Origin of the sequence: Nonomuraea sp. NPDC050394, from assembly GCF_044459065.1 — a bacterium.
In the GTDB taxonomy this organism is placed as follows: Bacteria; Actinomycetota; Actinomycetes; order Streptosporangiales; family Streptosporangiaceae; genus Nonomuraea.
This window is the reverse complement of record NZ_JBITIO010000007.1, coordinates 110,241-340,241: the sequence shown is the minus strand read 5'-3', so window position 1 is coordinate 340,241 and position 230,001 is coordinate 110,241. Positions and strand designations below refer to the sequence as shown.

191 protein-coding genes, 1 tRNA gene and 1 pseudogene (2 of these 193 running past the window's edge) are annotated in these 230,001 nt (G+C 71.4%); 85 read left to right on the top strand and 108 right to left on the bottom strand.

Annotated elements, in window-relative coordinates; translation table 11 throughout:
- Together ACIBKY_RS28180 and ACIBKY_RS28175 are read right to left on the bottom strand one after the other, a co-directional pair.
- Positions 1–1,062, bottom strand: the 5' portion of a protein-coding gene (locus tag ACIBKY_RS28180) for a hypothetical protein (protein ID WP_397101327.1). It extends 510 nt beyond the left edge of the window; the window shows 1,062 of its 1,572 coding nt (coding positions 1–1,062); the start codon lies at positions 1,060–1,062; its stop codon lies beyond the left edge, outside the window.
- A gap of 105 nt (positions 1,063–1,167) precedes the next feature.
- A complete protein-coding gene (locus ACIBKY_RS28175; protein ID WP_379609489.1) occupies positions 1,168–1,323 on the bottom strand; it encodes a hypothetical protein in 156 nt (51 codons plus the stop codon).
- A gap of 276 nt (positions 1,324–1,599) precedes the next feature.
- On the opposite strand from ACIBKY_RS28175, the gene ACIBKY_RS28170 reads away from it, so the two are divergent.
- The 3 genes from ACIBKY_RS28170 (at position 1,600) to ACIBKY_RS28160 (ending at position 6,351) form a co-directional block, all read left to right on the top strand.
- Positions 1,600–2,169 carry an HhH-GPD-type base excision DNA repair protein gene (locus tag ACIBKY_RS28170; RefSeq protein ID WP_397101029.1) on the top strand — a complete coding sequence of 190 codons (570 nt, stop codon included), beginning with the start codon at positions 1,600–1,602 and terminating at the stop codon, positions 2,167–2,169.
- Positions 2,170–2,375: 206 nt separating this feature from the next.
- Positions 2,376–4,469 carry a SpoIIE family protein phosphatase gene (locus ACIBKY_RS28165; protein WP_397101028.1) on the top strand — a complete coding sequence of 698 codons (2,094 nt, stop codon included), beginning with the start codon at positions 2,376–2,378 and terminating at the stop codon, positions 4,467–4,469.
- A 241-nt stretch (positions 4,470–4,710) separates the two neighbouring features.
- Entirely contained in the window at positions 4,711–6,351 is a 1,641-nt protein-coding gene (locus ACIBKY_RS28160) for an RNA polymerase sigma factor (RefSeq protein ID WP_379609492.1), read from the top strand.
- A 401-nt stretch (positions 6,352–6,752) separates the two neighbouring features.
- On the opposite strand, the gene ACIBKY_RS28155 is transcribed toward ACIBKY_RS28160, so the two are convergent.
- Positions 6,753–6,905: a hypothetical protein gene (locus tag ACIBKY_RS28155; RefSeq protein WP_397101027.1), complete on the bottom strand. Its 153-nt coding sequence runs from the start codon at positions 6,903–6,905 to the stop codon at positions 6,753–6,755.
- Between the two features lie 132 nt (positions 6,906–7,037).
- Entirely contained in the window at positions 7,038–7,778 is a 741-nt protein-coding gene (locus tag ACIBKY_RS28150) for an ABC transporter permease (RefSeq protein ID WP_397101025.1), read from the bottom strand.
- A 155-nt stretch (positions 7,779–7,933) separates the two neighbouring features.
- Between ACIBKY_RS28150 and ACIBKY_RS28145 the strand changes: the two genes are divergently transcribed.
- Positions 7,934–8,521, top strand: a complete 588-nt coding sequence (locus ACIBKY_RS28145; protein ID WP_397101023.1) for a TetR/AcrR family transcriptional regulator — start codon at positions 7,934–7,936, stop codon at positions 8,519–8,521.
- 71 nt (positions 8,522–8,592) lie between these two features.
- On the opposite strand, the gene ACIBKY_RS28140 is transcribed toward ACIBKY_RS28145, so the two are convergent.
- On the bottom strand, positions 8,593–9,333 hold the full coding sequence (locus tag ACIBKY_RS28140; RefSeq protein ID WP_397101021.1) for a YaaA family protein: 741 nt from the start codon (positions 9,331–9,333) through the stop codon (positions 8,593–8,595).
- A gap of 88 nt (positions 9,334–9,421) precedes the next feature.
- Here ACIBKY_RS28140 and ACIBKY_RS28135 point away from each other — a divergent pair, with 88 nt between their 5' ends.
- The gene (locus ACIBKY_RS28135) at positions 9,422–10,579 is read left to right on the top strand and encodes a hypothetical protein (protein ID WP_397101020.1); all 1,158 of its coding nucleotides are present in this window, start codon (positions 9,422–9,424) and stop codon (positions 10,577–10,579) included.
- On the opposite strand, the gene ACIBKY_RS28130 is transcribed toward ACIBKY_RS28135, so the two are convergent.
- Genes ACIBKY_RS28130 through ACIBKY_RS28120 form a run of 3 tightly spaced genes read right to left on the bottom strand, consistent with a single transcriptional unit; the run spans position 10,476 to position 12,258 of the window.
- Positions 10,476–11,072, bottom strand: a complete 597-nt coding sequence (locus ACIBKY_RS28130) for a hypothetical protein (protein ID WP_397101018.1) — start codon at positions 11,070–11,072, stop codon at positions 10,476–10,478. The genes ACIBKY_RS28135 and ACIBKY_RS28130 overlap by 104 nt on opposite strands.
- A complete protein-coding gene (locus ACIBKY_RS28125; RefSeq protein WP_397101016.1) occupies positions 11,069–11,635 on the bottom strand; it encodes a hypothetical protein in 567 nt (188 codons plus the stop codon). Before ACIBKY_RS28125 ends, ACIBKY_RS28130 begins: the two co-directional genes overlap by 4 nt.
- Complete coding sequence (locus ACIBKY_RS28120) at positions 11,632–12,258, bottom strand: hypothetical protein (protein WP_397101014.1); 627 nt, start codon at positions 12,256–12,258, stop codon at positions 11,632–11,634. The genes ACIBKY_RS28125 and ACIBKY_RS28120 overlap by 4 nt, the downstream gene beginning before the upstream one ends.
- A gap of 31 nt (positions 12,259–12,289) precedes the next feature.
- Between ACIBKY_RS28120 and ACIBKY_RS28115 the strand changes: the two genes are divergently transcribed.
- Positions 12,290–13,045 carry a GNAT family N-acetyltransferase gene (locus tag ACIBKY_RS28115; protein WP_397101012.1) on the top strand — a complete coding sequence of 252 codons (756 nt, stop codon included), beginning with the start codon at positions 12,290–12,292 and terminating at the stop codon, positions 13,043–13,045.
- Positions 13,046–13,131: 86 nt separating this feature from the next.
- Here ACIBKY_RS28115 and ACIBKY_RS28110 read toward each other — a convergent pair whose 3' ends face one another.
- Positions 13,132–13,362, bottom strand: coding sequence for a hypothetical protein (locus tag ACIBKY_RS28110; protein ID WP_312896826.1), 231 nt, complete (start codon positions 13,360–13,362; stop codon positions 13,132–13,134).
- 246 nt (positions 13,363–13,608) lie between these two features.
- Here ACIBKY_RS28110 and ACIBKY_RS28105 point away from each other — a divergent pair, with 246 nt between their 5' ends.
- A complete protein-coding gene (locus ACIBKY_RS28105) occupies positions 13,609–15,663 on the top strand; it encodes a type IIA DNA topoisomerase subunit B (protein WP_397101010.1) in 2,055 nt (684 codons plus the stop codon).
- A gap of 134 nt (positions 15,664–15,797) precedes the next feature.
- Here ACIBKY_RS28105 and ACIBKY_RS28100 read toward each other — a convergent pair whose 3' ends face one another.
- The 3 genes from ACIBKY_RS28100 to ACIBKY_RS28090 form a co-directional block, all read right to left on the bottom strand.
- Positions 15,798–16,757, bottom strand: a complete 960-nt coding sequence (locus ACIBKY_RS28100) for an N-acetylglucosamine kinase (protein ID WP_397101008.1) — start codon at positions 16,755–16,757, stop codon at positions 15,798–15,800.
- Positions 16,754–18,013, bottom strand: coding sequence for a 6-phospho-beta-glucosidase (locus tag ACIBKY_RS28095; RefSeq protein WP_397101006.1), 1,260 nt, complete (start codon positions 18,011–18,013; stop codon positions 16,754–16,756). Before ACIBKY_RS28095 ends, ACIBKY_RS28100 begins: the two co-directional genes overlap by 4 nt.
- Positions 18,014–18,086: 73 nt before the next feature.
- Positions 18,087–18,911: a TauD/TfdA dioxygenase family protein gene (locus ACIBKY_RS28090; RefSeq protein WP_397101004.1), complete on the bottom strand. Its 825-nt coding sequence runs from the start codon at positions 18,909–18,911 to the stop codon at positions 18,087–18,089.
- Between the two features lie 85 nt (positions 18,912–18,996).
- Here ACIBKY_RS28090 and ACIBKY_RS28085 point away from each other — a divergent pair, with 85 nt between their 5' ends.
- Positions 18,997–21,507 carry a DNA topoisomerase (ATP-hydrolyzing) subunit A gene (locus ACIBKY_RS28085; RefSeq protein WP_397101002.1) on the top strand — a complete coding sequence of 837 codons (2,511 nt, stop codon included), beginning with the start codon at positions 18,997–18,999 and terminating at the stop codon, positions 21,505–21,507.
- A 119-nt stretch (positions 21,508–21,626) separates the two neighbouring features.
- Positions 21,627–24,662, top strand: a complete 3,036-nt coding sequence (locus ACIBKY_RS28080) for a glycoside hydrolase family 3 N-terminal domain-containing protein (RefSeq protein WP_397101001.1) — start codon at positions 21,627–21,629, stop codon at positions 24,660–24,662.
- On the opposite strand, the gene ACIBKY_RS28075 is transcribed toward ACIBKY_RS28080, so the two are convergent.
- Positions 24,659–25,045: a VOC family protein gene (locus tag ACIBKY_RS28075; RefSeq protein ID WP_397100999.1), complete on the bottom strand. Its 387-nt coding sequence runs from the start codon at positions 25,043–25,045 to the stop codon at positions 24,659–24,661. The genes ACIBKY_RS28080 and ACIBKY_RS28075 overlap by 4 nt on opposite strands.
- A gap of 40 nt (positions 25,046–25,085) precedes the next feature.
- Positions 25,086–25,394, bottom strand: coding sequence for a hypothetical protein (locus ACIBKY_RS28070; RefSeq protein ID WP_379609509.1), 309 nt, complete (start codon positions 25,392–25,394; stop codon positions 25,086–25,088).
- 138 nt (positions 25,395–25,532) lie between these two features.
- Here ACIBKY_RS28070 and ACIBKY_RS28065 point away from each other — a divergent pair, with 138 nt between their 5' ends.
- From ACIBKY_RS28065 to ACIBKY_RS28055, 3 genes are all read left to right on the top strand, one after another.
- Positions 25,533–26,033 (top strand): beta-class carbonic anhydrase, encoded by a 501-nt coding sequence (locus tag ACIBKY_RS28065; protein WP_397100997.1) that lies wholly within the window; start codon positions 25,533–25,535, stop codon positions 26,031–26,033.
- Between the two features lie 77 nt (positions 26,034–26,110).
- The gene (locus ACIBKY_RS28060) at positions 26,111–27,031 is read left to right on the top strand and encodes a glycerophosphodiester phosphodiesterase (protein WP_397100995.1); all 921 of its coding nucleotides are present in this window, start codon (positions 26,111–26,113) and stop codon (positions 27,029–27,031) included.
- Between the two features lie 168 nt (positions 27,032–27,199).
- A complete protein-coding gene (locus ACIBKY_RS28055) occupies positions 27,200–29,284 on the top strand; it encodes a RecQ family ATP-dependent DNA helicase (protein ID WP_397100994.1) in 2,085 nt (694 codons plus the stop codon).
- On the opposite strand, the gene ACIBKY_RS28050 is transcribed toward ACIBKY_RS28055, so the two are convergent.
- On the bottom strand, positions 29,281–32,106 hold the full coding sequence (locus ACIBKY_RS28050) for a BTAD domain-containing putative transcriptional regulator (RefSeq protein ID WP_397100992.1): 2,826 nt from the start codon (positions 32,104–32,106) through the stop codon (positions 29,281–29,283). The genes ACIBKY_RS28055 and ACIBKY_RS28050 overlap by 4 nt on opposite strands.
- Positions 32,107–32,334: 228 nt before the next feature.
- Here ACIBKY_RS28050 and ACIBKY_RS28045 point away from each other — a divergent pair, with 228 nt between their 5' ends.
- Both ACIBKY_RS28045 and ACIBKY_RS28040 read left to right on the top strand, forming a co-directional pair.
- Positions 32,335–33,435 carry a HesA/MoeB/ThiF family protein gene (locus ACIBKY_RS28045; protein ID WP_397100991.1) on the top strand — a complete coding sequence of 367 codons (1,101 nt, stop codon included), beginning with the start codon at positions 32,335–32,337 and terminating at the stop codon, positions 33,433–33,435.
- Positions 33,432–34,649 carry a hypothetical protein gene (locus ACIBKY_RS28040; protein ID WP_397100989.1) on the top strand — a complete coding sequence of 406 codons (1,218 nt, stop codon included), beginning with the start codon at positions 33,432–33,434 and terminating at the stop codon, positions 34,647–34,649. Before ACIBKY_RS28045 ends, ACIBKY_RS28040 begins: the two co-directional genes overlap by 4 nt.
- Here the strand turns inward: ACIBKY_RS28040 and ACIBKY_RS28035 are convergent.
- The 7 genes from ACIBKY_RS28035 to ACIBKY_RS28005 form a co-directional block, all read right to left on the bottom strand.
- The gene (locus ACIBKY_RS28035) at positions 34,600–35,400 is read right to left on the bottom strand and encodes a hypothetical protein (protein WP_397100987.1); all 801 of its coding nucleotides are present in this window, start codon (positions 35,398–35,400) and stop codon (positions 34,600–34,602) included. The two genes, ACIBKY_RS28040 and ACIBKY_RS28035, sit on opposite strands and share 50 nt — an antisense overlap.
- Positions 35,397–37,628, bottom strand: coding sequence for a hypothetical protein (locus ACIBKY_RS28030; protein ID WP_397100985.1), 2,232 nt, complete (start codon positions 37,626–37,628; stop codon positions 35,397–35,399). The genes ACIBKY_RS28035 and ACIBKY_RS28030 overlap by 4 nt, the downstream gene beginning before the upstream one ends.
- Before the next feature lie 13 nt (positions 37,629–37,641).
- Complete coding sequence (locus ACIBKY_RS28025; RefSeq protein ID WP_397100984.1) at positions 37,642–39,813, bottom strand: hypothetical protein; 2,172 nt, start codon at positions 39,811–39,813, stop codon at positions 37,642–37,644.
- Positions 39,810–41,957: a hypothetical protein gene (locus ACIBKY_RS28020; RefSeq protein ID WP_397100982.1), complete on the bottom strand. Its 2,148-nt coding sequence runs from the start codon at positions 41,955–41,957 to the stop codon at positions 39,810–39,812. The genes ACIBKY_RS28025 and ACIBKY_RS28020 overlap by 4 nt, the downstream gene beginning before the upstream one ends.
- Positions 41,958–41,968: 11 nt before the next feature.
- On the bottom strand, positions 41,969–44,023 hold the full coding sequence (locus tag ACIBKY_RS28015; RefSeq protein WP_397100980.1) for a hypothetical protein: 2,055 nt from the start codon (positions 44,021–44,023) through the stop codon (positions 41,969–41,971).
- Positions 44,024–44,031: 8 nt separating this feature from the next.
- Positions 44,032–46,041: a hypothetical protein gene (locus ACIBKY_RS28010; protein ID WP_397100978.1), complete on the bottom strand. Its 2,010-nt coding sequence runs from the start codon at positions 46,039–46,041 to the stop codon at positions 44,032–44,034.
- Positions 46,042–46,341: 300 nt separating this feature from the next.
- Positions 46,342–47,235 (bottom strand): carbohydrate kinase family protein, encoded by an 894-nt coding sequence (locus ACIBKY_RS28005; RefSeq protein WP_379609522.1) that lies wholly within the window; start codon positions 47,233–47,235, stop codon positions 46,342–46,344.
- Between the two features lie 156 nt (positions 47,236–47,391).
- Between ACIBKY_RS28005 and ACIBKY_RS28000 the strand changes: the two genes are divergently transcribed.
- From ACIBKY_RS28000 to ACIBKY_RS27985, 4 genes are all read left to right on the top strand, one after another.
- Positions 47,392–50,166: a GNAT family N-acetyltransferase gene (locus ACIBKY_RS28000; RefSeq protein WP_397100976.1), complete on the top strand. Its 2,775-nt coding sequence runs from the start codon at positions 47,392–47,394 to the stop codon at positions 50,164–50,166.
- A gap of 360 nt (positions 50,167–50,526) precedes the next feature.
- The gene (locus tag ACIBKY_RS27995; protein WP_184974372.1) at positions 50,527–51,117 is read left to right on the top strand and encodes a DUF5998 family protein; all 591 of its coding nucleotides are present in this window, start codon (positions 50,527–50,529) and stop codon (positions 51,115–51,117) included.
- Between the two features lie 335 nt (positions 51,118–51,452).
- A complete protein-coding gene (locus ACIBKY_RS27990) occupies positions 51,453–52,580 on the top strand; it encodes an alkaline phosphatase family protein (RefSeq protein ID WP_397100973.1) in 1,128 nt (375 codons plus the stop codon).
- Positions 52,577–53,392 carry a sulfurtransferase gene (locus tag ACIBKY_RS27985; RefSeq protein WP_397100971.1) on the top strand — a complete coding sequence of 272 codons (816 nt, stop codon included), beginning with the start codon at positions 52,577–52,579 and terminating at the stop codon, positions 53,390–53,392. The genes ACIBKY_RS27990 and ACIBKY_RS27985 overlap by 4 nt, the downstream gene beginning before the upstream one ends.
- A 151-nt stretch (positions 53,393–53,543) precedes the next feature.
- On the opposite strand, the gene ACIBKY_RS27980 is transcribed toward ACIBKY_RS27985, so the two are convergent.
- The 4 genes from ACIBKY_RS27980 to ACIBKY_RS27965 all read right to left on the bottom strand — a co-directional run bounded on the left by ACIBKY_RS27980 (position 53,544) and on the right by ACIBKY_RS27965 (position 58,449).
- Positions 53,544–56,279, bottom strand: a complete 2,736-nt coding sequence (locus ACIBKY_RS27980; RefSeq protein WP_397100969.1) for a CHAT domain-containing protein — start codon at positions 56,277–56,279, stop codon at positions 53,544–53,546.
- A 106-nt stretch (positions 56,280–56,385) separates the two neighbouring features.
- On the bottom strand, positions 56,386–56,832 hold the full coding sequence (locus tag ACIBKY_RS27975; protein ID WP_397100967.1) for a hypothetical protein: 447 nt from the start codon (positions 56,830–56,832) through the stop codon (positions 56,386–56,388).
- Complete coding sequence (locus ACIBKY_RS27970; protein ID WP_397100965.1) at positions 56,829–57,362, bottom strand: RNA polymerase sigma factor; 534 nt, start codon at positions 57,360–57,362, stop codon at positions 56,829–56,831. Before ACIBKY_RS27970 ends, ACIBKY_RS27975 begins: the two co-directional genes overlap by 4 nt.
- Positions 57,363–57,444: 82 nt before the next feature.
- Positions 57,445–58,449, bottom strand: coding sequence for a S8 family peptidase (locus ACIBKY_RS27965; RefSeq protein ID WP_397100963.1), 1,005 nt, complete (start codon positions 58,447–58,449; stop codon positions 57,445–57,447).
- Positions 58,450–58,624: 175 nt separating this feature from the next.
- Here ACIBKY_RS27965 and ACIBKY_RS27960 point away from each other — a divergent pair, with 175 nt between their 5' ends.
- Positions 58,625–59,119, top strand: coding sequence for a DUF3145 domain-containing protein (locus ACIBKY_RS27960; RefSeq protein ID WP_379609531.1), 495 nt, complete (start codon positions 58,625–58,627; stop codon positions 59,117–59,119).
- 126 nt (positions 59,120–59,245) lie between these two features.
- On the opposite strand, the gene ACIBKY_RS27955 is transcribed toward ACIBKY_RS27960, so the two are convergent.
- From ACIBKY_RS27955 to ACIBKY_RS27905, 11 genes are all read right to left on the bottom strand, one after another.
- Positions 59,246–60,124, bottom strand: coding sequence for an epimerase (locus tag ACIBKY_RS27955; RefSeq protein WP_397100961.1), 879 nt, complete (start codon positions 60,122–60,124; stop codon positions 59,246–59,248).
- A 46-nt stretch (positions 60,125–60,170) separates the two neighbouring features.
- Entirely contained in the window at positions 60,171–61,595 is a 1,425-nt protein-coding gene (locus ACIBKY_RS27950) for an acyl-CoA carboxylase subunit beta (protein ID WP_397100959.1), read from the bottom strand.
- A gap of 10 nt (positions 61,596–61,605) precedes the next feature.
- Positions 61,606–62,838: a beta-ketoacyl-ACP synthase II gene (gene fabF / locus ACIBKY_RS27945; protein ID WP_397100957.1), complete on the bottom strand. Its 1,233-nt coding sequence runs from the start codon at positions 62,836–62,838 to the stop codon at positions 61,606–61,608.
- 38 nt (positions 62,839–62,876) lie between these two features.
- Positions 62,877–63,113 (bottom strand): acyl carrier protein, encoded by a 237-nt coding sequence (locus tag ACIBKY_RS27940; protein ID WP_184974352.1) that lies wholly within the window; start codon positions 63,111–63,113, stop codon positions 62,877–62,879.
- Positions 63,114–63,203: 90 nt separating this feature from the next.
- A complete protein-coding gene (locus tag ACIBKY_RS27935) occupies positions 63,204–64,160 on the bottom strand; it encodes a beta-ketoacyl-ACP synthase III (protein ID WP_397100955.1) in 957 nt (318 codons plus the stop codon).
- Positions 64,157–65,053, bottom strand: coding sequence for an ACP S-malonyltransferase (locus ACIBKY_RS27930; protein WP_397100953.1), 897 nt, complete (start codon positions 65,051–65,053; stop codon positions 64,157–64,159). Before ACIBKY_RS27930 ends, ACIBKY_RS27935 begins: the two co-directional genes overlap by 4 nt.
- Positions 65,054–65,156: 103 nt before the next feature.
- Positions 65,157–66,281 carry a PucR family transcriptional regulator gene (locus ACIBKY_RS27925; protein WP_397101325.1) on the bottom strand — a complete coding sequence of 375 codons (1,125 nt, stop codon included), beginning with the start codon at positions 66,279–66,281 and terminating at the stop codon, positions 65,157–65,159.
- 64 nt (positions 66,282–66,345) lie between these two features.
- Positions 66,346–66,777 (bottom strand): DUF350 domain-containing protein, encoded by a 432-nt coding sequence (locus tag ACIBKY_RS27920; protein WP_379609537.1) that lies wholly within the window; start codon positions 66,775–66,777, stop codon positions 66,346–66,348.
- A 1-nt stretch (position 66,778) separates the two neighbouring features.
- Positions 66,779–67,921, bottom strand: a complete 1,143-nt coding sequence (locus ACIBKY_RS27915) for a glutathionylspermidine synthase family protein (protein ID WP_397100951.1) — start codon at positions 67,919–67,921, stop codon at positions 66,779–66,781.
- A gap of 3 nt (positions 67,922–67,924) precedes the next feature.
- Positions 67,925–68,332 (bottom strand): hypothetical protein, encoded by a 408-nt coding sequence (locus ACIBKY_RS27910; RefSeq protein WP_397100949.1) that lies wholly within the window; start codon positions 68,330–68,332, stop codon positions 67,925–67,927.
- Between the two features lies 1 nt (position 68,333).
- A complete protein-coding gene (locus tag ACIBKY_RS27905; protein WP_397100948.1) occupies positions 68,334–68,708 on the bottom strand; it encodes a hypothetical protein in 375 nt (124 codons plus the stop codon).
- Between the two features lie 115 nt (positions 68,709–68,823).
- Here ACIBKY_RS27905 and ACIBKY_RS27900 point away from each other — a divergent pair, with 115 nt between their 5' ends.
- The 3 genes from ACIBKY_RS27900 (at position 68,824) to ACIBKY_RS27890 (ending at position 71,098) form a co-directional block, all read left to right on the top strand.
- Positions 68,824–69,846: a PHP domain-containing protein gene (locus tag ACIBKY_RS27900; protein ID WP_397100946.1), complete on the top strand. Its 1,023-nt coding sequence runs from the start codon at positions 68,824–68,826 to the stop codon at positions 69,844–69,846.
- 83 nt (positions 69,847–69,929) lie between these two features.
- A complete protein-coding gene (locus tag ACIBKY_RS27895) occupies positions 69,930–70,658 on the top strand; it encodes a helix-turn-helix transcriptional regulator (RefSeq protein ID WP_397100944.1) in 729 nt (242 codons plus the stop codon).
- Between the two features lie 77 nt (positions 70,659–70,735).
- Positions 70,736–71,098 carry a VOC family protein gene (locus ACIBKY_RS27890; protein WP_397100942.1) on the top strand — a complete coding sequence of 121 codons (363 nt, stop codon included), beginning with the start codon at positions 70,736–70,738 and terminating at the stop codon, positions 71,096–71,098.
- 120 nt (positions 71,099–71,218) lie between these two features.
- On the opposite strand, the gene ACIBKY_RS27885 is transcribed toward ACIBKY_RS27890, so the two are convergent.
- Positions 71,219–72,706: an alpha/beta hydrolase gene (locus ACIBKY_RS27885; RefSeq protein WP_397100940.1), complete on the bottom strand. Its 1,488-nt coding sequence runs from the start codon at positions 72,704–72,706 to the stop codon at positions 71,219–71,221.
- Positions 72,707–72,875: 169 nt separating this feature from the next.
- Positions 72,876–75,623, bottom strand: a complete 2,748-nt coding sequence (gene aceE, locus ACIBKY_RS27880; protein WP_397100938.1) for a pyruvate dehydrogenase (acetyl-transferring), homodimeric type — start codon at positions 75,621–75,623, stop codon at positions 72,876–72,878.
- An 812-nt stretch (positions 75,624–76,435) separates the two neighbouring features.
- On the opposite strand from aceE, the gene ACIBKY_RS27875 reads away from it, so the two are divergent.
- From ACIBKY_RS27875 to ACIBKY_RS27845, 7 genes are all read left to right on the top strand, one after another.
- On the top strand, positions 76,436–76,618 hold the full coding sequence (locus tag ACIBKY_RS27875) for a DUF1918 domain-containing protein (RefSeq protein WP_184974625.1): 183 nt from the start codon (positions 76,436–76,438) through the stop codon (positions 76,616–76,618).
- 10 nt (positions 76,619–76,628) lie between these two features.
- Positions 76,629–77,036 (top strand): secondary thiamine-phosphate synthase enzyme YjbQ, encoded by a 408-nt coding sequence (locus ACIBKY_RS27870; RefSeq protein WP_397100936.1) that lies wholly within the window; start codon positions 76,629–76,631, stop codon positions 77,034–77,036.
- Between the two features lie 119 nt (positions 77,037–77,155).
- Positions 77,156–77,584 carry a DUF3052 domain-containing protein gene (locus ACIBKY_RS27865; RefSeq protein WP_184974631.1) on the top strand — a complete coding sequence of 143 codons (429 nt, stop codon included), beginning with the start codon at positions 77,156–77,158 and terminating at the stop codon, positions 77,582–77,584.
- Positions 77,585–77,612: 28 nt separating this feature from the next.
- Positions 77,613–78,056, top strand: a complete 444-nt coding sequence (locus ACIBKY_RS27860) for a peroxiredoxin (protein WP_397100934.1) — start codon at positions 77,613–77,615, stop codon at positions 78,054–78,056.
- Positions 78,053–78,379: a hypothetical protein gene (locus tag ACIBKY_RS27855; RefSeq protein WP_397100933.1), complete on the top strand. Its 327-nt coding sequence runs from the start codon at positions 78,053–78,055 to the stop codon at positions 78,377–78,379. The genes ACIBKY_RS27860 and ACIBKY_RS27855 overlap by 4 nt, the downstream gene beginning before the upstream one ends.
- Before the next feature lie 79 nt (positions 78,380–78,458).
- Positions 78,459–79,400, top strand: a complete 942-nt coding sequence (locus tag ACIBKY_RS27850; protein ID WP_397101323.1) for an ROK family protein — start codon at positions 78,459–78,461, stop codon at positions 79,398–79,400.
- Positions 79,401–79,416: 16 nt separating this feature from the next.
- Positions 79,417–79,488: transfer RNA gene (locus ACIBKY_RS27845), tRNA-Val, on the top strand.
- Here ACIBKY_RS27845 and xerC read toward each other — a convergent pair.
- The 3 genes from xerC to ACIBKY_RS27830 are packed head-to-tail and all read right to left on the bottom strand — an operon-like array spanning position 79,462 to position 82,363.
- A complete protein-coding gene (gene xerC, locus ACIBKY_RS27840) occupies positions 79,462–80,706 on the bottom strand; it encodes a tyrosine recombinase XerC (protein ID WP_397100931.1) in 1,245 nt (414 codons plus the stop codon). The genes ACIBKY_RS27845 and xerC overlap by 27 nt on opposite strands.
- Positions 80,703–80,903: a helix-turn-helix domain-containing protein gene (locus ACIBKY_RS27835; protein ID WP_397100929.1), complete on the bottom strand. Its 201-nt coding sequence runs from the start codon at positions 80,901–80,903 to the stop codon at positions 80,703–80,705. Before ACIBKY_RS27835 ends, xerC begins: the two co-directional genes overlap by 4 nt.
- Complete coding sequence (locus ACIBKY_RS27830; RefSeq protein ID WP_397100927.1) at positions 80,900–82,363, bottom strand: replication initiator; 1,464 nt, start codon at positions 82,361–82,363, stop codon at positions 80,900–80,902. Before ACIBKY_RS27830 ends, ACIBKY_RS27835 begins: the two co-directional genes overlap by 4 nt.
- A gap of 108 nt (positions 82,364–82,471) precedes the next feature.
- On the opposite strand from ACIBKY_RS27830, the gene ACIBKY_RS27825 reads away from it, so the two are divergent.
- Positions 82,472–83,335: a GntR family transcriptional regulator gene (locus ACIBKY_RS27825; RefSeq protein ID WP_397100925.1), complete on the top strand. Its 864-nt coding sequence runs from the start codon at positions 82,472–82,474 to the stop codon at positions 83,333–83,335.
- Positions 83,336–84,097: 762 nt separating this feature from the next.
- Here the strand turns inward: ACIBKY_RS27825 and ACIBKY_RS27820 are convergent.
- The gene (locus ACIBKY_RS27820; protein ID WP_397100923.1) at positions 84,098–84,415 is read right to left on the bottom strand and encodes a hypothetical protein; all 318 of its coding nucleotides are present in this window, start codon (positions 84,413–84,415) and stop codon (positions 84,098–84,100) included.
- A 122-nt stretch (positions 84,416–84,537) separates the two neighbouring features.
- Here ACIBKY_RS27820 and ACIBKY_RS27815 point away from each other — a divergent pair, with 122 nt between their 5' ends.
- Entirely contained in the window at positions 84,538–85,761 is a 1,224-nt protein-coding gene (locus ACIBKY_RS27815; RefSeq protein ID WP_397100922.1) for a helix-turn-helix domain-containing protein, read from the top strand.
- Between the two features lie 28 nt (positions 85,762–85,789).
- Positions 85,790–86,266, top strand: coding sequence for an NUDIX domain-containing protein (locus tag ACIBKY_RS27810; RefSeq protein WP_397100920.1), 477 nt, complete (start codon positions 85,790–85,792; stop codon positions 86,264–86,266).
- 199 nt (positions 86,267–86,465) lie between these two features.
- Here the strand turns inward: ACIBKY_RS27810 and ACIBKY_RS27805 are convergent, their stop codons facing one another.
- Positions 86,466–87,170, bottom strand: coding sequence for a LysR substrate-binding domain-containing protein (locus ACIBKY_RS27805; protein WP_397100918.1), 705 nt, complete (start codon positions 87,168–87,170; stop codon positions 86,466–86,468).
- A 55-nt stretch (positions 87,171–87,225) separates the two neighbouring features.
- On the opposite strand from ACIBKY_RS27805, the gene ACIBKY_RS27800 reads away from it, so the two are divergent.
- The 3 genes from ACIBKY_RS27800 to ACIBKY_RS27790 all read left to right on the top strand — a co-directional run bounded on the left by ACIBKY_RS27800 (position 87,226) and on the right by ACIBKY_RS27790 (position 93,132).
- Positions 87,226–87,597 (top strand): DUF5997 family protein, encoded by a 372-nt coding sequence (locus ACIBKY_RS27800; protein WP_397100916.1) that lies wholly within the window; start codon positions 87,226–87,228, stop codon positions 87,595–87,597.
- Between the two features lie 565 nt (positions 87,598–88,162).
- Positions 88,163–91,852, top strand: a complete 3,690-nt coding sequence (locus ACIBKY_RS27795) for a Pls/PosA family non-ribosomal peptide synthetase (protein WP_397100914.1) — start codon at positions 88,163–88,165, stop codon at positions 91,850–91,852.
- Complete coding sequence (locus ACIBKY_RS27790) at positions 91,834–93,132, top strand: M1 family metallopeptidase (RefSeq protein ID WP_397100912.1); 1,299 nt, start codon at positions 91,834–91,836, stop codon at positions 93,130–93,132. Before ACIBKY_RS27795 ends, ACIBKY_RS27790 begins: the two co-directional genes overlap by 19 nt.
- A 3-nt stretch (positions 93,133–93,135) precedes the next feature.
- Here the strand turns inward: ACIBKY_RS27790 and ACIBKY_RS27785 are convergent, their stop codons facing one another.
- Positions 93,136–93,417 (bottom strand): metal-sensitive transcriptional regulator, encoded by a 282-nt coding sequence (locus ACIBKY_RS27785; RefSeq protein ID WP_397100910.1) that lies wholly within the window; start codon positions 93,415–93,417, stop codon positions 93,136–93,138.
- Positions 93,418–93,511: 94 nt separating this feature from the next.
- Here ACIBKY_RS27785 and ACIBKY_RS27780 point away from each other — a divergent pair, with 94 nt between their 5' ends.
- Positions 93,512–94,933 (top strand): MFS transporter, encoded by a 1,422-nt coding sequence (locus ACIBKY_RS27780; RefSeq protein ID WP_397100908.1) that lies wholly within the window; start codon positions 93,512–93,514, stop codon positions 94,931–94,933.
- 183 nt (positions 94,934–95,116) lie between these two features.
- Positions 95,117–97,009: a hypothetical protein gene (locus ACIBKY_RS27775; RefSeq protein WP_397100906.1), complete on the top strand. Its 1,893-nt coding sequence runs from the start codon at positions 95,117–95,119 to the stop codon at positions 97,007–97,009.
- A 1-nt stretch (position 97,010) separates the two neighbouring features.
- On the opposite strand, the gene ACIBKY_RS27770 is transcribed toward ACIBKY_RS27775, so the two are convergent.
- From ACIBKY_RS27770 to ACIBKY_RS27760, 3 genes are read right to left on the bottom strand one after another with little or no spacing between them, the layout of a single operon-like run.
- Positions 97,011–98,663, bottom strand: coding sequence for a VanW family protein (locus ACIBKY_RS27770; RefSeq protein ID WP_397100904.1), 1,653 nt, complete (start codon positions 98,661–98,663; stop codon positions 97,011–97,013).
- 26 nt (positions 98,664–98,689) lie between these two features.
- Complete coding sequence (locus tag ACIBKY_RS27765) at positions 98,690–99,514, bottom strand: F510_1955 family glycosylhydrolase (protein WP_397100902.1); 825 nt, start codon at positions 99,512–99,514, stop codon at positions 98,690–98,692.
- Positions 99,515–99,524: 10 nt separating this feature from the next.
- Complete coding sequence (locus ACIBKY_RS27760) at positions 99,525–100,679, bottom strand: NAD(P)/FAD-dependent oxidoreductase (RefSeq protein ID WP_397100900.1); 1,155 nt, start codon at positions 100,677–100,679, stop codon at positions 99,525–99,527.
- Positions 100,680–100,796: 117 nt separating this feature from the next.
- Between ACIBKY_RS27760 and ACIBKY_RS27755 the strand changes: the two genes are divergently transcribed.
- From ACIBKY_RS27755 to ACIBKY_RS27745, 3 genes are all read left to right on the top strand, one after another.
- Positions 100,797–101,003, top strand: a complete 207-nt coding sequence (locus ACIBKY_RS27755) for a heavy-metal-associated domain-containing protein (protein WP_397100898.1) — start codon at positions 100,797–100,799, stop codon at positions 101,001–101,003.
- A gap of 82 nt (positions 101,004–101,085) precedes the next feature.
- A complete protein-coding gene (locus ACIBKY_RS27750; protein ID WP_397100896.1) occupies positions 101,086–101,415 on the top strand; it encodes a hypothetical protein in 330 nt (109 codons plus the stop codon).
- Between the two features lie 55 nt (positions 101,416–101,470).
- On the top strand, positions 101,471–102,079 hold the full coding sequence (locus ACIBKY_RS27745; RefSeq protein WP_397100894.1) for a DUF305 domain-containing protein: 609 nt from the start codon (positions 101,471–101,473) through the stop codon (positions 102,077–102,079).
- 35 nt (positions 102,080–102,114) lie between these two features.
- Here ACIBKY_RS27745 and ACIBKY_RS27740 read toward each other — a convergent pair whose 3' ends face one another.
- From ACIBKY_RS27740 to ACIBKY_RS27730, 3 genes are all read right to left on the bottom strand, one after another.
- Entirely contained in the window at positions 102,115–102,750 is a 636-nt protein-coding gene (locus tag ACIBKY_RS27740; RefSeq protein ID WP_397100892.1) for a class I SAM-dependent methyltransferase, read from the bottom strand.
- A 78-nt stretch (positions 102,751–102,828) separates the two neighbouring features.
- On the bottom strand, positions 102,829–103,056 hold the full coding sequence (locus ACIBKY_RS27735) for a hypothetical protein (RefSeq protein ID WP_379609570.1): 228 nt from the start codon (positions 103,054–103,056) through the stop codon (positions 102,829–102,831).
- 69 nt (positions 103,057–103,125) lie between these two features.
- Positions 103,126–103,269: a hypothetical protein gene (locus ACIBKY_RS27730; RefSeq protein WP_184974673.1), complete on the bottom strand. Its 144-nt coding sequence runs from the start codon at positions 103,267–103,269 to the stop codon at positions 103,126–103,128.
- A 66-nt stretch (positions 103,270–103,335) separates the two neighbouring features.
- Between ACIBKY_RS27730 and ACIBKY_RS27725 the strand changes: the two genes are divergently transcribed.
- The 10 genes from ACIBKY_RS27725 (at position 103,336) to ACIBKY_RS27680 (ending at position 112,554) form a co-directional block, all read left to right on the top strand.
- A complete protein-coding gene (locus tag ACIBKY_RS27725) occupies positions 103,336–104,064 on the top strand; it encodes a hypothetical protein (RefSeq protein ID WP_397100890.1) in 729 nt (242 codons plus the stop codon).
- Positions 104,065–104,159: 95 nt separating this feature from the next.
- Positions 104,160–104,489: an NADH-quinone oxidoreductase subunit A gene (locus ACIBKY_RS27720; protein WP_397100888.1), complete on the top strand. Its 330-nt coding sequence runs from the start codon at positions 104,160–104,162 to the stop codon at positions 104,487–104,489.
- On the top strand, positions 104,480–105,796 hold the full coding sequence (locus ACIBKY_RS27715) for a hypothetical protein (protein WP_397100886.1): 1,317 nt from the start codon (positions 104,480–104,482) through the stop codon (positions 105,794–105,796). Before ACIBKY_RS27720 ends, ACIBKY_RS27715 begins: the two co-directional genes overlap by 10 nt.
- Positions 105,789–106,670, top strand: a complete 882-nt coding sequence (locus tag ACIBKY_RS27710; RefSeq protein ID WP_397100884.1) for an NADH-quinone oxidoreductase subunit H — start codon at positions 105,789–105,791, stop codon at positions 106,668–106,670. The genes ACIBKY_RS27715 and ACIBKY_RS27710 overlap by 8 nt, the downstream gene beginning before the upstream one ends.
- The gene (locus tag ACIBKY_RS27705) at positions 106,670–107,161 is read left to right on the top strand and encodes an NADH-quinone oxidoreductase subunit J (protein WP_397100882.1); all 492 of its coding nucleotides are present in this window, start codon (positions 106,670–106,672) and stop codon (positions 107,159–107,161) included. The genes ACIBKY_RS27710 and ACIBKY_RS27705 overlap by 1 nt, the downstream gene beginning before the upstream one ends.
- Positions 107,151–107,456 (top strand): NADH-quinone oxidoreductase subunit NuoK, encoded by a 306-nt coding sequence (nuoK, locus tag ACIBKY_RS27700; RefSeq protein WP_397100880.1) that lies wholly within the window; start codon positions 107,151–107,153, stop codon positions 107,454–107,456. The genes ACIBKY_RS27705 and nuoK overlap by 11 nt, the downstream gene beginning before the upstream one ends.
- Entirely contained in the window at positions 107,453–109,210 is a 1,758-nt protein-coding gene (locus ACIBKY_RS27695) for an NADH-quinone oxidoreductase subunit L (RefSeq protein WP_397100878.1), read from the top strand. Before nuoK ends, ACIBKY_RS27695 begins: the two co-directional genes overlap by 4 nt.
- A gap of 3 nt (positions 109,211–109,213) precedes the next feature.
- Positions 109,214–110,656, top strand: a complete 1,443-nt coding sequence (locus ACIBKY_RS27690) for a NuoM family protein (protein ID WP_397100876.1) — start codon at positions 109,214–109,216, stop codon at positions 110,654–110,656.
- On the top strand, positions 110,653–112,011 hold the full coding sequence (locus ACIBKY_RS27685; protein ID WP_397100874.1) for an NADH-quinone oxidoreductase subunit N: 1,359 nt from the start codon (positions 110,653–110,655) through the stop codon (positions 112,009–112,011). Before ACIBKY_RS27690 ends, ACIBKY_RS27685 begins: the two co-directional genes overlap by 4 nt.
- A 9-nt stretch (positions 112,012–112,020) precedes the next feature.
- Complete coding sequence (locus ACIBKY_RS27680) at positions 112,021–112,554, top strand: carboxymuconolactone decarboxylase family protein (RefSeq protein ID WP_397100872.1); 534 nt, start codon at positions 112,021–112,023, stop codon at positions 112,552–112,554.
- Here the strand turns inward: ACIBKY_RS27680 and ACIBKY_RS27675 are convergent.
- On the bottom strand, positions 112,505–113,080 hold the full coding sequence (locus ACIBKY_RS27675) for a TetR/AcrR family transcriptional regulator (RefSeq protein WP_397100870.1): 576 nt from the start codon (positions 113,078–113,080) through the stop codon (positions 112,505–112,507). The two genes, ACIBKY_RS27680 and ACIBKY_RS27675, sit on opposite strands and share 50 nt — an antisense overlap.
- A gap of 16 nt (positions 113,081–113,096) precedes the next feature.
- Positions 113,097–117,707 (bottom strand): SCO7613 C-terminal domain-containing membrane protein, encoded by a 4,611-nt coding sequence (locus tag ACIBKY_RS27670; RefSeq protein WP_397100868.1) that lies wholly within the window; start codon positions 117,705–117,707, stop codon positions 113,097–113,099.
- Between the two features lie 147 nt (positions 117,708–117,854).
- Here ACIBKY_RS27670 and ACIBKY_RS27665 point away from each other — a divergent pair, with 147 nt between their 5' ends.
- Entirely contained in the window at positions 117,855–120,179 is a 2,325-nt protein-coding gene (locus ACIBKY_RS27665) for a glycosyl hydrolase 2 galactose-binding domain-containing protein (protein WP_397100866.1), read from the top strand.
- Positions 120,180–120,432: 253 nt separating this feature from the next.
- Here ACIBKY_RS27665 and ACIBKY_RS27660 read toward each other — a convergent pair whose 3' ends face one another.
- The 6 genes from ACIBKY_RS27660 to ACIBKY_RS27635 all read right to left on the bottom strand — a co-directional run bounded on the left by ACIBKY_RS27660 (position 120,433) and on the right by ACIBKY_RS27635 (position 127,185).
- Positions 120,433–121,431 carry an aldo/keto reductase family protein gene (locus ACIBKY_RS27660; RefSeq protein ID WP_397100864.1) on the bottom strand — a complete coding sequence of 333 codons (999 nt, stop codon included), beginning with the start codon at positions 121,429–121,431 and terminating at the stop codon, positions 120,433–120,435.
- Between the two features lie 3 nt (positions 121,432–121,434).
- Positions 121,435–122,454: a LacI family DNA-binding transcriptional regulator gene (locus tag ACIBKY_RS27655; RefSeq protein ID WP_397100862.1), complete on the bottom strand. Its 1,020-nt coding sequence runs from the start codon at positions 122,452–122,454 to the stop codon at positions 121,435–121,437.
- A gap of 28 nt (positions 122,455–122,482) precedes the next feature.
- Positions 122,483–123,814, bottom strand: a complete 1,332-nt coding sequence (locus ACIBKY_RS27650) for a GH1 family beta-glucosidase (RefSeq protein WP_397100860.1) — start codon at positions 123,812–123,814, stop codon at positions 122,483–122,485.
- Complete coding sequence (locus ACIBKY_RS27645; protein WP_397100858.1) at positions 123,811–124,632, bottom strand: carbohydrate ABC transporter permease; 822 nt, start codon at positions 124,630–124,632, stop codon at positions 123,811–123,813. Before ACIBKY_RS27645 ends, ACIBKY_RS27650 begins: the two co-directional genes overlap by 4 nt.
- Positions 124,629–125,339 (bottom strand): carbohydrate ABC transporter permease, encoded by a 711-nt coding sequence (locus ACIBKY_RS27640; protein ID WP_397100856.1) that lies wholly within the window; start codon positions 125,337–125,339, stop codon positions 124,629–124,631. Before ACIBKY_RS27640 ends, ACIBKY_RS27645 begins: the two co-directional genes overlap by 4 nt.
- Positions 125,340–125,889: 550 nt before the next feature.
- Positions 125,890–127,185, bottom strand: coding sequence for an extracellular solute-binding protein (locus ACIBKY_RS27635; protein ID WP_397100854.1), 1,296 nt, complete (start codon positions 127,183–127,185; stop codon positions 125,890–125,892).
- Between the two features lie 219 nt (positions 127,186–127,404).
- On the opposite strand from ACIBKY_RS27635, the gene ACIBKY_RS27630 reads away from it, so the two are divergent.
- Positions 127,405–129,696 (top strand): glycoside hydrolase family 9 protein, encoded by a 2,292-nt coding sequence (locus ACIBKY_RS27630; protein ID WP_397100852.1) that lies wholly within the window; start codon positions 127,405–127,407, stop codon positions 129,694–129,696.
- Positions 129,697–129,700: 4 nt separating this feature from the next.
- Positions 129,701–131,143, top strand: coding sequence for a glycoside hydrolase family 6 protein (locus ACIBKY_RS27625; RefSeq protein ID WP_397100850.1), 1,443 nt, complete (start codon positions 129,701–129,703; stop codon positions 131,141–131,143).
- Positions 131,144–131,167: 24 nt separating this feature from the next.
- Here ACIBKY_RS27625 and ACIBKY_RS27620 read toward each other — a convergent pair whose 3' ends face one another.
- Positions 131,168–131,530: a winged helix-turn-helix transcriptional regulator gene (locus tag ACIBKY_RS27620; protein ID WP_397100848.1), complete on the bottom strand. Its 363-nt coding sequence runs from the start codon at positions 131,528–131,530 to the stop codon at positions 131,168–131,170.
- A gap of 85 nt (positions 131,531–131,615) precedes the next feature.
- Between ACIBKY_RS27620 and ACIBKY_RS27615 the strand changes: the two genes are divergently transcribed.
- The gene (locus ACIBKY_RS27615; protein WP_397100846.1) at positions 131,616–132,227 is read left to right on the top strand and encodes an NAD(P)-dependent oxidoreductase; all 612 of its coding nucleotides are present in this window, start codon (positions 131,616–131,618) and stop codon (positions 132,225–132,227) included.
- Between the two features lie 60 nt (positions 132,228–132,287).
- On the opposite strand, the gene ACIBKY_RS27610 is transcribed toward ACIBKY_RS27615, so the two are convergent.
- Genes ACIBKY_RS27610 through ACIBKY_RS27600 form a run of 3 tightly spaced genes read right to left on the bottom strand, consistent with a single transcriptional unit; the run spans position 132,288 to position 143,284 of the window.
- Positions 132,288–132,833, bottom strand: a complete 546-nt coding sequence (locus ACIBKY_RS27610; protein WP_397100844.1) for a TetR/AcrR family transcriptional regulator — start codon at positions 132,831–132,833, stop codon at positions 132,288–132,290.
- Positions 132,834–132,853: 20 nt separating this feature from the next.
- Positions 132,854–139,390: a polymorphic toxin-type HINT domain-containing protein gene (locus ACIBKY_RS27605; RefSeq protein WP_397100842.1), complete on the bottom strand. Its 6,537-nt coding sequence runs from the start codon at positions 139,388–139,390 to the stop codon at positions 132,854–132,856.
- A 12-nt stretch (positions 139,391–139,402) separates the two neighbouring features.
- Complete coding sequence (locus ACIBKY_RS27600; RefSeq protein WP_397100840.1) at positions 139,403–143,284, bottom strand: LamG domain-containing protein; 3,882 nt, start codon at positions 143,282–143,284, stop codon at positions 139,403–139,405.
- 248 nt (positions 143,285–143,532) lie between these two features.
- On the opposite strand from ACIBKY_RS27600, the gene ACIBKY_RS27595 reads away from it, so the two are divergent.
- From ACIBKY_RS27595 to ACIBKY_RS27585, 3 genes are all read left to right on the top strand, one after another.
- Positions 143,533–143,691, top strand: coding sequence for a hypothetical protein (locus ACIBKY_RS27595; RefSeq protein WP_397100838.1), 159 nt, complete (start codon positions 143,533–143,535; stop codon positions 143,689–143,691).
- 316 nt (positions 143,692–144,007) lie between these two features.
- On the top strand, positions 144,008–145,924 hold the full coding sequence (locus tag ACIBKY_RS27590) for a Xaa-Pro dipeptidyl-peptidase (protein ID WP_397100836.1): 1,917 nt from the start codon (positions 144,008–144,010) through the stop codon (positions 145,922–145,924).
- A gap of 483 nt (positions 145,925–146,407) precedes the next feature.
- Positions 146,408–147,103 (top strand): hypothetical protein, encoded by a 696-nt coding sequence (locus tag ACIBKY_RS27585; protein ID WP_397100834.1) that lies wholly within the window; start codon positions 146,408–146,410, stop codon positions 147,101–147,103.
- Between the two features lies 1 nt (position 147,104).
- Here the strand turns inward: ACIBKY_RS27585 and ACIBKY_RS27580 are convergent, their stop codons facing one another.
- From ACIBKY_RS27580 to ACIBKY_RS27530, 11 genes are read right to left on the bottom strand one after another with little or no spacing between them, the layout of a single operon-like run.
- Entirely contained in the window at positions 147,105–148,829 is a 1,725-nt protein-coding gene (locus ACIBKY_RS27580) for a hypothetical protein (protein ID WP_397100832.1), read from the bottom strand.
- Between the two features lie 13 nt (positions 148,830–148,842).
- On the bottom strand, positions 148,843–151,848 hold the full coding sequence (locus ACIBKY_RS27575) for a hypothetical protein (protein WP_397100830.1): 3,006 nt from the start codon (positions 151,846–151,848) through the stop codon (positions 148,843–148,845).
- Positions 151,849–151,867: 19 nt separating this feature from the next.
- Positions 151,868–152,845 carry a porphobilinogen synthase gene (gene hemB, locus ACIBKY_RS27570; protein WP_397100828.1) on the bottom strand — a complete coding sequence of 326 codons (978 nt, stop codon included), beginning with the start codon at positions 152,843–152,845 and terminating at the stop codon, positions 151,868–151,870.
- Complete coding sequence (locus ACIBKY_RS27565; RefSeq protein ID WP_397100826.1) at positions 152,842–153,633, bottom strand: aspartate/glutamate racemase family protein; 792 nt, start codon at positions 153,631–153,633, stop codon at positions 152,842–152,844. The genes hemB and ACIBKY_RS27565 overlap by 4 nt, the downstream gene beginning before the upstream one ends.
- 1 nt (position 153,634) lies before the next feature.
- Entirely contained in the window at positions 153,635–154,780 is a 1,146-nt protein-coding gene (locus ACIBKY_RS27560) for an FAD-dependent oxidoreductase (RefSeq protein ID WP_397100824.1), read from the bottom strand.
- Positions 154,777–155,493, bottom strand: coding sequence for a hypothetical protein (locus ACIBKY_RS27555; RefSeq protein ID WP_397100822.1), 717 nt, complete (start codon positions 155,491–155,493; stop codon positions 154,777–154,779). The genes ACIBKY_RS27560 and ACIBKY_RS27555 overlap by 4 nt, the downstream gene beginning before the upstream one ends.
- Positions 155,490–155,786, bottom strand: coding sequence for a hypothetical protein (locus ACIBKY_RS27550; RefSeq protein ID WP_397100820.1), 297 nt, complete (start codon positions 155,784–155,786; stop codon positions 155,490–155,492). Before ACIBKY_RS27550 ends, ACIBKY_RS27555 begins: the two co-directional genes overlap by 4 nt.
- Positions 155,786–155,989: a hypothetical protein gene (locus tag ACIBKY_RS27545; RefSeq protein ID WP_379609609.1), complete on the bottom strand. Its 204-nt coding sequence runs from the start codon at positions 155,987–155,989 to the stop codon at positions 155,786–155,788. Before ACIBKY_RS27545 ends, ACIBKY_RS27550 begins: the two co-directional genes overlap by 1 nt.
- Positions 155,986–156,174, bottom strand: a complete 189-nt coding sequence (locus ACIBKY_RS27540; RefSeq protein WP_184974744.1) for a hypothetical protein — start codon at positions 156,172–156,174, stop codon at positions 155,986–155,988. The genes ACIBKY_RS27545 and ACIBKY_RS27540 overlap by 4 nt, the downstream gene beginning before the upstream one ends.
- A gap of 20 nt (positions 156,175–156,194) precedes the next feature.
- Positions 156,195–157,850, bottom strand: coding sequence for an MFS transporter (locus tag ACIBKY_RS27535; RefSeq protein ID WP_397100817.1), 1,656 nt, complete (start codon positions 157,848–157,850; stop codon positions 156,195–156,197).
- Positions 157,847–158,560, bottom strand: a complete 714-nt coding sequence (locus ACIBKY_RS27530) for a hypothetical protein (RefSeq protein WP_397100816.1) — start codon at positions 158,558–158,560, stop codon at positions 157,847–157,849. The genes ACIBKY_RS27535 and ACIBKY_RS27530 overlap by 4 nt, the downstream gene beginning before the upstream one ends.
- Before the next feature lie 163 nt (positions 158,561–158,723).
- On the opposite strand from ACIBKY_RS27530, the gene ACIBKY_RS27525 reads away from it, so the two are divergent.
- A complete protein-coding gene (locus ACIBKY_RS27525) occupies positions 158,724–159,962 on the top strand; it encodes a Scr1 family TA system antitoxin-like transcriptional regulator (protein ID WP_397100814.1) in 1,239 nt (412 codons plus the stop codon).
- A 314-nt stretch (positions 159,963–160,276) separates the two neighbouring features.
- Positions 160,277–161,104 (top strand): SAM-dependent methyltransferase, encoded by an 828-nt coding sequence (locus tag ACIBKY_RS27520; protein WP_397100812.1) that lies wholly within the window; start codon positions 160,277–160,279, stop codon positions 161,102–161,104.
- Positions 161,105–161,177: 73 nt separating this feature from the next.
- On the opposite strand, the gene ACIBKY_RS27515 is transcribed toward ACIBKY_RS27520, so the two are convergent.
- Entirely contained in the window at positions 161,178–161,996 is an 819-nt protein-coding gene (locus tag ACIBKY_RS27515; protein WP_397100810.1) for a DUF4253 domain-containing protein, read from the bottom strand.
- A gap of 118 nt (positions 161,997–162,114) precedes the next feature.
- On the opposite strand from ACIBKY_RS27515, the gene ACIBKY_RS27510 reads away from it, so the two are divergent.
- From ACIBKY_RS27510 to ACIBKY_RS27500, 3 genes are read left to right on the top strand one after another with little or no spacing between them, the layout of a single operon-like run.
- A complete protein-coding gene (locus ACIBKY_RS27510) occupies positions 162,115–163,695 on the top strand; it encodes a carboxylesterase/lipase family protein (protein ID WP_397100809.1) in 1,581 nt (526 codons plus the stop codon).
- A 9-nt stretch (positions 163,696–163,704) separates the two neighbouring features.
- Positions 163,705–164,313: a response regulator gene (locus tag ACIBKY_RS27505; protein ID WP_379609617.1), complete on the top strand. Its 609-nt coding sequence runs from the start codon at positions 163,705–163,707 to the stop codon at positions 164,311–164,313.
- Positions 164,310–164,888 carry an HAD family hydrolase gene (locus ACIBKY_RS27500; protein ID WP_397100807.1) on the top strand — a complete coding sequence of 193 codons (579 nt, stop codon included), beginning with the start codon at positions 164,310–164,312 and terminating at the stop codon, positions 164,886–164,888. Before ACIBKY_RS27505 ends, ACIBKY_RS27500 begins: the two co-directional genes overlap by 4 nt.
- Here the strand turns inward: ACIBKY_RS27500 and ACIBKY_RS27495 are convergent.
- Together ACIBKY_RS27495 and ACIBKY_RS27490 are read right to left on the bottom strand one after the other, a co-directional pair.
- A complete protein-coding gene (locus ACIBKY_RS27495) occupies positions 164,878–165,513 on the bottom strand; it encodes a TenA family protein (protein ID WP_397100805.1) in 636 nt (211 codons plus the stop codon). The two genes, ACIBKY_RS27500 and ACIBKY_RS27495, sit on opposite strands and share 11 nt — an antisense overlap.
- A 166-nt stretch (positions 165,514–165,679) precedes the next feature.
- The gene (locus ACIBKY_RS27490) at positions 165,680–166,792 is read right to left on the bottom strand and encodes a TIGR03118 family protein (RefSeq protein WP_397100803.1); all 1,113 of its coding nucleotides are present in this window, start codon (positions 166,790–166,792) and stop codon (positions 165,680–165,682) included.
- A 90-nt stretch (positions 166,793–166,882) separates the two neighbouring features.
- Here ACIBKY_RS27490 and ppgK point away from each other — a divergent pair, with 90 nt between their 5' ends.
- A complete protein-coding gene (ppgK, locus tag ACIBKY_RS27485) occupies positions 166,883–167,617 on the top strand; it encodes a polyphosphate--glucose phosphotransferase (protein WP_397100801.1) in 735 nt (244 codons plus the stop codon).
- On the opposite strand, the gene ACIBKY_RS27480 is transcribed toward ppgK, so the two are convergent.
- Positions 167,583–169,442, bottom strand: a complete 1,860-nt coding sequence (locus ACIBKY_RS27480) for a tetratricopeptide repeat protein (RefSeq protein ID WP_397100799.1) — start codon at positions 169,440–169,442, stop codon at positions 167,583–167,585. The genes ppgK and ACIBKY_RS27480 overlap by 35 nt on opposite strands.
- Positions 169,442–170,425 (bottom strand): SIR2 family NAD-dependent protein deacylase, encoded by a 984-nt coding sequence (locus ACIBKY_RS27475; RefSeq protein WP_397100798.1) that lies wholly within the window; start codon positions 170,423–170,425, stop codon positions 169,442–169,444. The genes ACIBKY_RS27480 and ACIBKY_RS27475 overlap by 1 nt, the downstream gene beginning before the upstream one ends.
- A 156-nt stretch (positions 170,426–170,581) precedes the next feature.
- Here ACIBKY_RS27475 and fxsT point away from each other — a divergent pair, with 156 nt between their 5' ends.
- Complete coding sequence (gene fxsT, locus ACIBKY_RS27470; protein ID WP_397100796.1) at positions 170,582–173,125, top strand: FxSxx-COOH system tetratricopeptide repeat protein; 2,544 nt, start codon at positions 170,582–170,584, stop codon at positions 173,123–173,125.
- Between the two features lie 108 nt (positions 173,126–173,233).
- Here the strand turns inward: fxsT and ACIBKY_RS27465 are convergent, their stop codons facing one another.
- Genes ACIBKY_RS27465 through ACIBKY_RS27455 form a run of 3 tightly spaced genes read right to left on the bottom strand, consistent with a single transcriptional unit; the run spans position 173,234 to position 175,233 of the window.
- Entirely contained in the window at positions 173,234–174,253 is a 1,020-nt protein-coding gene (locus ACIBKY_RS27465; RefSeq protein WP_397100794.1) for an aKG-HExxH-type peptide beta-hydroxylase, read from the bottom strand.
- Positions 174,250–174,420: a hypothetical protein gene (locus ACIBKY_RS27460; protein WP_184974785.1), complete on the bottom strand. Its 171-nt coding sequence runs from the start codon at positions 174,418–174,420 to the stop codon at positions 174,250–174,252. Before ACIBKY_RS27460 ends, ACIBKY_RS27465 begins: the two co-directional genes overlap by 4 nt.
- A gap of 51 nt (positions 174,421–174,471) precedes the next feature.
- Positions 174,472–175,233, bottom strand: coding sequence for a hypothetical protein (locus tag ACIBKY_RS27455; protein WP_397100792.1), 762 nt, complete (start codon positions 175,231–175,233; stop codon positions 174,472–174,474).
- 257 nt (positions 175,234–175,490) lie between these two features.
- Between ACIBKY_RS27455 and hrpA the strand changes: the two genes are divergently transcribed.
- Positions 175,491–179,357, top strand: a complete 3,867-nt coding sequence (gene hrpA, locus ACIBKY_RS27450) for an ATP-dependent RNA helicase HrpA (protein ID WP_397100790.1) — start codon at positions 175,491–175,493, stop codon at positions 179,355–179,357.
- Here the strand turns inward: hrpA and ACIBKY_RS27445 are convergent.
- From ACIBKY_RS27445 to ACIBKY_RS27435, 3 genes and pseudogenes are all read right to left on the bottom strand, one after another.
- Positions 179,347–179,940, bottom strand: a complete 594-nt coding sequence (locus ACIBKY_RS27445; RefSeq protein ID WP_397100788.1) for a Uma2 family endonuclease — start codon at positions 179,938–179,940, stop codon at positions 179,347–179,349. The two genes, hrpA and ACIBKY_RS27445, sit on opposite strands and share 11 nt — an antisense overlap.
- Positions 179,941–179,984: 44 nt before the next feature.
- A complete protein-coding gene (locus tag ACIBKY_RS27440; RefSeq protein WP_397100786.1) occupies positions 179,985–180,707 on the bottom strand; it encodes an ABC transporter permease in 723 nt (240 codons plus the stop codon).
- A 50-nt stretch (positions 180,708–180,757) separates the two neighbouring features.
- A pseudogene (locus tag ACIBKY_RS27435) lies at positions 180,758–181,417 on the bottom strand (ABC transporter ATP-binding protein); the annotation flags it as partial.
- A gap of 113 nt (positions 181,418–181,530) precedes the next feature.
- Here ACIBKY_RS27435 and ACIBKY_RS27430 point away from each other — a divergent pair.
- From ACIBKY_RS27430 to ACIBKY_RS27405, 6 genes are read left to right on the top strand one after another with little or no spacing between them, the layout of a single operon-like run.
- Positions 181,531–182,610, top strand: a complete 1,080-nt coding sequence (locus tag ACIBKY_RS27430; RefSeq protein WP_397101321.1) for a sensor histidine kinase — start codon at positions 181,531–181,533, stop codon at positions 182,608–182,610.
- On the top strand, positions 182,607–183,242 hold the full coding sequence (locus tag ACIBKY_RS27425; protein ID WP_397100784.1) for a response regulator: 636 nt from the start codon (positions 182,607–182,609) through the stop codon (positions 183,240–183,242). Before ACIBKY_RS27430 ends, ACIBKY_RS27425 begins: the two co-directional genes overlap by 4 nt.
- 33 nt (positions 183,243–183,275) lie before the next feature.
- Positions 183,276–183,824 carry a TetR/AcrR family transcriptional regulator gene (locus ACIBKY_RS27420; RefSeq protein ID WP_397100782.1) on the top strand — a complete coding sequence of 183 codons (549 nt, stop codon included), beginning with the start codon at positions 183,276–183,278 and terminating at the stop codon, positions 183,822–183,824.
- A complete protein-coding gene (locus ACIBKY_RS27415) occupies positions 183,808–184,218 on the top strand; it encodes a DUF5360 family protein (protein ID WP_397100781.1) in 411 nt (136 codons plus the stop codon). The genes ACIBKY_RS27420 and ACIBKY_RS27415 overlap by 17 nt, the downstream gene beginning before the upstream one ends.
- A gap of 9 nt (positions 184,219–184,227) precedes the next feature.
- Positions 184,228–184,629, top strand: a complete 402-nt coding sequence (locus ACIBKY_RS27410) for a DUF1992 domain-containing protein (protein WP_397100779.1) — start codon at positions 184,228–184,230, stop codon at positions 184,627–184,629.
- A 43-nt stretch (positions 184,630–184,672) separates the two neighbouring features.
- Positions 184,673–185,338 carry an HAD family hydrolase gene (locus ACIBKY_RS27405; protein WP_397100777.1) on the top strand — a complete coding sequence of 222 codons (666 nt, stop codon included), beginning with the start codon at positions 184,673–184,675 and terminating at the stop codon, positions 185,336–185,338.
- Here ACIBKY_RS27405 and ACIBKY_RS27400 read toward each other — a convergent pair.
- The 3 genes from ACIBKY_RS27400 to ACIBKY_RS27390 form a co-directional block, all read right to left on the bottom strand.
- Positions 185,317–185,634 carry a DUF5709 domain-containing protein gene (locus ACIBKY_RS27400; protein WP_397100775.1) on the bottom strand — a complete coding sequence of 106 codons (318 nt, stop codon included), beginning with the start codon at positions 185,632–185,634 and terminating at the stop codon, positions 185,317–185,319. The genes ACIBKY_RS27405 and ACIBKY_RS27400 overlap by 22 nt on opposite strands.
- 301 nt (positions 185,635–185,935) lie before the next feature.
- A complete protein-coding gene (locus ACIBKY_RS27395; RefSeq protein WP_397100773.1) occupies positions 185,936–187,474 on the bottom strand; it encodes a gamma-glutamyltransferase family protein in 1,539 nt (512 codons plus the stop codon).
- A gap of 59 nt (positions 187,475–187,533) precedes the next feature.
- Positions 187,534–189,267 (bottom strand): ABC transporter ATP-binding protein, encoded by a 1,734-nt coding sequence (locus ACIBKY_RS27390; RefSeq protein WP_397100771.1) that lies wholly within the window; start codon positions 189,265–189,267, stop codon positions 187,534–187,536.
- A 79-nt stretch (positions 189,268–189,346) separates the two neighbouring features.
- On the opposite strand from ACIBKY_RS27390, the gene ACIBKY_RS27385 reads away from it, so the two are divergent.
- A complete protein-coding gene (locus ACIBKY_RS27385) occupies positions 189,347–189,763 on the top strand; it encodes a MarR family winged helix-turn-helix transcriptional regulator (RefSeq protein ID WP_397100769.1) in 417 nt (138 codons plus the stop codon).
- A gap of 362 nt (positions 189,764–190,125) precedes the next feature.
- Here ACIBKY_RS27385 and ACIBKY_RS27380 read toward each other — a convergent pair whose 3' ends face one another.
- The 3 genes from ACIBKY_RS27380 to ACIBKY_RS27370 all read right to left on the bottom strand — a co-directional run bounded on the left by ACIBKY_RS27380 (position 190,126) and on the right by ACIBKY_RS27370 (position 194,150).
- Entirely contained in the window at positions 190,126–191,496 is a 1,371-nt protein-coding gene (locus ACIBKY_RS27380; RefSeq protein WP_397100767.1) for a Cmx/CmrA family chloramphenicol efflux MFS transporter, read from the bottom strand.
- A 448-nt stretch (positions 191,497–191,944) separates the two neighbouring features.
- Positions 191,945–192,886: an amidohydrolase family protein gene (locus ACIBKY_RS27375; protein ID WP_397100765.1), complete on the bottom strand. Its 942-nt coding sequence runs from the start codon at positions 192,884–192,886 to the stop codon at positions 191,945–191,947.
- Positions 192,887–193,007: 121 nt separating this feature from the next.
- Complete coding sequence (locus ACIBKY_RS27370; RefSeq protein WP_397100763.1) at positions 193,008–194,150, bottom strand: PucR family transcriptional regulator; 1,143 nt, start codon at positions 194,148–194,150, stop codon at positions 193,008–193,010.
- A 100-nt stretch (positions 194,151–194,250) separates the two neighbouring features.
- On the opposite strand from ACIBKY_RS27370, the gene ACIBKY_RS27365 reads away from it, so the two are divergent.
- The gene (locus ACIBKY_RS27365; RefSeq protein ID WP_397100762.1) at positions 194,251–196,359 is read left to right on the top strand and encodes a M6 family metalloprotease domain-containing protein; all 2,109 of its coding nucleotides are present in this window, start codon (positions 194,251–194,253) and stop codon (positions 196,357–196,359) included.
- A gap of 107 nt (positions 196,360–196,466) precedes the next feature.
- The gene (locus tag ACIBKY_RS27360; protein WP_397100760.1) at positions 196,467–198,977 is read left to right on the top strand and encodes an ATP-binding protein; all 2,511 of its coding nucleotides are present in this window, start codon (positions 196,467–196,469) and stop codon (positions 198,975–198,977) included.
- On the opposite strand, the gene ACIBKY_RS27355 is transcribed toward ACIBKY_RS27360, so the two are convergent.
- Complete coding sequence (locus tag ACIBKY_RS27355) at positions 198,958–199,830, bottom strand: hypothetical protein (RefSeq protein ID WP_397100758.1); 873 nt, start codon at positions 199,828–199,830, stop codon at positions 198,958–198,960. The two genes, ACIBKY_RS27360 and ACIBKY_RS27355, sit on opposite strands and share 20 nt — an antisense overlap.
- Positions 199,831–199,882: 52 nt before the next feature.
- Here ACIBKY_RS27355 and ACIBKY_RS27350 point away from each other — a divergent pair, with 52 nt between their 5' ends.
- Complete coding sequence (locus ACIBKY_RS27350) at positions 199,883–200,662, top strand: tyrosine-protein phosphatase (RefSeq protein ID WP_397100756.1); 780 nt, start codon at positions 199,883–199,885, stop codon at positions 200,660–200,662.
- A 2-nt stretch (positions 200,663–200,664) separates the two neighbouring features.
- On the opposite strand, the gene ACIBKY_RS27345 is transcribed toward ACIBKY_RS27350, so the two are convergent.
- On the bottom strand, positions 200,665–201,705 hold the full coding sequence (locus ACIBKY_RS27345; RefSeq protein ID WP_397100754.1) for a Gfo/Idh/MocA family oxidoreductase: 1,041 nt from the start codon (positions 201,703–201,705) through the stop codon (positions 200,665–200,667).
- Between the two features lie 13 nt (positions 201,706–201,718).
- Positions 201,719–202,621, bottom strand: coding sequence for a proteasome assembly chaperone family protein (locus ACIBKY_RS27340; RefSeq protein WP_397100752.1), 903 nt, complete (start codon positions 202,619–202,621; stop codon positions 201,719–201,721).
- A gap of 95 nt (positions 202,622–202,716) precedes the next feature.
- Between ACIBKY_RS27340 and ACIBKY_RS27335 the strand changes: the two genes are divergently transcribed.
- Together ACIBKY_RS27335 and ACIBKY_RS27330 are read left to right on the top strand one after the other, a co-directional pair.
- Positions 202,717–203,088 (top strand): ankyrin repeat domain-containing protein, encoded by a 372-nt coding sequence (locus ACIBKY_RS27335; RefSeq protein WP_397100750.1) that lies wholly within the window; start codon positions 202,717–202,719, stop codon positions 203,086–203,088.
- A 70-nt stretch (positions 203,089–203,158) separates the two neighbouring features.
- On the top strand, positions 203,159–204,166 hold the full coding sequence (locus ACIBKY_RS27330) for a hypothetical protein (RefSeq protein ID WP_397100748.1): 1,008 nt from the start codon (positions 203,159–203,161) through the stop codon (positions 204,164–204,166).
- A 1-nt stretch (position 204,167) separates the two neighbouring features.
- Here ACIBKY_RS27330 and ACIBKY_RS27325 read toward each other — a convergent pair whose 3' ends face one another.
- The 4 genes from ACIBKY_RS27325 to ACIBKY_RS27310 form a co-directional block, all read right to left on the bottom strand.
- On the bottom strand, positions 204,168–206,210 hold the full coding sequence (locus ACIBKY_RS27325) for an ATP-binding protein (protein WP_397100747.1): 2,043 nt from the start codon (positions 206,208–206,210) through the stop codon (positions 204,168–204,170).
- A 324-nt stretch (positions 206,211–206,534) separates the two neighbouring features.
- Positions 206,535–207,383, bottom strand: a complete 849-nt coding sequence (locus ACIBKY_RS27320) for an ABC transporter permease (protein ID WP_397100745.1) — start codon at positions 207,381–207,383, stop codon at positions 206,535–206,537.
- Positions 207,384–207,469: 86 nt separating this feature from the next.
- Positions 207,470–209,989: a CocE/NonD family hydrolase gene (locus ACIBKY_RS27315; protein WP_397100743.1), complete on the bottom strand. Its 2,520-nt coding sequence runs from the start codon at positions 209,987–209,989 to the stop codon at positions 207,470–207,472.
- A 213-nt stretch (positions 209,990–210,202) separates the two neighbouring features.
- A complete protein-coding gene (locus ACIBKY_RS27310; RefSeq protein ID WP_397100741.1) occupies positions 210,203–210,610 on the bottom strand; it encodes a PaaI family thioesterase in 408 nt (135 codons plus the stop codon).
- A gap of 25 nt (positions 210,611–210,635) precedes the next feature.
- On the opposite strand from ACIBKY_RS27310, the gene ACIBKY_RS27305 reads away from it, so the two are divergent.
- Both ACIBKY_RS27305 and ACIBKY_RS27300 read left to right on the top strand, forming a co-directional pair.
- Entirely contained in the window at positions 210,636–211,892 is a 1,257-nt protein-coding gene (locus ACIBKY_RS27305) for a cytochrome P450 (protein WP_397100739.1), read from the top strand.
- Positions 211,893–211,947: 55 nt separating this feature from the next.
- The gene (locus ACIBKY_RS27300; protein WP_397100737.1) at positions 211,948–213,111 is read left to right on the top strand and encodes a hypothetical protein; all 1,164 of its coding nucleotides are present in this window, start codon (positions 211,948–211,950) and stop codon (positions 213,109–213,111) included.
- A gap of 180 nt (positions 213,112–213,291) precedes the next feature.
- Here the strand turns inward: ACIBKY_RS27300 and ACIBKY_RS27295 are convergent, their stop codons facing one another.
- Together ACIBKY_RS27295 and ACIBKY_RS27290 are read right to left on the bottom strand one after the other, a co-directional pair.
- Positions 213,292–214,443, bottom strand: coding sequence for a copper resistance D family protein (locus ACIBKY_RS27295; protein ID WP_397100735.1), 1,152 nt, complete (start codon positions 214,441–214,443; stop codon positions 213,292–213,294).
- Positions 214,440–215,060 (bottom strand): copper resistance protein CopC, encoded by a 621-nt coding sequence (locus ACIBKY_RS27290; RefSeq protein ID WP_397100733.1) that lies wholly within the window; start codon positions 215,058–215,060, stop codon positions 214,440–214,442. The genes ACIBKY_RS27295 and ACIBKY_RS27290 overlap by 4 nt, the downstream gene beginning before the upstream one ends.
- A gap of 50 nt (positions 215,061–215,110) precedes the next feature.
- Between ACIBKY_RS27290 and ACIBKY_RS27285 the strand changes: the two genes are divergently transcribed.
- Together ACIBKY_RS27285 and ACIBKY_RS27280 are read left to right on the top strand one after the other, a co-directional pair.
- On the top strand, positions 215,111–215,869 hold the full coding sequence (locus ACIBKY_RS27285; RefSeq protein WP_397100731.1) for a class I SAM-dependent methyltransferase: 759 nt from the start codon (positions 215,111–215,113) through the stop codon (positions 215,867–215,869).
- 57 nt (positions 215,870–215,926) lie between these two features.
- A complete protein-coding gene (locus ACIBKY_RS27280) occupies positions 215,927–217,606 on the top strand; it encodes a beta-galactosidase family protein (protein ID WP_397100729.1) in 1,680 nt (559 codons plus the stop codon).
- Positions 217,607–217,779: 173 nt separating this feature from the next.
- On the opposite strand, the gene ACIBKY_RS27275 is transcribed toward ACIBKY_RS27280, so the two are convergent.
- The 6 genes from ACIBKY_RS27275 to ACIBKY_RS27250 all read right to left on the bottom strand — a co-directional run bounded on the left by ACIBKY_RS27275 (position 217,780) and on the right by ACIBKY_RS27250 (position 223,208).
- Entirely contained in the window at positions 217,780–217,989 is a 210-nt protein-coding gene (locus tag ACIBKY_RS27275; protein ID WP_397100728.1) for a hypothetical protein, read from the bottom strand.
- 25 nt (positions 217,990–218,014) lie between these two features.
- A complete protein-coding gene (locus ACIBKY_RS27270) occupies positions 218,015–218,875 on the bottom strand; it encodes an SDR family NAD(P)-dependent oxidoreductase (protein WP_397100727.1) in 861 nt (286 codons plus the stop codon).
- Positions 218,872–219,855 (bottom strand): diiron oxygenase, encoded by a 984-nt coding sequence (locus tag ACIBKY_RS27265; protein WP_397100725.1) that lies wholly within the window; start codon positions 219,853–219,855, stop codon positions 218,872–218,874. Before ACIBKY_RS27265 ends, ACIBKY_RS27270 begins: the two co-directional genes overlap by 4 nt.
- A 68-nt stretch (positions 219,856–219,923) precedes the next feature.
- Positions 219,924–220,523, bottom strand: a complete 600-nt coding sequence (locus tag ACIBKY_RS27260; protein WP_397100723.1) for a TetR/AcrR family transcriptional regulator — start codon at positions 220,521–220,523, stop codon at positions 219,924–219,926.
- A gap of 14 nt (positions 220,524–220,537) precedes the next feature.
- Positions 220,538–221,866 (bottom strand): sensor histidine kinase, encoded by a 1,329-nt coding sequence (locus ACIBKY_RS27255; protein ID WP_397100721.1) that lies wholly within the window; start codon positions 221,864–221,866, stop codon positions 220,538–220,540.
- Between the two features lie 34 nt (positions 221,867–221,900).
- Entirely contained in the window at positions 221,901–223,208 is a 1,308-nt protein-coding gene (locus tag ACIBKY_RS27250) for a sensor histidine kinase (protein WP_397100719.1), read from the bottom strand.
- 192 nt (positions 223,209–223,400) lie between these two features.
- Here ACIBKY_RS27250 and ACIBKY_RS27245 point away from each other — a divergent pair, with 192 nt between their 5' ends.
- The 3 genes from ACIBKY_RS27245 to ACIBKY_RS27235 are packed head-to-tail and all read left to right on the top strand — an operon-like array spanning position 223,401 to position 226,968.
- A complete protein-coding gene (locus tag ACIBKY_RS27245) occupies positions 223,401–224,537 on the top strand; it encodes an acyl-CoA dehydrogenase family protein (protein WP_397100717.1) in 1,137 nt (378 codons plus the stop codon).
- A complete protein-coding gene (locus ACIBKY_RS27240) occupies positions 224,534–225,520 on the top strand; it encodes an acyl-CoA dehydrogenase family protein (RefSeq protein ID WP_397100715.1) in 987 nt (328 codons plus the stop codon). Before ACIBKY_RS27245 ends, ACIBKY_RS27240 begins: the two co-directional genes overlap by 4 nt.
- Positions 225,520–226,968 carry an AMP-binding protein gene (locus tag ACIBKY_RS27235; protein WP_397100713.1) on the top strand — a complete coding sequence of 483 codons (1,449 nt, stop codon included), beginning with the start codon at positions 225,520–225,522 and terminating at the stop codon, positions 226,966–226,968. Before ACIBKY_RS27240 ends, ACIBKY_RS27235 begins: the two co-directional genes overlap by 1 nt.
- Here ACIBKY_RS27235 and ACIBKY_RS27230 read toward each other — a convergent pair whose 3' ends face one another.
- Both ACIBKY_RS27230 and ACIBKY_RS27225 read right to left on the bottom strand, forming a co-directional pair.
- Positions 226,969–227,964: a carboxymuconolactone decarboxylase family protein gene (locus ACIBKY_RS27230; protein WP_397100711.1), complete on the bottom strand. Its 996-nt coding sequence runs from the start codon at positions 227,962–227,964 to the stop codon at positions 226,969–226,971. It lies immediately after the preceding gene.
- 2 nt (positions 227,965–227,966) lie between these two features.
- Positions 227,967–229,181, bottom strand: coding sequence for an FAD-binding oxidoreductase (locus ACIBKY_RS27225; protein ID WP_397100709.1), 1,215 nt, complete (start codon positions 229,179–229,181; stop codon positions 227,967–227,969).
- A 122-nt stretch (positions 229,182–229,303) separates the two neighbouring features.
- Between ACIBKY_RS27225 and ACIBKY_RS27220 the strand changes: the two genes are divergently transcribed.
- On the top strand, positions 229,304–230,001 hold the 5' portion of the coding sequence (locus ACIBKY_RS27220; protein ID WP_397100708.1) for a sensor histidine kinase. Its footprint extends 361 nt past the window's final position; 698 of the gene's 1,059 nt are visible here — the first part of the coding sequence; it begins with the start codon at positions 229,304–229,306; the stop codon falls past the right edge of the window.

Here is a 230,001-nt window from a genome sequence, read left to right as displayed (position 1 = left end):
GAAGCGCACCCACGCCGACAGCACGTGCGGCATCGCCTCCTGCTCGGCCCGGCTCAGCATCACCTTGCGCGGCAGCCAGTCCAGCAGGAACGTCTCGCACTTGACCGGGCTGACCCGCATCGGCCGGTTGAAGTCCTGCTCGCAGCCGTAGTCGATGATGTGGTCGGCGCAGCGCGAGGCCGCCGACGGGTCCGACAGGTGCTCGGCGGCGTCGGAGGACAGGAACTCCGCGGCCAGCATGGCCCGCCGTTCGCGGCTGTAGGGCGCCTCGATGTGCAGCGGCGCCGGGCGCTTGCGGCCGGGCGGCAGCGCCTTCAGCCGGGAGCGGGCGAAGGCGTGGTAGGCGCTGTAGCTGTCGCTGACCGGCGGCGGCGTCTTGGGCACCGTGGTCGACGGTCGCGCCCGCTTCGCCGCCCGCTGGCTCGTGCCCCGCTCTCTCCCGTCGAGCTCCTGCGCTCCGCCGGTGGCCTTCATCGCCGACTCCAGCAGCGCCCGCGCCTGCTGCGGCTCGATCTCCTCGAACAGCAGCATCGGGTCGGCCTCCGCCTCGGTCCTGGCCTGGTCAAGCAGCTTCTCCACGTGGGAGGAGACCCAGGCGTCGCGCGCCATGCCGTTCATGTTGTGGTCGACGACCATGACCAGCGCGTGCCGGTCCTGGGGGCGGTCGGCGGCGGCCTCGCCCCACCGGTAGGCGAAGGTGCAGATCACGGTGTCCTGGTCGCCGTAGGCGTCGCGGGAGACGTAACAGCCGGTGGGCTTGACCGCGCCCACCCGGTCGGCCCAGCCGGGCCTGGCCACGCCGCCCTCCATCATCGCCAGGGCCGCGCCCTCGGCCTTGGCGCCCTGACGCGCGGTGCCGAGGTAGGCCAGGCAGATGAGCAGCGTCAGCGAGGCGGGCGTGCCGGCCTTGGCCGCGTAGTCGACCAGCCCCTCGCCGAGCACCTGCTCGACGTCTCCGCCCTTGACGCGCTTTCCCCACCAGGCGCCGATCATGTCGGAGACCATCAGCTCCGCGTCGAGCGGCGTCCGTACGGCGAGAAGTTCGCGCGCCGCCTGCAGCATCTCCTGGAAGACCTCATCAGGATCGGTTCGATGTCGGCGCACGCCCTCACTCTCTCGCATTCCAGGCACAAACGGCGCGTTTCACGCAGCCTGGTGACCCCGATGTTATCGGGCGCTACGGGGCGGGGGCGCGGAGTTCACGATGGCGAGCAGGTGCTCGCGCGCGATGCGCTCCACGATCTGGGGAGTCGCCTCGATGCCGAGGTGCTCCGCGCAGGCGCACACATCGGCCACACATCGGTCGATCGTGTCGACAGGCACGGTGAGAAACTCTTCGGCCAGCCGATGACTAACTGGCTCTTTGAGCATGCGTGTGGCCAGAGCGAGCATAGTCGTGAGATTCCTCTGCAAGCCCGAGGGCAAACCCCCCGGAGACGGACGCGGGCGACTTGCGCTCTCATTTCATCTGTTCTCGGGCCGGTGTCAAGCCTCCAGGCCGACTGTGTTCCCTACGTTTACTAGACGTTCTCGCCCGGCTGGAGGTGCGGCGGTGCGGACCACCGAACGTGAGAGACCCTTTCGTGCGAAGCTGGTGCCATGCGCATCCAGCTCGCCCAGCGGACGGAGGCCGACGAGCTGCTCGGCCGCAGCCCGCTCGCCCTGCTCGTCGGCATGCTGCTCGATCAGCAGATCCCGATGGAGTGGGCGTTCACCGGCCCGCACACCATCTCCGAGCGGCTCGGGCACGACCTCACGGCCGGGGAGATCGCCTCCTACGACCCCGAGGCGTTCGCCGCGCTGCTGGCCGAGAAACCCGCCGTGCACCGCTATCCGAAGTCGATGGCGGGCCGCGTCCAGCAGCTGGCCGCCTACCTCGTCGAACGCTACGAGGGTGAGCCCGAGCGGATCTGGGCCGACGCCGCCGACGGCAAGGACTTGCTCAAGCGACTGCAAGATCTTCCGGGCTACGGCAAGCAGAAGGCACAGATTTTTCTGGCTCTGCTCGGCAAGCAGCTCGGCGTGCGGCCACCCGGCTGGCGCGAGGCGGCCGGACTTTACGGCGAGGAGGGTTCCCACAGGTCGGTGGCCGACGTCACCGACCCGGAGAGCCTGGGCAAGGTCAGGGCAACCAAGCAAGAGGCCAAAAGGGCGGCGAAGGCCAAGTAGCCTGATCTTGCTGCGTAATGTGGAGCGATTTTGACAGGATGCGTTGTCCATAGTGGAGACCCGCGGGTGGCGGGGGCTTCCGTCCGCGCACACCCATCGCCGATGATGTACAGCAGAATCCGGTCGCCCGGAGCTGCGCTACGCCGATACACAGTTATGGAGATGTGCCGCGTGGGAGACCCTGGCACGCGACGGAGGTGCCGACCATGAGCGCCGAGACCTCCGTTCCCCGTCCCCGGGAGTCGGATGTGGACATCTCAGACTCCGGCCTGTTCAAGGGCCTGCTTTCCGAGGCGGAGTTCGCCTTCGCCTTCTTCGACGTCGAAGGCCGCGTCCAGCGGGTCAACGACGTGTTCACCGACGTCGTCAGCGTGCCCGCGGACAGGCTGATCGGAAAGCCGCCGGTCGAGACGCTCACCGCCGACCTCAGCCAGCTGATCACGCATGCCGTACAGGCCGTGATCGAGAGCGACGGTCCCGTCACGGAGAGCCGGGTGCGCGTTCGCTCGGCCGAGGGTGACTCGCGGCACTGGTCGCTGTCGTTCTCGCCGATCCACGACGAGGGCGGCGAGCTGCGTGCCGTCGCGCTGGTCGGGCTCGACGTGACCGAGAGCCGCCAGACCGAGGAGGAGCTGCGCCGCAGCGAGGAGCGCTACCGCTCGCTGGTCGAGGCGCAGTCCCAGCTGGTGTGGATCACCTCGCCCACGGGCGCGGTGGTCGAGGACGCGCCCCAGTGGCGCGCCATCACCGGCCAGGGGCTGGAGGAGTACCTGGGGCAGGGCTGGCTCGACGCGGTCCATCCCGACGAGCGCCAGCAGACCGAGGAGGCCTGGCGCGAGGCCCTGCGCGGGCGGACCATGTTCGAGTGGAACTACCGGGTGCGCACCCGGGCCAGCGGCTACCGGCACTTCGAGGTGCGGGCCGTACCGATCATCAGGCACGGCCGGGTGGTCGAGTGGGTCGGCGCCAACACCGACGTGACCCCGCAGCGCGAGGCCGAGGAGATGCGCGGCCGGCTGACCGACCAGCTGGGCGCCGCCGCGCTGCGCACGGCCAGGCTGCAGGGCGCGACCGCGCTGCTCGCCGAGGCGCTGACGGTCGAGCACGTGGTCCAGGTCATCATCGACGTCGGGCGCACCGCGCTGGCCGCCGACCGCTCCGCGGTGGCGCTGCTCGATCCCGACCGCGCCATGCTGCAGCTGATCAACGGCGAGGGCGTGCCCGAGGTGCCGGGAGCGGCGGGTGAGGAGATCCCGCTCGCCCACACCAGCGTGATGACGATCGCGGTCAACAGCCGCCGGCCGGTCTTCGCCGAGTCGCCGGAGAGCCTCAAGTCGCAGCTGCTGGAAGCCGGCGGCAGCGAGGAGGTCCTGTCGGCCTACCTCAAGCACAGCGACGAGCGGGCCTGGGTGGGCCTGCCGCTGCTGGCCGCGGGCCGGGCCCTGGGCGCGCTGCGCTTCTCCTTCACGCGGCCCCAGAAGATCTCACAGGAGGACGGCGTCTTCCTGGAGGCGCTGGCCGGGCAGTGCGCGCTCGCCGTCGAGCGGGCCACGCTGTTCGAGCGCGAGCACCGCACCGCCGAGACGTTGCAGCGCAGCCTGCTGCCCGACCGGCTGCCCGTGGTCAAGGGGCTGGTGCTGGCGCAGCGGTTCCGTTCCGGAAGCCGCCACGTGCAGGTCGGCGGCGACTGGTACGACGCCTTCGTGCTCCAGGACGGCCGGGTGGCCGCGGTGGTCGGTGACGTCATGGGCAAGGGCGTCAAGGCCGCCGCCGGCATGGGCCGGATCCGCAACGCCATGCGCGCGCTGGCGCTGACCAACCCGCCTCCCGCGGCCGTGCTGACCGGTCTCGACCGGGTCTTCGAGGCCACCGAAGAGGAGGAGCAGGTCACGACTTTGGCGTACATGGTGGTCGAGCCGGTGACGGGAGAAGGGACGCTGGCGCTGGCCGGTCACCCGCCGCCCGTGCTGGTTTCACCGCAGGGCACGGCGATTCTGTGCGACGCCGAGCCCGGTACTCCGCTAGGCTGGCCGACCAGCCGAAGGCAGTTCCGGTTCGTGGTGCCGCCTGGCCATACCGCTGTGCTCTACTCCGACGGTCTGGTGGAAAACAGGAAGCGCGGGCTGGACGCCGGTCTCGCGGAACTTTGCTCTGTTGTGACCGAAGCTCCGCCCGAGGTGGTCAGTAGTCCGCATATGCTGCTGGACTTCCTGGTAGACCGGATGTTGTCGGGATATGAACAGGATGATGACGTTACCGCGCTGGCCATTCATGTTCCGCCGGCCACGAAGAGTGACTGAATGAAACAGTCATAAGGGTTGCTTTCGGGTATCAGTGCCGCCCTTACGTACGCACTACTGTCCGGGTCGGCCTAGGGTGGAGGTCAACCGCCGGGAGGTGGCCGTATGAAGTGCTGGGTCATGCCAGAATGCTGGATGGTCCGTTTGCGCTCCGCACGGCCTCGCCGTACTCCTAGAGAGGCATAGCCCCCCAGCGGGGATCTGGGTCCATTGTCGCCACGCGTTCGTTCGAGAGGTGTTCGTGTCGCCTGCAAGTTCGACTCGCTCGAAGCCACAAGAGCTGAACGAGCCCGTCATTCAGCGACTGCTCGAGCGTGGGCGCTCGCAGGGTTTCCTCGAGTCTGAGGATGTCCGCCAAGCCTTCGAGGAGGCGGACATCCCGATGTCGCACGCCGCCGCGTTCTTGCGGAACCTCAGTAAAGAGGGCGTGACCGTGGTGGTGACCGCCGCGGATTCGGCGGCACCGAAGAAGTCTCGTGGTCCAGCAAAGCGCCGCACCGCTGCCCCCGTCAAGACGAAGACCGCAGCGGCCGCCAAGGAGCAGCAGCCCGAGACCGTGACCGCGGTCGTGGGCGCGGCTGAAGCCGAGCCCGTCAAGAAGGCTGCTCCTGCCAAGAAGGCCGCTCCGGCGGCCAAGAAGGCCGCACCTGCCAAGAAGGCCGACAAGCCGGAGAACAACAACACCGGCCCGGCCGACACCAAGCCCAAGGCCCAGGAAGGCGCCGACGACGAGGACATCGACCTGGAGGGCGATGTCGATCTCGAAGACCTCGAGGACATCGAGGTCGACGACGAGGAGATCGTCGCCGAGGCCGAGACCGAGGGCGAAGAGTCCGACGACGACGCCGAGGAAGAGCCCAAGGCCGAAGCCGCGGCCGCCGCCGCGGTGCCGGAGAAGAACGAGGAAGAAGTCCTCATCCTCTCCGACGACGACGATGACGCCCCGGTCGCCCAGGTGGCCGCCGCGGGAGCCACCGCCGACCCGGTCAAGGACTACCTCAAGCAGATCGGCAAGGTCCCCCTGCTCAACGCGGAGCAGGAGGTCGAGCTGGCCAAGCGCATCGAGGCCGGCCTGTTCGCCGAGGAGCAGCTCGGCGGCGAGGTCGACAACCTGCCCGTCGACGTGCGGGCGGAGCTGGAGTGGATCGCCGAGGACGGCCGCCGGGCCAAGAACCACCTCCTGGAGGCCAACCTCCGCCTGGTGGTCTCGCTGGCCAAGCGCTACACCGGCCGCGGCATGCTCTTCCTGGACCTGATCCAGGAGGGCAACCTGGGCCTGATCCGCGCCGTCGAGAAGTTCGACTACACCAAGGGCTACAAGTTCTCCACGTACGCCACGTGGTGGATCCGGCAGGCGATCACCCGCGCCATGGCCGACCAGGCGCGGACCATCCGCATCCCGGTCCACATGGTCGAAGTGATCAACAAGCTGGCCCGGGTCCAGCGGCAGATGCTGCAGGACCTCGGCCGCGAGCCCACGCCCGAAGAGCTCGCCCGTGAGCTGGACATGACGCCCGAGAAGGTCGTCGAGGTCCAGAAGTACGGCCGCGAGCCGATCTCCCTCCACACGCCGCTGGGCGAGGAGGGCGACAGCGAGTTCGGTGACCTCATCGAGGACTCCGAGGCCATCGTTCCGGCCGACGCCGTCAGCTTCACGCTGCTGCAGGAGCAGCTGCACTCCGTTCTCGACACCTTGTCGGAGCGAGAGGCGGGCGTCGTGTCGATGCGCTTCGGGTTGACCGACGGGCAGCCGAAGACGCTGGACGAGATCGGCAAGGTCTACGGCGTGACCCGGGAGCGGATCCGCCAGATCGAGTCGAAGACGATGTCCAAGCTGCGACACCCGTCGCGGTCCCAGGTCCTGCGGGACTACCTGGACTAGTCAGCTGGTTTTCGCAGGCCCCGTACCCCTGGCGGGTGCGGGGCCTGCGCGTTTCCAGGCCCCCATACCTCTGGTGGGGTGCGGGGCCTGCGCGTTTCCAGGACCCCTCCCCATCTTGCGCTGATCGGAGGCCGCGCCGGTGGTGGGGCCTCCGCCCGGCGCATCGGGTGTGCATTGCCAGCCGCCCTGGTTCAGCGCGACCAGCACCGACAGCTTCCGTCACGAGCGAGGTCTCAGGGCCGGTCGGCCGGATCGGTGAGAGTGGCGACTGTCCCGAGCGGTGGGACACGAGTCGGCGGCGCCCGGCGCGTGTGCGGCGCGGTGCGGGCCCTGGGCGGGCACGGGGGGTTGGGGCGCGTTTGGCGGTGCTAGCCGGGGTTGTGAGTGGGCTGATTGTGGGTTCAGGTCACTGGCGGTGCCTGGGCTTCGCCTCGGGCGGTGGCTGTCATCGTGGGCCCGTTGGCGTTGGCCGTGTGGGCGTCGGCGGGAGGGGCCGCCCATGAGGTCACGGTGATGACCGCGGTGGCCACGATGGTTCCCGCTAGACGTCGCACGGCGGCCTCCTTGGCTGATCGGACATATGTGCATATTTCTTCCCAAACGCCGCCAAAGGTAGTCATCTTGTGGCGACGTGTGGTTGGTGGGGGGAGTGTTGTGCGAGAGGGGTGGTGGTTACTCTCTGTTGGTCAGGGCCAGGTACCGCGGGCGGCCAGTTCGATGGTGGCGACGCAGGCGATGGCCTCGGCGGCGAGCAGGGCTATGAGGACCACCAGCTGTACCAGCCCGGCCGCCAGTGGGGTGGCTCCGCCCAGCAGCATGCCGACGAAGGCGCCCGGCAGGGTGACCAGACCGACGGTGCGGGTCTGGTCCAGGGCCGGGACCAGGGACTGTGCGGCGGCGGGGCGGCAGATCTCCAGGCGGGCGCCTCTGGGGAGGAGGCCGATGGACAGGGCGGCTTCGACCTCGCCGTGGCGTTGGGCCAGTTCGTCGCGGGCGCGTTTGCCGGCCAAGGTGGTGGCGGTCATGCAGCCGCCCAGCAGGATTCCGGCGATCGGGATGACGACGAGGCCGTCGGTGGAGATCACCTGGCAGGCCATCAGGAGGGCCAGGACGGGCACGGTACCGGCGGCGATCGGGACGCCGGCCCACCACCAGCCGCCCTGGCCGCCGGTGATGCGGCGGCCGGCGGTGAAGGTGGCCACGCCGTACATGAGCAGGACGAACGCCGCTATCGCGACCGGCAGTGTCAGCACCCAGGTGATCACGACGGAGACCGCGCCGAGCTGGACGGCGGCGCGCGCGCAGGCGGTCACCACGGCGGGACCGTGACCCAGGCGCCCCAGCCAGGCGACCGTCGCGCCCACGGCGACCAGCAGGGCGAGCGCGACGGGCAGCAGGGGGGTGATGTTGATCAGCGAGGAGCCCATGGATGACCCTTATCAGGTACGGGCTTGCCGGATCGCTCTCCCCGTGCGGGTTTCGCGTAGTCGATCTTCGTGAGATCGGTGGGCCGTCGGGAAGGGGTACGGCGGTGCGGTACGCTGTGAACGGTACGGACTTTTGTTCACAGGAGGCGCCGCGCATGCCGCCGGCATTCAACCAGCGTGAGCGGGCACGGATCACCGAGCAGTTGCTGGAGACGGCGACGCGGCTGTTCGCGGCCCAAGGACTGCGCAAGACGTCCCTGCAGGAGCTCACCGGGCCCGCCGGCATCGCCAAGACGTCCCTGTACGCCTTCTTCGACTCCAAAGAGGACCTCTACCTGGAAGCCATGCTCCGGCAGAGCGAGCAGGTCAGGCGGCGGGTGATCGACGAAGGGCTGAGCCGGGGCGAGGACACCCGGGACTCGCTGCGCCGGTTCCTGCGGGCCACCGTGGCGGAGCTGGAGGCCAATCCGCTCTATCGGCGGCTCCTCGCGCATCCCGAGGAGGTCGCGCTGCTGGCCACCAAGCTCACGCCCGAGCGGATGGCGCAGGCGGAGGGCGGGCCGCTGGCGGATCTGCTGGAGTTCGTGGAGGGGCGGCTGGCGGGGGATCCCCGGGTGGTGGTGGGGGTGCTGCGCGCCGTGCTGCTGGTGCCGCTGCATGCCGGCGAGCTGGGCGCCGACCTGTATCCCGCGATCATGGACCGGCTGATCGACGCGGTTACGGACGGTCTCGTGGCGCGCTGACGGGCGCGGGGCTCGTGACGGCCCCGGCGATCGCATGGCTCGTGCCGGGCCCACCTGCCTGTGTTCGCGAGCTAGGCGGTGGCCTCCACGTCGAGGTGCCAGGGGTGGGTGGGCTTGGGCTGGGGGCCCAGGGTGGTGGCGAAGCCGTACGCGTCGAGGAGTTTGGCCAGGTCGGCGGGGGTCGCGGGGTCCTCGCCCGAGCGGATCAGCGTGCGGGCGATCGCGCCCCTGGTGGCCTTGGCCATGTGGCTGACGACCTTGCCGCCGCGGAAGACCCGCACCGCGACCGAGCGGTCGCCCGGCTTCCACGCCCCCGCGTAAGTGCCGGAGCGCATGTCGACCACCAGCCCCGGCAGCCCGTCGAGCTGCTTGGTGATCAAGGGACGCCAGAAGGCGGCGAGCCCGCCCAGCACGGGCAGGGTCACGCCCATGGACAGCCGGTACGGCGGGACCCGGTCGGTGATCCGCAGCACGCCCCACAGCCCGGAGAAGATCAGCAGCGACTCCTCGGCCCTGCGCGACTCGGCGGGGGAGAGGGTGGCCAGGCCGAGGTTGTCGTACAGGACGCCGGTGTAGAGCTCGGCGGCCGGCAGCGCCGGTGCGCTCTCCAGCGCGAGGTTCTTCTCCAGTTCGGCCGCCAGGCCAGGCGTGAGGCCGAGGACGTCGATGGCGTCGCGGCGCCTGGAGGCCCTGGCGACGGCGGTTCGCACGCGTTTGCGGGCCTTGTCCAGCGCGGGGAAGGAGAGCTCGCCCAGCGGGGCGCCGGAACCCTCCGGCGCCTTGCCTTCGGACGGCGGCAGCAGAATCAGCACGTCAGACAGCTTAGGGCCGGTAGCATCCACAGCGATGAAAGCGTCACTCTCCCCAGTTTGGCTGCCTTGGGATGCACTTGTCCTGGCAGTGCGGTCCTTCCTGCCCCTCGCCTTCTTCTACACGGTGGGCCGGGTGGTCCACGACCTGATCCTCGTCGGCGCCGTGTACGCCGGTGACGTCGAGGCCCCGCGCAAGTACCTGGGTTTCGCGGTCATGAGCCTGGCCGTGCTGGCCACCCTGGCCTCGTACGTGGCCATGCTGCAGGTGCTGCGCAGAAACGCGATCCTGACCGGCGCCGCCGAAGGGCAGGGCGGGCGGCTGTCGACGTTGATCGCGCAGACCATGCTGCCGTTCCTGGCCTTCTACGGGGCCTGGGGGTTGTTCACCGACGACGTGCGGCAGTACAGCATCCTGTCCCAGGAGCTCTTCGGGGTGCAGGAGATCGAGAACCTCAGCTTCAACCCGCTGCTCACCACCTCGGTCATCGCCCTGGGCGCGTTCGCGGCCCGGGTCGCGGTCGGCAAGGCGTACGAGCGGTGGCCGAAGGGGCGGCTCGGGCTGCTGTCGATCGCGCTCGAGTCCATGTGGATGTTCTTCGCGGTGATCAGCGTCGAGCACTGGATCGGCGAGCGGATCGCGTGGCTGACCTCCAGGTCCGCCTGGGTGGCCGCCGCCGACGTCATCGGCGGCGTGCTGGGGCCGGTGGGCGAGGCCGTCGCGGTGGTCGTGCCGAATCTCAAGGACGCGCTGGTCCTGCCCCTGGTCTGGGTGACGATCGCCGCCGTCGTCTACGGCCGCGAGATGGGCCAGGGCGAGGCCCTGATCCAGGGCACCCGGGTCGAGTCGGGCGCCGGACGGGTGAAGGAGGCGGCGCCGGAGCCGGTGCGGAAGGTGGCCGAGTTCGTCTCGCGCGACCTGCGTGACAAGTACACGCCCATGCTGAACGGCCTGCGCATGGTGCTGCGCGCCGGGCCGGTCTTCTTCCTGGTGTTCTGCCTGTGCTACACGCTGCTGGGCGTGGGCCACGACTGGGCGTTCGTCGGCGTGGTCAACCTGATCGGGGCGCACGAGAGCAACTGGTGGACCGTGTGGCACGGGCCGATCAAGTTCGGGGTCACGGCGGTCTACGAGGTGCTGCGGATCAGCCTGCTGGCGGCGGCCCTGCAGATGGCGCTGCGGACGGCGTCAGCCGTACGAAATTCTCGTGGTGGTCGCGAAGACGCACCTCAACCCGCAGAGAGCTGACCGCGTCGGCCGGGACGGCGAAGCTCGCCTGGAACTTCGCCTCCACCCCCGGCTTGGCCAGGATCGGCTTGTAGGTCTTCTCGTCGATCCGGGTGCACAGCGTGGAGACCTTGGGGACGCCCTTCACCCGCGTGGTCGGTGTCCACATGCGCGCGCGGGCGTCGCGGACGGCCGTTTCGCAGCCCTTGGACATGGCCTCGCTGGCCGCCGCGTCGCGCGGGATGACGCCGATGACCGCGGTGACGGCCGTGGTGCCGGGCGGGAGGTCGTCGCCCGAGGTCCGGCCGATGCCGATCAGCCGCCACGTCGAGCCCTCGAACACCGCGCCCGACCCGGCCGCGGCGTCGATGGGCTCGCCGCCGGAGCGCAGCCCGTAGTCCTCCAGCTTGGGCACGACCTGCACGGCCACGAGCGCCGCCACGGCGGCGGCCAGGCCCAGGCCGTACCAGAGGTGCTTCACGCCCTTGTCGCGCTTCGCGCGCCGCCCGCTCACGTCTCCTCCTCGATCGTCACCGTCGGTACGGCGGCGCCGGACAGCCCCAGCGGCACCTCGACCCCGGGGCCCAGCGCGGCGTTGAGCCGGTGGATGGTGGTGTACCTCGCCTTGGTGATCCGCAGGATCGCGCCCTTGACGGCGTCCGGCGGCAGCTCGAAGGCGATCGCGCCGCGCTGCGGGATGCCCGCCTCGAGGTCGGCCGAGTCGAGGGTGGAGAAGCGGTCGGTGGCCGCGTAGCGGGTGCCGTTCAACGCCTGGAGCTCCACGGTGCCCAGCTGGACCCGCTCCTGGGTGGCGATGGCGGTCAGGTGGACCACGACCCATACGCCCTTGGTGGCGCGTTTCTCCTTCTTGTCCAGGAAACCCGTCAGCACCAGCTCGCGGCCGGTCTCCGCGCGCTCCACCCGGACGGTGTACGGGGTGGTGTGGACGTCCTGGCCGATGGCACCGGTCGAGGAGAGGGGCTGGTAGACGCGGTCGGCGTCGGGCCGCAGCCGCTGGGCGGCGCCGACGGCCACGAGCAGCAGCGCCGAGGCGACCAGCGCGATCAGCTTGTTCATGCCCGCTCCAGCGGGGTGTCGAGTATCCAGCGCGGATCGTCCTGCCGGTACCAGAGCGAGGTGCCCGAGTAGTAGCCCAGCAGCGACCAGCTCGGCTTGTAGTCCTCGTCGTGGACGGCGACGCTCAGCCGCCTGGGGTCCGGAGCCCCGGCGGCGACCTCCCAGGACAGGCGGACGGTCTCGGCCATGCCGGGGTTGAGCAGGCTGCCCCGGTTGTCGCCCGGACGCATGATCAGCTGGTCCTTGATGGACATGATCTGGTCGAGCGGCTTGCCGTCGAGCTTGATGGCGAGGCGGGCGGCCATGTCGGACAGGGACGCGGGGAACCGGCTGACGTTGGTCACGTCCAGGTCGAGCACCACGTACCGGCCCTTGTCGGGCTCGCCGAAGGGCGACGGGTTGGGGTCGCTGGTGGTGTACGCGGCCTTCTTCGGCACGAGCTGGAAGCGGTTGCCGGTCAGCTTCTGCCCCAGCGCGGTCCTGGGCGGCTCGTTCTTGCCCGCGTCCGCCAGCCCGCCAAGCGGCCACGCGATGGCCAGCGGGAGGAGGATCACGGCGGCCAGGCCCGCGAACCACATCCAGGCCCGGCCGCGCGGCGACGTTTCGTGGGATGGGGAGGACACCTGGGGAATCGTAATAGATATCGTGCCGTTCATGGCTTTTGTCATGGATTTTCGCAGGTTGGTGCACGAGGCGTGGCCGGCGTTCGAACAACACGAGCGCGACGGCTGGGTCCTGCGATACGCCGGTGGCGTGACCGATCGGGCCAACTCGGTATATGCCCGGAATGTACCGGAGGACATGGACGCGGCACTGGCATACGCGGAAAGGTTCTACGCCGAGCGCGGCCTGAAGCCCGTCTTCACGGTCGGCGATCCCGCCCTCGACCGGGTCCTGGAACGGCGCGGCTACCGGCGTACGCGGCCCGTCCTGGCCATGGCCGCCCGCCTCGGCTCCCTGCCCGAGGCGCCCGCGCACCCCGTGCGGATCGAGGACGAGCCCTGGGACGCCTGGATGGACGCCTGGTGGTCCGTGGACGGCCGCTACGCCGACCGGATCGGCGACGCGCGGCGCATCGTGACGGGGGTGCCCGCCTGGTACGCCGCCGTCGAGCAGGACGGCGTGCCCCTGGCCGTCGGCCGCGGCGTACCGCAGGGGGACACGCTCGGGATCTACTGCATGGCGACCCTGCCCGCCGCCCGCCGCCGGGGGCTGGGCCGCAGTGTGATCAGGGCGCTGGTACGGCGCGCCGTATCGGCCGGGATGTCGTCGGCCTACCTGGTGGTCACCGAGGCGAACGAGAACGCCATGGGGCTCTACCGCGGCGAGGGCTTCGAGGTGGCCGGAGAGGGCTACCACTACCGGGTGGGCGAAGGTATGGGGGCGCCGGGCCGTACACAGGGGTCCTGAAACAGCACGACGCGGCGCCCCTCGCCTGAAGGGGCGGCCGCGTCGTGCGTAGCGCTATATGTGGTTATCTCGGAGCGAGTGCTGAGTCAGCGCTCACTGTCGGGGGCAATCGTAGGGGTTTCGCTGAGTCGGGCCGATTCGTCCAGGATATCGGCGCCCTTATCGCGCAGTGCCGCCACGTGCTGTCGCCCGTGGTGGGCGCAGAACAGCAGCTCCCCACCTACCGGCAGGGTCGCACGAATGTAGGCCTGGGCACCGCAACGGTCACAACGGTCGAGGGCCGTCAGCGGCTTAACGGGGGCGAGAGCTCCAGTCACGTATCGCCTTTCTGGTCACCCCCGCCGAAGCGAGGATCTGGCGCAGTCACTTGAGACAACATCTAACCGGACCTGGACGTTCCCAACCGGCGCGTCGCTACGCCGAGAGCGGAATGTGTCCGAAAGTAATGATGATCAGCCGGTTGGTAACGGCAAACGTGCCGGGATGGCAAGCTTGTACGCGCGTCAGCGGGAAGAACGGTAAGCTACGCACACGTGTTCGATGGCTAGACCAGAGGAGCGGGAGTGACGGTAGTGGAGGCGGGTTACACAGCTCGTCACCTGTCGGTGCTTGAGGGCCTCGAGGCCGTCCGCAAGCGCCCTGGCATGTACATCGGGTCCACCGACAGCCGCGGTCTCATGCACTGCCTCTGGGAGATCGTGGACAACGGCGTCGACGAGGCGCTTGGCGGTCACTGCACCCGTATCGAGGTCGAGCTGTTCCCGGACGGCTCCATCGAGGTGCGTGACGACGGCCGCGGCATCCCGGTGGACATCGAGCCCAAGAGCGGGCTTGCCGGCGTGGAGCTCGTCTACACCAAGCTCCACGCGGGCGGAAAGTTCGGCGGCGGCTCCTACGCGGCCTCCGGCGGACTCCACGGCGTGGGCGCCTCGGTGGTCAACGCGCTGTCCTCGCGCCTGGACGTCGAGGTCGACCGCGACGGGCAGATCCACCTGATCAGCTTCAGGCGCGGCGTGCCCGGCGTCTTCGACGGCGACGGCCCCACGGCCAAGTTCAAGAAGAAGTCCGGCCTGCGCGACGGCGGCAAGCTGCGCAAGAAGGTCACCGGCACCCGGGTGCGCTTCTGGGCCGACACCCAGATCTTCCTGGCCGAGGCCGAGGTCTCCATCGACGAGATCCACGTACGGCTGCGCCAGACCGCCTTCCTCGTGCCGGGCCTGACGCTGGCCCTGATCCACGACGGCCAGACCGAGGAGTTCCGCTTCGACGGCGGCATCTCCGAGTTCACCGAGTTCCTGGCGCGCGACGAGGCCGTCTGCGAGGTGCAGCGGCTGCAGGGGCTCGGCCACTTCCACGAGACCGTCCCCGTCCTCGACGACCAGGGCCACATGACCCCCACCGAGGTCCAGCGTGAGCTGACCGTCGACGTGGCGGTGCGCTGGGGCAAGGGCTACGACTCGACCATCCGCTCGTTCGTCAACGTGATCGCCACCCCCAAGGGCGGCACCCACGTCACCGGCTTCGAGCGCGCGCTGGTCAAGACGCTCAACGAGCAACTGCGCGAGACCCGGCTGCTCAAGAACGGCGACGACCCGGTCACCAAGGAGGACATCCTCGAAGGCCTGACCGCCGTCGTGACCGTCCGGGTGCCCGAGCCGCAGTTCGAGGGCCAGACCAAGGAGGTTCTCGGCACCTCTGCGGCCACCCGCATCGTCTCCCACGTGGTCTCGCGCGAGCTCAAGGCGGTCTTCACCAACCCGCCGCGCGGCATGAAGCAGCCGCTGCGCGCGATGCTGGAGAAGATCGTGGCCGCCGCGAAGGCGCGCATCGCCGCCCGCGAGCACCGCGACAACCAGCGCCGCAAGAGCGCCCTGGAGAACTCCGCGCTGCCCGCCAAGCTGGTCGACTGCCGCAGCGACGACGTCGACCGCAGCGAGCTGTTCATCGTCGAGGGTGACTCCGCCCTCGGCACCGCGAAGCTGGCCCGCGACTCGGAGTTCCAGGCGCTGCTGCCGATCCGGGGCAAGATCCTCAACGTGCAGAAGGCGTCCGTCGCCGACACGCTGAAGAACGCCGAGTGCGCCGCGATCATCCAGGTGGTGGGCGCCGGGTCCGGCCGCTCGTTCGACCTGGAGGCCGCACGCTACGGCCGTATCATCCTGATGGCCGACGCCGACGTCGACGGCGCCCACATCAGGACCCTCCTGCTGACCCTGTTCCACCGCTACATGTGGCCCATGGTCGAGGCCGGGCGCGTGTTCGCCGCCGTGCCGCCGCTGCACCGCATCGAGCTCACCAATCCGGGCCGGGGCCAGGACAAGTACATCTACTGCTACACCGACGCCGAGCTGCACAAGGTCCTGCGCGATCTCGAACGGCGCGGCAAGCGGTGGAAGGACCCGGTCCAGCGCTACAAGGGCCTGGGCGAGATGGACGCCGACCAGCTGGCCGAGACCACGATGGACCCGCGCCACCGGATCCTGCGCCGGGTGCGCATCGAGGACGCCGAGGCGGCGGAGGGCATCTTCAACCTGCTGATGGGCAGTGACGTGGCCCCGCGGCGCGAGTTCATCGTCAGCAGCGCGGCCGAAGTGGACCGCGACCACATCGACGCCTAGCCACCACGGGCCCAGCCGCCGCACGGCACGTGCGGCGGCTTCGTCGGGGCCGCCGCCACGCCCCAACGCGCCGCCCCAACGCGCACGTGCTCCCCAGCGCGATCGGGGGCTACCGTCCGGACGGTAGCCCCCGGTCAGAACTGTGCGCGGAGCCGGGCTTCGGCCTCCTGCGTGGTGCCGAGGGCGTCCAGGCCGTTCAGTGCCGCGCCCACGATAGGCGGGGTGTCGGTCACGACGGGCTTGGCCGCCGGGGTGTGCTGGACGAAGCGGGCGTCCAGCAGGTCCATCAGCAGCGGGTGCCTGGCCCGCAGCACGCCGCCGCCCAGCACCACCTCGGTGGGCGTCTCCAGCAGGTCCAGGCGGGTCAGGCAGACCCTGGCCATGCCGACGATCTCGTCGGCCATGCGGGTGACCAGGCCGATCGCGATCTCGTCGCCGGCGGCGGCCACGTCCAGCAGGCCGGCGGTCAGCTCCAGCAGGCGCAGCGGGTCGAGGCGGCCGAAGTACACGTCGAGCGCCACCTGCTCGACCGTGGGGGCGTCGAAGTGGGAGGTGACCAGGCCGGCCAGGGCGGTGGGGCCGCCGCGGCCGTCCTCGGCGCGGGCGGCGTGCCACATGACCTCGTTGGTGAGCCCGACGCCGCCGCCCCAGTCGCCGACGAGCGGCCCGATGGCGGGGAAGCGGGCCACCTGGCCGGTGGGGGAGACGCCGACGGCGTTGATGCCGGCGCCGCAGACCACGGCCACGCCGGACGGGCCGGAGGCGCCCGCGCGCAGCAGGGCGAAGGTGTCGTTGCCGACCACGATGTCGCGGGCGAAGCCTCTGGCGCCGAACTCGGCGGCCAGGGCTTCCTCTTCCGCGGGCAGGTCGGCGCCGGCCAGGTAGGCGGCCATCCGGTCGGCGTACGGCGGGGCCGCGCCGGGTCCGAGCGCCTGCCGTACCGCGTCTTCGAGGACGTCGGCGGCGGCGGGGACGCCGGCGCTCTGCGGGACGAACGGCCCGCCCCGCCCGCGCGCCAGCACGGTGCCGTCGGAGGAGAGCACGAGCACGTCGGTCTTGCTGTTGCCCCCGTCGACGGCGAGCAGCGTGCTCACGGCTTCACCCACGGCAGGTGCGCGGCGTTGGCCTCAAGCAGCAGGTCGGTGAGCTCGCCCGCGACGGCTTCCTGGCCGATCAGCGGATGGGCCAGCAGCGCGTTGCGCACGCGGTCGGCGCCGCCGTGGATCGCGGCGTCGAGGGCGAGGCTCTCGTAGGCGGAGACGTTGGCGATCAGGCCGGCGTAGAGGGGGTCGAGCGGGTCGATGGGCAGCGGGGCGGCACCGGCCGCGGTGATCGTGGCGGGCACCTCGATGACCGCCTCGTCCGGCAGGAACGGCAGCGTGCCCGCGTTGCGCGTGTTGACCACCTGGACGTCGCCGCGGTCGCCGAGCAGGGAGGCGATGAGCGCGACGGCGGCCTCGGAGTAGAAGGCGCCGCCGCGCTTGCCCAGGAGTTCGGGCTTGGTGTCGACGGCCGGGTCGGCGTACATCTCCAGCAGCCGCGTCTCCATCGCGGCCACCTCGTCGGCGCGCGAGGGCTTGGTGCGCTGCTCGGCGACGACGATGTCGTGGGCGTAGAAGTAACGCAGGTAGTAGGAGGGCACGACGCCCAGGCGGGCGAACAGCTCCGGCGGCAGCCCGATGTTGTCGGCGATCTCCTGGCCGTGCTCGGCCAGCAGGCGGGGCAGGACGTCCTCGCCGTCGAGGTATACGGCGCGTTCCCACGTGAGGTGGTTCAGGCCGACGTGTCCGAGGCTGACCCGGTCCGGCTCGACGCCGAGGTAGCGGGCGAAGGTGCGCTGGAAGCCGATGGCGACGTTGCACAGGCCGATCGCGCGGTGACCGGCGTCGAGCAGGGCGCGGGTGACGATGCCGACCGGGTTGGTGAAGTCGACGATCCAGGCGTCCGGGGCATGCTCGCGCATCCGCTCGGCCAGGTCGAGCACGACCGGGACGGTACGCAGCGCCTTGGCGAGGCCGCCGGCGCCGGTCGTCTCCTGGCCCACGCAGCCGCAGCGCAGCGGCAGCGTCTCGTCCACGTTGCGGGCGGCCTGGCCGCCGACCCGCAGCTGGAAGAGCACGGCCTGTGCCCCGGCCACGCCCTCCTCGACCGAGGGCGTGGCGATGACTCTCGCCGGATGCCCCGCTCGCGCGAGCATGCGGCGGGAGACGCCCGCGACCAGTTCGAGGCGTTCGGCGTGCGGATCGATCAGCGCGATCTCGGTGATCGGCAGATCATCGCGCAGGCGGGCGAACCCGTCGATTAGTTCCGGCGTGTACGTCGAGCCGCCCCCGACAACGGCGAGTTTCACCCTGACTCCCAGCTTATTAGGAAAGTTTCCTAACTCATTCTAGGGTCAAGGGTGCCCATCGGGGAAGGGGCTCCTAGGCGCCGTCCTGGTGTTCGGGGAAGGCGTTGACCGTGACCCGGTGCATCCGGCGGCGCTCGGTGTAGTCGGCCACCGCGTAGTGCTGGGTGGGACGGTTGTCCCAGAACGCCATCGTGCCCGGCCGCCACCGCAGGCGTACCTGGTATTCGGGCGAGCGGATGTGGTCGATGAGCAGGGGCAGCAGCGCCTCGTTCTCCCGGTCGGTCAGCCCGGCCAGGCGTGTGGTCGAGGCCCGGTTGACGAACAGGGCCTTGCGCCCCGTCTCGGCGTGGGTGCGGACGACCGGCCGCTCGATCGGCGGCCACTTCGCCTGGATCTCCTCAAGGTCGAAGGGGTGCCCCTTGGAGATGGCCTTCTTCATCGACATCGTGATGTCGTGCACGGCCGTCAGTTCGTCGCACAGCCGCTGCAGGGACGGCGACAGCGTCTCGTAAGCCAGGTAGGTGTTGGCCCAGCAGGTGTCGCCGCCGACGCTCGGCAGCTGGACGCAGCGCAGCAGTGAGCCCATGGGCGGCGTGGGCTCGAAGGTGTTGTCGCTGTGCCACTCGTCGCCGCCCTCGCCCTTGGGGTCGGTCTGGTCCAGCACGTGGATCGGGCTGCCCGAGTCCTTCTTGAACGCCGGATGGTTGAGCGTGCCGAAGTTCAGCGCGAACTGCAGGTGCTGGTCGTCGTCGATGTGCTGGTCGCGGAAGAACAGCACGAGGTGGCGCAGCCAGCCTTCGCGGAGTGTGGCCACCTCTTCGGGCGCCAGCGGCTTGCGCAGGTCGACCCCGGTCACCTCGGCGCCGATGTGCTTGGTCACAGGGTGAAACTCAATCATGGCCTGAACGTACGTCCCAAGCAATTGCTTGGTCAAGATACTCGTCTGGCCATTGAGTCGCGTACACCCCCGATCCTCCGTCAAAATGTTCGACATGGCCCGACGCACCACGACCCCGCCTCCGGAGGACTTCGAGGAGAGGATCGTCGACATCGACGTCTCCTCCGAGATGCGCACCAGCTTCCTCGAGTACGCCTACTCGGTCATCTACCAACGCGCGCTGCCAGACGCGCGCGACGGTCTGAAGCCGGTGCAGCGCCGCATCCTCTACTCCATGAGCGAGATGGGGCTGCGCCCCGACCGCGGGCACGTCAAGTCCTCGCGCGTCGTCGGCGACGTCATGGGCAAGCTCCACCCCCACGGCGACTCCGCGATCTACGACGCGCTCGTGCGCCTGGCGCAGCCGTTCTCGATGCGACTGCCGCTCGTGGACGGCCACGGCAACTTCGGCTCGCCCGACGACATGCCGGCCGCCATGCGCTACACCGAGGCGAGGCTGGCTCCCGCCGCCATGCTCATGGTGGAGTCGCTCGACGAGGACACCGTCGACTTCAAGCCCAACTACGACGGCCAGGAGACCGAGCCCACGGTCATGCCGGCCGCCTTCCCCAACCTGCTCGTCAACGGCACCACCGGCATCGCCGTCGGCATGGCCACCAACATGGCGCCGCACAACCTCGGCGAGGTCGTCGCCGCCGCCCGCCACCTGATCAAGAAGCCGGAGGCCTCGCTCGACGAGCTGATGCGGTACGTGCCCGGCCCCGACCTGCCCACCGGCGGCTCGATCATCGGCCTGCAGGGCATCCGCGACGCCTACGAGAGCGGCCGCGGCACCTTCCGCATGCGCGCCAAGTGCACGGTCGAGCAGATCACCCCGCGCCGCAAGGGCATCGTCGTCACCGAACTGCCCTACGCCGTCGGCCCCGAGCGCGTGGTCACCAAGATCAAGGACCTGGTGACCAGCAAGAAGCTCCAGGGCATCGCCGACCTCAAGGACCTCACCGACCGGCACAAGGGCCTGCGCCTGGTCATCGAGATCAAGAACGGCTTCGTGCCCGAGGCCGTGCTGGAGGAGCTCTACCGGCTGACGCCGATGGAGGAGACCTTCGGCATCAACAACGTGGCGCTCGTCGACGGCGAGCCCCGCACGCTGGGCCTGCGCGAACTGCTCCAGGTCTACGTCGACCACCGCATCACCGTCGTGCGCCGCCGCTCGGAGTACCGCCGCCGCAAGCGCCAGGAGCGCCTGCACCTGGTCGACGGCCTCATCATCGCGCTGCTCAACATCGACGAGGTCATCCAGGTCATCCGTTCCTCCGACGACTCCGGCCAGGCCCGCCGGCGCCTGATGGACGTCTTCGAGCTGACCGAGATCCAGGCCGCCTACATCCTCGACACGCCGCTGCGCCGCCTGACCCGCTTCGACAAGCTGGAGCTCGACAGCGAGAAGGAGCGGCTGAGCGCGGAGATCGCCGAGCTCAGCGAGATCCTCGGCTCCGAGGCGCGGCTGCGTCAGGTGGTCTCCGCCGAGCTGGCGGAGGTGGCCAAGAAGTACGGCACGCCGCGCCGTACCGTGCTGCTGGAGTCGGCCGGAGTGGCCCGCACGCCGGTGGCGTCGCTGATGATCGCCGACGACCCGTGCCTGGTGCTGCTGTCGTCCACCGGGCTGCTCGCCCGCACCCCCGACGCCACGGCGCTGCCCGGCGAAGGCGAGCGCACCGCCCACGACGTGCTGGTCTCCGCGGTGCGAAGTACGGCGCTCGGCAGTGTCGGCGTCGTCACCTCCGAGGGCCGCATGGTCCGCGTGGCGGTGGCCGACCTGCCCACGCTGCCGCCCTCGGCCAACCCGCCGTCGTTGTCCGGCGGGCATCCGGTGGCCGAGTACATCACGCTCGGCCCGGGGGAAAGCGTCGTCGGCCTGGGCTCGCTCGACCCCGACAGCCCCGGCCTCGCCCTGGGCACCGCGCAGGGCGTGGTCAAGCGGGTCGTGCCCGAGTACCCGGGCAACCGCGACGACTTCGAGGTCATCACGCTGAAGGACGGCGACCGCGTGATCGGCGCCGTCGAACTCGACTCCGAGGACGCCGACCTGGTCTTCGTCACCTCCGACGCGCAGATGCTCCGCTTCTCCGCCTCCTCCGTACGCCCCCAGGGCCGGCCGGCGGGCGGCATGGCGGGCATCAGGCTCGACGGCGACGCCGGGGTCATCTTCTTCGGCGCCGTCGACCCGTCCCGCCCGGCCCAGGTGGTCACGGTCGCGGGATCGGCCACCGCCCTGCCCGGCACGCAGGTGGGCGGCGGCAAGGTCTCCGACTACGCCGAGTTCCCCGCCAAGGGCCGCGCCACCGGCGGCGTACGCGCCCAGCGCTTCCTGAAGGGCGAGGACGTCCTGCTGCTCGCGTGGGTCGGCCCGGCCCCGGCCAAGGCGGTCTCGGCGACGGGCAAGCCCATCCCGCTGCCCGAGGAGATCAGCCGCCGCGACGGCTCCGGCCTGCGCCTGACCCACACGATCGGCGCGGTGGGCGGCTCCCTGGCCGCCGACACTCCGCCCGCCGCCCGGCCCCCGGCCCAGACGGGAGCCGAAGAGCTGTTCTGACCGGCCCGGCTTTGCCCTCACCCGAGGGCAAAGCCCTGCCGGAAATCGGAGAGAGCGCTCTCTAGCCTGGTTGGGCGATTCGGGTCACTATGGGGTCTCGTCGAGATCCTGGAGGCGTCGTGACCCCCCACCGCCGCAGAACGCGCTTTCTCGCACTCTTAGCCCTGCTGGGCGCCACGCTCGTGGCCGCTCCCGCGCGGGCGGCGGCGGAGCCGCCGGACATCACCGACTTCGAGTCCGACACCGTCCCCGCGGGCGTCTACCCGTGGGGCAACGACGCGGCCTCCACGCCCCGGCTGGCCATCGCCGCCGCGCCCGACCGGCCCGGCGCGGCGGGCACCAACCGGGCCCTGAACGCCGAGTACACCGTCAGCCAGTGGGGCGGCTGGTCCCACGACCTGCCCGCCACCCAGGACTGGTCGCCCTACTCGGGCTTCTCCTTCTGGGTCAAGGGCACCGCCTCGGGTCAGCGGGTGTTCTTCGAGGTCAAGGACGGTGGCGCCGGCGCGGGCAGCGCCGAGCTGTTCGAGTCGTCCTTCACCGACGACACGGCGGGCTGGCGGCAGATCCAGGTCCCGTTCGCGGGCTTCGTGCGGCGCGGCGACTACCAGCCCGGCGGCGCCCCCACCGACGGCGAACTGGACCTGGTCGCGATGTGGGGCTACTCGATCCGCTTCCCCACCGCCTCGGGCACCCTCGTCTTCGACGACGTCCGGGTGTACGGCACCGCGCCCCCCAGACCGGTCAGGCTGAGCACCGACGCCCCGGTCTACCCCGTGAACGAGAAGGGCGCCGCCGAGGTCAAGGTCACCGTGACCACCGCCGACGGCAAGCCGCTGCCCGCCGACGCCAACGTCACCTACGGGACCGGCGACGGCACCGCCACCCCCGGCCAGGACTACACCCCGGCCGAAGGCGTGCTCACCTTCCCCGCGGGCACCGCCTCCGGCACGGCCAGGGCGTTCACCGTCAGGACGCTCGCCGACCGGCAGGCCGAGGTCGCCGAGACGATCCCGGTCGTGCTGTCGGGCGAGGGCGTCCGGCCGCCCGCCGACGAGCCCGCGATCGTGGTCAACGCGCACGGCCTGCCGTACCTCGACAAGGGCAGGAGCGTGAAGGAGCGGGTGCGTGACCTGCTCGGGCGGATGACCACGGCCGAGAAGGTCGGGCAGATGACGCAGGCCGAGCGCGGCGCGCTGGGCAGGCAGGACGACATCGCGGACTATCTGCTCGGATCGCTGCTGTCGGGCGGGGGCTCGGCGCCGTCGGTGAACACGCCCAAGGGCTGGGCGGACATGGTCGACGGGTTCCAGTTGCGCGCGCGGCAGACCCGGTTGCAGATTCCGCTCATCTACGGCGTGGACGCGGTGCACGGGCACAACAACGTGATCGGCGCGACGATCTTCCCGCACAACGTGGGCCTGGGCGCCACGCGTGACCCGGCCCTGGTGGAGAAGACGGGTGAGATCACCGCCAAGGAGGTCAAGGCGACCGGCATCCCCTGGGACTTCGCGCCGTGCCTGTGCGTCTCGCGGGACGAGCGGTGGGGGCGCGCCTACGAGTCGTTCGGCGAGGACCCGGCGCTGGCCGGCCGGATGGCCACGATCGTGGACGGCCTGCAGGACCACGGCGTGCTGGCCACCGCCAAACACTACGTCGCCGACGGCGGCACCACCTACGGCACCTCCGCGACCGGCGACTACACCATCGACCAGGGCGTCTTCACCGGAACCCGGCAGGAGCTGGAGGCGCTGCACCTGGCGCCGTTCGCCGAGGCGATCAAGCGGGGAGTGGGCAGCGTCATGCCGTCCTACTCCAGCGTCGGCCCGACCAAGATGCACGCCCACCGCGAACTGATCACCGACGTGCTGAAGGGCCGCCTCGGCTTCAAGGGCTTCGTGATCAGCGACTGGGCGGCGATCGACCAGATCCCCGGCGACTACCCGTCCGACGTGCGCACCTCCATCAACGCCGGGCTCGACATGATCATGGTGCCGCACGCCTACCAGCAGTTCGTGGCCGCGCTCACCACCGAGGTGACCGAGGGCCGCGTCACGCTCGCCCGCGTGGACGACGCGGTGAGCCGCATCCTGACGCAGAAGTTCCGGCTGGGCCTGTTCGAGCGGCCCTTCGCCGACCGCTCGGGCCTCGCCGCCGTGGGCTCGCCCGGCCATCGCGCGGTCGCCCGTACGGCTGCCGCCAGGTCGCAGGTCCTGCTGAAGAACGACGGCGCCGTGCTGCCGCTGCCCCGGACCGCCAAGGTGTACGTGGCCGGGTCCAACGCCAGCGACGTCGGCAACCAGTCCGGCGGCTGGACGATCAGCTGGCAGGGCGCCTCCGGACCGACCACGCCGGGCACCACCATCCTGGAGGGCATCCGCGGCCGGGCCTCGTCCGTCACCTACTCGGCCGACGCCTCCGCCCCGACCGCCGGCCATGACGTGGGCGTCGTGGTCGTGGGCGAGACGCCGTACGCCGAGGGCATCGGCGACGTCGGACGCCAAGGGCGCACGCTGGAGCTGTCGGCGGCCGACAAGGCGGCGGTCGCGTCGGTGTGCGGCGCGCTGCGCTGCGTCGTCGTGGTGGTGTCGGGGCGGCCCCTGCTGCTCGGGGACCTGCGGGGCGTCGAGGCCGTCGTGGCCGCCTGGCTGCCGGGGACCGAGGGGGCCGGGGTGTCGGATCCGATGTTCGGCGCGGTGCCGTACACGGGGCGGCTGCCCTTCACCTGGCCCGCCTCGATGGAGCAGGTGCCGATCAACGTGGGCGACCCGGTGTACCGTCCGTTGTTCCCCTACGGGTTCGGGCTGCGCACCGATCGGGCGCGTACGCGGCTGGCCACCCTGCGTGAGCAGCTGGGCAGGGGCGACGGGCTGTCCAGGGCGGCCGCGGCGGTGCTGGGCGCGGTGCTGCCCGAGCGCCACTGGAACGCCGACGGGTCGGTGCGCGACAGCCGTACCGTGCTGCGGGCGGTGGGTGTGGCCGCCGCGTTGCTGGAGCGGTCGCGTACCGACACCTACGCCCACGACGACGTGCTCGTCTCGGTGGCCAGGGATCTGGCACAGGCAGCGGGCCACGACCCGGCGGCTCAGGCGCGGGCCGATCAGGCGCTCGCGGCGGGCGACCTGACCGGTGCCGTGAAGCTGCTCGCCGGCTAGTCCGAGGTCTCGCCCACGCACAGGCAGAACGGGTGCCCGGCCGGGTCGAGGAAGACACGGAAAGTGTCGTCTTCGCTCGGCTGGTGCTCGTGCTTACGCGCGCCGATCTTCAGGACCTGCTCCTCGGCGAGGTCCAGGTCGTCGACGGTGACGTCGAGGTGGAACTGCTGGGGCCGGGCGGGGTCCGGCCAGTCCGGCGGCTGGTGGTCCTCGGCCAGCTGGAAGGCCAGCCGGGCGGGCGGACCGCCGTCGGTCACCACCACCCAGGTCTCGTCCTCCTCGCTGACGACGCGCCAGCCGAGCAGCTCGGAGTAGAAGCGGGCCAGCTCGATGGGCGAAGGGCAGTCGAGCACGGTGGTGCGGAATCTGGCGATGCCTGTCATGCCCAGACTTCTACCTCATCCTGGGCGCCCGACACCTGGGTCACGCGGTGACGGTGGCGGGCAGCGCCAGCAGGAGCTCGTGGGGCTCGCCGGCCTGCCAGTCGCGGATCAGGCGGGCGCCGGCCTCGCCGGGGTCGAAGTCCTCGCAGCCGAGCGGGCCGTAGCAGCCGGCCTTGTCGAGCATCGCGATCAACGGGTCGTCGTCGGGCAGGCTGGCCGCGTACGCGGCCGCGTCGAAGAGCGCGAGCGCGCCGCGGGCGTTCCTGCCCTCGTCGTTGGACTCCACCCGGTCGAGGCGGCGGCGCGCCTGGGAACGCAGATAGGCGGCGAGGGTTTCTGACCGGCTCACGGCAACCTTCTCAATCACTCACGTTCGGCTACAGCATCATCACAAAGAGTAAGGGGTGATCGTGGGATGTTCGCCAACTTCACCCTGCCGGCCACCCCGGAAATCCTCATGAAACGAGCGTGCGGCATCATCTGACCCATGAGTGAATTCGACGACCTGCTGGCAGGCAACGCCAAGTACGCCGCCGGCTTCACCGGCTCCGACCTCACCGGACGCGCGGCCCGCGGGCTCGCGGTGGTGACGTGTATGGATTCGCGCATCGATCCCCTGGGGCTGCTCGGCCTGGTGCCGGGCGACGCCAAGATCCTGCGCAACGCCGGCGCCCGCGTCACCGACGACGTCCTGCGCACCCTGGTGCTGGCGGTCCTCCTCCTGGGCGTCGAGCGCGTCCTGGTGATGCCGCACACCGACTGCGGCATGTCCAAGGTCTCCGACAACGACGTGCACGCCCTCGCCCAGCAGCAGGGCGTGGACACCCGCAGCCTGGAGTTCCACACAGTCCCCGACCAGCAGGCGGCCCTGCGCCACGACCTGACCCGGATCAGGACCACCCCGTTCTTCCCGCACCCGCACCCGCTGCCGGTGGGCGGGGCGATCTACGACGTCCACACCGGGGAACTGCTGCCCGTGGAGCTCTGACCTGGACAAATGCCCTATTCGACCGCTACGGCATGTCCTACCGGGCAAAGATCGCCGGATGCGCTCGAATAGGGATCATGTTTGATCCGGACCCGCTGATCGTGGCCCATCGAGGCGCTCCCAAGGTGGCGCCGGAGAACACCCTCGCCGCCTTCCGCGCCGCCGGCACCGCCGGCGCCGATCTCTACGAGCTGGACGTCCACCAGACCCAGGACGGTCACCTCGTCGTCATCCACGACGCGTCGCTGGCCCGCACCACCGACGTCGAACAGGTCTTCCCCGACCGCGCGCCGTGGCGGGTGCGGGACTTCACGCTGGAGGAGATCGGCAGGCTGGACGCCGGGACCTGGTTCGACCAGAAGTTCGCCGGGGAGCGGGTGCCGACGCTGCGCGCCGTCCTGGAGGCCATGAGGGGAGGCCCCGGGCTGCTGCTGGAGGTCAAGCACCCCGCCGACGCGCCCGACGTGGCCGAGCGCCTGGCCGGGCTGATGGCGCTCGCCCCGCCGCTGACGATCGTGCAGAGCTTCGACTGGCAGTTCATCAAGAAGTTCCAGGCCAGGGGAGAGCGGGCGGTCCTCAGCAGGTCGCCGGCCGCGGCGGAGCTGACCGACATCGCCGAGTACGCCGAGTACGTGAGCGTCAAACACCGCGCCATGACCCCCGCCTACGTCCGCCGCGCGCACCGGCTCGGTCTCAAGGTGCTGGCCTTCACCGTGAACCGGCGGCCGGCCATGCGCCGGGCCGTCGCGGCCGGGGTGGACGGGCTGATCACCAACCGGCCCAAGGCGCTGCGGCGGGCACTGGAGACCCACGTGTGCTTCACCGCACCGCCCGAACTGGTGCCGCCCAAGCTGGTCTCCATGACGTCCAGGCCGCCGGAGGTCAGGCGGGCCTGCCCGCCGCCGGCTCCCGCTCCGGCGGCTCCGGCGCCGGTTCCCACGCCTGTGGTGGGGACCGGGCTGCCGCCTGTGACCAGGCCTGTCGTGCCGTTGCTCTGACCACGTGAGTGGCCGGCGGGGCGCGCGTCGCGGCGGCCCGCCCCGTCTCGCCGGAGGAGCGTCTCCCTGGACGGAGCCCCGCCCCGTGCGGCGGGTGGGGGTGGGGTGGCCGGGCCGTAACGAGGAGTCGATGTGATTTCGTCGGCGCGGACTGGTAACAAGGACAGCATGTTTGACGACACCGCCGCGCTGCGCGAAGAGGCCGAGACGCGACTCAGGGCGCTCGCGGGGGACCACGCGCGCCTCAGAGACGACCAGTGGTCCGCCATCGAGGCGCTCGTCGTCGACCGCAGGCGGGTGCTGGTGGTCCAGCGCACGGGCTGGGGCAAGTCGGCGGTCTACTTCGTGGCCACCGGGTTGCTGCGCGACCTGGGCGAGGGGCCCACGGTCATCGTCTCGCCGCTGCTGGCGCTCATGCGCAACCAGATCGCCGCCGCCGAGCGGGCCGGGATCAGAGCGGTCACCATCAACTCCGCCAACCCGGAGGAATGGGGCCGGATCTACGAGCAGGTCGCCGACGGCCTGGTCGACGTGCTGCTGGTCAGCCCCGAACGGCTCAACAACCCCGACTTCCGCGACAACGTGCTGCCCGAACTGGCCGAGAGCGCCGGGCTCGTCGTGGTCGACGAGGCCCACTGCATCTCCGACTGGGGCCACGACTTCCGGCCCGACTACCGGCGGCTGGCGACGTTGTTCGAGGAACTGCCGCCCGGCATCCCGGTGCTGGCCACGACGGCCACCGCCAACGCGCGCGTGACCCGCGACGTCGCCGAGCAGATGGGCGAGCAGACCCTGGTGCTGCGCGGGCCGCTGGAGCGCGAGAGCCTCCACCTCGGCGTGGTCAAGCTGCCCACGGCCGAGCAGCGGCTGGCCTGGCTGGCGCAGACCCTCCACGAGCTGCCCGGCTCCGGCATCGTCTACACGCTGACCGTCGCCGCCGCCCACGAGATCGCCGGCCACCTGCGCGAGCAGGGCCACGAGGTGGCCGCCTACTCCGGCCAGACCGAGCCGGCCGAGCGCCTGGCCGCCGAGGAGGCGCTGCTCACCAACAAGATCAAGGCACTCGTCGCCACCAGCGCGCTCGGCATGGGCTTCGACAAGCCCGACCTCGGTTTCGTCATCCACGTCGGCGCGCCGCAGTCGCCCGTCGCCTACTACCAGCAGGTCGGCCGGGCCGGGCGCGGCGTCGAGCGGGCCGAGGTGATCCTGCTGCCCGGCACCGAGGACCGCGACATCTGGGCCTACTTCTCCTCGCTGGCCTTCCCGCCGGAGCAGCAGGTACGCGCGACGCTGGCCGCGCTGGAGGAGAGCGGCGGCGTGCTGTCCACGCCCGCGCTGGAGAGCCGCGTCGACCTCAGCCGCAGCCGCCTGGACATGATGCTGAAGGTCCTCGACGTCGACGGGGCCGTGCATCGGGTCAAGGGCGGCTGGGAGGCCACCGGCGAACCCTGGGACTACGACGCCGAGCGCTACTCCCGCATCGCCGCCGAGCGCAAGGCCGAGCAGGACGCCATGCTCGCCTACCAGAGCACCGGCGAGTGCCGCGAGGAGTTCCTGCGCAAGCTGCTCGACGACGAGGCCGCCAAGCCGTGCGGGCGCTGCGACAACTGCACCGGGCAGCACCGCTCGGCCGAGATCGGCGCCCAGGCGGTCGAGTCCGCCCGGCTGCGGCTGGGGCGGCCCGGCGTGGAGATCGAGGCGCGCAAGCAGTGGCCGACGGGCCTGTCCGACCTGTCCGGGCGGATCAAGCCCGAGCTCGGCGCCGAGCCGGGGCGGGCACTCGGACGGCTGACCGACATCGGGTGGGGCAACCGGCTGCGCGAGCTGTTCGCCGGCGGCGACGCGGCGGTCTCCGACGAGATGTTCAAGGCCGTGGTGCAGGTGCTGGCCGCGTGGGAGTGGCGCGAGCGGCCGGTGGCCGTGGTCAGCGTGCCATCGGGGTCGCGGCCGGCGCTGGTGCGCGGGTTCGCGGAACGGCTGGCGCAGGTCGGCCGGCTCACCTACCTGGGCGAGCTGGGCTACCGCGAGGGGTCGCCGGGCAGCCAGTTCAACAGCGCCAAGCGGGTGCAGGCGATCCGGGCGACGCTGGCGATGCCCAAGGAACTCGGGGCCGCGATCGCCACGTGCGGCGGTCCCGTGCTGCTGGTGGACGACCGGGTCGACACCGGCTGGACCATGACCCTGGGCGCCGCCCTGATCCGCCACGCCGGCGCCCCCGCCGTGCTGCCGTTCGTCCTGGCCACCACGTCCTAGGCGCGCCCGGCGGTGGCCAGGGCGGCGCGCGAGCGGGCGATCTCCTTGAGCGTGCGCACCCGCCAGGTCGGCTCGCCCAGCGGGCCCAGCAGGGCGGAGCAGGTCAGGAAGTGGCCGAGGGCCGCCTGTTCGTCCCCGCGCCACCGGCGGGTCTCGCCGAGCGCGAACTCGGTCAGCGCCTCCCCGTGCACGTCCCCGGCCGCGGCGAACATCCTGCCGCACTCGGCCAGCATCGCGGTGGCCTGCTCGAAGTGACCGAGCGCCGCGTGTGCCTCGCCCAGGCGGCGTAACGTCATGCGCTCACCCTTGGCCCAGTCGAGTTCACGGGCCAGGCGCAGGCTCTCCTCGTAGTGCTCGACGGCGTTCTCGACCTTGCCCATCTCGAAGCGGGCGATGCCGAGGCCGCGCAGGAGTTCGGCGTGGTACTGGGCGTTCTGGGCGCCGCCGGTCAGGACGAGGCCGAGCTCGCACACCTCGGCCGCCTCGGGCCAGCGGGCCTGGTGCAGGTGGATGACGGACATGGCGATCCAGGCGTTGGCCAGGCCGTTGGTGTCGCCGTACTCGAGGAAGCGGTCGGCGGCGAGGGTGGTGTGGGCGAGCGCGCGGCCGAGGTCGCCCGCGGCGGCGGCGCAGGTGCCGAGCATGGTGAGGGCGTAGGCGGCCTCGTGCTGGTCGCCGTCGGCTTCGGCTGCGGCCAGGAGTTCGCGCAGTTCGGCCACGACCTCGCGGGGGCGGCCCCGGTCGAGGCCGACGTCGACGCGCATGAGCCGCAGACGGCGGGCGGTCTTGCGGTCGGTGACGGCGCTGACGGCGCTGAGCAGGCGGTCGGCGTCGTCGTGGAAGCCGCGGATGGTCAGGAACGGCGTGATCACCTCGGCCAGCCGGGCGGCCATGGACGGGGCGGCGGCCTGCGCCACGGCCAGCAGCGTCTTGCGCTCGGCCAGCAGCCAGGCGCGGCGGCGCGGCCCGGCGGGCGTCGTGCGGGGCAGCGCGTCGGGAGCGGGGGGCACGAGCGGCAGCGGCAGCTCGGTGGTGGCGGCCATCAGGCGCTCCAGCGACTCCTGCGACAGGCGGCGCAACGCGTCGGCCTGCCCGTCCACGGCCAGTTCCCTGGCGAAGTCGCGCAGCAGGTCGTGCATCCGGTAGCGGGCCTGCCCGGCGCCGTCGATCTCGCTGGCCGTGATCAGGCCGGCGGTGGCGAGGTCCTCGACGGCCTGGTCGGCCAGGCGGGGCGGCTGGCCGAGCAGCGCCCGCATCGACCAGTCGGCCACGCTGTCGAGACCGGTCACGCCGAACATCAGGAACGCCCGCCTGGCCGCGATCGACAGCGGCGCGAACCCCATCGCGTACGTGCTGCGCACGTCGAGCCGGCCGTAGCGCAGCTCGTCGAGGCTGGCCGAGGAGATGCGCTCGGCGAAGTCGGCCAGCGGCCAGGCGGGCCGGGTGGCCAGCCGCGCTCCGGCGATGCGGATGGCCAGGGGCAGCCGCCCGCAGACCCGCACGATCGTCTCGGCCGAGTCCGGGGCGGCGGCGACGCGGTCGGGCCCGGCGATCCCCGCCAGCAGCCGCTCCGCGTCCTCGAACGGCAGCACCTCCAGCGGCACCGCCGTCGCGCCGGGCAGCGCGGCCAGCGGGCCGCGGGAGGTGACGATCACCGCGCTGCGCGGCGTGCCCGGCAGCAGGTGCTGCACCTGCAGTTCGTCGCGGGCGTCGTCGAGCACGACCAGTACCGCCCGGTCGGCGACCCGCGCCCGGTACATCGCCGCACGGTCCTCCGTCGCCGCGGGCAGCATCTCGCCGTCGACACCGAGCGCCTTGAGCAGCTCGGCGAGGGCGTCGCGCGGGTCCATGCCGCCGAGCCTGGCGAACAGCTGCCCGTCCGGATAGCGCTCGCGCACCCGATGAGCCGCGTGTACGGCCAGCGTGCTCTTGCCCGTCCCCGGCGGCCCCGAGACGACGACGATGGCCGGGGCGGATCCGCCTCGGTCCAGGGCGCCGGTCACGGAGGCCAGCTCGGCGGTCCGGCCCACGAAGTCGCCCAGGTCGGCGGGGAGCTGGCACAGGCCGATCCAGGCGGGGGCGGCCCGCCGTACCGGAGGGTGGGCCTGTTCGCCGGCGAGCAGCGCGCCGTGCAGTTCGCGCAGCTCGGGGCCCGGCTCCACGCCGAGCTCGTCGACGAGGACCTTGCGGGCGCGTATGTAGGCGTCGAGTGCCTCGGCCCGCCGGCCGGCGCCGTGCAGGGCGAGCATGAGCTGGCGCCAGGGGCGCTCGCGCAGGGGGTCGGCCTCCAGCTGGGCGTACAGCTCGGTGATCAGCTCCTGGTGGAGGCCGAGCGCGAGCCGTACGTCGGTCCAGTCGGCGCGGGCGCGGTCGGCCTGCTCCTCCAGTTCGGCGATGCGGGCGGCGAGGGTGCGCGCCAGCGGCGCGTCCTCGGCGGGGCGGCCGCGCCACAGCCGGAACGCGCGCTGGAACCGCACGTGCGCGGCGGCCAGGTCGTCGCGGGCGGCGTCCTCGCGAGCCCCCTGTACGGCTTCGCCGAAGGCCAGCAGGTCCAGGCGCCCGGGGTCGGCGCGCAGGCGGTAGCCGGGCTCGCACGTCTCCACGTCGATGGCGGCGCGGCGGATCTGGGAGACGTAGGTCTGCAGGTTGGACACGGCCGAGCGCGGTGGCCGCTCCCAGACGGCGGCGATGAGCCGGTCCCTGGAGACGATCTGGTTGGGGTGCAGGAGCAGCGCGCTGAGTACGGCGCGCGGTTTGCGGGGGAGCTGGACCGGGCCGCCGTCGCCGGAAATGAGAAGAGGTCCGAGGATACCGAATTCCACATGAACCTCCAGTTATGGGGGAGTCAGTGGTGACTTTATGGCGTTTTTGTGGCGCTGCACAGGACCGTTGATCACGTAGAGACGCGGGGAAGGGAGGTTCGCATGAAGATCGAGGTTCGCAAGGTCGAGGCCGTCAAGGCCACCGTGAGGGACGCCTGATTCACCGCGATCGGGCGAGGACGGTGCTACCTCGCCCGATCCGCCATGACCGTCCTTCGAGGAGAGGTTGTGCGAGTCGTTCTGAAGGAATGTGCCTGGGAGTCCCTGGGCGAGGATCTCGTCCTGGTGCACGATCCCCGGGAGGCGCTGACGCTGGCCGATCCCGGCGGCCAGGTCGCCGCCCTCCTCGACGAGCTGGCCAAGGGCCCGGCCACCGCCGCCGGGCTGTCGGCGGCGCTGCGGGCGCGCGGCGTCGAGCTGAGCGAGGACGACGTCGCCGACGGGCTCGACGGGCTCGACTCGCTCGGGCTGCTGGAGGACGCGGGCGAACGCTGGCTCGGCGACCCGGAGGCCGACGAACGCCACTTCTCCACCATGACCTTCCTGGGTGCCTTCTCCGGCCTGCGCGTGTCCAGGGCCGAGATGATGCGCAGGCTGCGCCGTTCCCACGTGCTGGTGCTCGGGGCCGGCGGCGGGGGGTCCTCGATCGTGCAGTCGCTGGCCGGCCTCGGCGTCGGCAGGCTGACCATCGTCGACCGCGACGACGTCGCCCCGCGCAACTTCGCCCGCCAGTTCCTCTACCGCCACGCCGACATCGGCAGATCCAAGGTCGAGCGGGCCGCGGAGTGGGTACGCGAGTACGACCCCGCCATCGAGGTGCGGGCCGTCGACCGGTGGATCGCCGGACCCGAGGACCTCAAGGACCTCACCGACGGCGTCGACCTCATCGCGGGCGGCCTGGACGGCGAACCCGGCGCCCACCTGTGGGTCAACGAGGCCGCCCTGCGCGCCGGCATCCCGCTCGTGGGCGGCGGCATGGGCCGTACGCAGCTGATGTACTGCTCCGTCGACCCCGGCAGGAGCCCGTGCCTGCTGTGCGACGAGTCCGACCGGCCCGATCCCCGCTCGCCCACCTCCGGCGGCGTCGCCCAGCGGCTCAGCCAGGGGCTCCAGCTCAACAACGCGCTCATCGGCCCCATCGCCGCGCAGATGGGCTCGCTCATCGCCTACGAGGCGCTGCGCTACCTGACCGGATTCGAGCCGCCTCGGGCCGCGGGGGCGCGCGTGATGCTCGATCTCAGGACGGGCCTGGTGCCGGTGTGGGAGCCGTTCCCGGCCGATCCCGGCTGTCCGGCCTGCGCGCTCGCACCGCGGAGAGGCACCCCATGACCCAGACCGTACGGCTGCGCCCGCTGAGCCTCGTCGAGGAAGGCGAGGAGGTCCTGGTCGGCGACCCCGAATCGGGCACCTTCATCACCATCCCCGCGGTCGGCGGCGTGGTCATCACCGCCCTGCAGCGCGGCGCCACCACAGAGGAGGCCGCGCGGGAGGCCGAGGCGTTCGCCGGCGAGCCCGTGGACGTGCCCGCCTTCGTCGAGGTACTCCAGGAACTCGGCTTCGTCGACGACGGCGAACACCAGGAGGCGCCCAAGACCGCGCCCATCCAGGGCAGACGCTGGCTCGGCGGCGTGCGTGAGGAGCACGTCAGGCCGTTCTTCGGCCCGGTCGCGTGGACGATCTACGCCGCCTGCGCGGTGTTCTGCCTGGCCGTCTTCGTCCTCGAACCTCGCCTCTTCCCCAAGCCGGGCGAGGACGCGTTCGTGATGGCCGACATCGGGCTGAGCGCGCTGCTGCTGGTGCCGTTCTCGATGGCGTCGATGGCGCTGCACGAGGCCGGGCACTGGCTGGCCGCGCGGGCGATCGGCATCAGGTCCCGCTTCGGCGTGGACCGGCGCATGATGCTGCTGGTCTTCGAGACCGACCTCACCCAGGTGTGGAGCGTGCCCCGGCGCAGACGCTACGGGCCGCTGCTCGGCGGCATGGCCATCGACGTCGTCACCCTCGCCGTCCTGCTCGGCATCCGCCTGACCGGCCCGCCGCAGCCCGTCGACGACACCCTCGCCGCCTGGGTCTTCGTGAAGCTCACCGGCCTGCTCTGGCAGTGCATGATCTTCATGCGCACCGACCTGTACGCCGTCCTGGTCAACTGGCTCGGCTGCCGCAACCTGTGGGAGGTCAAGTCGCTCATGCTGCGGCAGGCCTTCGGCCGGCTGACCCCGGCCCAGGCCGAGGAGCTGGCCGCCGCCGCACCGGCCGACCTCCGCGCCGCCCGGTGGTTCCGGTGGGTGTGGCTGGCCGGGTTCGCCGGGGTACTGGCCTGGTTCTGGTTCCTGCTGCTGCCGGTCGTCGTCACCGTCCTGGAATGGACCGCCGAGGGGCTCATGCTCGGCCCGCTCACCGCGACGTTCTGGTACCGGCTCGGCTGCGCCACGCTGTTGCTCGGCCCCGAGACGCTCGCCGCCGCGATGGCGGTGGTCCACTGGGCGGGACGGCTCAGGGCCGCGCGGGGACGGGCGAGAGCGCCACAACCACAGGAAGGCTGAGGCCCTCAGGGTCCAGGCCCATCGTGACCAGGCCCCGGCGAACGCCGGGGTGCGGCTCGGGTTCCTCAGGGAAGAGCGTTCTGGCAGAGGCGAACAGCGCCAGCCGCGGCCTGCCCCGCGACCCGCTGTGCCAGGCGACGCTCAGCCCGAGCCGCCGGCCGCGCAGGCGGCCGAGCCCGCCCGGGAGGTTTTCCTCCAGGGCGCGCACGGCCGCCGCGTGGCCGCTCTCCAGCAGCACCGGCAGCAGATCCAGCGGGTCGTCCAGCATCGGCAGCCGGAAGTACAGCTCCGTCTTGCCCGTCTTCGGCTCCGCCCCGGCCATGCGCGGGCGGGCGCCCACCGGCAACCTCGCCACCACCGCGGCGATCGGCTCCGGCACGGGGTACGGCGGGCCGTCCGCGAGTTCCGCGTACACCTTGAGCCGCCCGTCGGGCTTGCCCCCGATCCACGCCCCGAACCTGGCCGACGCCACCCGCCCCGGCATCGGCTCCAGGCAGGGCTGCCCGGCCTCCTCCAGCACGCGCAGCACCTCCCCGAGCCGGTCCGCGTCGGGGAACTCCGGCGGCGCCACCTCCGCCGCCCAGCTCAGCCCGCCGGGTCCCGGCGTCAGCTCCACCGGGCAGCCCGAGGGCGTCAGGCGGCTCCACCGCCACATCACCTCCGGCCAGCGGCTCGCCCCCAGCCGGTCGAGGAGTTCGTCCAGAAGCGGCGGCAGGCCGTGGCCGGCGATCGCGCGCAGGGCGGCTCTCATAGGTGGATGCCGATCAGGGTGTCCTCGCCCCGGGCCTGCGGGTGGCGGATCAGCGCGCCGTCCTGGCGGATGATCGTGACCTGGTGGCGGAACTCGCGCCGGGCGGAGTCGATGAGCGCGATGCGCAGGGGCAGCGGGCTCACCGCGGTGCCGGGGATCTCCAGGCGGGCGCGCCGATGGTAGTTGTTCGCCGGGTCGTCGTATTCCACCTCCAGGAAGGCCATCCTGACCGTGCCCTGCTCGAACAGGGGGAGGGCGAGGACGTCGAGGGAGTCGGGGAAGGGGTCGTTGACCGGCAGGAACGAGGCCTCGCCGGAGAAGGCCGGGGTGACGCGGGTGGTGCCGTCGCTCAGGTGATGGGTGAGCTGGGCGGTCCACGATCTTTCCCCGGGCCTGGTCAGGCGCAGGCGCCACTGCCGGGCGGGGTCCTTCGGGCGGACGCGGAAGACGTCGCGGCGCTGGAAGGTGTGGCCGTCGTCGTAGCGCAGGTCCACGTCCACGGCGTCGACGATGCCGGGGTCGATGCGGTTCGGGAAGATCTCCAGCTTGAGGAAGCCGAGATCGTCCTGGGGGTCGGCCTTGAGCGTGCGGTCCTTGGTACGGCGGGGCGGGATCAGGTAGGAGAGCTTCTCGCCGATCCAGCCGGAGTTGGCGTGGAAGTGGTGCTCCATGCCGACGGTGAAGTCGAGGTCGCGGGCGGCGTTCAGGAACGTGGTGAAGCGGGCCGGCCCCGGGGCCGCCTGAGTGAGGCGGAAGTCCTCGGGGCCGTTGCCGCCGTAGTCGATGGCCACGTCGGTGGCGAACAGGCCGATGTCCACGAAGTCCACGGGGGCGGCCACGTCGACGTCGATCTTCTTGAAGAAGGAGTCGGCCAGATCAACCTTCAGGAAATACGACGATTTGTCGGCCAGATCGTCGAGCAGGAGGCCGACGAAGCCCTGGGGGGCGTAGGTGCGTTTGACGGCCTTGCGGCGTTCGAAGACGAGGGTGACCTTCTTGCGTTCCTCCTGACGGAGGACCTTGAGCTTGAAGGAGACCAGTGCCGGGATGGACGCCGCGCCGCCCTCCTGGGGGCCGGGCACGGGCCGCGGCGGGGGAGGCGGCGGTGGCGGCGTCCCCCCGGATGGGCCGCCACCAGGCGGGGTTCCTCCGGGCGGGGCACCCCCGGGTGGCGTGCCTCCGGGCGGGCTTCCTCCGGGTGGTGTACCTCCGGGCGGGGTTCCTCCGGGTGGTGTACCTCCGGGCGGGGTGCCGACGGGAGGGGTTCCCCCGGGTGGAGTGCCGCCTGGGGGTGTGCCTCCGGGTGGGGTGCCGCCTGGGGGTGTGCCTCCGGGCGGGGTGCCGCCGCCGGAAGGGCTTCCTGGTTTGATGAGCTTCTTGGCCCGCTCGAAGATGGCGTCCAGCCCCTCCGGCTGCGCCGGGCCCTGCAGCTTGCCCAGCGACAGCGACGGCTCGAACCACTTCGACAGCAGGTCGGTCTTGAAGAAGTCGAGCGCCCACTTCTCCGCCTGGTCCCCGGCCCCCTCGAAGTCGATCACCTTTATCTTGATGGCCCCGTTCGCGACCAGTTCCTCGAACCCGGCGTCGATCCCCACCCGCAGCCAGTAGATCTGCGCCTCCAGCCCGGCGGAGAAATGGGTGTAGACCCGGTCAAGGTCCGCGGTGATCTCCACGTGCAGGTCCGGGGTCAGCGCCGAGTACGTCAGGTCGTAGACCACCCCGATCGGCGTCAGCCCGTTGGCGAAGGCCGCCTCCAGGATCGTCGCCCCCGCCTCGTCCAGCACCAGGGAGAACGCCGCCGTCTCCTCCCCGACCAGCGACGGCTTGGCCGCGCCCATGATCCGCGTCACGGGCGTGAACGCGCCGGGCGGCGCCGTGGTCCCGCCGGGCCCCTCCAGGTTCAGCGCCAGGCACCGCACGCTGCCGGCCTCCACCGGCGCCGCGGCCAGCCGGGGGTTCGGCGCCAGCGCCTGCGCCCGACCCATGATCTTGCTCCGGGTGGCCGCGGGCAGGCTCACCGCCGTCTCCAACATGAGGAAGCCCCCGCCCTCGATCCCCGCGTCCTTCACATCCGGCCGGTACTGCAGGAAGCTGAACGCCGCCCGCCCGTCCGATCGGGTACGCAGCACCACCTCCGTCGCCAGATACCAGAACTGGTCCGGATCGGCGTGGTCGCGGAACACCGTGACCCCGTCGACCTCGAACGTCTGCGACCCAAGCTGCAACATCTCGACCTCCAGATCAGACGACGACGGCGTCGGTGTCGTGCACCTGCCAGTCGCGCGTGGACTTGAGCCCGTTGGTGAACAAGCGCTCGACCCTGAGCTCGTAGAAGTCGTCCGCCTGGGTGGTGAACTCGTAGTCGAAAACGGCACTGGCGCCACCCGACTCGAAGGTGAAGGCGTCGGAGAACCCGGCGGGCGTCCTGGCCGCCACCTCGATCCGCTTGACGCCGTCGAAGTCGCCGGGCGCCCGCACCGCGATCGCCCGCTGACCGCGCGGGCCGACGAAGATCTGGGAGCGCAGGGTGCTGGAACGCGGCGCCTTGACCACGCTCCCGTCGCGCATCAGCATCGTGACCCGGTAGGCGACCCGCTCGACCGTCACGTCCAGGCGGTCGGCGACGAACTGCCGCGGCTGCTGCCCCTGCACCAGTTCGATCGAGTCGCCGATCCGGATGCCGTTGGCCGGGTCCTCGTACGACAGGTCGACGAAGGCCCGTTCCACCCGCGTCCAGTCCAGGACGGGCGTCAGCGTCACCCGCAGCCGGGCGGGGAACGGGTCGGGCACGTCGATGAGCGGCTGCGTGAGCGGCGCGAGCGGCGTGACCCGGTCGCGGTTGTCGGCGGCCCGGTAGGTGATCCGCGCCATGACCGGCCCGGCGGGCTCGCCGACCAGGAACCGCTCCCAGTTGTCCGACGGGTGGCCCTGCGTGAGCTGCAGGACGTCGTGCTGGCGGATGCCGTGGCCCGGGTCGTCGTAGCGTAGCTCCACCTGTACGAGCGGGTAGCGCTCCCACGGGAACGACGCCCGGGTGAGCACCGGGATCTGCTCCTGGGCGAACAGCGCCCGCGGCTGGATCGGCGCGGTCTCACCGGTGACCTGCGTCGTCTCCGACTCCAGCCGGTGTGGCCGCTCGCCGGTCGGGTCGGGGTGGAGGTCCACGGCGAAGCGCAGGGAGACCGGTTCGATCAGCTTGCCGTCCTCGACGTGGGAGAGCCATTCGACCGTGTCCTCCTGGCGGCTCTGGTCGAGGTGGACGCTCTTGACCTCGCCCCGGTAGGTGAGGAAGGCCGTCATCGAGCGCACCGGGTCCTTGGCGAAGTCGGCGTGCGAGATGACCTTGACCCGGCGCCGCTGGAACCATGGATGGTCGGCGTTGATCACCTTGACGTGCTTGGTCCTGTCCACGCCGCCGCTCTCGCGGAACAGCCCGCTCAGGTGCCCCTGCGGGTAGATCGTGCGGCGGACCGTGGAGCGTTCTGACAGGTTCACGTCCAGGCGCTTGCGGTCGATCCTGGTGAAGTGGGTCTTCTTGTAGGTGAACACGCCCAGCGGGGTGCTGCGCGCGGGGGAGAACGAGCGGACCACCTCGCGGGCCCGGTCCCAGCCGTCGGGCGGCTCGCGCAGCGGGTCCAGCGAGCTCTCGAAGAACGCGTCGGTGATCATGTCGCGGGCGCGGGCCGCGGCGGCGTCCCTGCGGGCGGCGAAGGTGCCGGATTCGGCGTCCTCGGGGACCGTGGTGTCGACCTCGAAGACGATCGCCCGCTGCTCCTCCAGCTTCTCCATGACGTCCTGGATCTGGAAGGAGGTGAACAGGCCCTCCTGGCCGAAGGACTCGTCGAGGATCTCCTGGGCCCGGCTCCAGTCGATGCTCAGCCGTACGTGGTAGGCGGGGCGAAGGGCCAGGTAGTCGAGCTGGTAGACGACGCCGATGGGCGACAGCGCGAGCTCCATCGCCTGGTCGAGCAGTTCCACGCCGCGCGCGTCGAGCTCGACGGAGAAGGCCGCGTTGTTGTCGCCGAACAGGGACGGCTTGCCGCCGTGCCGGATGGCCTTGACGAAGGTTCCGCCGCTCCCGCCGCTCTGCTGGCCGAACAGCATGAGCGTGACGCCGCCGTCGAAGACCGGCAGCGGCGCCAGGTTCGGCTCGCCGGCCAGCCCGGCCAGCCGCCCGACCTCGGCGCGTACCTGCCCGAACTGCTGGGGACTGAGGCCGAGGTGCACGTCGAAGTCGGCGAAGCCGCCCGTCCCCGAGGTGGAGAAGAACTTCAGCAGGCTGAACGCCGGCACGCCGCCCTCCATCCGGAAGGAGGGCGACAGCGGCAGGTAGTAGAACTGGCGCGGGTCGGCGTGGTCCCGCATCACGGTGACACCGTCGATCATGAAGTACGGCGGGGCCTCGATGATCATGGCAGTTCCACGACCAGCTTCTCGTCGTCCACCGGCTCCGGCGACCGGTCCGTGATCGGGTCCCCGCTCTCCATGAAGAACTTCGCGAACCAGCGGTACTCCTTCTTCTCCCCTTCGGGCAGCGCCAGTTCCCAGGTCCGCTCGGTGGCCTCGCCCTTGCGGAAGACGAACGTCTCGCTCTCCGCCCCGTGGGTCAGCTCCACCGTCGCGAGCTTGACCTTGGTCCAGTCGATGAGGTCGGGCAGCACGGTGACGCTCAGGATGTTGGCCTGCTCGCCGACCACCAGCGTCCGCTCGGTCAGCTCCTTCGGGCCGGGGTCGGACACGCGCCCGTCGCGGAAGGTGGTGATCGCCCGGTAGGTCAGCTTGCCGTTCGCCTCGTCGATGACGGGGAAGGTGACGTTGACGCCCCGGTTGCCCTTGTCGATGATCACCGACGGGGTCTGCTGGAAGTCGTTGCCCGTCTCGCTGTAGTCGAAGTCGATGAAGATCGTGTCGATGGAACGCTCGAAGTCGCCCCTGCTGCGTACCTGGATGGTCTTGTTGGCCGAGAACGGGTCGTCCACGATGAACGTCTTGTCGGTCAGCCCGGCGAGCTCGCGCACGAACTCCCTGCCGTCCTTCATGAAGTACTTCAGCGACCCGCCATACGGCTGCGCGGGCTGCAGCAGCACCGCCTTGACGCTCTGCCGGGAGAAGTTCTTGTCGATCTGGAACGTCTTCGCCGGCCGGTCGCCCGGCGCGATCTCCGGGTGCCGCAGCGTCAGGACGGCCTTGGTGACCTGGTCGAAGTTCATGTCGCCGATCTCGACGTCGACCATCCAGAGACCGAGGTCATCAATGTTGATCTTGAGGTCGTCGCCCTCGTGGTCGATGAGCGGGCTGGTGAACGTACGGCTCTCGCCCTTGTAGTTGACGACGTAGCGGTACTTGAACTTCTTCGGCTGCCCGTCGAGGAACGCGTCGAACTTGCCCACGTCGTCGGCCTTCTTGAAGGTGAACGTCCTGACCCCGTGCTGGGCGGTGTGTGGCGGGAAGTCGATGGTCACGTCCACGCTGAAGATCGGCAGTACCTCGAACTCGGCGTTGACCTGGACGGTGAGGTTGAGCTGGCGCAGGAACGGATGGTTGGCGTCCACCTCCTGGGAGAAGTCCTTGAAGTCCAGCCCGAGTTCGGCGATCGACTTGACGTTGGCCTGCGGGCCCTTGGTCACGGTCGTGACCTGCTTCTCCCTGAACTGGATGAACACGTCCGACGACTTGTTGACCATGACGCTGCGCTTGATGTTCTCGAAGTCGGCGTCGCGGACCTTGGAGAAGTCGCGGTTCTCGGGCGGGATGGCCTCGATGAGGTTGCGCTTGATGGCCTCGTCGAGGTGCTGGGTCATCAGTCCTCTGACCGTGTTGATGACCGGATGGTCGCTCGGCAGCACGCCGGGGTCGATGTCCACGACGCGCGACTCGGAGTTGATGAAGATCTCGTCGACGCTCTCGGTGAAGTCGTCCTCGGACCAGAAGTTCTCCTCGAAGTCGACCTGCTGGACGAAGCTGTAGAACTTGCTGGCCGTCCAGTGGCCCGTGGCCCGCACCTCGGGCAGCCGCGCGGCGAACGACAGGTCGTAGGTGACCCTCACGCCGCCGGCGCCGCTGGTCTTCATCGCGGCCTCGAAGATCGCCGCGCCGAACTCGGTCAGCTCGGCCGAGATGGCCACGATGTTGTTGCCGTACATGGACGGCTTGCCCGCGTGGTTGACGCGCTGCACGAGGTTGCCGGACCCGCCCAGCATGTCCACGGTGACGCTGCCCGCGGTGAACTCGGGCTTGCTCAGGATGATCGCCTTCGGGTCGACCGGCTGGGCGCCCGGCCCGCGTTCCTGCGTGACCTTCTCGGCCAGATGGGCCGCGAGCGCGCTCGTCTGGGTCTCGTTGAGCGCCAGTTCGATGTCCATGAACACCAGCGCCGCGCCGTTGCCTCCGTTGGGCAGGGGCTTGAGCGTCCGGTAGATCAGGTACTTGAAGACCGGCCTGCCGTTCTCCATCCGCATCGCCGGATCTTCCGGCAGGACGTAGAACTTCAGCGGGTTGTCGCTGTCGCGGTAGACGGTGGCGTCGGGGGTCTGGATCGATTCGAGCAACAAGAGCATGAGCTTTCTCCCTACTTGATGAGTTCCGCGAGATCGCGGCTCTGGACGCGGGCGATGTCCGACTCGATCAGCTCGGCGACCAGGCGCGCCCGCCCCGCCGTCCCCGACAGCGCCGCCTTCACGAGCTCCGCCCGCGAAAGGTTGAGCACGGCCGACAGCGCGGTCCGCCAGGGCGGCGACCCCGAGCTGCCGCCGGTGGCCACGTCCTGCCAGACGCCGGCCTCCTTCACCTGCAGCGCCACGCGCGGCACCTCGACCGGCAGGGCGCGGACCTGCCCGGCCCGCCCCGCCAGTGCGCCCAGCAGCGCCGCCTTCTCCGGATCGGGCAGGTCGATCCGGCTGGTGAGCTGCAGGAACGCCGTCTCGCCCGCCACCAGGAGGCTGGGCTCGCGGTCGAGGAACGGCCCCGGCGGCACATAGACCCACACGCTCGGATCCCGCCGGTCGGGCACCAGCTCGACGCCGTCCACCACGACCGGGGCTCGCTGGTCCACGGTGATGACCGGTCCGTCCACCGGCTCCGACCACGGCCCCGGCGCCACCCGCCACCGCATGCCCGGCCGGAACGGCGAGTCCGCGGTCCACCCGATCTCCGCCTCAGGACGCGCCACGCTCAGCGGGACCCGCCGCACCTCCGTCTCCGCCTCGGGCGCCCATTCGACGGTGACCGGCGGGTGCAGGGCCACCAGCCGCGCCCGGTGCCCGCCGAACCCCGGCAGCACCGCCGGGTCCAGGTCGAGCCGTTGCCCGTTGTCCACCGGCAGTTCCAGCACCCGGCCTCGCCCCAGCGGCCTGATGACCAGCCTGGCCACCGGGTCGCCGGGCAGATCGGGCACCGCCACCGTGGGCGTGCCCGGTGCGAGCCGCCCCGCCGTACGGCCGGACTGCCTGACCACCTCCACCGTCGCCAGCGCCAGCAGCGCGTCGGAGGCCAGCACCACCCGCAGCGGCAGCGGGAAGTCGTCGCGGCCCAGCACGATCTGCCGCCGGTCGAACGGCCGCCACGCCCCTTCGACCTCCTCGCCCGTGGACAGCAGGGCCCGCAGCCGAGCCTCGCCCGACGGCAGCTCGCCCGCCGCGAGCGTCAGCGTCAGCGTTCCGGTACGGCCGGCCCCATCCAGGGCAAGGCTGCCGGAGACCGCGTGCGGACGCTTGGGCGGCGCGGGAGGCACCCGCACGTCCGCCAGAAGCGTGGGCAGGTCGGTGACCGGCTCCGGCAGGTTGGCGGAGACGTGGACCGGCACCTGCCCGGTTGGCAGCCCGGGCAGGGTGATCAGCCGCACGTGCCGGTCCAGCGAGCCGCCCGCCACCTCACGCGCGGCGGCGAACGGGTCGAAGGACAGCACCCGGTGGGCGATCACTGCGGCCGGCTCGGCCAGGTCGAGGCGCACCGAGCCGCGGGCCACCTCGGCGGGCGCGCGCAGGACCAGGTCAAGGCCGGCTCCGGGTGCGGGCACGGCCACCAGCGCCGCCACGCGCAGCGCCAGCGCCTCGGCCGCGTCCGGGCCGGCGCCGAGCAGGCCGGCCAGCGCCAGGACCAGCGCGGACCGGGTGACCCGGGCGCCGCTCCCCAGGCGGGCGGCCAGGCCGCCGGCGAGGTCACGGGGGTCGAACACGGTCTGGAACGCCGCCCTCGGGGCCACGGCCCGCACGGCCAGCCGTACCGCGGCCTCGATCGGGAGGGTGGCGTCCTCGACCAGGCGCGCGATCACCTGCACCGCCTCCGGCGTCAGCGCGATGGCCAGCCGCGCGCCCAGGAGCTGGTCGGCGGCCAGCACCGCGGGCGGCGAGATCGGCCCGAGCACGACCGAGAGCTCCAGCACGCTCTCGCGCACGTCGGCGGGCACCCCCGGCGTGGACGACAGGGCGGTGAAGGCGAGCTCCAGCAGCCCGGACGGCGGGAAGACCAGGGAACGTTCCAACGACACCAGCAGCTCGGGCACGCCGTCGCGGCGGGCCAGTTCCAGACGGTCGGGCACCGAGACGACCAGGCCCTCCCTGCCGAACGCCGCGAACCCGGAGCCGACGGGGGCGCCCAGGTCGGGCAGCCCTTGCAGCACGCTCATCGCTCCTCCTACGCGTTCGGACGGGTCTTGATCGGCGGCAGGATCGTCGCGTCGGTCTCGCGCACCGGGCTGACGCCGACCAGGCCGGACTGCCAGACGGTCTCGGTCCTGTAGCGCAGCGGCGGGATCGGGGCGCCGGTCAGCAGCGAGCTCACCGGCACGTGGACGAGCGTCGTGGCCTTCAGCTCCGTCTCGCTGAGCTGGACCGACCCCTGCGCGCCCACGATCGAGACCACGAACAGCGCCACCCGGTCACCGGAGGGATCCCCGAACATGGCCGGCACCGCCACCACGCTCACCTCCCGGCTCAGGCGTGGTTTGGCGCTGTCGTCGAAGACCGCCTTCCAGACCGCCTCCTTGTCCACCCGCACCGCCACGCCCGACTGGTCGAGCACGATCGTGTACGCGCCGGTGTCCGGCAGCGGCTCGGCCGGGACCAGCGCGATCTCCAGCTCCTCGCCGGGCGCCAGCAGCTTGCCCGCCGGCCCGCCCTCGACGGTCAGCGGCACCCGGCGGCCGGCGGAGACGGCCACGGCCTTCAGCCGGTCCACGTGGACCGGGCTCTCGATCGCGTTCACCAGCCGGGCGGTGACGCGCCCGGGCAGGGCGGTCAGCGGCACCAGCTCCAGGACGTCGCCGGCGGTGTTGTCCAGGCGCAGCTCAAGCTCCACGTCCTCGGGCTGGCCGCCGCCCGCGCCGACCCTGACCTCGCCGTTCATGACGTTCAGCGAGGCGCCGAAGAAGGCCGCGTGCACGAGCCTGAAGTCGTCGAGCGTGAAGGTCTCGGCGTGGGTGACGCCCTGTTCCAGCCCCACCTGCGCCTTCGGCCGCTCGGTCAGCCCGGACGGCGCCGCCCCGTCCTGCGGCAGGGCCAGGCGCAGCATCGGCTGGGCGTCGGGCAGGATCTCCATCCGGACCGGCGCGGTCGAGCCCATCCGCGCGGCCTCCTCGGCCAGCACCGGCTCGGCCGCGGCCAGCCGTTCGGTCGAGATGACCGGCCTGGCCATGAACTCGACCGTGACCCGCACATCTTCCTCACGCGCGGCGCTGGTCGCCCGGATGTTCAGCGCGGGCCGGCGTCCGGCCCCGGGCAGCCGGCCCAGCAGGAACCGGTCGGGCAGGAAGTAGAAGTGCTCGGGCCTGGCCGGGTCCTGCCAGAACGAATGACCCCGGCCCTCGTGCTGAACGCGTAACCGGCGCATCCCCTGCACCCCGGTCGGGGTGGTGCCGCCGCCGAGCCGTACGCGCTGGGCGTCCGACAGCAGCAGCGGGCTCGGCCCGGCCACGCACTCCAGCAGCAGCGCCACCTCGCGGTAGGTCTGGGGCGGCGGCGGCTCGATCAGCAGCATCGGGTTGGGCACCGCGACCGTGATGCCGCGTTTGACCACGACCGTCGCGCGGGCCTCCAGCGAGCTCATCGCCGCCAGCAGCTGCTGCCGCAGGCCGGGGCCGGTCAGCGGCAGCTCGGCCGACACGACGGTGCCGGTGTCGTCCAGCCTGGTCGCGGGGAAGTCCACCTCGACCACCACGGAGCCGCCGGTCAGCTCGGGCACCCGGTAGCGCAGCGAGACCGACAGCTCGTGCGGCAGCTCGCTCATCCCCGTCGGAATCTGCACGACCACCACGACCAGCGTCGGCGTGCCCGCGCGGTCCGCGATCAGGATGCGCGGCTCCTCCCCGTCGAAGGCGAGGTCGTAGCGCGGCAGGAGCAGGACGGTGGAGCCGTCGGCGCTCTCGTAGCGGGTGTCGTCGCCGGGAGTGTCGGTGGGGGAGACCGGGATGGTCAGCTCGTGGCGTTCGGTGCCGGAGGGGGGTTGGAGCGGCGGGAACCCGCGCGGGTTGATCGGCCAGAAGTCCGGCCACTCGGGGATGACCGGGTCCGGCCAGACCAGCGGCAACCGCCGATCAAGGCCGGGGAACCGACGCAGCGGAGGGCCAACGGGATCAAGCCAGTCGAAACGCCGCGCCCTCGGGATACGGAAGCGGTCCTGGGCACGCGAGAATTCAGCCGCTGTCATGCAGCCGATGCTCCGCCGCGCCCGCCCTCTCCGCCTGAGTAGGGGGTACTCAGCCGAGCTTCTCTGTCTGCGTGCGGGTCTGTGTGCCGGTCTTTACGGGCCGCCCATCCGTTACGGCAAGCCGCCCCACCCCCACCCGCCGTCAGGCGTGGCCGCCCTTCCAGGGTGACGCTCCTCCGCCTCACCGCTGACCCACCGCGACGCGCGCACGCTCACCCCCTGGGTGGGCGCACCGAAACCGGATCCCATCAACCGAGCTGCCGGCATGCGGCGCTGGTGTGTGGGTTTGGAGGTCTGGGGTCAGAGGCGGGGGCGGGCGCCCAGGTGGACTATGGCCTTGGCGGCCAGGCGGTTGCCCGCGGCCAGAGCCTCGGCCGGGGGTTTGCCGGCCAGCCACGGCGGCAGGAAGCCGGCCGTGAAGGCGTCGCCGGCGCCGGTGCCGTCCACGATGCGGTCGACCGGTTCGGCGGCGGCTCGGACGGGGTCGGGGCGGCCGTTGGTGTACCAGAGGGAGCCGTCCGCGTTGAGCTTGATCACCACCTGCGGGAACCACGCGGTGAGCACCTTGACGGCGGCCTCGGGGTCGTCGCGCCCGGTCAGCACCTTGGCCTGGTCGGCGTTGGCGAACAGGAGCTTGGCTCCGTTCGTCCACTCCAGGAACGGCTCGGCCCCGGTGCGCTCAAGCGGCGCCGAGGAGGAGCAGTCGATCGAGATCGTCATGCCGCCGCGCCGCGCCATGTCCAGCGCGGCCAGACCGGCGTCGCGGGAACCCTCGTTGATCAGCGTGTAGCCCGACAGATGGAGATGGCTACCCCCGCTGAACAGGTCACGCGGCAGGTCCTCCGGCGACAGGGCGGCATTGGCCCCCGGATCGGAGAGCATGGTCCGCTCGCCCTTGTGGGTGACGAGAACCACACAGGTGCCCGTCGGCCGCTCGGGATCCATGACGAGCCGGGCGTCCACGCCGTAGCCCATCAGCTCCATGTCGCGGTTGCGGCCGGTGATGTCGGCGCCCCTGCGGCCGATGAAGGCCACCTCGGCACCTTCCACGGCCAGCCAGGAAGCGATGTTCGCCCCCGATCCGCCGCCGTGCATCGTCACGATCGCGGGTGTGTCGCTGGCTCTGGCGAGCGCATAACGGGCGCGCGCCACCGCGTCGGTCATGAGATCGCCCACCACGACGACCCGCGTCATGAGGCCACCACCTTGCGTCTTCTCGCTATGCCTGCCGCCGCAAAACTAACAGCTCTCGGCCTGCTCGTGGGCAGAGACCGGACAGAGGCGCCCAGTCGATGCACAAGCGTTGCCCAACGGTCTTGGCATCTGGGATGCGGGTCTACGCTCGGGACTGTGGATGCACAGTATCCGGCCCACTGGGAGGCCGACGTCGTGCTGGCCGACGGCGGCACCGCGCACGTGCGTCCGATCCGCCCGGCCGACGCCGACCGGCTTCTCGCCTTCTACTCCCGGCTGTCCGACGAATCCATCTACTTCCGCTTCTTCGGCCCGCGTCCGAAACTGTCGGACAAGGAAGTGGCCTGGTTCACCAACGTCGACTACACCAACCGGGTCGCCCTGATCGCCACGATCGGCATGGAGATGGTGGCGGTCATCCGTTACGACCGGGTCAGCGCCACCGAGGGCGAGGTGGCCTTCCTCGTCGAGGACGCCCACCAGGGCCGCGGCGTCGCCTCCGTGCTGCTCGAACACCTGGCGGCCACCGCCCATGAGAACGGCATCGAGACGTTCATCGCCGACGTCCTGCCCGCCAACATGAAGATGATGGGCGTGCTGCGCCAGGCCGGCTACACCGCGCAGAGCCGCTTCGCCGACGGCGTGGTCCGCATGACGCTCGACCTCGCTCCCACGGAGACCTCCGCCGAGGTGACCGCCGCCCGTGAGCACCGCGCCGAGGCGCGTTCCATCGAACGCCTGCTCACGCCCGGCTCCGTCGCGGTCATCGGCGCCTCGCGCGAACCCGGCGGCGTCGGCCAGACCGTCCTGCGCAATCTGCTGGCCGCCGACTTCACCGGCCCGGTCTACCCGGTGCACCGTGAGGTGCGGGCGGTGGCGGGCGTGCGCGCGTACCCCAGTGTGGACGCCATCGACGGCGAGGTGGATCTGGCGGTCGTGGCCGTGCCCGCGGAAAGCGTCCTCGACGTGGTGAAGGAGTGCGCGGAGAAGGGGGTACACGGCCTGGTCGTGGTCTCCTCCGGCTTCGGCGAGACCGGCGCGGGCGGACGGGCCAGACAGGACGAACTCGCCAGCATCGCCCGTTCCTACGGCCTGCGCGTCGTCGGCCCCAACTGCCTCGGCATCGCCAACACCGACCCCGCCACCCGCCTGAACGCCACCCTCGCCGCCACCCTGCCCGGCCGCGGCCGGGTCGGCTTCTTCAGCCAGTCGGGCGCGCTCGGCACCGCGCTGCTCCAGCGGGTCGCCCAGCGCGGGATGGGCATCTCGTCGTTCGTGTCGGCCGGCAACCGGGCCGACGTCTCCGGCAACGACCTCCTGCAGTACTGGGAGGAGGACGAGGCCAGCGAGGTCATCCTCCTCTACCTCGAATCCCTCGGTAACCCACGCAAGTTCACCCGGCTGGCCAGGCGCATCGCCCGCCGCAAACCCATCGTGGCCGTGAAGAGCGGCGGCACGCCCGTCGGCCACTCCGCGCGGGCGCTGCGCCTGCCGGACTCCGCGATCAGCTCCCTGTTCGCCCAGGCCGGGCTCATCCGCGTCGACGACCTCATCCAGCTCTTCGACGTGGGCCAGCTCCTCGCCCACCAGCCACTGCCCGCGGGCCCCCGCGTCGGCCTGGTCACCAACTCCGACGCGATGGGCCTGCTCGCCGTCCACGCCAGCGCCGACGCGGGCCTGGAGCCCCGCCCGCCCGTCAACCTCGGCGCCTCCGCGGGCCCTTCCGAGTTCGGTACGGCTCTCGCCGACGTCCTGGCCTCCGGCGAGGTGGACGCGGCCGTGGTCATCTACATGCCACCGATTCCCGGAGACACCGCCGGAGTCGCCGCCGAACTGCTGAAGGTCTCCCAGGACACCGGCAAGCCCGTCCTGGCCACGTTCGAGGGTCATCTGGGCATGCACCCGGATCTCCGGGTGGGCCGCACCCCGGCACGAGGCTCGATCCCCTCATACGCGGCGCCCGAGGAGGCGGTCAGGGCGCTGGCCCACGTGGTCCGGTACTCGGCCTGGCTGGCGCACCCCGCGGGCACACCTCCCGAACTCCCCGACCTGAACCCGGAGGCCGCCCACGCCCTCGTCACCCACCACCTCGACCTGCTCCCCGCCGCCTCCGAGACGGGCGGGGCTGAAGGGGCGGCCGCTTCCGCGATCGGCGCCTCCGAGGTGGACGGCTCCGCGGCCGGCGCTCGGGCACCGGAGGCCGACGGTCCCGAGGCCGGGGGGTTCGCGTCCGGCGGACCCCCGGCGCAGGAGGCAGGGGCCGGGCCGGTGGAGATCGACGCCACCGAGTTGCTGGCCTGCTACGGGATCACGGTGTGGCCGGCGCCGATCGTGCGCTCGCCCGACGAGGCGGCGGAGGCGGCCGAGCTGCTCGGCTGGCCCGTGGTGGTCAAGGTGACCGGGGCGGAGGCGGCCAGGCGGGCCGGGACCGTAAGGCTCGGGCTCGGCGGGCCCGCCACCGTCCGGGCGGCCTACACCGAGCTGGCCGGGCAGTACGGCGATGACGTCGGGCTGGCGGTCCAGCGGATGGTTCCGCAGCCCGCCGTACCCACCGTGGTGGGAGTGGCGGAGGACCCGGCTTTCGGCCCGGTCGTCTCGTTCGGCCTGGGTGACGTGACCGCCCGGCTGCTGGAGGACGAGGGGTTCCGGCTGGCACCGCTGACGGCGGAGGACGCGGCGGGACTGATCCGGTCGGTCCGCGCGGCGCCGCTGCTGTTCGGCGAGTACGGCTACCCGCCGGTGGCGGTGGAAGCCCTGGAAGACCTGCTGGTACGCGTGGGCCGCCTGGCCCACGACCTTCCCGAGGTCGCCCGGCTCGACCTGGACCAGGTGCTGGTGGGGGAGAGCGAGGTCATCGTCCTGGGCGCCAGGGCAGTGCTCAAGACCCCACCCGGCCCCCGCCAGGACGGCGGCCCCCGCCGCCTGACCTGACCCCCGCCCGCCCCTTCCCGCCGAACGGCCTTGCCAGGCATGGTCTGACCTCCGGCTGAGGTGACCCTCGTCCCTGCCGGGCGTGGGCTGCCGGGTGGTCATGGGGCGCGCGTCGCGGTGGCGCGCTCGCGCGGCCTGCCTGCCGTGACCCTGGAATGTCCCCGGCCATGGTCGGCGGGTGGGGGTGGGCGGGGCCGGCCGTAACGGGAAGGGCGGCCTTGACCGGAAGGGGAGCGAGCACCCTCGCAAAGGGCTGATGGCCGCAAGAGGGGAATGGGCGTGGAAAGTGGGAACAGGGCGGGGTATAGGGTGGTCTGTCCGGTGGGTGAGAGCATTGCCGAGCCCTGGCAGGATGGACCCATGAGGGAAACCCGAGTCTCAGCCGCGGGTCTGCGCGAGGCGATCGAGCGCAGCGGCTACTACCCCGACCTCGTCACGGATGCGGTCGAATCCGCGCTGGGCAAGGAGGCCGTGACGGCCTATGTGGTCCATCACGAGGCCACGTTCGACCCCGCCATGGAGGTGCGCAGGCACGTCACCGTGCTGGTGCTGTCCGCCTCGCGCCTGCTCGTCTGTCACACCGACGAGCATCCGGCCGTCGAAGGCGTCTCGGCCTCGCACGCCTCGACCACCACCGAGGCGGTACGCCTGAGCCGCGTGCAGTCCGTCGCCGTGACCAGGGTGGTCCCCGACCCGGCGTCCTACGTGCCCGGCGTGCCGCCGACCGAGGTGACGCTGACGATCGGCTGGGGCGCCATCTCCCACGTCGACCTCGAACCCGCCACCTGCGGCGACGAGAACTGCGACGCCGACCACGGCTACACGGGCGCGATCACCGCCGACGACCTCTCCCTGCGCGTCAGCGAGGCCGCCGACGGGCCCGAGGCGGTGTCCCACGTCCTGGCGTTCGCCAAGACACTGTCCGAAGCCACGGCGCGCGCCTCGTCCTAGTCGCGCGCTTTCCGTTTTCGGGGGATCTTTTCTGTTACGGCGGCGCCGGCTTGCCCCACCCGCCGCGATGGCGCGCGCCCTTCACGGCCGGTAGTGAACGCCCGAGACGTCCCGCCGTGACGACTCCGCCCTTGGCCACCGAGGCTGGGACGGCGCGCCCGGGCGGTCTCACCGGAGGCCGGGCACAACAATCCTCCACCAGGTCCTGGCGCTCGCCGGGTGCGTCTCGGTGCCGTGCCTGGGGCTTCTGGCGTGACCGGGTTAGGGGTGATTTACGGGATTTGCCGGAGCCATAGGGATATGCCCTGGTTTGTGGGTGTTATTAGGATCTGGTCATGAGTCTGGACGCTGTTCCGCTGGTGCCCGGTTATGGTGGGTCGTCGTTGCCGGATCTGCCGCGTTCCCTGATGGCCGCGCTCGGTGTGGGCGACGGCAACCTGCTCGGGCTTGAGCCTGCCCGCAGCGTCTGCCTGTTCCTCGTTGACGGCCTGGGCGCCGAACTGCTGGCCGCCCACCCCGAGACCGCGCCGTTCCTGTCCGGCGCCACGAAAAGGGTGCTGACCGCCGGGTTCCCGGCCACCACGGTCACGAGCCTGTGCTCACTCGGCACCGGCCTGCCCCCGGGCGAACACGGCATGCTCGGCCTGATGCTCGCCGTGCCCGGTGCCGGACACCTGTTCAACTGCCTGCGCTGGACCCTGCCCGACAAGCAGGTCATGGACCCCCTCACCTGGCAGCCCGCCGAGACCGTCTACCAGAGCGCCGCCGCCGCAGGGGTGACCTGCAGTTATGTGGCGCCCGCCATGTTCGAGGGGACCGGCCTGACCGAGGCCGTCTACCGCGGCGTCCGCTACCTCGGCGCCGACACCGTGGACCAGAGGGTCGAGGCCGCCGCCGCTGCCCTGGCCGAGCCGCGTGCCCACGTCACCGTGTACTACGGCGACCTCGACGCCATGGGACATCTCACCGGCTGGGGCACCCCCGAGTGGCTCGACCAGCTCGCCATCGTCGACCGCCTGGCCGAACGCCTGGCCGCCGCCCTGCCTCCCGGCGGCGCCCTGTACGTGACCGCCGACCACGGCATGGTCAACGCCCGCGACAAGATCGAGGCCGACCAGACGCCCGACCTGTGCGCGGGCGTCGCGATGCTGGGTGGGGAGGCGAGGGCGCGACACGTGTACGCGGAACCGGGTGCGGCGCACGCCGTCCTCGAGGCCTGGCGTGAGACCCTTGCCGGGCGGGCATGGGTGGTGTCCAGGCAGGAGGCCGTCGATGCCGGTTGGTTCGGGCCGAAGGTGAAGGCGGAGTGGATCGAACGCATCGGTGACGTGGTGGCCGTGCCGTACACCGACCTGGCGATCGTCAACACCGCCCACAAGCTGGAGGCGGCCTTCACGGGCTACCACGGCTCGATGACCACCGCCGAACAACTCATACCACTTCTGGAGGTAAGCAGCAGATGAGCCCGCTCATCACCCCGGCCGAGCTGGCCGAGTCAGGCGATGCCGTGACCTTGCTGGATGTACGCGGCGGGATCAGCGGACCGCCCGGCATCGACCGCTACCGCGAGGGTCATCTGCCCGGAGCGCTCTTCTGCGACCTCGACGCCGACCTGGCCGCCGCGCCCGGCGCCGGGGGAAGGCATCCGCTGCCGTCGGCCGAGCACTTCCAGAACGCGATGCGCCGCCTGGGCGTCACCCGGGGCAAGACCGTGGTCGTGTACGACGACGCCGGCTCCACGATCGCCGCCCGCGCCTGGTGGAACCTGCGCTACTTCGGCCACGACCAGGTCAAGGTCCTGGACGGCGGCCTGCCCGCCTGGGACGCCCTCGGCCTGCCGATCGTCAAGGACGAACCCACCGCCGCGCCCGGCGACTTCACCGCCGTGCCGGGCGGCATGCCCGTCCTCACCGCCGACGAAGCCGCCTCGCTGGCCAACACCGGTGTCCTGCTGGACGCCCGATCCGCCGAGCGCTACCGCGGCGAAGTGGAGCCCATCGACCCGGTCGCCGGCCACATCCCCGGCGCCGTCAGCGCCCCCACCACCGACAACGTCACCGCCGACGGCCGCTTCCTGGCCGCCTCGGACCTGGACGCCCGCTTCACCGCCCTGGGCGTGACCGACGGCACCCCGGTCGGCGCCTACTGCGGCTCCGGCGTCACGGCCGCGCACGAGGTACTCGCCCTGAACCTGGCCGGCTACCCCGCCGCCCTCTACGTCGGCTCCTGGTCGGGCTGGGTGGCCAACCCCACCCGCCCCGTAGCCACCGCCTGACCCACCACCCCGGAAGGCCGAAGCAGGAGCGCCCCACCCCGGTCATCCTCCGGGAGGGGGCCTCCTGGCCCGGCGGGGCGTCAGGGCACGTGCCCAGCACTCCCGGACGGCCCACCCGCCCTGCCGCCCGGCCGTCTGGTCGCCGGGTGGGTCAGGTGGTCAGGGGGCGGTCGCCGGCGCCGAAGCAGGCGAAGGCGGTTACACCGGTCTTCGCGGTCGCCTCGGCCAGGGCCCTGGAGGGGGAGTGGCCGGCGGCCAGGAGTTCGTGGAAGCAGGTCATCACGGCCAAGGCCTCCTCGTCGCGCACCGGCACCATGCCGGCGATGACGCACGCCGTACCCTGGGCCAGGAAGGTGCCCGCCAGCCCCAGCGGCGCGCCCTCGCAGGGGGCGCGGGCCATTCCGGCGTCGCACGACGACAGGATCACCAGGCGTGGCGGGTGTTCCAGGCCGAGCAGGTCGTAGGCCATCAGCGGGCCGTCGGTCAGGGTGATGCTCGACAGCAGCGGGCTGCGTGCCTGGAAGACGCCGTGCGCGGCCACGTGGAAGACGTCCACCTCGGTGAGCGCCCGCAGCACGGGTGCGATCCGGGCCTCGATCTCGCGCCCGCCGGGGTGACAGGCGAGCACCTGCCGTACCTCTTCCGGCGCCTCGTTCAGGTCGGGACCGGCGGTCGCGGCCACGATGGGCGCCGCGCGGCCGGGACGTGGCGCGGTGCGGGCGCGCAGCCACGGCAGCGCGGCGGCCGTGACGGTCACGGGCCGGCCACGCAGGTACGGCAGCGCCGACCAGGGCAGCGTGTAAAGCGGCCCGGAAGGCACGACGACCAGGGGCCGGTCCCCGATCCAGCCGGCCAGCGGGTGGAACAGCATCTGGTCCACCTCCTGCCCGCACATCACCACATCGCCCCCGGCCGCCCCGGGGCAGTCGCCCAGCGCCGCCCGCCGCATGGCGTACCGGAGGCGCACCACCGCCTCACCCAGCGAGGACACCTCCGCCAGCCGCCGCAACCGCACCTGCTCCTCGGTCACCACGACCGCGAGCAGCGCCCCTTGGTCGACGACGTACTCCACCAGCGCGGCCCCGCCCAGGTTCTCCCGAACCTCCTGCAGCCACCCCTCCGCCTCGTTCCGGCTGTCCCGGCCGCTTTCGGCACCGGCCATCCAGGCCCGTGCCTCACGACCGGACGGGCCGCCCGCGAGCCCGCCGCCAGAACCCGGCGCGCCCGCATCGGGGCCGCTCTGCGACGCTCGCCGGGCAACCCCGCCGCCGGCCTCGGTACCCGACAGCCCCGGTTCCTCAGCCCCACCCGGAACCTGCCCGGTGACCGCCCGCCAGTGCTCGCTCCACTCGAACACCTCCTCGGCCCGCCCGCCCCGCACGGCCAGCGCGAGCCCGAACGCCGCCAGCCGCTCCCCGGCCCGGGCCGCATGCGCCCGCAAAGCCGGATCGTCCAGCGACTCCACCTGCCCGCCGACCTCGGCCAGCCCATCGCGTACCGCGCGGAACGCACCCGCCGAGTCCTCCTGCAACGCCGCCTCAAGCGCCAGCGCATGCTGCCGGATGAGCGGCGGAGTGGGCGATGGCTGCGCCAGATGGGCCGCCTGCGCCTTGGACGCCAGCGGAATCCCCTCCGACGGCCGTACCCGCCGGCACTGTGCCGTGAGATAGCCGAGCTGCTCGGACGCCGTCGGATGATCGTCGATCGACAACGCGGCCTCGGCCGCCGCCAGCCGCAGCGCCGCCGCGGCCACGGCGCAGGCGGGACCGGACTCCAGCGCCTCGGCGCACTCGGCCAGCTCCCGCACCAGCGCCGGCGTGACGGGCCCGAGCGCCAGCCCGGCACGCAGCTCCACCTCCCTGGCCAGCGGCAGCCACGACTCGCGGTCCTGCGCGGCGAGCTCGGCCGCGGCCCGCGCGGCGACCTCGGCGGCGCGCTGCGGGTCGCCGGTGAGGAGTTCGACCTGCGCCAGCTTCAGCCGCGCCTCCGCCAGCGCGGCGTGCGCGCCAGAAGCCTCCAGCTCGGGTACGGCGAGGCTAAGCAACGCCCGAGCCTCTCCGGGCAGGTGCGCGGCCAGCAGCGCTCCGGCGAAGTCGGCCCGCATCGTGGCCAGGCGCTCCGGGTACCCGAACAGCGTGTCCTCGGCCGCCCGGTAGTGGGCGAAGGCGGCTGCCAGGTCGCCGCGCCGTACCGCGAGGAAGGGCAGGTTCGCTGCGGCCAGGCGCGTGAGGTGGGCCAGCCCGGCGGCGCGGGAGATCTCCAGGCACGCGGTGATGTCCTGGGTGGCACGGTGCCAGTCGCCGCGGTAGGCGCGCACGAGGCCGCGGTTGAGCAGGCCACCGGCCAGGAACCGGCGGTCGTCGACGGTGCCGGGGGCGGTGGCGAGCGTCTCCAGGGAACGGTCGCAGGCGGCGATGGCCTCCTGGTAACGGCCCAGGTGGGCTAAGGCGACGGCCCGTTGCGTGTCGAGCTTGGCGCGGTCGAGCGGGCACAGGTACGCCCAGGCGAGGGCGGCGACGCGCAGCGCCTGCAGGGGGTGGCCGCGTTCGGTGCGCACGGTGACGAGCGAGAGCCTGGCCTGGGCCACGCGTCGCGGCGGGGCCGCGGGCGTGGCGATGGCCTTGCGCAGGTGCCGTTCGGCGGCCTGCAGGTCGCCCAGTTCGCGGGCGGCCAGGCCCATGGCGCGCAGAGCCACCACGGCCGCCTCGACGGCGCCGGTGTGCTCGGCCGCGACCAGCACGAGGCGGCCCGCGGCGAGCGCCTGCTCGGGGTCGACCACGGATCTGGACACGGCGGCCTCGGCCGCCGCGAGGATGTTGGGCGCCGCGTCTGGGCGCGCCGGTTGGAGGTCGGGAGTGCTCGGGGAGTCTGCCTGCTCAGCGGTCATGCCTTGGCCCGGTGGAGTGCTGAGATAGGACGAGATGGAGGTGAGGTGGCGCGCTGTGGGACGGCGGTGGCTCCGCCGCCCCGGTACTACAGCGCGATCTCTCAGGTCACGGCCGGATACGCAGCCACCTGGTCGCCACGGGCGCCTTGCCCGGACGATGGCAGACCACGTTGAACCAGCCGGGGGGCATTCCCGTGACGGCGAACTGCCCTGTTCCGGCCAGTCGCCGGCTCATGGTCATGTGCGGAGTTCGTACATCGACATGACTGCCTTCGCCCGGATACGGCAGGATCTGGCCTGCCACATCGATGAGCCCGTCGTTCACAGTGAGCTCCAGGTCGAAGGTGACGTCGTCGGTGGCGAACCGCACTGTTGTCGGACCTGCCACCCCCCGCACGGTCCGCATGGCGACGCACTCGATGGATGCGGCGGTCACCACATGTGGGATCCGAAGCGAGTAGGCCTCGCTCGCGGCTGCGGATACGTGATTGGGAACTGGGTCGTTCCCTGCGGCGAGCCTTAGCGCCGCCAGGAGGTAGTCGTCGTTACTCAATGCACCGTCTCCTCGTGTGAGATCAGGGTGCGCAGTTTTTTAAGGCAGCGTTCTCGACTTGGTCCGATGCTGCCTAACGGAAGCCCGAGCCGTACGGCCGACTGCTGATTGCCGACGCGGTGCGCCATCAGAGTCAGGAGTGTCCGGCAGGGCTCGTTGAGTGAGGAGATGGCCTGCCACAGCAGGCGGTGGGCATCGGCTTCCAGGATGGCCGCCGCCGGATCTGAATCCTCCGCGAGGTCAAGGGGGAGCGGAAGAAGCTCCCTGCGGAGGACGCGCAGCGCTTCGCGCCTGGCCGTGGTTGACAGCCAGGCACCCAGTCCGGCGGGATTACGGATGGTGTGGAGGTTTTCGACAAGGCGCAGCCAGGCACCCTGGACGGCATCCGCGGCATCGGCGTCGTTGAGCCCGCAGGCGCGGACGACCGACCACATGCGCGGAGTGAACCTGGCCACGAGTTCGTCCCAGGCCATCCGGTCGCCGTCGGCCGCTGCTGCCAGCAATTCCGCTACCGCGCGCGGGTCGCCCATACGGCCTCCTTCCGCCCGGATGCTGCGTCACGAAGAACCCTCACATTGCCCTTCGTGTTGACCTGGGGACTGAGCGTAAACTCTACAGACTCGCGGGAACCACGACCCCCAGATCGGGAATTTGCCGGTCCCCGGCCAAGATCTGACCCGCCGCCTCCTTGGCCGGCACCTCCCGCGCCAGCGCGGCCACGGCCCCCGCCACCAGCGCCGTGGCGAACGAGGTACCACTCCATGTGGCATATCCCTCGAAACCCGGATAAGTGCTCGCCAGCCACTCGCCCCTGGCGCAGGCGTCCACCCAGGGTCCGTGGGCGGAGAACGGCGAGCGGTGCTCCTCACCGGCATCCAGCGCGCCCACGCCGATCACCGACGGCAGCGCCGCCGGCCAGAAGGGACGGTCGCCGGCGGTGTTGCCGGCACACGCGACCGCCACCGTGCCGGGCAGCGCGCCCAGCGCGTCGGCGAGCATCGGCGGTGGCTGGTCGTCGAAGGTGTGGCCGCCGAACGACAGGTTCAGGACCCCCACGGGCCGCGGCGCGGATCGCAGCCGGTGCAGGGCCCGCACGATGCCCGCCTCGTCGCCGACCCCGTCGCCGTCCAGCACCCGGCAGACCTTCAGCGCCACGCCGGGCGCGCGGCGCACCAGAAGCCCGGCGATGAACGTCCCGTGGCCCGCCTGGCCGCCCGTCGTCGCGTCGGCGGCCTCCTTGCCCAGCTCGCCGTACCACTCACTGCGCGACCACCACGGGTGCGGCGCCACGCCCGTGTCCAGCAGCCCGACCACGACGGGGGAGCGCTCCTTGCCCGGCCTGAACGGCACCGGCGCGGCGGGGAACGGCCGCGAGGCCGGTCCGCCGAAGAACAACGGCTGCCCGGCGAAGACGTGGTTGGGCGAGGCCCGGTGCCCTCGCCCGCGCAGCTCCAGGGCCAGCTCGCACGGATCCACCCCCGGCGTCAGGCGCAGGGCGCACACGCCGTCGGCCTCCGTCACGGCCTGCGTCCAGCGGCCCGCCGCCGATGTCGCGCTGCGGTCGACAAGGAGCTGACCTGGCCGGATGAGAGCCTGCCCGGCAGATTGCATGTCCATGATCGGGTATCTTTCCGCGCCGGGAGCGGTGTCACGTGCCACCGCCGCAACAACTTGGTATGGCCCCCCTCTGGTGTCGGATTGCGACCGACGGTAGTCTCTCCCTAGTCACTTGTGATCATCCTGGGACGAGGCCGTTGGGGAAGGCGCACCTCGTACCGAAACGGGAGGTCCGGTGTCTGCTCGTGGCGTGCTGTACGTCCACTCGGCTCAGCCTGCGCTGTGCCCGCACATTGAATGGGCGGTCGCGGGTATCCTTGGCGTGCCCGTAGACCTGACGTGGACGCCGCAAACCGCCGCGCCCAACGCCGTCCGCGCGCAGGCGGAATGGGAAGGCCATCCGGGCTTCGCCGCGGCCATCGCCTCCTCGCTCATGGGCTGGCAGCGGATCCGCTTCGAGTGCACCGAGGACGCCTCGCCCGGCATCGACGGCTCCCGTCATGCCTACACGCCGACCCTCGGCGCCTTCACGGCGGTGATCGGAGCCTCCGGCGACATCATGATCCCGGAGGACCGGCTGCGGGCGGCGATGATGAAGTCCGCGCAGGGCCGTACCGTCCTGGAGGACGAACTCGACCTCCTGCTCGGGCGGCCGTGGGACGAGGAACTGGAGCCGTTCCGCTACGCGGGCGACGGCGCCCCGGTCCGCTGGCTCCACGCCGCCGTCTAGCCTCCCGGCGACCAGGCCTCCGCGTAATGCGGAGGCCTTTCTTTTTGGCCCCACCGGCTACCTGTACGACACAACTGACGCTGAACACGGGTCCGACGCCTCTGCTGGTTCCGCGGTGACGAGCGGCTAGAGGAGGCTGGTGATCGAGTCTTTGAGCTCTGGCCGGCGGAAGGAGAAGCCTGACTCGGTCAGTCGGGCCGGTACGCAGCGGCGGCCGGTCAGGGCGAGGGCCGGGTCGGTGCGGAGCAGCCGTGCTCCCAGCTTCACCATCATCTCGGGAGTCGGCGGGGCCGCCGGCCGGCGCAGGACGTGGCGGAAGGTCGCCATCATGTCGGCGTTGCGCACCGGATTCGGGCTGGTGGCGTGCAGGACTCCGGACAGCGCCGGGTCTTCCGCCGCCCGCCGTACGATCGCGAGGAAGTCTTCGACGTGCAGCCAGCTCACCCACTGCCGGCCACTGCCCACGCGCCCGCCGAGCCCCCATCGCACCAGGCCCGTCAGCCGGTTGAGCGCCGGGGTGTCGCGGTCGAAGACCACCGCGGTCCGCAGGATCACCTGCCGCCCGCACGGCGCCCCTGCAGCCGCGGCCTCCCAGGCCTTGGCGACTCCGGCCATCTGCGGCGGCCCGTCGGCGGGCGGCGACAGCTCGGTCAGCTCGCTCTCCCCGCCCTCGCCGTAGATCGCCAGCGTGCTGAGCTGTAGCCACACGGCGGGCGGTCCACCGGCCGCGGCCTTCGCCAGGGCGCGCGTCGGCCCCACGCGGGAACGGGTCAGCAACTCCACGTTGGCGGGGGTGGGCGGGCGGTCCACCAGTTCGCCCGCCAGGTTGATCAGCACCGCCCCGCTCAGCTCGGCCGCGAGGTCCCCGTCCCACCCCACCATCCGGTACGGCCCGCCGCCCGCGGGCCGCCGGGTCACGACCACCACGTCATGACCACGCGCGACCAGATCGGCCGACAGGCTCCGCCCCAGAGCGCCGGTCCCCCCGGCCAGGACATACTTCACAGGATCGAGTATCCAGGACGCCGGAGCGGGACCGGAGAAGACCCCTCTACAGCGGGATGTTCCCGTGTGCGCCGCGTGCCGGGGTGGCCTGGGCGAGGAGCTTGGCGATGGCGCCGCGTGTCTCCTCCGGCTTGATGACCTCGTCGACCACGCCCAGGTCCTGGGCACGCTCAAGGCCGCCCGCGAGCTTCTTGTGCTCCTCGGCCAGCCGCTGCTCCAGCTCCGGCCGCTCTTCCTCCGGCGCGGCGGCCAGTTCGCGGCGCTTGAGCACGCGGATGGCGGCCACCGGGCCCATCACGGCGATCTCGGTGGTCGGCCAGGCGAAGACCTTGGTGGCGCCCAGGGCGCGGGAGTTCATGGCGACGTAGGCCCCGCCGTACGCCTTGCGGGTCACGAGCGTCACGCGCGGGACGGAGGCTTCGGCGAAGGCGTGCAGGAGTTTGGCGCCGCGGCGGACCACGCCGTCGTGTTCCTGGCCGACGCCGGGCAGGTAGCCGGGGACGTCCACGAGGACGACCAGCGGCACCCCGAAAGCATCACACATGCGGACGAATCGGGCGGCCTTTTCGGCAGAGGTGGCGTCGAGGCAGCCGCCCAGCCGCAGCGGGTTGTTCGCGATCACGCCGACCGTGCGGCCGCCCAGGCGGCCCAGCGAGGTGACCACGTTCGGCGCCCACTTCGGGTGCAGCTCCACACCCTGCTCGTCCAGCAGGCCGTTGACCAGCGGCTTGACGTCGTAGGCGCGGCGGGGGGACTCCGGCAGCAGCGTGCTGAAGTCGACCTCCTCCACGCCCGACATGCGTACCCGGCCCTGATGGCCGAGAAGCGAGGCCAGCTCGCGGGCCTTCACGTACGCGTCGGTCTCGGTCTTGGTGACGACGTGCACGACGCCGCTGCGCTTGCTGTGGGGCTCGGGTCCGCCCAGCGCGGCGGCGTCGACGTCCTCGCCGGTGACGCTGCGGACGACGTCGGGGCCGGTCACGAAGATCCGGCCCTGGTCGGCCAGGATGACGATGTCGGTCAGCGCGGGCCCATAGGCCGCGCCGCCGGCGGCGGCGCCGACCACGACGGAGATCTGCGGGACGACGCCGGAGGCCTTGGTCATCGCGAAGAAGACCCGGCCGACGGCGTGCAGCGACTCGACGCCTTCGGCGAGTCGCGCACCACCGGAGTGCCAGATCCCGAGGACCGGCACCCGTTCACGGACGGCCACGTCGTAGGCGTGCACGATGTGCTCGCAGCCTTCGCCGCCCATCGCGCCGCCCTGGAAGCGGGCGTCACTGCAGAACGCGACGACGGGGACACCCTCGACGCGGCCCATGGCGGCCAGAACGCCGCTCTTGTCCTGAGGAGTGATCAACCGCAGCGAACCCTCGTCGAGCAGCGCGGTGAGACGGACGAAGGGGTCGCGCGGATCAGCGGGCTCCGTATCGGAGCCATGCGTCACCACCCGGTTGTCCAGCACGGTCATCGAGAACTCCTCAGTGCGATGCGAACACGACGGTCACGTTGTGGCCGCCGAAGCCGAACGAGTTGTTCACCGCGGCGATGTCGCCGTCGGGCAGCGCGCGGTTCTGGCCGTAGACGAGATCCACTTCGATGCCGTCGTCGACGTCGGAGAGGTTGATGGTGGCCGGCACGATCCGGTCGCGCATGGCCTTGATCGTGAAGACGGACTCGATGCCGCCCGCGCCGCCGAGCAGGTGACCCGTCATCGACTTGGTCGAGGTCACCAGCGGGTGGGTGCCGATCGCCTTGGCGATGGCCACCACCTCGCCCACGTCGCCCGCGGGCGTCGAGGTGGCGTGCGCGTTGACGTGCCTGACGTCCAGGCCGCTCACGCCCGCGTCGCTCATGGCCTGGGTCATCGCCTGGATGATGCCGCGGCCGTCGGGCTCGGGCTGGGTGATGTGGTGGGCGTCGGCGGAGTAGCCGACGCCGGCGGCGTAGGCGTAGACGCGCGCGCCGCGGGCGCGGGCGTGCTCCTCCGACTCCAGGACCACGATGCCGGCGCCCTCGCCGAGCACGAAGCCGTCACGCGCGCGGTCCCAGGGGCGCGAGGCGCCCTGAGGGTCGTCGTTGCGCGTGGACATCGCGCGGGCGGCGGCGAACGCGGCGATGTTGAGGCCGTGGATCGCGGCCTCGGTGCCGCCGGCGACCACGACGTCGGCGCGGCCGGAGCGGATCATGTCCATCGCGTAGCCGATGGCCTCCGCGCCCGAGGCGCAGGCCGACACCGTGGCGTGCACGCCGGCCTGAGCCTTGAGGTCGAGGCCGATCCACGCGGCGGGGCCGTTGGGCATGAGCATCGGCACGGTGAAGGGCGAAAGGCGGTTCCAGCCCTTCTCCTTCCACGTGTCGTAGGCGGACAGGGTGGTGCTGATGCCGCCGATACCGCTGGAGACCACGACGCCGAGCCGCTCGGGAGCGACCTCGGGCGCGCCCGCGTCCTGCCACGCCTCACGCGCGGCGACCAGCGCGAACTGCTCGCTGCGGTCGAGTCGCCGGGCCTCGGGCCTGGGCAGGACCTCGGCTGGGTCAACCGCCGCCTTGCCCGCGAACTTCACGGGGACGTGGTCGACCCAGTCCTCGGTGAGAGTCTCCACACCAGACTGACCGGCGAGGAGCGCCGACCAGGTTGAGGTGACGTCTCCACCGACGGGCGTGGTCGCGCCGAGCCCGGTGACGACGACACGTACCCGGTTTGCACTCACGTGTTTACGCTCCTTGTCGATCAGAGGAAGAGGGCGGTTCAGCCCTGGATGTAGGTGAGGACGTCCTTGACCGTCTTCAGGTTCTTGAGCTGGTCGTCGGGGATCTCCACACCGAACTCGTCCTGAGCGGCCACGGCGATCTCGACCATGGACAGGGAGTCGATGTCGAGGTCGTCCACGAAGTTCTTCTCGGGAGTCACGTCCGAGGCCGGAATGCCGGTGATCTCGTTGATGATCTTGCCGAGGCCTTCGAGGATCTCCTGCTCGGTCGCCATGTCGCTAGTTCTCCTTCTGAGTTTTCTGGATTCTGTACGGCAGCGCCGCACAAGCCTTTGCGTGCCGGTACGGCGCAGCCGTACCGGATCCTACGGAATCTCGATGACCTGACCCGCATAGGTCAGCCCGGCGCCGAACCCGAGCAGCAGGGCGAGTCCGCCGGAGCGGACCTCCCCGCGCTCGATCATGCGCGAGAGCGCCATGGGGACCGAGGCCGCCGAGGTGTTGCCGGCGGTCACGATGTCGCGGGCGATGGCCGCGTCCGGGGCGCCGATCTTGCGGGCGATCGCCTCGATGATGCGCAGGTTCGCCTGGTGGGGGACGAAGGCCGACAGGTCGGCCGGGTCGACCCCGGCCCGCTCGCAGGCCTCCTTGGCCACCGGGTGCAGGGTCGTGGTCGCCCAGCGGAAGACCGTCTGGCCCTCCTGGCGCAGGAAGGTGTCGCGCTCGTCGATGATGATCGCGTCGGACTTGTCGCCCGAGCTGCCCCACACGACGGGGCCGATGCGCGGCACGTCGGACGGGCCCACCACGGCCGCGCCCGCGCCGTCGGCGAAGATCACGGCTGTGGAGCGGTCCGTCCAGTCGACCCACTGGGAGAGCTTCTCCGCGCCGATCACCAGCACGTTGCGCGCGGCGCCGCCGCGGACGGCGGCGCTGGCGGTGGCCAGCGCGTAGCAGAAGCCGGCGCACGCGGCGTTGACGTCGAACGCGCCCGGCGAGTGGATGCCCAGGCGGTGCGCCACGATGGCGGCCGCGTTGGGGATCTGGGTCTCCAGGGTGCAGGTGGCGACGATGACCAGGTCGATCTCGTCGGCCGACAGACCGCTGGCCGCGAGGGCCTTGCCGCCGGCCTGGGTGGCCATGTCCTCGAGGGACTCCTCGGGACCGGCGACCCGGCGCTCCTTGATGCCGACCCTGGACTGGATCCACTCGTCGTTGGTGTCCATGGTCTTGGCCAGGTCGTCGTTGGTGACGATGCCGGCGGGCTGGTAGTGGCCGAGGGCCAGAATCCTGGCTCCCGGTGCGGCGTCGGGAATCCTCACTTGATCAGCTCCCTGGCAGCGTCGAGGTCGTCCGGAGTCTTCAGCGCCACGGTCTGAACACCGCGCATGCCACGCTTGGCCAGCCCGGTCAGCGTGCCGCCGGGCAGCAGCTCGATCATCGTGGTGACGCCGAGCTCGGTCATCGTGGCCATGCAGGAGTCCCATCTGACGGGGTTGCTCACCTGGTTGATGAGCCGCTCGACGAAGTCGGCGCCACCCGCGACGACCTGTCCGTCGGCGTTCGACAGGAGTTTCACCCGCGGGTCGGCCGGGGTGATCGCGGCGGCGCTCTCGCGCATCGCGGTCACGGCCGCGGCCATGTGGCTGGTGTGGAACGCGCCGGCGACCTTCAGCGGAATGAGCCGGGCGCGCGCCGGCGCCTGCTCCTTCAACGCGGCGAGTTGCTCAAGTGTTCCGCCGGCGACGATCTGGCCGGCGCCGTTGATGTTGGCGGGGGTCAGGCCGTGCTCCCGGAGGGCGGCCAGGACCTCTTCCTCCACGCCGCCCAGGATGGCGGTCATGCCGGTCTCGGTGATGGCGGCGGCCTTGGCCATGGCCTGGGCGCGTACGCGGACCAGGTCGAGCGCCTGCTCGGCGCTGATGACGCCGGCGAGCGCGGCGGCGGCCAGCTCGCCGACGCTGTGGCCGGCCAGCAGGTCGGGGCTCGCGCCGAGCGCCTCGGCCGAGGCCAGCGCGGTGGCCACGAGCAGTGGCTGGGCGACGGCGGTGTCCTTGATCTCGTCCTCGCCGGCGGTGGTGCCGTAGGCGATCAGGTCGATGCCCGCGACGTCGGACCACGCGGCCAGGCGGTCGGCGAGTCCGGGCAGCTCAAGCCAGGGTGTGAGGAAGCCGGGTGACTGGGCGCCTTGGCCCGGAGCGACGAGTACAAGCACGAATTCCACGATGCCCTGTAGAAGTTCGACACGCGGATGGAGATCCGTACGAACTTTGTCCAGGCGGTTTTGTAGGAACTCTACAGCGGCGGTAACAGCCGCGTTACGTTAGGGCTCGCCAGGTTACCGCGCTCTCCGACAGGCGTCCAAGAATGAGCCCGACCTGCAGCGTGAAGGCCGATCTGCCCTCGGTCGGCTGGTACCCGGTGAGTTCGGTGATCTTCTTCAGCCGGTACCTGACGGTGTTGGGGTGGACGAACAGCAGCCTGGCCGTCGCCTCCAGAGAGGTGCCCTGTTCGAGGTAGGTGGCGAGGGTGTCGAGCAGCGGCGTGCCGGCCAGCGGCAGGTAGACGTTCTCCACCAGCTGCCGCCTGGCGTCGTCGTCGCCGTCGAGCGCGCGCTCGGCCAGCAGGTCCTCGGCGTGTACGGGACGGGGCGCGTCCGGCCAGCCCGAGGAGGCCTTGAGCCCGGCCAGCGCGGCGCTGGCGGAACGGGCGGCGGCGTGCAGGTCGGGCACCTCCGGGCCGATCACGATCGGGCCCTCGCCGAAGCGGGCCACGACCGGCCTGGCCGCCTCCTCGACGCCCTCCGCGCCGCCCACGATCACGATCAGCCGGTCGGCCTGCACGCCCGCGAGCAGGTCCATGCCGATGCGGCGGCCCTTGTCGCGCAGCCCGTCGATGACCGCGCGCGGGTCGCCCTCGGGGGCGCGCCCGGCGATGACGACGACCGGCGAGGAGGTCCAGCCGAGCGCCGCCGCCCAGGAGTGGAGGCCGTCGTCGACCTCGCCACGCACCAGGGCGTCGACGATCAGCGCCTCCAGGCGGGAGTCCCAGGAGCCGCGGGCCTCGGCCTCGCGGGCGTAGACGTGGGCGGCGGCGAAGGCCACGTCGCGCGTGTAGCGGAGCATGGCCTGCTGGAGCTGGTCCTCGCCGCCGGGGGCGGCCAGCTGGTCGGTCTGCGTCTCGACGACCTCGACCACGGCCCTGATGATGTCGACCGTCTGCTGGAGCGAGATGACCCGTTTGAGCTCGCGCGGGGCCGTACCGAAGAACTCGATGCTGGGGGTGGGGCGTTTCTCGTCGGCGTGCTGGAACCACTCGACGAACGCGGCGATGCCCGCCTGCGCCACCAGCCCGACCCAGGATCGGTCCTCCGCGCTGAGCGCGCGGAACCAGGGCAGCCGATCGTCCATGCGCGCCATGGCCGCGGTGCCGAGGGCGCCCATCGCGCGCTCAAGCCGCCGTGTGGTGTCTTCCCGGGTCGTCACCCTTCTAGGGTGCCAGGTCGGTTCAGATGACCGCGACGGCGGTGATCAGGCCGATCGCCAGATGGGTCACCGCCAGCAGACGGGCGCCGGGCTGCAACTCGGGCTCCTTGACCAGCTCACGCACCTCGATGCCGACAATCTTGTCGAACACGAGCATCGCCACCGTCTGTACGGCGATGCCGACCAGACCGAAGACCGCGGTGGTGGCCAGGCCCTCGACGAGGCGGCCGCCCGACGCCCAGATGGAGGCGGCCACGATGAGGCCCACCGCCGCCAGGCCCGAGGTGGTCAGGAGGGTGGCGTTGGGGTTGCGGTCGGTCTTGATGATCTGGCTCAGCTTGCCGGGGATGGCCAGGTCGATGACGTAGAAGCCGACGATCATCAGGATGACGCCGAGCGCGGCGTAGGAGGCGATGAATCCGGCGCCGCGGGCAAGGGTTTCGAGAAGGGTCACGTCAGCTCGCTATCCGGTGAGGTACGAAGGAGGAGGTGTCGTCGGTGATGTAGCCGGTGGTCTCCCGGATGCCCAGGCCCGCCGACTCGTCGGCGACGACCCAGGCGCCCAGCACGGGACGCTGGCCGTCGAAGACGGGCAGGGCCTCGAAGCCCTGGTAGACGTAGCCTTCCGCGCCGTAGCTCCCGGTCGTCTCCTGGCCGCCCGTGGGGGTCACGATGCGCATCGAGGCGCCTTCCCTGCCGAGCAGCGGCTTGGCGATGTAGGACGACATCTCGCGCGGCCCGTCGAGGTAGGCGGGCAGCAGGTTCGGGTGGCCGGGATACAGCTCCCACAGGAGCGCCAGCAGCGCCTTGTTCGACAGCAGGGTCTTCCACAGGGGCTCGATCCAGGTGGCGTGCCGTACCGCGTGCCTGCCGAAGTCGTCGGCCAGCATCCACTCCCACGGATAGAGCTTGAACGCCGACCGGATCCACCGCTGCTCCAGATCCACGAAGCGGCCGGCGCCGTCCCAGCCGATGTCCTCCATGGCGATGGCGACGGTGGGACGTCCGGCCTGCTCGGCGGTCTCCTGCAGGTAGGCCAGCGTCATCGCCTCCTCGCCGGTCTCGTCCATGTTGGTCCAGGCGAAGTGGGTGGGGCCGGGCGGCAGCCGCAGTTCCTTCCAGCGGTCGATGAGCCGCTCGTGGACGGAGTTCCACTGGTCGTCATCGGGGTGGGTGTCCTTCAGCCAGAACCACTGCACCACCGACGACTCCACCAGCGAGGTGGGGGTGTCGGCGTTGTACTCCAGCAGCTTGGCCGGGCCCGTCCCGTCGTAGCGCAGGTCGAAGCGGGCGTACAGGTGATCGTCGCGCCGCTCCCACGAGCGTGCGACGTCCTCGCGCGCCCACCCGGGAATGGCGAAGTCGGCGTAGCGGCCGGTCGAGACCACGTGCTCGACCGCGCTCAGGCACATCTGGTGGAGCTCCTCGACCTGCGACTCCAGCTCCAGGACCTCGTCCATGGTGAAGACGTAGTGGGCGGACTCGTCCCAGTAGGGCCGGCTCAGTCCCGCCGGGTGCGCGGCCCGGTGGTAGGCCAGGCCCTGGCTCTCGATCGTCTTCTCCCACCCGTCGCGGGGCGTGCCGGTCTCGCGTCGCACCGCTCAGCCTCCCACCGTCGTACGCCCGCCGAAGCCGTCGCGCGAGATCCGTCCCGACTTGCCGATCTCGTCGCCGCCGCGGGTGGTGATGTAGGCGCCGCGCGGGCGCCGGGTCGAGCCGTCGGTGACGTGGCGCTTGGTTCTGGTTCCGCCGTAGTACCACATGTACGTGCCGTGCCTGCCCGCTCCGTCGCACTTCTCGTCGCCGGCCACCGTGTAGCGGCCGTCGTCCTCGCTGTCGCGCACCACGCAGTGCGCGGTGACCTCGGCCTCTTCGTCGTCCTCGTGAACGGTCACGGGCGACCGCTCGTACACCGGAGGCGGTTCCTGCGCGCAGGCGCCGAGCATCAGGACCGACAGCGTGGCCACCGCGCCGATCGAGACGTTCTGGGAGGCCAGCCGCCGGGTCACGTCAACTGCCCCCGCTCCAGCGGCTGCCGAAGCCGCCGCGCTGGATGGACTTGCCGTCGCGGCTGCTGATCGTGACGTTGGAGGGCCGGATGGTGCTGCCGCCGTGGACCAGGGCGCCGTTGCGGGTGCCGCCGTAGTACCAGTGGTAGGCGCGGTAGGCGCCGCCGGAGGAGTAGTGGTCGTCGTCGCAGTAGTCGTCGTCGACGACCTCGTAGGATCCGCTGTTCAGGCTGGTGGCCTCGACGCAGTCGGCGGTCACGTCGTCATCGCCCTGAGCCGCGCAGTACCCGACCACCACGACCGACACGATGCCGATCACGGTCAGCGTGATCACCTTGGAGGACTTGCCTGGGCGGGCGGCTGGCGGGGCGGTCATCGAGCTCCAGATCTATGGTGGCCAGTAAGCCTATCGATGCTGTTTGTCCGCTTCAATCTCTATAAGTCATCGCTTTCAAAACGCTTGAGCCCCTGGTTGGGGTATTTGTCTATCTATGGATCCGGTGCAGGCTCTACGGGACATCGCCTTCCTCCTGGAGCGGGCGGGCGAGCCGACCTATCGCGTGCGCGCCTTCCGCCGCGCCGCCGCCGTCGTCGCGGACCTGCCCCCGGGCGAGCTGGTACGGCTGGCCGAGTCGGGAGCCCTCGCCGGCCTTCCCGGCATCGGCAAGGTCACCGCGCTGGCCGTCACCGAGGCGCTCGCCGGGCAGACGCCCACCTACCTGCGGCGCCTGCAGGCCACCGAGGGCAGCGACCTGGACGCCGACACCGCCGCCCTGCGTGCCGCGCTCAGAGGTGACCTGCACAGCCACTCCGACTGGTCCGACGGCGGCTCGCCGGTGGAGGAGATGGCGGCCGCCGCCAAGTCGCTCGGCCACGAGTACCTGGCGCTGACCGACCACTCGCCCCGCCTCACCGTCGCCAACGGCCTGTCGCCCGCCCGGCTGAGGCGCCAGCTCGACCTGGTGGAGCGGCTCAACGAGGAGCTCGCGCCGTTTCGCGTCCTGACCGGCATCGAGGTGGACATCAACACCGACGGCACGCTCGACCAGGAGCCCGAGCTGCTGGAACGGCTCGACGTCGTAGTCGCCAGCGCGCACTCCAAGCTGCGCATGAACCGCTACGAGATGACCCGCAGGATGGTCACCGCTATCGCCAACCCGCACGTGGACGTGCTCGGCCACTGCACCGGCCGCATCGTCAAGGCCGGGACCAAACGGGGCGGGCTGCGGCCGGAGTCGGAGTTCGACGCCGAGCTGGTGTTCGAGGCGTGCAGGCGGTTCGGGGTGGCGGTGGAGATCAACTCGCGGCCCGACCGGCTGGACCCGCCCAAGCGGCTGATGCGGCAGGCGTACGAGTGGGGCTGCGTGTTCTCGATCGACTCCGACGCGCACGCGCCCGGTCAGCTGGACTGGCAGCGGTTCGGGTGTGAGCGGGCTGCTTTGTGCGGGATCGAGCCGGAGCGCATCGTCAACACGTGGCCACTGGATCGGCTGCTGGAGTGGACCCGCGCGTGACCACCTGGCGGTGAGGTCAGAAGAACCTGCCCCGAAGTGCGGGAACCCCGAGTTTGTCGGTGCTGCGGCGTACCGTCGGGATCGTGAACCGGACTGATCGGCTCTACGCCCTGGTGGAGGACCTGCGCGCGATCGCCCCCAGATCCCGTTCGGCGAGGGAGCTGGCCAAGCGGTTCGAGGTGAGCGCGCGTACCATCGAGCGCGACATCCTGGCGCTCCAGGAGTCCGGCGTGCCCATCTTCGCCTCGACCGGCCGCAAGGGCGGCTACGCGATCGACAAGAAGATGTCGCTGCCGCCGCTCAACTTCACTCCGCCGGAGGCCGTCGCGATAGCGGTGGCGTTAAGCCGCGCCGGCGACGACCAGCCCTTCGCCCAGCAGGCCCGCAGCGCGCTGCGCAAGGTCGTGGCGGCCATGCCGGGGCCCGAGGGCGAGCTGGCCAGGGAGCTGGCGCGGCGGGTGCGGCTGATGGCGCCCGCCGACCCGCCCGAGGAGATCCTGCCGCTCGGCGGCGAGGGCGTCTCGCGCGCCATCGAGGACGCGCTGCTGCGCCGGCGCGTGCTCAGCCTCGACTACGTCGACAGGAAGGGCGCCCTGACCACCCGGGAGGTGGAGCCGGGGGTGTTCCTGGGCGGGCGCGGCGGCTTCTGGTACCTGGTGGCCTGGTGCAGGCTCCGCGACGACGTGCGGGTCTTCCGCCTCGACCGCATCGCGGCCGCCGCCGTCACCTCGGAGAAGGCGCCGGAGCGGCCGCTCGAAGGCTTCGCCACGGACGTACCGGAGATGATCGTGCGCGGCACCACAATCGACTAGTCATTCGAAAACACCGACATAGGGTTGTCGTATCCATGTTTTATCGTTTTCTTGTTCGAAAGACAGAGGAGGACAACGTGGATAACACCGTCACCTGGTTCGAGGTGGCCACCGACGACCCCGACGGAGCCGAGCGCTTCTACGGCGGGCTGTTCGGATGGACGTTCACGCCCGGCGGGGGCGACGCGATGGACTACCGCATGATCAGCTCCGCCGGGGCGGAGCGGCCCGCCGGCGGCCTGTTCAACACCAAGGGGGAGTTCCCCGCCCACGCGGTCTTCCACGTCCAGGTCGCCGACGTCGACGCCGCCTGCGCGCAGGCCGAGTCGCTGGGCGGCAAGGTCGTCACCAAGGTCATCGACGACGGGACGGGCACCGACTTCGCCTACCTGCGGGACACCTCGGGCAACCAGTTCGGCGTGTTCCGCCAGAGGGGCTGACGCGACGGCCGGGCACTTCGCGGCGCTTCCCCCGCCGCCCCGCCCGGCCGGTGGCGCCGGTCACCACCCGCCCTGGGCACGCCGCCTCCCGCCGAACGGCGGCGCGCCCAGGGCCATGCTCTACCGCTCGCAGGTCGCGTTCTTCTGCGGGACCGTGCCCTGCAGCAGATAGCCGTCCACGATGCCCTTGACGCACTGGCTGCCCGACAGGTAGGCCCCGTGCCCCTCACCCGTGTAGGTGACGAGCGTGGCGGTCTTGAGCTGTTCGGTGAGCTTGGGCGCCCATTCGTACGGCGTCGCCGGGTCGCCCTTCCCGCCCACCACCAGGATGGGCCCCGACCCGGTGGCGTCCACGTGCCTGGCCTCGTCGCTGCCGGCCACCGGCCAGATCGAGCACAGCTGCCCGGCCCCCGCGCTCCCGAACAGCGGCGAGATCTTCAGGGCGGCCGCCTCGGTCCGGTCCAGCGTCGCCCTGTCCGGGCGCTCCGCGCTGTCGACGCAGGTGATGGCGGGGAAGCTGGTCATCTGGGTGGTGTACTTGCCGTCGGGCGTGCGGCCCGTGTAGGAGTCGGCGAGGTACATGAGCGCCTCGCCCTCGCCCTTCATGGCCTGGCTGACGGCGGTCTCCAGGAAGGGCCAGGTCAGCTCGGAGTACAGGGCCGCTGCCACGCCGGTCGAGGCCAGGCCCTGGGTGAGGTCGCGGTCGCCGACCTTGAGCGGCTTCTCGGACAGCTCGGTCATGAGCCGGTCCACGTTCTTGTTGCCCGCCTCGACGCTGCCGCCGAGCTCGCAGCCCTCCTTCACGCACGCCTTCAGGAAGCTCTCGTAGGCCTTCTGGAATCCGGCGGTCTGGACGAGGGTGCGCTGCTCGAAGGTGACGGTCGGGTCGAGGGGGGCGTCCAGGACCATCCGGCCGACGTTCTTCGGGAACAGGGTGGCGTAGACGCCGCCGAGGAGCGTGCCGTACGACATGCCGAGGTAGTGGAGCTGCGCGTCGCCGAGCGAGGCGCGCATGCGGTCCATGTCGCGGGCGGCGCTGACGGTGCCGACGAACGGCAGGATCTTGCCGGAGTCCTGCTCGCACAGGCTCGCGAACTTCTTGTTCGCCTTCGTGCTGGCCGCGTTCGTCTCGGCGTTGGCGGGCAGCGTGTTCATGGAGGTGAACGTGTCCATCTCCGCGCTGTCGCCGCATCGCACGCCGGAGCTGCGCTCGACGCCGCGGGGATCGAAGCTGACCAGGTCGTAGCGGGCGTTCAGCGTGCCGAACGACTTGGCCGCCTGGGCCAGCGTGTCGACGCCGGAACCGCCGGGGCCGCCGAAGTTGAACAGGAGCGAGCCGATCCGGTTGGCCTTGTCGGTGGCCGGGACGCGGATCAGCGCGATGTCCAGCTTTTCGCCGTCCGGCTTGGTGTAGTCGAGCGGGACGGACAGTTTGCCGCACTGCTGGGTGGCGTCTTCCTTGGCGGGCGGCTGGCCATCGGGACGGACGATGTCCGTGCAGGCACCCCAGTTGATCTTCTCCGGGGGCGCGACGGCCTGCGGCTCCGCGGTGCTGGTACAGGACGTGGCCAGCACGGAGAACGTGACGACGGCAAGAACACGGCGCATATAAGGCATTCCCCTCGTGTCGCAAGGGGGAAGTAGAGCCCACAATACGCGAAAAGGGGGAGGCGGCACGCACCCCTCCTGAACGTGCCGCCTCATCTTCTCTCACGAAGGTGAGGGCCGAATATGACGGCGCTCCCGGAAAAAACTTCCCGGGAGCGCCAGATCGTCGTCAGACGCCCATGGACTCGGCGTCGTTGCTCTCCGCGCCACCGGCCTCAGTGACGCCGTTCTTCAGGTGGTAGCGGGCGATCGCCTCGCGCAGCACCTCGCCGTCGAGCTCGCCACGCTTGACGAGCCGCGTGAGTACGGCCAGCGTGATCGAGGCCGCGTCCACGTGGAAGTGGCGGCGCAGGGCCGAGCGCGTGTCCGACAGCCCGAACCCGTCGGTGCCCAGCGAGCTCCAGTCACCCGGCACCCACTGCGCGATCTGGTCCTGCACGGCCTTCATGTAGTCGCTGACGCCCACGAACGGCCCCTGCGCGCCGGACAGCTTCTGCGTGACGTACGGCACGCGCTGCTCGGCGTCCGGGTTGAGCAGGTTGTGCTCCTCGCAGGCCAGCGCGTCGCGGCGCAGCTCCGTCCACGAGGTCGCCGACCAGACGTCGGCCGACACGCCCCACTCCTCGGCCAGCAGGCGCTGGGCCTCCATGGCCCACGGCCCCGCCACGCCCGAGGACAGGATGTTGGCCTTCGGCCCCTGCGTCTGAGGCCCCTCGGCGAACTTGTACAGGCCCTTGAGCAGCCCCTCGATGTCGAGGTTCGCCGGCTCGGCGGGCTGGATGTAGGGCTCGTTGTACACGGTGAGGTAGTAGAAGATGTTCTCCTGCTCCTCGCCGTACATCCGGCGCAGACCCTCCTTGACGATGTACGCGGTCTCGTAGGCCCAGCTCGGGTCGTAGGAGACGGCGGCCGGGTTCGTCGAGGCGATGAGCGGCGTGTGACCGTCCTCGTGCTGCAGGCCTTCGCCGTTCAGGGTGGTCCGGCCGGCGGTGGCGCCCAGCAGGAAGCCGCGCGTCATCTGGTCGGCCATCTGCCACATCTGGTCGCCGGTGCGCTGCCAGCCGAACATGGAGTAGAAGATGTAGATCGGGATCATGTGCTCGCCGTGCGTGGCGTACGACGTGCCGGCCGCCGTGGCCGAGGCCATCGAACCGGCCTCGTTGATCCCCTCGTGCAGGATCTGGCCCTGCTCCGACTCCTTGTAGGACAGCAGCAGTTCCCGGTCCACGGCCTCGTAGGTCTGGCCGTGCGGGTTGTAGATCTTGGCGCTCGGGAACATGGCGTCCATGCCGAACGTCCGCGCCTCGTCCGGGATGATCGGCACGAACCGCTTGCCGATCTCCTTGTCGCGCATGAGGTCCTTGAGCAGGCGGACGAAGGCCATCGTGGTGGCCACCTGCTGCTTGCCGGAACCCTTGGAGAACTGCCGGTAGACCTCGTCGCCGGGCAGCTTGACCGGCTTGGCGCGCAGGACCCGCTTGGGCAGCACGCCGCCGAGCGCCGCGCGGCGCTCCTTCATGTACTCGATCTCCGGGTCGTTCTCGCCCGGGTGGAAGTACGGCGGCAGGTCGCCTTCCAGAGCCGAGTCCGGGATCGGCAGGTACAGCCGGTCGCGGAACTCCTTGAGCTCGGCCTTGGTCATCTTCTTCATCTGGTGCGTGGCGTTGCGCGCCTCGAAGTCCTTGCCCAGCGTCCAGCCCTTGATGGTCTGGGCGAGGATGACCGTCGGCTGGCCGACGTGCTCGCGGGCCGCCTTGAACGCCGCGTAGACCTTGCGGTAGTCGTGGCCGCCGCGCGACAGCTTGCGGATGTCGTCGTCGGTCAGGTGCTCGACCATCTTGCGCAGGCGCGGGTCGCCGCCGAAGAAGTGCTCGCGGATGTACTCGCCCGACTCGACCGAGTACGTCTGGAACTGGCCGTCAGGCGTCGTGTTCATCTGGTTGACCAGCACGCCGTCGACGTCGGCGGCCAGCAGCGGGTCCCAGTCGCGGCCCCAGACGACCTTGATGACGTTCCAGCCGGCGCCGCGGAAGTAGGACTCCAGCTCCTGGATGATCTTGCCGTTGCCGCGTACCGGGCCGTCGAGGCGCTGCAGGTTGCAGTTGATGACGAACGTGAGGTTGTCGAGCTCCTCACGCGCGGCCAGGCCGATCGCGCCGAGCGACTCGGGCTCGTCCATCTCGCCGTCGCCCAGGAAGGCCCAGACGTGGCTGCGGCTGGTGTCCTTGATCTGGCGGTTGATCAGGTAGCGGTTGAACCGCGCCTGGTAGATCGCGCTGATCGGGCCCAGGCCCATGGACACCGTGGGGAACTCCCAGAAGTCCGGCATGAGCCGCGGGTGCGGGTAGGAGGGCAGGCCGTGGAAACCGTGGCTGAGCTCCTGGCGGAACGCGTCGAGCTGCGCCTCGTTGAGCCGGCCCTCCAGGAAGGCGCGGGCGTAGATGCCCGGCGCCGCGTGTCCCTGGAAGAAGACCTGGTCGCCCGACTCGCCGTGGTCCTTGCCGCGGAAGAAGTGGTTGAAGCCGACCTCGTACAGGGAGGCGGCCGAGGCGTAGGTGGCGATGTGGCCGCCCACGTTGGTGCGCGCGTTGGCGCGGGAGACCATGACCGCCGCGTTCCACCGGATGTAGGCCCGGATGCGGCGCTCGACGTGCTCGTCGCCGGGGAACCAGGGTTCGCGCTCCGGCGGGATCGTGTTGAGGTAGTCGGTGCTGCGCAGGCCCGGCACGCCGACCTGGTGCTCGCGGGCGCGCTCCAGCATGCGGAGCATCAGGTAGCGGGCGCGGGTGCGGCCCTCCGCCTTGACGACGTTGTCGAGCGACTCGAGCCACTCGTTGGTCTCGCTGGGGTCGACATCAGGCAGCTGGCTGGGTAGGCCGTCGCTGATGATCGAGAAACGCTGGCGTCCGGAAGCCACTGGGTCTCGCCTTCCGAGGTCTGATGTCTGGGTCGTGGGTCGCCTTCCATCCTGGTCGCTTGCCGTAGAAAGTGCATCTCTACTCACGAGTAACCAGGACGTCCCTGCTGGCAGGGACCCAAGGGGTGGCCTAGACCACCGATGGTAGGACGAATCGCCACCACAGGTTACATCGGCCCGGCAATTTAACAAGACTAGAAAAGCTACGAGATTTCCCGATTTGCCACCCCGAATCGTGATGGCCCGCTACGGGGGTCGGCGCAGAGCTTAGGACACCCCCTTTCCGGACCGGCGGCCGGGCGAAACCGACGGGGTTGTGGTGGGCGGGCGCACCCTTCAGGTCTACCCCCGGGAGATGGCGCGCCAGTGGAGAAACACTTGTGCCCCCCTCAAGCCCCTCGGCCACCCCGCTCCGGGCATGCCACCCAACCCGCCACCCTGCGCGCCAGGCCCCCGCCCGCCACCCTCCCCGCGCGTCAGGCCCGCTCCACCGAAGCCCTGGATGTAGGCCGGGCGGGAGGTGGGGGATGGCGAGAGGTGGGAGGCGGGGCCGTGGGAGGTGGGCGACGAAGGGTCGTGGCGGCGGGGACCACGTCCGACGTGAGAAGCGACCCCCACGATCGGCGCCCGCCCACGACGGCGGGTGGCGTGGGGCGGCACCGCCGTAACGGAAAGGCAAGGGGTTGATCTTGGGAGAAGCAGGGGGTTGATCTTGAGGGAAGTAACGTTTGGGTCAGGATTGCGGCGCGCTCTGATGGGAGTGCCGGTCGCACCTCTTTCCCAAGCGCGTCTGCCGTACCAATGTGTGAAGTATGAACGCGACGGTAGGCGACCGGCTCCTCATGCACGGGAACACCGTTGGCGAAGGGGACCGGCGCGGAGAGATCATCGAGGTTCGCGGGACGGAAGGCGGGCCGCCGTACATCGTACGGTTCGACGACGGGCACACGGGGCTGGTGTTTCCCGGCCCTGATGCGGTCGTTGTGCCTCAGTAGGATTTCCCGTGTGGAATCCCAGATCATCTCGCTGACCACCGGGTCACGCGAGACGGTGCACGACATCACCCCGCAGTGTGCGGAGTTCGTGCGTGAGCAGGGCGGCGAAGGGCTTTTGCATGTCTTCGTCCCGCACGCGACCGCCGGGGTGGCGCTGATCGAGCTCGGCGCGGGCAGCGACGACGACCTGTTGTCCGCACTGGCCGATCTGCTGCCCGCCGACGATCGCTGGCGGCACGCGCACGGTTCGCGCGGCCACGGACGGTCGCACGTCATGCCCGCGCTGATTCCGCCCTATGCGACGGTGCCGGTCCTCGGGGGACGGCTGGCGCTGGGAACCTGGCAGTCGATCGCGATCGTTGACCTGAACGTCGACAACCGTGAACGCCATGTTCGTCTGTCGTTTTTGTCGGGTTGATTCGGACGGTCCTGTCGCCGTACCCGTGGCGACCGTTGACGACTGAGGGTCACAGCGTGTGGACTGTCCCGAAGCGATAAACCGCAAAATGCGGGGCCACTCAAGCAGGAGGGATAAACGTGAGCGCGACCGCGGGTCAGGCGCAGGGCGAGCGCGGCCTGGCCGAACGACTCGGCCTCAAGCCGGGTCAGGTGGTGCAGGAGATCGGTTGGGACGAGGACAGCGACGAAGAGCTTCGCTCGTCAATCGAGAACCTGACCGGCAATGAACTGCTCGATGAGGACAGTTACGACGTCGTAGACGTGGTGCTGATGTGGTGGCGCGACGGTGACGGCGATCTCTTCGACGTTCTGAGCGACGCCATGCGATCACTCGCAGAGGGCGGCCAGATCTGGCTGCTGACTCCCAAGGCCGGTCGCGACGGCCATGTGGAGCCGAGCGACATCGGGGAGGATGCCGCTACCGCGGGCCTTTCGCAGACGAGCAGCATCTCCGCCGCACCCGATTGGTCGGGGACCAGGCTCGTCGGCCCCAAGGGCCGACGCTAGGGAGCAGTGCGCCTGCCATGATGGCTGTGTGAACCCACTGGTAGGCGCCCTAGCTCCCGACTTCGAACTCCAGGACCAGCACGGCGCCCCGGTCAAGCTCTCCGCCTTCCGGGGCCGCGAGGTCGTGCTGGTCTTCTACCCGCTGGCCTTCAGCAACGTCTGCAACAGCGAGTTGTCGGCCTTGCGGGACTTTGTCACGGACGCGCAAATTCTGACTGTCTCCGTGGACTCTCTTTTCTGCCATCGTGCATGGGCGGACCAAGAGGGCTACACATTCCCACTGCTGTCGGATTTCTGGCCACACGGACAGGTCGCGCGGGCGTACGGTGTATTCGATGAGCGGAAGGGGCTCGCGCAGCGGGGGACCTTCATCATCGACGGTACGGGCGTGGTCCGCTGGTCGGTCGTGAACCCGATCGGCACGGCGCGCGACGTAGCCGACTATGCCAAGGCACTCGCCGAGATTTCGTGACAACGGAGGATGCGATGCCCTGCTACAACTGCGGGGCCCGGCAGACCGACCCGGTACGCGGCGCGAGCCCCTGGAAGCGCGGGGTGCGCGACGAGTCCCAGGTGCTCATCTGCCCGGACTGCCAACGGCTGCACGACCTCGACCTCGACACGTGCGGCACCTGCGGGTCCAGCGCGTTGATCTGCCGGTTGGGTGAGGTCGAATGCCGCTCGTGTGGTTCCGTTCGGCAGGCGCGATCGGGGGATCAGCTGGTGCCAGAATCGCCGCCCGGCCTGTCGGCCGAGGTCGAGGCCGCTCTGAACCGGGTGCTGGGCCGGGCGTGACGGCGGTGGTTGTCTCGGGGCGGCCACATTTTTTCCGGACATATGCTGAGCTGCGCTATCGTCTCCTTTCGTGTCCGCAATGAGTTCGTTCGTCGTCGCGCTCGACGTCGGTGGCACGTCCATGAAGGGCGGCCTGGTCAGCGAGTCCGGCGTGGTGCTCCTCACCGAGCGCCGCCCGACCCCCCGCGAGGAGGGGCCGGCCGCCGCGGTGACGGCGATCCGCGACTTCATCAGCCATCTCGCCGCATCCGGTGACGGCATCCCGTCCGGGGTGGGCCTCGCCGTACCCGGGCTGGTGTCGGAGAACTCCGCGGTCTACTCCGCGAACATCGGCTGGCGCGACGTGCCCGCCGCCGACTTCACCGTCCTCGATGTTCCGGTACGGCTCGGCCACGACGTCCAGACCGGCGGCCTGGCGGAGAACGTCCTGGGCGCCGGGCAGGGGGTGGACGACTTCCTCTTCCTGCCGATCGGTACCGGAATCGCCGGAGCCCTGATCCTGCGCGGCGAGCCTTACGGCGGCTCGTCCGGATGGGGCGGCGAGATCGGCCACATCCCGGTCTTCCCGGACGGCGAGCAGTGCGCCTGCGGCCAGTTCGGCTGCCTGGAGACCTACGCGTCGGCCGCCTCCGTGGGCCGCCGCTACAGCCAGCGTGCGGGCCTGTCCGGCGTGAAGGCCGAAGAGGTGGTGGCCTCCGACGACCCCCTCGCCGTAGAGGTCTGGGACGAGGCGGTGGAGGCCCTCTCCCTCGCCCTGGCCACCTACACCCTCCTCCTGGACCCCAGCATGATCGTCCTGGGCGGCGGCCTGGCCGAGGCGGGCCCCGCCCTGTTCGACCCGGTACGCACCCGCCTCGTGAAGCGCCTGGCCTTCCGTGACGCGCCCCCGCTGGTGCCGGCGGCACTCGGAGTGGACGCCGGCATGCTGGGCGCGTCCCTGCTGGGCTGGCGCGCCGCCGGCCGCCCCGACCTCGGCCCCGGCTGGACGGTCAATGTGCGCTCGGCACCGTTGGTGTCGTAAGGTGTAGTGCCGTTCGGGACGATTAGCTCAGCGGTAGAGCACTCGCCTTACAAGCGAGGGGTCACTGGTTCGAACCCAGTATCGTCCACCTGGTCTTACACCTTCTTCCCGATCTTGTTTGCCGTTGCTGAGTGACCAACTGAGTGACAGAGCTCCGGAAGAGGCTGTCCATCTTCTCCGCGCCCTGTTGAATCACCGGGCGGATCTGCTTGCGGTACACGGTCTCGGTCACCACCGTGTTCCGGTGTCCCACGAGGCGCGAGATGTCCTCGATCGGCATCCCGGAGTCCGACAACAGCGAGACGAAGCTGTGCCGCATCTCCCGAGGCGTCCACTCCGAGCCGTTGAGTTCCGCCCTGTCGAGCACCTTGCGGAAGTCCCGCCGGACGTTGTGAGCGGTCATGGCGGTCCCTGTGGCCGTCCTGAAGACGAGTGGGGGCGGCACTGCCTCCTTCTTGGCGTGCAGCTCCAGGAGCGCGTCCACACACAGGCGAGGCAGCTTCAGAGAGCGACGGGACTTCACGGTTTTGGTGTCGCCCTTCCGCCGGACCGATCGCCATACGTAGACCGCGAACTGGTCGTGGTCCCATCCCGCCTCGGTGACGGGCCGCCACCTCTTGCGCTGCTTGTCGTAGGCGACCACATGCGTCCAAGTGAGCGCTCGGAGTTCTTCAGTGCGTGCCCCGATGAGCAGCGAGAGCAGGACGTAGGCCCGCATCCGCGCACCGGCCTTGAGGGCCTGCTCAACGACCGCCTGCGCCTGGTCGAGTGTGAGCGCCTTGGACAGACGCCCGCTACGGCCCTCCGGGACGTCGCAAAGATCGACAACGTTCCGCTTCACCTTGTCCCGCCGCATCGCGCTCTTGACGGCACGGTTGAGGATGCCGTGGATCAGCTTGAGCGAGCGTGTGCTCAGAGAGGACTTCTTGGCCGCGAGCCACTTGTCCACGTCCTCCACTGAAAGGTCACGGAGCTTCCGTCCGCCGAGAGCCGGGATCACGTGCGTCTCGGCGAACGTGGTGTACATCTTGATCGTGTTCTCGCTGCGCCCTTCGAGTCCGTGAGCGAGCCAGTAGCGCACGGCCTCCTTCACCGTGTAGTTCGTCGGGGCGATCACGAGCCCGTCCTCGTGATCCCGGATCATCGCCTTGAGCTTGGCCTTGGCTTCGGTCTTGGTCTTGCCGCTGGCCTTCTTGACGATGCGCTTTCCGGCGGGCGTGTAACCGACCGTGAGTTCGGCGATCCAGCGTTCCCGGGTTTCGTTCCAGTGGATGCCGCCTTCTCCCCTGCTACGGCGTGCGGTCATGATGCCTCCTTCTCCAGTAGGGCGATGTAGTCGTCGATGGCGGTGGCGGGGATGAGCCGGGTTCGGCCTTCGGTGACGGAGCGGAGCCGTCCTGAGCGGATGAGTTCGTAGATCACGCTGCGGCTGAGGCTGAGCAGGTGCATGGCTTCGCAGACGCGGTAGAGCCGCCGTTCCTGGGCGGGGCGGCGTGCTGTCATCCGTTCTCCCGCTCGGCCTTGATCTTGTGCGCGAGTTGGATGCGTTGGCGGATGTGCTCGGCCATGACGGCTTCGCCGGGTGAGTGGCCGATTCCGGCGAAGCGCCAGTGGGCCAGGACGAGCGTGGTGGCGTCGTCGAGGGCGGGGAGGTTGTGGCGGGTGCGGGCTTCGGACGCGCGGTGGAGTCGGCGGGCGGTGCGCAGGTCGGCGAGATTGATCGAGTAGGCGCGGCTCTTGCTGGAGAAGTGGCCCCGGAAGCCCAGCATGTGGGCCCAGGGGCGGAGCCGGAGCGGTGCGAACTCCGGGCGTGCGCCGAGGTCCCAGCAGGTGCGGATCATGCGGCGGGCGTGGTCGGTGACGGGCAAGGCATCGAGGCGCAGGCCGGGTTTGAGGCCGTTGCCGTGGCAGTGGGAGCAGGTGATCGTCCGGTGTAATCGGCCACGGCCGCCGCAGGCTCCGCAGGACAGGCGGTGATCGACGGTGCCGGAGGCTTCTGCGCCCTTGGTGGCGTACTTGGCGATGTAGCCCGCGACAGCCCGCTCACTCAGCCCTTCCGCGCTGGGGTCGAGCAGGATGGGCCGGATGTCGAGCTGGTCGCCCCAGGTCAGGTTCCACTGGCCGAGGTCGCTTGGCGGGGTGGTGAGCGCGACGTACCCGGCGGCGGAGGGGACGGCTCGCGTCAGCAGACCGTGATCAGCCCAGCCGGGAGGGGGCTGGTCTGGTCCGTCAGGGCCGTCCAGGCGGATGATCGCGTGGAAGTGCACGAGGCCGCGCCGCTGGTACTCGGCGACCTTGGCGAAGGAGACGCGGACCCGCTTGCCGAAGGCGCGTCGGCTCATTCCTGCCTGGTTGGCCAGTTCTTGGCGCATGGCCAGGGTGAAGCGGTGCCAGAGGGCGCCTGCGTGTGCTTGCCAGAGGACTGCGCCGGGGTAGTCATAGCAGTCGGGGCAGATCGGTTGGCCGAGTCGTTCGTCATGGGGTTCATGGTGGGTGTGGCAGCCGACGGCCCGGCCGTGGTCGCAGACGCGACCGTGCTTGCGGGGACGGCAGGCGCGCCCGTCGCGCCGGGAGTGCACCGGCCCGAAGGAGGGGGCGGTCAGCGTGACGAATGCCCGTGGATGGGCGCTCACGGTCTCCGGGACGCCCTTGCCGCCGGATAGTCCTGTCCGGATCAGGTGGAAGGTGTCGGCCTGGTAGAGCTGTGAGCAGGCGGGGCAGACCGAGGCGCGCCGGTTGCCGCAGGCGATGAGAAGGCGGCCGGATGGTTCGTCGTCGGTGGTGTAGAGGTGCAGGATCTCGCCGGTGCCTGTGTCCACCAGGGCCGATTCGCCGGACAGGTGGATCGGGTGGGCGCAGCCGCCGGTGGCCGCGACCATGGTGCGCCAGCGTGGGTAGCCGGGCGCGTTGATCACTCGTGCCAGGTCGGTCATCCAGTCGGGATGCCGTTCGTGCTTGCTCATGATCCACCTCCCCTATGCACGTCGTCCTGTACTACATGTTGACTTGCATGGCGCTGTTCGTCAACCTGTAGTACAAGTAGACCTGAGAAATCCGCGAGAGAGGCCACGATGGAGACCGACGAGAAGGACGCCCGCTGGCGCATCATCGCCACCGAGCTGCGTGCCGCCATCCTGGACGGCCGCTACTCACCCGGCGGGGCACTGCCCAGCGAACCCGAGCTGGTCAGGAGGTACGACGTCTCCCGCCCCACTGTGCGCAAGGCCATCGAGACCCTGGTCTCGGAAGGGCTCGCCTACGTCATGCGCGGACGCGGCTCCTTCGTCCGCCCCATGCCCGAGCGCCGAACCATCATCATCACCGACCGCGACCGGCCCGACCTGGCCGCACCCGGCAACCACCCCGACATCCAAGCCTTCGGCTGGGACCTGGCCACCCGCGACTCCGCCAGCCCGCTGTTCACCGGCGAAACGATCACCGCCAACCGCGACATCGCGATCATGCTGGGCGTCCGCTCCGGCCACCCCGTCATCCACCGCCGCAGCATGTGGCACCGAGGCCACACCGCCGTCATCCACGGCGCATCCGCCCGCCTGGAGATCAACTCCTACACCAACGCCGACATGCTCCCCGACTGGGACGACCCCAAGCGCCACGCCCAGTACCGCAAACGCCCCGGCTTCTTCTACCAGTCGCTCATCCGCGAGCACGGCCCCGTCCGATGGATGACCCTAACCACGGCCCGCATCGCCTACGAAGACGAACGCTCTGCCTTGGGCATGGACCACGCCGACGCCGTACTCGTCATCCGCCGCACCATGGCCCACGCCAACGGCCGCCCGATCGAGGTCACCGAAGTCAAAGCACCGGCCGACCGCTACGAGATCGCCTACCACCGCGAAGTGGCCAACGCTCCGGACATCGACCTCACGCCTCAAGAACTCAGCGACAACGGCATCGACCTGGTGATCTAGGAATCGACCTCAAGCTGGTTCAGAGTTTCTTTACGGGTTCAAGGGCTCGCTCCGCTCGCCGCGCCGCCGCCCGCTCCGGGCGGCCAGCGCGCCGGGCATGCGGCCTGGGGGCCGGTCCCGGCGCGCGCCGCCCACCGCTCCAAGGCGGCGCGACAACCCTTCAAGCCATGCACGGCAGAAGCCTGAATCATCAAGGCCGTTCCGTCACCGGCCTCCACCGCTACGCGGCCCCTACGGGATGCTTCGCATGGACGCCGGCCACTGCACTCCACGATCGATCACCCACGGGCCGAGGTCCGTACCCCCGCCCCCGATACCGCAGTGTTCGTGTCCCTCGGTCGGCGTCAACTCCGTCTGTACAGCACCCGCCGGACGCTCGCGTCCGGGAAGACGGAGTTGACACCTCGGTCGGGCCACACAGTCCGGCAGCCATCGGGGGCGGGGGAAGTGTGGCCGAGAGAGCCCCGCAAGGCATCGCCTATCGGACATACCCAGCGAGCAGCGCGCCCCAGGTCTCCCGCGTCCGCCTCAGCGACTCCCAGTCGGTCTCATGGATCTTCGCCACCGGCCCGCCTTGCACCGTGCGCCTGATGAAGGCCCGGCCACCCGCCAGGCACAACTCGTACACCGTCGCCCGACACGCGCACGTCCAATCCTCCACCCGAACCCGCCTCCCACTTGGACCCGCCACGTACCACCGCAGCCGCCCACACCCCTGGCGCATTGGCCTCACATGCGGACTCAGGCACTCGTCGAGGTGGGTCATGAGGCTTCACGCCTGGTTGGTGCACATGGCGGGTGAGCTTGCCGCAACACTCTGTGGCGCAGGGCGATACGTCTGGCAGCGGTCTCGGGGACATCCGCCGGACAAGCGGCATAGATACGCCGCCCGGACTCGCCGGACACGCTTCCGCTCCACCAGCGGTAGACCAGGCCGTCAGTCCAGATGACCAGGTCGATCCAGATCGAGACCAGGGCGAGGCCGTAACCAGCGTGGATGTCGGCCGCGATGCCGTGCGGTTCCAGCGCCCGGACCAGGCGTTGGGCGGCCCGTATCTCTCCCGGGACGACGTGGGTCATGGACATCTCCTCCCTCTGCGTGGACTGAGCGTCATCCAGGAGGGACAGTAGGTGCGCGTGCTGCGCAGGACCCGGAAGAGTTTTCCGGGGTCGGGTGCCAGGCCGACGTGAGGATGGTGGGCATGCGAGAAATGGCCAGCAACCTGACCCTCGGCCAGCGCATCGCCTGGTACCGGCGGCGACGAGGGCTCTCACAGGAGGTGCTCGCCGGACTGGTCGGCCGCACCACGGACTGGCTGAGCAAGGTGGAGAACGACCGTATCTCCCTGGACCGGCTCTCGGTCATCAAGGCGATGGCCAACGCCCTGGACGTGTCTCTAGGTGATCTCCTTGCCGAACCCAGCCTGTTCGAGTGGAGCGATGATCGGGGCAGCCGTTCGATCCCGGCGCTACGGGCCGCACTCACGGACTACCGGCAGCTCTCGCCGATGGCCGTCCGGATCGGGGAAGAGGAGCCGCCCCCTTTGGCCGAGCTCGCAAGCGAGATCGCGGAGGTGTGGAAGGCGTACCAGTCGTCTCAGTACACCAAGGTCGTGGAGCGTCTTCCGGTGCTCCTGGCGGAAGCCCATCATGCCGAGCGTTCCTCTCACGGAGACGCCCGGCATGCTGCCTTGGGAGTGCTCGGCCAGGTGTACCACGCCGCCGCCAGCATCCTGACGAAGGTAGGCGAGGCAGACCTGGCCTGGATCGCCGCAGAGCGAGGGCTGGCATACGCCCAGGAGTCACGCAGCCAGGTCGTGACCGTCTCGCTTCTGCGCTCGGTCACGCATTCTTTGCTGGCCAATGGCCGCTACGACGCCGCCATCCAGCTCACCAGTGACGCGGCCGCACTTCTTGATGACGACCTCCCCAAGGCCACACCGGACCTCCTGTCGGTATACGGCACGCTCTTCCTCGCCGGGTCCATGGCCGCCGCGCGAGCGGAGGACCGGACAACGACAAGGGCCTTTCTCGCCGAGGCGCAGGAATCGGCCACACGACTGGGCACCGACGCCAACCACGCATGGACCGCATTCGGCCCGACCAATGTCGCCATCCATCGAGTGGCCACAGCCATCGAGCTGGGAGACATCCAAGTCGCCATCGACATCGGTCCGAAGCTCGACACCAGTGCCCTCCCCATTGAGCGGCGCGTTCGGCACGCCCTCGCCGTCGCCCACGCCCTCAGTCTGTGGAACCGCACTGACGAAGCGCTCGCGACCCTGCTGGACGCCGAGAAAATGGCGCCCGAACAGGTCCGCTACCACTACCTTGGCCGTCAACTGGTGCTCTCCTGGATCAGAAGGCAGAAGTGCAAGCCGAGCTTCCAGCTCACCGACCTGGCGCGACGTCTGCGGATCGTATGACGGGGCGATGTCACGTAGGGTCTGATGGGTGAGCGATCACGACGCGCCGCCGTTCGCCCGAGCTTTGGCCGCAGCCGGAGTGCTGTTCTTCGACCGCGACGGCCGGGTCCTCCTGGTCCAACCCGCCTACAAGGAGCACCGCGACATTCCCGGCGGGTACATCGAGCCGGGAGAGACACCGTACGCAGCCAGTGTGCGCGAGGTACGTGAGGAACTCGGCATCGAGCCGCCGATCGGGCGTCTCCTCGTTGCGGACTGGGCACCCCATCCCGAGGAGGGCGACAAGATCCTCTTCGTGTTCGACGGCGGTGTGATCGACGAGGACACGCTCAAGCGGATCAGCTTCGCCGACAAGGAACTGACCGGCTACAGCTTCCACCCTGCCGACGAGCTGGACGGGTTGTTGATCGAGCGTCTTGCCCGCCGGGTCAGAGGCGCTGTGGCAGCCCGTGAGCAGGGCGAAACCGTCTATCTGGAGTACGGCCGAGCCGTCGCGGCCGAGTGACGAACTGCGTGACAATGGCCCCGGACACGGCTGGACGGCAGCGGACTCCCTCGGACCATAAGCCCAGGTGAGGGCACGAATCGGCGATGATCCGGCCCTCACCTGGTGTGACTTACAAGCGAGAGGTCACTGGTTCGAACCCAGTATCGTCCACCTGCCTAAAGAAGCCCCGTAGCGAGCATGCTGCGGGGCTTTCCGGTTAGCGTGGGCGGCGGGGTTTCTTGGTGTGGCCTGATGGTGTGGCGCGGCTCTGGGTGGGTTTTCTTGGTTTGCGCTTCGCCGGCTCCGGGGGCGTACGGCCGCGCGTGCTGTTGACCGTCCGGCCGCGGACGATGCCGATGAAGTCGTCCACCAGGTCGGTGGTCGCCTCTGTGGGCCAGGCCAGGGCGATCTGGGATTGGGGGGCGTCCGGGACCGGGCGGTAGGTGAGGTCCTTGCGGTGGTGGAGGCGGGCCAGTGACTGCGGGACCAGGAGAACGCCGGTGCCGGCCGCCACGAGTTCCACGGCTTCGGCCGTCGTGGCCGGGCGGGTGAAGGCGGGTTCGCCGGGCAGGGTGGTCCACTCGATGGTGTCGTCCAGCGGGTGCAGTACCTCTTCGGTGGACAGGTCCGCGACGGCGACCTCGTCGACCGCGGCCGCCGCGTGGTCCTTGGGCACGACCACCACGGTGGTCTCGACGTAGAGGGGGATCACGCTGAGGCCGTCGCGGTCGATCGGGAGGCGGACGAAGGCGGCGTCGGCGGCGCCTTCGCGCAGCAGGGGCACGATTTCGGCGGCGGTGGCCTGGAGCAGGGTGAGCGGCACCTCGGGCTTTCGCTCGGCCCAGATGTTGACCCATTTCGCGGGTGTCACCCCCGGCACGTACGCCAGCCGGAACCCCGTACCGTTCTCCCCACCAGTCACCCGCCCAGGGTACCGATGGCCGGAGACCACGTTCCGGGTGACTACCCTTGAGGCCATGACCTCGCCCAAGACGAAGACCACCCAGACGATGAAGCCCGCGACCGCGGCCAAGAAGCTGGGTGTCCTGCTCTCGGCCACTCCCGCCGAGTTTCAGGAGGGCGTCGTCTCCAGGGACGAGCTGAACGAGTTGCAGTCGAAGCCGCCCACCTGGCTCGCCGACCTGCGGCGCAACGGCCCGCACCCCAAGCAGGTCGTCGCGGCGAAGCTGGGGGTCTCCATCTCGGGCCTGGTCAGAGGCGGCATCGACGCGCCGTTGACCACCGCCGAGATCGAGGCGCTGAAGGTGGAGAATCCCGCGTGGCTGGAGCGCGAGCGTTCCCTCCAGGCCGAGGCCCGCAAGGAAGCCCTCCGCGTCAAGCAGGGCTGAAAGCCGCCGGTCTGATCTTCCTGACCAGGATCTCCCGCGAGCCAACCGGCACGCGGATCGGCGGTGCGCCCACGGCAGGTCCACGTGCTGCCCGCGCGTGGCGGCGTTCCCATGGCCCCCTATGTCGAACACATCTTCGGCATAGAGAGCGCGCGGACGGGTGCCGGTGGGGGCCGGTCCGCGGGAGGGCGTCCGGGTATCAGGCCGACCGCTGGGGACGAGCGTGGGTGCTCAACCTGCCCCTGGGGACGAGCGTGGGTGCTCAACCTGCCCCTGGGGACGAGCTGTGAATACGTCCGGTCAACAGAAGTGAATGACTGGCGAATGACCGGTAAAACTGCGACAACCCCCGTGGATTGGGAAATATCTGGGATATCTGGGATCGTTGAAGGCTCGGCGGCGTGGGGAGCGTCGCTACGGGCTGCGACCCGCCAACCGAGCGCGTGAGGTCACGTACCGGGGCCCGCATCGTCTACGCATGAGGTGAGCCTTGGTGGTCAGCGCCGCGATTTCGCAGGATGCCGTCTTTCTGTCCGCCGGTGGGAGCACCACCGCGCGGACTCTCGTGGACATTCTTCGTGAGAGTGCCGCCGCTCACCCCCACGCGCCCGCGCTGGACGACGGCGTGAGCGTCCTCGACTACTCCCGGCTGACCAAAGAGGTGGCACACCTGGCCGGCTCGCTGGGCGAGATGGGCATCGGGCCGGGGGAGCGGGTCGGGATCCGGGTGCCTTCCGGGTCCAATGATCTTTATGTGGCCATTCTGGCGGTGCTGACCGCGGGGGCGGCCTATGTGCCGGTGGACGCCGACGACCCCGATGAGCGGGCCGAGCTCGTGTTCCAGGAGGCCGGCGTGGCGGCGGTGATCGGCGCGGCCGGGACCACGAGCAGGCGGATGGCCGGTTCGACGGCGCGCACTCCGGCGCCGGAGGACGACGCCTGGATCATCTTCACCTCCGGGTCCACGGGCAAGCCCAAGGGCGTGGCGGTCAGCCATCGCAGTGCCGCCGCCTTCGTGGACGCGGAGGCCGGGCTCTTCCTTGAGCTTGGGCCCGGGGATCGGGTGCTGGCGGGGTTGTCGGTGGCGTTCGACGCCTCGTGCGAGGAGATGTGGCTGGCGTGGCGCAACGGCGCCTGCCTGGTTCCGGCGCCGCGCTCGCTGGTGCGCACCGGGATGGATCTCGGGCCGTGGCTGGTGGAGCGCGGGATCACGGTGGTGTCGACCGTACCCACGCTGGCGGCGCTGTGGCCGGTCGAGACGCTGGACGGCGTGCGCCTGCTGATCTTCGGTGGCGAGGCCTGCCCGCCCGAGCTGGCCGACCGGCTGAGTACCCCCGACCGGGAGGTCTGGAACACCTACGGTCCCACCGAGGCCACCGTCGTTGCGTGCGCGGCGCCGCTGGTCAGGGGGGAGCCGGTGCGGATCGGGCTGCCTCTGCGGGGCTGGGACCTGGCCGTGGTCGACCAGGCGGGCAGGCCGGTCGCCATGGGGGAGACGGGCGAACTGGTCATCGGGGGCGTGGGCCTGGCCCGCTACCTCGATGAGGACAAGGACCGGGAGAAGTACGCGCCGCTGGAGTCGCTCGGCTGGGACCGCGCCTACCGCAGCGGTGACCTGGTCGTGGCCGATCCGGCCGGGCTGCTGTTCGTCGGGCGGGCCGACGAGCAGATCAAGCTGGGCGGGCGGCGGATCGAGCTGGGCGAGGTGGACGCCGCACTCCAGGCCCTGCCCGGGGTGACCGGCGCGGCGGCCGCGGTCAAGACCACGGCCTCGGGACACCAGCTTCTCGTCGGCTATATCGTGACAAATGGGGAAATTACCCACGCACGGGAACAGCTTGAAGCCGTGCTGCCCGCGGCCCTCGTGCCCCGCCTGGCCGTCGTGGACCACCTGCCCACGCGTACCTCGGGGAAGATCGACCGCGACGCGCTGCCCTGGCCCCTCGGCGACGAGGACGAGGAGGCCGCCGACCTGGACGGTCTCCAGGCGTGGCTGGCCGAGCAGTGGCAGGACATCCTGGGGCAGCGGGTCAGCGGGCCCGATGCGGACTTCTTCACCGCGGGCGGCACCAGCCTGGCGGCGGCGCGGCTGGTGTCGACGTTGCGCGGCCGGTATCCGGACGTGGCGGTGGCCGACCTCTACGATCATCCGACCCTCAGCGGGCTGGCCGACCGGCTCGAGGAGCTGGAGCAGCCCGCCGAGGAGAACACGCGCGTCGTGCTGCCGATGCCGCGCCGGGCGGCGCTGGTCCAGACGGCGCTGATGCTGCCGCTGCTGACCGTGCGCGCGACGCCCTGGGCGGTCGGCGCCCTCGCGGTGGGCAATCTGACGAACGTCCTCGCGGTCAGCTGGTGGTGGGTGATCGCGGGCGCTCTGCTGTTCCTGACGCCGTTCGGCCGCCTGTCGCTGGCGGCGGGCGCGGCGCGGCTCGTCCTGCGCGGCATCGGACCGGGAGTGTACGCCCGGGGCGGCGCCACCCACCTGAGGGTCTGGTTCGCCGAGCAGCTGGCGGCGGGTCTCGGCGTGGGCGGTCTCGCCTCCGCGCCCTTGATCACCTACTACGCGCGGGCGCTGGGCGCGCAGGTGGGCGAGGACGCCGACCTGCACACGATGCCGCCCATCACCGGCATGCTCAAGCTCGGCAGGGCCGCCGCGATCGAGCCCGAGGTGGACCTCACCGGCTACTGGCTGGACGGCGACCTGTTCAGGCTCGGCGAGATCAGGATCGGGGCCGGCGCGACCGTCGGCGCCAGGTCGATCGTCCTGGCGGGCGCGCGGATCGGGAAGAACGCCCAGATCGCCCCCGGCTCGGCGGTCGGCGGCGACGTCCCGGCCGGGCAGCGGTGGGCGGGGGCGCCGGCCGTACGGAAGGGGAAGCTGACGCCCAAGGCGCCGGCGCCCCGCAGGTACCGGCGGTGGAGCGTGGCCTACGGCGCGTCCGCGATGGCGTTCAGCCTGATCCCGCTGCTGGCCGTGCTGCCCGGGATCGCCGTCCTCGGCCCGGCCGGCATCGCGGCCGCGACCGTCGTCTCGATGGTCAGCATGGCGCTGCTGCTGCTCGTGGCCGTCAGGCTGCTGTCGATCGGGCTTCGCGCGGGCAGCCACCCGGTGCACAGCCGTACGGCATGGCAGGCCTGGGCGACCGAGCGCCTCATGTCCATGGCCAGGGTGTGGCTGTTCCCGCTGTACGCCAGCGGGCTCACCCCGATGTGGCTGCGCGCGCTCGGCATGAAGGTGGGCCGCGACGTCGAGCTGTCCACGGTGCTCGCGCTGCCCTCGATGACCGAGGTCGGCGACGGCGCGTTCCTGGCCGACGACACCAAGGTCGCCCCGTACGAGTTGTCCGGCGGCTGGATGCGCCTGGACCACGTGCGCATCGGCAAGCGGGCGTTCGTCGGCAACTCCGGCATGACCGCGCCCGGCCGCAAGGTGCCCAAGGACGGGCTGGTCGGCGTGCTGTCGGCGGCGCCGAAGAAGGCCAAGGCGGGTTCGTCCTATCTCGGGATGCCGCCGGTCAAGCTGCGCAGGACCGCCCAGAGCGGCGACACGGGGCGTACCTATGACCCGCCGCTGCGGTTCAAGGTGGCGCGGGCGCTGGTGGAGGTGTGCCGGGTGGTTCCGGCGATCGCCACGGCCGCGCTGGCCGTGCTGGTCGTCACCGCGCTGGTCACGATCGCGCGCGACCTCCATCCGGTCGCCGCGGTGCTGCTCGGCGGCGTGGTGCTGGCCGCGGCCGGGTTCGTGGCGGCGGCGGCGTCCGTGGTGGCCAAGTGGGCGCTCATGGGCAGGATCCGGCCCGGCGACCGGCCGCTGTGGAGCGCGTTCGTCTGGCGCAACGAGCTGGCGGACAACTTCGTCGAGGTTCTCGCCGCGCCCTGGTTCGCCACCCCATGGCTCGGTACGGCCGGGCTGAACGTCTGGCTGCGCGCCCTGGGCGCCAAGATCGGCAGGGGCGTGTGGTGCGAGACCTACTGGCTGCCGGAGATCGACCTGGTCAGCCTGGGTGACGGCGCCTCTGTCAACCGGGGCTGCGTGCTTCAGACCCACCTGTTCCACGATCGGGTGATGAGCATCGATACAGTCGAGCTGGCTGAGGGTTCCACACTCGGCCCGCACGGGGTGGTGCTGCCCGCGGCCACGGTCGGGAGCAATACCACGATCGGCCCCGCCTCGCTGGTGATGCGCGGCGAGTCGCTGCCCGCGCGGACCCGGTGGTACGGCAACCCTGTCGCCGCGTGGCATCAGGCAGCGTGATCGACGGGAGGATGGTGCGGTACTTCCCCGACCGTGGCGACGACGGGTACTCCGTCCGGCACTACGACCTGGCACTCGACTACCGGCCGGGGCCCAACCGGCTGGCCGGCGTCGCCAAGCTGGACGCGGTCGCCACCGAGCCGCTGGAGCAGGTGCGGCTCGACCTCGGCCCGCTGCACGTCTCGCAGGCGCTCGTCAACGGCGTGCGCTGCCGGTTCACGCACGGCGGGGGCAAGCTCCGGCTGACCCCCGGCGGACGGCTGCCCGAGGGGCGTGAGTTCACCGTCGAGGTCCGGTACTCGGGCAACCCCAGGCCGGTGCCCAGCCCGTGGGGCGGGCTCGGCTGGGAGCAGCTGGAGGACGGCGCGCTCGTGGCCAGCCAGCCGACCGGCGCGTCCTCCTGGTTCCCCTGCAACGACCGGCCGTCGGACAAGGCGACCTACCAGATCGCGGTGACGACGGCCACGCCGTACACGGTGGTGTGCAACGGGCGGCTCACCTCGACGCGGCGGGCGGGCTCGCGTACGACGTGGGTCTACCACGAGGCGGTGCCGATGGCCTCCTACCTCGCGAGCGTGCAGATCGGCCGCTACCAGCTCGGCGACCTGCCGGGTGAGGTGCCGCAGCGGCTGGCCGTACCGGCGTCGGCGGCCATGCGGGCGCGGCGGGCGCTGGCCCGGCAGGACCGGATGATGGGGGTCTTCACGGAATGGTTTGGTCCCTACCCGTTCGCGGAGTACGCGGTGGTGGTGACCGAGGATGACCTGGAGATCCCGGTCGAGGCCCAGGGCATGTCGATCTTCGGGCCGAGCCAGCTCGCCGAGGAGCGGCTGGTGGCGCACGAGCTGGCCCACCAGTGGTTCGGCAACAGCCTGACGCTGGCCCACTGGCGCGACATCTGGCTGCACGAGGGCTTCGCCGCCTACGCCGAGTGGCTGTGGTCGGAGGAGTCGGGCGGCGAGAGCGCCGCCTCGCACGCGCGCCGCTGGCACGCGGCGCTCAGCGCGCAACCCGCCGACCTCGTGCTCGCAGACCCGGGGCCGAAGCGCCTGTTCGACGACCGGGTCTACAAGCGGGGCGCGCTCACGCTGCACGCGCTGCGCGGGGTGCTGGGCGAGCCGGCGTTCCGCTCGGTGCTGCGCGAGTGGGCCGACGGCTACCGCCACGGCACCGTCAGCACCGGCCGCTTCACCGAACTCGCCGGCCGTTACGCCCCCGAGCCGCTGGACACGTTCTTCCTGTCCTGGCTCTATTCGGAACGGCTCCCGCCGCTGTCGTAGACCTCAGGAGCGGACGAGGCGGGCGATCGCGTCGGCCGCCTCCTTGACCTTCAGCTGCGCCTCCTCGCCGCCCTTCTTGGTGGCCTCGGCGACGCAATGCGCCATGTGCTCCTCCAGGAGTGCCAGGGCAAACGACTGCAGGGCGCTGGTCGTCGCCGACACCTGGGTGAGGATGTCGATGCAGTACTTGTCGTCCTCGACCATCCGCTGCAGGCCCCTGGCCTGGCCTTCGATCCTGCGCAGCCGTCGTAGGTGCTCCTGCTTGTTCCCGGTGTATCCGTTCACGTGACCCCGTCCTCTCGTCACCCATCGCAACGCAATACCCCCCTACCGTATTTCCTCTTATGCCTTACGGGGGTAGGGTCTTCATAACTTGAACATGGATGTTCGACTTATGGAGGTGGTGGTCATGGGCCGCTGGGCCGTACTGGGACTGCTGGGGCTGGCGCAGTTCATGCTGATCGTCGACATCACGGTGGTGCAGGTGGCGCTGCCCACGATCGGGACGGAGCTCAAGCTCGACCGGGAGGCGCTGACCTGGGTGGTGACGACGTACACCCTGGTGTTCGGCGGGCTGATGGTGCTCGGCGGGCGGCTGGCCGACGCCTTCGGCGCGCGGCGCACGCTGCTGACCGGGCTCGGGGTGTTCGCCGTCGCCTCGCTGGTGTGCGGGGTGGCGGGCGACGGGGCGACACTGATCGCCGGGCGGGCGTTCCAGGGGGTCGGGGCGGCGCTGATGTCGCCGTCCGCGCTGGCCGTCATCACCCGGACCTACCACGGCGAGCTGCGCAACCGGGCGCTGGGCGTCTGGGGCGCCATCGGCGGGTCCGGCGCGGCCGTCGGCGTCCTGGCCGGCGGGCTGCTGACCGCGGGGCCGGGGTGGAGCTGGGTGTTCTACGTCAACGTCCCGATCGGGCTGGCCGTCCTGGCGGTGCTGCCCCGGCTCGTCGGACGGGACGAGGCTCATGCCGGAGACCGCCGGGTCGACGTGCCGGGGGCGGTGACGGTCACACTGGCCACCGCGTTGCTCATCTACGGGCTGGTCGGCGCGGGTGACGCCGGGTGGGGCGCGTTCTCCACGCTGGCCGCGCTGGGCGGCGCCGTACTCGGGTACGGGCTGTTCGCGCTGGTCGAGAGGAACGCGCGGACGCCGCTGATGCGGGCAGGGACGATGGCCAGGCGGGCCGTGGTCTCGGGGACGTTCGTGATGCTGGCGGCCACGGGCCTGCTGCTCGGGCTGTTCTTCGTCAGCTCGCTCTACCTGCAGCACGTCCTCGGCTACGACGCGCTGGCGACCGGGCTGATCTTCCTGCCCGTGGCCGTCGCGATCACGCTCGGGGCGCACCTCGGCGGGAGGCTGGTGGGGAAGGCCGGCGGGCGGCCGGTGGCGCTGGTGTCGTTCGCGCTGACCGCGGCCGGCGCGGCTCTGATGATGCGGATCTCTCCGGACGCGAGCGTCTGGACCACGCTGGTGCCCGGATTCGTGCTGGCGGCGTTCGGGATCGGGCCGGCGTTCGTCACGGCGACGACCACGACCATGGCCAACGTGCCCGCCGGTGAGGCGGGCGTCGCCTCCGGCGTGATCAACACCTTCCACGAGCTCGGCGGGTCGATCGGGGTGGCGGTGGTCTCCACGATGGCCGCGGCGAGCCTCGCGCCCGGGGCGGCCGGCATCGAGGGCTTCACCGGGGCACTGCTGCTGTGCGTGATCGTGGCCGCGGTGGCGGCCGTGGTCTCGTCGGTCCTGGTGCCGGCGGGCGTGCCGTCCGGCGTCTCCGTGGGGCACGGCCACGGGCACTGACACTTCGGAGAGCAGGCAGCCGTTGCTGATCACGGGCGGGGCGGTGCTCGGGCCGGAGGCGCGCGACGTGGACATGACGGGAAAGATGCCGACGCCGGAAAAGCACTAGACGGAAGTTCTAATCTAGTGGCATCTTCAACTACAGGGGGCCCCGTAATCACATGAACCGGAGAGGGTTGACTTGTGAGCACGGTGCGAGAACGGGGGGCATGCGGGACGGCGACGATCTCCCTGATCGAGGGTGAGCGTGCTCTGCACGCCGAGGGGGACCTGAACACCGCACGTCACCATTTTGACGCCGCCTATCAACAGGCGGAGCGCGACGGCGACACCGTCGCGCTCGCCAGGGCGGCACTCGGTCTCGGCGGCATCTGGGTGCACGAGCACCGCACCGCCGCCGAGGCGCAGACGATCCGCGTCCGGCAGCGCCATGCCCTGACCCTGATCGACCCGCGCTCGCCGCTGGCTCTACGGCTGCGCGCCCGCCTGTGCGGCGAGGAGGACTACCGCGCGGGCCGTCACGCCGCGATCCTGGCCATGCTCACCCCGGCCAGGCACTCGGGCGACCCGGTGGCGCTGGCCGAGACGCTCAGCCTCGCCCACCACTGCGTCCTCGGCCCCGAGCACGGCGTGCTGCGCCACGAGCTCGCCGAGGACATGATCGGCCAGGCCAGCAGGACCGGCCGCCGCGGCGACCTGATGATGGGGCTGATGTGGCGGACCGTCGACCTGTTCCTGGCCGGTCACCCGCACGCCGGCCGCTCGCTCGACGAACTGCGCGCGCTCCTGGACGAGAGCGACCATCTGGCCGTCGGCTTCATCGTCAGCGCGATCGACGTGATGCTCGCCATCAGGGCCGGTCGCTTCGCCCAGGCCGAGCAGCTCGCCGCGGAAAGCGGGGAACGCGGCGAGCGGGCCGGCGACATCGACGCCGCGGGCTGGCCCAGCGGCCAGGTGGCGATCGTCCGCTGGTACCAGGGGCGCCTGCCCGAGCTGCTGCCGATCCTCACCGAGCTGGTGAACTCCTCCGTGCTCGGCGTCCTCGACTACTCCTATCTCGCCGCCACCGCCACGGCCGCGGCGGGGGCCGGGGAACACCGCCTGGCCGTCAACATGCTGGCACGCCTGCGCGGCCAGGACCTCGCCCGCCTGCCCAGCTCCAGCGTGTGGCTGACCACCCTGTACGGCGTGGCCGAGGCGGCGCACCTGCTGGGCGAGGCCGACCTGTCCGCCCAGACCTACGAGCTGCTGCGGCCCTACGCCCACCTGCCGGCGATCACCAGCCTGGGCGTCGCCTGCCTCGGCTCGGTGCACCACCCGCTGGGCGTGGCCAGCCTGACCACCGGTGACATCGCCCGCGCCGTGATCCACTTCGGCGAGGCCGTCCGCGCCAACCTGGCGCTCGGGCACTGGCCCGCCGTGGCGTTGTCGCGCTGGCGGCTCGGCCAGGCCCTCACCCTGCGCGGCGAACCCGCCGAGCGGGAGCTGGAACTGGCCGCTCAGGAGGCGGCGGAGATGGGGATGGTGCTGCCCGCCCCGCCTTCCGGTACGGCCCGCCGTACCGGAAGGGTGGTGTGCAGGAGGCGCGGGCCGCAGTGGCAGTTCGAGTTCGGCACCCGCTGCGCGCACGTGGACCACAGCGTGGGCATGGGCCATCTGGCGACGCTGCTGGCCAACCCGGGGCGCGAGGTCCGGGCCGGCGACCTGGTCACCGGGCCGGCCGCGACCGAGGCGGTCTCCACCCAGCCGCTGCTGGACGAGGAGGCCAAGCGCGCCTACCAGCAACGGCTCGGCCAGTTGCAGGACGACATCGACGAACTGGAGTCCATGAACGATCTGGAACGCGCCACGGCGCTGCGTGCCGAGCACGACTGGCTGGTCACGGAGCTGGCGGCGGCGGCGGGGCTGGGCGGGCGGACCCGGTCGTTCGCCGGGACCGACGAGCGGGCCAGGATCTCGGTGGGCAAGGCGATCCGGCGGGCGATCGGCCGGATCGCGGAGGCGGACCCGGTCATCGGGGCCGAACTGCGCGCCACCGTCCAGACCGGGCAGCGCTGTGTCTACCAGCCCCGCTGACTCAGCCGGTGCAGGTGAGCTTGGGCTCGGGCTGGTAGACGGTGGTGAACTTCTGCCTGCGCAGCTCCTTGCCGTCCCGCTTGAAGATCCGCCACACGTCGATCGTGAAGCCCTGGACACCGCTCATCGGCTGGCACTTGGGCCCGGACTCCTCCAGCGTCGGGAAGCTCTTGATGTTGTAGCGGGCGGAGCTCTGCGACTCGACCTCGTAGCGCTTGGTGCTCCAGAACTGCACGGTGATCGAGGTCGAGGTGTAGGAGGTCTTGATCAGCACGCCGTACTTGGAGTCGTTCTTCCACCGGAAGTCCGGCTGCGGATAGGACACCGTCGACTCGCGGCCCGCCGGGTAGCGCGAGATGTAGTACATGTGCGGCATGTGCTGGACGTCCTCGAAGCCGCCGAAGAAGACCGCGTTGAACATCGCGGTGGCGAACTGGGAGACGCCGCCGCCCACGTCGTTCACGAAGCGGCCGTTGAGGATCATGGGTGCCTCGACGAATCCGCGGGCCTTGTCACGCCTGCCGACCAGGCCGTTGAGCGAGAACGTCTCGCCGGGCTTCACCACGTGGCCGTCGACGATGCCGGCGATCGTGTGGATGTTGGTCACGCGCGGCGCGCAGCACGGGTGGTTGGAGGTGTAGGAGGCGACCCGCTCCTTGACGCCCAGCTTGCCCGCCGCCTCGGTGGTCAGCCTGGCCCGCGTGACCTTGACCGGCGCCTTGGCGGTGCGCTCGCCGGCCGCCACCGCCTCGGCCACGACCGTCCCGAGCTCTTTGTCGTCGATGCCCTTGCCGTCGCGCGCGGGCACGACCTTCGGCCGGCCGGACACGATCTTGAAGCTGGCGTCGCGGGGGAGCTGACCCGCCTCGACGAGCCGCTTCTCCAGGCCGGGTGCCACCGCCTTGGCGTCGAAGACCGGCTTCAGCGTGCCGCCGTCGCCGGTGAAGCTCAGGCCCGCGGCCAGCTCGGCGCGGGTGATCGCCGCCTCGCGGGTGCCGCTGGTCACGGTGAGGCCGGCCGCGACGGCCGTACGCGCCGTGGTCGAGGCCACCTCGCGCACCTCCTTCGCCGGTACGGCCGGCGGCAGCGTCCTGGTGACCAGCTCCACCCGCCCGCCGTCGCCCAGGAAGGCCCGGCGCAGGGCGCCCGCCGCCGCCGCCCGGTCCAGGGCCAGCCCCTTCTTCGGCATGGCCGTACGCGGCTCCAGTCCCCGGTAGGAGATGACGCCTTCCTTCGGCTTGCGGTCCACGGTCTTGGCCAGGGCGGCGATCCGCCCGGTCAGCGCCTGCTCGTCGACCTTGACGACCGGCTGGAGCTCGCGGCCGCCGAAGAGCGAGCGCACGACGCCGGCCGGGGTGGAGGCGCCGTCCATCGCCGCCGCCACCGTGGCCGCGACGTCCACGGACAGGCCGAGCTCGACCGGCTCCAGCCGGGTCTTCTTGCCCGCCGCCGTCACCTCGATGGGCCGGGTGGCCCGGGGGCGCAGCTCGCGTTCCAGCCGGGAGCGCGCCTCCTCGGGTGACAGCCCGCCGATGTCCACGCCCGCGACCTTGGTGCCCGGTGGCACCTCTCCGGCCAGCATGATCGCCGGTACGGCGTAGGCCAGCACGGCCACGCCGAGCACGGCGGCCAGGATCACGAGGGTCTTCGGCATTTTGGGCATTCAGGTCTCTCCGGGCATCAGGTATTCGCCGGTCTGAAGAGTACGTTGAACACACCACCGCCGTCGCCCGAGTCGTGCACGACCCCGTCCTCGGTGACCGCCAGCAGGCGGTTCTCGCCGATCGCCGCGAAGGCGACCGCGGGGCCCGGCAAGGTGCCGGCCGGGCGCCACGAACGCCCGCCGTCGCCGCTGGAGTGGATCCTGCCCCCGGTGTCGACGCCGGTCAGCTTCCCGGCCGCGGCCACGTGGGTGAGCGGGGGCGCCTTGCGGACCGGCTCGAAGTCCATGCCGCGGTTGGCGCTGACCTTGAGGCCGTCCCGGGTGGCCGCGTAGAGGCGGTCGCCCGAGAAGGCCAGGTCGTTCACCTGCTCCGTGGCACCCTGCGTCCAGGTCCTGCCGCCGTCGCCGCTGGCGCGGACCCGGCCGGTGACGCTGTCGAAGGCGTAGAGGTCGGCGCCGGCGGGCTCCAGCGCGTGGAAGTCGGCGCCGCCCTTCTCCGAGACGGTGGTCCAGGTGGCGCCCGCGTCGGTCGTGCGGATCAGGCCCAGGTGCGGCGGGGCGTCAGGGGTGGCCTCGCCGGGGTGGCCGCTGGCCAGGAACGTCCGCGGGCCCACCACGGTGAAGCCCATGTGGTCCTGGACGCGCCCGGCCACGCGCTCGGCGCCGCGTTCGCCGGTGACCTTGAACAGGCCGTAGTGGGCGGCCAGGTAGACCGCGCCGTCGGCCGGGTCCACGCCGACGCCGTGGACGTGGCCGATGCCGGGATCCTGTCCGGCGGCGGGCGGCTCCTGCGCGCAGGCGGTGGCGGCCAGGAGGAGGAGACAGGCGAGGATTCTGGGCATGGCCCAGATACTATTGGTCATCGTAGATGGGCTGTCCGGCCGCGATGCGGCGCTTGAGCTTGATCAGGTCCTTGGGGGAGTTGGCGGCCACCGCGCCGACCAGGACGTCCTCGCGGGTGAAGGCCACGGCGAACCGGTCCTCCTCCGGCGAGCCCGTCACGACCGTCGCGGTGTCGGCAAGGTGCGGCAGGCCGGCGGTCTGGATGCGGCTGCCGTGCACGCTGGTCGCGAAGTTCGGCACGTCGGTGAACGCCCGGGACTCCCCGGGGCCGGCCAGCAGGTTGCGGGCCGCGGCGGCGCCCTGCTCGTTGGCGTTGGACCAGTGCTCGACCCTGACCATGGCGCCGCCGTACAGGCTGTGGGGCCAGCGTGCCACGTCGCCGGCGGCCACGATCCGCGCGGACCCGCGCGCGAACAGCGTCTCCTCCACCAGTACCCCGTCGTTGACGGGCAGCCCGCTGCCGTCGAGCCACTCGGTGTTCGGCACCACGCCCAGGCCCGCCACCACGAGGGAGGCCGGGATCGCGCGCCCGTCGGCCAGCAGCACCCGCCCCTCCTCGACCGCGCGCACCCGGACGCCCGAGACCAGCTCGACGCCGCCGCGCTCGTGCAGTCCTGCCAGCCAGGCGGCGGCCACGTCGCCCAGGCCCGCGCGCATCGGGTGGCGGCCCGAGTCGATCAGCGTGACCTTGAGCCCGAGCTCGCGGGCGGTGGAGGCGACCTCCCCGCCGATGAACCCGGCGCCGACCACCACCACGTGCTCGTGCCCGCGCTCCAGCTCCGCGCGCAGGGCCAGCGCGTCCTCCAGGGTCCGCAGCGTGTGCGCCGCCTCCATCCGGCGCGGGCGGGCGCCGGTGGCGATGACCAGCCCGTCGTAGCCGAGCTCGGCGCCGTCGTCGAGGGTGAGGGTCCTGGTCGCGGGGTTCAGGTGTACGGCGGTGCGTCCGCGTGACCACGAGTCGTCCAGCTCGCCGGCGCCGGGCAGGAGGATGTCGTCGTCGCCGCGCAGCAGGCCCTTGGACAGCGGCGGCCGGTTGTAGGGCAGGTGTGTCTCTGTGCCGACGAGGGTGATCTCGCCGTCGAAGCCTTCCTGGCGCAGCGACTGCACGGCCCGCAGGCCGGCCAGCGAGGCGCCCACCACGATGATCTTGTTCAGGGTTCGCATGGGGGAGGACTATACCCCCTATGGGTATATCGGCAGGACTTGCGCTTCCGGCGGTCGGATGCGTATGTTGCTGACCATACCCGTTGGGGGTATCTATGGAGAAGGGGTTGGGACCACATGGGCACGACGACGTTCGCGGTGACCGGGATGACCTGCAACGGCTGCGCCAACAAGGTGAAGGGCGAGATCGGCAAGGTTGACGGGGTCTCCCAGGTGGACGTGGAACTGGCGACCGGGCGGGTGACCGTGACCGCCGACGGTGTGACCGACGCGCGGATCATCGACGTCGTGGAAGAGGTGGGCTACGAGGCCGTCGTGGTCTGAACGGTGTGCGGGGTGGAGGGGGCCGGGCGCTGTCGCGTCCGGCCCTTGCTACTATTTTTAGTAGTTGTCATGGGGGGTGAGCATGGTGCTTCGGCTCGGGCGGACGCTGCTGCTCGTCCTGCTCGTGGTCGGGGTGTGCGGGATGCACACGCTCGGCCACCTCTCCCATGACAGAGGGCATGCCGCCGTGGCTCAGGCGCCGGTGGCGCTGGGCCAGGGGGATGGGCCGCCGGGGCCGGATCCCGGGGTGGTGTGCCTGGCCGTACTGACGTCGATGGTGTTCCTGCTGCTCGCCGTCGTGTGGGCAGGAATGCTGCCGTGGCCCCTGCGGGCCGTCCGCCGGACGTGGCGGATGCGCGGGGTGGCGCGGGCGCCGCCTCGGCTCACCGAACTCTCCGTGATGCGCATATAGGCCGACCTGGTGTTCATCAGGCCCTATCTCATCTTCGACGGGAGTTCAATTCACCATGTTCACCAGCACGTCTCGCCGGATCTCGCTGGCCGTCGCCTCGGGAGCGGGGGCGCTCGTCCTGCTCACCGCCTGCGGGGGGAGCGAGCCGCCCGTACCGGCCGCGGCGACCTCGTCCGCGGTCCCATCGGCGACCCCATCGGCGACCTCCGCCGCCTTCAACGACGCGGACGTCATGTTCGCGCAGATGATGATCCCGCACCATCGGCAGGCGGTCGAGATGGCCGACCTCGCCCCCGGCCGCGCCGCCGACAAGGAGATCAAGGACCTGGCCGCGAAGATCAAGGCGGCGCAGGACCCGGAGATCCAGACCATGCGGGGCTGGCTTCAGGAGTGGGGCAAACCGCTGCCCACCGGCGGCATGGACCACGCCATGCCCGGAATCATGTCGGAAGAGGACATGAAGAAGCTGGCCGCGGCCAAGGGGGCGGCGTTCGACCGGATGTTCGCCAAGCTCATGATCGCCCACCACAACGGCGCGATCGACATGGCGAGGACCGAGGTGCGGCAGGGCGCGGACCCCGAGGCCAAGGAACTGGCCAAGGCCATCGAGACGGCCCAGCAGGCCGAAGTGGCCCAGATGCGCGCGCTCCTCGAACGCCTCTGACCATGGAGGGCTTCCCGGAGGCCTCCGGGAAGCCCTCAGATCCGTTCGTAGACCGCGACGTTGTAAAAGCGGCCGTCGTGCTCGCCGTCCTCGTTCGACAGGCTCCTCAGCCGAGGATGGCCGTCGAAGTGGGTGTGCAGGAGGCGGGCCTGCGGGCGGGAGTGGGTGAGGACGAGGTGGCCGCCGGGCTCCAGCAGCCCGGCGAGCCGGTCGGCCACCGCGGGGGTGTTGCCCAGGTAGTAGAGGAGCTCACCGACGAAGATCAGGTCGTACGGCCCGCCCGCGTCCTCGGTCAGGATGTCCAGGCGCACGAACGTGGCCGGTGACCCCGTGCGGGCCGCCTGCCCGCGGGCCCGGCGCAGGGCGCGGTGGGAGATGTCCGCCCCGACCGTCTCGGCCTCCGGGTGCGCGGCGGCGGCGAGCATCGTGAAGCAGCCCTCGCTGCAGCCCACGTCGAGGACCCGCCTGTAGTCGCGCTTGGGCACCTGCTCCAGCGTGGCCTTGTACTTCTCCCGCTCGTACGCGTCCACCGTGACGCTCCACGGGTCGGCGCGGATGTGCCAGAGATCGAAGTACCCGCGCAGCAGCCGCCGCTGAACCCGCGGCCCCGCCAGCGACATGGCTCCGAACAAGAGCTGATGAATCCGGTTGGGGCGCTCGTCCTCGGCCATGATCCTCCACATCTCCCAACGACGCTCCGCCCAACCTACGTCGTGACCGGCGCGGATGATCGGGAACGCCGCGGAAACTCATGGCATGCGCGGGCTGATGCGCCCCTGGTCCACCAGCGCGAGATAGACGGCGAACGCGCCGACGGCCCACATCTCCGCGTGGGCGGTGGACAGGATGATCTCCTCGCCGTCCCTGGACACGATCTCGTATCGCCCGAACGACAGGCGCCGCCAGGCGATGAGCACGTTCTCGTACACGAGCACGTCCAGCATCGCTGCCAGGTTCTCGCGGTTGGGGGCGGGCACGGGGCAGGGACTCCTCGCTCCCTCGCCGTCCCCTCCATTCTGCGTCCTCGCAGCGGGTTTACCTAGAAACTACTGGGCGGCCGGCCGGGTGGCGGACTCGGAGCGCTCGTGTTCGCGGTCGGCACGTTCCCGCTTGAGTACGGCACGCACCCCGAGCAGGAAGGCCGTGGCCACGACCGCGGGCGGGACGAGGGCGGCGACGACTTCATACATGCACGCCAGTTTACGGCCCGGAACCTCCGGTCCCGCTCGCGGTGTACAAGCAGCGGAGGTGTAGTCATGAGAAGACTCCTGTTCGTGCTCTCCGCCACTCTGGTCCTGGCGGCGGGCTGGCTCGCGACACCGGCGAACGCGGGTGGCTGGGCGATGACCTATCTGGACCCGCTGCCGGCCCGGTTCCAGCCCGGCGTGACCTACACGGTCGGCTTCTGGGTGCTGCAGCACGGCACGCACCCGTTCGAGGGCGATCTGGGCAAGACGGGCCTGCGGCTGACCGCCGCCGACGGCAAGGCCATGACCTTCGACGGTACGGCGCGGCCTGAAGCGGGCCACTACGTGACCTCGATCGCCGTCCCCAAGGGCACGTGGAAGGTGGAGGGCATCCAGGGGCTGTTCAAGGAGCACGACGTCGGCACCCTCACCGTGCCCGGCGCGTTGAAGATCAACCCGCCGCCGAAGGACCTGCGCGGGGACGGCAAGGACTACTGGGGCGCGATCCGCCCGCCCGGCTTCCCGGCCGGCGGTTCCACCGACCGGGTGGTGGCCGCCCCGGCCCCGGCGTCGGCCCCTGCCCCGGCCCCGGCGTCGGCTCTCGCTCCGGCTCCGGTCTCGGCGCCCGTGCCCGCGTCCGCGCCTTCGGATGAGGCCGCCGGCTTCCCGCCGTACGCGCTGCTGCTGGCGGGGGTGGGCGGCGCGCTGGTCGCCCTGGCAGGGGTACGGCTGGCCCGCAGGCGTCCCATGGACGAGACCCCGGACGGCAAGGCGGACACGATCACCGTGTCCGGCTGATCGCCGCCGGCCCTCACGGGGCCACGCGCGTGATGGTTGGCGTCCCCTCACCAGGGAACTACGGATCTTAGTAGCTTGGTGAGGGGGTGGCCGGCGTGCTCGTCGTGCTGATCCTGCTCGCGGTCGGCATCGCGGGCGTCTACTGCGTCTCGCTGGTCGTCGCGCCACGGGGTGTGCTGCGCGCGGGGCCGTACCTGTCGGGCGCGCGGCCGGCCGAGCACGCCCTGTCGCGCTACCACGTGCGCTGGTACGCCGTGACGCTCGTCTTCCTGGCCTTCGACATGGAGATGGTGTTCATGTACCCGTGGGCGCTGGTCGTGGCCGAGGTGGGGACGGCCGCGGTGGTGGAGATGTTCCTCTTCCTCGGGCTGCTGATGGTCGGGGTGGTCTACGCCTGGCGGGAAGGGGCGCTGCGGTGGGTCTGAGGGGGTGGCTGCTGCGCCGCGCCGCCTCCCGGCCGCCGGTGCTGGTGGTCGCCGGGCCGTACGGTACGCGCCTTCGTCTGCTGGTCGAGGCGTGCGGGTGGCCACAGGCCCGCTCGCCCGCGGCGACGGCCGTCCTGGTGACCTGCGAGGCGCTGGGGGAGAGGCTGGCCGAGGCGGCCGACATCGTGTGGAACGACGTGCCGGGGCCGAGGGCCCGCGTCTCCCTGCCCGCGGACGCGACGGCGGCCGAGGTGCGGGCCGCGCTGGAACGGGCCCGCCAGTCACTGGCCGACGAGGCCACCCAGCTACGGGACGCGGCGGAACACCTCACCACGGCCTGGCGCCCGGAGGAGACCGGGCGCCCGATGTCGTGCGGCGCCGGCGACATGACCGCCCCCTCGGCAACGCCCTCCGACGAGCACGGGCATTCCGACGAGCACGGGCACTCGGGTGGGGGTTCGGGTGGGCATGAGGGGCACGTGGGGGTTGTGGGCGGGGTGGCGATGGCCGGGCGTGGGCCGGATCGGGACGGGCTCATGCTGGACCGGCTGCACGTGCCGCTCGGGCCGGTGCTGGCGGACTGGCCGGACGGGCTCGTCGTCGAGACGGTCATGCAGGGTGACGTCATCCAGCGGGCCGTGGTGGTGACCGGATACCACGGGGCCGGGTGGAGCTCTGGACACCACGGGGCCGGGTGGAGCTTCTGGGACGAGCCGTGGCTGGCCGCCGCCGAGGGCGAGCCGGTCACCCGCGGTGCCGCCGAACGTCGCCGGGCCGCGGCGCACCTCGACAGTCTCGGCCGCCTCCTCGCCGTGGCCGGCTGGCCCGACGCCGCCCGTACCGCCCGCCACCTGCGCGACCGCCTCCTGCGAGAAGACAACGACGTGGCCGCCGGCTACGCGCGCTTCGCCCGGCGGGTGCGGCGGTCGCGGGTGCTCGCCTGGATGCTGCGTGGGCTCGGCCAGGTCGGCATGGATCACGCCTTCCTGGCCGGAGACGTGCTCGACCGGGTTCACCGCCGGCTCGACGCGGCCGATGACGCGATCGGGCGGCTGCGGGACCACACGCCGCTGACCGTCGACCGGGGACCGGTCGGAAGCGACCGGGGATCGCGGGGAGACGACCGGAGACTTGGGGGAGACGGCCCTGGGTCGGCCGGGTACAGCCGGGCTGCCCTGGATCTTCTGCCCGGCGTTCTGGAGGGCGCCGAGCTGGCCGAGGCGCGGCTGATCGTGGCCAGTCTCGATCCCGATCTGGCCCAGCTCTCTCCCGAGGCGGCCCACGGGCGAGGTGGGGAGCGTGGGTGAGGCGGCCGGGCTGGTGGGTGGCGTGGGTGAGGTGGCCGGGCTGGTGGGTGGGCTCGGGGTGCTGGTGGCAGCGGTCGCCCTGAGCGAGAGGAACGGGGCGGGCGTGGCGCGGGGGCTGGTCGTGGGGCACCGGCGCACGCTTCTGCCCGACCTGCCGCTCACCCGGCTCGGTGTGGTGACGCTGCCGGTCGTCGCGGTGCTGGCCGCGCTCGTGCTGCCCGTGGGCGAGCGGGCGGTGCTGGACCTGGGCGTGGGGATCGTGTGGTTCAACGCGATGGAGGTCGGCGCGTGGGCGGCGGTGTGGCTGGCCGGCTGGGGGGTGAACTCGGTCTTCCCGCTGGTCGGCGGGTACCGGTTCGTGGCCCAGGGGCTGGCCTACGAGCTGCCGCACATGTTCGCGCTGATCACGGTGGCGCTGGGGGCGGGGTCGCTGCGGTTCGCCGACGTGGTGGCGGCTCAGCGGGAGCTCTGGTTCGTGGTGTGGATGCCGGTGGCGTTCCTCGTGTACCTGATCTCGGCTCTGGCCATGGCGTTCTGGGGGCCGATGGGGGAGCCGGCCGGGGCGGGCATCGCCGGTGGGGTGACGGCCGAGCTGGCCGGGCCGGACCGGCTGGTGTTCCTCGCGGGGCGTTACGCGCTGCTGGTGGTGGCGGCCGCGGCGGCGGTGCCGCTGTTCCTGGGCGGCGGGGCCGGGCCCTGGCTGCCCGCGTGGGCGTGGACGGCGGTGAAGACCGTGGCCGTGCTGGCTCTGTTCGCGGGGATCGGGCGGCGGGTGCCGGCCGTACGGATGGACAGGTTCATGACGTTCGCCTGGATGGTGCTCATCCCGCTGTCCCTGCTGCAACTGCTCGTCGTCGGGATCGTGGTGATGTGATGGCGTTCTGGATCCTGGCGGTGCTCGCGGTGGTGAGCGGGATCGCGGTGTTCGTGGTGGATTCGATGGCGCGGGCCACGTTCGCGCTGCTGGCCTCGCTGATCGCGGTCGGCGCGACGTTCTTCCTCATCGACCTGCACTATCTCGGTGCGCTGATCATCCTGATGATGATCATGGAGATGGTGGTGATGGCCGTCTTCATGATCATGTTCATGATGAACCCGGCGGGACTCATGCCCATGTCGATGCTGCACAACAAGAAGGGCGCGGCGGCCATCTCCGCGACGGTGTTCGCGCTGCTGGTGGCCGGGATCTTCATGACCGACCTGCCCGGCCGCCAGGGAACGCCGCCGCCCGACCCCACCGAGGCCCTCGGCATGTCGATCATGGGGCCGAAGATGCTGGTCATGATGGTCATCGGGGTCGCGATCCTGGCCACGATGATCTCCACGGTGGTGCTGGCGACGCGGCGGGGCCGTTATGACGCTTGAGGGCTTCCTGCTGCTGGCCGCCGCGCTGTTCGCGATCGGCCTCTACGGCGCGCTGTCCCAGCAGTCGATCGTCATGCTCATGATGGGCCTGGAGCTCATGATCAACGGCCTCATCGTGGCCGGCGGTGCCTTCTGGTACTTCGTGGCACCTCAGACGGCCGACGGCCAGGTCCTCGTGCTCGTCGCGGTCACCGTGATGGCGCTGGAGATGGCGATGGGCTTCGCCGTGACCACCGCCATCTTCCGCGCCCGCGACGTGGACACGACCGACGGCGCGGGGGACCTCAAGGGATGATCTGGATCCTGCCCGCCGCCGCCGGTGCCCTGCTCCTCCTGGTACGGCGGGCCCCGCGCGCCACGGCCGTCGCCACGGCGGCGGCCACCCTGGCGCTGGCCGTCTGGGCCGCCGTGGCCCGGCCCACGACGAGCTTCCCCCTGGTCTTCACCTCCGGCTTCGCGGTCGACGGGCTGTCGGCCGTCATGGTGGTGACCGTGGCGGCGGTGGCGCTGGCGGTGCTGGTGTTCGCCACGGGCGAGCTGCGGGAGGCCAGGTTCTACGGCCTCATGCTCATCTTCGTCGGCGCGATGCTCGCGACCGTCACCGCGACCGAGCTGACCGTGCTGCTGATGGGGTGGGAAGTGATGGGCGCCATGTCGTACGCGCTCATCGGCTACTGGTGGCGCGACGGCGACCGGGTGACCTCGGCGGGGGTCGCGTTCGTGACCACGCGCGCGGGCGACCTCGGCCTGTACGTGGCCGCGGGAGCCGCGTTCGCCGCGGGCGCGACGTCCGGGCAGGTGCTCGGGCTGGCCGGACTGCCCGAGCTGCCGCAGCCGTGGCGGGACCTGGTGGCGGGCGGGATCGTGGTGGCCGCGCTCGGCAAGTCGGCCCAGCTTCCGTTCTCCTTCTGGCTGTCGCGGGCCATGGCCGGTCCGAGTCCGGTCTCGGCGTTGCTGCACTCGGCGACGATGGTGGCGGCGGGGGCGTACCTGCTGCTGAGGGTGCAGCCCTTGCTCGTCGCGACGGGGTGGGCGGGGCCGCTGGTGGCCTGGGCGGGCGGGCTGACCGCGCTGCTGCTCGGCGGTGTGGCGCTGGCCCAGCGCGACCTCAAGCAACTCCTGGCCGCCTCCACGTGCGCGCAGCTCGGGTTCATGGTGATGGGGTCGGTGGCCGGGGGCACGGCCCACCTGGTGGCGCACGCGGCAGTGAAGAGCCTGCTGTTCCTGGGCGCGGGCGCGTGGCTGACCGCCCTCGGCACCAAGGACCTGTCCGGGCTGCGCGGGGCGGGCCGCCGCTATCCGGTCGTGGGGGCGAGCTTCGCCGTGGGCGCCCTGGCGCTGGCGGGGCTGCCGCCGCTGTCGCTGTGGGTGACCAAGGACAGCGTGCTGGCGGCCGTGCACGACCCCTGGCTGCACACGATCGGGCTGGCCGCGGGTGCGCTGTCGGCCGCCTACGCGGGCAGGGCGCTGGTCGCGGTCTGGCGGGGTTCCCGCTCGGACGGGCGGCCACCGGAGACGCTCTCGTGGGCGCCGCTGCCGGTCCTGGCGGCGGGCGCGGCCGTGCTGGGCGTCGTCGGGCTGCCCGCCGTCTGGGCCTGGTGGTCCGGGCTGCTGGGCGAGCCCGGCGCCGCGCGGGCGGACGCGGGCTCGCTGGCGCTGTCGGGGGTGCTGGCCGCCGCCGCCGTGCTCACCGCGCTGGTACGCCTGCCCGAGCCACGCGTGCTGACGGGCTGGCTGGGGCTGGAGGCCGCGGCGCGGGCCGTGGTGTGGCGGCCGCTGCTCGCGCTGGCCAGAGGGGCGGCGTGGTTCGACGACCGGGTGGTCGACGGTGCCGTCGAGGCGGTGCCGAGGCTGGGGATGGCGGCGGCCAGGCTGGCGCGCACGCCGTTCGAGATGGGGGTGGACGGCGTGGTGCGGGCGGTCGGCGTCGCCGCCATGGGGCTGGGGCGGCTGGCCAGGCGCCCGCAGACCGGCCAGGCGCACACCTATCTCGCCCAGGCCGCCGTCGGCCTGATCATCCTGGCCGTCGCGATCGCGCTGGTGAGGTGAGCGGTGCTCGACCTGGTGATCTTCCTGCCTCTGCTGGCGGCGGCCCTGCTGGCGGTGCCCGGAGTGAGCGCCCGCTGGGTGTGGCTGGGCGCCACGGCCGTGGACCTGGCGCTCGTGGTGGCCATGTGGGCCGGCTACGACGGCGGCATCGGCTACGAGACCCGGCTGCGCTGGATCCCGTCGGTCGGCGCGGGCTACCACGTCGGCGTGGACGGGCTGTCGCTGCCGCTGATCGCGATGACGGCGGTGCTGTTCCTCCTGTGCGCCGTCTACTCGTGGCGCGAGACGGGGCGGCCGAGGTCGTACGCGGCGCTGTTCCTGTTCCTGCAGACCGTCTCCGTCGGCCTGTTCGCCGCGCTCGACCTGCTGGTCTTCTTCGTCTTCTTCGACCTGTCGATCGTCGGCATGTACTTCGTGATCGCCGGCTGGGGCCACGGCGACCGGGCCAGGTCGGCGCTGAAGTTCTTCCTGTACACCTTCCTCGGCTCGCTGGCGCTGCTGCTCGGCTTCATCGGCCTCTACCTGGGCGGCGGGACGTTCGACATGGCCGAGCTGATCGCCGAGCCGCCCGTGGTGCCCGCGGTGGTACTGCTGGCGATCGGGGTGGGGCTGGCGGTCAAGACGCCGACGGTGCCGTTCCACACGTGGCTGCCGCCCGCGCACACCGACGCACCCGCCGCGGGCTCGGCGATCCTCGCCGGCGTCCTGCTCAAGATGGGCACGTACGGCTTCGCCAGGATCGCGATGCCGATGCTGCCGGAGGCGTGGCGCGCGTACGCCTGGGTGATCATGGCGGTGGGCGTGGTCAGCGTGCTCTACGGCGCGCTGGTCGCCCTCGCCCAGGACGACCTCAAGCGCCTGATCGCCTATACCTCGGTCAACCACATGGGCTACATCGTGCTGGCGTTCGGCGCGGCCGGGCTGGCCCCGGGCGCCGGGCGGGCCAGGGAGCTCGCGGTCAGCGGCGCGGTCACCCAGATGATCAGCCACGGGCTGATCACCGGAGCGCTGTTCCTGCTGACCGGTGTGCTCTGGGATCGGGCCAGAAGCTATGACATCGGCAGGTACGGGGGTATCGCCGGGACCGCTCCGGTGTTCACCACGATGGTGGCGGTGGCCGCCTTCGCCTCGCTCGGCCTGCCCGGCCTGTCGGGCTTCATCGCGGAGTTCCAGATCTTCACCGGCGTGATCGGGGCGGGCGCGGTCGTGGCCGGAGTGCTCGCCATCCTCGGCATCCTGATCACCGCCGCGCTGCTGCTGCGCGTCTTCCACCGCGCCTTCCTCGGCGCGCCGGGCGAGCTGGAGGTCTCCGACGTACGGCCGCGCGAGCTGGCGGCCGTCGCGCCGCTCCTGGTGTTGTCCCTGGTCATCGGCCTGGCTCCGCGCTGGCTGCTGGACCTGATCGAACCCTTCTCCGCCGCGCTGGTGAGCCTGGTGAGCCGATGACCGGCATGGCGGAGAATCCGCTCGACCTGCTCCCCGAGCTGCTCATCCTGGCCGGAGCGGTGCTCGGCCTGCTGACCGGCCTGTTCGTGCCGCGCGGACGGCAGGGCGTCGTGGCCTGGATCTGCGCCGCGGCCCTGGCCGGTTCGCTCGCCGCGACGCTGGCCGTCATCGGCGGTCCCGACGTGATGGCCTTCGAGTCGTTCGCCGTCGACCTGCCCACGAACGTCGCCCGCCTCACCGTCGCTGCCGCCACCCTGCTCGTGCTTCCCCTGGCCAGGTCGCGGGCCCGCGGCGACCGGCGGGAGAGCGAGGTGTACACGCTGGTCATGCTGGCCGCGCTCGGCGCGCTGGTGCTGGCGGGGGCCGACGACCTGCTGGTGCTGGTGGCGGCGTACCTGCTGGCGAGCATCCCCGCCTACGCGCTCACCGGCTTCGCCAAGGACGCCGCGGGCACCGAGGCCGCGCTGAAGTACTACCTGCTCGGCGCCTTCCTCGGCGTGCTCATGCTGGCCGGCGTCACCCTCGTCTACGGTACGGCCGGCGCCACCGCCTACCCCGCGCTGGACCGCGCCGCCCCCGGCGTGGCCGTCGTGCTCCCGCTGGCCGGGATGCTGGTCAAGGCGGGCGGCGTACCCGGGCACTTCTGGGTGCCCGACGCCGCCGAGGGCGCCTCCAGGCCGGTGGCGGCGTTCCTGACGACGGTGCCCAAGGCGGGCGCGTTCGTGGCGCTGTACCGGCTGGCCCAGGACGTCTTCGACCAGCCCATGCTGCTGGCGGTGCTGGCGGCGGTGACGATGACACTGGGCAACCTGGCCGCCTTCGCGCAGGACAACGTGCGCCGCCTGCTGGCGTACTCGACCGTGAGCCAGGCCGGGTACCTGCTGGTGCCGGTGGCGATGGCGGGCCGCGGCGGTCTGGCGGAGCCGGCGCTGCTGTTCTACGTGGCCGCCTACGCGGTCACGAACCTGGGCGCGTTCGCGGTCGTCGCCGCGGCCGGGACCGACCGGCTCTCCGGGTACGCCGGGCTGGCCAGGCGTTCGCCCTGGCTGGCGTTCTCGCTGGTGGTCTGCCTGCTGGGGCTGGTGGGCACGCCGCCGACGGCGGTGTTCGTCGGCAAGGTGCTGGTGTTCGCGGCGGCGTGGCAGGGCGGCTACGCGTGGCTCGCGGTGGTGGCCGCGCTCAACACGGTGGCGAGCCTGTTCTACTACCTGCGCTGGATCCGGCCGCTGTACTCCGGCGGGGAGGCCGGGCCGGTGGGGAACGGGTGGGTGGCCTACGTCTGCGCCGCGGTCTCCCTGGGGCTGGGAATAGCCAGTGGAGCGGTCTTGCTTATACCCTCAGGGGGTATCAACTGAGGAGGAAGCATGCGACGCCTGAACGCCCTGGAGCCCGAGCAGGCCCCGGCCAGGTCCCGTGAACTGCTGAACGACATCATCGAACGGCGCGGCTCGGCGGGCGAGATGGTCGCCACCATGGCCCACTCCCCGGCGCTGCTGGAGGGCTATCTCACCTTCTCGCGGGCCATGAAACGGGTGAAGATCCCCCGGCCGCTGTCAGAGAAGATCTCGCTGGCCGTACAGGAGTGGATCGGTTGCGCGATGTGCAAGCAGGCGCACGAGCGCGCGGCGCTCGCGGCCGGGCTGAGTGAGGGCGACGTGGAGCTCGCCCGCCAGGGGACCTCGACCGACGCGCGCGAGGCGGCGCTCATCGGCGTGGCCGTGCGGGTGCTGGCCGACCCCGGCTCGCTCACCGACGAGGACGTCGCGGAACTGCGCGCGCACGGCTGGAGCGACCGGGTCATCGCCGAGGTCGTCGGCCTGGTCTCGCTGAACCTGCTGACCGGCGCGTTCAACCTGCTGACGGGGATCGAGCCGAAAGCAGAGACCGCAGCGACGTGACGAGCACGCCGCCCGCCTCCCCGCCGTCGAGGCGGGCGGACTCCACCTCCTGCGCCGCGGTGTGCAGGAGCGCGAAGAACGAGCTGACCTGCCACGACACCGGCACGTCCGTACGGAAGTCGCCGCTGTCGCGACCGCGTTCGATGAGCTTCTCCACCCGCTTGAGCGGTTCGGCGTGCCGTTCGCGGATGCGCTCGGTCGGCAGCGTGCGGTCGGCGGCGACGAACAGGCGGCTGTGCCGGTTGAGTATCTCCCAGGACGAGCCCACCAGCCGGGCCAGCGCGTCGGGGGCGGGCAGCGTGGCCAGTTCCGGGTCGTCCAGCGCCACGTGCGCCTCGGCGATCGCGCGGGCCAGCACCGCGTCCACCAGGTCCTCGCGTGATGGGAAATGCCCGTAAAGGGTGACCCGGCCCACGCCCGCGGCCTTCGCCACCTCCGCCACGCTCGCACCGGGATCGCCGCTCAGCAGGCGTTGTCCGGCGGCGAGGATGGCTTCGATGTTGCGTTCGGCATCGGCGCGGACCATGGCACGACCCTAACGCCTAGCGCATCCGCACCAGCAGCCCGCGCACGCGGCGCAGATCCCGCAGCCGGTGCTCGTACGTGGCGCCGGTGAACAGCAGGAACGCGCCCGCCAGCGCGATCGGCAGCCAGCGCGGACCCTGGCCGACCAGCTCGCCGATCGCCGGGGCGAACTCGTGCGCCGCCGTCACCACCAGCACCGCCCCGCCGAGCAGCAGCGGCGCCTGCAGGCGGGCGCGGGCTCCGGCCAGGGTGGCGGCGAAGGCGGCGGTGCCCAGCAGGAGCGGGCGCAGGAGCGCCGGGTCGTTCCAGGCCGCCACGAGGCTGGGCAGGAAGGTCAGCGCCAGGGCGGAGCCGTAGCCGATCCAGGAGGAGACGGTTGGGTCGCGCCGCCGTACGAGCCAGGCCGCGATCAGCCCCGCCACCGACAGCGGCACCGTGTACGCCTCAGGCGCCGTCACCCCTTCGAGGGCCAGCTTGAGCCAGAGCGCCAGCTGCAGGAGCGACAGGCCCGCCCAGCGGGCGTCGCGGCGCTCCGGCCGCAGCGACACCACCAGTACCAGGACCCCGGTCGCGGCCAGCGCCAGGCAGGCCGTGGCGGGTTCGCTCGCCGTCAGCAGCACCCCGGCCACCGCCAGCCCCCACCCCGGGAGTTCGACGGCCACCGCGACCGGCCGCGGGTGCAGCCGCGCGGCCGCCGTCGCCGCCAGCGCCGCGACGGCGATCAGCGCGAACGCCGCCCGCTCCCCGGTCAGCCCGGCCGCTAGCGCCGCGGCCAGCGCCAGACCGCCACCCGCGACGGTGGCCGTCGCGGCGGCGCCCCGCCGCACACGAAGGTCGGGCGCCCGCACCGCGAGCGCGCCCGCGAGCAACGTCAGCCCCGCGAGAACCCCCAGCGTGTACGGCGCCGCCGCCAGCGACCACACCACCAGGTGCGCCCCCAGGACAAGCGCGATCCCGCCCGCCAGGCGATCCCGCCCGGCCTGCACGGCGAGCGCCACCACCAGACACCCCAGGAACGCCGGCACTCCCGCATACGGCAGCTCCGCCATCAGCGGGACCGGCTGAAGACACAGCGGCACCGCCACCGTGGCCATCGCCAGGCCGGCCCGCCCGCCGCCCAGCCGCCGCGCCGTGATCACGTAGGCGACGGTCACCAGGACTCCCGCCGCCAGCGCCGTGCCGGTGCCGCCGGGGTCGCCGGGCGTCAGCACCTCCTCCGGCGCCCCCGTCCAGGGGCGGACGAGCCAGCCGTAGGGGAACGCGACGGCCGCCGCCCACACGTGCAGATGCGGCAGCAGAGCGGCCGCACCGGCCAGGATCGCGCCCATGGCCAGCGCCTTCCGCTGCTTCCTCGTGCGCCGCCCGGAGGCCGCGGCCATGGCGAGCGCTCCCACGGCGAGCACGATCGTCAGCCTCGGGACGTCGCCCGCCATGCCCAGGGCCACCGTCCAGAGGACGCCGGCGGTCGCGCCGAGCGGCACGGCCACCGCGCCGGGCGTGAGCATGGCCGCCCTGACCAGGAGGACGGCGATCATCAGGAGCAGCAGCGCCGCGTTCTCGCCGGTGACCCCGGCGCTGAGTGCCGCCGCCACGCCTTCGGCGCCGATCGCCAGCCCGGTCACGGCCGAGGCCGCCGAGGTGACCGGGGAGCCGCGCCCGCGCAGCGCGCAGAGCAGGCCGATGGCGGTGATCGCGCCCAGCACGGCCAGCGTCGCGGTCCGGTCGGCCAGCGACCAGGAGACGGCCAGCGTCCCGGTCCACAGCCCCGCCGCGCCCGCCGTGCCCGCCGCCCCGCCGAGACCGGGCAGGTCGGTGGCGGCGACGGCCGACCACAGGGCCAGCGTGCCGGTGACGCCCAGGAGGAAGGCCAGCGACACCCAGTACGGCAGGCCGGCCGCCAGCGGAAGCGCCGTCAGCGCCACCGGGTAGGCCAGCGAGGCGACCCCGACGGCCGCCGCCCGGCCCCAGCGCGCTCCGGCCGCGAGTGTTCCGGCGGTCGCCGACAGGATCAGCACCGCCAGCAGCGCGCCGTCCGGATGGTCGGGCAGCGCCCATGGCAACGTCGCGCCCGGCGAGCCAGCCGCATCCGGCCAGGCGTGCCGGATCCAGGTCAGGGGGCCGAACAGGGCGGGGCCCGCCGTACCGGAGAGGGCGAAGGGCGCGAGCACCGCCAGGACGCCCGCTTCCGCCACAGCCGCGTCACGCCACCGGCCGCGCGGACGGCGCCACGCGGAACAGGCGGCCAGCACCGCCGCCACGGCGATCACCAGGGCACGCCCCGGCCCGCTCACCACGATCGCGAACGCGCTCAGAGCCACCGCCGCCGCCTCCACCGCACCCCGCCCGCCGGGGCGGACCGCGTGGGTGAGCCGGTCGAGCAGGCCGAGGAGCAGTGTGCGGCCGGTGGCCGGGGCGTTCACCACGGCGCGGGCCAGCTTGCGCGAAGGCCGCGTCACCACGAGCGTGAGCGCTCTGACGGCCAGCAGCGCCCCCGCCGCCCAGGCGCCCCCGGTGGTCGCTCCCGGTCCGGGGAACAGGGCCAGTGCGAGCACCCCTGCCATCAGCGTCGCCCCGGCGCCGGTCAGCGCCTGGGCCGGTGCCGTACGCGCTCTGAGCGCCCCCACCGCCAGCACCGCGCCCAGCCCAGCCGCCACGAGCACGGTGGCCTCGCGATCGGCCAGCGACCAGCACACGGCCAGCGCCGCGAGATAGCCGCCCACCCACACGGCGGGCCCGGCCCGCCGCGCGCCCGTCCACAGCGCGAGCGCTGCGGTCCCCGCGACGACCAGCAGCGTCATCGGGTACGGCAGGCCCGCCCCGACCGGCAGCACCACCGCCGCGCCCGTCCCCAGCATCCACACCCCGGTCCGCCGCCACCGCGGACCGCCCACCGCGGCCAGCGACACGGCCAGGGCGAGCAGGCCCAGCGTGACGGCGTCGCCCGCGCTCACCTGCCACACCTGGCCCGCGGGGACGTCCAGGGAGGTCGTGGGCCATGGGGCGGAGAGCCGGGCGAAGGGCACCGTGGCCACCGTCAGCAGGGACGGGCCGGCGAAGACGGCGGCCGGCGGGAGCACGATGAGCACGCCTGCGCGCACCCCGGGCCGCAACCCGGCCGGCAGGCGCCGCACGACCGCCAGCACCACACAGGCCGCCGCCGCCCAGACAGCCACCTGCCAGGACCCGCCCACACCCCAGAACCCGGATGGACCCCAGGGCCCGGCCATGCCCGAGGGTCCGGATGGACCCCAGGGTCCGGCTTGGGTGTTTTCCGGGTACGGCGGGGTCTCTGGGGTGAGCAGGCCGGCCAGGGCCGTCAGGTTCTCCGCGGTCAGCAGGGACAGAGGGACGGTGGCCACGGCGGCCATGGCGGCCAGGCCCGAGGCGGCGGCCACCGGGAAGCGCCAGGCCGCCCCGCGGGCCGACAACGCCCACGCGGCGAACAGGGCCGTCATCGCGGCCAGCGTCGCGGCGGCGGCCGGGGCCACGGCGGGCCCCGCGGTGGCGGCCATCAGGATGCCCAGCGCCAGGGCCGCCGTCCCGGCGAGGGCGGCGACGGTGGCGCAGACCGCGTACTCGAGGACGGCCAGGCGCTCGCGGGCCACCCGCCACAGGGCGTAGTCGGCCGCGCAGGCCAGGACGGCCACGGCCGCCGCCCAGGGCAAGCCCTCCACCGACAGGTCGAGGACGGCGAGGGCCATCGCTCCCAGGGCGAGGTTGGCCAGGACGATCGCCGTGGGGGCGGGCAGGCGCAGCGGCGACATCCAGGCGTACGCCGACCAGAGCACCGCCAGGGCGGCGGCGGCCAGGGCCACGATCCAGAACGGGTGCGGGGCCGCCGTGCCTGCCCCGGAGGGCGGGCCGGACAGGGCTTGGGCGATGGCCACGCCGTCCAGGGGGAGGAGGACCAGGCCCAGGTAGGCGACGGTCTCCGCGGTGGCGGCCAGGCGGCGGCGTACCAGCAGCCAGGGGACGGCCAGCACGCCCAGCGTGAACACGCACAGGATCAGCGCCCGCAGCGCGGGGACGTCCCAGCTGACCAGCGTGAACACGATGGCGGCGATCGACAGCAGCACGCCGCCCAGCCCGAGCAGCACGTTCTGCACGGCGCGATGCGACAGATCCCACCGCCTGCCACCCGGCCCGCCGCTCTCACCGCCCCCGGCCACGTCGCGGGCCACGCCGCTGGCCCCGGCGCGCTCCGCAGCCGGGCCCTTCCCGGTTTCCCACGCGCGGTCCACCGGTCCACCGCTCGCTCGCCCGGCCGTCGCCTGCCCGATGACCGCGGGCTCAGAGGCCGCGGACCCGACGGTCGCGGACCCGGCCGTCTCCTGCCCTATGGTCGCGGGTTTGGGGGTCGGTGTTTCGAGGGTCGCGGGTTCGGGGGTTGGGGGGTCGGGTGGGGTGAGGTGCTTGTCGGTCGCCCGTGTGGTGGCGCGGAGGGCGGTCAGGGCGGTTTCGCGGCGGGCGAGGAGGGTGGCGCGTTCGTGGTCCAGGGCCGCCAGCGACTTCGCGACCGCCGCGTACTCCTCGGCCGCCGCCCCGGTCAGCGCCGTGCCGCATTGCGGGCAGGAAGGGGCGCGCGGGGGCCGGACGGTGTCGCAGACTGGGCAGGACGACAGATCCATGAGCGGGAACCTCGCGCTATGTCGGGATTCTCACCGACCTTGCCGTAAATTCCGCGAATTGTCTGGAGATCAGGTCAACATGGCTGATCTTGACAACGTTGTCACGTCCGCCCTAGCGTCAACCCGGCCCCCACCAGTGGAGATGACTTGCGCACCCTGCACCAAGGCTGGACCCTGACCGGCTCGGACTTCTCCGGCATCCCCGCCACGGTCCCCGGCTGCGTACACACCGATCTGCTGGCGGCGGGCCTGATCGACGACCCCTACCTCGACCGCAACGAGGAACGGCTCGCCTGGATCGGCCGCACCCCCTGGACCTACGAGACGACGTTCGACTGGAGCGACACCGGCGAGGAACGCGTGGACCTGGTCTGCGCCGGGCTCGACACCGTGGCGACCGTGCTGGTCAACGGCATGCAGGCGGGCCGCACCGCCAACATGCACCGGACCTACCGCTTCGCGGTCGAGCACCTGCTGCGCGAGGGCGCCAACACGCTGACCGTCCGCTTCGACTCGCCCTACGCCTACGCCGAGGCCCGCCGCGCCGAGCTGGGGGAGCGTCCCGGCGCCTACGCGGAGCCGTACCCCTTCATCAGGAAGATGGCCTGCAACTTCGGCTGGGACTGGGGACCGACGCTGGTCACGGCGGGCATCTGGCGGGCGATCGGGCTGGAGTCCTGGTCGGGCGCGCGGCTGGCGGAGGTGCTGCCGACCGCGCGGGCCGACGGCGAGGTCGAGGTGCGCGTCCGGGTGGAGCACGCGCGTCCCGCCGCGTGCGAGGTGGTCGCGGAGGTGGCGGGAGCAGAGGCACGGGTACGGCTGGCCGCCGGGCAGACCAGTGCCGTCCTGCGGATGCGGGTGGAGGACCCGGAGCTGTGGTGGCCCCGAGGGTATGGGGAGGCCCGGCTGTACGACCTGACGGTGCGGCTGGGCGACCAGGTGCGGACCGAGCGCATCGGCTTCCGCGACGTCCACGTCGACCGGGAGGCCTTCCGCCTGACGGTCAACGGCGCCCCCGTCTACGTCAAGGGCTTCAACTGGATCCCGAACGACTGCTTCCCCGCCCGCGTCACCGCCGGGACCCTGGCCGAGCGCTTCACCCAGGCCACCGACGCCGGAGCCAACCTGCTGCGCGTGTGGGGCGGCGGCACGTACGAGTCGGACGCCTTCTATGACCTCGCCGACGAGCGCGGCCTGCTCATCTGGCAGGACTTCCCGTTCGCCTGCGCCGCCTACCCGGAGGAGGAGCCCCTCTGGAGCGAGGTCGAGGCCGAGGCCCGCGACAACGTGGCCCGCCTGATGCGCCACCCGTCGCTGGTCCTGTGGTGCGGCAACAACGAGAACATCGAGGGCTTCTGGCATTGGGGCTGGAAGAAGGAGCTCGCCGGGCGTACCTGGGGAGAGGGTTTCTACCAGGACCTGCTGCCGCGCGTCGTGAACGAGGTCGACCCGGCGCGGGCGTACTGGCCGGGCAGTCCCTACTCCGGCACGCCCGACCGCGACCCGAACGACCCCTCCCGTGGCACGATCCACATCTGGACCGTCTGGAACGCCCAGGACTACACCCACTACGCGAACTACACCCCGCGCTTCGTGGCCGAGTTCGGCTTCCAGGGCCCGCCCGCCTACGCCACCCTGCGCAGGGCCTCCTCCGACCGGCCGCTCACGCCCGACTCCTCCCCGCAGAAGGCGATCGGCGGCCAGGACAAGCTCCTGCGCGGCCTCGGCGCGCACCTGCCGCGGCCGGAGACGTTCGACGACTGGCACTACTACACCCAGCTCAACCAGGCCCGCGCGATGGCCTTCGGCGTCGAGCGCTTCCGCGCGCTGATGCCGTACTGCATGGGCACGATCATCTGGCAGTTCAACGACTGCTGGCCGGTCACGTCCTGGTCGGCCGTCGACGGCGACGGCCGCAAGAAGCCTCTCTGGTACGGCATGCGCCGCGCCTACGCCCCCCGCATCCTCACCTTCCAGGGCACCGAACTGGTGGCGGTCAACGACTCCGCCGAGCCGTGGGAGGGCGAACTGGCGATCACCAGGATGTCGGTGACGGGGGAGACCCTGGCCAAGGAGTCGCTGACGATCAGGGTCGAACCGAGAGCCGTGCTGGGCGTGGAACCGGCGATAGCCGACCTGGCGACGGGCGAACTGCTGGTCGCCGAGCTGGACGGCACGAGGGCCCTGCGCCTGGCCGCGGAAGACCCGGAGATGGGCTACCCGGCCGCCGACTACACGACCGAGGTGGAGGCCGTGAACGATGGCGTACGGCTGCGGGTGACCGCCGGGACGATCCTGCGCGAACTGGCCGTCTTCCCCGACCGCCTCGCCCCGGACGCCAAGATCGACGACCAGCTCGTCACCCTGCTGCCCGGGGAGAGCGCCACCTTCCACATCACCACCGCGCAGAGCCTGGACCACAGGGCGCTGACCAGCTACCCGGTCCTGCGCTGCGTGAACGAACGCCGCTGAGCCTCCACCGGCCAAGAGCGGAGTTGTCACGGCGAGCACTTTGTGAGCCCTCACGACCATCGCTCGACGGTCCCCAGCGGGGTGCGGCGGGCCGGGCAACCTGGCTTGCCGTAACCCCGCAAGGGGGTTGACACGCGGAACCCGCAGCGAGACGAGAAACCCTGAGGCGAGACGAGAAGCCTGCGCTGGGACGAGAACCCGAGGTGGGGCGAGATACCTGCGGCGGGGACTCGCGGTGCGGTGAGGACGCGCGCTACGGGCGGGATTGGGGGCTGAGGGGGCTGGTGAGGTGGCGTTCGATGACGTCGCCGAGGGTCTCGTCGATCGCCTTCAGGGCGTCGGGGCCGAGCCGGACGCCCGCTGCCGCCGCCGAGTCCGTGATCTGCTCCGGGCGGGAGGCGCCGACGATGGCGCTGGAGACGTTCGGGTTGGCCAGCGTCCAGGCGATCGACAGTTGCGCGAGCGTGAGGCCGTGGTCGGCGGCCAGGGGGCGGAGGTTCTGGACGCGGGTCAGGATGTCGTCCGTCAGCAGCCGGGCCACGTACTGGCCGCCCTCCGGGTCGGTGGCGCGGCTGCCGGACGGGGCCGGGGCGCCGGGCGGGTACTTGCCGGTCAGCACGCCCATCGCCATCGGCTGGAAGATCACCTGGCCGACGCCCTCCCGCTCGCACAGGGGCACGATCTCGGGCTCGATGACCCGGCGCAGCATGTTGTACTGCGGCTGGTTGGACACGATCCGGTCGAGGCCCATGTCGCGGGCGACGCCGAGCGCCTCGGCGATCTCGGGGGCGGTCCACTCCGAGACGCCCACGTAGAGGACCTTGCCCTGGCGTACCAGGTCGTCGAAGGCCCGGAGCGTCTCCTCCAGCGGCGTGCTGTAGTCGTGGCGGTGGGCCTGGTAGAGATCGATGTAGTCGGTGCCCAGGCGGCGCAGGGAGTTGTCCGCCGAGCGCAGGATGTGCTTGCGGTTGAGGCCGCGGTTGTTCCTTCCGGCGCCGGTCGGCCAGTAGACCTTGGTGAAGATCTCGATCTCGTCGCGCCGTTCCGTCCGGAGGGCGCGGCCGAGTACCTCCTCCGCGCGGCCTTCCGCGTAGGCGTCGGCGGTGTCGAACGTGGTGATGCCCATGTCCAGCGCGGCGCGGACGCAGGCGCGGGCCCGGTCCTCGTCGATCTGTGAGCCGTGGGTGATCCAGTTGCCGTAGGCGATCTCGCTGACCATGAGGCCGCTGCGCCCAAGATGACGAAATTCCATGCTTTAGCTCGATTCACGGATCACTAGGTGTGGGGTGAGGACCAGCGCGGCGCGCGACGGACGCTCGCCGGCGCCGAGCCCGGAGATGAGCGAGGTCAGCAGCCTGACCATCTCCCTGCCCATGTCCTCGATGGGCTGGTGTACCGAGCTGAGCCCGGTGAACTGCGCGTGGCTGGAGTCGTCGAACCCGACCACCGCCACGTCCTGCGGCACCCGCCGCCCCGCCTCGGCCAGCACCCGCAGCGCGCCGACGGCCATGAGGTCGGAGGCGGCGAAGACCGCGTCCAGATCGGGCGCGCGCTCCAGCAGCTCGCGCATGCAGCGGGCGCCGCTGAGCTCGGTGAAGTCCCCGTGGGCGATGTACTCGGGCAGTCCCGCCAGCATGAGCGCCTCCCGGTAGCCGCCCAGCCGGTGCAGCCCCGCGATCATGTCGATCGGCCCGGAGATCGTCGCGACCTTCCTGCGTCCGCGCTCCAGCAGGTGGCCGACGGCGACATGCGCGCCCAGATGGTTGTCCACGTCCACCATCTGCGGCACGACCTGCGGCCCGATCGAGCGCCCGCCCTGCACGGTCGGCACCCCGATGCGCACCAGGAACCCGGGCAGCGGATCGTCGCGGTGCTGCGACAGCAGGAGCACGCCGTCGACGTGCCCACCCGACAGGTACCCCTCCAGGTTCGCCCGCTCCTCCGGCGTCCCCGCCATCGTCAGCAGCAACTGCCGGCCCGTGGCGGTCAGCTCCGAGGTGATCCCGCGGATGATCCCGGCGAAGAACGGGTCGGAGAAGAGCCTCGCCTCGGGCTCGGCGATCACCAAGGCGATGCTGTCGGTACGGCTGGCCGCCAGGGACCTCGCGGCGTGGTTGGGCACGTAGTTGAGCTCCGCGACGGCCCGCTCCACCAGGTCCCGGGTCTCCGGGCTGACGTTCTCCGCCCCGTTGATCACCCGCGACACGGTGCCCCTGCCGACCCCGGCGTGCGCCGCCACCTCCTCCAGCGTGACCCGCTTCCTGGCCCCGCTCACCACATCCGGCCTCCCGTCCGCGCGGCCGTCACAGCAGGCCCTTGCGGATGCGGGCGGCGTACCAGAGGGCGGAGTCCTTCGGGGTGCGCTTCTGCGTGCCGAAGTCCACGTGGACGATGCCGAAACGCCGGCCGTACCCGTGGGCCCACTCGAAGTTGTCCAGCAGGGACCAGGCGAAGTAGCCCTTGAGCGGCACGCCCCTGTTCACCGCCTCGGCGCAGGCGGAGATGTGCCGCTCCAGGTAGTCGATGCGCTCCGGGTCGTGGACCGCGCCGCCGGAGCTGACCGAGTCGGCGAAGGCGGCGCCGTTCTCGGTGATGTAGAGGTCGATCGCGGGATAGTCCTTGACCACCCGCTGCAGCAGGTCCAGCAGGCCGTTCTCGTCGATCTCCCAGCCCATGCCGGTGCGGGGGCGGCCGCCGTCCACCCAATGCGCCGATTCGGCGCCGATCCACGGGGAGGTGCCGGACGGGACGGGGTCTCCGGCGGCGACGAGGGCGGGGGAGTAGTAGTTGATGCCCAGCATGCCGAGCTTGCGGGAGATCGTGGCCAGGTCGCCGTCCTTCACGTGGCTGAAGTCGCTGAGGTGGGACAGGTCCGCCAGCACGTCCGCGGGGTAGGCGCCGAGCAGGACGGGGTCGATGAACAGGCGGTTCTGGATGCCGTCGATGCGGCGGGCGGCGTCCACGTCGGCGGGCGCGGTCGTGGCGGGCGTCACGTGCGACATATTCAAGGTGATGCCGATATTTCCGGACAAAAGTGGTACGGCCAGCCCATGCCCCAGCAGGAGATGGTGCACGGCCTTCACCGCCTGCTCAGGCTCGGCCCGCCCCGGCGCGTGCTCACCGTTGGCGTACCCGAGCAAAGCCGAGCACCACGGCTCGTTCAACGTGGTCCAGTTCTCCACGCGGTCGGACAACGCCGCGTGCACGATGCCGGCATACTCCGCGAACCGGTAGGCGGTGTCCCGGTTGGGCCACCCGCCCGCGTCCTCCAAGTACTGCGGCAGGTCCCAGTGGTAGAGCGTCGGCCACGGCGTGATGCCACGTTCCAGCAGCGCGTCCACGAGGCGCCGGTAGAAGTCCAGGCCCGCCTGGTTCACCACCCCCCGCTCCGGCACGATCCTCGGCCATGCCACCGAGAACCGGTAGGCCCGCAGCCCGAGCCCCGCCATCAGCCGCACGTCGTCGAGGTAGCGGTGGTAGTGGTCGCAGGCCACGTCACCGTTCTCGCCGTCGCGCACCTTGCCCGGCGTACGGCTGAAGGTGTCCCAGATGGACGGCCCCCTGCCGTCATCCGCGAACGCCCCCTCGATCTGGTAACTGGACGTCGCCGCACCCCAGAGAAACGAACTGCTCATGCCTTGACGGCTCCTTCCATGATGCCGCCGATGATCTGGCGGCCGAAGACGATGAAGACGGCGAGCAGCGGCAGCGTCGCCACCAGCGTCCCGGCGAACATCAGCGTGTAGTCGGTGTAGTACTCGGTGGCGAGCTGGCTGAGCGAGAACTGCACGGTCGGGTTGTCCGCCTCCAGCACCGCCCTCGGCCAGATGAACTCGTTCCAGGTCCCCATGAACGTGAAGAGCGCCAGTACGGCCGCGCCGGGCCGCAGCGCGGGCAGCACGACGCTCCAGTAGACGCGGAAGCTGGAGCTCCCGTCGACGATCGCCGCCTCGATCAGCTCGTCGGGCACCGCCCTGATCGTGTACTGCCGCATCAGGAACACCCCGAACGCCGACACCAGGAACGGCACGATGACCGCCTGCATGGTGTTCTGCCAGCCCAGCTCCACCATGACCATGTAGAGCGGGATGATCCCCATCTGGACGGGGATCATCATCGTGCCCAGGACGATCACCAGCAGCGCGCCGCGTCCCCTGAACTTCAGCTTGGCGAAGGCGAACCCGGCCAGCGAGCAGAAGAACACGGTCGAGACCGTCACCGCGACCGAGGCGAGGGCCGAGTTGAGCATGCCGAGCGCGAAGTTGGCCTGCTCGGCCTCGAACAGCCGGGTGACGTTGGCGCCGAGCTCCCCGCCCGGCGTCATGGGCGGCGGGTACTGGCCGACGACGTCGTTGGTCCGCGTGGCGATGACGAACATCCAGTAGAGCGGGAAGACCGAGATCACGATCGCCACGAGCAGGGTCAGGTAGACCAGCTTGTTCCGCCTGATCACTTCATCCTCCTGGAGATCAGGTAGTTCACCAGCGCGATCAGCACGATGAGGACGAAGATCATCCAGGCGACGGCGGAGCCGTATCCGTAGTCGAACTCCTCGAAGGCCTGCTGGAACATGTACATGGCGGCGGTCTGGAACTGCCGCAGGCTGCCGCCGGTCAGGTCGCCCTGCCCGAACAGGAGCGGCTCGGTGAACAGCTGCATGCCGCCGATCGTCGACATGATCACCGTGAAGATCACCGCGGGCTTGATCATCGGAATGGTGATCTGCCAGAACTGCCGCGCCTTCGAGGCCCCGTCGAGCTCGGCGGCCTCGTAGACGTCGCGCGGGACCGACTGCATCGCCGCGAGATAGATCAGCGCGTTGTAGCCGGTCCAGCGCCAGTCGACCATGACCGCGATCGCCGTCCACGACGACCACTTGTCGGCCTGCCAGTCGACGGGCTCCACGCCGACGAGCCCGATCGCCCAGTTGGCCAGCCCCGCGTCCCGCGAGAACAGCTGTGAGAACACGATCGCCACCGCCGCGATCGAGGTGATCATCGGGGCCAGCACGCCCATGCGCAGGAACGTCAGCCCGCGCAGCGGCCGGTTGAGCAGACTGGCCAGCACCAGCGCGATGAGCAGCTGCGGCACACTGGCCACGAGGAACATCCCGACCGTGTTCACCACCGAGTTCCAGAAGTCCGGATCAGCGAACAGCACGGCGAAATTCTCGAGCCCGACAAACCCCTGGTTCCCACTGACAAGATCCCACTTGTGCAGCGACACCCAGGCGGTGTAGATCACCGGGAAAAGCCCAAAACACGCAAAAATCACGAAAAAGGGCGCGATATAGAGGTACGGCGCGGCGCTCCGGTCAAACCGCGACCGGAGACCGGACTTGGGAACCTTCTTGGCGTGGCCGCCTCTGGCTGACGGTTTCACCCCGAGATCAACACTCACGACTCAGCCCCTCGGATGGCCGGCGATGACCGTGACGGCGAGGACCCCGTCCGACGTGAGAAGCGACCCCCACGATCGGCGCCCGCCCACGGCGGCGGGTGGCGTGGGGGCGGCTCCGCCGTAACGGATGGCGGGGTGACGAACAACCGCACGACAGCAAGCCGCACGACAGACAGAAGCACGACGGACAGTCGCACGACGGACAGAAGCACACACGGAGCGCACACACGGAGCGCACACAGAAGGCACCCGGACGGAATGCGCACACGGAGCACGGACGGAAGCGCGGCAGGCGGCGGCAAGGGAAGGGCTACTTGGAGCTGCGTTTGGCGTCGGTGAGGGCCTTGGTCCAGGCCTGGGCGGCGTCGAGCTTGCCCTGTTCCAGCGCGAGCAGTGCCTCGCCCACGCGGTCGCCGACGGCCTGGTTGTCCGGGCCGAGGTAGACCGGCTTCAGCGTCTTGGCCGACTCGCCGAAGATCTCGCCGACCGGCGCGTTGTTGAAGTACGCGTTCGTGAACGTCCGCACCGCCGGGTCGTCGATGGCCTGTGGCGAGGACGGGAAGTTGTTCTCCGCCTTGAACGCCGCCAGCTGCCCCTCCGGGCTGGTCAGGAACTTGGCCAGCTCGGCCGCCTCCTTCGGGTGCCTGCTCTGCTTGGGCACCGCAAGGAACGAGCCGCCGCGCACCGCGCCGGAGCCGGGCACGCGGGCCACGTCCCACTGGCCCTTGAGCCCGTCGCCGGCCTGCTCCTTGATCAGGCCGAGCATCCAGGCCGGGCAGGCGATGGTGGCGAACGAGCCCTTCTTGAACCCGGCGTTCCACTGCGGGCCCCACATCTGGAGCTTGGCCGACAGGTTCGCGCCGACCATGGCCGTGGTCGCGTCCCAGGCGGTCCTGACGCCGGGGTTGGTGTCGATGACGAGCTTGTTGGCGGTGTCGAAGTAGGTGTGGTCGCCCTGCTGCATGAGGACGTTCTGGAAGATGCCGCCCGCGGAGTCGAAGAACTTCGCCTCCTTGACGGCCGCCACGAACTTCTTGCCGGTCTCGGTGTAGGCCTCCCACGTGGGCCAGAGTTCGCCGACCTCCTCGCGGCCGGTCGGCAGCCCGGCCTTCTCGAACAGGTCGCGGCGGTAGCACATGCCCTGGGCGCCGACGTCGGTGCCGAGGCCGATCAGCGTCTTGCCGTCGGGGGTGAGGGCCTGCTTCCACTTCCATTCGAGGAACTTGTCCTGGAGCGGGGCGGCGCCGTGGTCGAGGAGGTTGACGAAGTTGCCGGGTTTGGCCATGAACTGGACGAGGATGCCCTCCTCCAGGGCGACGACGTCGCCGGCGCCGCTGCCCGCGGCCATCCACTGCTGGAGTTTGGGAAGGTAGTCGCCGAGCTGGGCGATGTTCTCTTCCTTGATCGTGATGTTCGGGTGGGAGGCTTCGTACTTCTTGTACAGTTCCTCGTAGCCGAACTTGCTGAAGGTCTTGACGACCAGCTCGATCTTCCCGCCCGCCTGGGGGGCTTCCTCCTTGGCGGCGCCGCCGCCGCAGGCGGCCGTGGCCACCAGGCCTGCGAGGGTGACCGCGGCGCAGAGGCCGCGGCGAACGTGAGTCGTCATGCGGGGGGTACCTCTCTGGGAAACTGGACGAGGGGCCTGCGTTTGACGCCGCCGGCACCGGTGTCTAGCTCCGCATGGGAGCGCTCCCATGACGTTAGACCATGATTCGGTCCGTGTGAAAGGTCTCCGGCATAACGGAAATCTCCCTCTTGACGCTGACCGCCTTTGTCAGTAAAGATCACGCCGACGCCGCCGGACCGCATCGAGAGAAGGTCCGGCATGTCTTTTCGATCGCGGCTGGCGTGCGCGCTGACCGTGGCGGCGGCCTTACTGCCCGCCGCTCCGGCCCAGGCCGAGGTGACCTACGAGCGCGTGCTGAACGGCACGTTCGATGGCGGCTCCAAGGAGCCGTGGTGGAGCAGCGAGACCACGCCGTCCCGGGTCGAGGCGGGGCGGCTGTGCGCCGAGGTGCCCGCCGGCACGGTCAACCCCTGGGACTCGATGATCGGCCAGAACGACGTCCCGCTGGAGAACGGCCAGCCGTACAAGCTGGTGTTCACCGCGGTGGCCACGAAGGACGTCACGATCAAGGCGATCGCCCAGATGAGCGGGCCGCCGCACACCACCCCGATCGCGGGCGGCGCCGACGTCACCACCACCCCCCGCACCTTCGAGATCACCGGCACGTCCACGATCGGCGAGGCCAAGTCGCAGATCGCCTTCCAGATGGGCGGCGCGAGCGAGGCGTACACGCTGTGCCTGGACGACATCTCCTTCACCGGCGGCGTGATCCCGCCCGGCGGGGTGCGCGACCTCGGCTCGCCGGTACGCGTCAACCAGCTCGGCTACCTGCCCGGCGGCCCGAAGCGGGCCACGGTCGTCACCACGTCGCGCGCGCCGCTGCCCTGGCGGCTCCTCGACGCCTCCGGCAGGGCGGTCGCCACCGGCGCCACGCGGGTCTTCGGCGACGACGCGATGTCGGGGGACCACGTCCACACCGCCGACTTCACGGGGTACCGGGCGCGCGGCACCTTCCGCCTCGCGGTCGGCGACGAGGTCAGCGAACCCTTCGAGATCAACGCGAGCCTGTACGGCAAGCTGCGTCAGGACGCGCTCGCGTACTTCTACCACAACCGGTCCGGCATCCCCATCGAGGCCGGGCACGTGGGCCGCGCCTACGCCCGCCCCGCCGGGCACATGGGCGTCGCGCCCAACCGGGGCGACCTCGACGTCCCGTGCGCCCCGGGCGCCTGCGACTACCGGATGGACGTGCGCGGCGGCTGGTACGACGCCGGCGACCACGGCAAATACGTGGTCAACGGCGCGCTCGCCGCCTGGCAGCTCATCGACGCCTACGAGCAGTCCGGCGACGTACGGCTGGCCATCCCCGAGTCCGGCGGCAGGCTGCCCGACGTCCTCGACGAGGCCAGGTGGGAGCTGGACTTCCTGCTGCGCATGCAGCGCCCCGACGGCATGGTCCACCACAAGATCCACGACGCCGCCTGGACCGGTCTCCCGCTGCGCCCGGAGGCCGACGCCCAGCCCCGTCTGCTCTTCCCGGTCTCCACCGCCGCGACCCTGAACGTGGCGGCGGCCGGCGCCCGCTGCCACCGGGTCTACCGGCGCTTCGACCGCGCGTTCTCGGCCCGCTGCCTGGAGGCCGCGCGCCGGGCCTGGAAGGCGGCGCGGGCGAACCCGGCCCTGTTCGCACCCGCCGAGAGCGTGGGCGGCGGGCCGTACGACGACACCAAGGTGAGCGACGAGTTCTCGTGGGCGGCGGCCGAACTGTTCGCCGCCACCGGCCGGCGCTCCTACCTCAAGGCGGTCACCACCGGTCTGACCACGGAGAACTTCTCCTGGAAGGACACGGGCGGGCTGGCCGACCTGGCGCTGGCGAGGGTACGCGGCAGGCTCGGCCCGCCCGCCGCGCTCAAGCTGACCGGCCGGGTGGTGCGCGTGGCCGAGCGGCACCTGGCCGACCTGCGGGCGCAGGGCTACGCCAACCCGTTCCTGCCGCCCGACGGCAAGTACGTCTGGGGCTCCAGCAGCGCGACGGCCAACACGGCGCTGGTGCTGGCCTACGCCTACGAGCTCACCCGAGTCCCGAAATATCGGGAGGCGGCGGTTGAATCCCTTGACTACCTCCTCGGGCGTAATGCCCTCAACCAGTCCTACGTGACCGGCTACGGCGAGCGGGCCGCACGCAACCAGCATCACCGGTTCTGGGCGCACCAGCTCGACCCGGCGCTGCCGTACCCCGCGCCGGGGTCGCTCGCGGGCGGCCCGAACAGCGGCCTGCAGGACCCGGTCGCCCAGCGCAACCTCCAGGGTTGCGCCCCCGCCAAGTGCTACATCGACGACATCGGCTCCTACGCGACCAACGAGGTCGCCGTCAACTGGAACTCCGCCCTGGCCTGGCTCACAGCCTTCGCCGACACCCACCGTACCGACCCCCACGCTGCCAACCCCCACGCTGCCAACCCTCACGCTGCCGACCCCCGCTCTGCTGGCCCCCATCCCATCGACACCCACCGCATCGACCCCCACTCCGCTGACACCAACGAAAGGTGATGTAGTGCGATTTATCGCAGCAAAAGCCGCAGTGGTGCTGACCGCCGTCGCGGCGGCGCTTCTCACCGCGCCCACCCCCGCATCGGCGGCGGCGCAGCTCGTCGCCAACGGCAGGTTCGACGGCGGCGTCGCCGGCTGGAAGCAGATCGACCAGGCCGAGGTCACCGCCGACGCGGGCCGGATGAAGGTCAGGGCCAAGACCCGGGTCAACGACCCATGGAACGCCATGACGGCGACCAACACCACCGCCACGCTGACGCCGGGCAGGACCTACACGCTCTCCTTCGACGCCCAGGGCTCGGAGGCGTTCACCCCGGCCACGACCGTCCAGTACCTCAGGACACCGGGCCAGAACCAGTCGCTGGCCACGACGTTCCCGGTCACGACCACGAGCAGGCGCTTCCTGTACACCTTCACGGCCAAGTCCCCGGCCGACGCCTCGGACCTGACCGTCGAGGTGACGTTCCAGGTCGGCTCGAAGGACCGGGCGGCCACGGTGTGGTTCGACAACGTCTCGCTCATGGAGACCCAGGCGACCCGGCCGACCGGCCTGTTCGTCTCCGGCGAGTCGAACCCGGCCGTGTGGGTCAGGAACAACTGGGACGCCCAGCGGGCCAAGGCCGAGGCGATCAACAACGGCATCGCCACCAAGCCGATCTTCATGTGGTTCGGCGGCTGGTTCGGCGACCTGACCAAGGCCGTGGACGACTACGTGGGCGCCGCGCAGGCGGCCGGCAAGCTGCCCCTGCTGGTCGCGTACAACATCCCCTACCGTGACGCCTGCGCCACCCACTCCAACGGCGGCGCCGCCGACGCGGCCGCCTACCACGCGTGGATCACCGCCTTCGCGCGGGCGATCGGCAGCCGCCACGCCGTCGTGATCCTGGAGCCCGACGCCGTCGCCGCCGCGCCGTGCGTGACGCAGGTGGGCGGAGATCCGGAGGACCAGTACCGGATCCTCCTGGACGCGACCCAGGTGCTGAAGGCCAACGCGCCGAACGCCTGGGTCTACCTCGACGCGGGCAACTCCGGCTGGGTGACGAACAAGAACGACCTGGTCACCCGCCTCGGCAAGGCCGGCATCGCCAACACCCGCGGCTTCTCGCTGAACGTCTCCAACTACAAGTGGACCGACCAGACCACCACGTACGGCACGGACGTCAAGAACCTGCTGGCGCCCGCCCACGGGAACAAGCCGTTCGTGATCGACACCAGCCGCAACGGCAACGGCCCCTACCCCGGTGACTCCACGCCCGAGGACGACTGGTGCAACCCGCCGAACCGCAAGCTGGGCGCCGCCCCGGCCAAGCCGGCCGCGGGCGCCGAGTACCACTACTGGGTCAAGGTGCCCGGCGACTCCGACGGCAGGTGCGGCATCGCGCCGACGACGCCGGCCGGCCAGTTCAGCCCCGACCTGGCCATGGCACTGATCAACGGCAACCCGTAACACGGGACACCCGGCGGGGGCGGGTCAGCGCTCCTGCCCCTGCCGGCTCTCCCGCGCGGCCATGACCTCGGTGACGTACTGCTCCGCCCAGTCGGTGATCGCCTGGATGGGCTCCTGCAGCGAACGGCCGAGCGGCGTCAGCGTGTACTCCACCCGGGGCGGCACCTCCGCGAACACCTCCCGCGTGAGCAGCCCGTCGGCGGCCATGGCGCGCAGGGTCTGGGTCAGAACCTTGGGCGTCACCCCGCCGATCATGTCGCGCAGTTCGGTGAAACGCTTCGGCCCGTGGCGCAGGCTCAGCACGACCAGTACCGACCACTTGTCGCCGATCCGGTCGAGCACCAGCCTGGTGGGGCAGTTCGGGTCGAAGGCGTCGCCGTTCGTCATGGTTTCCCAAAGGTAGTAATGGCACGTTGAAGTAACCAGTATCCAATGGATACCTTCGCAGTCGCAACCGCAACTGAGGAGGTCCATGATGAACATCCTGCTGATCGGCGCCAGTGGAATGATCGGCAGCCGGGTGGCCGCCGAGGCCGCGAACCGGGGCCACGAGGTCACCGGCGTCACCCGCTCGGGCAAGGACGGCACCCAGGCCGCCGACGCCGCCGACGTCGCGGCCATCACCGCCCTGGCCAAGGGCAAGGACGCGGTGGTCCTGTCCATCGCCCCGCCCAGGGACGGCACCGAGCCCGAGGCCCCGCTGCTGGCCGCCGGCCGCGCGGTCCTGGCCGCCCTGCGCGCCGCGGGCGTCGGCCGCCTCGTGGTCGTCGGCGGCGCGGGCAGCCTGGAGGTCGCGCCCGGCACCCGCCTCGTCGACACCCCCGACTTCCCCGAGATCTACAAGAAGGAGTCGCTGGCGCAGGCCGCGCTGCTCGACGTGATCCGGGCCGAGGCGGACGACCTGCGCTGGACCTACATCTCCCCGGCCGCCGCGATCGCCCCCGGCGAGCGCACCGGCGCCTACCGCAAGGGCGGCGACACGCTGATCGGCCCGTTCATCAGCGCCGAGGACTACGCCGTGGCGCTGGTGGACGAGCTGGAGAACCCGACCACGCCGTCACGGCGCGTCAGCGTGGCGCACTGAAGCGCACGAACGGGATCCGCCCGCCGATCTGCCGGAAGTCCAGCACGTCGTCGAACCCCATCAGAGCCCACAGCCGCCACGCCCGGCGCCGCCACCCGGTCGGCGGCGCCGCCCGCTGGCGCCCAGCCCCGCCCCGGCCCTGCGCTCGGCCGGCCACTCGGGGTACATCCGCCCGAGCGCCTCGCCGATCTGCCCGCGCGCCTGCCGTAGCTGCTCGCGCAATACCTCACCGGGCACGGGATCCCGCGCCGCACCCGCGATCACTTCGACCGCCAGCCGCGTGGCCCGCTCGTCCCCGGTGGTTTCCCCCAGCATGTCCCGGATCCTGCCCAGCGCCGCCCGCGCGTCAACGGCCTCGAGCAACTCCGTCACCAGGAGCCCGATCACCAGCTCCCCGGCCGCGCGCGCGATGGCGGCGTGCAGGCCGGGCAGCCCGCCGAAGTGGTAGTGGATGAGGCCGGGGTTGGTGCCGGCTCGTCCGGCGACGCCGCGGGTGGTGACGGCCGGCCAGCCCTCCTCGCAGAGCAGGCCGATCCCCGCCGCCACCAGTTCCTCCCGCCGCCGACCTCCACGAGGCGAAGTTGGCCGTTCGACTAAGTTAGTCATACGGCCAAACTAGTATCCTTTCACGTGAAAATCTGGCCGAGCTTGCTCAGGACGCCTTGATACTTCTCCACCTTTTCTACAATGCCTTCGAGCTTCGAGGCGAACTTCACCGGATCCTGTCCCATCTGCTTCGTCGCGTGGTCGTGCAGCTTGACCAGCGGCGGTGCTCCCTGCGTCTTGCGGGCGAAGGCCGGGACCTGATGCAACCCGGTGGTCGACACCTGGGGCTGGATCACCGGCGTGCGGGCCAGCGCCGCCCGGTTCTCCGCCATCTTGCGCCGGTCGGTCTGGGCACGGACCCCGCACACGAGATTCGGCTTGACGCCCCTGTTGTGGACCAGGACGTCCTCGTCCCCGCCTGCCACGTAGTACGTGTGGTCGGTCGCCACCGTCAGGTTGTGTACCTTCTGCGGCCGCGTATACGCCCGCACGGAACGTACCGTCACCGTGCCGCCGTCCTCGCCGCGCAGGACCGTGCCAGGACGCAGCCGATCGGCGCGCGCCCACTCCTTCGCGCCCTCGTCCCAGAACGGGTGGTTGGCCGTGGCCACGATCGTCCCGTCGCCGTCGCCGACGCCGACGCCGACCTCGACCAGGTCCTTGCGCCCGTCGCTGATGATGGTGGCCACCACGCTCCTGGCCCGTGCCCTGCCCGTCTCGGGATCGGTGGCCGTGACCTTGTCGCCGATCCGCACCTGGTCGATGCGGCGGCGGGAGCCGTCGCCCATGAGCACGGGGGTGTCGGGCGTGAAGCTCGAACACGACCCCCCGCTTGATGATCCTCCTGGGTCCTCGGTCTTCTTCTTCGCGGGTGGATCGCCCTTCGAGGAGGCGGTCTCCGCGGCGTCGTCGGCCTGTTTGGAGGTGCCGGAGGCGGCGTCGTCGCCCTTCTTGGCCGCCGCGGCCGCCGCCTCGTCCGCCTGTCTCAGGACGTCGTCGGCGGCCTTCAGGTCGTCCTGCCACTTCACGAAGCCCTTGGCCACTCTGACGACGCCCTTGGCCACGTCGGCCCCGACCGAGAAGATCTTGCCCCACGGCAGAAAGCCGATCACCATGCTGACGCAGGAGCCGATGTCGCCGCCGACGCAGTTGATGATGTCGTTCACGCCGAGCAGATCCAGGAGGATCTCGGCGCCGGCCTCGATGACCACGTCGACGAAGCTCTTGTTCTTCGTCATCTTGGCCTGGTCGATCTGGTCCTGCGACGGGCCGCCGTTGTTGCTGCTCGAGGACGAGGAGGAGGACGAGCTTCCGCCACCGCCACCGCCGCCGCCACCGCCACCGATGCCGATGTCGTACATCAGGCCCGAGGCGTCGTTGAACGTGGCCGGGCTGTTGTTGGCGTAGGCGTACCCGTGGAGCTGCTGCGGGTCGCCGGTGTCGGAGATCGGGTCGTCGGAGATGAAGCGGCCCGCCGACGGGTCGTACTCGCGCGCCCCTAGATGGGTGAACCCGGTCGAGGCGTCGATGTCACCGCCGACGAAGCCCTTGCCGTCGGGCCAGGCCGACGGCGCCTGGCCACGCGGCTCGCCGAACGGGGTGAACGTGCGCCGCGTGGCCTGGAGGCTGGTGGCGTCCACGGCCATCTGGGCGGTGCCCTGGTGGTCGCCGGTCAGGTAGGTGACCTTGCCGCCCGACTCGCGCACGGCGACGGCGCCGCCGTGCCCGTAGTAGCGCAGCGCGCTGACCTTGCTGTCGGACTTGTCGAGTTTCAGCTCCATCAGGCCGAGCGAGAGCGTGCTGGTCTCAGGCTCGCGTTTGAGGAGCCGGTCGCCGTCGGCGTTGTAGACGAACGTGGTCGCCTTGCCGGCCTTCGTGGACTTGGCCAGCCTGCCTTCCGCGTCCCACTCCAGCGTCTGCTCCTCGCCCGCGAGTACGCGCGTGGTCATGTTGCCCGCGGCGTCGTAGGAGTAGGTGTCCAGGCGCTGTCCTGCCGGGCCGCTGGTGACGACCTTGCTGAGCGTGTGCGGGCGCGGCTGTCCCGCCGCGGGCTGGGTGTAGGCGCTGGTGGTGTCGCCCGCGGGCGAGTGCCTGACCTGGGTGAGGCGGTTTCCGAGCGTGTCGTAGGTGTAGGAGTCCCAGTACGGCTGCGGCCCGCCGACCGTGGCGTTCGACGGAGCGGCGGCGCACTGGTCGGCGGCCGTCCACGCCTGGGTGAGCCGGCGCAGATGGTCGTACTCGAAGCACTGCGTGTCCCGCGACACCGCGTCGCCGAGCCGCAGCACGTTGCCCATCTGGTCGTAGGTGTAGCCCACGTCCGCGAGCTGCGGGGCCGGGTCGTCCCTGTCCACCCGCGCGCGCTCCAGCCGGCGGGTCCCCTCCTCGTAGTAATTGGTTAGCCACACCGGCTTGCCGCCGGCGTTCATCGTGTGCTGCATCGGCTCGGCGAACTTGGTGTAGAGCGTCTCGCTCACGTACGGCGCCGCGCCGGTCAGCGTGGACGGCAGCCCGAGCGCGTCGTAGCCGAGGCTCACGCTCTCGGCGGGCAGCCCGCCCGCGGCCGGGTAGTGGATCTTGGAGATGGACCCGTCGCCGTTGTAGCTCAGGCCGAACTCGTAGGTGCCGGCCAGCGCCCCTTCGGAGGCCGGGATCGTCACCTTCGACCCGGTCGGCTTGTTGGCCGGGGAGTATCCGGTGATCGTGCTGGTGTACGCGTCGTCGCCGACGTACCGGGTCGAACCGGCCGGAAGACCCTTGAGCGGCGCGTCGTAGGCCCACTCGGCGAGCTTGGCCGAGCCCTCCGACAGGCTCGTGGCGCGGCCGAGGTCGTCGTAGCGGTAGGTGAGCGTGCGTCCCCGGGCGTCGGTGGAGGTGAGGAGCTGCCCGGCGGCGTCATAGGTGTAGGCGGTGGGCCCGCGGTCGGGGTCCTCGTTCTTCACCAGGCGGTCGCGCACGTCGTAGTGGTTGCGCCAGACGTTGCCCGCCGGGTCGGTGGTGCTCTCCCGCAGGCCGTCCGGCGTGTAGGTGTGCTTGGTGGCGTCGTAGGCGCCGGTGGGCGTGCCCGTGGCGTACTGTCGCAGCTCGCTCACCCGGCCGCGGGCGTCGCTGAGCGCGGCGGTCGCGGTGCCGCCCGACGGGGGCGTCGTCGTGGTCCAGTCGGCGGCGTGGGTGTAGGAGGTGCGCCAGCGCTCGACGCCGTTGACCTTGAAGACCTCCGCGGTGGTCCGCTCGGCGCCGTCGCGCACGAACACGGTCTGTGCGGGAACCTGGTTGTCGGCCGCCTGGTGCAGCGCGGTGCCCGGCGGCTGGTCGTTGTAGTAGCTGGTATTGCGCTTGGCCACCAGCCCGCGCGAGTCGTAGACGGTGTCGGCCAGCGCCCGTCCGGCGCCGGGCGCCGGCACCTGGCTCTGGCGATGGCGCAGGAAGCCGTCGTACAGCTCGAAGGCGGAGACGTAGCCGCCGTCCGGCTTGACCGACGTCGAGGTCACCACGACCGGGCCGTTGGTCCTGACGAGGTAGGAGTACTCGCCCGTCGGCGTGTGGCCGTCGGCCTTGGAACGGCCCGGCAGCCACACCTTCGACAGCCGGCCCAGCCCGTCGTAGACCAGGTCGGTGCGCCGCTCGTTGGCGTCGATCTCGGCCGTCGGCCGGCCCCAGCCGGGGTCGAGCTCCGAGGTCGCGGTGTGGCCGCGCGGGTTGACGGTCCTGACCCCGGTCAGCGGGCCGCCGGTCGCCGGTGTGTACGACGTGGTCGACTTCCTGCCCAGGGCGTCGTAGGACTCGGTCACCCGGCCGTTGGCGTCATAGACGGCCCGGGAGGTCGTGGTGTAGGCGGGCTGCCCGGCGTTCCACCCGGACAGCTCCTCGACCTTGGTGACCAGACCACGCGTGTCATAGGTGGTGCGCACGTCGGAGAGCACGTCGCCGGGCGCTGGGGTGGCCGAGCAGGGCGCGGCGGCGCTCTGGATCCTGCCGACCTTGTTGATGATCCACTTGGCGGTGTTCCGCGTGTACTCGTGGCGAACGCACTGGTCGTCGCCCGCCCCGGCCTCGCCCAGGTCGCCGGTCTTGGTCACCAGCCCGTACTCGTCGAACTCCTTGGCCACCTCGACGGTCCGGAAACCGCCCCCGGCCAGCGCCGAGTGCCCGGTGACCCTGGCCTGGCGGACGATGTAGGCCTCCTGACCGCCGTGCTTGGCGGTGGGGCCGCGCTTCCACAGGCCGTTGACGGTCCGGCTGACGACCGCCCCGCCGGGCCCGTCGCGCTGGATCTCCTCACGGATCTGGCCCCGGTAGGCGCGGTGGTCGGCCACCTTGACGCCGTCGCTGTCGGTGATCGAGACGTCGCGGGCGCCGCCGCCTTCGAGGTGGTCGCCGTCCATGCCGCGGAAGTACAGGAACTCCGACTCCGACCGCTGCTCACCCGGCAGGCCGCGCTGTACCCGGACCCGTTCGTAGCCGCGCCAGTCCGACCACGTCTTGCGCTCGGCCGGGACCAGGTCCTCGTCCTCGTTGTAGTGCCAGGCCGGCGTGCCCAGGTAGTCGTAGGTGGTGCGCTGGTCGGGAGAGCCGCCGGTCCGGTCGATCTGGTCGACCTGGGCGACGACGTACTTGTGGAACCAGTCGTTCTCGATCGGCTCGCCGCCCTCCGGCGCCAGCCACTGCTGCGGGAAGCAGCGCTTGGTGTTCTGGTCTGGCTTGGCCGGGACCGTGCCGCGCGTGCACTCGGCCGGCTTGTAGGTGACGCTGACCTGGCCGCCGGTCTCGTTGTGCACCGTCTGGACGCGGTACTTGTACAGCGGCGGCAGGCCTTCGAGCCCGTCGACCCGGTTCATCAGCTGAGCGCCGTCGAAGTTGACCGGCGGCATCGCCGACGAGCCGCCGGTGTGCGTGATCGACTCCAGCCAGAGCGCGGGGCTGGTGCCGTCACCCGGCTTGGGGAACTCGTGGCGCAGCGTCCACGACTCCACGTCGCGGTAACCGGCGCCGTCCAGCACCCTGGTCGTGATCTTGGCCAGCCGCTTGGTGGACCAGAACGTGGGGGAGTACTTCTCCGGGCAGTCGCCGTCCGTGCACTTCTGGTCCCACGGCACGTCCGGCCAGTCCTTCGGCTGGTCCGTGGAGCAGGCGGTGCCGGGCACGCAGCGGCCGGCGGTGGTGAAGGCCACCTGGAGGGGCGACTTGCCCTTGTAGACCTCGCCGTGGCGGTCGCCGTAGTCGATGCGCTTGAGGTAGCCGGAGCGGTCGTAGGTCGTGCCCGTCTTGAGGTTGCGGGCGTAGCGGTTGGTCTCCTTGCCGTAGTAGTAGCTGATCACGTTGCCGCTCGGGTCCACGACGTAGTCGAGGTTCCACCGCCAGGCCTGCGTGCACCACGACGCGGCGTACGTCGAGGCGTGGCACGGCTCGCCCGCGTCGTCGCCGAAGACCGGCATCGTCCACGTCGAGGTCGTCTCCTCGTCGCCGCTCTTCCAGCCCGGCAGCCGGTTCAGCCCGAAGTGGTACTGGGTGCCGTCGAGCGTCGTCACCCGCCAGTGCTCGCCGGAGTTGTCGCCGTTCGCCGCGCCGTCCAGCTTCTCGATCTTCGAGCCGTCGTCGCTCTTCAGCTTCCACGCGCCGGTGTCGTCGTCGCGCACCAGCTCGCCGCCGCCGCCGTTGAGCACCATCGTGGCGTTGCTGGTCGACCAGCACTGATCGCCGGTCTTCGGCTTCACCCCGTCGTCGGCGCACGACTTGTACTTGCGCTCGATGTAGCCGGGCCAGAAGTCGAAGCCCTCCCCGGCCCAGCTCGTCTGGTTGTTGGTCGAGGCCGTCCGCCCGTCGATGCCTCCGGAGGAGTACGACAGCTCCACCTGCGGCGCCGGCCCGCCGGTCGACGGCGGCATGCGCAACGGATAGTTCCAGGTGAAGTCGCCAGTCTGCGCGCTGACCTGCCAGATGGCCGACGGAGACAGCGACGTCGCGGAGTAGCTGCCCGTGCTGCCGCCGGGCGCGGCGGTCACCGCGAACACGCCGTCGGTGGTGCTTCTCGCCGCCGGCCCCACGTCCGCGGCGAGCGTGGAGGTGGCCGGGTTGTTCCGGGTGGGAACCGGGGTGCCGGTACGGCAGGCCGCCTGCTCAGGCGTGGTCAGGAAGCAGCCTGGGTAGGCGACCACGCGCAGCCGCGCGGCCCAGTCGCCGCCGTAGGCGTGCCGGAAACCGGAGTAGTCCAGGTCGATCCGGGCCGCGGCGGCCTGCCGTACCTTGATCAGAAGGCCGTCGACGCCCGCGCGCTGCGTTGTCGCGCGGTCGGCCACCTCCACAGTGGCCTGCTGGGCCCCCGGCGCGGTGACCCACACCGGCAGCGCGCCCGCGCGGGCCCGCCCGGCGGCGCCGGGTCGCGCGTCGCCCGTGCCGGCGGGCCAGGTGACCTGGGGAGAAGTGGTGACCGCCGCCTGCATGGCGGGATCCTTGGGTAACTGCTTGACCGGCACCTTCTCGCCGGGGACGGATCGTTCCTGCTGCACGCCCGGCCGCCGGTCGGCGGCGGCGACCCCGGCCGCGGCCGGGAGCGCCTGGAAGTGCGTGAGCAGCAGGACGGCCGCGGCGGAGAAGGTGGCCAGACGCGAACGTCGGGACATCGTGAACTCCTGTCAGCTGTCGTGGGCGAGCTGGAAGACCTCGTCGTCGCTCAGCTCGCCCTGGTAGATGCGGACGTCGGCGAGGGCGCCGAGGAAGTGGCTGTACGCGGTGCCGTTCTTGAAGGTGCGGCCGAGGCTGACCGGGCCGGTGGCCTTCCAGGCGCCGGGCGCGTCCGCGCTGCCCTTGAGCACGCCGTTGACGTAGATCCGGGTCTGGCGGGCGGCGTGGTCGTAGACGCCGGTGAAGTGCGTCCAGACGCCGAGGCCCGGCGCGCCCTTGGCCTGGGCCTCGCCCCAAGAGGACGGCTCGGTCACGTCGGAGGCGGGCTTCATGATCCGCATCGCGCCGTCGTCGCCGCTCCACGCCAGGTAGAGGCCGCACAACGCGCTCGCCTGCTGGCACAGCACGGTTCTGTGGCCCGCCTGGTCGTCCTGCCTGACCCAGGCCGAGACGGTCAGGCTCCGGTCGGTCTGCGCGACCGGCCCCGTCGTGACCGCGCGGTCGTCCTCGCCGTCCAGGAGCAGCGCGGTGCCGTCCGCTCCGGTCGGCCCGCGGCCCCAGGTCGCCCCGCCCGCCAGCGTGGCGGTGTGGCCGCGGCCGCTGCTGTCGCCCACGACGCCGCCGCGGCCCTCGTCCAGCTTCCAGCGCGCGGCCTGCCGGGGAGCGTGCTCGGCCAGCGCGCGCAGCTCGTGCTCCGGCACGATCTCCTGCCAGACGCGCACGTCGTCGATCAGGCCCTTCCAGCTGCCGGTGCCGAACTCGCCGCCGATCCGCAGGGCGCCGGTGGCGTTCCAGCCGGCCGTGGCCCTGGTGGCGATGCCGGCCAGTTCTCCGTCCACGTACAGGCGTTGCTGCCTGGCGGGCGCGTCGTAGACGGCGCTCACGTGCGTCCACGCGCCGGCGGCGGGCTTCTGCAGCGAGACGGCCTTGGTGACCGCGGCCGCGTCGGTGTCGGCGGCGGTGGTGGCGAAGGCCCAGCCCGTCGCGGAGTGCCGCACGGCGAAGCCGGTCGAGTGGGCGCCGTCCTGGCTGAGCACCGTCCCGGCGCTCTGGGGGTCGGCGGGCTTGGCCCACGCCGAGACGGTGAAGCTCTGGTCGGTGCGCAGGGCTGGGCCCTCGGTGGCCGCGTGCCCGGCGGCGTCGAGCGACAGCGCGGTGCCCGACTCGGGGGTCCTGGAGGTCTCCCACGCGGTGGCGTCCCGGAGCGTGGCGGGCCGCCCGTTCCCGGACAGGTCTGCCGTCACGGCGCCGGCGCCCTCGTCGAAGGCCCAGTGTCCCGACGGCTTCGGGCGCGTGGCGGCGAGGGCGGCGATCTCCTCCTGGCCGAGCACCCGCTGCCAGGCGCCGGCCTCGTCGACCGCGCCCGCCCAGGCCGGGCCGATCTCCATGGGTCCGGCGAGCGCGGGGACCGTCGCGGCCGTGGCCGCTCCTGCCAGCACGCCGTCGACGTAGAGGCGCCGCTCGCCGGTCACCGGGTCGTACACGCCCGCGAGATGCGTCCACGCGCGCTGCAGCGCGGGCTGGGCCGAGGTGACGGCCGTAGCGGCGGTGAAGGCCCACTTGCCGTCGATGTCCCTGCCGAGGCTCACGCCGTCCTGCCGCAGCGCCGCCCTGGTCGCCTTGTCGGTGGCCAGGACCCAGGCCGCCAGCGTGAAGCCCTTCCCGGCGGACAGGACCGGGCCGCTCGTGGCCGCCTTGCCCGTGGTGAAGGTGACCGCTTCGCCCTCCCTGCCGTCGCTCCAGGCGGTCTCACCCGAGAGCGCCGCCGGGTGGCCGTTGCCCGAGGAGTCGGCCAGCTCGCCGCCCGCGCCCTCGTCGAGTGCCCACTGCCCGGCCGGTCCCGTTCCCTGATGGGCGAAGAAGACGTAGGTGCGGATCGGCCCCGGATTGCCCGCCCGGTCGGCGGTGCGGACGCTGAAGCGGTTGATCCCGTAGCGCGTGGGCGTGATCCGCACCGCCGCCCCCTCGCCGGGAGCGGTCACGCGCAGCCGCGTGGACGGCGGGTCCTCGTTGACGCCGTACACGTACTCCACCACGTCGTCCACGCCACCCGAGGTGAGCTGGAACGTTCCCGGCTCGCCGAGCCTGCCGCCCCACCCGTCCTCGGGGAAGTCGCCCGAGCCGACGCCGGGAACCGCGTGCGGCAACGTGGTGTCCACCGTGAACTCGCACCACGGGCTCCACCCGCTGGAGTCCACGCCGTCCTCAGCGCGCACCCGCCACTTGTAGGTGCCGCCGTCCACCAGCGCACCGGCTGGGATGGCGGCCTGCCGTACCAGGCCCGAGGTCGACTGCGAGGTTTGCGAGCTGCCGATCTTCGCGGTGCCGTCGAGCGCCCACCACTCGAAGTCGGCGCGCACGCTGTTGTCGCCGTCGCGCACGCGCGCCTTCAGCGTCGGCGTCGTCACTCCGATGTACGGCCGCGCCGCGCCCGTGGCGCAGTCCACGTCGGGAACCGTCGCGATCTGGTCCGGCGCCGACGGGACCGTGTTGTAGGTGATCTCCAGGGTCGGGTTGTTCTTGAACCGCTTCCATCCCTTGGTGTCGCCCTCGTCGCGGGCCCGCAGGCCCAGCGTCAGGTTGCCCCAGCCCTTGCCGGCCGCCTCCACGACCGCCGAGGTCGCGTCGAAGTCGACGCCACCGTCCGGGCAGGTGGAGCTGTAGCCCTTGGCGACGTCCTTGCCATCCAGGCGCCGATGCCAGGTGGGCTGGTCGCTCCATTTCGTCCCGGAGTCGATGGCCCCGGTCAGCCACAGGTCCACGGTGCGGCCGTCACAGGACCACGAGTGGTTCTCCCACGTACGGAACGTCGCCTTGATGATGTGCTTGCCGTTGACGTTGTCGGTGTCCATGCGGAAGAACGATCGCTTGGTGTCCACCGTGGGGAAGGACGACGGGTCGTTGTAATAGCCGGACGGCGCCGACTCGCTGGAGTTCCAGTACGACTGGCCGGAGAAGTGCTTGGAGACGTAGGTCCAGGCGGTCCTGGCCGCGCCGTACGACGGGTCGATGTGGACCGGGAAACGGGTCGCCGGATCCTTCAGCATCGCCTGGTCGGGCACCAGGACCAGCCCGCCGTCCGTCTTCTCCACACGCATCACCTGGCGCCGCCCGCCGATCGCGGTGCCGGCGGCCAGCGCCCGGAGGTCGGCCGGCTCGCCGGTGGCGTGGGAGGAGTCCCACATCTCGGGAGCGGGCGCGTGCACCACGACCTCGCCGCCGGCGTCGCGCGCGTCGACGTTCCCGGCCGCGTCCGTGGTGACCGACAGGCCCTGGGCGGAGGTGGTGAGCGTGATCCGGCGCAGCGCCTCCTGGGCGGCGGCCGCGCGCGTCTTGACGACCAGCACCTCGGAGAACCCGGTGGCGTTCGCGGTGACCTTGAGGTCCACGCCCGGCAGGACCTCGGGGTAGACGGCCGTGGAGCCGTCCAGCACCGGCGCGGGCAGCGGGCGCGGCCAGCCGAGCGCCAGCGAGCCGCCGTCGCGCCCGATCCTGGCCAGCGGGACCGTGCTGCCGCCGCCGGAGAAGGCCAGGTCGACGGCGGCCGCGCGGGGCGCGACCGTTCCGTCGGCGCGGGCCACGAGTGTGGTGTCGATCGGCACCCAGCCGGCGGCGGCGCGTACCTGAATGGGGGAGGCGTGCTGCTCCCGGGTGAACGTGCCGTCGGGGTTGGCGAACAGCCTGCCGGTCTCGGTGCGCTCGCCGATCACCTCCACGCGCCGGCCGGTGGCCTGGGCGGTCCCGGACTCGTCCGGCCGCACCCGCTCCTCCGGCGACCCCATCGCCGGAGGCTCCGGCGGCTCTCCCGGCCCGGCGGCGGCCGCCGGATGTCCCCACCACACGGCCGCCACAGCGGCCAGTACCGCCGCCGACCGGCGTAAACCTGAGCTCATGTCGTCCTCGCACGTCGCTTATGTTCACCTGACGCGCCGGACGGTAAAGTATTTGGCTTTTGATCCGCTTTCGATGCTCCGCGGGCCGTCTGACCGCGGGGCGCGCGAGAGGCCCGGACGGGATCGCGTTCCCGTCCGGGCCTCGGACCATCGGCTGGTCCTGGGTCCACTTCCCGTAGCCGGGCGGGTTCACGCTGCCCCTCGTCGCCCGGACGTCCTTACCGCTCTTCTCGTCGTAGAGCGTCTCCTTGTCCGTCGCGCTGCGGATGGTGTTGTTCTCGATGTACCAGTTCCGGTTGACCAGCTTGGAGGAGTACTTCTCGGTGATGATCCCGTTGGTGCCGGTGTGCCGGAACTCCAGGAACCGTCCGGTCGCCTTGTTCTTCAGGAAGTACCAGCGCTGGTAGTCCCTGGAGTCGCACGCGATGGAGTAGGCGTCGCCGGCCTTGTTGCTGTCGAGGCAGTGGTCGCTGCCGAAGTTGATGAACTTGTACGGCCCGGCGGTGCCGACGCGGCCGAGACCGGAGCGTTGCCGGCCACGGACAGTCCGGCGGCGAGTACGGCGGCCTTCGTGATTCTCAGCATGGGCCAGACGGTAGAACGCACCGATATCGATTGGCTTTCGATCGTTTGTCCGGTAATGGCGGCAGGTGGGGGGTTGATCAGGTTGGGGGTTCGTGACACATTGCGGATGTTTTTCGTCAATAGTCACGGAGGACACGCGTGCCACAATTATCCCCAGCCATCGCCGCGATCGCCGTCACCCTGGCGCTCGCCACCCCCGCCCAGGCCACGGCCGATCCGGCCGTAACCGTGGCGGACGGCCGGACCCAGCCGGTCTTCTCCTACGCCGACGCCGTACGCGAGCACGTCTACGTCGAGTCGCCGCTCGACAGCGACGGAGACCGTCGGCTCGACCGGGTGCGGGTGGACATCATCCGGCCCAAGGAGTCCGGCCCGGGGCTGAAGGTTCCGGTCATCATCGATGAGAGTCCCTACTACGACAATTCCGGGCGAGGCAACGAGGGCGAGCGGAAGGTTTACGACGCCGCCGGGAACGTGGTCAAGTTCCCCCTCTTCTACGACAACTACTTCGTGCCGCGCGGCTACGCCGTACTGAACGTCGACATGCTCGGCACCACCCGCTCCGACGGCTGCCCCGACATCGGCGGGCGGGCCGACGTGCTCGGCGGCAAGGCCGTCATCGACTGGCTGAACGGCCGCGCCAAGGCCTACCGCGCCGATGGCAGCCCCGCCCTCGCCGACTGGACGAACGGCAAGTCCGCGATGATCGGCAAGTCCTACGACGGCACCCTGGCCAACGCCGTCGCGGCCACCGGCGTCGAGGGGCTCAAGACCATCGTCCCGATCTCGGCGATCAGCTCGTGGTACAAGTACCAGCGCTCCAACGGCGTGGTCTACAACTACGACTACGCCTCCTGGCTGGCCAACTACGTGGACACCGATCCCGAGCCGAAGTGCAAGGCCGTACGCGACAGGATGGACGCCGAAGACGGCGACGCCACGGGCAACTACAACGCGTTCTGGGCCCTGCGTGACTACATCGCCGGGCTGCAGGGCGACGTGTCCAAGGTCAAGGCGAGCGTCTTCGTCGCCCACACCAGCAACGACCTCAACGTCAAGCCGGACAACTTCTCCATCTGGTGGAAGAAGCTGGCCGAGCGCAACGTCCCGCGCAAGATCTGGGTCGGCCACTACCAGCACGTCGACCCGTTCGACTTCGAGGGCCGCCGCGACCTGTGGGTGGACACGTTGCACCGCTGGTTCGACTACTGGCTGCACGACGTGCGCAACGGGATCATGAACGAGCCCAGGGCCGACGTCCAGCTCTCGCCCACCCAGTGGATCACCCAGCGCGACTGGCCCGCGCCGAACGCCGCCCAGGTGAGCCTGCGGCCCGGCGCCGACGGCTCGCTCGGCCTGAAGCCGGCCAGGCGCGGCACGACGGCGACGTTCACCGACACCAGGCTGAGCGAGGAGCAGATGGTCGCCGACGTCGGCACCCCGCAGCCGGGCCGCGTGGCCTTCACCACCGGCGAGCTCGCGCTCAACATGCGTCTGTCCGGTACGCCGAACGTGGACCTGCGGGTGTCGCTGGACAAGTCCACGTCCAACCTGACCGCCCTGCTCGTCGACTTCGGCGAGGACACCCGCGTCGACTGGCGGCGCGGCCTCGGCATCACCACGCTGACCGAGGAGAGCTGTCACGGCGAGAGCACGGCCCAGGACGACGCCTGCTACAAGAAGACGATCACCAACGTGGCCACGCGCCCGCTGGAGATCGTCGCCCGCGGCTGGATCGACGTGCAGAACCGCGACTCGTCGCTGGTCTCGCAGCCGGTGCCGCCCGGAACGTCGGTGAAGGTGGCGTGGGACACGCTGCCCCACGACTACACGTTCAAGAAGGGTCACCGGATCGGCCTGGTGATCGCCGGCACCGACGCCGACTACAGCGGTGAGGTGGGCACCGGCGCGAAGGTCACCGTGGACCTGGCCAAGAGCCAGGTGCGCGTGCCGTTCGTGCTCGGCAGCCCGCTGGCGGACGTGCCGCAGGACAGGACGGCGTTCCGCGGTCCGGCGCTGCTCGACCTGCCGGAGCCGGAGAACACGTTCTTCTGATCGGACCCTGGCCCGGGGCTTGGCGGCCCCGGGCCTCTTTTTGTCGATTTTTCGCGTTATGGGGAGTCAAAGGCAATGACACACCCGTACGACGCCGGACGGCACCGCGACGCCGACCCCGGCCAGCAGGACCCACCCTGGCCCGACCCCGACCCCGGCCACCCCGCCCAGCAGGCCCCACCGGAACCCGGCACTTCCCGCTCCAACGCCCTCGGCCGGCCCGACACACTCCCCTCAGAGGCGGGATCCGACCCTCTGCGGTCTGACACCCCGCGGTCTGACCCCCCGCGGCCTGACAGCCCGCGGTCTGACCCTCTGCGGTCTGACGCCCTCTGGTCTGACACTCCGCGGTCTGACCCTCTGCGGTCTGACGCCCTCTGGTCTGACCCTCTGCGGTCTGACACTCCGCGGTCTGACCCTCTGCGGTCTGGCGCCGGGTTTGGTGGGCCGGACACGCCTTGGACCGAGGCCGGGGCCGGCGGGGTGGGCGCGTCCGGGGGCGGGCAGGGCGACGGGTCGGGGCCCGATGTCTGGGAGAGCCGGCCGCGTACCCGGTGGCCGGGGGAGCCGGAGCCCGACGTGCTGGACGACTGGCCGGGGCGCGGGCACCTCAGGATGCGGGCGGTGGTGCCCGTCGCCGCCGGGATGGTGGTGCTGGCGGGGCTCGGCGCCTGGCTTGGACTGAGCGGGGGCGATCCGGACGAACGGCCCGCCGTGGCCACGCCCAAGGTCAGTCTCATGGAGGTGCCGGGGGAGGTGGTCTTCACGCCGCTGCCGAGCCGTACCCCCGAGGGGCCCGAGACGAGCGGGCCCGCACGGGAGCCGAGCGCCGAGCCCACGGCCGGCGCGCGCGAACCGACCACCAAACCCCCAGCCCAGCCGAGCGCTAAGCCCTCCACGAAGCCGAGCGCCCGGCCGAGTACGAAACCGTCGGCCAAGCCGAGTGCGAAACCGAGCACCAAACCGAGCACCAAACCGAGCATCAAACCGAGTGCGAAACCGAGCGCCAAGCCGTCCGCGAAACCGTCCGCGAAACCGTCGGGCAAGCCGTCGGCCCAGCCGTCCGCCAAGCCCACCCAGGCGCCCACCCAGAAGCCCAGCTCGCCCCCGCCGGGCGGGGAGCCCGAGCCCACCTGCGACAACTGGGTGGATTGTCATGATCTGCCGCCGGACATGTGACTCACACCAGCACGAAGATCTCGCTGACGCCCTTGGCCAGCGCCTGGATGTCCGCGCTCACGCTCACCTCCGGGTTGCCCGGATCGAACAGCACCGACAGCCGCTCCCGCATGCCCTTGCCGATCAGGGCCTGCCACACCGCGTTCGGCGCCAGGCCGGCGTCGAGGATGCGGCGGTGGTCGGCGTCGTAGCTGATCCGGTGGCCCCACAGGGTGACGGTCTGCGCGCCGAGTCCGATCGCGTTGCCGACCCTGGCGTCGACCTCGGCCTGCGCGCGTTCCTTGTCCCAGGGGGAGCTCTGGCCGGCGTGGGTCAGGCCGTACTCGCGCGAGCCGATCTGTACCACGGCGTCCCATCCGAGTGCCTTGACCGCCATCCACTGGGCCTGCGCGGCGATGGCCGGGGTGATCGCGCTCTCCTGTCCGTCCAGGGTGACCTTGAAGCCGCCGTACGACTTGCCGAACAGGCCGGAGGCCACGTACACACGGTCCACCCCGGAGGTGCGGATGTAGTCGTCCACCCGCGAGCGCGTCACCAGCGGATAGCGCGAGCGCATGTCCGCGACGCACTGCTCGGCCTGGCCGCAGCCGAGCTCGGGCACCACGACGCCCATGGCCAGCCGCTTGCCTGGCAGCTTCGCCCGCAGCGCCTTCGTCGCCTCGGAGACGAACTGCTTGACCTGCGCCGCCGAGGTGAAGTCACGGAAGCCCAGGTAGTCGGCGAACTTCACGCCCACCACGCCCGGCCGCTTCGCCGCCGCCACGAGCTTGGCCACCGCCGCCCTGAACTGCGCGTCACCGGCGCGGAAGTCGTCGGCCAGGTCGTTCTCCACCCAGATCCGCAGCCCGGCCTTGCTCGCGGCCGTGATCGCGGTGGCGACGGGCGCGGCGGAACGCACGGTGGGCCCGGGTCCGAGCTCGTCGGAGGGAGCCGGCGAGGGTACGGCGGGCCCCCCCGTCTCACCGGTGTCACCCGTGCCGGGATCCGTCGTGCCGGAGTCTGTCGTACCGGGGTCGGTCGTCCTGGAGTCGGTCGTACCCGGGTCTGTCGTACCGGAGTCGGTCGTCCTGGAGTCGGTCGTACCCGGGTCTGTCCTACCGGGGTTGGTCGTGCCGGAGTCTGTCGTTCCAGAGTCGGACCTGCCGGAGTCGGTCGTGCCGGAGTCTGACGGGGCGCGGTCGGTGCCGTCGGGGTCGGCGGGGGTCATGGCGTCGGGCGGCGGGCTGGTCAGGACCTGCTTCTTGCCGTTCACGTACTTCTCGTAGGTGACCTGGTTGTTCACCATGTTGATGCACTTGTACCAGCCGCTCGGCAGCTCCTCGCAGAACGTCTGCCCGCCCCGGCAGTTCGGCTCCTTCGACAGGTCCGTCTTCTGGTTGCAGCGCACGTAGTTCTGCGGCAACGGCCGTGCCTTCTCGAAGTTGGCCCCGCCGTCCGCCGCCCAGAACGCCGCCACCTTCGCCGCGTCCTGCGGCGGCGTCAGCCATTCGCACACCACGTACGACGGGGTGTCGGCGGGCAGCACGTCCTTGCACGAGTCGCCCTGCTTCACGTCGAGCGCCTTCTCCTGGGCCGACGACGGGCGCGTACCGGACGGTCCGGAGCCCGGGATGCTGCCCGGATCCGCCATCGCCAGGAACGGCATGAAGAACACCAGCGCGATCACGATCCCGGCGACGGCGAACTGCTTCTCGCGCCGGGAGATGCCGGTGAAGAACCCTTTCATCAGATCTCCTGCCTCAGTAGTCGGCGCTGTTCGGGCTGCAGTTGCTCCAGTAGCCGCCGCCCTTCATGTCGGGCACGAACGTGCCCTTGTCCTTGGCGACCGTCCACGACACGCTCATCGTCAGCGTGCCGTCGCCGCTGGTGGTTCCGGCGGTGGTGGTGCCGTCACCGGTTCTGGTGCCCGACCACGAGACGGTGATCGTGCCGGACTCGGTGGTGGGGGCTCCCGGACAGCCTGGACGGCTGGTGGGCGCGCTGACCGTGTAGGAGGAGCCGGAGACGCTGATGCCGTTCGAGCCGGAGGCCGAGGTGATCTGGCAGGAGCCCTCGCAGTCGAGCGAGAACGAACCCATCCGGCCCGAGCCCAGCGACGCCGACGCGTTCGACAGCCGCGCGCTGGGCGGCGGCGGCTTCGGCAGCTCGACCTTCTTGGCCATCGGCGCCGCCGACTCCTTCGCCGGATCCCTGTCGGGTGCCCTCGTGGGCTGCTTCGTCGGCTGTTTGGTCGGCTGCTTCGTCGGTTGTCTCGTCGGCTGGCGGGTGGGGGCCGTGGTGGGCTCCCGCGGCGGATCGGGTGAGTCGTCGGAGCTTCTCGTGTCTGACGGCTTCTTCGTGGTGGCGTCCTTCGGCTCCGCGGGGTTCGTGGTGGGGGAGGTGCTCGGCGGCGGCGTTCTTCCCGGTATGAGCTGTTCTGGGTTGGTCGTCCCCGGGTTCTCCTGCGGCGGTACCTCCACCTCGGGGTCGGAGCCCGGCTCGTTCAGGGTGATCACGGGCCGGGGTTGCGGGGCCGCGGCCTCGCTGACCGTGGTGGGACGCGGGCGGGCGTGGATGCCCGACCACGCCAGGCCGGCCACCAGCACCCCGGCGCCGACCAGCAGCCCGACCCTCGCCACCGAACGTACCGAGATGCGCGCCTCGGGATCGGCCTCGTCGGGACGGTCCTTCCAGAACTCGTCCCACTTGCCGCCCCGCCGTTCCCACGCCCGGAACTCGTCCTCGGCCAGCGGCTCCTCGGGGGTGGCCGCGGTGTAGGGGAGGGCGTAGGGATCACGCTCGGCGAAGTCGCCCCCGTCCCCGTGCGAGGGCCGGGTGTCCCCTTGCGGGGGCCGGGTGTCCTTGTGCGCGGGCCGGGTGTCTCCGTGCGTGGGGCTTATGTCCTCATGAGGTACGGCGTCGCCTCGCGAGAACGTGGTGTCGGCCCGAGAGGGGCCCGTGTCCCCGCCAGGGTGAGCGGCGTCCTCGTGAAAGGGGGTGGCCTCGCCATGGGAGGTGACGGCGCCGCGAGGGTCCGTCTCCTGGAAGTCCGCTCCCCGGGAGGCGGCGAAGTCCGCTCCACGGGAGGCGGCGGCGGGTTCGTGGGTGGTGGGCGGCTCGTCGGGTTCCGCGCCGTAGACGGGGGCCGCGTAGATGGTCGTCGAGTAGGTGGGCGTCGTGTAGGTGGGCGTCGTGTAGGTGGGCGTCGCGTACGGGTGACCGCGGCCGGGCTGCCCCGCATGGGACGACCCGCCGGGCCGGGCCGGGCCGCCGAACCCCAGGGGCGGCCCGGCCATCGGTCCGACGGAGGGATCGGTGGCCTCGGCATCCGGCGCGGCGGTCCTGCGATCGGCTCCGAAGGCGATCAGCGCGTCCAGATACCCGGACCCGGAGGCTTCTCCGGGCGTGTCACCGGAAGCACGCCCGGAGAAGGTGTGGTCGGCCGAGACCCCCTCGGACGAGGCGCCGGAACCCCGGCCGGACGACGCGCCCCCGGTGAGGGAAAGGCCGGGTGACGCGCCGGTGGCCCCCGGGCCGGATAACGCACTGGTGCCCCCAAGGCCCGGGGGCGCACTGGTGGTGGGCACGGGGCCGCCGGGTGGCGTGCTGGTGTCCCCAAGATCCCGTGGCGCGCCGGTGGTCCCACGGCCCGGTGGCGTGCTGGTGGGCACGGGGCCGCCGGGTGGCGCGGTGGTGTCCCCAAGACCCCGTGGCGTGCCGGTGGCTCCACGGCCAGGTGGCGCGCCGGTGGGTGCCGGGTCCGGTGGTGCGCCGGCGGGTCCCAGGGTGGGTGGCGCGTCGGGGGAGAGGCTGGGGAACGTGTCCGTCGCGGTGAAGTCCGGGCCGGAAGGGAGGGGAATCCGGCCGGGGGCAGCCGCGCCCGCCCCCGGTCGGACCCCGGCCCCGGTCGCCGTCGTGGGGTCGGCGACCGGGGTGTTCAGGGGATCGGCCGCCCGCGCGTCGGCGTACGCCGCGTGCGTGGCGGTGAGGGCGCCCGGCGGCGTCGTGGCCAGGGCGGCGCCGTCGGCCAGGCGCGCGTGCGGGACGCCGCCAAGCCCGTGTGACTGCACGGGAAACCCGTCGGCCCGCCACCCCACCGCGTCCGGGGCCAGCGGCGAGGCGAGCGGCAGCAGGTCCGACAGGGGCCCGCGCGGCGCCGCGATCGGCAGCTGGGTGAGCAGGGTGGCGGCGGGCATCCCCTTGGGCGCGGCCAGGCACGACACGCAGCCGTACAGGTGACGCCCCAGCCGGGCGCGGGTGCTGCGGCTGGGCGCGGCGGCCCACTCCGCCACCCGCCCGGCCAGCTGGGCGCACCCGTGGGCGGCCCGTGCCGCGGTCACCGCCGCCAGCCAGGTCTCCAGCCGCCACGCCGCCTCCCTGACCGTGGCGTCGATCAGGGACTCAGGCACGTCGAACAGCAGGGCGATCTCGGCGTGCGGCAGGCCGTGCCGTACCGAAAGATCGAGCAGTTCCCGGTACGGGCCGTCGAGCGCGATCAGCGCCTCGGGCAGCAGGCCGGACATGCGGCCGGAACGCGCCCACGACCCGGTGCTCGCCGGGTGTGACGCGGCCCGCGCGGCGCGGTGCGCGCGGGCCAGCGCGTACAGCCAGGGGCGCGACGCGGCCGGGTCGGTGACCTGGCCCGCGCGCGCCGACGCGGTCAGCAACGTGCCCGCGGCGGCCAGCTCGGCGTCGGACTCGCCAAGCTCCGTCCTGCAGTAGTCGTACAGGTGAGGCCCGTAGTGCTCACACAGTTCGCGGGACACGTCTTCTCCTCCGGAGGGGCTAGCGGTGCAGTCGCTGGGCGACCTCGGTGGCCCAGTACGTGATGACGATCCGGGCGCCGGCCCGGCGGATCGCGGTGAGGCTCTCCTCGATGGCCCGTTCGCGCTGCAGCCAGCCGTGCCCGGCGGCGGCCTCCAGCGCGGCGTACTCCCCGGACACCTGGTAGGCGGCGACGGGGACGTCGACCGCGTCGGCGACCCTGCGCACCACGTCGAGGTAGAGCCCGGCCGGTTTGACCATCACCAGGTCGGCGCCCTCCTCGACGTCGAGCTCGACCTCGCGCATCGACTCGCGGAGGTTGGCCGGGTCCTGCTGGTGGGTGGAGCGGGTGCCGACCAGCGACGACTCCACGGCGGTGCGGAAGGGCCCGTAGAAGGCGGAGTCGTACTTGGCGGCGTAGGCCAGGATGGGCACCCGCTGGTAGCCGGCGGCGTCGAGCCCGGCGCGGATGGCGGCGACCTGGCCGTCCATCATGCCGCTGGGCGCCACGATGGTCGCGCCGGCGGCGGCCTGCGCGACGGCGACCCTGGAGTAGGCGCTCAGCGTCGCGTCGTTGTCGACGTCGCCGTCCGGGCCGAGCAGGCCGACGTGCCCGTGGTCGGTGTACTCGTCCAGGTTGATGTCGCCGATCACGACGGTGGCCTCGCCGACCTCGGCGGCGACGTCGGCGAGGGCGAGCTGGGCGATGCCCTCGGGGTCCCAGGCGCCGCGCCCGTCGGCGTGCTTGGCCGCGGGGACACCGAAGAGCATGATCCCGCCCACGCCGGCCTGCGCCGCGGCGGCGGCGGCCTTGCGCAGGCTCTCGCGCGTGTGCTGGACCTGGCCCGGCATGGAGGGGATGGGCCGGGGCTCTTCGATGCCCTCGCGGACGAACAGGGGCTGCACGAGGTCCGACGGGTGCAGCCTGGTCTCGGCGACGAGCGCGCGCAACGCCGCGGTACGGCGCAGCCGCCGCGGCCGGTCGGACGGGTAACTCATGGCCGTGCCCCCAGGATCCGCTCGGCGTGCTCCAGGACGACCGCGGGCGGGCGCCGGTTCCAGTACCCGGCGTCGGCGCGGGCGGTGATGCCGAGGTCGCGCAGCCGTACGAGATGCTCGGCGGTCTTGACGGCCAGGCCGCCGGGGTCGATCACCGGCAGCCCGTGCAGGTCGCGGATGCCGAGGTGGACCAAGATCTCGTTGGGTATGCCCTCGGCGGGCACCAGCCATTGCGCGCCGGCCCTGGCCGCCCGCCGCGCGGCCGCCGTGTACGCGCGGACGAACGGGTCGAAGTCCTGGGCCAGCGCCCTGGTGACCACCGCCGCCCCGTCGTCGATCACCTCGTAGGCGGCCAGGGTGGCGCCGGCGGCCCGGATGTTGTCGGTGATCGGCTCGGCCAGGTGCGGGATGAAGCCGATCAGGCCCAGCCGGTGGCGCTCGTGGCGGGCGGCGTGCCAGGTGGCGTCGCCGTACCCGATGACGGGGATGGTCGCGCGCACGCGCGCGGCGGCGAGTCCGGGGTCCTGGCCGGCGCCGCTGATCCAGGCGGCGCAGCCGTCGCGCTCGGCGGCGGTGGCCGTGCGCGCGAAGTAGTCGCCGAACAGCAGGCCGAGCGGTCCGAAGCCGACCAGTTCCTCGGGCAGTTCGGCGGCGTAGGTCTGCGGCGGCAGGGTGTGGATCTCGATGGTGGTGCCGGGTCCGGCCACCTTGGACAGATGCTCCGCGTAAAGCTTGTCGAGCAGCGGCGAGCGGCCCTCGACGGCGTGCTTCTGGAACCAGATTCGCATGTCAGGTGTGCCTCACGGGAAGGGGGACGGTGTCGAGCATGGAGGCCTTGGCCAGGTAGGCCCGGGTGGCCTCGCCGTCGGCGGCGATCGCGCGCAGCGCGGCCATGGCGGCGGGCAGCCGGGCGGCGTCGCCGTCCTGCACCCCCGCGACCCTGGCCTCGCTGGCCGGGATGACGTGGTCGACGAGGACGGCGCGGCGGCGGCGCGCCCAGCTCTCCAGCGCGGCAGGCGGCTGGTGTCCCCCGAGTACGCCGGCGAGTGTTCTGCCGAGGTCGACCGCGTCGTGGATGCCGGCGTTCATGTTGAGGCCGCCGGCGGTGGAGGTGACGTGCGCGGCGTCACCGGCGAACAGCACCCGGCCGTGACGGAAGGAGGCGAGCACACCACTGGCCAGGTCGTAGCGGTGCGTGCCGAGGATGTTCAGGTCGGTGAGGGCCAGACCCGCCACCCGGCCGGGAATGGCCTCCCGGGGCGCGAGCCTGAGGATGATCCGCCAGTGGTCGGGCAGGCGGAGCAGGCTGCACGACTGGGCAGGATCGCGTACGTAGGTGAGCGGGGCCAGGCCCGGCAGCATCTCCTCCAGGCGCGAGCCCGTGAAGACGCGCAGCGCCTGGGTGGGGTAGCCGGACTGGGGGAACGGCAGGCCGAGCAGGGATCTGACGGTGCTGTGCGCCCCGTCGGCGCCGATCAGGTAGCGGGCGCGCTCCCAGCCGCCCCCGGTCCTGACCCGTACGGCGGTGCCCGTGAGAGCCACCGCCTCGACCGGCGCCCCGAACCGGACCTCGGCATGCGCGTACGCGCCGAGCTCGCCCAGCAGCAACGGCGTGAGCGCCGCCTGCTCGGCGTGCAGGCGGAACGGATGCGCGGTAAGCCCGGCCAGGCCCGCCATCCGCATCTCCGCCAGCACCGCGCCGGAAAGGTCGCGCCACTGCACCCGGTCCACGACCACGCCGCGCGCGACGAGACCGGCCGCGACACCGAGCTCGTCCAGCAGGTCGAGCGTGGCCGGATGGATGGTGGAGGCGCGCGAACGGGTGCCGAGCGCCGGTTCGCGTTCCAGCACGAGCACCGGCACCTCCGCCCTCGCCAGGGTGAGCGCCGCGGCCAGCCCGACCGGGCCGGCTCCGGCCACGATCACGGCGCTCACGTCGGCACCCGCTCGCCGTCACGGTGTTTCCTGCGGCCGAGCATGACCTGCTGGCCCGCGCTGGTCAGCGCCCACCACGCGCCGCACAGGTTGGAGGTCAGCACGACCCGTTCGTTGCCCTCGGCCAGCTTGCCGATCGCGCGGAGCGTGGGCATGCCGGTGCCGGTCAGCAGCAGTACCGCGTCGGGCGCCGCCCTGGCCTGCTCGATCTGGCCGACGAGCTCTTCCGTGGTCACCTCGTACGGCGCGAAGCGCTCGCCCGCCTTGACCGGGATCACCCTGGACACCCGCACCCCGGCCGCCGACCAGAACCGGTCGGCATGGTCGGTCAGCCACGGCTGGTACGGCGAGACCAGCGTGATCTCCCGCGTGCCCAGGTGTTCCAGCGCCCGCCGGGTGGCCTCGGTGGCCGAGGCGACCGGCAGGCCGAACTCGGCGCTGAGCTCTTCGCAGCGGCGCCGGTCGAGCTCGGGGCCGAGCAGGTAGCGCGAGCCGCTGCAGGCCATGACCAGGGCGTCAAGCGGCAGGCCGCCGAACGAGCGGATCATGGCGGGCAGCGCCTCGTTGTAGGCGTCCAGGCGTTCGGCCAGTTGCAGGCCGGGCCGTACGGGGAAGCGGGTGACGTGCAGGTCCGCCCGCGCGCCCAGCAGGCGCGCGAACTCCGGCTCCACCGCCGGATTGGCGGGCGGAACCACGACACCCACTCTGGTCACGATCTGCCTCCCGGGGGGTCGAGTGAGAAGAGCACGCGCAGCGCCTCCGCCAGGCCCGCGTCATGGGCCACGCGCCGGCCGAGGTCGCCGCCGAAGAAGGCGTCCACCACCCGCTGGACGGTCCGGCCCACCTCGTCGCGGGCACGGGCGTCCAGTTCCGGGACGCGGGCGGACAGGCGGCGCAGCTCCGCGTCGCAGACCACGGCCGCCCGGTCGCGCAGTGCCATGACGAGCACCGTGCTGCCCCAGGAGGGCACCGGAGCGGTCCGGGGTAACAGCGTCGGGGCGGTCATCAGCAGCCCGACCACGACGCGGCGCGGATCGCCGCCTCGCGACGGGCACGGGCGTCCATCGGGGGCTCGGCGTCCACTTCGACCCGGGCGCCGCGGCCGAGCACCTCGCGGGCCGCGCCGCCGATCCGCGCGGCCAGCTCGTCCTGCTGCTCGCCGGTGAAACCCGGCTCCACCGTGACGGTGAGCTTGCGGCGGGCGCTCACGACGCGCGCTCCAGAGCCTGGTCGATCACGTTGATGGCCAGGTCGGACACCTGTCGGATGTGGCGCAGCCGGTGGACGGTGCGCGCGGTCGCCGCCGACAGCGCGGGCATGCCGTCGGTGGGCGTCTCGTCGGGGTTCTGGTAGGGGTGCTGGTACGGCCGGCGGGGTTCGTCGTCGTCGTGCATGAAGTGCTCCTACGGGGGGTTCAGCGCTGGTCAGAGGGTTGCCGCTGCCCGGGTACGCCAGGTGGCCAGCCAACCCGGACTCCGGACGGATCGTGGATGCCGAACCTGGCCAGCTCCTCCTCGGCCTCGGCACGGACCTGGATGAAGCTGGCGCGCAGCTCGGCGAGCAGGTGGCGCAGCATCGCCACTTCCTCTTCGAGGGCGAGCACTCCGGGCATGGAAGTCCGGCCGGCCCCGCGGGCGACCCGCACCAGCGCGGCCGTCCCGATGATCGCCGTGATCCCGAGGCAGGTGGTGAAGACGGAGGCGAACCCCGGGGCGGGCCCGCTCAGGAACGGGTGCTCGATCAGCACGGAGGCGGCGGCCACGCCGATGGCGCCGCCGAGCATCCTGGCCGTGTTGATCGCGCCGACCGCCGCCGCGTACTGGGTCGGTTCGGCGGCGATCGTGCCCGCTGTGAACGTTCCAGTCGACAGCAGGCCGAAGCCGCTGCCGAGCAGGACCGCGCCCAGCAGGCTCCACATCGTGGGCGACGGCTGGGCCAGCAGCAGCGCGCAGCCGCCGCCGAGGATCAGCGCGCCCAGGTAGATGACGCCGTTGAGGCTGAGCCGGCGGCTGGCCAGCGTGGCCATCGGGCTGGCCACGATCATCGCGATCGAGATCGGCGTCAGCCACCAGCCGATCTGTATCGTGTCGAACCCGCTTTCGCGCAGGTAGAGCGGACCTGTCGCGAGCACGATGAACGACAGCGCGCCGTAGAGGAACGACGCGCTGCCGCCCCACAGGAACCCGGGCCGCCGCCACAACCCCATGTCGATCGCCCCGGCGGGGTGCCGCCACGAGGTGGCCAGTGCCGCGCCGAGCAGCACCACCGCCGCTCCGGCGCAGATCAGTGTCCGGTCGGAGGTCCAGCCCCACACGTCGCCGCGGGAGACGGCGATCACCGCGCTGGCGATGGCGCCGACGAGGGCGAAGGCGCCGAGGATGTCCGGGATGCGGCGATTGCTGCCGCGGGAACGTGGCAGGCGGATGGTGAGGCACAGCAGCAGGCCCGCCAGGATCGCCCCGGGCAGGTACAGGCCGCGCCAGCCGTACGCCTCCATGAGCCAGCCACCCCCGCCCTGCAGGGCGAGCGCGCCGATCCCGGAGGACGCGCCCCACAGCGCGACCGCCCCGGCACGGCGCGCGGGAGGGAGCTCGCCGAGCAGCAGCCCCAGCGACGCGGGGAACATCATCGCGGCGCCCAGGCCCTCTGCGAGCCGCCCGGCGAGCAGAATGTGCCAGGCGGGCGCCAGGATCACCGCGGTGGCGCCGAGGCCGTAGATCAGGAGGCCGAGCGCGAGAACGCTGCGCCGGCCGAGCAGGTCGGCGAAGCGGCCCGCCGTCGCCAGCAGCGCGGCGACCGCCGCGAAATTCCCCGTGCTCACCCATGTGATCTCGGCGAGGGGCAGCCCCGCCGTCATGGGGTCGGCGCTCAGCAGCGGTACGGCCAGCGTCGTCGCCGTGCTGTCCGCCATGATCGCCACGACCGCCCCGGCGGCGACCAGGCGCAGCAGGACGTAACCACGGCGGGCGCGGTGGCGGTGCGGGCGCCGCCGCTTCTTGGGCTTCTTCCCGGCGGCCTTCTTGGCCGCCGGCGGGAGCGTGACGTGCTCACGGATGGGCGTGAGCGTCATTGGGGACTCCGATTGGGAACGGTCGCAGCGACCAGGCGCTCCGCGGTGCCCACCAGGCGGGTCTCGGGTTGCGGTTCCGGTGGCGGGGCGGTGAGTCCCGCGAGGGTGCGGATGGCGCGTAAGGCGATGTCCAGGTGTTCGGCGCAGCGCCGGCGCACGCGTTCCTCGAGGCCGGTCACCTGGGCGAGCCTGATCCTGAGCGGCTCGACGGTGGAGGTGCGTTCCAGCTCTCCGAGTACGGCGAGCCTGGCCGGCCAGCGCAGGTCCCGCGCCACGCGGTCCAAGGTCTGCGCGGCGATGTCGGCCGGGTCGGCGCCCGGGTGGCACAGCAGCCGGGCGGCGGTCCTGAGCGCCAGAGAGGCGGTCCTTTCGTGGTCGTTGAGCCGGTGTTCGAGCGCGTTGCGCAGCACGCGGGCGCGGTGGTCGAGGGCGGGCGCGCTCCAGCCGAGCACGAGCAGCCGGTCGGAGCCGACCTCGGTATGCCATCCGGCCAGGCCGATCTCGCGGGCCATCCGGTGGTGGACGGCCCAGAGCCGGTCATGAGCGCACGAATCAGGCTCCGCCCACACCTGGACGCCGCCCAAGGGCAGGTCGGCGGTGCGTATCCGGGCTTCAGGACCGGCTATCCGAACGCAGATCTGCTGGATGGCGAGGGCCTGCGCGCCCTGTCCGGTCTGGTCTCTGACGAACCACGAGCTGCCCTGGATCACGACCCGGCCACCTCTCGTTGTTAAGTGGCAGTTATCAGATACGGTTTTGATAGTGCTCAGATGTGTTCTAGCGTGTCAACTGTCACTTTCGTCATGGGAAGATTGCGCAGGTCAGGGGGCCTTCCTTTACGCTGTGGTCAGTCCGCTCCCGACGGGAGGTTTGGTGGCAAATTTCGCTGAGCGACTCGATCACGCGCTGAGCAAGCGCGGATATACGGGTGCTCAGGTGGCCGCCGCCCTGACGACCGCCGGCATCCCGATCACCCGGGCCTACGTCAGCCAGCTGCGCACGGGCAAGCAGACCAACCCGACGCTGCAGGTGCTCCAGGCCCTGGCCAGTTACCTTCAGGTGAGTGTCGGGTGGCTCCTCGGTGAGGACTATCTGGAGTCCGGGGCCATGCAGGACCTGCAGCTGCGCGCCGCCGCGATCGGCGCCTCCGCCTCGGGCCTGTCCGAGGGCTCGCTCGACCTGCTGCGCGACGTCGTCGACATCGCCCGCCGCGCCGAGGGCCTGCCCGCCAGGACCGCGACCAACGACCTGCCCGACGCCGCCCGGCTCAGCGACATCGCCGTGACCGCGCTCGCCGACCGCCTGCGCGGCCTGCGGGTGGCCGCCCGCATGTCGCCGGCCGACGTGGAGTTCGCGCTCGGCCGCGGCGTGGCCGCCGTCGCCGCGATCGAGGAGGGCAAGCTCGCGCCCGCGCCCGCGACCGTCGCCCGCATGCTCTCCCTGTACGGCGTGGCCGCCCCGCACCTGCGCGAGCACCTGATGACGCTGGCCAGAGGCGAACGCGAGCCGTCCTGGTACGACGCCAGCACCGTCTCGCCGCTCGCGGCCACCGCCTACGCGCTGGAGGAGCGGGCCTCGGTCATCAGGACCTACCAGACCCAGATCGTCCCGCCCCTGCTGCAGACCGAGCTCTACGCCAGGGCCGCCATCCAGGTGGCCGGGCTGGCCACGCCCGGCCTGACCTCCGTCGACGACGCCGTCCAGGTGCTGCTGACCCGCCAGGCCCTGCTGACCAGGCCCGACGGGCCCGTCTTCTGGGCCGTGGTCGACGAGAGCGCCCTCATGCGCTCGATCGCCGGGGAGGACATCCAGGCGGCGCAGCTCGACGCGCTGATCCAGCACGCCAAGCGGCCCAACGTGTCGATCCACATCGCGCCGATCACCGACCCGGCGTACCTGCCGCGGACCGGGCCGTTCACGTTGTGGCGGTTCGCCGAGCCGTACGAGCCGGATCTGGCCTGCGCCCACTGGATCGAGTCCGACGAGCTGGTCACCGACACGACCTCGATCGAGGTCTACCACCAGGCGTTCGCCAAGCTCTCGGTGATCACCACGACCCGCGACGAGACGCTCGACCTGCTCTACGCCCACCGCCGGCGCCTCGGTCCCTGATCACGCTGTGTGCATCGGCGCACCGGGTTTCGGGCAGGGGGTCCGCCGGGGCGCCGGAGGGGGCCGCCGGGCTTGTCCGGTGCGGGGCCCGCGTAAACAGGCCTGTCCGGTATGGGCGCGGCCCGCGCCGGGAGGGCTTCCACCAGGGGTTTTCCGAGGCCCCTCCGGGCGCCCAAATAAAAAAGAAGTATTTCCCGAAATAGCTATTGCCAGACCACGGCGATTATGGATCATTATTGACTTCGGTCACCGCGTGGGGTCAGGTGCCAACTTTCCCGTGATTGTTTGTGGCGAGGGGAAAGGGCCCACACTCAATGCGTCAACGCGCCATCCGAAACCTGGCCAATCTCGTAACAGAGAAAGCCACGCCGACCCGAGTCCTAGACGCGGCAGCCGGAGGGAAGAACAACTTCTTCGCCGACCGGGACGCCGTCCGCCGCTACGACAGCGCCGCAGCCGTGAGCGCGACCGCCGCCAGGGAAGTCCACGCCTTCCTGGCCCGAGTCATCCGTTATCTGTCGTCGGTGGGAACCGACCAGCACCTGGTGATCGGCAGTGGGGTCCCCGGCGGCCTGCCGGCCGGACGCCTCCTCCACGACGTCGCCCGGGCGCATCCGCTCACCCCCAGCGCTCGCGTGGTCTACGCCGAATCCGACCCGATGATCCTGGCCAACGCGCACGCGACTATCGAACCGATCACCGACCTGGTGCGCGTCGTCGAAGGAGAGGCCCGGGAGATCGACGCGTTGCTCGGCGACCGGATCGTGAACACGTTCATCGACTGGGATCGGCCGGTGGGCATCCTGATCGTCTCAGGACACAGCATCCTGGACGACGAGGAGTTCAGATATGTGCTCAAACGCCTCGGACAGGCCGGGCTACCCGGCAGCCATCTGGGGCTCCTCCAGGCCACCCTTGACGGCATCCCCGCCGAGTTGTTGCCCGCCGTCTACGACCTGATCGCCATGACCCTGCCCGGCTACGCGACCCGCGACCGCGAACGCCTGGCAGCCGTCCTGGACGGCCTCGACCTGGTCGACCCCGGCCTGGCGTGGGTCTCGCAATGGCGTCCTGACGACCATTGCGGCCCCATTCCACCGGAGTCCTCGGGCAACTACGGAGCGCTGGCCGTCCTGCACTGAACAACGGCCCGGGGGTACGGCGCCGCCGTACCCCCCGAGGCCGGGAAGCACGAAGGAGGAGAGGCCCCTGGGGTCAGTCCCACCAGAACGACCAGGCATGGCCGCCGACCAGCTGCTCCGCGTAGCCGATCAGGTCGCCGGCCCCCTGCACCACGTTGTCCGGGCAGAACGTCCAGTGCTCGGCCGCCACGTGCAGGGCATGCTCGACGTCCCCGGGCGGCGCGGCCACGCTGAGTTCGAGGGTGTTGAAGCCCAAGCTCACCACGCGGGCGCCGAAGCGGTCCTCCCAGCTGCGGATCACGGCGGCCAGCGGGACCATCCACTCGTTGTGGTGCAGCGCGCCCTGCCAGCCCATGACGGCCAGCGCGTCGGCGCCCCGGTCGACCGCGGCCAGGCCCATCGGCATGCCGCGCACCGCCAGCCGGCCCGCGTGCCAGTCGGCGACCGCGCCGGGCTCGGCCACCAGCACGCCGGGCGGCGCCAGCCCCGGGCAGAGCGCCCCGAAGGGCTCCAGCTCGCTCAGCGCCTCGGCCGGCATCTGCGCCACCCACTCCTGCCAGACCTCGGCCATGAAGCCCTCGGCGGTGAAGTGCTCGATCTGGCCGGCGTCGTCGGGCACCACCTGGCCGGCCGCCCACGCCTGGGCCGACTCGTCGAGCAGAACCGGCCATAACCCGCTGCGGGCGTGCTCGGCGCGGAAGGCCGACCACAGCGCGCCGCCGACGGGCTCCTCGCTCATCCAGAACGCCGGCCTGGCCGCCTTCTGCGCGAACCCCGGATCGGGCCAGACCAGCTCGCCCGCGGGCATGCCGACGGCCAGGGTGCGCCCCATGCCGCCGTCGGTGAACAGCTGGCGCAGCTCCTGTGGCAGCCGCAGATCATTCACGCCCATCGACGGAGATGGTAGTGCCGAACGCCGACATCGCTTCGAGCGGCAGGACATTTGTCCTGGGCGATCCTGGATCGACGTTCCTTCCGGCGCAGGGGCGGAGATCGGCACCGTTGGGTACATGAAGATTCTGCTCGCGGCAGCCGTACTGCTGACCGGATGCGCCGACGCGCGCACGGCGGCCGCCACCGACCCGGTCTCGACCGGCACGGTCGTCACCACCGACCCGGCCTCGACCGGCACGGTCGTCACCACCGACCCGGCCTCGACCGGCACGGTCGTCACCACCGACAAGGGCGCGGTACGCGGGAGGGAGGACGGGCGGCACCGCCTGTTCGAGGGCATCCGCTACGCCACCGCGCCCCGCTGGGACTCCCCGAGACCCACCGCGGCCTGGAAGGGCGTCCAGGACGCCACCAAACCGGGCAGCCCGTGCCCGCAGGTCGGGTCCGACTACGCCAAGATCACCAGCGAGAACGAGGACTGCCTGTTCCTGAACGTCACCACCCCGGCCGGGAAGGGCGCCAAGCGGCCGGTCATGGTGTGGATCCACGGCGACGGCGCGCTCGGCGCCGGGCACTATTCCAACGCCAGGGCGATCGCCGCCGCCGGGGACGCGGTCGTGGTCACGATCAACTACCGGCTCGGGGTGTTCAGCGGGTTCGGCTACCCGGGCCTGCGCGACAGCGGCACCTACGGCCTGCAGGACCAGCAGGAGGCGCTGCGCTGGGTACGCCGCAACGCGGCGGCCTTCGGCGGCGACCCCGGCAACGTCACGGTGTTCGGCATCTCGTTCGGCGCGCTGGCCATCGGCGGCCATCTCACCTCGCCGGGCGCCAAGGGCCTGTTCCAGCGGGCCGCCATGCAGAGCGGCGAGACCATGATGGACATGCCGGCGGGCAGCATGATCCCCGGCCTGGAGGCCCAGCCGTCCTACGCCTGGCGCCCGGCGGCCCAGATCGAGGCGGTCGGCCAGATCTACGCCAAGCAGCTCGGCTGCGCCGACCTGGCCTGCCTCAAGGGGTTGCCGGTCAAGAAGATCCTCGCCGTCCCCCAGATCATGAACGTCTTCCAGTCCTATGCCTACGGCAACGCCGTCCTGCCCGAGATCCCCTCCAAGGCCATCGAGAAGGGCCGCTTCCACCGCGTACCCGTGCTGGCCGGTGCCACCAAGGACGAGCACCGCATCTTCGCCGCCATGCGCGGCAAGATCGCCTACCCGGAGGCGCTGAAGGAGACGTTCGGCGAGCACACGGCCGAGGTCGCCAAGGAATACCCGCTCAAGAGGTACGGCAAGCCCGCCGTGGCCTGGGCCGCCGTCATGACCGACCGCGTGTGGGCCCGCGGCACCCACGCCCAGAACACCCTGCTGGCCAGGCGGACCCCTGTCTACGGCTTCGAGTTCGCCGACCGGGACGCCCCGATGTTCCTGCCCATCAAAGCCGATTTCGACCTGGGCGCCTATCACGCGGGCGACCTGCCGTACCTCTTCCCCGAGAAGGGCGCGAAGCTGAGCCCGGCCCAGAAGAAGCTCTCCGGCCAGATGCTCGCCTACTGGACGAACTTCGCCCGCACCGGCGACCCGAACGGCGCGGGACTGCCCGCCTGGCCCAAGCTCAAGGGCGGCACCCTGTCGCTGGAGCCGGGCAGGATCCGCCCCATCGACTACGCCGCCGAACACCGGCTGGCTTTCTGGAACTAGCGTGGACCCATGACCGTGCGCGTGCTGATCGCCGAGGACCAGGGCATGATGCGCGACGCCCTGGCGCTCCTGCTCGGCCTGGAGGACGACCTGGAGATCGTGGCCCAGGTGCCGACGGGCCCGGAGATCGTCGCGGCGGCCCTGGAGCACGCGCCGGACGTGGCGCTGCTGGACATCGAGCTGCCCGGCCGCAGCGGGCTGGAGGTCCTGCCGGAGCTGCGGGCGGCACTGCCCGGCTGCGCGGTGCTGGTCCTGACCACCTTCGCCCGGCCCGGGTACCTGCGCAGGGCGATGGAGGCGGGCGCCGCCGGCTTCCTGGTCAAGGACGGCCCGGTGGAAGAACTGGCCGCGGCGATCAGGCGGGCGGTGGCGGGGGAGCGGATCGTCGACCCGGCGCTGGCCGCCGCCGCCCTGCACGCCGGGCCGAGCCCGCTCACCGACCGCGAGCGCGACGTGCTGGCCGCCGCGCTCGACGGCGCCACCATCGCCGACGTGGCCGCCCGGCTGCACCTGTCGGAGAGCACGGTACGCAACCACCTGTCCTCGGCCATCGGCAAGACCCACACCAGGAACCGGATCGAAGCGGCCCAGCTGGCACGGCACAATGGTTGGTTGTGACGACCTTTGACGCGGTACTGAGCGACCTCGATGGAGTCCTCCGGATCTTCGACGACGCCGCCCAGGCCGACATCGAGGCCCGCTACGGCCTGCCCCTGATCACGACCGCGTTCCGGTCCGACCTCATCCTGCCCGCCACGCTGGGCCAGATCACCGAGCGGCAGTGGGTCGAGGCGGTCGCGGCCGAGCTGGGCGGTCACGAGAGGGCCAGGCAGGCCGTGGAGGAGTTCGCCGAGGTGCCGTTCTGGGTCGACGAGGAGGTCAGGGCGGTGCTGGCCAAGGTCCAGGAGCGGATGCCGCTGATCATCGTCACCAACGCCATGGACAGCCTCGACGCCCACCTCGACCGGCTCGGCCTCACCTACTTCGCCGACGCCGTGGTCAGCAGCGCCAAGGTCGGCCACGCCAAGCCCGGCCGGCGCATCTACGAGATCGCCGCCGAACAGGCCGGGGTGGCGCCCGAGCGCTGCCTGTTCATCGACGACCGGCTGGAGAACGTCGAGGGCGCCCGGGCGATCGGCATGACCGGCATCCACTACCGGGGCATCGCGGACCTGGCGCCGCTCACGCGCTAGCCATGTCGAAGAAGCGCCGTTCCAGGGAGACGGCCCGCCGGAAGACCGCGAGCACCTCGTCCCTGCGCCCCTCACCGAGCTCGGGACCGAGCCGGTCGAGCTCCCCGCGCAGGAACCCCACCCAGGCGCGGAAGTCCGCTCCTTCGTGCAGCTCGATCCACTCCCGGTGCACGAACCCCTCCGGCAACGGCTCCTTCGCCCGCGCCGCCCAGTCGAGATAGCTCCACTCCGCCACGCACAGCACCGCCACGATCAGCGGGTAGTCCTGCGCGGTCCTGACCTCGTCCATCAGCGCGCGGAACTCGGCCGTGACCGGCTCCGGCGCCGCGTCCGTGCTGCCGTTCAGCTCCGCCAGCGCCCGGTGGAAATACGTCTTCTCCTCCGTGGTGGCGACCTGTCCCAGGAACTTCCCGTACGGCACGCGGGCCGCGAACGTGTCCGCGCTCGCGACGGCCGCCCCGAGCAGGGCGGTGAAGGAGTCGACGAACAGGAAGTCCTGCTCCAGGTAGTGCCGCATGTCAGCGGTGCCGTTCGTGATGGCGGCGGCGAACGGGTGCCCGGCCACCGCCTCCCATTCCCCGGCGCACTGGGCGCGCAGCCACGTACTGAAGGCTTCATCACTCATGCCGCGACTCTAGACACTCCGTCCGCGCGGAAGTCCAGGGGGAGGCGCGAACCCCGCCGCGGCCGGGGCCGGCCGGGCGGGGTGTGCGGCGCGTGCAGAACTCCATACCAGAGGAGATCACCGCCGCGGCGCGGGCCGCGCCGCCCGCGCCGGGCTGAAGTAGGGCCTAGTAACCACCTCCCGTCGTCTTCGTCGGCTTCGGGGTGGGATCGCCGGCGGGCGCGGGTGTGGCGGGGCGAGAGCCCGCCGGCCGGAGAAGTCCGATCAGGCCGTGCTTGGCGCCGTCGATGCCCGCCGCGAACCACACGGCGTTCGTGCCGCCCGTGGCCGCGGTGCCGGGCTCCAGGTCCCACAGGCCGGGCAGGACGACCGGCCGGCCGTTCGCGCCGCGCAGCGCGCCGAGGTGGCGGCCGCTCCTGAAGGCGTGGACGGTGCCGTCGCCGAAGTTGCCGACCAGCAGCGATCCGGCGAGGGCGCCGAAGCCGCGCGGGGCCGTGGTGATCGCCCACGGGGCGTTGAGCGGGCCGCGCCCGATGCGGCCGGTGAGCCTGCCGTCGGGGCTGAACCGGCTCAGGAAGCCCTTGCCGCGCCCGGGGACCGCCTTGCCGGTCTGGGGGTCGCGCAGCACCGAGGCGACCCACACCGAGCCGTTGGCGACCGCCACGTTGAACGGGTGGTAGTTCCGGGGCAGGGCCCGGTCGCGGAACTGCGAGCGGCCGAGCCGTACCCGCTCGAAGTCCTCGTTGAAGGCGTGGATACGGCCACCGGCGAAGTCGGCGGCCAGCAGGAACGAGCCGTCGTCGCCGTCGAGCATGGCCAGGCCCTTGTAGTCGGCGCCCCGGGTGAACGCCGCGATGATCGCGTTGGCGGGGTCGGCCTCGGCGTTCCAGCCGGTGATGGCGCCGCTCGGGCTGGCGAAGATGAACGTGGCGGGCTTGCCCTTGACGGTGAAGCCCTCGCCGGTGTTGACGACCTGGCCGGTGGGCGCGCCGCCGGGGACGGTGACCTCGGTCTTCTCCTTGGTGCCGTTGCCCGAGTAGACGGTGGCGGTGCCGGTCCCGGTGTTGGACACCCACAGGGTCTTGCCCATGGCCAGGCCCCAGGGGTTGACGACCTTGGGATCGGTGACGGCGGCCTTGCCACGGACGTCGGAGACGAGGTTGACGACGTCGAAGCGGTTGCGGGGGGTGGTGGATTGCGCCGGGGTGGTGAGGGTAGCTCCCAGCACGACCGCGACAGCACCGAGCGTGATGATGCCGCGTCTATGGGGGTGCCGCATCCGTGCCTCCTTGATATGCGCTTGTGACGCGAGATACGCGGGTGGCGGGAGACTGGTTCATCGCTCGCTATGACCGGGAATGGGACAGACATGGAAGTTTTGGGCATTGATATCGGTGGCTCGGGGATCAAAGGCGCACCGGTGGACGTCACCGCCGGGCGGCTCACGAAGGAGCGCCTGCGCATCCCCACGCCGCAGCCCGCCAAGCCCGCCGCCGTGGCCGAGACCGTGGCCGAGATCGTCGGGCACTTCGCCTGGACCGGTCCGGTCGGCGTGACCTTCCCCGGCGTGGTGATGGACGGCGTGGTCAAGACCGCCGCGAACGTCCACCACTCGTGGGTCGGCGTCAACGCCTCGGAGTTGTTCGACGGCGCCCGGGTGATCAACGACGCCGACGCCGCCGGCCTGGCGGAACTCGCCTTCGGAGAGGGCAGGGGACGGAAGGGGACCGTCCTGATGCTGACGTTCGGCACGGGGATCGGCAGTGCCCTGTTCATCGACGGCACGCTCGTGCCCAACACCGAACTGGGCCACCTCGAACTGCACGGCAAGGACGCCGAGCACCGCGCGTCCGACCGCGCCCGCGAGGAGCACGACCTCGGCTGGAAGGACTGGGCGGAACGCGTCGAGACCTATCTGAAGCACGTGGAGATGTTGTTCTCGCCCTCGTTGTTCATCATCGGCGGCGGCGTCAGCAAGAAGGCCGACAGGTTCCTGCCGCACGTGAAGATCGACACCCCGATCGTGCCCGCCGCGCTGCAGAACGAGGCGGGCATCATCGGCGCCGCCCTCACCTGCGCAGGCGGGCCGCACGCTCCCGCGTGAGCGGATGGCCCGGCGCCAGCAGCAGGGCCGTCTCCATGGCGGCCGCCGCGTCCTCGTGCCGTCCGAGACCCGCGAGGGCCAGCGCCCGCGCCGAGTGGGCGTCCGCCTCGTCCTCCGGGCTCAGGCCGAGCGCGAGCGCGCGGTCGAGGTCGTCGAGCGCTCTGGCGTACAGGCGCAGATCGACGCGGACCTGACCGCGGCCGGACAGCGCGCGGGCGGTCGCGGCCGGCTCGGCGCCGGGGCGCGCCGTGATCGCCTGCGCGAACTCCGCCTCCGCGTCCGCCGGCGAGCCCAGCCGCCACAGCGCGAAGCCGAGGCCGGTCCTGGCCTCGACGTCGGTGCGGTTGATCTCCACTGCCTGCCGGTAGAGGTCCGCCGCCGCCCGATGGTCGCCGCTGGTGGCCACGACGTTGGCCAGCGCCGACAGCGACCGCGCCGTGGAGACCCGGTCGGCCAGCGACTCGAAGCCGTTGAGCGCGCTCCTGAAGCTCTCCCTGGCCGCGGTCAGGTCGCCCTCGACCAGCGCGATCTCGCCGTGCAGCGCCATGGCCTGTGCCTGCCTGCGGGTGTCGCCCTCCAGCTGGTAGCGGCTGGCGGCGACGGAGGCCAGACGGCGGGCGCCGGTGAAGTTGCCCTCCCCGAAGGCCGCCTCGGCGGCCTCGGTGAAGACACCGGCGTCGGCGGGTGTCCGGGCCGGCCCCGCCCCGGCGAAGCCGTCGTCGCCGGCCCGCCGCACGACCTCGATCATCTGGTCCTGCCCGAGCTGGTACCACGTGCCGCGCAGGCGCGTCGTCGCGGTCAGCAGGTGCCGGGCGACCAGGGCGTCGGCGAGCTCGTTGCGCATGTCGGCGGTTCTGGTCAGTCCGCGGAGCTTGGTGTCGCGGGTGCCGTACTCGGTGATGAACGCCGACTCCATCCACGCGCGCACCTCCGCCACGGGGACGCCGGTCTCCAGGCCCGCCTCCTCGGTGGCCCGCCGGTAGAAGGCGCTCAGCGCCTGGGCGACGCCGGGGATGCCGGTCAGGCCGGGGTCGGCCCAGCTCTCTGCGCAGACGATCTGCAGGTGCAGCGGCTCGACCAGCGGATGGACCACGCTCGCGGCGTTGCCCAGGAGGTCGGTGTGGGTGCTGGTGCGCAGCCGGTCGACGAGCGCGCGCGTCTCCTCGTCGGGCAGCTCCCTGCCGGTCCCACGCCTTGGTCCCTGTACGGCCTCCGCCGCGGCCCGCTCGTCGAGCCCGTCGAGCCGCCGGTAGTTCATGGGCACCCCGAGCAGGGCCTCGCCGGCCTTGACCGAGGCGAGATGGTCGTCGCGCACGACCAGCAGAAGGTTGAGGGAGGGGATCTCGGCCAGCGCCCCGGCGAGCTGGCGCAGCAGGCCCTCGCGTTCGGCCACCCGGGTCGGGAAGGCGCTGTAGACCTCCTCGAACTGGTCGATGGCGGCCAGCAACCGCCCGCTCGGCGGCATCCGGGTGACCCGCCCGGCCAGGAACTCCGCGACGGTGGTGCCGGGCGTGGCCGGCGCGCCCCAGTCGCTGAGCACCGAGTAGACGAAGGCGTTGTGCCCGGCGGCGACGGCACGCGGTGGCGCGGGCGGGGCGAGGCGGCTCGGACGCAGCGTGACGACGTTCGGCTCCTGCTCCAGGAGCGGAAGGATGCCCGCCTGCAGCAGTGAGGTCTTGCCCACCGCGGGCGGCCCGTGCAGCACGGTGACGCGGTCGGCCAGCCAGTCGAGGGAGAGGTTGCGGGCCTGGACCCGGCGGCCGAAGAAGAGGCTCGCCTCGGAGCGCAGGAACGGGCGTGGACCGACATAGGGGGAGTCGTTCATCACGTCCCTCTCAGCCGCGAGTCGAGCATGGCGGTGAAGTCCTCCAGTGACATCCAGAAGATCTCGATCTGCTGCCGGCCCAGCCGCTTGTCTAGGTATTCGCGCACCGCGGCCCTTCGTTTCACCCGCGGATCGAGCTGGAGGCACACGTGGCTGCTGCGCTGGCCGTCGGGCATGGCGATCATGAGCGACTTGAAGAGCGTCCAGAAGGTCGAGTCGCGCAGGCTGTAGCCGAGGAAGAGCAGGGGCGCGCGGCGTAACCGGGTGCGGACGTAGGACGGCACGATGGCCGCCCGGTCGCCCTCCGGGGTCAGGCTCTTGTCCCGCCCGTCGCGGGCGTGACGGACGTGGAAGTCGATGTAGTCGTCCTCGGTCAGCACCATCGAATGCGGGATCGAGTGGTGGCCGTGCAGGTGGAAGACGAGAGGACGCTCGGCCGTGGGATCGTCGGCGGGCAGGGGAGGCCGCCGGTCGTCGTCATCGTCCATCCCGGAGGAATACCACGGACTCACATTCCAGGTCGGTCTTTTACCAGCTCGTTGCAGCGCCTCCACCATGAAATCGTCGTAGTTCGTCGTCAGATAGAGAGGAAGATCGCAACGTGCCAAGATGTGGTGGATATCAAGCTGATCGGTAGTTAACGCGACTTGCGAGAAAACTGTCCGGTGGAGTGCCCGTTTGAGTTGGTTTGCATCGTGATTGAACGCCATCACAACTGCATACTGCATGACGCTGGACAGGTTGTCGGTGTCATGGTACGGATAGCGAACTCGTTCGGCCCAGTCCTTGGCCAGTGCCGCGCCCGTGGGCAGGCCCTGGCTCGCGCCCGCACCCAAGAAAGGGACACACTCTTTCTCCTTAATTGACTTAACCAGATTCTCCCAGCCTCTAGTGCTCTGCACGTTCCCTGCCGTTCTGGTCCAGGTGGAATCTTCAGTAATCCGGATGGAACGGCGTGAGTCAACGGCCAGGAAAAACGCCATATCTCCTCGGCGGCGGGCAGTCTGGAAGCAAGAAGTCCTCGCCTACCATTGAAGCTTGACAAGGTGAGGCGTTCAATGCGTACAAATCCCCATTCGTGGGACATATCTCCAGTTTGAATATGGGCCCAGTTTGAATATGAGCAGGGAGCGATCGGCGTGACACTAGGGGCGTCCGAGGGTGGAGCGAGATCCCGCGTCACCGCGTGGGGCAAGGAGATCCCTTTCCGTAACCCCAACTTCACCGGGCGTATCGCCGAGATCGAGGAACTGAGACGCGGCCTGGCCCGGGAGAGCGCCGCCGTGATCGACCAGCCGCCCCAGGCCCTGTTCGGCCTCGGCGGCGTCGGCAAGACCGAGATCGCGGCCGAGTACGCCCACCGCCACCGCGGCGACTACGACCTCGTCTGGTGGATCAGGTCGGAGCAGGAGAGCGCCGTGGTCAACGGCCTGGTCGCGCTCGGCCGCCGGATGCAGCCCCCCGGCTTCCGCGCCGAGGAGCGCGACTACTCGGCCCAGCTGGTGATCGAGGCCCTGGAGAAGGGCGAGCCGTACGGCGACTGGCTGATCATCTTCGACAACGCGAACAACGCCGGGATGATCTCGGAGTACATCCCGCGGGGGCGCGGACACGTGATCATCACCTCGCGCGACTCCCACTGGCGCAAGGCGCTGGGAGTCGCGGGAATCGAGGTGGGGGAGTTCACCCCCGACGAGACGGTGGAGTTCCTGAGCAAGCGGGTGCCCGCCCTCGCCGGCCGCGGGGCCGAGGCCGCCACGCTGGCCGCCGAACTCGGGCACCTTCCGCTGGCCGCCGAGCACGCCGCCGCGTACATGAACGAGACCGGGACCTCCGCCGCCGAGTACCTGACCAAGCTGCGCGACAACGCGCACGAGCTGCTGGCGCGGGAGGTCGACATCCCCTACCCGCTCGCCGTGGCCGCCACCTGGGGCGTCTCGCGCGACGCCATCTCGCCGGAGGCCGACACGCTCTTCCAGGTCATGGCGTTCTTCGCGCCGGAGCCGATCGCCGAGGAACTGCTGGCGCAGCCCGCCAAGGCCGGTGACCTGCCCGGCGAGCTCAGCCGGGTGCTCGGGGACGTCGGCGAACTCCGGCAGGCCGCGCGCCAGCTCGCCCGCTTCTCCCTGGCCAAGATCGACGGCGTGCTCAACGCCGTGCAGATGCACCGCGTGGTCCAGGCCGTGACCCGGAGCCGCCTGATGCGCGAGGACCCGGAGCAGGCCGAGCGGTTCCGCCATGCCGTACACCTGCTGCTGGCCGGATCCGATCCCGGCGCGCCCGGACTCGACGAGAGCGATCCCCTCTACGAGCGCTCGCGCAGCCACATCGTGCCGTCGGGCGCCGTCGAGAGCGCCGACGCCACCGTCCGGCAGCTGATCATCAACCAGGTGCGCCGCCTGCACCGCCGCGGCGGCTTCTTCGAGAGCCTCTCGTTCGGTGAGCTGGCACTGGACGAATGGAAGCTCCGCTTCGGGGAGAACGACCGGCACACGCTCGCGCTGGCCATCGAGGTCGGCAAGGCCACCCGGCTGAGCGGCCACTGGGAGCGCGCCTACGCGCTCAACCTCGACACTCTCGAACGGCTGCGCACCTTCGGCGAGGACGACCAGACCTACCTGGCCTGCGCCCTCAGCCACGGCGTCGACCTGTGCATGATGGGCCGCTACCAGCAGGCGCTCGACAATGACCTCGATCTCCTGCCGCGCTACGAGCGGGTCTTCCGCCCCGAGCACGAGTTCACGCTCCAGGTGCGCAACAACATCGCGATCAGCCTGCGCTGCCTGGGCCGCTTCGAGGAGGCCCTGGAGCACGACCGGATCGCGCTGACCATGCGCGAGAACATGTTCGGGCCCCAGGAGGACCAGACCCTGACCTCCCGCTTCGCCGTCGCCCGCGACCTGCGCCGGATGGGCAACTACGAGCAGGGCCTGGACATGATCAGGGACGTCGACCAGCTGCTCGTGCGCATGAACGCGCCCTGGGACGCGCTGCGCGTGTTCACCGCGCTCGACCTGGCGATCGCCCTGCGCCGCGTGGGCTACCACCAGCAGGCCGCCGCCCAGGCCGAGGAGACTCTCACGACGCAGATCGCGTCCAAGGGACCCGACCACAGGATGACGCTGCTGGTGTCCACGAACGTCATCAACGACCGCCGGTTGATCGACGACCTGGCCGGTGCCCAGGCGCTCGGCGAGCAGACCGTCGCGGGCTGGGTGAAGGCGGCGGGCGAGGACCACCCCAACACGCTGTCCGCCCGCGCCAACCTCGCGGTCGTGATGCGGGTACGCGGCAACCCGCGCGCCGCCCGCGAACTGAACGAGCAGGCCCTGGAGGGGTTCCGCCGCCACTTCGGCGACGACCACACCAGCACGCTGGTCGTCATGCACAACCTCGCCAGCGACCTGGCCATGATGGGCGCGGTGCGCCAGGCTCGTGAGCTGGGCGAGGCCGCCTACGAGGGCCACCGGCGGGTACGCGGCGGGTTCCACCCCTGCACGCTGGCCACCGGGGCCAACCTCTCGGTGGACCGGCTGGCCGACGGCGACGAGGAGGGCGCCGCGCGGCTGCGCGAGGAGATCCTGGCGGCCTACGCCGAGACGTTGTCCAACGAGCACCCCGAGGCCCGCCTGGCCGCCCAGCAGGGCCGGATCAACCTCGACGTGGAACCGATGATGAGCTGAACCCGCCGGCGCTTCGCGGTGCTCGGGCGGTTCGCGCGTTCGGGCCGGTCGCGGTGCGCAGGTGGTTCGCGTTCGGGCCGGTCGCGGTGTTCGGGCGGTGTGGCGCGTTCAGGCCAGGGCGGCCTCGGCCGCGCGGGCGGCCGGGGCGGGGACCGGTTCGGCCAGCGCGGCGCGGATGCGGGCCTCCAGCGGCCCGGCCAGTGCGGCCCCCGCCGGCGTCAGCGCCCCCGACCGGCCGAGCTGCTCCATGGCCCGGCCGGTCGCCAGCCGCCACAGGGCGAAGGCCGCCGCGTGGCCGGGCCGGTCCGCCCGTGGCCCGGCCAGCCACTCGGCCCGGTGGAACTCCACCACGGCCACGTGCGCGAAGATGCCCTGCAGGGTGGCGCCGGCGTCGCGCTCGCCGTCGCGCCAGTGCACCGCGAACCGGCCCGGATGTCCCGGCACGGTCAGCGCGACGATCTCCTCGGCCGCCCCGAGCACCTGGTGCTGGAGTTCGTGGGTGAACGTGGCGGCCAGTTCCGCGGCGTCGGCGGGAGCGGAGAGCGCCACCGCGCCGAAGGCCGCGCCGGAGGTGGCGCTGAAGGTCTCGGGCGGGGCCGGCGGGACGACCGGAACGACGGTGGTGACCAGCTCGGCCATCGCGGCGGCCACGCGCGGGTGCCGCGCGCGCAGCAGCCGGTACGCCTGGCGGCACAACTCCGTCCAGTCCACCGGCCCGAGCCGGTCGGCGACGGCGAGGCCGAAGTGCCCGCGCAGCGGCTCACCGGTCTCGAACCGGAGCCTGAGCGGCCTCGGGCCGTCGAGCGCGACCGGCCCCTGCTCACGCTCCAGGGCGGCCAGCAGTACGCCGGTGTCGCCGCTCCCGTAGCGCAGGGCGTCGTCGGCCCAGGCGCCGAGCTGGGGCGAGATCAGGACGTCCAGCGCGTGGCCCGGATGGGCGCCGAGGCGCCGCCAGAGGTCGTCGATGGCGGCCGAGCCGGACAGCCGCCGGACCGATTCGAGCAGGGCGATGTTCCTGCTGGCGATCGCCCGCTTGAGCGTGTCGGCCAGCGCGGGCGGGAGCTCGCCCGCGCCCAGCCCGGCCAGGTCGGCGGGCGACAGCGTATGCCGGGCGTAGCCGCCGGTCACCGATCTCGCGGGCCAGGTTGATCGGGCTGCGGGCAGGCCTTGTCGCTCTTGTTCCATCGCCGGCTGGCGGGGTCGGTCGCCATGTGGCGGGCCAGAGACTCGCGCAGGACCTCATCCGGCACCGTTGCCAGGCGGTCGAACGGGATATGGGTCAGATCGACGAGCATGGACTCGCCCATAGAACCCCCTGCGGCCATGTGGTGTCCCTTTCTCAGTCGCTATTCACCGTGTTGTCGGCTAAGCACTCTTGAAGAGTCCCAAATCCTCTCGAACTGCTCAATCCAGTAGTGGTACCAGTACCCATGCGCGCGCCGGGTCAATTCCAGGTGCATACGGTTGTCGGTGGCCCGGTTGCCGGCGCCGTGGAGTTCCACGATCACACTGCCGTTGCCGCCCGCCGGATTGACGGCGAGAATGCTGAATCCCGGATTGTAGGAGAAAGTGGCGTACTCCACCCGGCCCGCCACGTGCCAGTCCGTCATCGCGGCCAGCCGGTCGAGCGCGGTCGCGATGCTCGCCGGCAGGTTCTGCAAGGGGAACTCCAGCCCGGCGTCGAGCTGGCGGGTGGCGAGGTCGACGGCGTGCAGCTCCTCCGGGTCCAGGAGCACGACGCGGAAGACGCCGTCGGAACGGCTCAGCACGGTCCGCCGGATGACCTCGCAGTTGGCCTCGGACAGCAGGTTGATGCCGGAAGGGGCGAACAGCCACACCTCCTTCGCGTCCGTGAGCCGGTCGCGTAGAGGATGCGTCTCGAAGTCGGCCCGGTCGCCCAGCGGCAGGCGCGAGCGGTCGGGCACGGTGATCCGGTGGAGCAGCACGCCCATCCCGGCCAGGATCGCCGCCCACCGGTACTGCTCGGCCACGGCCTCCCCGACCAGCGTCAGCACGGCGAAGACGATCGCCACGACCGCGATCACGTAGGCGTCGAGGTTCCTGCGCTCACGCACGTCGCGCAGGATGCGGCGGGCTGGACGTCGCATGGCACCTCCGCCTCGATCGTGTCATCGGTCAGGAGGCGCGTCCATATGGCCAGAAATCCTTCGGGATCATGCAACCCTTCAGGCGTCTCAGGAGTCTCACTAGTGTCCGTGATCGACCGTGGTGAACTCTGGGGAGAGTGCTGACACACCGCGGCCGGTCACGGACGCCGCCGATATTGGGATGCGATCCACGGCGCGGTCAGGCACGATGGACCGTTGGCACCCGGCACGCGGGGCTCAAATATCCTGAAAGCAGTATGGGAACCTCGTCGTTGTCTTCTCCACTCACCGAGCTCCAGAGCCGCCTGTCCGAGCTCATGCCGCGCGACCAGCGGCGGCTCCGGCGCAGGCTCGACGGCGTGCGCCGGGTGCGCTCGCGCGAGGCACGGGACAAGATCACCGCGGAGATCCTGGCGGACGTGGAACGCGCCGAGCAGCGCCTGGCCCGCCGCCGCGAAGCCGTACCCGTGGTGAGCTATCCGCAAGAGCTGCCCGTCTCCCAGCGCAAGGACGACATCCTCGCGGCCATCCGCGACCACCAGGTCGTGATCATCGCGGGGGAGACCGGATCGGGAAAGACCACGCAGATCCCCAAGATCTGCCTCGAACTCGGCCGGGGCGTGCGCGGCCTCATCGGGCACACCCAGCCCCGCCGCATCGCCGCGCGCACCGTCGCCGAGCGCATCGCCGAGGAGCTCGGCACCGAGCTCGGCCAGGCCGTCGGCTACAAGGTCCGCTTCACCGACCAGGGCAGTGACCGTACCCTGGTCAAGCTCATGACCGACGGCATCCTGCTGGCCGAGCTGCAGAACGACCGGCTGCTGGAGCAGTACGACACGCTGATCATCGACGAGGCCCACGAGCGCAGCCTCAACATCGACTTCATCCTCGGCTACCTCAAACAGCTGTTGCCCCAGCGCCCCGACCTCAAGATCATCATCACCAGCGCCACCATCGACCCCGAGCGCTTCTCCCGCCATTTCGGCGACGCCCCGATCGTCGAGGTCTCCGGCCGCACCTACCCCGTCGAGGTCCGCTACCGGCCGCTCAACGAGGACGACGACCAGACGCAGGGCATCGTGGACGCCTGCAAGGAACTGGTCCTGGAAGGACCGGGCGACATCCTGGTCTTCCTCAGCGGCGAGCGGGAGATCCGCGACGCCGCCGACGCGCTGTCCAAGGCCGAGTTCCGCAACACCGAGATCCTCCCCCTGTACGCCCGGCTGAGCGCCGCCGAGCAGCACCGCGTCTTCCAGCGCCACACCGGGCGGCGCGTCGTGCTGGCCACCAACGTGGCCGAGACGTCGCTGACCGTGCCCGGCATCAAGTACGTCGTGGACCCGGGCTTCGCCCGCATCTCCCGCTACAGCCACCGCACCAAGGTGCAGCGCCTGCCCATCGAGGCCATCTCGCAGGCCAGCGCCAACCAGCGCAAAGGGCGGTCCGGGCGTACCTCCGACGGCATCTGCGTCCGGCTGTACGAGGAGGAGGACTTCCTCAACCGGCCCGAGTTCACCGACCCGGAGATCCTGCGCACCAACCTCGCCAGCGTCATCCTGCAGATGACCTCGATCGGGCTGGGCGACATCGAGGCGTTCCCGTTCGTCGAGCCGCCGGACAAGCGGCAGGTACGCGACGGCGTCAACCTGCTGGTCGAACTCGGAGCCTTCGACGCCCAGGGCAAGCTCACCGGCGTCGGCCGCAAGCTCGCCGGGCTGCCGGTCGACCCGCGCCTGGCGCGCATGGTGCTGGAGGCCGACAAGAACGGCTGCCTGCGCGAGGTCATGGTCATCGCCGCCGCGTTGTCGATCCAGGACCCGCGCGAGCGCCCCGCCGACAAGCAGCAGCACGCCGACGAGAAGCACCGGCGCTTCGCCGACCCCGAGTCCGACTTCCTCACCTATCTCAACCTCTGGAACTACCTCAAGGACAAGCAGAAGGAGCTGTCCTCCAGCGCCTTCCGCCGCCTGTGCAAGTCCGAGTTCCTCAACTACCTGCGGGTACGCGAGTGGCAGGACATCTACAGCCAGATCCGGCAGACACTCGGGGTCCAGCCGAACAGCGCGCCGGCCGCGCCGTACCAGATCCACTCCTCGCTCCTCGTCGGGCTGCTGTCGCACATCGGCGTCAAGGACGTCGTGGACAAGCAGCGCGGGCAGGACGGGCGGCGGCCGATCCAGGAGTACGTCGGCGCGCGCAACGCGCGCTTCGCGATCTTCCCCGGCTCAGCGCTGGCCAGGAAGCAGCCGCAGTGGCTGATGTCGGCCGAGCTCGTCGAGACCTCGCGCCTGTGGGCCCGGGTCAACGCCAAGATCGAGCCCGACTGGGTGGAGCCGCTCGCGCAGCACCTCGTCAAGCGCAACTACTCCGAGCCGCACTGGGAGAAGAACCAGGGCGCGGTCATCGCGCTGGAGAAGGTCACGCTGTACGGCGTGCCGCTCGTCGTCGGCCGCAAGGTCAACTACGGGCGCATCGACCCGGAGCTGTCACGGGAGCTGTTCATCCGGCACGCCCTGGTCGAGGGCGACTGGGACAGCCACCACGCGTTCCTGCGCGAGAACCGCAAGCTGCTCGGCGAGGTCGAGGAGCTGGAGGCGCGGGCCAGGCGGCGCGACATCATGGTCGACGACGAGGCGCTGTTCGACTTCTACGACCAGCGCGTACCGGCGGACGTCGTCTCCGCGCGGCACTTCGACTCCTGGTGGAAGACGGTCTCCGACAAGGGCGTGCTGACGTTCACGCCGGAGATGCTGGTCAACGAGAACGCCGACGTCAGCGCCCAGGACTACCCCGACACCTGGCGGCAGCTGGGCCAGCGGATGAAGCTGACCTACCAGTTCGAGCCGGGCGCCGACGCCGACGGCGTCACCGTGCACGTGCCGCTGCAGGTGCTCAACCAGGTCAACGGCGACGGCTTCGACTGGCAGATCCCCGGGCTGCGCGAGGAGCTGATCACCGCGCTGATCCGCGTGCTGCCCAAGCACCTGCGCCGCAACTTCGTGCCCGCGCCCAACTACGCCAAGCAGGTGCTCGCGGGCGTCAAGCCGACCGGCGAGCCGCTGCTGGACGCGGTCGAGCGCGAACTGCTGCGGCTGACCGGCGTACGCGTCCCGCGCGACGCCTGGCAGCTCGACCAGGTGCCCGACCATCTGCGCGTCACCTACCGGGTGATCGACGAGCGCAAGCGCACGATCGCCGAGGGCAAGGACCTGGACGGGCTGAAGAAGCAGCTCGCCCCGCGCCTGCGCAAGACGCTGTCGGCCGCCGGCGACGACGTCGAGCGCACCGGGCTCCACACGTGGAGTTTCGGCACGCTGCCCAAGGTGTTCGAGCAGGGCCGGATGAAGGGCTATCCGGCGCTGGTGGACGAGGGTTCCAGCGTCGGCGTCAAGATCTACGAGACGCAGGCCGAGCAGCGCCGTTCCATGTGGACCGGCACGCGGCGCCTGCTGCTGCTCAACGTCACCAACCCGGCCAGGTCGCTGCTCGGCGGCCTGTCCAACCAGGCCAAGCTGGCGTTGTCACGCAGCCCGCACGGCGGCGCGGTGGCGTTGTTCGACGACGTGGTCAACGCGGCGGTGGACCAGCTGATGGCCGACGTGGGCGGGCCCGCCTGGGACCCGGTCTCCTTCGACCGCCTCTATCAGCACGTACGGGCCGACCTGTACGACACCGCCCGGGACGTTCTGGGCAAGGTGGAGCAGATCCTGAGCACCTGGCACACGATCGGCACCCAGCTGTCCGGCCTGCGCCGGAGCGCCTCCACGGACGACGCCCGCGACCAGCTCGGCAAGCTCGTCTACGCGGGCTTCGTGACCGGGACCGGAGTGAAACGCCTCCCCGACATTTCCCGCTACCTCCGGGCCCTTGAGCGCCGCCTGACCAAGCTGCCCGAGGAGCCGTGGCGGGATGAGGAGTGGATGGACCGGGTCCACAAGGTCGAGGACGACTACCAGGACCTGCTCGACCGCCTCGCCCCGGCCCGCCGTACCGACCCGGACGTGCGGGAGATCCGCTGGATGATCGAGGAACTCCGCGTCAGCTTCTTCGCCCAGACCCTGGGCACCCCAACCCCGGTCTCGGAGAAGCGCATCGCCAAGGCGATGGAGAAGCTCACTCCTTGAACACGGTGGTCTCCAGGTCGAAGTCGACGGGCTCGGGCAGGTGCAGGGTCTCGCCCAGCACACATGCGTCCTTGGTCTGGTAGGTGCCGTCGGCGATGTTGCTGTAGACGGTCGCCGTCCGCTCAAGCGGGTCGAGCAGAAGGTAGACGGGGACGCCGCCGGTCGCGTAGAGGCCGACCTTCGTGACACGATCGTCGTGCTTGCTGCTGGGCGAGACGACCTCGGCCACCATGATCAGGCCCGATGAGCGCATCTCGCGCTCTCCCCATCGGGGGCAGCCGGGCGGGAGGAGAACGTAGTCGGGCACGACCGGCTCACGCGGACCCTCGATGCACACGTCCAGGCCGCCGGGATATCCCTTCCAGCCTCGCTCCTTTCTGACCGGAAAGAGCAGATCGTGAAGATCTGCGAAGGCACCCTGGTGTTCCGGGGATCCAACGGGGCTCACGTGCAGGTTCCCTTCGATGACCTCGACCCGGAGACCGGGGAGGGGGGGTAGGGCATCGAACAGCTCCCGCACCGTGATGGGCAGTTCGGCGGACGGAGCCTCGTAGGGTCTCACTTGACGCGAAGCAGCGACCATGGAACCTGTCCCTTCGTGTCTGGGCGGGTACGCTCAGTATTGCATCATGCCCCGACATCCCGCCGGTAAAAGACCGCCAGCCCGCCGCCGACGGCCAGGGCGACGAAGGCGGTGTAGAGGGCGAAGCCGCCGAGGTGGCCGTCCGGCGACAGGATGGACAGGCCCGCGACCGTGGGCCAGATCTGGGCCACCCATTCCGGCAGCAGCCGGAGGATCGCGATCACCAGGACCGTGGCCGAGACGACGATGATGACGCCGCCCGCCGTCGAACGGACCAGGAACCCCATCGCCAGCCCGAACAGCCCCAGCATGCCCAGGTAAAGGCCCGCGCCCAGGACCGCGCGCAGCGCCCCCGGGTCGCCCAGGGCGGCGTGCGGCAGGCCGGAGGTGGCGAAGACGTGCTGGCCGATCAGGAAGGAGGCCACGGCGGTCAGGAGCCCGGCGGTCGTGCCCAGCGCCGCCACCACGGCGCACTTGGCGGCGAACAGGCGGCTCCGGCCCGGGACGGCCATCACGCTGGCCCTGATGGTGCCGCCGGCGTACTCGGAGGTGACGGCGAGCACGCCCAGTACGCCGATCGCGACCTGGCCGAACAGCAGGCCGCCCTGAAGACTGGCGGCCACCGGCTCCAGGCGCTCGCCCTCGTGCGCCGCCTCCGCCGCGGCGCCGGCCATGATCACACCGAGCCCCGCCGTGAGTACGGCGAGCGCGGCCAGGCACCACCAGGTCGAGTGGAGCGTCCGCAGCTTGATCCATTCCGCTCTCATGATCCGAACTCCACGCTGTCGGCGGTCAGGGCGAGGTAGGCGTCCTCCAGGGAGCCGGTCACACTGGTCATCGGCGTGTCGGCCAGCAGGCGGCCCCGGCCGATGACGATCAGGTGGTCGGCGGTCTGCTCCATCTCGGCGAGCAGGTGACTGGAGACCAGGACCGTACGGCCCTCGGCGGCCAGCCCGCGCATCAGGCCGCGGATCCAGCGGATGCCGCCCGGGTCCAGCCCGTTCACCGGCTCGTCGAAGATCAGCACGCCCGGATCTCCCAGGAGCGCCGCCGCGATGCCGAGCCGCTGGGACATGCCCAGCGAGAACGTCCCGGCCCGCCGGTCCGCGACGCCGTCCAGGCCCACCAGCTCCAGGACGGCGGTGACACGCGTGTCGCGGATGCGGTTGCTCGCGGCGAGCATGCGCAGGTGGTCGCGGGCGCTTCTGCGCGGGTGCGCGGCCCGCCCGTCCAGCAGGACGCCGACCTCGCGCAGCGGCGCGGGCAGCCCGTGGTACGGCCGCCCGCCGACGGCCGCCCGCCCCGAGCTGGGACGGTCGAGGCCGACGATCATCCGGATCGTCGTGCTCTTGCCCGCGCCGTTCGGGCCGAGGAAGCCGGTGACGACTCCGGGGTGGACGGCGCAGGTCAGGCCGTCCACGGCGGTGGCGCGGCCGTACCTCTTGGTGAGTCCTTCCAGGGTGATTGTCTGGTTCATGGGAGAGATTCCAGCGTCGCGGGGCCGTCGGGCAGAAGCTCGGAAAGTGGTGACACCCGCGACTTTCGTAGGGTCCGGCGCGGGCGGTGGCGGCCTAGGGTGAGGGCGTGCTGATGCGCGTCGTGATGACCCTCGCCGCCCTGATGCTCTCGCTCCACGTCGTGGGCACGATCGGCCCGCCCTGGCCGGTGGCCGTCGCGCTGGTCGCGTCCGGGCCGGTTCTGCTGGTCCGCTCGCCCCTCGTGGTCGCCTGGGCGACGGTGGGGGCGGCCCTCGTCCACCTGTTCGCGCCGCCGGTGCACCTGGAGATGATCCTCTGGGCGCCGCCGGCCGCTCCGTTCGCCGCCTACCTGGCGCTGCGGCACGCGCCCCGCAGCCCGGCGGCGGTGGTGCCCGTCGTGCTGTTCACCGCGCTGGCGGCCTGGTGGGGGCCGACGTCGGAGTTCGGGATCCGCACCGTGCTGCTGACCACGGCCGCGGCCGTGCTCGGCCTGTACCTGTCCACGCGCGCCAACCTGCTGCGGGCGCTCACCGACCGCGCCGAGCGGGCCGAGCGCGAGCAGCACCTGCTCGCCGAGCAGGCCAGGGGAGAGGAGCGGGTACGGCTCGCCGCCGAGATCCACGACCTCGTCACCCACCGGGTCAGCCTCATGGTGCTCCAGGCGGGCGCCCTGGGCCTGACCGCCGCCGACCGCCCGGCCAGGGAGGCGGCCGAGACGCTGCGCGCCACCGGCTGCCAGGCGCTGGAGGAACTGCGCGAACTGGTCGGCGTACTGCGCGCCCCGTCCGCGCCGGTACGTGGCCAGCCCGAGGTTCCGCTCCTGCCCGCGCTGGCGGAACTGGTCGAGGGCTCGGGCCTGCGCGTCGGGTTCGAGGCCGACGACGCGCTGGTCTCGCCGGTGGTCCTGCGTACGGCGGAGCGCGCCCTGCAGGAGGCGCTGACGAACGTGCGCAAGCACGCGCCCGGCGCCGAGACCACGGTACGGCTGCGCCGCAGCGGCGACCGGGTGCGCATCACGGTGGCGAACTCCGCCCCCGCCGGCCCCGGCGACCCCGAGCTGGCGGCGGCCGGCTCCGGCACCGGCCTGCTCGGCCTGCGCGAGCGCGTGGAACTGGTGGACGGGACGCTGGCGGCGGGCCCGTCGGAGGCAGGAGGCTTCGTGGTGGACCTCACCTTGCCGGTGGCGTCGTGATCAGCGTCGTGGTGGTGGACGACGAGCCGATGGTCTGCGCCCACCTGCGCGCGATCCTCGGATCGTCGGGCGAGATCACCGTGGTGGACGAGGCGCACGACGGCGCCGCCGGGGTCGAGGCGGTGGTGCGCCACCGGCCGGACCTGGTGCTCATGGACCTGCGGATGCCCGGCGTGGACGGCCTGGCGGCCATCGCGCGCATCGCCAGGCTGCCCGCGCCGCCCGTGGTGCTGGTGCTGACCACGTTCGACGCCGACCATTACGTGCTGCGCGCGCTCACCTCCGGGGCGGGCGGGTACCTGCTGAAGTCGACGCCGCCCGCCGACCTGATCAACCTGGTGAAGGCGGCGGCGGGCGGCCACACGGTGCTGTCGGGTCCTGCGGCGTCCCGGCTGCTGGACGGCGCGGTCCGCCGCCAGGCGGCCCGGCGCAGGCTGGAGGCGCTGACCGGGCGCGAACGGGACGTACTGGCCGGTCTGGGCGCGGGGCGCAGCAACGCGGAGATCGCCGGAGAGCTGTTCCTGACCGAGGCGACGGTCAAGGGGCACGTCTCACGCATCCTGATCAAGCTCCGCTGCTCGAACCGGACCCAGGCGGGGCTGCTGGCGTTCGAGGCCGGGCTGCCCGATTGAAACTATACCGGCCGACCGGTACAGTTTCGAGGCGTGCCCAGACCCAGTTCCAAGGAGCGGCTGCTCGATGCCGCCGCCGACGTCCTGCTCGCCGACGGGGCCGAGTCGCTCACGCTCGAAGCCGTCGCCAAGCGGGCCGGAGTCTCCAAAGGGGGGCTCTTCTACCACTTCCCGACCAAGCAGGCGCTGGTCGCCGGCATGGTCGAACGCCTGACCGCCGCCTTCGACGACGCCCTGGCCGAGGCCGGCGGGCGGCCCGGCGACTACCTGCGCGCCTACATCGAGGCCACCATTCCTGAACGGCCCGCCGTCGCGGCGCCCGCCGACCGGGTCACCGTCGCCCTGCTGGCCGGGGTGCTGGTCGATCCCGCCGGGCTGGAGCCGCTCAGGCAGCGCTACGCCGCCTGGCAGGAACGGCTGACCGACGACGGGATCGACCCGGCGGCCGCGACCGCCGTACGCCTGGCCGTGGACGGATGGTGGGCGGCGCGGCTGCTCGGACTCGGCGAGCCAGGACCCGACCTGCACGAGAGCACCCGCCTCTACCTCCTGGAGATGATCGACCGTGCTGCGCGCGACTAAGGCCCTGATGCTCGGCACCGACGTCGGGTTCGTCGTCTACTTCAGCGTGACGGGCCTCGGGCTGATCCCGCCCGAGTGGGCCTTCGCCGACTACGCCAACCCGCTCATGGCCGACTGGAACTGGTCGTTCCTCTGGATCGACATGCTGGCCAGCGCGACCGGCCTGACGAGCCTGTGGCTGCTGCGGGGGAACGTGCCCCGGCCGGGCGGCCCGCCGCTCATGCTGGTCTCGCTGGTGCTGACCATGGCCTCGGGGCTGATGGCGATCGCGTTCTGGACGCTGCGCGGCGATTTCTCCCTGGCCTGGTGGATCCCCAACCTCTACCTGCTGCTCTTCCCGATCCCCGCCATCGCCTGCCTGGTCGCCACGAGGACCCCGGAACCCACCACATAGGATCAAGACATGACGGAGCGCAAACCTCTGGGCATGCCCTTCGAGTCATGGATCGACCGGCAGATCCGTGAGGCCGCCGAGCGCGGTGAGTTCGACGATCTGCCGGGCGCGGGCAAGCCGATCCCCGGGGCGGGCCGCCCCCAGGACGACAACTGGTGGATCAAGAACAAACTCGCGGAAGAAGGCCTGTCGATGCCGCTGCCGCCCAGCCTCGCGCTGCGCAAGGAGGCCGACGAGGTGCTCGAACTGGCGTTGAACGCGGGCTCCGAGGGCGAAGTGCGCACCCTCGTCCAGGGGATCAACGAGAAGATCAACAAGGCGATCAAGCGGGGTGCGTCAGGTCCGCCGGTCGACCTGTTCCCCTTCAACGTCGAGCGCGTGGTGGAGCGCTGGCGCGAGGCCCGGCCATAGGTCTCGTACCCTGGGGTGCGTCCGCGCACGAGGGAAGAGGCAGATGATCAAGGCGCTGGTGTTCGACGTCGGTGAGACGCTCATCGACGAGACCCGCATCTGGAGCCGCTGGGCCGACCGGCTCGGGGTGACGCGGCTGACGTTCATGGGTGTGCTCGGGGGCGTGGCCGCCCTCGACCGCTCCCACCGCGACGCCTTCCAGATCGTACGGCCCGGCCTCGACGTGGACGCCGAGATCGCCGCCTGGCGGCGCGACGACCCGGACGGGCTGCGCAACAACTTCGACGCCGGCGACCTCTACCCGGACGTACGGCCCGCGCTCCACGCCCTGCGCGCCGCCGGCTACCAGGTGGTGATCGCCGGCAACCAGCCCGTCGAGGCCTACGACGCCCTCGTGGCCATGGACCTGCCCGCCGACTCCATCCACACCTCCGACGGGTGGGGCGTGGCCAAGCCGGCGCCCGAGTTCTTCGCCAAGGTCGCCTCCGTGGCCGGGCGCGAACCCGCCGAGATCCTGTACGTCGGCGACCGCCTCGACAACGACGTACGCCCGGCGCGCGCGGCGGGCATGCGCACCGCCCTGCTGCGCCGCGGCCCGTGGGGGCACCTGCACGCCGACCGCCCCGAGGCGGCCGACGTGGCCGACCTCGTCGTGAACGACCTCCAGGCGCTGCTGCCCGCCCTCGCTCAGCGGTCGGGCTCGATGTGAACGGCACGCTCCTCGGCTGACAGATCCTCGCCGGCGTCGCTGCCCCAGTCCTCACCCACCTCCTCGCCGTCGACGTCGGGCCCGAGCCCTTCGTCGGGGGCGGTGAGGCGGTGGTCGGCGCGTGGTTCACGGCCGGGGCCGTCGGGCAGTTCCCGCCGGAGCCGCTCCTCGAGCGTGTCACCGCGCCCCGGGTCGTCCTCCCGGATCTCGTGGTCGCGGCCGAGGTCGTCGTTCCACTCCTCGACCTCTATGCCCTGCTCGTCGCTGTATCCGTAGCGGTCCGGTGTTTCGGTCATACGCGCTCCCTACCCACGCAACCTCCGGAAACCCTACGACTTGGCCCCCCAAAGCCCCGCGGACAACCCATCCTTGCCCATCCACCACCCCCCACCCCTCACCCAACATCCCGCACCCTCGCGCCACACCCGCACCCGGCAGCTCGCTCCACGCCTTGCACCCCGCCCGCCACACCCCACTCCCGGCACCTCGCGTCCCGGGCCCCCACACATCGCGCCCCGCACCTCGCGCGATACACCCCCCGATGCCCGCCCCTCGGCGCTGCGTGTTCTCTGCGCCGCGTCCCCCGTTTCCGCGCGGTCAGCGGCCGATGGCGGCGCCGATCCTTGAGCGGGGGTCGGCGGCTCCGGCGAGTATCCCGTCGGGCCGCACGTCGATGAGGTGCGCGTGGCCGAAGCCGGTCCCGTACGGCCGTTCCACCACGGGATGGCCCAGGGCGGCCAGCCCGTCGCCCCACGCGGTGCCCGCCTCCACCTCCACCGCCATCTCGTCAGGCGCGTCCCACGTGTCGAACCCGGTGGTCCCGCCGAGCTTCCAGCGCGGTGCCGAGATGGCCGTGCCCGGCGCCTCGCCGTACCGGAGCAGGCGGGTGATGACCTGCAGCAGGATCTGCGGCTGCGCGTCGCCGCCCATGGTGCCCACGACCGTGCGCAGCGATCCGTCGGGGCGGGTGACGAGGGCGGGCGTGAGGGTGTGGGGCGGGCGGCGGCCGGGCGCGTACTCGGCCGGATGCCCCGGCGTCAGCGAGAACCCGATGCCCCGGTTGTGGAGGTTGATCCGGGTACGGGGTTCGAAGACCATGCTGCCGAACCCCGAGGCGTTCGACTGGATGAGCGAGACGCCCATGCCGTCGCCGTCCACCGCGCACAGGTAGGTGGTGTCGCCGTCCGCGGCGGGGACGCGCACCTTGCGGCGCGCCGCCGGGTCCACCAGCGCCCGCCGCCGCGCGATCTCGTGCTCGCCGACCAGGTCCTTGGCGTCCTCGTGCAGTACGGCGAGGCGGTCGTGGCCGGCCGCCCGCGCCGCCTCCGCCAGCAGGTGCGCCCATACCGAGCGGGCAGGGGCGGACGGCAGGTCCAGGCCGTCGGCGATGCCGAGGGCGAGCAGCAGCAGGTAGCCCTGGGAGTTGGGCGGGGCGGACCAGACGTCGTGCCCGAAGGCCCGCACGCGCAGGGGGTCCACCCAGTCGGCGTTGACCCGTTCGAAGTCGGCCGCGGTGTATTCGCCGGCGCCCAGCTCCAGCAGGCCCTGTCCGAACTCGCCGAGGTAGAAGCCGTCCCTGCCCGAGCCGGCGACCGCCTCCAGCGCGCGGCCCACGCCGGGCCTGCGTACCAGGTCGCCCTCGGCGGTGACGCCGGCGAAGTCGCCGCCGCCCGGACGCGTGGCCGCGGCCCTGGCCCCCTGCAGCATCAGCGGCGAGGCGGGGAAGCCGTCCTTCGCCAGCCGGATCGCCGGGGCGAGCACGTCGGCCAGCGGCAGCCTGCCGTACCTGCCGTGCAGGGCGATCCACCCGTCCACACAGCCCGGCACGGGCACGGACCTGACGTCGTGCAGGTGCGGCATCCTCGTGTGCCCCTCGGCGCGCAGCCGTCCGGCGTCGGCGCCGGATCCGGCGCGGCCGGAGGCGTTCAGCGCGCTCACCCGCCCGTCGTGGACGAGCGCGAACAGGTCGCCGCCCATGCCGCACATGTGAGGCGCGGTGACGGTCAGGACGGCGTTGGTGGCGATGGCGGCGTCGGCCGCGGAACCACCCCGGTCGAGCATGGCGATCCCCGCCGCGGAGGCGAGGTGGTCCACGCTGCACACCATGCCGGAGCGGGCATATCTGGTGTTCTGCACGCATAGAGGGTACGCCCGTGCGGGGTGCCGCCGGGGAAGGAGCTCCAGCTCATGGGCGGTCAGATGAGGGTGAGCGGGAGATCCCGGGCGACCAGGGCGGCGTAGTGGCCGTCGGCGGCGAGCAGTTCGTCGTGGGTGCCGAGTTCGGCGACGCGGCCGTGGTCGAGGACGGCGATCTGGTCGGCGTGGCGGACCGTGGAGAGGCGGTGGGCGATGGTGATCGTGGTACGGCCCTCGGTCAGCGTGTCCAGGGCTTCTTGGACGGCGCGCTCGGTCTGGGTGTCGAGGGCGCTCGTGGCCTCGTCGAGGATGAGGACGGGCGGGTTGCGCAGCAGCGTGCGGGCGATGGCCAGGCGCTGCTTCTCGCCGCCGGAGAAGCGGTAGCCACGCTCGCCGACGACCGTGTCGTACCCCTCGGGCAGGTCGGCGATGTAGTCGTGGATGCGGGCCGCGCGGGCGACGGCGACGAGCTCCTCGTCCGTCGCGTCCGGCTTGGCGAAGCGCAGGTTGTCGGCGATGGAGGAGTGGAACAGGTAGGTCTCCTGCGACACCACGCCGACGGTGGCGGCCAGCGTCTCGAAGGAGAGTTCGCGCACGTCCACGCCGTCGATGGTGACGCGGCCCGAGCTCACGTCGTACAGGCGCGGCAGCAGGTAGCTCAGCGTCGTCTTGCCCGAGCCGGTCTCGCCGACGACGGCCAGGCTGGTGCCCGCGGGGATGGTCAGGTCGATGCCGGTCAGGGTGGGGGCGTCGCCGTACGAGAAGGAGACGTGCTCGAGACGCACGTCGCCGCGCGGACGCTCCAGCGTGCGGGTGCCGGGGGTGATGTCGACGGGCAGGTCCAGGTACTCGAAGATGCGGCCGAACAGCGCGAGGGAGCTCTGCACCTCCACGCCCGTGCGCATCAGCGAGAGGGCGGGGCGGAACAGTCCCGCCTGAAGCGTGGTGAAGGCCACGACGGTGCCGATGGAGACGGCTGACGTCATCCCGGACACCCAGTAGATGACCGCGGGCATCGCGGCCATGACGATCTGGATGGTGGACTGCCGCCAGCGCCCGGCCATACTCGACTGCACGCCGAGGTCGGCCAGCTCGTCGGAGGCGCGGGTGAAGCGGCCGGTGAGCTCGGGCGACTGGCCCATGGTGCGGCCGAGCAGGATGCCGCTCACCGACAGCGACTCCTGCACCATCGACGACATCGTGGCGAGCTTGCGCTGGCGCTGCGCGGTGATGCGCTTGCGCTCCTCGCCGACCTTGCGGCTGATCCACACGAACAGCGGCAGCAGGACGAGCGAGGCGGCCGTCAGCCGCCAGTCGAGTACGAGCATCGCGACGAAGCTGGCCACGACGGTGGTGAGGTTGGAGACGATCGACGTCGCGGTGCTGGTGACGACCGCCTGCATGCCGCCGATGTCGTTGGCCAGCCGTGACTGCACCTCGCCGGTGCGGGTGCGGGTGAAGAAGGCCAGCGACATGCGCTGCAGGTGGGAGTAGACGGTGGTGCGCAGGTCGTGCATGACGCGCTGGCCGACGCGGGTGGAGATGAGCGTCTGCACCACGTCGAACATGCTCGTCGCGACGGCCACGGCCAGCATGCCCAGCACGAGCAGGGACAGCAGCCCGAGCTCGCGCGAGGGGATCGCCGCGTCGAGAACCTCGCGCAGCAGGAACGGCGAGGCCAGCGACACCAGCGAGGAAAGGAAGATGAGGCCGAGCACGACGCTCAGCTGCCCCCGGTAGGGGCGGAAGAGTCGGATGATGCGCCGCAGGGGCGCGCGGGGTTCCTCTGTCATAGGGCTCCTTTTCAGATGTTCACTCAAACGGAGGTTACCTCATATTCATTCCAGCGAACAGTGAGATAAGCTCAGCGGGGTGAAGGACGCCACCGAACTGCTGGAACTCGTGCACCGGATCAGCCACCGCTTCCGGCGCGGCTACCGGACCGGCCTGGAGCCGCTCGGCCTGAGTCCCAGTCAGGCGCGCGCCCTGAAGGTCCTCATGGAGGCCGGGCAGCCGCTGCGGATGGTGCAACTCGCCGAGGCCCTGCGCATCGCGCCCCGCTCGGTCACGCCGGTCGTCGACGCGCTGGAGGAGGCGGGGCTGCTGCGCCGCGAGGTCGACCCGGCCAACCGCCGCTCGACACTGGTCGTCCTCACCGAGGAGGGGCGCGGGGCCTTCGTACGTGTGCAACTGGTGCGCGCCGCGGTCGCGGCCGACCTGTTCACGCCGCTGTCGGCCGAGCAACGCGAAACCCTCCGCGACCTGCTCACCCTCGTCGACGAACCCTAGCCACCCCGCCCCCCCACGCCCGCCTTCCCCCACCCCGCCCCGCCAACGCCACAGCCGCACCGCCACCCCCGCAATGCCCACAGCCGCCACGCCATAGTCCGCCGGGCTGCAGACCTCCACCCTGCGGACTGCCACGCTGCGGACTGCCACGCTGCGGACCGCCGAGCTGCGGACCGCGACGCTGCGGACCGTTGGGCTGTGGACCGCGACGCTGCGGACCGCCGGGCTGCCGGCCGCCACGCCATAGTCCGCCACGCTTCAGTCCGCGATGTCGTCGCACGTGCCGTCGCACGTGGGGTCTCCCGTCCGCAGCATCGCGGCCACCTCGCCGACGCCGTCGTAAGGGGGTTGCCGAAGGCGGTTCATGTCCACGGGCGTGACGATGGTTCATGTCCGCAGGCGTGAGGATGTCGCGTCTGCGGGCGTGAGGATGTCGCGTCTGCGGGCGTGGGGATGTCGCGTCTGCGGGCGTGGGGATGTCGCGTCTGCGGGCGTGGGGATGTCGCGTCCGCGGGCGTGGGGATGGTCCGTGCCTGTGGCATGGGGCGGTGCGGGTCAGTCCGGGTGGCGCGGTCCAGGAGGATCAGGGGGACTGTGGCCACGGCCAGGGCGGCGCCGATCCATACGACCGAGGTGAGCCCCGATCCCGCGTTGAGCGCGACCCCGGCCAGTGCGGGTACGAGGCTGATGCCGAGCTGGAAGGCCGAGACCGTGGTGGCTCCGGCCAGCGTGGGAGCCTTGGCGGCCAGGGTGAACACCCGGCCGTAGATCGCGGGGTTCAAGATGAATCCGGCGATCCCGAGCACAAGGACGAGTGCCACCACGGCCACCATGTTGCGGGACAGGAGCGCGAGCAGGGCGGAGGCGGCGGCGATCCCCACCGCTCCGGCCAGCAACGCCCGCGTGGGCTTGCGGTCGGCGATTCTGCCGCCCACCGACAGGCCGGCGAACGCGCCCACGCCGAACAGGGTGAGGATCGCCGGGACCCACACGGCCGGTACGCCGGTGATGCCGGTCAGGAACGCCGCCAGGTAGTTGAACGAGATCATGTAGGCGGCGGTGCTCAGCAGCGTGATGGCGAAGACCACCCACAGCTGGGGGCGCCGCATGGTGCGCAGTTCCGCCCGCACACTGGGTACGCCGCTCGCGCTCGTCGCCGGTAGCGCCACCATGGTCAGGACCGCGGCCGCGATGGTCAGGGCGGCCACGGCCCAGAAGCCGCCCCGCCAGCCGGTGAAGTAGCTGAGCAGCGCGCCCGCCGGGCCTCCGGCGATCATCGCGATGCTGAGCCCGCTGACCACGACGCCGGAGGCGCGGGCGGTGCGGTCGGGTGTGACCAGACTGATCGCCGTCACCGCCGCGACCGCCCAGTACCCGGCGTAGGCCAGCCCGCAGACGAAGCGCGTCACCACGATCACCGCGTAGTCGTCGGTGACGAGCCCGATCGCCAGGCAGACGGCGAAGACGGCCTGGGTGGCCACCAGCGTGGTCCGGCGCGGCCAGCGCAGGGTCAGGATGGCCAGCGGCGGACCGCCCACCACGACCCCGGCGGCGAACGCCGAGATCAGCCCGCCCGCCGCCGACAGCGAGATGTCGAGGTCCGCGGCGATCGCCGGCAGCACTCCCGCGAGCAGGAACTCCGCGCTGCCCATCGCGAACAGGCTGAACGCCAGCAGGTACACCCCGAGCGGCAACCGTCCCCGGACGGGCGGCGCCTGGGTCTCGACGCTCATCGCACGGGCCGTTCAGCAGATGTGGCGGTCGTGGGCTGTCCGGCGGTGGAGGCGGGGGTGGGTGTGAACGCGGGCCGTTCGGCAGATGTGGCGGTCGTGGGCTGTCCGGCGGTGGAGGCGGGGGTGGGTGTGAACGCGGGCCGTTCAACAGCGGCGGCGGAGGGCGTGAAGGCGCGAGGGGGCGTGAGCGCGGGGCGTTCGGCGGAGGACGTGAACGTGACAGACGAAGCGAACTCCGGCCGTTCGGGAGGAGGTGTGGGTGCGGGTTGCTGGAGAGGGGACGTGAGGGTGGGCATGCGGAAGTTCTCCTTCGGCGTGAGAGACGCCGGCCCCGCGAAGAGGGCGGGCCGGGGATCGGCGTCGCCTGGCGGCGATCACCTCTGGCCCGATGGTGCGGCCCTCACCAGCCGCCTGGCAACTTTCGTTGCTGTTTCCGGGACGGCCCCGCTCAGGCCGCGATGACGGTGGCCAGGCAGGGCGGGCCGGAAAGGAGGGCGGAGTACGGGTAACGCCCGCGGGCGTCGAAGACGGCGAAGTCGGCGCGGGCGCCCGGGGCGAGGATGCCCAGGCGGCCGGGGCCCGTGTGCATGCCCATCGCCCGGGCGCCGCCCAGCGTGGCGGCCTCGACCAGGCGCTGGTCCAGGCCGGGCGGGCGCTGGCCGCGGCCGCGGACGTGGTCGCGGATGGCGCGGGCCTGGTCGAGCGGGGAGCCTTCGCCGCGGGTGCCCAGGGCGAGCAGGTTGCCCTCGTCGAGGAGGGCGAGGGCGTCCTCGGGGCGTTCGCGCAGCAGCGACGGGCAGACGGCGGCCACGCTTCTGCGCAGGCGCAGCAGTTTGCGCTCGCCGGGATCGAGCGCTCCGGCGCAGGCGACGTGGCAGTGCGGGCCCAGGATGCCGGACTCGTCCAGCGCGGCGGCGCTGTGGCGGCCGAGGTCGACGAGCACCCGCAGGCCGAAGGTTCTGGCGAGCACCGCGAGGTCCTCCAGGACCAGCGGGTCGCCGGTGTGCGCGGCCATCCCGACCGGGAAGGCCACCTCGCGGATCGCGGTGATGAGCGCGTCGCGGCCGGTGTCCTCCCAGGCCTGTTCCGACTCCGTCTTCACCGCGAGGTAGGTGACGCCGCGCAGCGCGGGTACGGCGGCCGGGTCGGCCAGGGCGGTGACGACGGTGGCGCGGGCGGTGACGCCGGGAGGCGGGGCGATGGCGGGGGAGCAGGCGTCCACCAGGCCGGGCGTGATCATGCCCTTCCAGCGGACCTCTTCGACGGCGGGGTGGGCGGCGAGCACCGACGGTCGCGGCCCCACCTGGAGCACCCGGTCGCGACGGACCGCGACGGCGCCGTCGCGGATCGGCTCCGCGCAGATGGGCAGCACCAGGGGCGCGGAATGCACGACCACAGGCGCCGGCGCGCGGCTGCGAAGGACTCTTGCGGCACGCGCTCCTGCCGGCATCAACTCTCCCGTCGGATCTTCTCCTTTTGGCATTAAACGGCAGCTTGGGCTGCGTATGCAATTAGACACGAGGACGATATCTGCCAGATAATCGGGCCAGTTTTAGGCCAAGATGCAGGGCGAGCCGTTCGCCGCCGTCCTTGAGGTCGGTCTGGGCGAGTTCCTCGACGCGCTGGAGCCGGTAGTACAGGGAAGTCCGGTGCAGCCGCAGCGCGCGCGAGGTGGCCACGGCGCTGCCGGCCAGGTCCAGATAGGTCTCCAGCGTCTCCAGCAGCGGCAGGTGCTGGGGGTCGGCCAGCAGGTGTTCCAGGCCGGGGTGCAGCTCGTGGTCGGGCAGGCCGGTCAGCAGCCGGTAGACGCCCAGCCGCGCCCATTCGGCCGAGGGGCCCAGGCCGGGGACGCGGGCGGCGGTCTCGGCCGCGTGCAGGGCCTCGGTGTAGGAGCCCGCCGCGTCGGCGAGCGCGGGCCGCGTACGCCCGACCCCCACCACCACCGGTACGGCCAGCGCCGCGTGCACATCTTCGGCCGGGACCGCGGGCCCGGCCACGAGCAGCACGCCGTGGTCGTAGCGGACCAGGTGCAGCGGATGGTGCCCGGACAGCCGGCGGCGCAGGGTCAGCAGCCCCTGCTCCAGCGCCATCCGCAGCGGTTCGTCGGGTTCGGCGGCCACGGGCCTGGCCACCAGCGCGGTCACCGGCTGCCCCTGCGGGAAGGCGCCGGCCTCGATGAGCTGGCGGGCCGCGTCGCGCTCGCCGAGCAGGACGCCGGTGACCGCCTCCAGTTCGCGGTGTGAGGCGAGCCCGGAGGCCAGGCTCTCGTGGAACAACGCCAGGGCCAGCAGGGGAGCTGAGGCGGCGGCCAGGGCGATGTCGGCGTCGGGCATCTCGGGCTCGGCGTCGATGAACCAGAGGAAGCCGAGCAGGGCGCTGCCGTGCCGTACCGGGACGCAGACGCGCGGCAGCAGGCCGAGCGGGGGCGCGCCCGGGGTGCGCAGCGGGGCGCTCGCGTCGTGGATGCCGGCGGCGCGCAGCCAGGAGCGGACCTCGGGGGTCGTGTGCCGGCGCAGGATGGAGTCGCGGCGGATGTCGTCCATCGCGCCGCTCTGCTCGCTGTAGGCGACCACCCGCTGCAGGCGGTCCTCCAGGAGGAGGGGCCGGTCGAGGCGGGCGGCGAGGTCGTCCACGATGCGTTGAAGATCAGCCACCGGTCACCAGGCGATTTCGACATTTGTCGGATAGGAAGTGATGGCTCTTCCCTACAACTGATCGGTGATCTCCGTCAATAACGTATATACCGTCCAATCCGTGAATCTCCCGAAGAAGCTGCTTAAAGGCCTTTTAGCGGGCATCGTGCTCGTCCCGCTGGTCTGGACAGCCACCCCCGCTTCCGCAGCACCTCCCACCGACCCCGAGCACCCCTGGCGCCAGGACCACTGGCCGCAGACGCAGCCCTGGCAGCGCGACGAGCCGGAAGGGGCGCAGGCGCTCCGCTCGCGTCCCGGCGACGGCCCGCTCAAGCCGATCGACCCGCAGAACTGGGAGAACCCGGACCACATGACGTGGGCCGACTACAAGAAGCCTCCCGGCACCAAGTGGAACGACCCGAACGTCAAGGGCTCCAAGCGCACGTTCAAGGGCGCGCTGGTGCTGCTGGACTACCCCAACCAGCCGTTCGTGGTGACCCAGCCGAAGGGCTCGACGGTCTACAAGAACCCCAGCGCCGAGGCGCACGACGTGCCGCGTGGCCAGGTCGCCAAGTTCTACCAGGACTTCCTCAACACCCCGAACGCCCTCAACAAGGGGCACACCATCCACGAGTACTGGATGGAGGACTCCGGTGGCCGGATCGGGGTCGAGCTGACCGGCTTCGGCCCGTACACGCTGACCGGCAAGGACCACGAGTACGCGATGGAGTTCCAGGGCGGCACCGGCTGCCCGGCGGGCGACAACTGTAACAAGAACCTGCGCACCGAGGGCAACGCGCTCTGGATCGGCGACATCGGGCCGGAGGAGGCCGCGAAGTTCGACTTCATCTTCTACCTGAGCGCCGGGCAGGACGAATCGGCCACCTGGCAAGAGTTCGGAATGATGAAATTTCCGACCAAGGAGGACGTGACCGAGGAGTTCGGGCCTGACGACCCCAGCCTTCCCAACTGGGTCAGGACCCGCTACGTCGAGTGGACCTCCTGGCAGGCCGGCTCCAACTTCTGGCCCAACGCCCGCTTCGGCGTCGACTCCGTCCAGGCCGAGAGCTCCGGCATGGCCGTCTACGCCCACGAGCTGAGCCACATCTTCGGCATCGCCGACAACTACAACAACCCGTACGGCGTGCCGCCCAGAAGGGCGTACACCGGCATCTGGGAGATGCTCAGCCGGGGCAGCTTCAACGGACCGGGCGGCCCGCACAGCCGCTGGCTGATCCCGCCGACCTCCGGCGCGTCCATGGGCGCCCAGCACATGCTCCGCAACAAGATCAAGCTGGAGATGGTCGACGAGGCCAACGTGCTGCGCCTGTCGCGCGAGGCGCTCGACGACTCCGGCCTGGTCACCGCGAAGATCACCGCCCGCGCGGTCCAGCCGGGCCCGGCCGGCCTGTCGGGCGTCAACCTGCAGTTCGACACCGGCGACAAGTCGCCCGCCTGCGACCCCGCCCAGAACCCGATGTGCGACGGCGGCGGCTACGAGAACTACACCGTCGAGGTCGTCGACAGGATGGGCACCGACTCCTTCACCCCCGACTCCGGCGTGCTCCTGGCCAAGACCAAGAACGAGGACCGCGCGCCGTTCGAGTGGGTGGTCGACGCCAACCCGCAGGACATCGGCATGACCGACTACGTCCTGCCCGACGGCACCAAGGTCCCGATCACGATCGGCGACTACCGGCAGCTGTCCGACGCCCTCTTCCACGCCGGGACCGACTCCGGCAGCGAGTACGAGTTCGTCGACCAGGCCAACCGCCTGCACTTCTACGTCACCGACGTCAAGCGCGACCGCAAGGGCGTGCTGTCCTACACGGTCGCCATCCGCTCCCTCGACGGCTCCGGCCCGCAGAAGCGCGGCGTCAAGGTCCTGCCCGCCCTCGGCCTGCCCTCCGGCAAGGGCGTGTCCACCTGTAAGTTCCCGCTGTTCAACACCGGCAGGGCCGCCCCGGCCGCCGGGCAGCACCCCGAGGACGTCAGCGCCTACCTCAACGGCGACGTCTACCGCCTGAAGGCCGAGGTCCAGGGCCGCGGCTGGAGCACCCAGGTGCCCAACGCCCTGGCCGCCGTCGACTTCGGCAAGAACGAGCTCGTCACCGTCAACGCCGTGCGCGGTGACGGAGGCAGCCGCCTGGCCAAGGTCAAGCTCACCGCCACCTCGGAGAGCGACCCCGCCAAGACCGTGACCGCCACCTGCCAGGTGATCGGTCTCTGACCTGTGATGGGGTACGGCCTGCCCCGGCCGTACCCCATCGGCATCGGTGGGACCTCTGGCGCCGGCCGTACAGAATCAGCTTGAATCAGCCCCGAAGGGGGTGTTTCTTGACCGGCCCGCTGCGTCTGCCCGACGAGCCGATGCCCGAGCCCAAGCCGAGAAGGCGCAGGGTCCCGCTGGCCGCGCCCGTCGCGGCGGGGGTCGCGGCGGCGGCGGCGAGCATCCTGGCGGCCTCTCTTGAATGGGAGATCCCGCCGATAGCCAAGATCGGTGTCACGGCGACCGCCGCGCTTCTGGTGGGCCTGACCACGTGGGCCACCACCGAGGGCGGCGTGCGGCCGCGGCGGCAGCGTCTGACCGCCCCGGAAGCGCCCGGCCGCGCGCCCGACCAGTGGCCGCCGGTGCCCGAGCACTTCACCGGGCGCGCCGAGTCCCTCAACGAGCTGCGCTCGGTCTTCGCCGGGCGCAGGAGGCCGAGCGAGCTCGCGCCGCCGCTGGTCGCCTCCGTGTACGGCAGGGGCGGCGTCGGCAAGTCGGCGCTGATGGCCAGGTTCGGGCACGAGGTCGCCGGCGGCTTCCCCGACGGCAGGCTCTACGCCGACTTACGCGGAGTGGGCCCGGAGGAGGTGCTGATCGGGTTCCTGCGCGCGCTCGGCGTCCGTCTCACCACCGACCCGGGCGGCATGGAGGAGCTGCGCAAGCTCTGGCTCACCTGGACGAAGGGCCGGCGCATCCTCATCGGCCTGGACAACGCCGACGACGGCGAGCAGGTCAAGCCGCTGCTGCCGGCCGACCCGGGCTGCGCCGTCATCGTCACCTCGCGCCACCCGCTGTTCCTGATGAACGCGATCGACTTCCAGCTTCCGGTCTTCAGCGAGGCCCAGAGCGTCGAGCTGCTGGCCCGCCTGGCCGGCGGCGCCAGGGTCGTGGACGACCTGGAGTCGGCCAAGAAGATCGTCGGCATCTGCGACCACCTGCCGCTGGCGATCAGCATCTGCGGCGCCCGGCTGGCCACCCGCTCCACCTGGTCCTTACGCGAGCTGGCCGGCCGCCTGGCCGACGAGCGCCGCCGCCTGGACCAGCTCGAACTCGCGCCGCGGGTGGACAAGAGCGTGCGCGCCTCGGTGCAGCTGAGCTACGAGGACTGCACCGGCATCCAGCGCCGCCTGCTGCGCATGCTCTCCGGCCTGACGGCTCCCGACGTACCCGGCTGGGTGGCCGGCGCCCTGCTGGACACCTCGGAGCTCGACGGCGGCGACCAGCTTGAGGCGCTGATCGACGCCCAGCTCGCCGAGTGCTCCGGCACCGACGCGTCCGGCGTGATGCGTTACCGCCTGCACGACCTGGTCCGCCTGTTCGCCGCCGAACTGCCGGAGGAGCGCCGCGGGCCGGCGGTGGAGCGGGTGCTGAGCGGCTACCGCCACCGCGCGGAGGCCGCCGCCCAGGACCGCTGGCCGCAGGACTGGAGCAGGGGCGGGCGGCGGTCAGGCGCCGAGGGGCAGTCGCAGGCGGCCGACTGGCTCAACGCCGAGCGGCTCAGCATGATCGCGATGATCCACCACGCCCGCGGGCTGGAGCTGTGGGAGCAGACCTGGGCGCTGGCCAGGGCGTTCTGCTCGCTGTGCCACTCCCTGCGCGCCTACTGGGCCGACTGGCGGGCGGTCGCCGACATCGGCCACGAGGCGGCGCTGCGTACCGGCGACCGGCGTACGCTCGGCATCGCGCTGCTCGACCGCGCCGCGGTGGCCGGCGGCGGCAGCACCGCCGACGCCGAGACGGCCCTGGAGATCTTCACCGAGCTCGGCGAATCCTGGTGGTCGGCCCGCTGCCGCAGGACCATCGGCATGATCCTGTACACCGGCGGTAACCTCGACCGGGCCCAGGACTACCTGCTCGAAGCGATCGCCGGCTTCCGCGACGTGGACGACCTCTGGTGGATGGCCCGCACCCAGCGCAACCTGGCCGAGCTCCGCCTCGCCGAGCGCCGCACCGCGGAGGCGCGCGAGCTGCTGGAGGACGCGCTGGAGGTCTTCGAGCGCGAGGGCAACCGCTACTCCGAGGCACAGACACTCCGCGTGTACGGCGAGGCCCTCGCCGCCCAGGCCCGCGGCCTGCGCAGGGAGGGCGAGGCCAAGGCGGCGGCCGAGCACTTCACCAGGGCGGGACTCAGCCTGGACCGGGCCACCGAGATGTTCAAGCAGCGCGGCGAGCTGTGGGAGGTGGCCCGCTGCCTGCGCTCGGCCGGAGAGGTGGGCAACCCGGCCAACGGCCTGGTCGAGCTGGACCACGTCCGCGAGTCCGGCGACATCCTGGCCGCGCTCGGCGACTCCTGGGGCGTTGCGCGCAGCGCCCAGTCGGCCGGACGCGTCCTCGGCCGCATGGGCCGGGTCCGCGAGGCCCAGGACGAGCTGCGCCGCGCCTACGCCGCCTTCGAGGAGCTGGGCGAGCGCTGGCGGATGGCCCAGTGCCTGCGCTATCTGGGCGAGGCGCACCTGGACGCGGCCGAGCGCGAGGCCGCGGTCGAGCCGCTGGAGCGGGCCAGGGAGATCTACCGCAGCCTCGGCAACGAGGCGGGCACGCGCAGAACGCTGGAACTGCTCAGGCGAGCGGCGTCCTGAGCAGTTCCCCCGCGGTCTGCCTGGCCTCGTCGATGCTCTGCTCGAAGAGCTTGCGCACCTGCGCGGCCTGCGCGGCCAGCTCCCTGATGTGCGCGCGGGCCAGGTCGTCGCGGACCGTGTCGGCGATCAGCGCCTGGTAGTCGGGCGTCCTGGCGGCCAGCGCCTCCAGCCGCAGGTGCGCGTGGTAGACCTCGTCGGCCTTGCGTACCTGCAGGGCGTACTCCTCCAGGCGGCGTACCCGCTTCGACAGCGACGTCCAGGCGGCGTCCAGGGCGCTGCTGTAGGGCTTGAACGCGTCCTCCAGCGCCGAGGGCATCAGCTGGGGCACGATCTGGCCGTGCTCGGCGTGCATGGACGAGAGCTTCGCCAGCCGGGTGCCGATCTGCCAGACCTCCTCCGGCAGGGAGACCCGGTTGTTGACGGAGTCGAGCAGCCCGGCCCGTTGCACGTCGGCGGCGAGAATCGTGTCCACGGCGTCCTGGGCCCGGCGCAGCAGCCGCGAGCACGGGTAGTCCAGGTCATGGGGGAGCACGTAGTGGGCCGAGTACTCGTGGGCCAGCCTCAGGCGCCGCCGGGCCGTGTTGTTGGAGACGCCCGTGGCCGCCCAGCGCAGCAGGGCGATCAACCCCATGCCGACGCCGGCCACGATCATCCCCACGGTGCTGGTCAGCACCCAGATCAGCATCAGGAAGGCGGGCAGCACGATGAGCAGGGCCGGGTTGAACGTCCGCTCCATCCGCCGCCCGCGGCGAGCCATGTGGAGCAGGTGCGGGCTGGCCCGGAGCTCGACCGAGATCTCGGCTGGCAGAGAGGGGTCGATGACCAGCCGCGGGGGATGAGCGCGCGGATCCATACGTTCATGTTGCGTTATGAACCGGGAATTCGCTCACATGTAGGTTAATCAGATGAACAGCTGGATTGAGCTACAAGGCGCAGTCAACGCTCGTGACCTGGGCGGGTTGCCGACGAAGGATGGCCGGACCACCCGCTCCGGAAGGATTTACCGCTCCGACAACCTGCAGGGTCTCACGGAACGTGACGTCTCCTATCTCGTGGGTGAGCTCAAGATCCGGCACGTGGTGGATCTGCGCTCGCACGCCGAGGTCGCGCTGGAGGGTCCCGGCCCGCTGATCCGTGTGGCCGAGGTCACGCATCACAATCTGAGCTTCTTCGCCGAGGGCGGCAGGCACACCGACGTCGAGGCGGACTCCATCGACGCCGACAAGGTGCTGCCCTGGCAGGAGCGCCAGCTGGACGAGGAACTGCGTGTCACCGGCTTCTACTTCGGCTACCTGCGCGACCGGCCGGACTCGGTGCTCGGGGCGCTGCGCGCGCTGTCACTGGACGACGGCGCGGCCATCGTGCACTGCGCGGCCGGCAAGGACCGCACCGGCGTGGTCTCCGCGCTGGCGCTGGAGGTGGCCGGGGTGACCAGGGAGGCGATCGTGGCCGACTACACCGCCACGGGCGAGCGGATGGACCGGGTGCTGGCGCGGCTGCGCGCCAGCTCCACCTACCGCGACGACCTGGACTCGCGCCCGGCCGACGACCACATGCCGCGCGCGCCCTACCTTGAGCAGTTCCTCGGGGTGCTTGACGACCGCTTCGGCGGGCCGCAGGAGTGGCTGCGCTCGCACGGCTGGACGCAGGACGACACCGCCGCCCTGCGGGCCCGCCTGCTCTAGGTTCAGCCGAGGTGGGTGAGCATGCCCTGGAGGGAGGACAGGCGCGCGGCCTCGATCACCTTCAGGGCATCGACCACGTCCGCCGGGTCCACCGGGGCCGGGCCGCCGTCCCTGAGCGCGGACTCCACGCCCCGGTAGAAGGCGAGATAGGCGCCGGGCGCCGTGGGCAGCGGGCGGGCCGCGTCGTCGGTGCCGAGCAGCCCCCAGCGATCCTGCGGCTCGTCGCCGAAGCCGGGCCGGTCCGGGGTGGCTCCGGCGCGCAGCCGGTCCTCCTGGACGTCCAGGCCGTACTTGACGTAGGCGCCGGTCGAGCCCAGCACGCGGAAGCGCGGGCCCAGCCGTCCGGTCACGGCGCTCATCCACAGGTGCGAGCGCACGCCGCTGTCGTGGGTGAGCGCGACGAAGGTGTCGTCGTCGGAGCCGACGCCCTCGCGCCTGGCGTCGCTCTCGGCGTAGACCGTGCGGACCGGGCCGAACAGCTGGAGCGCCTGGTCGACCAGGTGGCTGCCGAGGTCGTAGAGCAGGCCGCCGATCTCCTGGGCGCCGCCGGACTCGCGCCAGCCGCCCTTGGGCCGGGGCCGCCAGCGCTCGAAGCGCGACTCGAACCTGGCCACCCGGCCGAGCACGCCGTCCTCCAGCAGGGCGCGCAGGGTGAGGAAGTCGCCGTCCCAACGCCGGTTCTGGAAGACCGTCAGCAGCAGATTCCGCTCCTTGGCCAGCGCGAGCAGCCTGGCGGCCTCTTCGGCGGTCGCGGCCAGGGGCTTGTCCACGACGACCGGCAGGCCCGAGGCCAGCGCCTCGGTGGCCAGCGGGACGTGGGTGCGGTTGGGCGAGGCGACCACGACGAGGTCACAGCGGGGAAAGAGCGTCTCGGCGTCGGGTACGGCCGCCGCGCCGTACTTGTGCTCCACCTCGGCCGCGCGCTCCGGGTTGCGCGTGACCACGGCGGCCAGGCGCAGACCCGGGGTGGCGTGGACCAGCGGCGCGTGGAAGAACTGCCCGGCGGGGCCGTAGCCGATCAGGCCAACCTGGATGTCGTCCATGGCCCCAGGTTACTTAGAGATCTTCGTCGCGCTCGGCCAGGAATCGCTCGAACTGCGCCGCGAGTTCGTCGCCGGTCGGCATCGACGACGGCTCGGCCAGCAGGCTCTCCTTGTCGGACCCGGCGGCGAAGGCGTCGTACTGCTGCTCCAGGCCCTCGATCGCGGTGGACAGCTCGGCCGAGCCGCGGATCTGCTCCTCGATCTCCACGTTGGTCCGCTCGGCGGCGTCGCGCAGCCCGTCCATCGGGAAGACCAGCCCGGTGCCGCGGGTGACGGCCTCCAGGGCGGTGACGGCCGCGTGGGGGTACTCGGCCTGTGAGAGGTAGTGGGGCACGTGGACGGCGTAGCCCACCGCGTCGTGGCCCTGGCCGCCCAGCCGGAACTCCAGGAGCGCCGCCATGCTGCCGGGCACCTGGACCCGGCCGAAGTTGCTGCTCTGGGGCCCGATGAGCTCGGGACGGCTGGCGTGCATGGTGATGCCGAGCGGCCGGGTGTGGGGCACGGCCATGGGAATGCCGTGCAGGGTCACGATCTTGCTCACCTTGAGCTCGTCGAGCAGCGCGGCCACGGCCTTGGCGAACAGCTCCCACTCGCGGTCCGGCTCGGGGCCGCTGAGCACGAGGAACGGCGTGCCGGTGGCGTCGGCGGTGGAGTAGACGGCCAGCTCGGGACTCTCGCAGTCCACCCACTTGTCGGTGTCGAAGGTCATGATGGGCCGGCGGGAGCGGTAGTCGAGGAGGCGGTCCACGTCGAACGTGGCCACGACCCGGTGCTCCAGCTCGGCCAGGAGGTGGCCCAGCGCCAGTCGTCCGGCGCCGCCCGCATCGACAAATCCATCGAAGTGGTACAACAGCACCGGATCGGTCAGCTCGGGCACATCTTCGGCGAGCTCGTAGAGATCCGTCGGGTCGAACACGGTTGGACAGCCTTTCCCTAGGTACTCTCCACAGCAACCTACGGCGAGCCGGAACGATTCCGTGCAGGGCACCCTATCGAGGCAGAATGGGCGTCATGGACGGGGAGCAGGAGCTCGAGGAGTTCGCCACGAGGATGTTCGATCTGGCCAGGGCCGGGGACACCGAGACGCTGCGCGCGTACGTGGAGGCCGGGGTGCCGGCCAATCTGACCAACGGCAAGGGCGACACCCTGCTGATGCTCGCGGCCTATCACGGGCACGCGCCGACCGTGCGGGTGCTCGCCGAGCTGGGCGCCGACCCCGGGCGGCCGAACGACCGCGGGCAGACGCCGCTGGCGGGGGCGGTGTTCAAGAAAGAGCCCGAAGTGGTCAAAGCGCTGCTGGAAGCGGGTGCGGACCCCAAAACGGGCAACCCATCGGCTATCGACACAGCCCGCATGTTCGGGGTCGAGGATTGGTTGACATAGCCCCCGAGGGCAGAAAATTCGCTATTAATGCGATATGGCCACCCTCCAAGATCATTGCGATCATGAGGTCATGGCTAGAACCTCTGCGCAAGCCACAACCAACCCATCCCTCCGCATCCCCATCCTGCAGTGCCCGTTCGAAAGCGAGGTGAACCCCTACGTCGTGGAGGCCAGCGAAGACAGCTTCGCCTGGCTCCTCGAGTCAGGCATGCTGAACGAGCCTGACATGCTGGAACGTTACAAGAGCGCCAGGTTCGGATGGCTCACCGCCCGAGCCTACCCCCTGGTCGACCGCGACATGCTCAAGCTCCTCATGGACTGGTGCATCTGGCTGTTCGCCTTCGACGACGGCTTCTGCGAGTCGGAGAACCTCAGCCGCCACACCGCACTCATCGCCAGAGCCCTCCCGGAGATGTTCCGGGTCCTGCACGACATCGAATCCGACGAACCCGTCACCAACGTGTTCGCCAAGTCACTGCAGGGGCTCAAGGAACGCATCGCCGAGCACGCCGAGCGCGACCAGCTCGACCGCTGGTCCACGGCCACGAAGGAGTACATCTTCGCCCAGGTCTGGGAGGCCGCCAACCGCGAGTCCAACGTGGTCCCCAGCCCGGAGGACTACGTGTTCATGCGCCGCCGCACCGGTGCCATGTACCCGGTCTACGCCCTGATCGACATCGCGGGTGGCCGGCGGCTCACCCCCGACGAATGGCACCATCCCGACATCAGGGCCCTCACCGAGCACGCCAACGACCTCGTGGTCTGGGACAACGACCTCTTCTCCTACGCCAAGGAGAAGAAGCACGACAAGGCCCGGCACAACCTCGTCAACGTGCTCATCACGCATCGGGGCTACTCCCTGCAGGAGGCGCTCGACGAGGTCGCGACCATGCATGATCGCGCCGTCGCCGAGATGGTCCGCCTGCGCCGGTCGGTCGACACCTGGGGCACCCGCGCCGTCCGCGCGTACGTGCAGGGGCTGGAGCACTGGGTTCGCGGCCACATCGAGTACTCGCTGGGCAGCGCGAGGTACGTGCACGCCTGGCCGACGGGCACCGAATGGGCCCAGGCCGTCTGAGTCAGGACGGGGCGTCCAGTTCGCCCAGCGCGAGCGCGGACGCCTCGTCCAGGTCAAGCTTGGCCCCGAACTCCGACGCCTGCTTGTACGCCACCTCGCCCAGCGCCTTCTGGCACTCCTTGACCAGCTTGTCGTGGTCGTCGGTGAGCCACGGAGCGCCGAGCATCGGCAGGCCCGCGGTCTTCCAGTTCTGCTGCAGCGCGCCGAGCAGGCGGGCCGACAGCAACGGCTGCTCCAGCGCCGTGTAGATGCGCGCGGTGGTCTCCAGCGCGATCAGCGTGCCCAGCGTGTCGTGGAAGTGCCGCTTGATCCGCAGCCCCTCCTGGGCGTCCTGCAGCGCGTCGTCGGCCCTGCCGGTGGCCAGCCGGGTGAGCGCCAGCGCCCAGTACGCGTAGGAGCTGACGAACAGCTCGCCACGCTCCTTGCACACCTGCAGGCAGTCGACCAGCAGCGACTCGGCCTCGTACAGCTCGCCCTGCGAGGTGAGCACGATCGACAGCTCGACGATGGCGGGCAGCAGGCCCGGGTTGAGTTCCTTGTTGTCGGTGTTGAACTCGATCGCCACGCCCAGCAGCGCGCTGGCCTTCTGCAGGTCGCCCTGGAGCAGCGCGGCGGTGCCCTGCATCTTGGAGGCCAGGATGACCGCCTTGGAGTCGCCGACCCTGACCGCTTCGGTGCTGCACTGCTCGGCCGCCGACAGGGCGCCGGTGCTGTCGCCCTGGGCGCTGCGCACGTACGACAGCACCCACAGCGCCTTGCAGCGTTCCTTGCTGGGAGTGGGGTTGGCCTGCAGCGCCCGCTCCAGGTAGAGGCGGCCCTCGCGGGTGAAGCCACAGCAGATCCACATGAACCACAGCGACGACAACAGCTTCAGCGCCAGTACGGCCTCGCCCGCCGTGTGCAGCGCGTGCTCCAGTGCCACCCGGACGTTGTCATGCTCCTGGCGCATGCGCACGAACCAGTAGATCTGCCGCGGGCCGGACCAGGCGTCCTCGCTGCGCTGGGCCAGGCTCAGGTAGTACTGCAGGTGCTTGTGGCGCATCTGCTGGCTCTCGCCGAGCTTGTCCAGCCACTCCTCGCCGTACTCGGCCAGGGTGTCGATCAGCTTGTAGCGTACGCCCGCGTGGTTGCTGCGGATCAGCAGGATCGACTTCTCCACCAGGCCGGTGACCAGGTCGGTGATGTCCTCCGTGCGCAACCGGTCGTCGGCGCAGACGAAGCGGGCGGCGTCGAGCTCGAAGTCCCCGGCGAAGACGGAAAGCCGCGCCCACAGCAGCCGCTCGGCCGGCTCGCACAGCTCGTGGCTCCAGCCGATGGCCGCCCGCAGCGTCTGGTGACGGGGCAGCGCGGTGCGGCTGGCCCCGGCCAGCAGGCTGAACCGGTCGGCGAGCAGGGCCAGGATCTGGTCCACCGACAGCGCCCGCAGCCGCACCGCGGCCAGCTCGATCGCCAGCGGGATGCCGTCCAGGCGGCGGCACAGCTCGGCCACCGAGCCGATGTTGTGCTCGTCCAGCACGAACTCCGGCATCACCGACCCGGCGCGGTCCGCGAACAACTGCACGGACTCGTTGGTGAACAGGCTCTCGGTCAGGTCCTCGCCCGGCACCTGCAGCGGCGGAACCGGCACCACCCGCTCGTACGGCAGGTGCAGCGACTGCCGGCTGGTGGCCAGGATGCGCAGGCTCGGGTTGGCCGCCAGCAGCTCCTCGACCAGCTCGGCGCAGCCCTGGACCAGGTGCTCGCAGGTGTCGATGATGAGCAGCATGTGCCGCCCGCCGACCCACTCCGTCAGCGACTCCGTGGCCTCGCGCGAGGACTGGTCGGCGATGCCGAGCGCCGAGGCGATCGTGTGCTTGACCATGCCCGTGTCCTGCAGCCGGGCCAGGTCGGCGAACCAGACGCCGTCCTCGAACTGGGAACGGACCTGGTGGGCCAGGCGCAGCACCGTGCGCGACTTGCCCACGCCACCGATGCCGGTGACCGTGACCAGGCGTGACTCACCCAGGTGGCGTTTGAGATTGGCGAGCAGGCGGTTGCGGCCCACGAAGCTCGTCAGCTCCGCCGGCAGATTGCCTTCTCGCCGCCAACCTGTAGGGGTGGCCATGGGCAGCCTCACGGGGGGTTAGGCGACACCTGCACAGGCATCGTACCCCCGGTCAAACCTGATGTCCTTGGGGCGGCGGACGGCGCGGGGTCGGGTTTGTTCGTCTCGGTAGCATGTATTCCGTGAGCGAATATCTCCCGGAGCAGACCGCCGACGACACCGACGTGGCGTGGGGCGACTGGCGCGAGGCCGACGACGACACTTTCTACCTGGAGAACAAGCCGCCCCACTGGGGTTAGGACACGAGATTTTACGACACGAGATTCACGACACGACGTCCTTGCGCCGGAAGCGGCGGAAGGTGAAGGCCAGCAGCAGCGCCGCGTACGTCACCGAGATCGAGGCGCCCTTGGCCATGCCGCCCCAGTCGATCGTCGGCGCGAGCGCGTCCAGCCAGGCGGTGTTCCAGAACGTCGGCAGAAACTCCCGCAACGTCCCCAGAGCCTCGACCGCCTGCAGGATCGTGCAGACGATCCACAGCCCCACCGCGCCGCCGACCGCGCCCAGCGGCGAGTCGGTGACCGTGGAGATCAGGAACGCCAGCGCCGCCACCACGAGCTGGCTGACCAGCGCGTAACCGATCACGATGCCGAAGCGCGGCAGCACGTCCAGGGCCGGGATGACCTCGCCGGTGCCCGGCACCTGGATGTCGTCCCAGCCGAAGGCGACCGTCCCGGCCAGCAGCGCCATCAGCGGCAGCGCGACGACGGCGGCGGCGGAGAAGCCCAGGGCCACGATCAGTTTCTGGCGCAGCAGGCGGTCGCGCGGCACCGGCGCGGCCAGCAGGTAACGCAGCGACGACCAGTTCGCCTCGCTGGCCACCGTGTCGCCGCAGAACAGCGCCACCGCCACCACCAGCAGGAAGCTGGCCGAGACCGACAGCGCGAAGGCGGCGAAGTTCAGGCCGCTGGCCGTGGCCAGGTCGGAGATGCGCAGCCCGGCCTGCTGCCCGCTGGGCTGCTGGGGGCCGAACTGGAAGGCGATGACCAGGATCCACGGCAGCGCGAGCAGCAGCCCGAACATGACCATGGTCCGGCGCCGCTTGAACTGCCGGACGATCTCCACCCGAAGCGGCAACGTCCGCCCTGGCGCGTAACCCTCCGCGCGGTTCATGGGTCGCTCACCCTCCTCATTCGCTGCGCGGAGTCCCTCCTCCGTCGGGCCTCCACTCCGCTCACTCCGTCGGGTTCGCTCCCGGCTCACGAGTTCTCTCCGATCAGGTCCAGGAAGACGTCCTCCAGGCGCGGGCCGTGGCCGTTGGAGCTGGCCAGCAGGGCGGCCACCGGGCCGGTGGTGATCAGGCGGCCGCGGTGCATGACGACCACGTGGGTGCAGGTCTGCTCCACCTCGGCCAGCAGGTGACTGGAGACGATCACCGTGCGGCCGTCGCGGGCATAGCGCTTCAGCACCTCGCGCATCTCCCTGATCTGGGGCGGGTCGAGACCGTTGGTGGGCTCGTCGAGCACCAGCAGGTCGGGCAGGCCCAGCATCGCCTGGGCGATCGCGAGCCGCTGCCGCATGCCCTGCGAGTACGTGCGCACGGCACGTTCCAGCGCCGCGCCGAGCCCGGCGATCTCCAGCGCCTCCTCCATGTGCGCCTCGGCCGCGGGCCTGCCGGTCGCCGCCCAGTACAGCTCGATGTTCTCCCGGCCCGACAGATGCGGCAGAAAGCCCGGCCCCTCCACGAACGAGCCCAGCCGCGACAGCACGGGCGCGCCCGGCGTCACCCGCTCGCCGAAGATGCGGATCTCGCCGGCGTCCGGGTGGATGAGGCCCATCATCATCCGCATCGTGGTGGTCTTGCCCGCTCCGTTCGGACCGAGCAGGCCGAGCACCTGGCCCTCCTCGACGCGGAACGACAGCTCGTCCACGGCCTTCTCGCCGTTGCGGTAGGCCTTGGTCAGCCCGCTGATCTCCAGCGGCGCCGGGTCCTCCTCGCCGGTACGGCCCGCCGTACCCCTGCGTGCCCTGCCCGTGGCCAGCAGGACGGCGGCCAGCACGATCGCGGCCAGCGGCATGGCCCACACCCACCACGCGACGCCGCTCGGCGGGGCGCTCAGCGTCGCCACGGTCGGCACGCTCAGGACGGGCGCGGCGAGCGCGACCCGGTAGGAGGCCGGCTCGGCCGGGGTGGCGAAGCCCATGTCCGTGGTGGTGACGGTCAGCCGGAGCCGGTGGCCCACGGCGAACCGGTGGTCGAGCGCGGGCAGGGCGACCGTCACGTCGGCACTCCGCGCCCCGTCGGGGATCTTCACGCGCAGCGGCGCGACCAGCCCGGCGGGCAGGGTGGGCGGCTGGATGGCGTCGGGGACGTCGTACAGCTTGGCGAACAGCGTCACCTCGCCCTTGCCGTGGACGCGCAGCTTCACCGACGGCGAGCCGGTCAGCTGGAGCGGGGTGGTCAGCGGGGCCGACTCGAAGCTCGCGGCCTGGCCGGGCATGTCGAGGGAGACGCTCAGGTTGTTCTGGGCGCCTCCGCCGCCGAGCAGGCCGCTGACGCCGGGCACCGTGGAGATGGAGGCGGGGTTGCCGCCGGGCGGGTTGACGATGTTCTGCTCGGGGCCCGACAGCGTGACGTCCGTGGTCGTGGTGCCGGACAGGCCCGGGTACGCGCCGGTCTCGGGGTGCAGGCGGATGCGCTGGCGGGTGCCGGGGTCGCGGCCGCCGTCCCTGGTGACGGTGAACGCCTGGACCGGGGCCGCAGCGGTGTCGCCCTTGAGGTAGCGGGCCAGCCAGGCGGAGGTCTGGGCGTAGAGCCAGTCGGCCTCGCCGTTGCCGCCGTCATGGCCGCCGTCGAACCACATGACGCTCACCGGCGTGCCCGGCGCGATCGCCTTCGCGTTGGCGTCGGCGTGGCCCAGCGGGAACAGCGAGTCGCGCTGGCCCTGGATGAGCAGCGTGGGCGCCTTGACGCGGCCCTGGACGGAGCTGGGGCTGACCTTGCGCAGGAGTTCGATCGCCTGGGGCGTGGCCCTGCCGGTCGTGGCGACCTGCTGGTAGATCGCGCAGATCTCCGGCAGGAAGCGGCCGCAGCGCGCCTCGTCGGCGGTCATCGGCGCCGGCCGGCGGGTGAGCGCCTGAAGGCCCTGGGCCGAGGGGGCGCCCCTGCCGAAGAAGAAGCCCGCCCACAGGCTCTTGAACACACCGCTCTGCGGGCCCTGGCCGGTGGCGTCGGGGAAGAGGGCGTCGGCCAGGTCGTACCAGGTGATCTGGGGGACGATCGCGTCCACCCGCGCGTCGTGGGCGGCGGTCATCAGCGCGATGGCCCCGCCGTACGAGCCGCCGGCGATGCCCACGCGCGGGTCGCCCGCCTTGTCCAGGACGACCTCGGGGCGCTTGGCGAGCCAGTCGATCAGCTGCTTGACGTCCTTGACCTCGTAGTCGGGGGAGTTCAGCGCGATCTGGCCGGTCGAGCGGCCGAACCCGCGGGCCGACCAGGTGAGGACGGCGTAGCCGTCCCGCGCCAGCCGTAGCGCGTCGTCGCGGACGCTCTGCTTGCTGCCGCCGAAGCCGTGCGCGAGCAGGACCGCGGGCGCCTTCCCGCCGCCGGCGGGCGGGAAGAACGTCGTGTCGAGCTCCACCCGCTGGTCGTCGGCGGGCCCGTCGGTGACGGCGAGGCGGTTCTCTTGACCGCGCACCTCCGGACCCGACGGCCACACCAGCCACGCCACCGCCCCGATCAGGGCAAGTACCGCGACCAGCGCGGACACTCTTCTCATGGAGCCGGAGCATACTTACCGATTCTGAGAGATCACTGAGATCCGCAGGTGGAGGGCGGCGGGCGGTGCCGATCAGGGCCGACTACTTCTTCCCCGTCTTCGCCGCCTTCCGCGCGATGGCGATGGTCGCGCTGGACGAGCGTGAGGGCACGCGCGAGCTGTACGACGCGCTGCTCCCGCACGCCGGCGGGCCGCCGGGTGCCGTGAAGGGGGTCAGGCCAGGATGGCGTAGACGGTGCTCGCGTGGGCGGCCGGGTCGGTGGCGCCGTCGGGGGTGAGGGTGACGTCGGAGAACGCCAGCGTCCTGCCCAGCTTGGTGATCCGCACGTGCACCAGCACGTCCTTGCCCGTCACCGGCCGCTGGAACGTCGTGGACTGCTGCACCGTCGTCATCGGCACGAAGCCGCCTCTGGCCGAGGAGATCGCGATCACCGTGGCCGTGTCGGCGGCGGCCATCATGGCCTGCCCGCACAGGCCGCCGCCCTGCCTGGCCAGCGCGTCGGACCACGGCAGCCGGACCACCGCGTGGCGTTCACCGACCTCTTCCACGCGCAGCCCGAGGTCCTGGATCCAGGGGGCGAAGTAGTCCCGGAGAATCGCGTCGCCTTCTTCAGGTGTCACGGGCTCATCATGCACGCTGGGGACCATGGGTGTGGAGACCGTCTTTCTGCCGTCGACGTACGAGAGTGGTGTGCCCTACGAGCTGTTCGCCCGGTTGCGGGATGAGGCGCCGGTGCACTGGATCCCGGAGCCCGCGGTGGGGCCGTGGCAGGCAGGGCCAGGATATTTCGGGGTATTTCGGCATAAAGAGGTCAAGCACGTGCTGCGTACACCCGAGGATTTCTCCTCCCATCGCGGCGCCACCCAGATCCGTGATCCCGCGACGCCGGCCGATCTCGCGTTCGTGCGGGCCATGATGCTCAACACCGACCCGCCTGACCACTCCAGGCTGCGCGGGATCGTGGCGGCGGCGTTCTCGCCCCGGGCCGTGCGGCTGCTGGAGCGCACGATCGCCGGGCGGGCGGCGGCGCTGTTCGCGGCGGGTGAGTGCGACTTCGTGGAGGTGGCGGCCGACCTGCCGGTCTGGACGCTCGCGCACGTGATGGGCGTGCCGGACGGCGACCGGCGGCTGCTGCACGACTGGGCCTCGCGGGTGATCGGCTACCAGGACGCCGACTACGCGGGCCTGTCCACGGCCGACGCGCGGCGGCTGAGCCCCATGGGACGGCTGGCGCTGGCGGCCCGCCCGGAGCTCGAACCCGGCGTGAACCCTCGCTCGAAGGCCGCCCTGGCCGACATGTTCGCCTACGCACAGGCATTGGCCGCCACCCCGACCGACGAGACATCCGTGATGTCGGCCATGCTCAAGGGCGGCCTGACCGAGGCCGAGTTCCAGAACATGTTCTTCCTGTTCGCCGTCGCCGGCAACGAGACCCTGCGCAACGGCATTCCCGGCGGCCTGCTCACCCTCCTGCGCCATCCCGCCGAGCACGCCCGCCTGCGCGCCGGTCCCGCGCTCCTGCCGTCGGCGATCGAGGAGATGCTGCGCTTCTGGCCGCCCGTCATGAACTTCCGCCGTACGGCCACGCGCGACCTCACCCTAGCCGGCCAGGAGATCAAGGAGGGTGACAAGGTCGTCGTCTACCACGCCTCCGCCAACCGCGACCCGGTCGCCTTCGCCGACCCTGACCGCTTCGACGCCGGCCGTACCCCCAACGACCACGTCAGCTTCGGCTTCGGCCCGCACTTCTGCCTGGGCGCGCATCTGGCCAGGGTGCAGATGCGCGCCGTGTTCACCGAATTGCTGCGCTGGGAGGTCACGCTCACCGGGGAGCCGGTCCGCCTCACCTCCAACTTCCAGAACGGCCTCAAGCACCTTCCCGTACGGCTGCGCCCGGCCTGATCTGCGCTTTGTGTCCGATTGCGATGTGGGTAAAGGCCGGGCAAGATTTCGTGCCGTGAAACGAGCAGTAATGATCAAGGACTGGGCTCTGCCGTACTGGACCAGAGGCCAGGCGGGGCGCGAGACGCCACCGGACCTCTTCCGGGTTCTCTACTACGGTTGGCTGGCGGCGTTCTCACTCAAGCTGCTCGGCTCGGCCTGGGACGTCTCCTGGCACTTCAAGTGGCTGCGCGACGATCTTGCCCCGCCGCACCTGCTGAACTCGGCCGGCACGGTCCTCGCCCTGGCCCTCACCATCGTCCACGGCTACACCGGTTACGGCGTCGACAGGACGGCGCTGCGGCTCATCCAGTGGGGGACCGGGATCTTCCTGGTGGCGGTCCCGCTCGACCTGATCAACCACCGCGTCAACGGCCTCGACATCACCTCGTGGAGCCCGTCGCACATCCTGCTGTACGTGGGCACGTTCTTCATGATCGCCGGGGTGATCCGGGGCTGGTTCACCGGGGCGCCGCCCGGCCGGGAGCGGACCGTGGTGCTGGGCGCGTTCTTCGCGTTCTTCCTGGAGAACGTGCACTTCCCCGAGCAGCACCAGGAGTACGGCGTGCTGTCCATCGGCGCCTGGGACAACAACTCCGCCTACGCCGAGCCGATCCTTCTGCAGTTCGCCGCCGACCAGATGGGGCGGGAGATCGACCGGACCACCATGGTCGGCTTCTCGCTGCCGGTGCCGGACGCGCTCTATCCCGTCTACGCCGTCGTCATCGGCATGACCGTGCTGGCCGTCGCCCGGCTGATGATCGGCCGCTTCGGCAGCGCCACGCTGGTCGCACTCGCGTACGTGGGGTTCAGGACGCTCGTGTGGCCGATGCTGACCGCCACCGGGTTCCCGCCGTCGGCGGTGCCGTTCTTCCTGGTCGCCGGGGCGATCGCGGTGGACCTGGCGTTCGCGATCAGGATGCCGGTGGTGCGCGCCGTCGCCGGGACCGTCCTCGCGACCGCGGCCGTCTACGGAGGGCTGATCGCGCAGAGCGCGCTCATGGGTGGCGTGTACGGCACGCTCAACGGCATGGAAGGCCTCCTGGGCGCCCCGCCTCTGGCCACGGCGTCGGCGATCTGGGCGGGAGCGGGCCTGCTGGCCGCCTGGCTGGCCTGCGAATGGTTCGTCAACCGCTTCGCACTCCACCCCCTCGGACGCCGCGACGCCGTACCCGCCTGAGCGCGGCGGCGGGCCGCGCGCCCGCCCCCATGCCCAGCCTGCCGCGCGGGGTTGCGCTCGGCTGGGCTTTCCGCTGGGCCCTGCGGGGTTTGTGTCCGCGCGGGTGTTTCGTGGGCCCTGCGGGGTTTGTGTCCGCGTAAGTCTTTCGTGGGTCGTGCGGGGTTGTGTCTGTCTGGGTGCTCAGCCGATCGAGGCTCGGGTGATGGCGACGGCGACGCCGTAGGCCAGGCCCATCACGGCCACCTCCGCGCTCGCCCAGCCGACCACGGAGGTGGCCTTTCCCGCGGCGATGCCGGGCAGCAGGCGCCACCTGATGTGCGCGGCCAGCGGAACCAGCAGCGCGGTCAGGGCGACCTTGGTGACGACGAGCAGGCCGTACTCGGTGGTCAGGATCGCGCCCGGCAGCTCCACACCCGGCGTCAGCGCCAGCGTGCCGAGGCCGCTGACCAGTCCGGACGCCGCCACCAGCACCAACGCGAGCGTCGCCAGCCGGGAGAACCTGGGCAGCGCCGTCGCCAGCAGGTCGCGGCGCGGCGCCAGGAACACCACGGTGGCCAGCAGCCCGCCGGTCCAGGCGGCGGCGCCGATCACGTGCAGCTCCATCGAGATCATGATCGGGTCGTGCCAGACGGAGTCGACCGCGTGCCCGGTCACCGGGATCGGCAGCAGCCCGAACGCCGCCACCACGATCCGCAGCTCCGCCGGCACCTTCTCGCCGAACCGCACGGCCATCAGCCCGATCCCCGCCGCCGCCAGCGCGCACGCGGCGCTGAACAGCAGCCCCTGGCCGGTGCCCACACCGTTCACGTAGGCGGTGATCATGCCGAGGGTGGGGACGCCGCCCGGGTTGAGCTCGGCGGCCTGGAAGACGATGGTGACCAGCGCGCAGATCGCCCACGCCCAGGCGGCGGTGACGGCCAGCGGGCGCACCCGGCGCAGGACCGGCTCGGTGCGCTCCGGCTCGTCGAACCCGAGCAGCTTGGGCAGCAGGCTCAGCCCGACCGTCGCCACGGCGGCCACGTCGAGCAGCACCCGCACGACCGGCAGCCCGAAGGCCACCACCGGCCCCGGCAGCACGATGCCCGGCACCGCCTCCTGGGCGGTCACCGTGCTCGCCACCACCGCCGAGGCGACGGCGGCCAGCACGAACACCCCGGCCATCCCCCGCACCCCGGCCGCCCCGGCCGCCTCACGCATCCCGGCCCCGGCCGTCTCACGCACCTCGGCCGTCTCATGCACCTCGGCCGTCTCATGCACCTCGGCCGTCTCACGCATCTCGGCCGGACCGTGCTCGGTGTCCGTAGCGCTCTTGCGCCCCGGTGTGGCGCTCATACCCGTGTGCCCTTGTCGCCCGGTGCCGGTGCCGGTGCCGGTGCCCGGGTCTCGGGTGAGGCGGGCTGGGTGCTTCGGCGCAGGGCGATCACGGTTCCGGCCGCGAGCAGCAGCAGGGCGCCGACGATCCAGACGACCGCCATCCCGGCCCCGCCGTTGGCCGCCGCCTCCGCCGCCCGCGCGCTGAGGTCGGCCCCCGTCACCGCGGCGGCTCCGGGCCGCCCATCGCCGGGCGGCGCCTCACCCCCGGGGGCGGACAGCTTGAGGGTGAAACGCACCTGCCCGGTCACCGGGTGCCCGTCCGAGGACAGGATCCGGTAGCCGACCACGTACGCGCCGTCCGCGGTCAGCGCCTTCAGCGGTACGCTCACCCGCTCCTTGGCCACCACCGTCGCGCCCGCGGTCAGCGCCTCGCCACCCGGCCCGGTCAGGCCGATCTGCGCGTAGCCCTGCCGTACCGGCTGGTCGAAGACGAGTGTGACCCGCTGCGGCGCGGCGGTGAGCACCGCGTCCGCACGGGGATCGCTGGAGACCAGCACGTTGTGCGCCTGCGCTGGAGCGATCCAGCCGCCGACCGCCGCACAGGCGAGCAGCAGGACCGTGAGAAGCCGCCTCACCGATCTTGACCTTCCCTCGAACACCTCGAAACCCGTCTATGGTCCCACCTATGGATGACCTGTTCGGCGGTGCCGCCCCCTATTACGCCAGACACCGCGCCGACCACGGCGACGCGGCGATCGGCCGGCTGGCCGCGGCGTTCGGTCCGCGGGCCACCGTGCTCGATCTGGGCTGCGGCCCCGGCACGGTGGCGATCCCGCTGTCGGGGCAGGTGGCGGGGGTGCTGGCGGTCGATCCGGCGGAGGAGATGCTGGCCGAGGGGCGCAGGCTCGGCGCCGGGCGGGCGAACATCCGGTGGCTGGCCGGCGATTCGACCACGTTGCGGGAACTGCCGGGCTTCGGCCACGTGGTGATGGGCCGCTCCTTTCATTGGATGGACCGGCGGACGGTCCTCGCCGACCTGGACGACCTGCTGCCGCCGGACGGGATCGTCGCGCTGGTGGGCCCGACGCGCGACCACGAGAACCTGCCGTGGGAGCCGGTGACGCGGCGGGTGCGGGAGGAGTTCGGGGTGAACGGGCTGACCGCCCGCGACTCCTTTCAGGCCAGCGGCAAGCACCACGACGAGGTGCTGGCCGACTCGCCGTTCGGGGATCTGGAGTCGGAGGTTTTCACCTGGCGGCGCGACCGGGACCAGGACGACGTGATCGGCCTGCAGCTGTCCTACTCCTACTCGGCGCCCGCCCGCCTCGGCGAGCGCCGGGACGCCTTCGTCGGCGCGCTGCGCGCCGCCCTGGCCGCGGCGAACCCGTCGGGCCGCTGGGTGGAGGAGGTCCGCACGCAGGTCCTGCTCGCCCGCCGTCCCTGAGCACAAATGCTCTAAAGTACGGCGAAGCAAACCGCTATCGGCAAAAAGGAACCGGCGATGAAGGTGCTCAGCGGAGCCATGCACTACTTCCGGACGCTGCCCCGTCAGTGGCCGGACCGGCTGGGCAAGCTGCGGGCGATGGGTGTGGACACGGTCGAGACGTACGTGCCGTGGAACCTGCACGAGCCGCGCCCCGGCCGCTTCGACTTCACCGGCCTGGCCGACGTGGAGGGCTTCTTCCTGGCGGCGGGGGAGGCCGGGCTGAAGGTCATCGTGCGGCCGGGGCCGTACATCTGCGCCGAGTGGGAGAACGGCGGGCTGCCGTCATGGCTGCCCGGCCCCTACCGCTGCCACGATCCGCGCTTCCTGGAACCGGTCGACCGCTTCTTCGACGAGCTGATCCCGCGCATCGCCGCCCACCAGGCGACCAGGGGCGGCAACGTCGTCATGGTGCAGGTGGAGAACGAGTACGGCTCCTACGGCACCGATCCCGTCTACCTGCGCCACCTGGCCGACGGCCTGGTACGGCGCGGCATCGACGTCCCGTTGTTCACCTCCGACGGCGCCACGGACCTGATGCTGACCGGCGGCACACTGCCCGGAGTCCTGGCCACGGCCAACTTCGGCAGCGGGGCCGAGCGGCAGTTCGAGGCGCTTGCGCGGCACCGGCCGGACGACGACCCGTTCTGCATGGAGTTCTGGAACGGCTGGTTCGACCACTACGGCGAGCAGCACCACACGCGCGACCCGCGGGACGCCGCCCAGGCCCTGGAGGAGATCCTGGAGCGCGGTTCTGTCAACTTCTACATGGCCGTCGGCGGCACCAACTTCGGCTTCTGGGCCGGGGCCAACACCGACGGCGACACCTACCAGCCGACCGTCACCTCCTACGACTACGACGCGCCGATCTCGGAGAGCGGGGCGCTGACGCCGAAGTTCTGGGCCTACCGGGAGGCGCTGGGCCGTCACGCCGACCTGCCGCCGGTGCCCGAGAGCGTCCGGGAGACGTTGCCGCCGCACCGGGTGGAACTGGGCGGACGGCTGGCGCTGCTCGACTGCCTGGACGTGCTCTCGGCCGGGACCGTGCGCAGCGCGGCCACGCGTACGTTCGAGGAGCTCGGCCAGGACTACGGCCTGGCCGTCTACCGCACCCGGATCCCCGGGCCGCGCGGCGACGCGCTGCGGGTGCGCGTCAGGGGGCTGCGCGACCGGGCGAACGTGCTCGTGGACGGCGCCGTCGCCGGGGTGCTGGAGCGCGACGGGGACTCGGCCGTGGAGGTCAAGACGCCCGCGGAGGGCGCGGAGCTGACGCTGGTGGTCGAGGCGATGGGCCGCGTCAACTACGGCCCGCTGGTGGGTGAGCGCAAGGGCGTCCTGGACGGCGTTCAGCACGACCAGCAGTACCTGTTCGGCTGGGAGATCGACCCCGTGCCGCTGTCCGACGTCTCGGCGCTGCCGTGGGGGCGCGCGTCCGCTTCGGAGGGCCCGGCCTTCCACCGCGGCACCCTCCACGTCGAACGGCCGGCGGACGGCTTCCTCGCGCTGCCCGGCTGGGTCAAGGGGCACGTGTGGGTCAACGGCTTCCACCTCGGCCGCTACTGGGACAAGGGCCCGCAGGTCACCCTGTACCTGCCGTGGCCGCTGTTGCATGAGGGCGCCAACGAGATCGTCGTGCTGGAGATGGACGGCGCGCCCGGGGACGCCCGCGTCGAACTGCGGCCGGAGCCCCAGCTCTAGCCTGCGTACCGGTCCCGGGCTGGAGGGCCCGGGACCGGCCTCTCGGTTCCACCCCCACGTGACGCGCGGCCGCTCGGGGTGCCGGCCGCGCCGCTCGTTGGAACCGGAGGCGCCCCCAGGTGGGCGGTGGGGGCGCCCCGGCGTTCCCTAGGTGGCGGCCTAGGGCGTCCAGGTCAGCTCTTGGTGCCGCCGCGCTGGCCGCGGCGCAGGGGAAGGGACTGCTTGGCCAGCCGCCGCGAGAGTGCGCCGCCCGACGCGGTGCGTTCCGTGGTTCCCCGCGAGGCCGCCCTGACCTTCGCGAAGAGTTTCGGCGTCTCCACCTCCGACCGCCGGCCGGTACTGTCCTCGTGCTGCTCGCGCGACTGGCGCGACTTGGAACTCACACGGAACACCTCCCCCGATTTATGGCTATATGTCCGTTTTGTCGGGAAGTGAAACGTTGCCGGGAGGGGAAACGCGCAGACGTCGCACGGCCAGCGCCGCCGCCCGCACGGCGCCCGCCGGGAACATCCTGGCCCCGCGCCACGCCATCCGCCCCGAGGCCGGAGCCACGATGAGCGCCCGGTCGCGCGCCACCCCGCGCAGGATGTCGCGCGACAGCGCGTCCACCGAGTACAGCCGCCCCTGGGCCCGCACCGCCGCGCTCCTGGCTCGCCGGCCCATCTCGGTCTCCGGCAGTCCCGGGTTGGCGTGGTCGAGCAGCGGCGTGTCGGTGAACCCCGGGCACACCACGCTCACCCGCACGCCCCGCGCCGCCGCCTCCGCCCGCAACGCCAGCGACAGCCCGACCACCGCGTGCTTGGTGGTGGTGTACGGCAGCATGAACGGCGCCGGCACCAGCCCCGCCATCGACGCGGTGTTGACCAGATGCCCGAACCCCTGTTCCAGCATGATCGGGTACGCCGCGTGCACCCCGTGGACCACGCCGCGCAGGTTCACGTCGACGGCCTTGTCCCAGTGCGCCAGGGACAGTTCCTCGGTGGCGCCCCCGATGGCGATGCCCGCGTTGTTGAACACGAAGTCGAGCCGCCCGCGCTCCTGCCGTACCCGATGGAAGAGGGCGGCCACGGCCTCGGCGTCGGTGACGTCGAGCGGGGCGAAGTCCAGCCCGAACTCCGCCGCCACCCGCTTGCCCGCCGCCTCGTCGAGATCGGCGATCGTCACCGCCACGCCCCGCCGGGACAGGTCACGGGCGAGCGCCCGCCCGATTCCGGACGCGCCTCCGGTGACGATCGCGCACGTGACCCGCCCGGCGGGCAAGGGGCTCACGCGCTCTTCCCGCTCGGCGCCCAGATGCCCATGACCTGCCAGATCCGCCGGGTGAGCGGGTTGACCAGGCCGACGTCCACGCAGAGCTCGCGGGTCTTGCCGACCGAGTCGCGGATCTCCGCGGCCGCGGCCTGGCTGTCGGTGTAGACCTCCCTGACCACGTGCGGCGGGACGTTGAAGCGCTTGATCATCGGGCCGGGCGGGGCCAGCATGATCCGGGCCATGATGCCCAGGATGATCGGCGAGATGATCCCCAGCAGCAGCCTGCGGTGGCGGGGCATGCGCGGCACCCGGTTGCGCAGGTAGTGCCGGGCGAAGGAGATGTGCCTGGCCTCCTCCGCGATGTGGATGCGCATGATCGTCTCTTCCAGCGGGTGGTGTTTCCTGCCGTCCTTGAGCATCTTGCGCTGCACGTGGTCGATGGGGTCCTCGCCGCCGAGCACGAAGATGAAGAACAGCTCGGTGGAGATCAGCGGGATCCACGGCGCCACCTGGGCGATGAGGCTGAGCGGCCCCGGCATGCCGCGTACCGGCATCTTCGTGCGGTTCACGAACTCCTGGAACATCATCCCGTGATGTCCCTCTTCGATGGTCTCGTGGTAGACGTAGCGGAACTCGGGCGCGCCGTTGGGCAGGCGGTAGGCGTAGTTGAGCAGGCCCCGCTTGAGCAGGTTCTCGAACTGCAGCCCGATCTTCATCGCGGTGGCCACCCTGAACAGCCCGATCCGCGCCCTGACCTCGGGGGAGCGGGAGCGGTACCAGGCGTGCGCGCCCAGCTTGTCGACCTCGGGCAGTTCCCAGCGCGGGTCGTCCTGTTCGATCAGGAACTCGGGGTCGTCCCAGGGGATGTCCTTGTACGGCTCCCAATGCTTGTCGACCGAGGCCTTCGAGAGGCGATGGATGACCGTCTCGTAGGCACTGCGGTCGGCGACCGTCTCATCGGATTCCCGTGCGGCGGTAGAGCTCGGTGCGGCTGTCATCGCAGGCACTCCTCTCCTCGCCACGTAATTGTACGGAGCATCCAATAGCGAGGGAAGAGTGACCCGGCTCACACGTCGTCGACCGTCAGGCCCACCTCCATCGCGGCAGCCGTACGGACGAGCTGGAGGACCTTTCGGCGGGAGATGAGCTTGTCGTGCACGTGCAGCTGTACGGCGAGGCCGTCGATCATCGCGAAGATCCGCCAGCTGGAGGCCTCGGGATCGGCACAGGTGAACTCGCCGCACTCGACCCCGGCCGCGATGATCTCCTTGAGCACGGTCCTGCCGTGCACGTCCATGCGGCGGGTGGTGGCCTCAAGCTCGGGGTTGCGCATCGACTCCGACCAGGCGTCGATCCAGATGCGCCAGCCCGCGGCCGAGGTGCCCGGCGAGCTCAGCCTGATCAGCGCGCGCAGCCGCTCCTTCGGCGGGTGCGGCGAGCGCTCGATCTTGCCGATCGCGTTCAGATGTTGCCTGGCCGCGTAGGCGAAGGCCTCGGCGATCAGCTGTTCCTTCGTCTCGAAGTGGTAGAACAGCAACGCCTGGCTCACGCCCGCCGCGCGGGCGATGTCGAGGGTCCGGGTATGCCCGAACCCACGGGCCGCAATCACCTCGCAGGCCGTCTTGAGGAGATCCTCACGTCGTAATCGGCTGAAACCCCGTGTCACAGCCGAGAACTCTATTACCCTCGGTAACCATCAGCGAGTGGGATCCGCAGGACAAACCGGGCACCGTGGGTCGAATCCTCGATCGTGAGCGTCCCGTCGTGGCTCGTGGCGATCTCCCGGGCGATCGGCAGACCCAGTCCCGTGCCGCCCGCGTCGCGGTTGCGGGAGGCGTCCAACCGGGTGAAACGCCGGAAGACCACCTCGCGCTGATCGGGCGCGATGCCGTCCCCGTCGTCCAGCACCTCCAGTACGGCCTGCCCGCCCTCGGCCCGAACCGTGATCGTTATCGACTCGTCGGCATGGCGCTCGGCGTTGTCGACGAGATTCGTCAGCAGGCGGGCCAGCCGTACCCGGTCGCCCATGACCGTCGCGCCCGGCTCCAGCGAGGTGGCCACCTGCTTCGACCTGGGCCGCCCCGACTCGGCCGCCACCAGTTCACCCAGGTCCACCCGCTCGGTACGGCCCGGTGCCCCCGCCTCCAGCCTGGCCAGCGTGAGCAGGTCGCCGACGATGGCCTGCAGACGGTCCAGGCTGGTCAGCACCTCCCTGGCCGTCCGCGGCCAGTCGGTCTCGTCCGGGTAGAGCAGCGCCTCCTCGACCTGGGCGCGCATGGCGGTGATCGGGCTGCGCAGGTCGTGGGAGGCGTCGGAGGCGAACCTGCGCTGCTGCTCCACCGCCACCTCCAGCCGGTCGAGGGTGTCGTTGACGGTCTCGGCCAGGTCGTCCAGCTCGTCGCGGCGCGGCGAGCGCGGCACCCGGCGGCCCAGGTCGGTCGCGGTGATCTCGGCCAGCTCGGTCTTGATGTCCTTGACCGGCCGCAGGGCGTTGCCGACCGCCGCCCACGCCACCACCGAGCTGGGCACGGTGAGCACGAGCGCGCCGGCCAGCAGGCCGAGGGCGTAGAGCGGGCTGATGTACCACGGGATGTCGGGGCCGAAGGCGTAGGCCATCCAGTAGTTGCCGTCCACGCTGACGCGGAAGCCCACGGTGGTCAGGCAGGGATTGCCGGGCAGCAGCCTGGTGCAGGTGGTGGTCGCCACCCGGCCGTCGTCCTCGGTGGGCTTCAGGTTGGTCAGCGGCGGCAGGCCGAGGAGCCGCTTGCTGGCCTGCCGTACCTTGGCCTCGTTGTCGACGACCTGCAGGGCGTCGATCTCCTCGGTGGGCGTGACGGACTTGAGTTCGCCGACGGGCGCGAAGCGCTCGACGTTGAAGGCGACGCGGCGGGCCGCCTTGGCCACCCGCTCGGTAACGTAGTCGCTGATCACCACGTGCACCAGCGGCGTGACGAGGATGGCCACGACGAGGTTGAGCACGAGCGCGTTGCCCGCCGCGATCGCCGTCATCCGGCTTCTCACCGACCATCGGGTGAACACCTGGTCACGGCTCCCTGAGTGGCAGTGAGAGCACGAAGCGGGCGCCGCGCGCGGAATCGCCGATGGTGAGCGTGCCGTGGTGGCTGGAGGCGATCTCCCGGGCGATCGGCAGGCCGAGACCGGTGCCGCCGGCGTCGCGGTTGCGGGAGGCGTCCAGCCGGGTGAAGCGCCGGAAGACGATGTCGCGCTGGTCGCGCGCGATGCCCGCGCCGTCGTCCAGGATCTCCAGTACGGCCCGGCCGTCCTGCTCGCGCACGGTGATGGTGATGGTGTGGTCGGCGTGCCGCTCGGCGTTGTCGATGAGGTTGGTCAGCAGGCGGGCCAGCCGTAGCCGGTCGCCGGTGACGACCACGCCCGGGTCCAGGGAGGTGACGACCTTCTTGACCCTCGGCCGGATGGTCTCGGAAACGACGAGGTCGGCCAGGTCGACCGGCTCCTTGGCCCCGGAGGCGCCGGCGTCGAGCTTGGCCAGCGTGAGCAGGTCGGTGACGATGGCCTGCAGCCGGTCCAGGCTGCCGACGATCGCCTCGGCGGTGCGCGGCCAGTCGGCGCTGTCGGGGTAGAGCAGCGCCTCCTCGACCTGGGCGCGCATGGCGGTGATCGGGCTGCGCAGGTCGTGGGAGGCGTCGGAGGCGAACCTGCGCTGCTGCTCGACGGCGGTCTGCAGGCGGTCCAGCGTCTCGTTGGCGGTGAGGGCGAGGGCGCGGATCTCGTCGTGCGTGATCGGCACCGGCACCCGCTGGCCCAGGTCGGTGGCGGTGATGTCGGACAGCTTGGAGCGGATGGCGTCCACCGGCGCCAGCGTGTTGGCCACGACCTTCCACGTGCCGAACGCCACCAGCACGGTCAGCGCGATCGAGATGCCGATGAGGAAGGCGAGCACGCTCAGGTGCACGTACCAGGGCACGACGGGGCCGACCGTGTAGACGTACCAGTCTCCGTCCGGCTCGTACACCCGGAAGGTCGACACCACCATGCACTGGCCGGGGTAGGCGGACAGGTCGCATTCCACGCTGATGTTGGCGGAGTTGTCGGCGGTGGGCGTGGTGCCGGAGACGCGCGGCTTGCCCTTGAGGTTGGGCGAGGAGGCGACCACTTTCCCGTCGCTGTTGAGCACCTGCAGGGCGCCGCCGGGCTCGGGCGCCATGGTGGTCGGCAGCGTGCCCCGCTTGATCAGGTGGACCACGCGCAGCGCGGCGCCGACGACCTCGTTGGCCCGGTACTCCTCGGCGGTCTCCCTGATGGCGACCAGCACGAACGTGTTGACCACGAGGCACAGCAAAGCGATGGTGAAGCTCGCGAAGAGCGTCAACCTTCCCCGTACCGAACCCCGAAAGCGCGCTATCACGTCCTCCCCCGTGATCAGGTGATCACACTAGGTGCCCTCATCTCTAATCAACGGAGATTCATCGATAAATCCGGACAAAACGACGCCAGAGCAATGCTCTATGAATGCGACTTCGGGCTAGTTAGAGTAAGTGAGCACTGATGCCAAGGAGACGATGTGAACCTTGATGAGTATCGGCGCGAGGCCCGTGCCTGGCTGGCGGAGAACGCCCGGGAGGACGATCCGAAGGCCTTCATGGCCAGGCTCCACGACGCCGGATACTCCGGCATCACCTGGCCGGAGCAGTGGGGCGGGCAGGGCCTGACCCAGGCGGAGGAACGCGCCTTCGCCGCCGAGGCCCGCCACCACAACCTGCCCACCTACGTCTTCTCGATCGGCCTGGGCATGTGCGGCCCGACCATCCTCGACCGCGGCAGCGACGAGCAGCGCGCCCGCTTCCTGCGCCCGCTGCTGCGCGGCGAGCACGTGTGGTGCCAGCTCTTCTCCGAGCCCGGCGCCGGCAGCGACGTGGCCAGCCTCCAGACCAAGGCCGAGCGCGACGGCGACGGCTGGGTCGTCAACGGCCAGAAGGTCTGGACCTCGGTGGCCCAGCACGCCGACTGGGGCCTGCTGCTGGCCAGGACCGACGTGGACGTGCCCAAGCACAAGGGCCTGACCATGTTCGCCGTCGACATGCACCACCCCGGCGTCACCGTCAAGCCGCTCAAGGACATGACCGGCCACGCCCGGTTCAACGAGATCTTCTTCGACGACGTGACCATCCCCGACGCCGACCGCATCGGCGAGGTCAACGACGGCTGGGGCGTCGCCGTCACCACCCTCCTGCACGAGCGCCTGTCGATCTCCGCCGGCGTCGGCATGAGCGGCCAGCGCGACAACCCCGTCTCCTTCGAGGCCCTGCGCGACAAACTCGACACCGGCGACCCCTACGTCCGTGACCAGCTCGTCGAGCTGCACATCCGCTCCCGCGCGCTGTCGCTGTTCAACCAGCGCCTGTCGCAGGAGACCAGGGCCGGCGTCTTCCCCGGCGCCCGCGGCAGCGCCGCCAAGCTGCTGCTGGCCGAGCTGACCATGTTCCAGGCCGACCTCGCCACCTCCCTCGCCGGACCCGGCGCGGTCACCGACGACGGCCTGTCCCAGGCGATCGCGCTGGCGCCCGCGCTGGCCCTCGGCGGCGGCACCAACGAGATCATGCGCAACATCGTCGGCGACCGGGTGCTCGGGCTGCCGCCGGAGCCGCGCGTGGACAAGACCGTGCCGTTCAAGGACCTGAAGGTGGGGACCCAGTCGTGAAGCTCGTGCTCAGCCAGGAGCAGCAGGACCTGCGCGCCGCCGTACGGTCCTTCCTCGCCGCCGCCTCGCCGCTCGCGCGGGTGCGTCGCGACATGGAGTCGCCAGAGGGGTACTCCCGCGAGGTCTACGCGCGCCTTTCCGGCGAGCTCGGGCTCACCGGCCTGATCGTCCCCGAGGAGTACGGCGGAGCCGGCGCCGGCCACGCCGAGCTCGCGGTCGTCCTGGAGGAGACCGGCGCCGCCCTGCTGCCCGGCCCCTTCCTGGCCACCACCTTCGCCGCCATCGCGCTGACCCGGGCGGGCGACAAGGAACTGCTGCCCGCCATCGCCGACGGCAGCCTCGTCGCCACCTACGCCGCCGACGCCGGCCACGTGCCCAACGGCATGGAGGCCGGCCTCATCCTGCTGGACGGCGGGGGCGAGCTGCGGGCCGTACCGGCTGAGGAGACCAGCAGGGAGCCGCTGGAGACGCTCGACCTCACGCGGCGCCAGGCGCGGGTCACCGCGCCGCCCGGCAGGCTGGTCACCGACGACCCCGAGACGCTGGCCGCCATCCGCGACCTGCAGGCCGTCGCCCTCGCGGCCGAGCAGCTCGGCGTGATCAGGGCCGCGCTGGAGGCCATCGTCGCCTACGCCAAGGTCCGCGTCGCCTTCGGCCGCTACATCGGCTCCTACCAGGGCGTGAAGCACAAGCTGGCCGACATGCACGGCAAGCTCGAACAGGCCGAGTCGATCGTCCGCTACGCCGCCTGGGCCGGCGACGAGTCGCCCGCCGACCTGCCGGAGGCCGCCGCGCTCGCCCAGGCCTACGTCGGCCGGGCCTGCTTCGAGGTGGCCCGCGACCACCTGCTGCTGCACGGCGGCATCGGCTTCACCTGGGAGCACGACGCCCACCTGTACTACAAGCGCGCCAAGGCCGACGAGGTCCTGCTCGGCCCGCCCCGCCGCCACCGCACCCGTCTCGCCGAGCTGCTGGAGCTGTGATGGACCTCAGCCAGACCCCGGGGTTCTACGCCATCGCGGCGGCCGACCCCGGCCGCACCGCCGTGATCGACGTGGACGGCGCCGCCACCAGCTACGGCGACCTGCTCACCCGCGTCAACCAGGTCTCCCACGGCCTGCGCGCCCGCGGCCTGGGCAACGGGGACGTGGTCGCCGGCATCCTGCGCAACGGCATCGACGCGGTCGTCATGCTCATGGCCACCGGCCAGATCGGGCTGTACTACGTGCCGATCAACTGGCACCTGACCGAGCCCGAGGCCGACTACATCATCCAGGACTGCGACGCCAAGGTCGTGGTGACCGGCCCCGCGGACGTGGCGAGCCTGGCCGAGGGCCGCCCCGGCACCGCCCCGCAGGACCGCACCTCGGGCGCCGTCATGTGGTACACCTCCGGCACCACCGGCTTCCCCAAGGGCGTGCAGCGCCCGCTGCCCGGCGCGGAGCCGGAGGCGATCGTCCCGCTGTACGTATGGTTCCTGGGCGAGGTGTGCGACCTGCTGCCGGGCGACGGCGTGCACCTGGTGACCTCGCCCATGTACCACTCCTCGCCGTGCGCCCACACCCAGTTCGCCCTCCACCTCGGCCACACCGTCGTCATCGCCCCGCGCTTCGAGCCGGAGCCGATCCTGGCCCTGGTCGAGCGGTACCGGGTCACCAACGCGATGATGGTGCCGACCATGTTCCACCGGATGCTCCAGCTCCCTGACGAGGTCAGGAAGCGCTACGACCTCAGCTCGCTGGGCCAGGTCATCCACACCGCCGCCGCCTGCCCGGTCGCCGTCAAGAAGGGCATCCTCGACTGGTGGGGCCCGGTCCTCTACGAGTACTACGGCTCGACGGAGTCCGCGATCGCCTTCTCCGTCAAGCCGCACGACTGGCTGGCCCGGCCGGGCACGGTGGGCCGCCCCGCCCCCACGTTCGAGGCCAAGATCCTCGACGAGGAGGGCGGGGAGCTCCCGCCCGGCGAGCCCGGCATGATCTACGTCAAGTCGACCCTCGGCACGTTCGAGTACCGCAAGGACCCGGCCAAGACCGCCGCCAGCATGCGCGGCGAGTGGTACACCCCCGGCGACATCGGCTACTTCGACGAGGACGGCTTCCTGTTCCTGTGCGACCGCCGCACAGACCTCATCGTCTCCGGCGGCGTCAACATCTACCCCGCCGAGATCGAGGCGGCGATCCTGGAGCACCCGGCCGTGGCCGACGTCGCGGTCATCGGCGTGCCGGACGAGGAGTGGGGGCACAACGTCGTCGCCCTCGTCCAGCCGCACGCCCCCATCACCGCCGACGCCCTCCTGACCCATCTGGAGCCGCGCCTGGCCCGCTTCAAGCACCCGAAGGTGATCGAGTTCCGCGAACAACTGCCCCGCACGCCGACCGGCAAGCTGTCCAGGAGCAAGGTCAGGGAGGAGTACCTGGCCGCCCGCTGATCAGCTCGCCGCCGCCGGGCTGAAGCTCCGCTCGGCGTGCCGTACCGCCGTCACGGCGCCGAAGGCCAGCAGCCGGACCAGGCTCGCGTCGGTGTGCGGCCACGCCGCCACGTCCCCCTCGGTGATCCGGTACGGCGCCAGCGCCGCCAGCAGGGCCAGCCGCGTGGGCGCCACCTCGGCGGCGGGCAGCCCGGACAGGGCGTCGGCCAGCCAGGAGCCGCCCATGGGCGGATGGCCGCCGTCCCAGCGGGTCACGGCCTGCGCCACGCGCTCCGGGTACGTCAGGAGGGCGCCGCCCTGCCCGGCGACCTCGGTCAGCGCGGCGTAGGCCGTACCGGCGGGGGAGCCGTGCGCCCAGGCGGGCGCGGCGGCGCGGAGTTCGTCCGGGGATCGGGGCGCGGCGGTGTGCGGTGGCTCCAGGAGCCGCAGGCTCTCGCCGGGCGGCAGCAGCCGCCGGGCGGGCCGGGCCAGAGTACGGCCCGCCGCCCTGCGCACCAGCCGGGTCTTCTGCAGTCCCCCGGGCAGCACGTCGGGCGTGTGCAGGGCGGTGACCATGCGGTTGATGAAGTGGAAGACCAGCGCCGTCCCCAGCAGCTCCGGCGCGTCCGGGGCGTCGCGGGTCTCGCCCGTCGCCCAGGCGTACAAGGCCGCCTGGCGCGGCTCGGCCGGTCTGCCGCCCGCCAGCAGGGTCTCGGCCAGGGCGTGGTCGCCGGTCGCGTGCAGGAACAGGGTGTGGGCGCCCACGCAGTACGGGCACCGGTTGGCCGTCGACACGCCCAGCGCGACGACCTCCCGCTCCGTCCTGGACAGCGGTCCCGCCATCAGCGACTCCCTGAGCAGCGACCAGGTGGCGGCCAGCAGGGCGGGCACGGACGACAGGGCCATCAACGCGGGCATGCGGGTCAGTCCCACGTCGGCGGCCTGCCGGCGGTAGACCTCGGCGACCAGGCCCGTGGCGGCCTTCGGCTCGACCGGGCTGATGTGCAGGAATCCCATGCTCACTCCGTCTCGATCAGATGGCTCGGGCGCAGCACGCCCTCCGGGTCCCAGGCCTTCTTCAGCTCGCGCAGGCGGGCGTAGACGGCCGGGGTGAAGGCGTCGGCGGTCCTGGAGGTGTCGGTCAGGAAGTTGAGGAACGCCCCGCCGGTCGCGTGCGGGACCTCGATCGGCTCACCGGCCATCACCGAGAACGGCACGTCGCGATGCCCCGCCGGGCCGCCCGGCGCCGCCATGGCACCGCCCCACCGGCGGATCTCGATGCCGCCCACCGGCGACTCCAGGAGCGCGGCGATCAGGTCGTCGGGCAGGCCGCGCACGAACTCGAAGCCGTTGCCCAGCGGCATCGGCCCGTGAGGAGGCGCCAGCACCCGCACGGCCCGCTCGTAGGGCAGTTCGGCGTACTCGCCGCTCAGCGGCTCGCCGGCCGCCGGCAGCAGCGGGGCGAGCGCGGACTCCGGCTCGCCCACCGCCACGACGCGCACGCCCAGCATCCGCGTGCCGTCGGGCATCCTGACGACGAAGACGGCGGCGTTGACCGTGTCCGGCTGCTCCCAGTCGCGGAAGGCGGCCAGCGTCTCGCCGGCGCGCTCGAAGGCGTGCATGGTCATGCCGGCCACCATCCGCGCCACCGGGAACAGGCGGAACTCCAGCCGGGTGACGACGCCGAAGTTGCCGCTGCCGCCGCGCAACGCCCAGAACAGGTCGGGGTGCTGCTCCTCGTCGGCCTCCAGGATCCGGCCGTCGGCGGTGACGACCTCGGCGCTGACCACGTTGTCGGCGGCGAGGCCGTACAGGCGGGACAGCCAGCCCGCGCCGCCGCCGAGCGTGTAGCCGGTGACGCCGACCGACGGCACGCCCGCCAGCGGGGCCAGGCCGTGGGCGGCCGCCGCCGACAGCACGTCCTCCCACACCGCGCCCGGCTCCACGACCGCCACGCGGCGCACCGGGTCGACCTCCACGCCGGCCATCCGGGTGGTCTTCAGCAGCAGGCCGCCGTCGGCCGGCACCAGCGTGCCGTGGCCGGTCGCCTGCACGGACAGGGGAAGGCCGCGTTCGCGGGCGGCCAGCAGCGCGGCCCGCACGTCCTCGGCGCCCAGTGCCTCGGCGACGATCGCGGGCCGCTGGTCGACCGCCTGGTTCCAGGTCCAGCGGCCGCCGTCGTAGCCGGGGTCGCCGGGCAGGTGGATCGGGCCGGAGAAGGAATCGATTCGCATGCCATTGACGATCGCCGCCGGATCGCCGCAGGTCGTCGTACCAGCGAACGCACTTGCCTACTCTCCGGGGAGTAGCACCCCCGGACGACGCGCTGTGGCGATATATGGCGTAGTTTGCCGCCATGAGCAGGCCCGATCTCCTGGTGGCGCCCATCGTGGCGGCCGTAATGGTGGCCAACGCCGCCCTCACCGGCAAAGCAGGCCCGATCGGCTACGCGCTGCTGCTGGCCGCCGCGGCCGTCATGCACTTCCACCGGCGCGCGCCGATACCGGTGCTGGCCGCCACCACCGGGCTCGCGCTCGTCTACTTCCTGACCGTCGAACCCGAGATCGCGGCGAGCGTGCCCGCCCTCATCGCGCTGACCAGCGTGGTCAGGATCAAAGGCCGGCCGTACGCGCTCGCCTCGGCGCTCACGCTGATCCTCGGCATGATCGCGGCGAACCTCCTGGCCGGTCAGCCTCCGGTGCCCGCGATCAAGGGCGGATTCCTCGTCATGGGCTGGTACGTGGCGGCGATGGCGATGGGCGTGGCGCTCCTGCAGGCCGACGAGCGGGCCGCCGAGGCCGAGCGCACCCGGGAGGAGGCCCTGCTGCGCCGGGCCGAGCAGGAGCGGCTCTACATCGCCAGGGAACTGCACGACACCCTCACCCATGCGATCTCGGTCATCAAGGTGCAGGCGGGCGTGGCCGTACACCTGGCGAAGAAGCGCGGCGAGGAGGTGCCCGCGTCGCTGCTGACGATCCAGGAGGCCAGCGGCGACGCGATGCGTGAGCTGCGCGCGACGCTGGAGGCATTGCGCGACGAGACGGTGGCGCTGGC

Coding starts and splice junctions, on each gene's coding strand:
- ACIBKY_RS27985 (WP_397100971.1), top strand. CDS start 52,577: ATGAGCCCGCTCATCACCCCGGCCGAGCTGGCCGAGTCAGGCGATGCC.
- ACIBKY_RS28150 (WP_397101025.1), bottom strand. CDS start 7,778: ATGGGCTCCTCGCTGATCAACATCACCCCCCTGCTGCCCGTCGCGCTC.
- ACIBKY_RS27635 (WP_397100854.1), bottom strand. CDS start 127,185: ATGACGACTCACGTTCGCCGCGGCCTCTGCGCCGCGGTCACCCTCGCA.
- ACIBKY_RS27925 (WP_397101325.1), bottom strand. CDS start 66,281: ATGGGCGCCCTCGGCACCGCGGCCATGGCGCGCATGGACGATCGGCTG.
- ACIBKY_RS27400 (WP_397100775.1), bottom strand. CDS start 185,634: ATGACCGAAACACCGGACCGCTACGGATACAGCGACGAGCAGGGCATA.
- ACIBKY_RS28030 (WP_397100985.1), bottom strand. CDS start 37,628: ATGTTGCAGCTTGGGTCGCAGACGTTCGAGGTCGACGGGGTCACGGTG.
- ACIBKY_RS27685 (WP_397100874.1), top strand. CDS start 110,653: ATGACCGGCATGGCGGAGAATCCGCTCGACCTGCTCCCCGAGCTGCTC.
- ACIBKY_RS27905 (WP_397100948.1), bottom strand. CDS start 68,708: ATGACCGCCCCGCCAGCCGCCCGCCCAGGCAAGTCCTCCAAGGTGATC.
- ACIBKY_RS28115 (WP_397101012.1), top strand. CDS start 12,290: ATGGCTTTTGTCATGGATTTTCGCAGGTTGGTGCACGAGGCGTGGCCG.
- ACIBKY_RS27445 (WP_397100788.1), bottom strand. CDS start 179,940: ATGGTCGCTGCTTCGCGTCAAGTGAGACCCTACGAGGCTCCGTCCGCC.
- ACIBKY_RS27510 (WP_397100809.1), top strand. CDS start 162,115: ATGAAGATTCTGCTCGCGGCAGCCGTACTGCTGACCGGATGCGCCGAC.
- ACIBKY_RS27535 (WP_397100817.1), bottom strand. CDS start 157,850: ATGACGCTCACGCCCATCCGTGAGCACGTCACGCTCCCGCCGGCGGCC.
- ACIBKY_RS27675 (WP_397100870.1), bottom strand. CDS start 113,080: ATGGTCCGCGCCGATGCCGAACGCAACATCGAAGCCATCCTCGCCGCC.
- ACIBKY_RS27495 (WP_397100805.1), bottom strand. CDS start 165,513: ATGAGTGATGAAGCCTTCAGTACGTGGCTGCGCGCCCAGTGCGCCGGG.
- ACIBKY_RS27225 (WP_397100709.1), bottom strand. CDS start 229,181: ATGCGAATCGATTCCTTCTCCGGCCCGATCCACCTGCCCGGCGACCCC.
- ACIBKY_RS28090 (WP_397101004.1), bottom strand. CDS start 18,911: ATGATTGAGTTTCACCCTGTGACCAAGCACATCGGCGCCGAGGTGACC.
- ACIBKY_RS27815 (WP_397100922.1), top strand. CDS start 84,538: ATGCGAGAAATGGCCAGCAACCTGACCCTCGGCCAGCGCATCGCCTGG.
- ACIBKY_RS28060 (WP_397100995.1), top strand. CDS start 26,111: ATGTTTGATCCGGACCCGCTGATCGTGGCCCATCGAGGCGCTCCCAAG.
- ACIBKY_RS27505 (WP_379609617.1), top strand. CDS start 163,705: ATGACCGTGCGCGTGCTGATCGCCGAGGACCAGGGCATGATGCGCGAC.
- ACIBKY_RS27255 (WP_397100721.1), bottom strand. CDS start 221,866: ATGACGGCGATCGCGGCGGGCAACGCGCTCGTGCTCAACCTCGTCGTG.
- ACIBKY_RS28055 (WP_397100994.1), top strand. CDS start 27,200: ATGTTTGACGACACCGCCGCGCTGCGCGAAGAGGCCGAGACGCGACTC.
- ACIBKY_RS27605 (WP_397100842.1), bottom strand. CDS start 139,390: ATGTCCCGACGTTCGCGTCTGGCCACCTTCTCCGCCGCGGCCGTCCTG.
- ACIBKY_RS27740 (WP_397100892.1), bottom strand. CDS start 102,750: ATGGCCGAGGACGAGCGCCCCAACCGGATTCATCAGCTCTTGTTCGGA.
- ACIBKY_RS27440 (WP_397100786.1), bottom strand. CDS start 180,707: ATGAGAGCGGAATGGATCAAGCTGCGGACGCTCCACTCGACCTGGTGG.
- ACIBKY_RS27615 (WP_397100846.1), top strand. CDS start 131,616: ATGATGAACATCCTGCTGATCGGCGCCAGTGGAATGATCGGCAGCCGG.
- ACIBKY_RS27490 (WP_397100803.1), bottom strand. CDS start 166,792: ATGCGGCACCCCCATAGACGCGGCATCATCACGCTCGGTGCTGTCGCG.
- ACIBKY_RS27835 (WP_397100929.1), bottom strand. CDS start 80,903: ATGACAGCACGCCGCCCCGCCCAGGAACGGCGGCTCTACCGCGTCTGC.
- ACIBKY_RS27380 (WP_397100767.1), bottom strand. CDS start 191,496: ATGAGCGTCGAGACCCAGGCGCCGCCCGTCCGGGGACGGTTGCCGCTC.
- ACIBKY_RS27565 (WP_397100826.1), bottom strand. CDS start 153,633: ATGCGAATCTGGTTCCAGAAGCACGCCGTCGAGGGCCGCTCGCCGCTG.
- ACIBKY_RS28085 (WP_397101002.1), top strand. CDS start 18,997: ATGTTCGACATGGCCCGACGCACCACGACCCCGCCTCCGGAGGACTTC.
- ACIBKY_RS28020 (WP_397100982.1), bottom strand. CDS start 41,957: ATGCTCTTGTTGCTCGAATCGATCCAGACCCCCGACGCCACCGTCTAC.
- ACIBKY_RS27670 (WP_397100868.1), bottom strand. CDS start 117,707: ATGGATCTGTCGTCCTGCCCAGTCTGCGACACCGTCCGGCCCCCGCGC.
- ACIBKY_RS27850 (WP_397101323.1), top strand. CDS start 78,459: ATGAGTTCGTTCGTCGTCGCGCTCGACGTCGGTGGCACGTCCATGAAG.
- ACIBKY_RS28005 (WP_379609522.1), bottom strand. CDS start 47,235: ATGACGCGGGTCGTCGTGGTGGGCGATCTCATGACCGACGCGGTGGCG.
- ACIBKY_RS27430 (WP_397101321.1), top strand. CDS start 181,531: ATGCGCGTCGTGATGACCCTCGCCGCCCTGATGCTCTCGCTCCACGTC.
- ACIBKY_RS27750 (WP_397100896.1), top strand. CDS start 101,086: ATGGTGCTTCGGCTCGGGCGGACGCTGCTGCTCGTCCTGCTCGTGGTC.
- ACIBKY_RS27830 (WP_397100927.1), bottom strand. CDS start 82,363: ATGAGCAAGCACGAACGGCATCCCGACTGGATGACCGACCTGGCACGA.
- ACIBKY_RS27315 (WP_397100743.1), bottom strand. CDS start 209,989: ATGAGAAGAGTGTCCGCGCTGGTCGCGGTACTTGCCCTGATCGGGGCG.
- ACIBKY_RS27770 (WP_397100904.1), bottom strand. CDS start 98,663: ATGCCGAAGACCCTCGTGATCCTGGCCGCCGTGCTCGGCGTGGCCGTG.
- ACIBKY_RS27235 (WP_397100713.1), top strand. CDS start 225,520: ATGGACCTCAGCCAGACCCCGGGGTTCTACGCCATCGCGGCGGCCGAC.
- ACIBKY_RS27335 (WP_397100750.1), top strand. CDS start 202,717: ATGGACGGGGAGCAGGAGCTCGAGGAGTTCGCCACGAGGATGTTCGAT.
- ACIBKY_RS27875 (WP_184974625.1), top strand. CDS start 76,436: ATGAACGCGACGGTAGGCGACCGGCTCCTCATGCACGGGAACACCGTT.
- ACIBKY_RS27410 (WP_397100779.1), top strand. CDS start 184,228: ATGACGGAGCGCAAACCTCTGGGCATGCCCTTCGAGTCATGGATCGAC.
- ACIBKY_RS27680 (WP_397100872.1), top strand. CDS start 112,021: ATGCGACGCCTGAACGCCCTGGAGCCCGAGCAGGCCCCGGCCAGGTCC.
- ACIBKY_RS27330 (WP_397100748.1), top strand. CDS start 203,159: ATGGCTAGAACCTCTGCGCAAGCCACAACCAACCCATCCCTCCGCATC.
- ACIBKY_RS27995 (WP_184974372.1), top strand. CDS start 50,527: ATGAGGGAAACCCGAGTCTCAGCCGCGGGTCTGCGCGAGGCGATCGAG.
- ACIBKY_RS27940 (WP_184974352.1), bottom strand. CDS start 63,113: ATGGCGACCGAGCAGGAGATCCTCGAAGGCCTCGGCAAGATCATCAAC.
- ACIBKY_RS27350 (WP_397100756.1), top strand. CDS start 199,883: ATGAACAGCTGGATTGAGCTACAAGGCGCAGTCAACGCTCGTGACCTG.
- ACIBKY_RS27475 (WP_397100798.1), bottom strand. CDS start 170,425: ATGGCGTTTTTCCTGGCCGTTGACTCACGCCGTTCCATCCGGATTACT.
- ACIBKY_RS27550 (WP_397100820.1), bottom strand. CDS start 155,786: ATGACCGCCCCGACGCTGTTACCCCGGACCGCTCCGGTGCCCTCCTGG.
- ACIBKY_RS27620 (WP_397100848.1), bottom strand. CDS start 131,530: ATGACGAACGGCGACGCCTTCGACCCGAACTGCCCCACCAGGCTGGTG.
- ACIBKY_RS27780 (WP_397100908.1), top strand. CDS start 93,512: ATGGATGTTCGACTTATGGAGGTGGTGGTCATGGGCCGCTGGGCCGTA.
- ACIBKY_RS27650 (WP_397100860.1), bottom strand. CDS start 123,814: ATGAGCAGTTCGTTTCTCTGGGGTGCGGCGACGTCCAGTTACCAGATC.
- ACIBKY_RS27705 (WP_397100882.1), top strand. CDS start 106,670: ATGGCGTTCTGGATCCTGGCGGTGCTCGCGGTGGTGAGCGGGATCGCG.
- ACIBKY_RS28170 (WP_397101029.1), top strand. CDS start 1,600: ATGCGCATCCAGCTCGCCCAGCGGACGGAGGCCGACGAGCTGCTCGGC.
- ACIBKY_RS27695 (WP_397100878.1), top strand. CDS start 107,453: ATGATCTGGATCCTGCCCGCCGCCGCCGGTGCCCTGCTCCTCCTGGTA.
- ACIBKY_RS27580 (WP_397100832.1), bottom strand. CDS start 148,829: ATGAAAGGGTTCTTCACCGGCATCTCCCGGCGCGAGAAGCAGTTCGCC.
- ACIBKY_RS27900 (WP_397100946.1), top strand. CDS start 68,824: ATGGATCCGGTGCAGGCTCTACGGGACATCGCCTTCCTCCTGGAGCGG.
- ACIBKY_RS28145 (WP_397101023.1), top strand. CDS start 7,934: ATGCCGCCGGCATTCAACCAGCGTGAGCGGGCACGGATCACCGAGCAG.
- ACIBKY_RS27480 (WP_397100799.1), bottom strand. CDS start 169,442: ATGAACGACTCCCCCTATGTCGGTCCACGCCCGTTCCTGCGCTCCGAG.
- ACIBKY_RS28075 (WP_397100999.1), bottom strand. CDS start 25,045: ATGACAGGCATCGCCAGATTCCGCACCACCGTGCTCGACTGCCCTTCG.
- ACIBKY_RS27760 (WP_397100900.1), bottom strand. CDS start 100,679: ATGCGAACCCTGAACAAGATCATCGTGGTGGGCGCCTCGCTGGCCGGC.
- ACIBKY_RS28025 (WP_397100984.1), bottom strand. CDS start 39,813: ATGATCATCGAGGCCCCGCCGTACTTCATGATCGACGGTGTCACCGTG.
- ACIBKY_RS27745 (WP_397100894.1), top strand. CDS start 101,471: ATGTTCACCAGCACGTCTCGCCGGATCTCGCTGGCCGTCGCCTCGGGA.
- nuoK (WP_397100880.1), top strand. CDS start 107,151: ATGACGCTTGAGGGCTTCCTGCTGCTGGCCGCCGCGCTGTTCGCGATC.
- ACIBKY_RS27280 (WP_397100729.1), top strand. CDS start 215,927: ATGAAGGTGCTCAGCGGAGCCATGCACTACTTCCGGACGCTGCCCCGT.
- ACIBKY_RS27320 (WP_397100745.1), bottom strand. CDS start 207,383: ATGAACCGCGCGGAGGGTTACGCGCCAGGGCGGACGTTGCCGCTTCGG.
- ACIBKY_RS27390 (WP_397100771.1), bottom strand. CDS start 189,267: ATGACAGAGGAACCCCGCGCGCCCCTGCGGCGCATCATCCGACTCTTC.
- ACIBKY_RS27285 (WP_397100731.1), top strand. CDS start 215,111: ATGGATGACCTGTTCGGCGGTGCCGCCCCCTATTACGCCAGACACCGC.
- ACIBKY_RS27265 (WP_397100725.1), bottom strand. CDS start 219,855: ATGACAGCCGCACCGAGCTCTACCGCCGCACGGGAATCCGATGAGACG.
- hrpA (WP_397100790.1), top strand. CDS start 175,491: ATGGGAACCTCGTCGTTGTCTTCTCCACTCACCGAGCTCCAGAGCCGC.
- ACIBKY_RS28010 (WP_397100978.1), bottom strand. CDS start 46,041: ATGACAGCGGCTGAATTCTCGCGTGCCCAGGACCGCTTCCGTATCCCG.
- ACIBKY_RS28065 (WP_397100997.1), top strand. CDS start 25,533: ATGAGTGAATTCGACGACCTGCTGGCAGGCAACGCCAAGTACGCCGCC.
- ACIBKY_RS27885 (WP_397100940.1), bottom strand. CDS start 72,706: ATGCGCCGTGTTCTTGCCGTCGTCACGTTCTCCGTGCTGGCCACGTCC.
- ACIBKY_RS27970 (WP_397100965.1), bottom strand. CDS start 57,362: ATGGGCGACCCGCGCGCGGTAGCGGAATTGCTGGCAGCAGCGGCCGAC.
- ACIBKY_RS27965 (WP_397100963.1), bottom strand. CDS start 58,449: ATGGACATGCAATCTGCCGGGCAGGCTCTCATCCGGCCAGGTCAGCTC.
- ACIBKY_RS27755 (WP_397100898.1), top strand. CDS start 100,797: ATGGGCACGACGACGTTCGCGGTGACCGGGATGACCTGCAACGGCTGC.
- ACIBKY_RS27305 (WP_397100739.1), top strand. CDS start 210,636: ATGGGTGTGGAGACCGTCTTTCTGCCGTCGACGTACGAGAGTGGTGTG.
- ACIBKY_RS28165 (WP_397101028.1), top strand. CDS start 2,376: ATGAGCGCCGAGACCTCCGTTCCCCGTCCCCGGGAGTCGGATGTGGAC.
- ACIBKY_RS27730 (WP_184974673.1), bottom strand. CDS start 103,269: ATGTATGAAGTCGTCGCCGCCCTCGTCCCGCCCGCGGTCGTGGCCACG.
- ACIBKY_RS28035 (WP_397100987.1), bottom strand. CDS start 35,400: ATGAGAGCCGCCCTGCGCGCGATCGCCGGCCACGGCCTGCCGCCGCTT.
- ACIBKY_RS27820 (WP_397100923.1), bottom strand. CDS start 84,415: ATGACCCACGTCGTCCCGGGAGAGATACGGGCCGCCCAACGCCTGGTC.
- ACIBKY_RS27345 (WP_397100754.1), bottom strand. CDS start 201,705: ATGGACGACATCCAGGTTGGCCTGATCGGCTACGGCCCCGCCGGGCAG.
- ACIBKY_RS27455 (WP_397100792.1), bottom strand. CDS start 175,233: ATGCGACGTCCAGCCCGCCGCATCCTGCGCGACGTGCGTGAGCGCAGG.
- xerC (WP_397100931.1), bottom strand. CDS start 80,706: ATGACCGCACGCCGTAGCAGGGGAGAAGGCGGCATCCACTGGAACGAA.
- ACIBKY_RS27950 (WP_397100959.1), bottom strand. CDS start 61,595: ATGACCGTGCTGGACAACCGGGTGGTGACGCATGGCTCCGATACGGAG.
- ACIBKY_RS27355 (WP_397100758.1), bottom strand. CDS start 199,830: ATGGATCCGCGCGCTCATCCCCCGCGGCTGGTCATCGACCCCTCTCTG.
- ACIBKY_RS27610 (WP_397100844.1), bottom strand. CDS start 132,833: ATGACTAACTTAGTCGAACGGCCAACTTCGCCTCGTGGAGGTCGGCGG.
- ACIBKY_RS27295 (WP_397100735.1), bottom strand. CDS start 214,443: ATGAGCGCCACACCGGGGCGCAAGAGCGCTACGGACACCGAGCACGGT.
- ACIBKY_RS27660 (WP_397100864.1), bottom strand. CDS start 121,431: ATGGAATTTCGTCATCTTGGGCGCAGCGGCCTCATGGTCAGCGAGATC.
- ACIBKY_RS27980 (WP_397100969.1), bottom strand. CDS start 56,279: ATGACCGCTGAGCAGGCAGACTCCCCGAGCACTCCCGACCTCCAACCG.
- ACIBKY_RS28125 (WP_397101016.1), bottom strand. CDS start 11,635: ATGAACAAGCTGATCGCGCTGGTCGCCTCGGCGCTGCTGCTCGTGGCC.
- hemB (WP_397100828.1), bottom strand. CDS start 152,845: ATGAGTTACCCGTCCGACCGGCCGCGGCGGCTGCGCCGTACCGCGGCG.
- ACIBKY_RS28040 (WP_397100989.1), top strand. CDS start 33,432: ATGACCCAGACCGTACGGCTGCGCCCGCTGAGCCTCGTCGAGGAAGGC.
- ACIBKY_RS27515 (WP_397100810.1), bottom strand. CDS start 161,996: ATGGGCGTGAATGATCTGCGGCTGCCACAGGAGCTGCGCCAGCTGTTC.
- ACIBKY_RS27630 (WP_397100852.1), top strand. CDS start 127,405: ATGTCTTTTCGATCGCGGCTGGCGTGCGCGCTGACCGTGGCGGCGGCC.
- ACIBKY_RS27540 (WP_184974744.1), bottom strand. CDS start 156,174: ATGCACGACGACGACGAACCCCGCCGGCCGTACCAGCACCCCTACCAG.
- ACIBKY_RS27990 (WP_397100973.1), top strand. CDS start 51,453: ATGAGTCTGGACGCTGTTCCGCTGGTGCCCGGTTATGGTGGGTCGTCG.
- ACIBKY_RS28015 (WP_397100980.1), bottom strand. CDS start 44,023: ATGAGCGTGCTGCAAGGGCTGCCCGACCTGGGCGCCCCCGTCGGCTCC.
- ppgK (WP_397100801.1), top strand. CDS start 166,883: ATGGAAGTTTTGGGCATTGATATCGGTGGCTCGGGGATCAAAGGCGCA.
- ACIBKY_RS27800 (WP_397100916.1), top strand. CDS start 87,226: ATGACCTCGCCCAAGACGAAGACCACCCAGACGATGAAGCCCGCGACC.
- ACIBKY_RS27765 (WP_397100902.1), bottom strand. CDS start 99,514: ATGCCCAGAATCCTCGCCTGTCTCCTCCTCCTGGCCGCCACCGCCTGC.
- ACIBKY_RS27460 (WP_184974785.1), bottom strand. CDS start 174,420: ATGCTCGTCGATCTGACCCATATCCCGTTCGACCGCCTGGCAACGGTG.
- ACIBKY_RS27405 (WP_397100777.1), top strand. CDS start 184,673: ATGATCAAGGCGCTGGTGTTCGACGTCGGTGAGACGCTCATCGACGAG.
- ACIBKY_RS27230 (WP_397100711.1), bottom strand. CDS start 227,964: ATGGGATTCCTGCACATCAGCCCGGTCGAGCCGAAGGCCGCCACGGGC.
- ACIBKY_RS27725 (WP_397100890.1), top strand. CDS start 103,336: ATGAGAAGACTCCTGTTCGTGCTCTCCGCCACTCTGGTCCTGGCGGCG.
- ACIBKY_RS27825 (WP_397100925.1), top strand. CDS start 82,472: ATGGAGACCGACGAGAAGGACGCCCGCTGGCGCATCATCGCCACCGAG.
- ACIBKY_RS27600 (WP_397100840.1), bottom strand. CDS start 143,284: ATGAGCTCAGGTTTACGCCGGTCGGCGGCGGTACTGGCCGCTGTGGCG.
- ACIBKY_RS27520 (WP_397100812.1), top strand. CDS start 160,277: ATGCGTCAACGCGCCATCCGAAACCTGGCCAATCTCGTAACAGAGAAA.